General features: G+C 72.7%; 84 protein-coding genes, 1 tRNA gene, 2 rRNA genes and 3 pseudogenes (2 of these 90 only partly in view). 65 read left to right on the forward strand and 25 right to left on the reverse strand.

Annotation, left to right across the window (positions count from 1 at the left end; all coding sequences use genetic code 11):
• The 4 genes and pseudogenes from OG550_RS27660 to OG550_RS27675 all read left to right on the forward strand — a co-directional run.
• Window positions 1-2,465, forward strand: a 23S ribosomal RNA gene (locus tag OG550_RS27660) (it extends 656 nt beyond the left edge of the window).
• A gap of 109 nt (window positions 2,466-2,574) precedes the next feature.
• Window positions 2,575-2,691, forward strand: a 5S ribosomal RNA gene (gene rrf, locus OG550_RS27665).
• Window positions 2,692-3,250: 559 nt separating this feature from the next.
• A pseudogene (locus OG550_RS27670) lies at window positions 3,251-4,198 on the forward strand (hypothetical protein); the annotation flags it as partial.
• A 243-nt stretch (window positions 4,199-4,441) separates the two neighbouring features.
• Window positions 4,442-5,308 carry a tetratricopeptide repeat protein gene (locus OG550_RS27675; RefSeq protein WP_327684195.1) on the forward strand — a complete coding sequence of 289 codons (867 nt, stop codon included), beginning with the start codon at window positions 4,442-4,444 and terminating at the stop codon, window positions 5,306-5,308.
• Window positions 5,309-5,506: 198 nt separating this feature from the next.
• Here the strand turns inward: OG550_RS27675 and OG550_RS27680 are convergent, their stop codons facing one another.
• Entirely contained in the window at window positions 5,507-6,877 is a 1,371-nt protein-coding gene (locus OG550_RS27680) for a DUF1015 domain-containing protein (protein ID WP_327682016.1), read from the reverse strand.
• Window positions 6,878-6,970: 93 nt separating this feature from the next.
• Between OG550_RS27680 and OG550_RS27685 the strand changes: the two genes are divergently transcribed.
• Together OG550_RS27685 and OG550_RS27690 are read left to right on the forward strand one after the other, a co-directional pair.
• Window positions 6,971-7,582, forward strand: coding sequence for a tetratricopeptide repeat protein (locus OG550_RS27685; protein ID WP_327682018.1), 612 nt, complete (start codon window positions 6,971-6,973; stop codon window positions 7,580-7,582).
• Window positions 7,583-7,643: 61 nt separating this feature from the next.
• On the forward strand, window positions 7,644-8,687 hold the full coding sequence (locus tag OG550_RS27690) for an HAD-IIA family hydrolase (RefSeq protein WP_327682020.1): 1,044 nt from the start codon (window positions 7,644-7,646) through the stop codon (window positions 8,685-8,687).
• 142 nt (window positions 8,688-8,829) lie between these two features.
• Here the strand turns inward: OG550_RS27690 and OG550_RS27695 are convergent, their stop codons facing one another.
• Window positions 8,830-9,177 (reverse strand): SCP2 sterol-binding domain-containing protein, encoded by a 348-nt coding sequence (locus tag OG550_RS27695; protein WP_327682021.1) that lies wholly within the window; start codon window positions 9,175-9,177, stop codon window positions 8,830-8,832.
• A 151-nt stretch (window positions 9,178-9,328) separates the two neighbouring features.
• Here OG550_RS27695 and OG550_RS27700 point away from each other — a divergent pair, with 151 nt between their 5' ends.
• The 4 genes from OG550_RS27700 (at window position 9,329) to OG550_RS27715 (ending at window position 12,453) form a co-directional block, all read left to right on the forward strand.
• Entirely contained in the window at window positions 9,329-10,285 is a 957-nt protein-coding gene (locus OG550_RS27700) for a hypothetical protein (RefSeq protein WP_327682022.1), read from the forward strand.
• Window positions 10,278-10,586 (forward strand): hypothetical protein, encoded by a 309-nt coding sequence (locus tag OG550_RS27705; protein WP_327682023.1) that lies wholly within the window; start codon window positions 10,278-10,280, stop codon window positions 10,584-10,586. Before OG550_RS27700 ends, OG550_RS27705 begins: the two co-directional genes overlap by 8 nt.
• A gap of 62 nt (window positions 10,587-10,648) precedes the next feature.
• Window positions 10,649-11,455, forward strand: coding sequence for a TlyA family RNA methyltransferase (locus OG550_RS27710; protein WP_327684197.1), 807 nt, complete (start codon window positions 10,649-10,651; stop codon window positions 11,453-11,455).
• A gap of 92 nt (window positions 11,456-11,547) precedes the next feature.
• Window positions 11,548-12,453, forward strand: a complete 906-nt coding sequence (locus tag OG550_RS27715) for an NAD kinase (protein WP_327682025.1) — start codon at window positions 11,548-11,550, stop codon at window positions 12,451-12,453.
• Between the two features lie 21 nt (window positions 12,454-12,474).
• On the opposite strand, the gene OG550_RS27720 is transcribed toward OG550_RS27715, so the two are convergent.
• Window positions 12,475-14,043 carry a MocR-like transcription factor YczR gene (locus tag OG550_RS27720; RefSeq protein WP_327682027.1) on the reverse strand — a complete coding sequence of 523 codons (1,569 nt, stop codon included), beginning with the start codon at window positions 14,041-14,043 and terminating at the stop codon, window positions 12,475-12,477.
• 135 nt (window positions 14,044-14,178) lie between these two features.
• Between OG550_RS27720 and yczE the strand changes: the two genes are divergently transcribed.
• From yczE to OG550_RS27735, 3 genes are all read left to right on the forward strand, one after another.
• Window positions 14,179-14,964, forward strand: a complete 786-nt coding sequence (gene yczE / locus OG550_RS27725; RefSeq protein WP_327682029.1) for a membrane protein YczE — start codon at window positions 14,179-14,181, stop codon at window positions 14,962-14,964.
• A gap of 129 nt (window positions 14,965-15,093) precedes the next feature.
• Window positions 15,094-16,827: a DNA repair protein RecN gene (recN, locus tag OG550_RS27730; RefSeq protein ID WP_327684199.1), complete on the forward strand. Its 1,734-nt coding sequence runs from the start codon at window positions 15,094-15,096 to the stop codon at window positions 16,825-16,827.
• A gap of 251 nt (window positions 16,828-17,078) precedes the next feature.
• A complete protein-coding gene (locus OG550_RS27735; RefSeq protein ID WP_327682031.1) occupies window positions 17,079-18,260 on the forward strand; it encodes a glycosyltransferase family 4 protein in 1,182 nt (393 codons plus the stop codon).
• A gap of 99 nt (window positions 18,261-18,359) precedes the next feature.
• Here OG550_RS27735 and OG550_RS27740 read toward each other — a convergent pair whose 3' ends face one another.
• Window positions 18,360-20,372, reverse strand: coding sequence for a glycoside hydrolase family 15 protein (locus tag OG550_RS27740; RefSeq protein WP_442906082.1), 2,013 nt, complete (start codon window positions 20,370-20,372; stop codon window positions 18,360-18,362).
• Window positions 20,373-21,147: 775 nt separating this feature from the next.
• On the opposite strand from OG550_RS27740, the gene OG550_RS27750 reads away from it, so the two are divergent.
• The 10 genes from OG550_RS27750 (at window position 21,148) to OG550_RS27795 (ending at window position 35,593) form a co-directional block, all read left to right on the forward strand.
• Window positions 21,148-22,788, forward strand: coding sequence for a CTP synthase (locus tag OG550_RS27750; RefSeq protein ID WP_327682032.1), 1,641 nt, complete (start codon window positions 21,148-21,150; stop codon window positions 22,786-22,788).
• A 128-nt stretch (window positions 22,789-22,916) separates the two neighbouring features.
• Entirely contained in the window at window positions 22,917-23,555 is a 639-nt protein-coding gene (locus tag OG550_RS27755; RefSeq protein ID WP_327682034.1) for an NUDIX hydrolase, read from the forward strand.
• Window positions 23,556-23,808: 253 nt separating this feature from the next.
• Window positions 23,809-26,136 (forward strand): AAA family ATPase, encoded by a 2,328-nt coding sequence (locus tag OG550_RS27760; RefSeq protein WP_327682036.1) that lies wholly within the window; start codon window positions 23,809-23,811, stop codon window positions 26,134-26,136.
• Between the two features lie 261 nt (window positions 26,137-26,397).
• Window positions 26,398-27,513 carry an alanine dehydrogenase gene (ald, locus tag OG550_RS27765; RefSeq protein ID WP_327682038.1) on the forward strand — a complete coding sequence of 372 codons (1,116 nt, stop codon included), beginning with the start codon at window positions 26,398-26,400 and terminating at the stop codon, window positions 27,511-27,513.
• Window positions 27,514-28,251: 738 nt separating this feature from the next.
• Window positions 28,252-29,319, forward strand: a complete 1,068-nt coding sequence (locus OG550_RS27770; RefSeq protein WP_442906183.1) for a ParA family protein — start codon at window positions 28,252-28,254, stop codon at window positions 29,317-29,319.
• The gene (locus OG550_RS27775; protein WP_327682041.1) at window positions 29,316-30,071 is read left to right on the forward strand and encodes a hypothetical protein; all 756 of its coding nucleotides are present in this window, start codon (window positions 29,316-29,318) and stop codon (window positions 30,069-30,071) included. Before OG550_RS27770 ends, OG550_RS27775 begins: the two co-directional genes overlap by 4 nt.
• 629 nt (window positions 30,072-30,700) lie before the next feature.
• A complete protein-coding gene (locus OG550_RS27780) occupies window positions 30,701-31,759 on the forward strand; it encodes a segregation and condensation protein A (protein WP_327682043.1) in 1,059 nt (352 codons plus the stop codon).
• 428 nt (window positions 31,760-32,187) lie between these two features.
• The gene (scpB, locus tag OG550_RS27785) at window positions 32,188-32,781 is read left to right on the forward strand and encodes an SMC-Scp complex subunit ScpB (RefSeq protein WP_442906184.1); all 594 of its coding nucleotides are present in this window, start codon (window positions 32,188-32,190) and stop codon (window positions 32,779-32,781) included.
• Window positions 32,782-32,844: 63 nt separating this feature from the next.
• Entirely contained in the window at window positions 32,845-34,323 is a 1,479-nt protein-coding gene (locus OG550_RS27790) for a pseudouridine synthase (protein WP_327682045.1), read from the forward strand.
• A 286-nt stretch (window positions 34,324-34,609) separates the two neighbouring features.
• Window positions 34,610-35,593, forward strand: coding sequence for a helix-turn-helix domain-containing protein (locus OG550_RS27795; RefSeq protein WP_327682047.1), 984 nt, complete (start codon window positions 34,610-34,612; stop codon window positions 35,591-35,593).
• 162 nt (window positions 35,594-35,755) lie between these two features.
• On the opposite strand, the gene OG550_RS27800 is transcribed toward OG550_RS27795, so the two are convergent.
• The 3 genes from OG550_RS27800 to OG550_RS27810 form a co-directional block, all read right to left on the reverse strand.
• A complete protein-coding gene (locus tag OG550_RS27800) occupies window positions 35,756-36,118 on the reverse strand; it encodes a DUF952 domain-containing protein (protein ID WP_327682049.1) in 363 nt (120 codons plus the stop codon).
• A gap of 112 nt (window positions 36,119-36,230) precedes the next feature.
• Window positions 36,231-37,889: a mucoidy inhibitor MuiA family protein gene (locus tag OG550_RS27805; RefSeq protein ID WP_327682051.1), complete on the reverse strand. Its 1,659-nt coding sequence runs from the start codon at window positions 37,887-37,889 to the stop codon at window positions 36,231-36,233.
• A gap of 5 nt (window positions 37,890-37,894) precedes the next feature.
• Entirely contained in the window at window positions 37,895-40,267 is a 2,373-nt protein-coding gene (locus tag OG550_RS27810) for a DUF4139 domain-containing protein (protein ID WP_327682052.1), read from the reverse strand.
• A gap of 485 nt (window positions 40,268-40,752) precedes the next feature.
• Here OG550_RS27810 and OG550_RS27815 point away from each other — a divergent pair, with 485 nt between their 5' ends.
• From OG550_RS27815 to der, 4 genes are all read left to right on the forward strand, one after another.
• Entirely contained in the window at window positions 40,753-41,838 is a 1,086-nt protein-coding gene (locus OG550_RS27815; RefSeq protein WP_327682053.1) for a prephenate dehydrogenase, read from the forward strand.
• Window positions 41,839-42,112: 274 nt separating this feature from the next.
• Window positions 42,113-44,149 (forward strand): hypothetical protein, encoded by a 2,037-nt coding sequence (locus OG550_RS27820; protein WP_327682055.1) that lies wholly within the window; start codon window positions 42,113-42,115, stop codon window positions 44,147-44,149.
• A gap of 323 nt (window positions 44,150-44,472) precedes the next feature.
• Entirely contained in the window at window positions 44,473-45,186 is a 714-nt protein-coding gene (gene cmk, locus OG550_RS27825; protein WP_327682057.1) for a (d)CMP kinase, read from the forward strand.
• A 240-nt stretch (window positions 45,187-45,426) separates the two neighbouring features.
• Window positions 45,427-46,881, forward strand: coding sequence for a ribosome biogenesis GTPase Der (gene der, locus OG550_RS27830; protein ID WP_327682059.1), 1,455 nt, complete (start codon window positions 45,427-45,429; stop codon window positions 46,879-46,881).
• Window positions 46,882-47,105: 224 nt separating this feature from the next.
• Here the strand turns inward: der and OG550_RS27835 are convergent, their stop codons facing one another.
• Both OG550_RS27835 and OG550_RS27840 read right to left on the reverse strand, forming a co-directional pair.
• On the reverse strand, window positions 47,106-47,924 hold the full coding sequence (locus tag OG550_RS27835; RefSeq protein WP_327684314.1) for a hypothetical protein: 819 nt from the start codon (window positions 47,922-47,924) through the stop codon (window positions 47,106-47,108).
• A 585-nt stretch (window positions 47,925-48,509) separates the two neighbouring features.
• A complete protein-coding gene (locus tag OG550_RS27840; RefSeq protein WP_327682061.1) occupies window positions 48,510-49,370 on the reverse strand; it encodes a hypothetical protein in 861 nt (286 codons plus the stop codon).
• A 763-nt stretch (window positions 49,371-50,133) separates the two neighbouring features.
• Here OG550_RS27840 and OG550_RS27845 point away from each other — a divergent pair.
• From OG550_RS27845 to OG550_RS27885, 9 genes are all read left to right on the forward strand, one after another.
• The gene (locus tag OG550_RS27845; RefSeq protein WP_327682062.1) at window positions 50,134-50,958 is read left to right on the forward strand and encodes a LysM peptidoglycan-binding domain-containing protein; all 825 of its coding nucleotides are present in this window, start codon (window positions 50,134-50,136) and stop codon (window positions 50,956-50,958) included.
• Window positions 50,959-51,394: 436 nt separating this feature from the next.
• Window positions 51,395-51,832 (forward strand): transglycosylase family protein, encoded by a 438-nt coding sequence (locus OG550_RS27850; protein WP_327682063.1) that lies wholly within the window; start codon window positions 51,395-51,397, stop codon window positions 51,830-51,832.
• 55 nt (window positions 51,833-51,887) lie between these two features.
• Window positions 51,888-52,574 (forward strand): alpha-ketoglutarate-dependent dioxygenase AlkB family protein, encoded by a 687-nt coding sequence (locus OG550_RS27855; protein WP_327682064.1) that lies wholly within the window; start codon window positions 51,888-51,890, stop codon window positions 52,572-52,574.
• Window positions 52,575-52,864: 290 nt separating this feature from the next.
• Complete coding sequence (locus tag OG550_RS27860; protein WP_327682066.1) at window positions 52,865-53,725, forward strand: acyl-CoA thioesterase; 861 nt, start codon at window positions 52,865-52,867, stop codon at window positions 53,723-53,725.
• Between the two features lie 224 nt (window positions 53,726-53,949).
• On the forward strand, window positions 53,950-54,741 hold the full coding sequence (locus OG550_RS27865) for a DUF1684 domain-containing protein (protein WP_327682067.1): 792 nt from the start codon (window positions 53,950-53,952) through the stop codon (window positions 54,739-54,741).
• A gap of 222 nt (window positions 54,742-54,963) precedes the next feature.
• Window positions 54,964-55,422, forward strand: coding sequence for a nitroreductase/quinone reductase family protein (locus OG550_RS27870; protein WP_327682069.1), 459 nt, complete (start codon window positions 54,964-54,966; stop codon window positions 55,420-55,422).
• A gap of 276 nt (window positions 55,423-55,698) precedes the next feature.
• On the forward strand, window positions 55,699-56,268 hold the full coding sequence (locus OG550_RS27875; protein WP_327682071.1) for a MarR family winged helix-turn-helix transcriptional regulator: 570 nt from the start codon (window positions 55,699-55,701) through the stop codon (window positions 56,266-56,268).
• Window positions 56,269-56,538: 270 nt separating this feature from the next.
• Complete coding sequence (locus tag OG550_RS27880; protein ID WP_327684203.1) at window positions 56,539-57,735, forward strand: MFS transporter; 1,197 nt, start codon at window positions 56,539-56,541, stop codon at window positions 57,733-57,735.
• A 132-nt stretch (window positions 57,736-57,867) separates the two neighbouring features.
• Window positions 57,868-57,941 (forward strand) — tRNA-Pro (locus tag OG550_RS27885).
• Window positions 57,942-58,205: 264 nt separating this feature from the next.
• Here OG550_RS27885 and OG550_RS27890 read toward each other — a convergent pair.
• The 3 genes from OG550_RS27890 to OG550_RS27900 form a co-directional block, all read right to left on the reverse strand.
• Window positions 58,206-58,709, reverse strand: coding sequence for a tyrosine-type recombinase/integrase (locus OG550_RS27890; RefSeq protein ID WP_327682073.1), 504 nt, complete (start codon window positions 58,707-58,709; stop codon window positions 58,206-58,208).
• Between the two features lie 944 nt (window positions 58,710-59,653).
• Window positions 59,654-62,629, reverse strand: coding sequence for a hypothetical protein (locus OG550_RS27895; RefSeq protein ID WP_327682075.1), 2,976 nt, complete (start codon window positions 62,627-62,629; stop codon window positions 59,654-59,656).
• Window positions 62,630-63,804: 1,175 nt separating this feature from the next.
• Complete coding sequence (locus OG550_RS27900; protein ID WP_327682076.1) at window positions 63,805-66,354, reverse strand: collagenase; 2,550 nt, start codon at window positions 66,352-66,354, stop codon at window positions 63,805-63,807.
• 523 nt (window positions 66,355-66,877) lie between these two features.
• On the opposite strand from OG550_RS27900, the gene OG550_RS27905 reads away from it, so the two are divergent.
• Window positions 66,878-67,429, forward strand: coding sequence for a YciI family protein (locus OG550_RS27905; protein ID WP_327682078.1), 552 nt, complete (start codon window positions 66,878-66,880; stop codon window positions 67,427-67,429).
• Window positions 67,430-67,754: 325 nt separating this feature from the next.
• Window positions 67,755-68,135 (forward strand): annotated as a pseudogene (locus OG550_RS27910) (DEAD/DEAH box helicase); the annotation flags it as partial.
• Between the two features lie 387 nt (window positions 68,136-68,522).
• Here OG550_RS27910 and OG550_RS27915 read toward each other — a convergent pair.
• From OG550_RS27915 to OG550_RS27950, 8 genes are all read right to left on the reverse strand, one after another.
• Window positions 68,523-68,870: a helix-turn-helix domain-containing protein gene (locus OG550_RS27915; protein WP_327682080.1), complete on the reverse strand. Its 348-nt coding sequence runs from the start codon at window positions 68,868-68,870 to the stop codon at window positions 68,523-68,525.
• A 997-nt stretch (window positions 68,871-69,867) separates the two neighbouring features.
• On the reverse strand, window positions 69,868-70,905 hold the full coding sequence (locus OG550_RS27920; protein WP_327682082.1) for an LLM class flavin-dependent oxidoreductase: 1,038 nt from the start codon (window positions 70,903-70,905) through the stop codon (window positions 69,868-69,870).
• A gap of 26 nt (window positions 70,906-70,931) precedes the next feature.
• Window positions 70,932-72,122, reverse strand: a complete 1,191-nt coding sequence (locus OG550_RS27925) for an acyl-CoA dehydrogenase family protein (RefSeq protein ID WP_327682084.1) — start codon at window positions 72,120-72,122, stop codon at window positions 70,932-70,934.
• Window positions 72,115-74,028, reverse strand: coding sequence for an ABC transporter ATP-binding protein (locus tag OG550_RS27930; RefSeq protein WP_327682086.1), 1,914 nt, complete (start codon window positions 74,026-74,028; stop codon window positions 72,115-72,117). Before OG550_RS27930 ends, OG550_RS27925 begins: the two co-directional genes overlap by 8 nt.
• Window positions 74,025-74,882, reverse strand: a complete 858-nt coding sequence (locus OG550_RS27935) for an ABC transporter permease (protein WP_327682088.1) — start codon at window positions 74,880-74,882, stop codon at window positions 74,025-74,027. Before OG550_RS27935 ends, OG550_RS27930 begins: the two co-directional genes overlap by 4 nt.
• The gene (locus OG550_RS27940) at window positions 74,879-75,856 is read right to left on the reverse strand and encodes an ABC transporter permease (protein ID WP_327682090.1); all 978 of its coding nucleotides are present in this window, start codon (window positions 75,854-75,856) and stop codon (window positions 74,879-74,881) included. Before OG550_RS27940 ends, OG550_RS27935 begins: the two co-directional genes overlap by 4 nt.
• 1 nt (window position 75,857) lies before the next feature.
• Window positions 75,858-77,504: an ABC transporter substrate-binding protein gene (locus tag OG550_RS27945; protein ID WP_327682092.1), complete on the reverse strand. Its 1,647-nt coding sequence runs from the start codon at window positions 77,502-77,504 to the stop codon at window positions 75,858-75,860.
• A 349-nt stretch (window positions 77,505-77,853) separates the two neighbouring features.
• A complete protein-coding gene (locus tag OG550_RS27950) occupies window positions 77,854-79,290 on the reverse strand; it encodes a DHA2 family efflux MFS transporter permease subunit (RefSeq protein ID WP_327682094.1) in 1,437 nt (478 codons plus the stop codon).
• A 172-nt stretch (window positions 79,291-79,462) separates the two neighbouring features.
• Here OG550_RS27950 and OG550_RS27955 point away from each other — a divergent pair, with 172 nt between their 5' ends.
• On the forward strand, window positions 79,463-79,897 hold the full coding sequence (locus OG550_RS27955) for a winged helix-turn-helix transcriptional regulator (protein WP_327682096.1): 435 nt from the start codon (window positions 79,463-79,465) through the stop codon (window positions 79,895-79,897).
• Between the two features lie 189 nt (window positions 79,898-80,086).
• On the opposite strand, the gene OG550_RS27960 is transcribed toward OG550_RS27955, so the two are convergent.
• A complete protein-coding gene (locus tag OG550_RS27960) occupies window positions 80,087-81,025 on the reverse strand; it encodes an MFS transporter (RefSeq protein WP_442906083.1) in 939 nt (312 codons plus the stop codon).
• Window positions 81,026-81,358: 333 nt separating this feature from the next.
• Here OG550_RS27960 and OG550_RS27965 point away from each other — a divergent pair, with 333 nt between their 5' ends.
• Complete coding sequence (locus OG550_RS27965) at window positions 81,359-82,645, forward strand: phytase (RefSeq protein ID WP_327682100.1); 1,287 nt, start codon at window positions 81,359-81,361, stop codon at window positions 82,643-82,645.
• Window positions 82,646-82,879: 234 nt separating this feature from the next.
• On the forward strand, window positions 82,880-84,919 hold the full coding sequence (locus OG550_RS27970; RefSeq protein WP_327682102.1) for a transglycosylase domain-containing protein: 2,040 nt from the start codon (window positions 82,880-82,882) through the stop codon (window positions 84,917-84,919).
• Between the two features lie 40 nt (window positions 84,920-84,959).
• Here OG550_RS27970 and OG550_RS27975 read toward each other — a convergent pair whose 3' ends face one another.
• Window positions 84,960-86,225 (reverse strand): hypothetical protein, encoded by a 1,266-nt coding sequence (locus OG550_RS27975; protein WP_327682104.1) that lies wholly within the window; start codon window positions 86,223-86,225, stop codon window positions 84,960-84,962.
• A gap of 394 nt (window positions 86,226-86,619) precedes the next feature.
• On the opposite strand from OG550_RS27975, the gene OG550_RS27980 reads away from it, so the two are divergent.
• Complete coding sequence (locus OG550_RS27980; RefSeq protein ID WP_327682106.1) at window positions 86,620-87,387, forward strand: thioesterase II family protein; 768 nt, start codon at window positions 86,620-86,622, stop codon at window positions 87,385-87,387.
• Between the two features lie 144 nt (window positions 87,388-87,531).
• On the opposite strand, the gene OG550_RS27985 is transcribed toward OG550_RS27980, so the two are convergent.
• The gene (locus OG550_RS27985) at window positions 87,532-88,755 is read right to left on the reverse strand and encodes a cytochrome P450 (RefSeq protein WP_327682108.1); all 1,224 of its coding nucleotides are present in this window, start codon (window positions 88,753-88,755) and stop codon (window positions 87,532-87,534) included.
• 936 nt (window positions 88,756-89,691) lie between these two features.
• Here OG550_RS27985 and OG550_RS27990 point away from each other — a divergent pair.
• From OG550_RS27990 to OG550_RS28055, 14 genes are all read left to right on the forward strand, one after another.
• The gene (locus tag OG550_RS27990; RefSeq protein WP_442906084.1) at window positions 89,692-98,337 is read left to right on the forward strand and encodes a type I polyketide synthase; all 8,646 of its coding nucleotides are present in this window, start codon (window positions 89,692-89,694) and stop codon (window positions 98,335-98,337) included.
• 48 nt (window positions 98,338-98,385) lie between these two features.
• Window positions 98,386-103,422, forward strand: a complete 5,037-nt coding sequence (locus tag OG550_RS27995) for a type I polyketide synthase (RefSeq protein WP_327682112.1) — start codon at window positions 98,386-98,388, stop codon at window positions 103,420-103,422.
• A gap of 116 nt (window positions 103,423-103,538) precedes the next feature.
• Window positions 103,539-111,503 (forward strand): type I polyketide synthase, encoded by a 7,965-nt coding sequence (locus OG550_RS28000; protein ID WP_442906085.1) that lies wholly within the window; start codon window positions 103,539-103,541, stop codon window positions 111,501-111,503.
• Window positions 111,504-111,548: 45 nt separating this feature from the next.
• On the forward strand, window positions 111,549-121,922 hold the full coding sequence (locus tag OG550_RS28005) for a type I polyketide synthase (RefSeq protein WP_327682117.1): 10,374 nt from the start codon (window positions 111,549-111,551) through the stop codon (window positions 121,920-121,922).
• 1 nt (window position 121,923) lies between these two features.
• Window positions 121,924-138,540 carry a type I polyketide synthase gene (locus OG550_RS28010; protein ID WP_442906185.1) on the forward strand — a complete coding sequence of 5,539 codons (16,617 nt, stop codon included), beginning with the start codon at window positions 121,924-121,926 and terminating at the stop codon, window positions 138,538-138,540.
• Window positions 138,541-138,565: 25 nt separating this feature from the next.
• Complete coding sequence (locus tag OG550_RS28015) at window positions 138,566-150,445, forward strand: SDR family NAD(P)-dependent oxidoreductase (protein ID WP_442906086.1); 11,880 nt, start codon at window positions 138,566-138,568, stop codon at window positions 150,443-150,445.
• A 54-nt stretch (window positions 150,446-150,499) separates the two neighbouring features.
• Window positions 150,500-160,894: a type I polyketide synthase gene (locus OG550_RS28020; RefSeq protein WP_442906186.1), complete on the forward strand. Its 10,395-nt coding sequence runs from the start codon at window positions 150,500-150,502 to the stop codon at window positions 160,892-160,894.
• 43 nt (window positions 160,895-160,937) lie between these two features.
• Entirely contained in the window at window positions 160,938-171,227 is a 10,290-nt protein-coding gene (locus OG550_RS28025) for a type I polyketide synthase (RefSeq protein WP_327682125.1), read from the forward strand.
• Between the two features lie 60 nt (window positions 171,228-171,287).
• Window positions 171,288-183,935: an SDR family NAD(P)-dependent oxidoreductase gene (locus tag OG550_RS28030; protein WP_327682127.1), complete on the forward strand. Its 12,648-nt coding sequence runs from the start codon at window positions 171,288-171,290 to the stop codon at window positions 183,933-183,935.
• A 103-nt stretch (window positions 183,936-184,038) separates the two neighbouring features.
• The gene (locus tag OG550_RS28035) at window positions 184,039-185,256 is read left to right on the forward strand and encodes a cytochrome P450 (RefSeq protein ID WP_327682129.1); all 1,218 of its coding nucleotides are present in this window, start codon (window positions 184,039-184,041) and stop codon (window positions 185,254-185,256) included.
• Window positions 185,257-185,428: 172 nt separating this feature from the next.
• Window positions 185,429-186,316, forward strand: a complete 888-nt coding sequence (locus OG550_RS28040) for a 3-hydroxyacyl-CoA dehydrogenase family protein (RefSeq protein ID WP_327682131.1) — start codon at window positions 185,429-185,431, stop codon at window positions 186,314-186,316.
• Window positions 186,313-186,615 carry an acyl carrier protein gene (locus OG550_RS28045; protein ID WP_327682132.1) on the forward strand — a complete coding sequence of 101 codons (303 nt, stop codon included), beginning with the start codon at window positions 186,313-186,315 and terminating at the stop codon, window positions 186,613-186,615. Before OG550_RS28040 ends, OG550_RS28045 begins: the two co-directional genes overlap by 4 nt.
• Window positions 186,616-186,628: 13 nt before the next feature.
• On the forward strand, window positions 186,629-187,723 hold the full coding sequence (locus OG550_RS28050; RefSeq protein ID WP_327684205.1) for an acyl-CoA dehydrogenase family protein: 1,095 nt from the start codon (window positions 186,629-186,631) through the stop codon (window positions 187,721-187,723).
• A 48-nt stretch (window positions 187,724-187,771) separates the two neighbouring features.
• Entirely contained in the window at window positions 187,772-188,854 is a 1,083-nt protein-coding gene (locus OG550_RS28055) for an HAD-IIIC family phosphatase (protein WP_327682134.1), read from the forward strand.
• 120 nt (window positions 188,855-188,974) lie between these two features.
• On the opposite strand, the gene OG550_RS28060 is transcribed toward OG550_RS28055, so the two are convergent.
• Window positions 188,975-189,643 carry an O-methyltransferase gene (locus OG550_RS28060; protein WP_327682136.1) on the reverse strand — a complete coding sequence of 223 codons (669 nt, stop codon included), beginning with the start codon at window positions 189,641-189,643 and terminating at the stop codon, window positions 188,975-188,977.
• Between the two features lie 270 nt (window positions 189,644-189,913).
• Complete coding sequence (locus OG550_RS28065) at window positions 189,914-190,138, reverse strand: DUF5988 family protein (protein WP_327682138.1); 225 nt, start codon at window positions 190,136-190,138, stop codon at window positions 189,914-189,916.
• A 223-nt stretch (window positions 190,139-190,361) separates the two neighbouring features.
• Between OG550_RS28065 and OG550_RS28070 the strand changes: the two genes are divergently transcribed.
• The 9 genes and pseudogenes from OG550_RS28070 to OG550_RS28110 form a co-directional block, all read left to right on the forward strand.
• Window positions 190,362-191,123: a thioesterase II family protein gene (locus tag OG550_RS28070; RefSeq protein WP_327682140.1), complete on the forward strand. Its 762-nt coding sequence runs from the start codon at window positions 190,362-190,364 to the stop codon at window positions 191,121-191,123.
• Window positions 191,124-191,260: 137 nt separating this feature from the next.
• On the forward strand, window positions 191,261-192,517 hold the full coding sequence (locus OG550_RS28075; RefSeq protein ID WP_327682142.1) for a cytochrome P450: 1,257 nt from the start codon (window positions 191,261-191,263) through the stop codon (window positions 192,515-192,517).
• Between the two features lie 81 nt (window positions 192,518-192,598).
• Window positions 192,599-193,960 (forward strand): crotonyl-CoA carboxylase/reductase, encoded by a 1,362-nt coding sequence (ccrA, locus tag OG550_RS28080; protein ID WP_327682144.1) that lies wholly within the window; start codon window positions 192,599-192,601, stop codon window positions 193,958-193,960.
• 7 nt (window positions 193,961-193,967) lie between these two features.
• Entirely contained in the window at window positions 193,968-194,879 is a 912-nt protein-coding gene (locus tag OG550_RS28085; protein WP_327682146.1) for a 3-hydroxybutyryl-CoA dehydrogenase, read from the forward strand.
• 301 nt (window positions 194,880-195,180) lie between these two features.
• A complete protein-coding gene (locus tag OG550_RS28090; RefSeq protein ID WP_327682148.1) occupies window positions 195,181-195,675 on the forward strand; it encodes an NlmOI in 495 nt (164 codons plus the stop codon).
• 142 nt (window positions 195,676-195,817) lie between these two features.
• Window positions 195,818-208,615 carry a type I polyketide synthase gene (locus OG550_RS28095; RefSeq protein WP_327682150.1) on the forward strand — a complete coding sequence of 4,266 codons (12,798 nt, stop codon included), beginning with the start codon at window positions 195,818-195,820 and terminating at the stop codon, window positions 208,613-208,615.
• A 63-nt stretch (window positions 208,616-208,678) separates the two neighbouring features.
• Window positions 208,679-215,185, forward strand: a complete 6,507-nt coding sequence (locus tag OG550_RS28100; protein WP_327682152.1) for a type I polyketide synthase — start codon at window positions 208,679-208,681, stop codon at window positions 215,183-215,185.
• An 84-nt stretch (window positions 215,186-215,269) separates the two neighbouring features.
• A pseudogene (locus OG550_RS28105) lies at window positions 215,270-229,981 on the forward strand (type I polyketide synthase); the annotation flags it as partial.
• A gap of 66 nt (window positions 229,982-230,047) precedes the next feature.
• Window positions 230,048-230,686 carry the 5' end (the start) of an SDR family NAD(P)-dependent oxidoreductase gene (locus tag OG550_RS28110; protein ID WP_442906087.1) on the forward strand. 11,211 nt of this gene lie beyond the right edge of the window, so the window shows 639 of its 11,850 coding nt (coding positions 1-639); it begins with the start codon at window positions 230,048-230,050; its stop codon lies off the right edge, out of view.

Raw genomic sequence — 230,686 nt, forward strand, 5'->3', positions numbered from 1 at the left:
CTGCGTGCCTTTTGAAGAATGAGCCTGCGAGTTTGCGGTGTGTAGCGAGGTTAACCCGTGTGGGGTAGCCGTAGCGAAAGCGAGTCCGAATAGGGCGGTTGAGTTGCATGCCCAAGACCCGAAGCGGAGTGATCTAGCCATGGGCAGGTTGAAGCGGAGGTAAGACTTCGTGGAGGACCGAACCCACCAGGGTTGAAAACCTGGGGGATGACCTGTGGTTAGGGGTGAAAGGCCAATCAAACTCCGTGATAGCTGGTTCTCCCCGAAATGCATTTAGGTGCAGCGTCACGTGTTTCTTGCCGGAGGTAGAGCACTGGATAGGCGATGGGCCTCACCGGGTTACTGACCTTAGCCAAACTCCGAATGCCGGTAAGTGAGAGCGTGGCAGTGAGACTGTGGGGGATAAGCTCCATGGTCGAGAGGGAAACAGCCCAGAACACCGACTAAGGTCCCTAAGCGTGTGCTAAGTGGGAAAGGATGTGGAGTCGCAGAGACAACCAGGAGGTTGGCTTAGAAGCAGCCACCCTTGAAAGAGTGCGTAATAGCTCACTGGTCAAGTGATTCCGCGCCGACAATGTAGCGGGGCTCAAGCACATCACCGAAGTCGTGTCATTGCAGCATATAGGGCCAACGCCTGCTGTGATGGGTAGGGGAGCGTCGTGTGCCGGGTGAAGCGGCGGTGGAAACCAGTCGTGGACGGTACACGAGTGAGAATGCAGGCATGAGTAGCGATACAAGAGTGAGAAACTCTTGCGCCGATTGACCAAGGGTTCCTGGGTCAAGCTGATCTGCCCAGGGTAAGTCGGGACCTAAGGCGAGGCCGACAGGCGTAGTCGATGGACAACGGGTTGATATTCCCGTACCCGCTTTGAAGCGCCAACGCTGAACCAGGTGATGCTAAAGCCGTGAAGCCGGCCCGGAGTCTTCGGACAAAGGGACGTGGTGGAGCCGCTGAACCAAGTCTGTATTAGGTGAGCGATGGGGTGACGCAGGAAGGTAGTCCAGCCCGGGCGGTGGTTGTCCCGGGGTAAGGGTGTAGGCCGAGTGATAGGCAAATCCGTCACTCATTAAGGCTGAGACCTGATGCCGAGCCGATTGTGGTGAAGTGGATGATCCTATGCTGTCGAGAAAAGCCTCTAGCGAGTTTCATGGCGGCCCGTACCCCAAACCGACTCAGGTGGTCAGGTAGAGAATACCGAGGCGTTCGGGTGAACTATGGTTAAGGAACTCGGCAAAATGCCCCCGTAACTTCGGGAGAAGGGGGGCCATTCCTGGTGACGGCACTTGCTGCCAGAGCTGGGGGTGGCCGCAGAGACCAGCGAGAAGCGACTGTTTACTAAAAACACAGGTCCGTGCGAAGCCGTAAGGCGATGTATACGGACTGACGCCTGCCCGGTGCTGGAACGTTAAGGGGACCGGTTAGCTTGGATTCGTCCAGGCGAAGCTGAGAACTTAAGCGCCAGTAAACGGCGGTGGTAACTATAACCATCCTAAGGTAGCGAAATTCCTTGTCGGGTAAGTTCCGACCTGCACGAATGGCGTAACGACTTCTCGACTGTCTCAACCATAGGCCCGGTGAAATTGCATTACGAGTAAAGATGCTCGTTTCGCGCAGCAGGACGGAAAGACCCCGGGACCTTTACTATAGCTTGATATTGGTGTTCGGTTCGGCTTGTGTAGGATAGGTGGGAGACTTTGAAGCAGCAACGCCAGTTGTTGTGGAGTCGTCGTTGAAATACCACTCTGGTCGTGCTGGATGTCTAACCTGGGTCCGTGATCCGGATCAGGGACAGTGTCTGGTGGGTAGTTTAACTGGGGCGGTTGCCTCCTAAAGAGTAACGGAGGCGCCCAAAGGTTCCCTCAGCCTGGTTGGCAATCAGGTGTTGAGTGTAAGTGCACAAGGGAGCTTGACTGTGAGACTGACGGGTCGAGCAGGGACGAAAGTCGGGACTAGTGATCCGGCGGTGGCTTGTGGAAGCGCCGTCGCTCAACGGATAAAAGGTACCCCGGGGATAACAGGCTGATCTTCCCCAAGAGTCCATATCGACGGGATGGTTTGGCACCTCGATGTCGGCTCGTCGCATCCTGGGGCTGGAGTAGGTCCCAAGGGTTGGGCTGTTCGCCCATTAAAGCGGTACGCGAGCTGGGTTTAGAACGTCGTGAGACAGTTCGGTCCCTATCCGCTGTGCGCGTAGGAGTGTTGAGAAGGGCTGTCCCTAGTACGAGAGGACCGGGACGGACGAACCTCTGGTGTGCCAGTTGTCCTGCCAAGGGCATGGCTGGTTGGCTACGTTCGGGAGGGATAACCGCTGAAAGCATCTAAGCGGGAAGCCTGCTTCGAGATGAGCACTCCCACCTCCTTGAGAGGGTAAGGCTCCCAGTAGACGACTGGGTTGATAGGCCGGATATGGAAGCCCTGTAAGGGGTGGAGTTGACCGGTACTAATAGGCCGAGGGCTTGTCCTCAGACGCTCGCGTTCACTGTGTGGTTCCCGGGTAGCGAACAGCTATCGCCGGCGAACACAAGAAACACTTATCAACTAAAAAGTGTGTTTCGCTGAATACCCGATAGGGTTTCGGTGGTCATAGCATGAGGGAAACGCCCGGTTACATTCCGAACCCGGAAGCTAAGCCTCATAGCGCCGATGGTACTGCAGGGGGGACCCTGTGGGAGAGTAGGACGCCGCCGAACAATTATTCAAAGCCGCGGCCCCAGCGATTCGCTGGGGCCGCGGCTTTTTTGTGTTGTAGGTACGTATGTACGGCCGGCAGGTAGGGACTTCCGCCCAGGCGCGGGGTGTCCCGATATGTCGGACAATGGAGTAGGTGCGCGGCCAGGAGGCCGGCGCCGAGCCGCGTGAGGGCAGTGGTGTCGCCCGGTCCGCGGTGTAGCTGAAGCAGCAGAAGGAGTCACCACGATGTCGAACCAGCCCCAGGACCGTCCCGAGCGTCGATCGGACGACGGCCGCGGCTACGAGCCCCGGTCTCGCGGGGGCTGGTCCAACGACCGTGGTCCTCGCCGCGACGACCGTGGTGGCGACGGCCCGCGCCGCGACGACCGCCCCTCCGGCGGTGGCGGTGGCTACCGTGGCCGTGATGACCGTCCGTCCGGCGGTGGCTTCAACCGTGACCGTGACGACCGTGGTGGCGACCGCGGTGGTTTCCGTCGTGACGACCGTCCGTCCGGCGGTGGCGGTGGCTACCGTGGCCGCGATGACCGTCCGTCCGGCGGCGGTGGCGGCGGCGGTTACCGTGGCCGCGATGACCGTCCGTCCGGCGGTGGCGGTGGCTACCGCGGGCGTGATGACCGTCCGTCCGGTGGTGGCTTCAACCGCGACCGTGACGACCGTGGTGGCGACCGCGGTGGTTTCCGTCGTGACGACCGCCCCTCCGGTGGCGGCTTCCGTCGTGACGACCGTCCGTCCGGCGGTGGCGGTGGCTACCGCGGGCGTGATGACCGTCCGTCCGGTGGTGGCTTCAACCGTGACCGTGACGACCGTGGTGGCGACCGCGGTGGTTTCCGTCGTGACGACCGCCCCTCCGGTGGCGGCTTCCGTCGTGACGACCGTCCGTCCGGCGGTGGCGGTGGCTACCGCGGGCGTGATGACCGTCCGTCCGGTGGTGGCTTCAACCGTGACCGTGACGACCGTGGTGGCGACCGCGGTGGTTTCCGTCGTGACGACCGCCCCTCCGGCGGCGGCTTCCGTCGTGACGACCGTCCGTCCGGTGGCGGCTTCAACCGTGACCGTGACGACCGTGGTGGCGACCGCGGCGGCTTCCGTCGCGACGACCGCCCCTCCGGCGGCGGCTTCCGTCGTGACGACCGTCCGTCCGGTGGCGGCTTCAACCGTGACCGTGACGACCGTGGTGGCGACCGCGGCGGCTTCCGTCGCGACGACCGCCCCTCCGGCGGCGGCTTCAACCGTGACGACCGCCCCTCCGGTGGCGGTGGTTTCCGTCGCGATGACCGCCCCTCGGGTGGCGGTTTCCGTCGTGACGACCGTCCGTCCGGCGGTGGCTTCAACCGTGACCGTGACGACCGTCCGTCCGGTGGCGGTTTCCGTCGCGATGACCGCCCCTCCGGTGGCGGCTTCAACCGTGACGACCGCCCCTCCGGTGGCGGCTTCCGTCGCGACGACCGCCCGTCCGGCTTCCGCCGTGACGACCGGGATGACCGTCCGCGTCGCGACGACCGTCCGTCCGGCGGTGGGTTCAGCCGTGACCGCGACGACCGTGGTGGCTTCCGCGGCCGTGACGACCGTGGTGGGGACCGTGGTGGCTTCCGCGGCCGCGATGACCGTGGTGGGGACCGCGGTGGCTTCCGTGGCCGTGACGACCGTGGTGGGGACCGTGGCGGCTTCCGCGGCCGTGACGACCGTTCCTCCGGCGGCTACGGCCGTGACCAGGACGACCGCCGTGGCAACTACGAGCCCGTCAAGCGTCTGCCGATCCCGGAGGACGTCACCGGCTTCGAGCTGGACGCGGACGTCCGCCAGGAGCTCAAGAGCCTGCCGAAGACGCTCGCCGACGATGTCGCCCGCAACCTGGTGATGGTGGCCCGCCTGCTCGACGGCGAGCCGGAGGAGGCCTACCAGTACTCGCGCGTCGCGCTGCGGCTCGCCTCCCGCGTCGCCGCCGTCCGTGAGGCGGCCGGCTTCGCCTCGTACATGACTCAGCGTTACTCGGAGGCGCTGACCGAGTTCCGCGCCGCCCGCCGGATGACCGGCCGTGCCGACCTGTGGCCGGTGATGGCGGACTGCGAGCGCGGTCTGGGCCGCCCGGAGCGTGCGCTGGCGATGGCCGGCGAGCCCGAGGTCAAGCAGCTGGACAAGGCCGGCCAGGTCGAGATGCGCCTGGTCTCGGCCGGTGCCCGCAGCGACATGGAGCAGTTCGACGCCGCCGTCGTCACCCTGCAGAGCCCGGAGCTGGCCTCCAGCGCCGTGCACCCGTGGACCGCGCGACTGCGGTACGCGTACGCCGACGCCCTGATCGCGGCCGGCCGTGCCGACGAGGCCCGTGACTGGTTCGTCAAGGCGACCGAGGCGGACACCGACGGTTCGACCAACGCCGCCGAGCGCCTGGCCGAGATCGACGGCCTGGAGTTCGTCGACGCGCTCGACCCGGAGCTCGCGGACGAGGACGACGTGTCCGACGAGCCGGTGTCGAAGCCCAAGGGCGGCGGCCCGGCTGACGAGCGGGAGATCTTCGAGGACGAGGAGGACGTCGAGGAGTACTACGACGACGACGACCTTGAGATCGACGAGGACTTCGACGGCGTGGCTCCCGAGCGGGCCGGCGACGCCAAGTAGCGGTCGGCGGATGCCGTAGGACCGAGTGAGGCCCTGCCGCACCCCGGGAAATCCCGGAGTGCGGCAGGGCCTCACTGCGTTCGCCCGCCTGTTCGGCCATCGGGCCGTGCCACCGGGCCGGGCCTGGATCACCGGGCCGTTTCACCGGGCCGGGGCGGTCCCGGCCTCTGGGAGCCCGGTGCTCCGCGCCCTCCGTCCTCAGCCCAGTTCGAGGTTGCGCAGGACCAGCCCGGTGGCCGGCTTCGGGCCGAAGGACGTGGACTTGCGCGGCATCGTGACGCCCTGTTCGGCCAGCCGGCGGACCACGCTCTCGCGCACCGGGTGCAGCAGCACGGCGGTGCCGCCGCTGCGGGCGGCCTCGCGTTCCGCGGCGGTCGCCGTGTGCAGGTACCCGATGTCGTCGGGGCCGTCGGGGATCCGCCAGGTGTGGTCGAGCAGGGTGGAGTGCAGGACGGTGGCGTCCAGGTGGCGCCACTCCTCCGGGCGGTCGTGCGGCACGGTGGCGTCGAGGAGGGCCTCGTCGGGTTCGCCGACCAGCCAGAAGACACCGTCCCCGCCGGTGAGCAGGAAGCCGCTGCCGCCGTGCCGCTTCTGCTCGGCGAGCGCCTGCAGGGCGCTGTCGACCGGGCCGGGCACCTCCTTGACCTGCCAGTGGCCGCCGAGCCGCTCCAGCGCGTCGGCGACCGGCAGCCGGTACAGCACCCGGTGGATGGCCCGGACCCGTAGCGGGTAGCGGGCGGTGTCGACGAGCAGCACCAGACCGCGGTCCCAGGGGCTGCGCGGGAGGTGGCGGTGCTCGCGCTGGAGGCGCAGGTACATCTCCCAGCGGTGGTGGCCGTCGGCGATCAGTGCCCGGCAGGTGGCCAGGTCGCGGCTGATCTCGGCGATCTCGGCGGGGTCGGTGACGGCCCACAGCCGGTGGTGGGTGCCGTCGGAGGTGGTGGTGGTGAGCAGGGGGGTGTCCCGGACGGCGCGCTCGACCACGCCGGCCGCCCGTCCGTCGCCGCGGTAGGTCAGCAGCAGCGGTTCGAGGTTGGCCCGGGTGGTGCGCATCAGGCCGACCCGGTCGGCGACCGGCCGGGGCATCACGTCCTCGTGCGGGAGGACCACGCCGGCCTCGCTGCCGCTGACCGCGAGGGCGCCGATCAGGCCGCGTTGCAGCACCTCGGGGGTGCCGTCGCCGGCGGGCACGCGCTGCTCGTAGACGTAGAGCGCGGGCTCCGGGTCGGCGGCCAGGACCCCGTCGCGCTGCCACTCGCGCAGCAGCCGGGCGGCGTGCCGGTAGCGGGTGTCGCGGTCGGGGCGGTGGCCGGTGTCGTCCGGTTCGGGGCGCGGCAGGATCAGCCGGACCACGTTGTGCGGGTCGGCGGTCTCCAGGTCGAGCCGCCGGCCGGGGTCGACGACGTCGTACGGCGGTGAGGTGACGGCGGCCAGTGCGCCGACCCGGTCTGGGTCGTACCGCAGGCCGCGGAAGGGGGACAGGGACAGACCTGCGGTGGCGACGTGCCCGGGATCGCCGGGGCCGCCCTGCGGAGACTCCGCTCCGCTTTCTGCACTGGGTGTGCTCATTCTGGGCATCGTAACCGGGTACGCGTTGTTCAGAGATCGGAACACCCGTGCTGGTCCGGTGGGCGGGTGTCGTGACCGAGGGCGAGGTACGGCGTGGACGAACGCAACGATCGGGTCGACGGGGTCGCCGGCGGCGGGGGTGTACCGGAGGAACTCGGGCGGCCGGGGGAGCCGGTGGGGGACGTCTACGAGTGGTTCCGCCGCGGCGCGAAGCTGCTCGCGCAGGGCAATCCGGCGGCGGCCGAGCAGCTGCTGGCCCGGGCGGCCGCCGCGGAGCCGGACTCCCGCAGCATCCGGGAGACGCTGGCGCGCGCGCAGTTCGACGCGGGGTCCTACGCGGCGGCGCTGGAGAACTTCCGGGCCGTGGCGCTGGCCGACCCGTCGGACGACTACGCTCAGTTCGGGTGGGGCGTGGCGGCGGCTCGGCTCGGGGACTTCGAGACCTCCGCCGAACACCTGGCACTGGCCGTGGCGATGCGGCCGGACACCGACCACTACCGGGCCGCGCTGCGGCAGACCCGGGCGACCCTGGCCGCCAGGGCCGGGTCGTTCGGGCCGCTGCTGCCGGGGGCGCCGGGCTACCTGGAGCCGCCGCGCGGTGCCGGGGGCCCGCCGGACGAGGCCGAGGACCGGGAGTCCGTGCAGGAGCCGGGAACCACGGGGGCCCGGGAGCCGACCGATGAGCGGGACCGGCGTGCCGAGTGAGTCCGCGGTGACGCGCCCGACCGACGAGTACGACCGACGCGATGAGTGAGGTAGAGCAGGCATGACCGAAACGGCCACCACCGTGCGACGGACCGCCCCGGGCGGCAGCGAGCTGCCGCTGACCGAGGCGTACGACACGGCACTGCTGGACCTCGACGGCGTGGTGTACGCCGGACCGAATGCGATCGAGCACGCCGTGGACTCGCTCGCGGTCGCCCGTGACGCGGGGATGCGGCTGGCGTACGTGACCAACAACGCGTCCAGGCCGCCCCGGGTGGTGGCCGCGCACCTGACCGAGCTGGGCGTGCCGGCCGAGCCGGCGGACGTGATCAACTCCGCCCAGGCGGCCGCCCGGGTGCTCGCCGAGAAGCTGCCCGCCGGGGCGAAGGTCCTGGTGGTGGGCGGTCTGGGGCTGGAGGAGGCGCTCGCCGAGCGCGGCCTGCTGGCCGTCCGGACGCTGGCGGAGGAGCCGCTGGCGGTCGTCCAGGGCTTCGACGCCTCGGTGGGCTGGGCGCAGCTGGCGGAGGCCTCCTACGCGGTGCAGTCCGGGCTGCCGTGGGTGGCGTCGAACACCGACGTGACGGTGCCCACCGCGCGCGGGATCGCGCCGGGCAACGGGATGCTGGTCGCGGCGGTGCGCGCGGCGACCGGTGTGGAGCCGGAGGTGGCGGGCAAGCCGCTGCCGCCGATGCACCGGGAGACGGTGCTGCGGACGGGCGCGAAGCGGCCGCTGGTGGTCGGGGACCGGCTGGACACCGACATCGAGGGCGCGTTCAACGGCGGGGTGGACAGCCTGCTGGTCTTCACCGGCGTGACCACGGCCGCGCAGCTGCTGGCGGCGCCGGTCGAGCACCGGCCGACGTACCTGGCGGAGGACCTGCGCGGTCTGCTGACCGCGCACGCGCCGGTGACCGCGGCGGACGGCGGCGGCTTCGGCTGCGGCGGCTGGGTCGCGGTGGCGCAGGACGGCGTGCTGCGGCTGGAGGGCGTCGGCGCGGACCGCTGGGACGGGCTGCGGGCGCTCTGCGCGGCGGCCTGGACGGCCCTGGACGCGGGCGGCGAGCCGGTGGACGGGCGGAAGGCGCTGGCCGAGCTGGGCTTCTGAGCCCGCTGATCCGGTCCCGCTGATATCCGGTCCCGCTGATCCGGGCCGGCCGACCCGGCCGACCCGGTCGGCCCGGATCAGGCGGTCGGCCCCGGACCGGGGCCGACCCGGACGGGGCGCTCGGCCCCGGTCGGGCGGTCGGTCAGAGCAGGGTGCGCAGCCGCAGCAGGTCGCGGAACCCGGCCTCCAGCTTCACCCGGCCGCCCGCCCAGGCGGAGGCGAAGGCGAGCCGGCCGCCGACCAGCGCGACCAGGTCGTCGCTCGACATGGTGAGTCGTATGTCGGCTTTTTCGGCGGGGCTCCCGGGAGCTTCCCTGAGGTCCTCGATGCTCCCGCCGCGCAGCCGCCCGGTGAAGGTCAGGTCGAGGTCGGTGATCCGGCAGCTCAGCGATCGGTCCAGCTCGGCGGCCTTGCGGACGTCGCCGGTGGAGCCTCCGATGTTCCGGCTGAGCTGTTCCAGCGCCTCGCGGCACTCCTCGGCGTTGGCCATGGCGGCGGGTCCACTCCCCTGTACGGGCCTGCTACGGCGGCGGGCGACTGCCGGGCCACGGTACCGCAGACGGGTTTTGGCGGTAGCGTCGTCGGTGGGATGCCCGGATTCGCCCGGGCACCGACGGCGACGACGCGATGGACGCAGGCGAATGGGAGGCACCCGGATGCTGCCGAAGACGGTGCGAGAAGCGGTGGAGGCCGCCGCCGTACTGGTGGAGGAGGTCGGCAAGCGGGTCGTCGGGACGGCGGCCGGTCTGCTGGAGAAGGGCGGGATCGACGTCGCCGACGTCGAGCGCCGGCTCGGGGGCCCGTTCCCGCCGTCCGCGCGGTCGCTGCAGACGCTGGCGGGCGAGGCGGTGACGGCCGGTCGGGCCGGGGTGGACCTGGCGGTCGGCGTGGCGCGCGGCGAGGTGGAGAAGGTCTTCGAGAAGGTCGGCGACCAGGTGACGAAGGTCGGCGTGGTGCTGGCCTACCTGGAGGGCAAGCTGCGCGAGGTCGAGGAGGACGGCGCGCCCCGGCAGTCCGAGCCCGAGCCTGCACCCGCGCCCGCGCCGCGGGCCGGGGGGCTGTTCGAGAACGGCTGGGAGGACGAGGCGCCGTCGGCCGGTCCTGGGGCCGCGGGCGGCCCGGGGACGGCGTCCGGGGCAGCGGTGCCCGAGCGGATAGCGGTCGACGAGCCGGTGGAGGTGGACCCGCCGGTGCCGCCGAACGGGGCGCAGGTCGCGCGGAGGTCCACCGCGCCGAAGGCCGCCGCGCCCGCCCCGGGGAGCGCGGACGAGGCCGCCGGGACTCCCGGCGGGAAGGCCGCCGCGGGGAAGCCTGCGGAGGCGCCGGCGGGGAAGAAGGCGGCGAAGAAGGCGGCCGCCGGGAAGCCCGCCGCGAAGAAGACGGCGGCCGGCGAGGGGAAGCCCGCGGCGAAGAAGGCCGCCGCCAGGAAGACGGCGGTGAAGAAGACGGCGGTGAAGCGGACCGCGACCGCGAAGAAGGCGCAGCCGGGGGAGGCGAAGCAGCCCACCGGGCAGGAGCCGCCGGTCAAGCGGACCGCGACCAGGAAGACGACCGTCCGCCGGACCACGACCACGAAGAAGCCGGAGCCCGATGCCTGAGCCCGACACCGGCCCGGTCCCCGCGCCCGTCCCCGCTCCCGCGCCCGTCCCCGCTCCCGCGCCCGTCGGCGTCCCGCCGGCCGGGGGGACGGTCGCGGACGCCCCGCCCGCCGACTTCGTGCCCGTCGACGAGGCGGCGCCGCTGGGCGTCGAGCCGACCCCCACCGGCCACCCGGCGGTGGACGCCGCCCTGGCCCGGCTGGAGGCGCTGGACGGGGTGCCGGCCGACGCGCACGTCCCGGTGTACGAAGATGTTCACCAGCGGCTCGTCGACACGCTGGCCGCGCTCGACCGGGACTGACCGGGACTGACCGGCATCAACCGGGCACCGAACCACCTGTAGGAGCTGAAACACCAGTGGCAGTGGCACGACGCCGACTCGACGCGGAGCTGGTCCGCCGCAACCTGGCCCGGTCCCGGGAGCACGCCTCCGAGCTGATCGCGGCCGGCCGGGTGACCGTCGGCGGCACCACCGCGACCAAGCCGGCCACCCAGGTGGAGACCTCGGCGGCGGTCGTGGTGGCCAAGGACGAGAACGACCCCGACTACGTCTCGCGCGGCGGGCACAAGCTGGCCGGGGCGTTCGTGGCGTTCGTGCCGCAGGGCCTGGTGGTAGAGGGACGGCGGGCGCTGGACGCGGGCGCGTCCACCGGCGGCTTCACCGACGTGCTGCTGCGCGCCGGGGCGGCGCACGTCCTGGCCGTGGACGTCGGCTACGGGCAGCTGGCCTGGTCGCTGCAGAGCGACGAACGGGTCACCGTGATGGACCGCACCAACGTGCGCGAGCTGACGCCGGAGCTGATCGGCGGCACCCTGGCCGACCTGGTGGTCGGCGACCTCTCGTTCATCTCGCTGGGCCTGGTGCTGCCGGCGCTGGCCGGCTGCGCCGCCGAGGACGCGGACCTGGTGCTGATGGTCAAGCCGCAGTTCGAGATCGGCAAGGAGCGCCTCGGCAGCGGCGGGGTGGTGCGCAGCCCGCAGCTGCGCGCCGAGATGGTGCGCCAGGTGGCCGGGCAGGCGTGGGGGGTGGGGCTGGGCGTGCGGGCGGTCACCGCGAGCCCGCTGCCGGGCCCGTCCGGGAACGTCGAGTACTTCCTCTGGCTGCGGCGGGACGCACCGCGGCTGGACCCGGCGGAGGCGGACCGGGCCGTCGCCGAAGGCCCCCGATAGGCTGCTCTGCGGACGTCCGGTCCGTCATGCTGGGTGGCGCGGCCGTACCGGGCCGAGGACGACCCGGCCGGCGTAGGGAGAGGGCAGCGGGCATGAGTGACGAACGTACGGTGTTCTTGATCGCGCACACGGGCCGCGAGGCGGCGCTGCGCAGTGTCGAGGGCCTGGTGCACGGTCTGCTGAAGGCGGGGATCCGGATCAGGCTGCTGGCAGCCGAGGCGGTGGATCTGGACCTGCCGGACGGCGTGGAGAGGGTGGCCGGGGGGCCGGGTGCGGCGGACGGCTGCGAGCTGATCCTCGTCGCGGGCGGGGACGGCACCCTGCTGCGCGGCGCGGAGCTGGCGCGCGAGCACGGTCTGCCGATGCTCGGCATCAACCTGGGCCGGGTGGGCTTCCTCGCGGAGGCCGAGCGGGACGACCTGGCGGTGGTGGTCGAGCGGGTGGTGGACGCCGACTACGAGGTCGAGGAGCGGATGACCCTCGACGTGATCGTCCGTACCAACGGCGATGTGGTGCACCACGACTGGGCGTTGAACGAGGCGTCGATCGAGAAGGCGTCCCGGGAGCGGATGCTGGAGGTGGTGACCGAGGTGGACGGCCGTCCGGTCTCCAACTTCGGCTGTGACGGGGTGGTCTGCGCGACGCCGACCGGTTCGACCGCGTACGCGTTCTCCGGCGGCGGGCCGGTGGTCTGGCCGGAGGTCGAGGCGCTGTTGATGGTGCCGATCAGCGCGCACGCGCTGTTCGCCCGGCCGTTGGTGGCCTCGCCGGACTCGGTGCTGGCGGTGGAGGTGCAGCCCAAGACCCCGCACGGGGTGCTCTGGTGCGACGGGCGGCGCTCGGTGGAGCTGCCGGCCGGTGCCCGGGTGGAGGTGCGCCGGGGCCAGACGCCGGTGCGGCTGGCCAGGCTGCACCGGGCGCCGTTCACCGACCGGCTGGTGGCCAAGTTCGCCCTCCCGGTGACGGGTTGGCGCGGCCGGGCCGGGACGAACTGCTGATCCAGCGGAGTTGACGGGGCGTCATACCGCCAGCGGGTGGCTGTCGTCGGCGCCGTGCCAGCGGCCGCCGTCGGCGGCCCGGGCGGCGACGGCGGCGAGCCGTTCGACGGCGTCGGGCACGGCGGCGGCCGGCACCGAGAGCGGGATCCGGATGTGGTGCTCGAAGGCGCCGTCGGAGCCGAACCGGTTGCCGGCCGCGATCCGGACCCCGAGGTGCTCTCCGGCCCGGGCCAGCGCCGCGCCGGAGAGCGTGCCGGTGGAGACCCAGAACGACAGGCCGCCGGGCGGGACGGTGAACCGCCACTGCGGCAGGTGCTCGCCCAGTGCGCCGGTGAGCGCCGCGGCGGTGTCCCGCAGCCGGGCCAGCTGGTGGGCGCGGACGGCCGGCAGCTGCCGCTCGTCCAGCAGTTCGGCGGCGATCAGCTGGTCCAGCACGGGGGCGCCGACGTCGCTGTAGACGCGCTCGGTGGCCAGCCGGCGGACCAGCGCGGGTGCGGCCCGCACCCAGCCGATCCGCAGGCCGCCCCAGAGCAGCTTGCCGGCCGAGCCGACCGTGACCACCTGGGCCGAGCGGTCCAGTGCGGCGGTCGGGCGGGGCGGCGGGGCGTCCGCGGGGACGCCCCAGCCCAGTTCGGCGGTGGTCTCGTCGGCCAGGACCACCGTGCCGGCGGCCCGGGCGGCGGCCAGCAGCTCGCGCCGCTGCTCCTCGCGGACCAGCGCGCCGGTCGGGTTGTGGAAGTCCGGGATCACGTACGCGACCCTGGGCGCGGCGCCGGTCAGCACCCGGCGCCACTCGGAGAGGTCCCACTCCGGCTGCGGCGACCCGCCCGCACCCCGTCGGGGGCCGGTGCCTGACCCGCTCCCGGGCACCGGGCGCGGCCCGCCCGGCCAGGCGTAGGGGACGGGCACCAGACGGGCCCCGCCGATCCGCAGCGACTGCAGGGTGTGCGCGTAGCTCGGGGCCTCCACGGCGACCCGGTCGCCCCGGCCGATCAGCGCCCGCTGCACCAGGTGCAGGGCGCCCATCGCGCCGATGGTGATCAGGATCTGGTCGGGGGTGGTCGGCAGTCCGCGCTCGGTGTAGCGGCGGGCCACCGCCTCGCGCAGGACCGGGACGCCGGTGGGGTAGTGGCCGTGCCCGGCGGCGTACGCGGGCAGCTGCTCGACGGCGCGGGCGGCGGCCTCGGAGAGGAAGGGCTGGGGGGCGGGCAGTGCGGCCACGCCGAGGTCCAGGGTGCGGCCCTGCTCGTCCGGCGGGACGGGGTGCAGGGCGTCGCTGGGCGGCGCGGCGCCCTCGGGCAGGGCGGTCCAGCTGCCGGAGCCGCGCCGGCTGCGCAGGTAGCCCTCGGCGCGCAGGGCCTCGTACGCGGTGGCGACGGTGGTGCGGCTGAGCCGGAGGGCGAGGGCGAGCTCGCGTTCGGCGGGCAGCCGGGCGCCGACCGGGAGGCGGCCCTCGGAGACCAGCAACCTGACCTGGCCCGCGAGCGTCCGGTACGCGGGCCGGCGGGCGCCGGGCGGTTCGGGCAGCCGGGCGCCGGCGAGCAGGCGGGCGAGTGCCGCGGGGGTGACGGTGGTCTGCCAGTCGGCCATGGCTCATCAGTCCACTTGCTCGTGATTGGCCCTGGATGGGGCGCTATTGGCCTGGCCATCATGGCAGGGCGGCCGCCGAGTCCGCCACCGCCGGGGCAGTGTCCCGGACGTGCAGCACCACCCGCCGGAGATTCCATGGCCACCACGACCACGCCCCCGACCGCACCCGCCGATCCGACCGCACCGGCCGCCCAGGCCGACCCCACCGGGCGGTCCGCCACCGCGACCTCCGCTCCGGCACGGCCGGGGCTCGCCGTCCGGGTGCTCGGCGACACCCACGCCCTCGGCCGCCGCCTGCCGCAGCTCCTCGTCGGCCTCGTCCTCTACGGCGCCAGCATGGCCCTGATGCTCCGCTCCGGCCTCGGTCTCGACCCGTGGGACGTCTTCCACCAGGGCCTGCAGCGCACCGTCGGGCTCTCGGTGGGCGCCTGGGTCACCATCTGCGGCGCCCTGGTGCTGCTGTTCTGGATCCCGCTGCGCCAGCTCCCCGGGGTCGGCACCGTCGCCAACGTGCTGGTGATCGGCGCCGCCATGGACCTCACCCTGCGCGTCGTCGACGGCCCCGGCCCCGTCGCCGCCCGGGTCGCGCTGATGGTCGCCGCGATCACCCTCAACGGCGTCGCCACCGGCCTCTACATCGGTGCCCGGCTCGGCCCGGGCCCGCGCGACGGCCTGATGACCGGCCTGCACCGGCGCACCGGCCGCTCGCTGCGGCTGCTCCGTACCGGCATCGAGCTGGCCGTCCTGGCCGCGGGCCTCCTGCTCGGCGGCACCGCCGGCGTCGGCACCGTCGCGTACGCGCTGGCCATCGGCCCGCTCGCGCAGTTCTTCCTGCCGTGGTTCACCGTCCCGACCGCCGCCGCGTCCGCCGCGTCCGCCGCGCGCGTCACGTCGGAGAACGCCGCCCGAACCCCCGCGTGAACGCCGCCCGAACCCCCGCGTGAACGACCCGGAACGGATGAACTTCCGGGCACCGAGTTGCCGCGCGTCGTTGTCGCTCGTCGCGCGCCGGGGGCGGAACCTCGTAAGGTCGTCTCCGTGTTGGACGAGATGCGGATACGGGATCTTGGGGTCATCGACGACGCGGTGGTCGAGCTCGCCCCCGGCTTCACCGCCGTGACCGGTGAGACCGGGGCCGGCAAGACCATGGTGGTGACCAGCCTCGGACTGCTGCTCGGCGGCCGCGCCGACCCGGGCCTGGTGCGCAACGGCACCGGACGCGCGGTCGTCGAGGGCCGCCTCGAACTGCCGGAGGGTTCGCCGGCGGCCGCCCGCGCCCTGGAGGCCGGTGCCGAACTCGACGACGGCGCGCTGCTGATCAGCCGGACGGTCTCCGCCGAGGGGCGCTCCCGCGCCTACGTCGGCGGCCGGGCCGTCCCGGTCGGGCTGCTCACCGAGCTCGGCGAGGACCTGATCGCCGTGCACGGCCAGACCGACCAGCAGCGGCTGCTCCGCCCGGCCCGCCAGCGCGGTGCCCTCGACCGGTACGCCGGCGCGGCCGTCGCCGAGCCGCTGGCCCGCTACCGCGAGGTCTACCGGCGGCTGCGCGAGGTCTCCGCGACCCTGGAGGAGCTGACCACCCGGGCCCGCGAGCGCGCCCAGGAGGCCGACCTGCTCCGCTTCGGCCTGGACGAGGTCGCCGCCGCCGAACCGGTCGCCGGTGAGGACGACGAACTGTTCGCCGAGGCCGAGCGGCTCGGCCACGCCGACGCGCTCTCCTCCGCCGCCACCCTCGCCCACGCCGCCCTGGCCGGCGACCCGGCCGACCCGGAGGCGCTGGACGCCGGCACCCTGGTCGCCCAGGCCCGCCGGGCCCTGGACGCCGTCCGCCACCACGACGAGCGGCTCGCCGCCCTGGCCGACCGGCTCAACGAGGTCGGCTACCTGCTCGCCGACGTGGCCGGCGACCTGGCCGGCTACGCCGACGACCTGGACGCCGACCCGGTCCGGCTGGCGGGCGTCGAGGACCGCCGGGCCGTCCTGGCCCAGCTGCTGCGCAAGTACGGCGGCCCGGAGAACTCGCTGGCCGAGGTGCTCGCCTGGGCCGAGACGGGCGCCGCCAGGCTCGCCGAACTCGACGGCGACGACGACCGGATCGACGAGCTCGGCGCCCGGGAGACCGCACTGCGCGCCGAGCTGGCCGACCTCGCGGCCGAGGTCTCGGCCGCCCGGCAGGCCGCCGCCGGCCGCTTCGCCGAGGCCGTCTCCGCCGAACTCGCCGAGCTCGCCATGCCGCACGCCCGGGTCACCTTCGCGATCGCCCAGGTCGACGACCTGTCCGGGATCGAGGTCGACGGCCGGACCGTCGCCTACGGTCCGCACGGCGTGGACGAGGTCGAGGTGCTGCTCGCCCCGCACCCCGGCGCCCAGCCGCGTCCGATCGCCAAGGGGGCCTCCGGCGGTGAGCTCTCCCGGGTGATGCTCGCCGTCGAGGTGGTCTTCGCCGGGGCCGACCCCGTCCCCACCTACCTCTTCGACGAGGTGGACGCGGGCGTCGGCGGCAAGGCGGCGGTCGAGATCGGCCGCCGGCTCGCCAAGCTGGCGGAGAGCGCGCAGGTCGTCGTGGTCACCCACCTGCCGCAGGTGGCGGCTTTCGCCGACCGCCACCTGGTGGTCGAGAAGACCAACGACGGCACGGTGACCCGCAGCGGCGTCAAGGTGCTGAACGACGAGGAGCGGGTGCGCGAGCTCTCCCGGATGCTGGCCGGTCTGGAGGACTCCGAACTCGGCCGCGCGCACGCCGAGGAACTGCTCGCCGCCGCCCGCGCCCCCCGCCCCCGCTAGAGCCCGTCCGCCGGCCGCCGTCCCACCACCCCGGGGACGGTCCGGCGGGGCGGCCGGGCCTCCCCGTGCGGGCCCGTCGGCCCGGTCGGCGGGGCGGCCCGCGCGGGCCCGCCACGACGCGCCCCACCGGGGGCGCCGACTGTCCAAGAGGGCCGCCGACCTGGCATGGTGGCGGCTGGACACTGGCCTTCCAGTCCCGAGCGCCGCAGGCGGGAAACCCTCGCCGCGGTGCGCGTACCTGATCGAGTCGGATGCGAGACGACGTGGACCATTCCGCCGCCCGGGCCACCGCGGCCAGCCCCGAACGGGGGCAGCTGCAGGTGGTTCTCGTCCTGGCCGCCAGCACCGGCGGCATCGGTGCGCACGTGCGCTCCCTGGCACAGGGCCTGGTCGCGCACGGAGTGACCGTCACGGTGTGCGCCCCCGCCGGCACGGACGCGCTGTTCGGCTTCTCCCGAACCGGCGCCAGGTTCCACCTGGTCGACATCACCCCCACCGCGGGGGCCCGCAGCGACGCCACCGCGATCGGCGAACTGCGCCGCGCCTTCACCGGCGCCGACGTGGTGCACGCCCACGGCCTGCGGGCGGCCCTCCTCTCCGACCTCGCACTGCGCACCGCCGGACGCTTCCCGGGCCTGCGCCCGGAGACCCCGCTGGTGGTCACCTCGCACCACGCGATCCTGGCCACCGGCATGGAACGGCGGCTCCAGCGGCTGATGGAACGCCGGGTGGCGCGCGCCGCCGACCTCGTCCTCGGCGCCTCCTCCGACCTGGTGGCCCGGGCCCGTGAGCTGGGCGCCACCGACGCCCGGCTCGGCCCGGTCGCCGCCCCGCCGACGCCGGGGGTCCGGCTGGAGCGGCCCGCGGCCCGGGCGGCGCTGCTCGGCGACGGCCCGGACCGCCCGCTGGTCCTCGCGGTCGGCGGGCTCGTCCCGCAGAAGGCCTTCGGTCTGCTGCTGGACGCCACCCGCGAACTCTCCGCGCTGGACCCGGAGCCGCTGGTGCTGCTCGCCGGTGACGGCCCGGAGGCCGCCGCGCTGCGCGAGCGGACGGCCGCCGAGAAGCTGCCGGTCCAGCTGCTCGGCTACCGCACCGACGTGCCCGACCTGCTGGCCGCCGCCGACCTGCTGGTGGTCTCCAGCCGGTGGGAGGCCCGTTCGCTGGTCGTGCAGGAGGCGATGCGGGCCGGCGTGCCGGTGGTCGCCACCGCCGTCGGCGGCATCCCCGAACTGGTCGGCGACGCCGCCGTGCTCGTCCCGCCCGGCGACCCGGTCGCGATCGGGCGGGCGGTCCGCGGGCTGCTGGCCGACCCGGCGGGCCGCGAGCGGCTGGCGGTGGCCGGCCGGCAGCAGGCGGAGACCTGGCCGGACGAGGCCGCCACCGTGGCGCAGGTGCTCAGCACCTACGACGAGCTGGTCCAGCGCGACCGCTGACCCCGCCCGGCGCGTCCGCCCGGCGCGTCCGTCCGGCGGGGGCGCCCCGGCCGCCGGGCGCGCCCGCTCAGACGGAGGCCCGCCCGGACGGGGGCCCGCTCAGACGGCGGCCTGCTCGGCCGCCCGGTCGGCCGCCGAGCCGTCCGGCTGGGCCGACAGGTAGGCACCGCCGCAGGCGGTCAGCCGCAGCGCGGTGTCGATCAGCGGGACGTGGCTGAACGCCTGCGGGAAGTTGCCGACCTGGCGCTTGAGCCGCGGGTCCCACTCCTCGGCGAGCAGCCCGAGGTCGTTGCGCAGCGAGAGCAGCCTGTCGAACAGCTCGCGTGCCTCCTGCACCCGGCCGATCATGGCGAGGTCGTCGGCCAGCCAGAACGAGCAGGCCAGGAAGGCGCCCTCGTGGCCGGAGAGGCCGTCGACGTTGTTGCCGTGGTCGTCGTGGGTCGGGTAGCGCAGCACGAAGCCGTCCTCGGTGGACAGCTCGCGCTGGATCGCCTCGATCGTCCCGATCACCCGCTTGTCGTCCGGGGGCAGGAAGCCGACCTGCGGGATCAGCAGCAGCGAGGCGTCCAGCTCCTTGCCGCCGTAGTACTGGGTGAAGGTGTTGCGGCCCGGGTCGTAGCCCTTGTCGCAGACGTCCCGGTGGATGGTGTCGCGCAGCTCCCGCCAGCGCTCCAGGTGGCCGTCGGAGGGCGCGTCCTCGGGGTTCTGCTCCAGCAGCTTGATGGTGCGGTCCACCGCCACCCAGGCCATCACCTTGGAGTGGACGAAGTGCCGGCGCGGGCCGCGGACCTCCCAGATGCCCTCGTCCGGCTCGGTCCAGTGGTCCTCCAGGTACTCGATCAGGCGCAGCTGGAGGTGGTGGGCGTGGTCGTTGCGGACCAGCCCGGTCATGTGGGCCAGGTGCAGCGCCTCGACGACCTCGCCGTAGACGTCCAGCTGCAGCTGGCCGGCCGCGCCGTTGCCGACCCGGACGGGCTGGGAGCCCTCGTAGCCGGGCAGCCAGTCGAGGGAGGACTCGGTGAGCTCGCGCTCGCCGGCGATGCCGTACATGATCTGCAGGTTCTCCGGGTCGCCGGCGACCGCGCGCAGCAGCCACTCGCGCCAGGCCTTGGCCTCGTCCCGGTACCCGGTGCGCAGCAGCGAGGAGAGGGTGATCGCGGCGTCCCGCAGCCAGGTGTAGCGGTAGTCCCAGTTCCGCTCGCCGCCGATGTCCTCGGGCAGCGAGGTGGTGGGGGCGGCCACGATGCCGCCGGTCGGGGCGTAGGTGAGCCCCTTGAGGGTGATCAGCGAGCGGACCACGGCCTCCCGGTAGGGGCCCTGGTAGGTGCACTGGCCGGCCCAGTCGTGCCAGAAGTCGGCGGTGGCCTCCAGCAGCTCCTCGGCGGCGGGCGCGGTGGGCGGCTCCAGGTGGGAGGCCTGCCAGGTGAGGGCGAAGGCGATCCGCTCGCCGGCCGCGACCGTGAAGTCGGCGTAGGTGGTGAGGTTGCGGCCGTAGGTGTCGGCCTCGCCGTCCAGCCAGACGGAGTCGGGACCGGCCACGGCGACCGTGCGGTGGCCGCCGTCGGGCTGCTCGACCCGGTGCACCCAGGGGACGACTCTGCCGTAGCTGAACCGCATCCGCACCGCCGAGCGCATCCGGACGGTGCCGGCCACGCCCTCGACGATCCGGATCATCTGGGGGACGGCGTCCTTGCCGGCCAGTGGGCGCGGCGGCATGAAGTCGATCACCCTGACGGTGCCGCCCTGGGCGTCCCACTCCTGCTCCAGGATCAGCGAGTCGCCCCGGTAGCGGCGGCGGTCGGCGGGCACCGCCGGGGCGGCGGCGGTGGGCGGCGGCACGCGCAGGTCACTGCTGTCGGTGAACCTGGGCGGTGCGGGGGCCGGTGCGGGGGCCGGGGCCGGTGCGGCGGCCGGGGAGGGCAGTCCGGTGGCCACCGCCTCCGCGGGGCCGATCCGCCAGAAGCCGTGTTCGTCGGTGCCGAGCAGGCCGGCGAACACCGCCGGCGAGTCGAACCGGGGGAGACAGAGCCAGTCCACGGCTCCGTCCCTGCTGACCAGGGCGGCGGTCTGCATGTCCCCGATGAGTGCGTAGTCCTCGATACGGCCGGCCACGTGGATCTCCAGTTCGCAATGTGGTCACGACGCATCGGCGATCAGAGGGGGAGCAGCGGTTCTGCGGAGCCGGAGGCCACCCCGGGACGTCCGGCCCTCCGCGGGGTGGTGGCGGGCCTTGCTGGAGTGTCCGCGAGGGCTCGGTCGAGCCTCTGGGTGGGGAGGAGCGGGAAATACGGGGAGGTCCGGTCGCGCATCGGGGACCGAGAGGCGTCCTGACCCTCCCACGCCCTCCGCGTGCTCGTGTTGTCGGCGATGCGTCCGTGCAGCTTACGACGGACGAAAGGGGCGAAGCACGCGGGCGCCGCCCGGTGTGGCGCCGCAATTCGGCGGAAATACCGCGCATCGTGGATGAGCCCGCCAGGATGGCCCGGAAGGATCAGCTCCGGATGACTCGAACAGAGGAGCCCCCGATGGCCCGGCCGAGCCGTCCGGAGTGGCCCGCCCGGGCCGGTGGTGCGACGGGTGTGACGGCTGCGCCCGGTGGTGCGCCGGTGGTGCGCCAGGCGTGCGCCCCCGGGGCGACCCCGGCGCCCGCCCGGCGGGCCGGAACGCGTCCGGCCCGGGTCACTGTTACCCTGGTATCCCGTGGACCGGTGGGATCAAACGCCCCGGACCAGCCGAACCGACGACCCCCGGGCGCCGTGCACACCGCACCGCCCCACTGTCGGCAGGCGAGCCGCGAGCCCTCCCACCACGTCACGTCCGACTCGCGACCCACGGGAGCCCCCTCTTGGCACAGCCCCATTCCGGCAAGGCATCGAACGGCCGCGCCGTGACGACCAAGCACCTCTTCGTCACCGGGGGTGTCGCCTCGTCGCTCGGCAAGGGCCTCACCGCCTCCAGCCTCGGTGCCCTGCTCAAGGCCCGTGGCCTGCGCGTCACGATGCAGAAGCTCGACCCGTACCTCAACGTGGACCCGGGCACCATGAACCCGTTCCAGCACGGTGAGGTCTTCGTCACCGACGACGGCGCCGAGACCGACCTCGACATCGGCCACTACGAGCGGTTCCTCGACACGAACCTGCACGGCTCGGCCAACGTCACCACCGGCCAGGTCTACTCCACCGTCATCGCCAAGGAGCGCCGCGGCGAGTACCTGGGCGACACCGTCCAGGTCATCCCGCACATCACCAACGAGATCAAGTCCCGGATCCGCCGCATGGCGACCGAGGACGTCGACGTGGTGATCACCGAGGTCGGCGGCACCGTCGGCGACATCGAGTCGCTGCCGTTCCTGGAGGCCGTCCGCCAGGTCCGCCACGAGGTCGGCCGGGACAACGTCTTCTTCGTCCACGTCTCCCTGCTCCCCTACATCGGCCCCTCGGGCGAGCTGAAGACCAAGCCGACCCAGCACTCGGTCGCGGCCCTGCGCAACATCGGCATCCAGCCCGACGCCATCGTGCTGCGCGCCGACCGCGAGGTCCCGCAGAGCATCAAGCGCAAGATCTCGCTGATGTGCGACGTCGACGAGGAGGCCGTGGTCGCCGCGATCGACGCCAAGTCGATCTACGACATCCCCAAGGTCCTGCACGGCGAGGGCCTCGACGCCTACGTGGTGCGCCGCCTCGACCTGCCGTTCCGCGACGTCGACTGGACCACCTGGGACGACCTGCTGCGCCGCGTCCACGAGCCGCAGCACATCGTCAAGGTCGCCCTGGTCGGCAAGTACATCGACCTGCCCGACGCCTACCTGTCGGTGACCGAGGCCCTGCGCGCCGGCGGCTTCGCCAACAACGCGCGGGTCGAGATCAAGTGGGTCACCTCCGACAACTGCGAGACGCCCGAGGGCGCCCAGGAGCAGCTCGGGGACGTCGACGCGATCTGCATCCCCGGCGGCTTCGGCGACCGCGGTGTGGACGGCAAGGTCGCCGCCATCACCTACGCCCGCGAGAACCGGATCCCGCTGCTCGGCCTCTGCCTGGGCCTGCAGTGCGTGGTCATCGAGGCGGCCCGCAACCTGGCCGGCCTGCCCGAGGCCAACTCCACCGAGTTCGACTCCGCCGCCAAGTACCCGGTCGTCTCCACCATGGCCGAGCAGCTGGCCATCGTGGACGGCAAGGGCGACCTGGGCGGCACCATGCGCCTCGGCCTCTACCCGGCCAAGCTCGCCGAGGGCTCCATCGTCCGTGAGGTCTACGGCGGCGAGCAGTACGTCGAGGAGCGCCACCGCCACCGCTACGAGGTCAACAACGCCTACCGGGCGGACCTGGAGAAGACCGGCCTGCAGTTCTCCGGCCTCTCCCCGAAGGGCGACCTCGTGGAGTACGTCGAGTACCCGCGCGAGGTGCACCCCTACCTGGTGGCCACCCAGGCCCACCCGGAGCTCAAGTCCCGCCCGACCCGCCCGCACCCGCTCTTCGCGGGCCTGGTGAAGGCCGCGATCGAGATCAAGACGGCCCCCGCGGCCGAGTAGGCACCCCGCGGCCGGGCACCCGGTCGTACCCGAGTGCCCGGCCGTGCGCCGGACGGCGGCCCCGCGATTCCCGCGGGGCCGCCGTTCGGCGTTAGATTGTGTCGTACTGACGAAAAGGGGAGACCGTGATGGACGACCGCAGCATCGCCGACGTCGCCGAGGAGTGGGAGATCCGGGGGAGCACCACCCCGTTCCAGGGCCGCGTGACCGGGGTGCGCACCGAGGAGGTCCGGATGCCCGACGGCAGCTGGGCCCGCCGCGACTACCAGACCCACCCCGGCTCGGTCGCCGTCCTCGCCCTGGACGACCGGCAGCGGGTCCTCGTCCTGCGCCAGTACCGCCACCCCGTCCGCCAGCGCCTCTGGGAGCTGCCGGCCGGCCTGCTCGACGTACCCGGCGAGAACCCGCTGCACGCCGCCCAGCGCGAGCTGTACGAGGAGGCGCACTGCAAGGCCGGCACCTGGCGGGTGCTGGTCGACTTCTACACCTCGCCCGGCGGGACCGACGAGGCGCTGCGCCTCTTCCTCGCCACCGACCTCGCCGAGGCCGACGGCGAGCGCTACGAGGCGCACGGCGAGGAGCTGGAGCTGGAGTCCGCCCGCGTCCCGGTCGACGAACTGGTCGGACTGATCCACGCGGGCGAGCTGCACAACCCCACCCTGATCACCGGCACCCTGGCGCTCTCCGCGGCCCTGCACGGCCCGGGCGGGCTGGACGGCCTGCGCCCGGCCGACTCGCCCTGGCCGGCCCGGCCGTTCCGGGGCTGAGGGGCGGTCCGACCGAGGGGGACCGGTGGGCCGACCGGCCGACCGGGGCGACCTTCGAGGGGGCCGGTGGGGCGGCCTCCGGGCCCGGTCGGACCCGGCCCGGTACGACGGGTTGATCCGCGGGGGTGATTTACCGGTTCGTACGACCGGATGTCACCTCGGTCGGGCCCGATCGTCGAACTACGCTTCGCAGACAGGGCGCCCGTCCCGGGCCTCCTCCGCTGAGCGCTGGGTGACGTCGGGAGTGGCACGGGTGGCGAGGAAGACGGCGACGATGGAGGCCGGGCCCGGCGCGCCCGCCGAACGCGTTCCCGGGCTGGACCGGCTGCCCGCCGGGCCCGCCCTGTTCGTCGGGCGGCGCGCCGAGCTGGCCGCGCTGCGGGCCGCGGCCGCCCGCCCGGCCGAGGGCCGCAGCCCCGTCCTGGTGGTGGCCGGCCGTCCGGGCTCCGGGCGGACCGCGCTGGCCGTCCGGTTCGCCGTCACCGTCGCCGCCGACTACCCCGACGGCGTGCTGTTCGCGCGCCTCTCCGCGCCCGACGGCGGCCGGGTGCCGCCCGCCCGGGCCGCCCGCCGTCTGCTGGAGCAGCTCGGTGCGGAGTCCGTCGGCGTTCCGCTGCCCGGGGCCGCCGAGGACGGCCGGGACGAGCCCGGCTGCGTCGCGCTGCGTGCGGCACTGGCCGGCCGGCGCGTCCTGCTGCTGCTCGACGACGTCCGGGACGCCGGCCAGCTCTGGCCGCTGCTCGCCGACGAACCCGGCTGCCTCGTGCTGGCCACCACCGCCGGGCCGCTCACCGGGATCGAGGACATCGACCCCGTGATCCTCGGCGGGCTCGACCGCTCGGCGGCCGGCGAGCTGCTGGGCGACCTGGTCGGCGGGACCAGGATCAGCTGCGACCCGGTCGGCGGGGCCGATCTGGCGGAGGCCTGCGGCTCGCGGCCGGCGGCGCTGCGGCTGATGGCCGGGTGGCTGCGGGGCAACCCGAAGCTGGCCGTGACGGACGCGGCGAAGGAGTTGGTGCGGGCGGTCGCGGAGGCGGACGCGCGGGAGACGGCGCCGGGGGAGGCGCGGGGCGAGAAGCGGGGAGAAGCGCGGGGAGAAGCGCGGGGGGAGACGAAGGCGGGGGCGGCGGGGCAGCCGGGGGGCAAGGGGGCCGCTGGGGTCGGTGGGGTCGGTGGGTCGGTGGGCGGGTCGGCGGGCGGGTCGGGCGCCGGGGTGACCGGTGGGTCGGACCCGAAGGCCGGGGTGAAGCAGCCCAAGGCGTCGAAGGGAGCCGGGCGGGCGGCGGGACCGGGCGGTGGCGGGGCGGAGAAGCAGGTAGGAGCAGGAGCAGGAGGTCGGGGAGGGGCCGGAGCCGGGCCCGCTGCCGCCGCTCCCGCAGCCGGACCAGCCGCCGGACCAGCCACCGGAGCGGAGGCCCCGGCGGACCCCGGGGCGGCGGCGGAGGGGACGGACCCGGCCCGGGATCCGGCGGCCTGGGTGAAGCCCGGGCCGGAGCCCGCCGAACCCGTCCCCGTGCCGGACAACGACCCGCTGATCGGCGCGTTCACCCTGACCTACGCGGCACTGCCCGCCGCCCAGGCCCGGATGCTGCGCGCGCTCACCCTGGCACCCGCCCAGTCCGCGGACCCGCGCACCGCCTCCGCCCTGGTCGGCTGCCCCGCACCGGACGCCGCGGCGACACTGGCCGCGCTCGCCGAGCGGGAGCTGCTGACCGAGGAGGCCCCGGCCGCCGACGGCACCGCCCGCTACCGGGTGCCCGGCCGGCTGTACCCGCGGCTGGTCCGGCTGCGGGAGCGGGAGGACCGTCCGGCCGAGGTCGAGCTCGCCCGCGCCCGGCTGCTGGAGCGGCTGGTCCGCCTCACCGACTCGGCCCGGGCGCTGCTCGACCCGACCGGGGGCACCGGCCCCGACCCGCTGCCCGGCCCGCTGCGGCTGAGGTCCGCCGCCCACGCCCGGCAGTGGCTGCTCGACGAGCGCGACCTGCTGCTCGGCGCCGTCGCCGACGCCATCGGCCAGGGTGACCTGGACGGTTCGGCGGGGCGGCTGGTCACCGCGCTGCTGCGGGCGCTCCCGCTCACCGGCGAGGCCGCCCCCGCCGACCTCCACCAGCTGCACGAGCTGGTGCTGACCGTGGCCGAGCGGCACGGCCGCCCCCGCCGGGCCTCGGCCGCGCTGCTCAACCTGGGCGACCTCCAGGCCGCCGCCGGGCGCTGGGAGCAGGCCGCCGGGCACTACCGGGCCGCCCTGGAGCACGCCCGTACCGCCGACGACGAGGCGCTCTGTGCCCGGGCGCTGGAGGGCGCGGCCGGTTGTCACCGGGCGCTCGGGGACCCGGTGCGCGCCGCCGACTGGTACGGCCGCGCCCTGGGAGTCCGGCAGTCCATGGGGGACCAGGCCGCCGAGGCCAGGCTGCTCGCCAGGATGGCCGAGGCGCACACCGCCCAGCGGCGTTTCGACGAGGCCGACCGGGAGTACCGGGCCTCGCTCTCGGTGCTCCGCCGGCTCGGCGACGAGCAGGGCCGGGAAGCCGTCGGCACCGCCCTCGCGGAGCTGCGGGAACGACTCGTCGACGGGTGGTAGCGGGCGCTTCCGGAGTATTGTCGAAGATGCCTGGTTGGCGTGGCTTTGGCAGGAAGATCACCTGGGAAGCCTACGAACCTGCCAATGTGTCCGGCAGATTTATTCACTTTGGAAGGCTGACACGTCGCCTGGGCTTCATTACACTCGAACCTAGTCGCGCAGAGATCTGTGCCCCGGTGTCGTCCGGAGGCTTCCCCACGTGCGCGTCGCCCGCCGGTCTTCTCCGGTAGGGACCCCCATGGCAAGAGGACGTGTTTAGCCGTGAAGGTCGGCATCCCCCGCGAGGTCAAGAACCACGAGTACCGCGTGGCCATCACGCCCGCCGGCGTGCATGAGCTCGTCCGCAACGGACACGAGGTCTACATCGAGGACAACGCCGGTCTCGGCTCCTCGATCCCGAACGAGGAGTACGTGGCCGCCGGCGCCACCATCCTCCCCACCGCCGACGAGGTGTGGGCCACCGCCGACCTGCTGCTGAAGGTCAAGGAGCCCATCGCGGAGGAGTACCACCGCCTGCGCAAGGGCCAGACGGTCTTCACCTACCTCCACCTCGCGGCCGACCGCGCCGGCACCGACGCGCTGGTCGCCTCCGGCACCACCGCCATCGCGTACGAGACCGTGCAGCTCGCCAACGGCGCCCTGCCGCTGCTCGCCCCGATGTCCGAGGTCGCGGGCCGGCTGGCCCCGCAGGTCGGCTCGTACCACCTGATGCGCCCGGCCGGCGGCCGCGGCACCCTCCCCGGCGGCGTCCCCGGCACCCACCCTGCCAAGGCCGTCGTCATCGGTGGCGGCGTCTCCGGCTGGCACGCGGCCACCATCGCCATCGGCATGGGCTACGAGGTGACCCTGCTCGACCGCGACATCAACAAGCTGCGCGAGGCGGACAAGGTCTTCGGCACGAAGATCAAGGCCATCATGTCCAACTCCTTCGAGCTGGAGAAGGCCGTGCTGGAGGCCGACCTGGTCATCGGCGCCGTGCTGATCCCGGGCGCCAAGGCCCCGAAGCTCGTCACCAACGAGCTGGTCTCCCGTATGAAGCCGGGCTCCGTGCTCGTCGACATCGCCATCGACCAGGGCGGCTGCTTCGAGGACTCGCACGCGACCACCCACGCCGAGCCGACCTTCCAGGTCCACGACTCGGTCTTCTACTGCGTGGCCAACATGCCGGGCGCCGTCCCGAACACCTCCACCTACGCGCTGACCAACGCGACGCTGCCGTACGTCGTCGAGCTGGCCAACCGCGGTTGGAAGGAGGCGCTGCGCCGCGACGCCGCGCTGGCCAAGGGCCTGAACGTGCACGAGGGCCAGATCACCTTCGGCGCCGTCGCCGAGGCCTTCGGCCTGGAGTCCGTCTCCCTGGAGTCCGTGCTCGCCTGAGGCCGAGCATCCGGCCTCTCTGAACGGGCCGCCGCCCGCACGGCGGCCCGTCGGCCCCCGACCCGCTCCCCTCGGGCCGGGGGCTTCGCCGTGCCCGCGTACGGCCGGGGCCGCGAGGCCGGTGCGGGGCGGCTGTGGGGGCGAGTGCGGGGTGGGGCGGGCGTGGGGCGGGCGTGGGGCGGGCGTGGGGCCGGTGCGGGGGTGGCGTGCGGACGGCGTGTCGGCGGGGTGTCGGCCGCGTGCGGGCAGGGCGCCCGTCGGGGCCGTGGCGGGGACGCGGTCCGGCACGGGGCGGGAGGGTGGACGGACGTCCGGCCGGGCGGGCCCGCGAGCCCGTCGGCGGGGCGTCGGCGGCCCCGTGAACGAGGGGTGAACCCGGTGGTGACGGAGGGGGTGGCGCGGGCGGGTCGCTCTGTCGTCAATTTCCATCGGTCGCGTCACCCGACCGCAGAAACGTTAGGGTCAAGGGCTCGCGCATCCCTTGACAGAGGGTCGCCTGATAGTCGACACATCCTGCCCACTACCGTGGATTGTGTTGCTGCGAACGCCTTGAACGGCCTAGAGTCGCAAACCGTCGGCATGCTGCCACGCTGACGAATCGACATAGAGTCCTGGATGCCCAAGGAGGTAAGACGACTTGTGAATGAGTCGACATTTGCTCCCGGGGGTGGTCAGCCAGGACTGGCGGAGCACACCGCCGGCCAGCCGCGTGAGGAGTCCGGGGCCCGGCAGGCCACCGTGGGCTCGGCCGAGGTCGGCTCGGTCGCACTCCGTACCTTCGAAGCACGCCAGAACACAGCACAGGTGACCACGGTGACCGACTACGACGCCGAACTGCCGGCCCACGGCCTGGCCTACGGCGAGTTCGCCTACGGCGCCTACGACGACCCCGACGCCGAGTACGAGCCGGACCCGGAGTACGCGGCCACGCTGGCCCCCGACGCCGCGCGCCAGCGGCGCGAGCGGGTCGGCCCGACCGGGCGTCCGCTGCCGTACTTCCCGATCCCCGCCCCGGTGGCCGAGCACGGCCCCGCGCAGATCATCGCGATGTGCAACCAGAAGGGCGGCGTCGGCAAGACCACGTCGACCATCAACCTGGGCGCGGCGCTCGCCGAGTACGGCCGCCGCGTGCTGCTCGTCGACTTCGACCCGCAGGGCGCCCTCTCGGTCGGCCTCGGCGTCAACCCGATGGAGCTCGACGTCACCGTCTACAACCTGCTCATGGAGCGGGGGCTGACGGCCGATGAGGTGCTGCTGAAGACCGCGGTGCCCGGCATGGACCTGCTGCCGTCCAACATCGACCTCTCCGCGGCCGAGGTGCAGCTCGTCAGCGAGGTGGCCCGGGAGTCCGCGCTGGCGCGCGCCCTGAAGCCGCTGCTGCCCGACTACGACTACGTCATCATCGACTGCCAGCCCTCGCTGGGTCTGCTGACGGTCAATGCGTTGACGGCCGCTCACAGCGTGATCGTCCCGCTGGAGTGCGAGTTCTTCGCGCTGCGCGGTGTCGCGCTGCTCACCGAGACCATCGAGAAGGTCTGCGAGCGGCTCAACCCCGAGCTCCGTCTGGACGGCATCCTCGCCACCATGTACGACTCGCGCACCGTGCACAGCCGTGAGGTGCTGGCGCGCGTCGTCGAGGCGTTCGGCGAGCACGTCTTCCACACCGTCATCGGGCGGACCGTGCGCTTCCCGGAGACCACCGTCGCCGGCGAGCCGATCACGACGTACGCGACCAACTCGGTCGGTGCCGCCGCCTACCGCCAGCTCGCCAGGGAGGTGCTCGACCGGTGCCGCCCCGCCGAGTGAGTCTCCCGGGTGCCGACGAGCTGTTCCGGACCACGGGCGGGATGGCGCTGTCGCCGTCCCTCGCGTCGCGTTCGGCCGCCGAGGCGCCCCGACCGGAGACCGCCCGGGCGGTCAACGGCGCCGGTGACGCGGACGGTGCCGATGGTGCCGAGGGCGTCGGCGCCGCGGAGTACGCCGCGGACGGTGCCGAGGCCGGCACCGCCGCGGGCGCCGGCACGGCCGGAGAGCCGGGCGACCACCGGCGGCAGGCCCGCCGGACGGCCGGTGCGGCGGGGACGGCGGCGGTGCCCGCGCCCGCGCAGCCGGGCGGGCAGGGCGGCGCCGGGCAGGGTGTCGGCGGCAACGCCGGTGCTTCCGGTGGCGTCGGTGGTGTCGGTGGTGTCGGTGCACAGGGTGTCGGTGGGGCGGGTGCCGGAGGCGCCGCCGGGCAGGGCGGCCGGGCCGCCGCGCCGGGGCCGCGCCAGCACGCCGGTGCGGTCGAGGAACAGACGGGCGCCGCCGGGCGGCCCCGTCCGCGAAGCCGTGCCCCGCGGCGCCCCAGCGGGCGCGAGCGGCACGACGAGAAGATCACCGTGTACGTGTCCGCCGAGGAGCTGATGGACCTGGAGCACACCAGGCTGGTGCTGCGGGGCGAGCACGGCCTGGCGGTGGACCGCGGCCGGATCGTCCGGGAGGCCATCGCGGTCGTGCTGGCGGACCTGGAGCAGCGGGGCGAGGCCAGCATCCTGGTGCGGCGGCTGCGCGGGCGCTGAGGCCCGCCGGGGCGTGCCGGGGCCCGGGGGCCTTGGGCGCCTGCGCCTGCCGAGCCGCCGGGGCTGCCGAGGCTGCCGGGGCCCCGATGAGGCCCGCCGACGAGGTCCGCCGATGCCGATGAGGCCCCCGATGCGGGCCGGTCGCCGCTGGGGCCCGCCGATGCTTCGCCGATGTGCGGCCGTTCTCCGTGTGCTTCCGTTGTTTCCGTTGTTCCGTTGCCTCGGTCGTTCCGGTGTTTCCGGTGTTCCGGTTCTTCCGATCGCTCCCGGGTGTTCCCGTCGGTGGGACGGCCGGGTGCGATGTGCCGGGGAGGGGCGGGCTCCGGGTCGGTCGAGGGCCGGGTTCGAGGGCCGGTTCGAGGGCCGGTGACGGCTTTGACGGGTGTCGGAGGTCACTGAAGGTCACCTAGGGGTGCTGAGGCGCCTGCGGGCGGCGCGGCGGCCCCGGGGCGCCGGGCGGCACGCCGCGGGCCGTCTGGAGGGCCTGCCCGGGCTCGTGGGGCGTCCTCCGGGGCCGGCCCGGCCCCCGCGGCGCGGTCGTGGGGCCTGCGGTGCCGGTGGAGGCCCGCACGGCGTGTCGGCGGCCCCGGGACGGACCGGGCGGCGGCACCGGGTGAAGATGGATCGCCATGCCGAGTACGCCCGAACCCCCTGCCGCCGCCGGGACCGCCCGATCGGTCGAGTCGGCCGCCCCGCCGGTCGCACGGCCGGACGCGCAGCCCGGCGCACAGCCGGACGGCGGCGGCGACGGGCCCCGGGGCGGCTTCCGGGTCCGCCTGGACAACTTCGAGGGTCCGTTCGACCTGCTGCTGAGCCTGATCGCCAAGCACAGGATGGACGTCACCGAGGTGGCGCTGGCGACGGTCACCGACGACTTCATGGCACACATCCGGGCCATGGGGCCGGACTGGGACCTGGACGCCGCGACGGAGTTCCTGGTGGTCGCCGCCACCCTGCTCGACCTCAAGGCGGCCCGGCTGCTCCCGGCGGCCGAGGTCGAGGACGAGGAGGACCTCGCCCTGCTGGAGGCCCGCGACCTGCTCTTCGCCCGGTTGCTGCAGTACCGGGCCTACAAGCGGGCGGCGGCGCTGTTCGGCGAGCGCTGGGCCGCGGAGCTGCTCCGCCGGCCCCGGAGCGTCGGCCTGGAACCGCGGTACGCGCAGCTGCTGCCCGAGGTCGTGATCGGCATCGGAACGGAGCGGTTCGCCCGGCTGGCGGCCCGGGCGATGGTCCCGAAGCCGAAGCCGGTGGTCTACGTCGACCACATCCACACGCCGCCGGTCAGCGTGCGCGAGCAGGCCGGGCTGGTCGTCGGGCTGCTGGCCGAACTGGGCGAGGCGACGTTCCAGCGGCTGGTCGCCGATGCGCCGGACGACATGGTCGTCGTCGCGCGGTTCCTGGCGTTGCTGGAGCTGTACCGGGAGCGGGTGCTCGCGTTCGAGCAGCAGGAGGCGCTCGGGGAGCTGGTCGTGCGGTGGGTGGCCGAGGCGGACCGGGGGGTGGTCGAGGTGACGGACGAGTTCGACCGGCCGGCGGGCGACGAGCGGGTGGAAGGGGAGCGGGCGGGAGGGGAGCGGGCCGAGGGGGCGCCCGCGGACGGGGCGCGGGCGGGCGGCGCGCGGGCGGACGAGGGGCCCGGGGGCGGGCGGAGCGGACGGAGAGAGCGGCGAGAGGAGGGCCGGCGATGACGGTTGGGGCCGGCGGTGGACGGCGGGTGCCCCGGCGCCCGCTGGGTGTGCCGGGACAGCCGCGGGCCGAGGAGTGGCTGGAGCCCGCGCCCGGGGTGCTGGCGGAGCCTGCCGCCGGGGCGGCGTCCGGGATCGTGCCCGGAGCGGTCGTCGGGGCGCAGGCCGGGTCGGTGGACGGGGCGCAGGCCGGGTCGCCGGCCTGGTCGGTGGACGGCGGGGGTGACGCGGCGGGCGTGGGTTCGGTGGGCGTTGTGGGCGTTGTGGACGCCGAGCCCGTGGTCGTGCACCAGAAGTCGGCTCCGTCGACTTCCGGTGCGGCCGAGGACCCTGCGGCCGAGGCGTCGCTGCCGTCGCCGCTGTCGTCGTCGCCGTCGGGGCGGCCGGATCCGGACGGACCTGGCTTGCGGGCGGAGCTGGAGGCGATCCTGATGATCGTCGACGAACCCGTCGGCGAGGCCCACCTGGCGTCCGTGCTGGAACGGCCGAGGCCGGAGGTGGCGGCGGCGCTGCGCGAGCTGTCCGCCGAGTACACCGCGCAGGGGCGGGGCTTCGACCTGCGGCTGGTGGCCGGCGGCTGGCGGTTCTACAGCCGGGCCGTGTGCGCACCGGCCGTCGACCGCTTCGTCCTCGACGGCCAGCAGGCCCGGCTGACGCAGGCCGCGCTGGAGACGCTGGCGGTGGTCGCCTACCGGCAGCCGGTGTCCAGATCGAGGGTCTCAGCCGTCCGCGGTGTGAACTGTGACGGCGTGATGCGTACCCTGGTACAGCGAGGACTGGTGGAAGAGGCCGGATCCGAGCCCGAAACAGGTGCGATCCTGTATCGGACGACGAACTACTTCCTGGAACGGATGGGGCTCCGCGGCCTGGACGAGCTGCCGGAGCTTGCTCCCTTCCTGCCCGAGGTCGACGACGTGGAAGCGGAGTCCCTGGAGGGCACGATGATCGCGGAGGCGGTCGCCGCCGCTGCCGTGCAGGCCGCGGACGGCAGTGGCGAGGCCGGTCGGGCTGCGCCTGATCGGTAGGGGGCGGTGAGGTCGGCCGAAACGACCGCACATCCCAGACGGTAACGACGTACGGACACTTTGATGCGTAGCAGTGGCAACGGCAGGAACAGCAGCGGCGGCGGCAGCGGTCGCGGCGGACAGGGCGGGGGCCGGGGCGGCTCCTACGGGGGCGGCTCCGGCCGTAGCGGGTCCGACTCGCGCGGCGGCGGTTCGTACGGCGGCGGTGGCGGTTCGTACGGCGGTGGCTCGGGCTCCTCGCGCGGTGGTTCGTACGGCGGCTCCGGTGGCGGCGCGGGCTCCTCTCGGGGTGGTTCGTACGGCGGCTCCGGCGGTGGCTCGGGTGCCCCGCGCGGCGGCGGTTCGTACGGCGGCGGCGCGGGCTCCTCGCGGGGCGGTTCGTACGGCGGCTCCGGCGGCGGCTCCGGTGCCCCGCGCGGCGGCGGCCCCTCGCGCGGTGGTGCGGGCTCCTCGCGCGGCGGTTCGTACGGCTCCGGCTCCGGCTCGTACGGGCGGGACGACCGCCGTGACGGCCGTCGGGACGACCGCAGGGACGACCGGCGTGACGACCGCCGCTTCCCCGACCGGCCGCTGCGGCCGGAGGAGCGGAAGTACGACCGCCCCGAGTTCGGCGGCGGCCCCAACGCGACCCCGGCCCGCGGCGGCTTCACCGGGCGCCGGCCGAACCCGGCCCCGCGTCCGCGTCGCGAGGGGCAGGGCGCCCCGGGTGACCCGCGCCGCCAGCCGCAGCGCTCGCGCGAGCTGCAGGCCCGGATCGAGGACGCGGTGCTCGCCCGGCACGACAAGCCGGCCGTCAAGCTGCCCAAGACCTTCGGCGAGCCCGAGGGCGAGCGGCTGCAGAAGGTGCTGGCCCGGGCCGGCATCGGCAGCCGGCGCGCCTGCGAGGAGCTGATCGAGCAGGGCCGGGTCGAGGTCAACGGCAAGCGGGTCACCGAGCAGGGCAAGCGGGTCGACGCGGAGAAGGACGAGATCAAGGTGGACGGCCTGACCGTCGCCACCCAGTCGTTCCTGTTCTTCGCGCTGAACAAGCCGGCCGGCGTGGTCTCCACCATGGAGGACCCGGACGGGCGGCAGTGCCTCGGCGACTACGTGACCAACCGGGAGACCCGGCTGTTCCACGTCGGCCGCCTGGACACCGAGACCGAGGGCATCATCCTGCTCACCAACCACGGCGAGCTGGCCCACCGTCTCACCCACCCCCGGTACGGCGTGACCAAGACCTACCTGGCCGCCATCCAGGGGCCGATCCCGCGCGACCTGGGCAAGAAGCTGGCGCAGGGCATCGAGCTGGAGGACGGGTTCGCCCGCGCCGACAGCTTCAAGGTGATCTCCAACGTCGGCAAGAACTACCTGGTCGAGGTGACCCTGCACGAGGGTCGCAAGCACATCGTCCGCCGGATGCTGTCGGAGGCCGGGTTCCCGGTCGAGAAGCTGGTCCGCACCCACTTCGGCCCGATCGCCCTGGGCGACCAGAAGTCCGGCTGGCTGCGTCGCCTGACCAACCCCGAGGTGGGTCAGCTGATGCGTGAGGTCGGTCTGTAGACCGGTCGGTATATTCGACGGACTTCCTGTAGACCGGTCTACATAATCGAGCGGATTCCATGGAGACCGGTCTGCATATTCGAGTGTTTCGTGAGGGCCTCCCCGCCGAGTGGCGGGGAGGCCCTCACGCCGTTCGGCGGGTCCTGCTGTGAAGCGGGCCGCATAGCCGGGTGATCGCCTTGTCAGCGTCATGATCCGTGGCTGAAGATTGCCACCTGTCCACGACCCGCCGGGTGGCGGGACTGCGCCACCGGCGCGGGGTGAGAGGCGAACGGGGAGCGACGCCGTGTCCGATGCACCACTCAGCGCTCTGGGGCTGGCCGCGCCCGACGGACGGGTCTACGCGGCGCTGGTGGCCAATCCGCAGTCGACGGCGGAGGACCTCGCCGCCGTCTGCGACCTGAGCCTCCAGCAGAGCGTCCGCGCGCTCGACCGGCTGGCGCAGCAGGGCATGGCCACCCGGGCCCCGGTGGACCGGCACCGCTTCCTGCCGGTCGCCCCCGACGTCGCGATCGGCACCCTGATCGGCCACCGCGAATCCGAACTGCGCCACGCCCGGGCCGAGATGCACCGGCTGATGGACGCCTTCCGGGAGGCCTCCAGGTACACCGACCCGGCCCACTCGGTCGAGGTGCTGACCGGCGGCGAGGCCATCGCGCAGCGGCTGGAGCACATCACCGAGACCAGCCAGTACCAGGTCCGGGGGTTCGACTGCCCGCCGTACATCCAGGACCCGGTGGCCAACATCCCTCTGCAGCGGCAGCGGATGAAGGAGGGCCTGCGGTTCCGGACCATCTACGACCGGGAGGCCGTGGCCTGGCCCGGACGGTTGGAGAAGAACATCCTGGTCGGGGTCGCGGACGGCGAGGAGGCACGGGTCAGGCCGGTGCTGCCGATGAAGATGATCATGTCGGACGACCGGATGGCGATCATCCCGATCAGCGTGGGCGACAGCGTCCTCGACGCCGCCTACGTCATCCACCCCTCGGCGCTGCTCCAGGCGCTGGACACGCTCTTCGAGGCGGAGTGGGAGCGGGCCGTCCAGTTGCAGGCGGCGATCGGCGCCACCGAGGAGACACCGGAGCCGGAGGCCGACCACCGCAAGCTGCTCGGGCTGCTGGCGGCCGGCCTCACCGACGAGTCCATCGCCCGGTCGCTCGGCTGGAGCGCCCGGACCACCCAGCGCCGCCTGCAGAGCCTGATGCGCGAGCTGGGCGCCACCACCCGCTTCCAGGCCGGCATGGCGGCCCGGGAGCGGGGGTGGCTCTGACCTGGCCGGACCCGCTCTGACCCGCCCGGACCCGCTCTGACCGGTCCGGGCCCGCTCTGACCGATCCGGGTCGGGCGGGGAGCCGCCGGGGAGCCGGCCGACGGCTCGGGGAAGCGGCTCAGGGCGGCTCGGGGAGGCGGCTCGTGGAGGCGGCGCCCGGCGTCAGCTCCAGGGGGTGAGGCCCGACCAGCGGCCGTCCGGACCGCGTTCGACCTTCTCCAGGCCGACCACCGCGGTCCGGTTCAGCCGGCCGTAGATGTGCGGGAACAGCACACCGGGGGTGGCTCCCTCCGGCGGTGTGCCGTTCGGGGCCTCCCACTTGACCATCGGTTCCACCAACGACTCCTCGATCAGCAGCACCATCAGCGGTTCGCGGGCGTCGGCGTAGAAGGTGTTGGCCACGGCGAGCACCGTCTGCTCGTCCGCCGAGCAGTGGATGAACCCGTCGGTGAGCAGCGAGGCGGTGGCGTACGGCCGGCCCGGGTCGGCCAGCCAGTCGTCCAGGGGAGCGAGGTGCAGGATCATGTTCCTGTTGTACCTGAGCGGACGTCACGACGGCGGTTCGCGCGGGGCGGCCGGGTCGTGCGCGGACGGGTGGTGGAAGCCGGGGGCGGGGCGGGGACGGCGGGCGGCGGTGTCACAGGCCGGCCACCTTCGCGGAGGCGGAGATCTCGTACACCAGCGTGACGGTCCGGCGCGCGCCCGGGCCGAGCGGGACGTCCCAGCGGACGATGCCCTCGGAGTCGAAGGCGTCGGGCGCCGGCGAGCACTCCTCCTTGCGCAGCCGCACCTCCACCGCCGACACCTCGGAGACCGGCACCCGTTCGCGCACCGCGACCAGCTGCTCGTCCCGCTCCTCGGGCCCGGAGAACCGGGAGAGGTACAGCCGGACCGTGCGGGTGGTGACCGAGCGCTGGGCGAGGCCGGAGGTGGACTGGCGCTCCTCCGTCTCGCGGACCACCCGGTAGCCGTCCGTGCTGCCGAACGACAGCTCGGCGTCGGCCCCCGCCGCGGTGAACGGCAGCTCGCCGCGCCCGGTGAAGCCGCTGCCGCGGACCAGCTCGACCGGCCCCGCGAGCAGCACGTGCCCGGCCGCGTTGCGGAACCGGACCACCTGGGTGACCAGCGGTGACAGCTCCGGCGCGCACGCGTACTCACTGCGCGCCGGCCCGGTGAAGGTGCCCAGCGGGACCCGGTGCGCGCGGCCGTCGGACGGCACGGTGGCCGGCGCCGGAGCGGACAGTACGCGCACCTCGCCGCCGTCGTCGACGCCCGGAACCGCCTCGGACGGGCCGAGCACGGAGACCTCCTCCTCGCGCAGTTCGACCTCGACGGTGCGCCGCTCCTCGGTGGTGCGCTCGCGCAGCGCCAGCAGGTCCTCGCCGAGCGCGGGCGGTTCGGTGGCCAGCGCCGAGCGGGCGGTCGAGAAGGTGAGCCGGGCACCGGTCCAGTCCTCGCCGGTGCGCTGCCAGACCACCGCCTCCGACTCCAGCCGGAGCTCGCCGTCGGCCAGGGTGGCCCGGTAGGAGGGCCGCCAGAGTGCGCACGGCACCAGGTGGCTCACGGTCAGCCGGGCGGGCCCGGCGCTCACGGCCTCCACGGTGAGGTCGAGGTGGGCGACCAGCTCGGCCGGCTCCTCCTCGGACCGGTCGAGGGCGATGAGCGCCTGGGAGCGCTGCTCCTCCTGTTCGCGCAGCCGGGACCGGGCGGCCCGGAGCTCCTCGCCGTACCGCTCGCGTTCGGTGTCCACCCGGGTCAGTTCGCGGGCCCAGCGGGTGCGCTCGACCTCGCCGGCGCCGGCGCCCTCGCCGACCTCGCGCCGCAGGTCGGCGGAGAGCTGGGACAGCAGGGCCAGCCGCGCCCCCAGCCGTTCGAGCAGCCGCTGGTCCTCGCGGGTCCGCTCGTCCAGCCGGTGCAGGCGGTGGCGCAGCGCGGAGTCGCCCGGGCCGGGCGGCAGCGGTGCGCGCGGGGTCCAGGCGCGCACGATGCGGGCGTCCAGGACGCGGACGCCCGGCGTGTCCGACTCGGCGCGCAGGGTGCGGTCGACGGCGAGGGCCGTGAGCGGGCCGAGGCGCAGTCGCCGGACGCCGGGGCCGAGGTCGAGCGTGACGGTGCGTTCGACCTGGCTGCGGTCCTCCAGGCAGGTGACGGCGGTGACGGGGAGCGGGTGGACGGTGTCGGCACCGGTACCGGCACTGGCACCGGTGTCGGTGCCGGTGGGGACGGTGGGGGTGCCGGGGGGAGTGAGGCCGCCGGGGTGGGGGGCGGGGGTGCTCGGGAGGGGGGTGTCGGTCATCGCGTTCAGTTCCTCCGGTTTCCGCCGACGATGGCCTTTCCGGCCGGGATTCTGATCTGGTAGCCGCCGTCGAGCTCGGCCCGGCCGCCCGGGGGGAGCTCGACCCGCCACAGCCGGCTGCTGGGCGGGCACTCCGGCGAGGGGACGGCCGGTGCGCGCCAGTCGGCGCGCTCCTCGATCCGGATCTCGGCGTCTGAGCTGACCGGCACCCGTTCGCGGACCTCGACGGTGACCGCGCGGCCCAGCCGGTTGGCCAGTTCGACGTGGACCCGGTGGTCGAGCACGGTGCTGTTGTTCAGCATGCCCGCGGTGGACTCGCGAAGCTCGGTGCGGCGCGTCACCTCGACGGACTCGGCCACACCGATACCGAGTCGGCGCACACCGCCGGGCGCGAGCGTGGGCAGGGCCGCGGTGAGCAGGAACTCGTCGTCGACGGTCACCTCGACCGGCCCGGCGAGCACCGCCCGATCGGTCGGGTTGGAGACGACCAGCGTGGCGTAGACCTTCTCCTCGACGGAGGGGACGGTCACGTACTCGGGCCGGACGGACACCGGGATCTCGTCGATCGTGACGGTGTGCCAGGTTGCGTCGGAGGGGATGTCGGCGGGCGCGGCGGCGTCGAAGCGGTGGTCGAAGGATCCGGCCGAGACGCGCGGCGGCACGGCGTGCAGGGGCAGCGGCAGCCGGTCGATGCCCGCGGCGCGGCCGACGAAGGCAGGCCGGCCGCCGGGGCGCTCGGCGGACCGCTGCAGGGTGCCGCGCTCCCCGGACGAGGAGTCCGGTCCGAGCAGGACGAGCATCGGGTAGTCCAGCAGCCGGGAGTCGGGGACCGGCGGCCCGGCGGGCCTGCCGGGGCCGTCGAAGCCGCCCTCGGCGCCCGCGCCGACGGCCGAGTCGAGCCGCACCTGGACGTCGTCGCCGACCTCCAGGCCCTCCGGCGCGGCGGCCCGTCTGCGGGCCGCCCGGCCCGGCCGGGGGGCGGGGGCGGCACCGGGCGGCGGTCCGCCGTAGCCGGCGAAGCCGCGGGAGGACGCGGCGAGGCGCGGTTCGCCCTGGTCCGCGAGGAGGCCGCCGGCCTGGTACCCGCCGGGAGCGGCGGGCATGGGCGGCGGCAGGGGCGGGGCGATGCTCGGGCTGACCGGGGCGGCGAGGCTCGGCGGCGGTGCGGCGGCCTTGCCGGCGATCAGGGCGCCCGGCCGGTCCGGCACGGGGCGCGGGCCGGCCGCGTCGTAGCCGGTGAACAGGTCGGACAGCCCGGCCGGGGGCTCGCGCCAGCCGGAGGGCGGCGGGGCGGGCTGGCTGCGGCCGATCCGCAGCGAGCGCAGTTTGGGCAGGTCGGTGCGCCGGTCCAGGTCGGCGGTGGAGAGGGCGAGGCGGACGCCGGTCCAGTCCTCGCCCGTCAGCTGGGCGACGGAGGCGCGCAGGACGAGCCGGCCGGTGTCGGCGCCCTGCGCGTACGACAGCCGGTAGGAGGGCACCCAGCGGGCGGTCCGGACGGTGTACTCCAGCTCGATGTCCAGCGTCGGGGTGGGGGTCGCGACGGGGCCGGGGCCGTCGCCGTCGCCGTCGCTGTTCGGGGTGTCGGAGGCCGGGGAGTGGGCGGCCGGGGTGTCGGAGGCCGGGGTGCCGGACGTGTCCGTGGGCGGAGCGGCGAGGGTGAGCAGGACGGTCGCGGAGGTCTCGACATGGCGGGACGGACCGGCGGTGGAGGCGCGGTCCAGCCGGTCGGCGAGCAACTGGGACTCGTGCTGGGCGAGTTCGAGGTCGCGGGTGAGCTCCTCGGCGCGCCGGTGGAGCCCGGTGAGGCGTTCGTCGACGAACTCGGCCAGCTCCAGCCAGGCCTCGGCGGGCGTCCGGCGGAGCGGCTCGCCGGGGTGCTGATTCGGCGGTACGGCACGCAGCGCGACGGTCTCGGCGATGGCGGCGAGGACCAGTCGGTGGCGCTCCACGAGGGACTGCTCGTGCTCCCGGGCCGCGTCCAACTTCTGCCGCAGCTCGGGGAGTTCGGTGGCCTCGCGAAGCTCGGCGACTGCTTCGAGACGCGCCTCGGTGACGGCGGTGCCGGCCGGTCCGGCGAGCACCCGGGCCCGCAGCGAGCGGCCTTCCAGGGCCATCGGCAGCCCGGTCAGCCGGAGCCGCCCACCCGGCGGCACGGCCACCCGGGCCCGGCGGCGGCAGACCGCGCCGACGGCGTGGACGACGACCGAATCCAGCACGGAGGGGACACCGGGGACGGAGGGGATGCCGGGGACTGCGGGGGAGGCCTCGGGCGGCACGGAGGTGTCGGCCGGGCCGGTGGTGGGGGCGGGGGGTTCCGGGCGTTCGCCGGGGCCCCCGTCGTTCGGTCGATGCTGGTCGCTGCTGTGCTGATCGTTCACCCGGCCAACCCTTCGTCTCGTCCCGCTCGTACCGCGCGTACCGCTCATGCTGCTCTTACGGTTCGTGCCGCTCGTGCCGCCCGTACGGCTCGTGCCGTTCGTGTTGTCGGCGCCGATCGCGCCGAGCCGTCCCCGGGCGGCCCATCCTGCCGTGCGTCGGCGCCGCCGTCCCCGGATTTCGCCGCGTGCGGTGTGCGGGCGCCGTCGCGTGCGATCCATGGCGCGGGCCCGGGGACGGGCGCTTCCGCGTGAGTCGTGAGTGGGGACGGACGGGAGGGCCGCACGGTTGCGGTGCGGTGTCCACAGGGGCGGTGGGGATACGAGAGGATGGTGTGGACGTGTCCGACCGGTTCGGTTCCGGGCCGGCTGCACGGCCCGTACGGCCCGTGCGGCCGAACGGGCCGTGCAGCCGTACGGCCCCGTGCAGGTCCGCCGGTTCCGTTGTCCCGCTCGCCAGTTCGTTCCGTGAGGAGAGCCACCCCGCCATGCGTACAGTCGCCGTCGTCGGTACCGGACTCATCGGCACCTCCGCCGCTCTCGCCCTCACCGGGCGGGGTCTGACCGTCCATCTGGAGGACGCCGACCCGGACGCCGCCCGCACCGCCGAATCGCTGGGCGCGGGCATCACCGAACCGGCCGACGGCCCGGTCGACCTGGCGATCATCGCCGTCCCGCCCGCGCTGGTCGGCAAGGTGCTCGCCGACTGCCAGAGCCGGGGCCTGGCCCGCTGCTACACCGACGTCGCGAGCGTCAAGGCCGGGCCGCGCGCCGACATCACCGCGCTCGGCTGCGACACCGTCCACTACATCGGCAGCCACCCGATGGCCGGGCGCGAACGGTCCGGGCCGCTGGCCGCCCGCGCCGACCTGTTCGAGGGCCGGCCGTGGGTCCTCACCCCCACCCCGGACACCGACACCGAGACGCTCAACGCCGTCCTCGAACTGGTCGCGCTCTGCGGGGCCATGCCGATCGTCATGGAAGCCGCGGCGCACGACCGCGCGGTCGCGCTGGTCTCGCACGCCCCCCAGCTGTTCTCCTCGCTGGTCGCCGCCCGGCTGGAGCACGCCGACGAGACGGCCATAAGGCTCTCCGGCCAGGGCGTCCGGGACGTCACCCGGATCGCCGCCTCCAACCCCGGGATGTGGGTGGACATCCTCTCCGCCAACGCCGGCGCGGTCGCCGACGTGCTGGAGGAGCTGGCCACCGACCTCGGTGAGGCGGTCGGCGCGCTGCGCGCCCTCCAGGCCGTCGAGGAGCCCCGGCGGCGGGACGGCGCCGCCGGGATCGAGGCGGTCATGCGGCGCGGCAACACCGGCCAGGCCCGGATCCCCGGCAAGCACGGTGCGCCGCCCACCCGGTACGAGACGGTCGCCGTCGTCCTGGGCGACCAGCCGGGGGAGCTGGGCCGGCTCTTCGGCGAGGTCGGCGCGGCGGGCGTCAACATCGAGGACGTGGACATCGAGCACTCGACCGGCCAGCAGGTGGGCTTCGTCCAGCTGTCGGTGGCGCCGGGGGCGGTGCGGCCGCTGACGGCGGCGCTGCGGGCCAGCGGCTGGAGCGTGCGGGACTGAGGCGGGTGCGGGTGCGGGGCTGAGGCAGGGGCCCGGGGCGGGCGCCGGTGGTGGGCCGTCCCGCCGCCGACACCGCCGGACGGTGCCGGGGCGCCGCTCCGGGTGGAGTGCACGGCTGCCCGGCGCGCGCTGCCCGAACCTTCCCGGCCGGGTCGGGGCGGCGGACGGGCGGCGGTTCCGGCGGACGGGCGAGCGGGTGGGCGGCCAGACGGGGGAGCGGGCGGTGGAGGCGTCGGCGGGGCACGGGCCGTACGGACGAACGGAGGGTGGTGCGATGGGAACGGCGGGTGCGGTGGTCGTGGCCGGCGGGCCGACGTCCGCCTGGGCGCTGCGCCGGGCGGCCGCGCGGCTGCGCACCGACCTGCGGGCGTCCGGACGCGGTGGCGAGGCTCTGCCGGGCGCCGTACCGCTGTTGGTCGGCATGCTGCGGTCGTCCCGAGGGCGGACCCGCCGGGCGGCGCTGGGGATGCTCGCGGAACTCGCGGAGCATCCGGCCGCCTACTGGCAGCCGATCGATGAGCTGGGCGGACCGGCCGTCCTGGCGCCCGTGGTGCCCGAAGCCGTCCGGCTCGCCGGGGACGCGGACCGGCAGGTGCGGTCGTCGGTGCTGCCGGTGCTGAAGTGGCTCGGAGCCGGCGATGCGGCGGTGCTCGCCGCGTTGCGCACCCGGGCCGAGCGCGAACCGGACCCGGAGGTGCTGGCGGGGCAGCTGACGGTGCTGGTGGCGCTGATACCCGTGGCCGGGGTGGTGCCCGGCGGGGAGGCGTCCGGTGGGGAGGCGTCCGGCGGGGCCGGTGCCGACGGGGAGGACGAGGAGAACGGGAAGGACGGGAAGGACGGCTGGTACGCGTGGTTCGCGCGGTGGCTCGGCCACCCGCGACCCATGGTGCGACTTGCGGCGCTGGCCGGCCGGCTCAAGCTCCGGCCCGGGACGGACGCCGCGGGCCTGGGCGCCCTTGCGTCGGCGGCGCTCGCCGATACGGAGGACCTCGGCTGGCCGGCGGTCGGCCTGTTCCACGGCATGAACGCCGAAGCACTGGCCGGACGGCCGGACGAGAGCCGGGTCCTGGCGGACGCGCTGCTGCGGACGGGGGCGAGCGGACGCCAGTCGGCGGGGCAGCGGGCCGCCTGGGCCCTGGACCAGGCGGCCCGGGCGGTCGCCGACCGCCGGACCGACACCACCGACCTGTACGCGCTGGCCGCACGGCACCTCGACCACCCCGGCTGGCAGGTCCGCGAGCGCGCCGCGCGGCTGCTCACCGATGCCGGTTCGGACGCGGCCCCGTACGCGGACCTGCTCGCGCACCGGCTGCTCGTGCTCCTCCCGACGTACCAGGGGAGAGCGGAGGCCGTCGCCCTGGACCACCTCGGCGACCCGCGGGTGCTGACCTACCTGCGCCACCGCATCAGCGGCTCCGACTACGACGCGGTGCTCGGCCGCCTCGCCGGCTCCCACCCCGGCGAGGCCGCCACCCTGCTGCCCCGGATCAGCGCCGCGCTCAAGCAGGAGGGCGGCGCACGGGCGGGCGCCCTGGAGGCACTGGCCGCCTGGGGACCGCCCGCGGCACCCGTCGTGCCGGTACTCGTCGGGCTCCTGCGGAGCGGGGAGGCCCGCCGGGCCGCCGCAGCGCTCGGCGCGATCGGCCCCGCGGCGGAACGGGCCGCGCCGCGGCTGCGCGAGCTGGTCCACGCCGCCGGATCGCCCGGCGGCGGCGCGCAGACCCTCCACGGCCCGCGCACCCGGCCCTGGCACGGCACCCAGACGGCCGCCTGGGCCCTTTGGCGGGTCACCGGCGACCACCGGACGGCGCTGGAGGTGCTCGGTGCCGCCGTCGAGGCGGGCCCCGGCCACCCGCACCTGCCGTACCTGGCCGACCTCGGCCCGTCGGCGGTCCGGCACGCCGACGCCGTCCGGGCCCTGCTGGACTCCCCCGGGGAGTGGACCCGGGTCGAGGCCGCGCACGCCTGGTGGCGGCTGACCGGCGAGCCCGGCCCGGCCGTCGACGTGCTGGTCGGCGAGCTGACCGGCGAGCGGGCGGCGGCGCGGCGGGCGAGGGCGGAACGGGCGGCGGCGCGGGTGGCAGGGGAGACGGGGATGGCGCCGGTGGCGTGGGAGCAGGGCGACGAGCTGTCGGCGGTGCTGCGCCACCTCACCGCGATCGGCCGCCCGGCCGGTGCCGCGGTGCCCGTGCTGGAGGCGTACCTGGGGGGTCACCGGCGGATGCTGGGCGGCGTCGAGCTGACACCCCGGCGGGACGAGCGGCTGACGGCGGCAGCGAAGGCGGCGCTGGTGGCCGTCAGGGGCGGCTGAGGCTCCCGGCGGGGGCGGGTTCTGCGTGGGGCGGGGCGGGGCGAGGGCGGGTCGCGGGGAGGGGCGGGACGGGGACGGAGTGGCCGTGGGCCGGTGGGGACGGCGGGCCGTCCGGGGGTGGGCGGCGTGAGGCCGGGACGGCGGGGCGGCCGGTCGGGCGCCGTCCGGGGGCGGTGCGCGGGCGGGTCCGGCCCGTCCGGATACGGGGCCCGGTACCGACTGGGGCGGGGTCGGGCGGCGGTCCATTAACCTTGGTGGAGACACTCCCCCGGCTTCCCCTGGTTCGGGTCGCCATGCTCAGACATCAGAGAGAGGTTCGTGCCGTGGATACTGCCGACCGAGCGCACGCCCCGGTCGTCGTCGCCATCGACGGACCCTCCGGCTCCGGCAAGTCGACCGTCTCCCGGGCGGTCGCCGCCCGACTGGGGCTGAGCTTCCTGGACACCGGTGCGATGTACCGGGCGATGACCTGGTGGATGCTGGCCAACGACGTCGACGTCGACGACCCCGAAGCGGTGGCCGTCGCCTGCGGCAAGCCGGTGATCGTCTCCGGTACGGACGCGGACGGCCCGACCATCACGGTCGACGGTCAGGACGTCGCCGGCCCGATCCGGGGCCCCGAGGTGACCGCGCACGTCAGCGCCGTCGCCGCCGTCCCGGCGGTGCGGACCCGGCTGGTCGAGCTGCAGCGCGGCTGCGCCGAGGTCGCCGAGCGCGGCATCGTCGCGGAGGGCCGGGACATGGGGAGCGTGGTCTTCCCCGACGCGACCGTCAAGGTCTTCCTGACCGCGTCGGAGACGGCCCGCTCCGAGCGCCGGGCGGCCGAGCTCCGCGCCAAGGGCGTGGACGAGGCGACCCTCACCGCGATGGCCGCCGACCTGGCCCGCCGGGACGCGGCCGACTCGTCGCGGGCGACCGCCCCGCTGACCCAGGCCGCGGACGCGGTGCTGGTGGACACCAGCGAGCTCACCCTGGAGCAGGTGATCGACACGATCGCCGTCCTGGTGGAGGAGCGGGCCGGGTTCTCGGCAGTCTGACCGGACTGCCGGACTGCCGGACTGCGGGACCGGGGGCGGATCGCAGCCCGTCGGACGGCCGGAGCGGCCGTTCGACCCACCTGGTGGTCACCGGGTGACCACTCAAGACGGGTGCCGACGTGGCACCCGGACGCACGGGTGCCGACGTGGCACCCGGAACCGATCGCGCTGCCCCGGTGGGGCAGGTACGCACGGCACGCCCCTGGGAAGGGTCGGGCCGGGAAACGGACGACACGAATCATGACCGCAGAGCACTCCACCGCCGGGCACGGCGAGCTGGACGCCACCGACTACGCCGAGTTCATGGCACTGGCCGCCGAGGAGGGGTTCGAGGCCGAGGACTTCGACGGCCTCGGCGACGGCAGCCACGTCCCGCTGCCGGTGCTGGCCATCGTCGGCCGGCCGAACGTCGGCAAGTCGACCCTGGTCAACCGCATCATCGGCCGCCGCGAGGCCGTCGTCGAGGACAAGCCCGGCGTCACCCGCGACCGCGTCAGCTACGAGGCCAGCTGGAACGGCCGCCGCTTCAAGGTCGTCGACACCGGCGGCTGGGAGATCGACGTCCTCGGCATCGACGCCCTGGTGGCGGCCCAGGCCGAGCTGGGCATCGAGACCGCCGACGCGGTGCTGTTCGTCGTGGACGCCACCGTCGGCGCCACCGACACCGACGAAGCCCTGATCAAGCTCATCCGCCGGGCGGGCAAGCCGACCGTCCTGTGCGCCAACAAGGTCGACGGCCAGTCCACCGAGGCCGAGGCCTCCTACCTCTGGTCGCTCGGCCTCGGCGAGCCGTACCCCGTCTCCGCCCTGCACGGCCGCGGCTCCGGCGACCTGCTCGACGCCGTGATGGCCGCGCTGCCCGAGGCCCCGCCGCAGACCTTCGGCGACGCCGCCCCCGGCGGCCCGCGCCGGGTGGCGCTGATCGGCCGGCCCAACGTCGGCAAGTCCAGCCTGCTCAACAAGGTCGCCGGCGAGGAGCGGGTGGTCGTCAACGAGCTGGCCGGCACCACCCGTGACCCGGTCGACGAGATGATCGAACTCGGCGGCAAGACCTGGAAGTTCATCGACACCGCGGGTATCCGCCGCCGGGTCCACCTGACCGCCGGCGCCGACTTCTACGCCTCGCTGCGCACCTCCGCCGCCCTGGAGAAGGCCGAGGTCGCGGTCGTCCTGGTCGACGCCAGCGAGACCCTCACCGAGCAGGACACCCGGATCATCTCGATGGCCGTCGAGGCCGGGCGCGCCGTCGTCGTCGCCTACAACAAGTGGGACCAGCTCGACGAGGAGCGCCGGTACTACCTGGAGCGCGAGATCGAGCGCGACCTCGTCCAGGTGCAGTGGGCGCCCCGGGTCAACGTCTCGGCGAAGACCGGCCGGCACATGGAGCGGCTCGTTCCGGCGATCGAGACCGCGCTGGAGGGCTGGGAGACCCGCATCACGACCGCCCGGCTGAACGCCTTCCTCGGCGAGCTGGTCGCGGCGCACCCGCACCCGATCCGCGGCGGCAAGCAGCCGCGCATCCTGTTCGGCACCCAGGCGGGCATCCGCCCGCCGCGCTTCGTGCTGTTCGCCTCGGGCTTCCTGGAGGCCGGGTACCGCCGGTTCGTCGAGCGCCGGCTGCGCGAGGAGTTCGGCTTCGCCGGCACGCCGATCTCGATCTCGGTGCGTGTGCGGGAGAAGCGCAAGCGTAAGTAGTCGGCGGGCTGCCGCCGTCGGGCGGGCCCCTGGTCGACGGGGGCCCGCCGGGCTGTCGGTTCGGCGGCCCGGTTGTTCGGCGGTTCGACGGCTTGATGGTTCGACGGCTTGATGGTCGGCGGCCCGGTGGCCGTCGGCAGGCAGGTGCGCGGAGGCCCCGTCACCCGGTTCCCAGGACCGGATGACGGGGCCTCCGCGCGTGCGGGGCGGGGTGAGGGCGGTGGTCAGTGCTGGTCGCCGCTGCGGCCCGGGGGGAGGGAGAGCATGCTGCGGTGGCGGCCGCCGGCGGCCGGGCCCGGCGCGTGGCCGAAGCCCGCGCCCATGGCCGGCGCGGGGGCCGGGAGCGGCATCGGGTGCGGGACGGGGCCGAGGTAGCCGGCCGCGACCCAGCCCTGTCCGGTGCCGAACTGGGCGGCTGCCGCGGCTGCCGCGGCTGCCGTCGCGGTGGCGGGCTGGGTGGCTACGGGCACCGGTACGGCGGCGCCGTGGCTGAAGCCCTGGCCGGGGTTGTGGCCCGGGTGGTGGCCGCTTCCGTCGCCGGTGGGGGCGGCGGTGAGGCCGGCACCCGGATGGTTGGTGTGGCTGCCGGGACCGCCGTGGGTGTGGTGGCCGACCTGCCCCGTCTGTCCGGTGTGCCCCGTGTGTCCGGTGTGGGTGTGGTGACCGGTGGGGTCGTGCGGGGCGGACTGGCCGTGCTGTCCGGCGCCCCCCGACCCGCCCTGCTGGCTCGGCATGAACTGCGGGATGCCGATGGCCTGACCCGCGTACGTGTGGAAGGCCTGCTGCTGCGGCGGGTAGGGACGCGGCTCCGCGAGGACCGGATAGCCGTCACGGACGGCGAAGCCCGCGAACTTCAGGTTCTCCTCGCCGGAGCGGTCGCCCGGCAGCGCGCGGAAGAGGCGCCGGTACTCGGAGTACAGCTCGTCGTAGATCGGCGTCGTCGAGTGCGGGTGCTCTGCGTCGTACGACGGGCGCATGCCCGGGATCGCGCGGGAGGCGGTGGCGGACCGCCGGTGGGCTGCGGGGACGTCGTAGCTGTACACGCAGGGCCCAACGAGCGAGGACGGCGGGGGATGCGGGGTCCGGCGGTGCGGCCGGAAGGTGTCCTATGCCGATCGGGAGGGCGCGAGCAGGCCCGGCGGGCGCGGGGCGCGGGGCCGGGCGCGGAGGCGGGCGCGGGGTGGTCCGGCGCCCTGTCGGAGCTCTGTCCGCGCTGGGCTGGACGGGTGCCGGACGGGTGTGGGGCGCGGGGTCGGCGTCAGGTGCGTGCCGCTGCGGGGTGGCGCGCAGGTAAGGCGTACGCGCCCGGCGGGCGTGGTGTGCTGCGCGCGGGTGCGGTGCGCGGCGGCGGGCCACGCCGCCGGGCGGTGGTGCCGTACGGGTCCTGGGTCCTGCATGGCGCCTGCGCGCCGTGCCCTGCCGGGGGGCGTGGGCGTGCACGTGGGCGTGGGAGTGGGCGCGGACGTGTCGCCGGGAGCCCGGGGGCGGTGAGGGGGTGGGCGGCGTGGGGGCGGGCGGGGACGGGGACCGGGGCTGGGCGGTTGGCCCGGGTGCTGCTCCCGCCCCCGTCCGTCCCTGCCCCTTCCTGCCCCTTCCTGTCCGGGCCTTGATCTCCCGTTCGTTCCGGATCAGGTCCCGGCGAGGGGCAGGGAGGCGGCGACCACCTGGCCGAGGGAGACCGCGCGCTCCAGAGCCTGGCGCAGCAGGTCCTCGCGCGGCTGGCGTCCGACGGTCCCGGCGGGGACGGCGTACATGGTGACCTCGCCCAGCTGGTTGGCGGCGAACCGCCAGGCGTCGGTCACCTGGAGCGGCTGGTGGGCCTGCCACCAGCCGGTGCTCCCGCCGGTGGCGGAGGGTTGGAGGACGGCGTGCAGCTTGCCCATCGCGACCAGCACCGACCAGCCGGGCAGCTGGTCCGGCGTCTTGTCGAGGTCGGTGACCGGCTGGAATCCGGCGTCCTGGAGGAGGTCCAGGAACTCGTCCTCGCCGGTGACGTTGCCCGGCCGGCCGACCGGGCCGGTCGGCTCGACGACCAGCGAGGCGTGGCCGGCGTCGCCGTGCAGGACCAGTCCGCAGGTGATGCCGAGGATGGCGGCCTGGCCGGGGGCGGTCGGCTGTCCGGATGCCGCGGGCCGACCGGACTCGGGGGAGGGGGAGGGGGCCGGGACCGGCTGCTGGGGCCGGGAGGCGGTGCCGGGGGGCACGTCGCCCTGGGCCTGGCTGATGCTGCGGACGGCGCCGACCAGCTGCTCCTCGGAGACCGGGACCACCTGGGAGGGGATGCAGCGGGCGTGGGCGAAGGCGAGCACTGCGGTCTCCTCGCCGACGAACAGCACGGTGCTGGTGGGCTCCTGGAGCGTGTCGCCGGGCGTGCGGCAGGAGGTGCACTCGTAGCTGTCGGGCGCGTGGGCGCCGCCGAGCAGGCGGTCGGCCTCGTCGTCGCCGATCTCGGACCGGACCTCGTCGCTGACGTCGAGCATGCGCGGCACTTGTTCTCCTTGGTGAGGTGTCGGGGCCTGGGGCGGTGGTGGGGGTGAAGCGGGCGTTGGGGGCGAGGTGGAGCGGGTGTCGGGGCGGGGCGTCGGGGCGTCGGGGCGGTGCCGGCGGTGTCGTCGTCGGGGGTGCCGTCGAGGGTCTGGTCGGCGGCCTGGCGGGGCCGAACCGAGGGGGTCGGGTGGTCGGGTCTGTTCGAGCCCGGGCAGGGGTCGGCCCCGGCCGCCCTTACCAACGGGCCCCTGTGGCAGGGGTCACGGGTGGGGGGTGCGGGTGACGGGAATTGCCCGTGATTCGATCGCGGAGCGTGTCGTCATGCTCGCAATCTGTCGATCTCGGTGGCGCGCCTGCCGGAATGAAACCGTGAGGTGGGTCACGGGCCGTCGATGTTTGATCTAGGAAATGACGGTTAAAACGGACAATTTGGACAGGATTACTTGGTCGTTACCGGCGGTAATGCCCGGCTGAGCTGGGGAGACCCCCGAGCGTTTGGTCCCCCGGCGGCCGACTCGTAGCTTCATTGGCGGTGCAACGAGCACCACCCGGGTTCACCCCCGACGCACAGCCCGCCGGTTCAACCGGTGCGGGCCGTGCCCGCCGATGCGACCGCTCGAACAGGTCGCCGGTGCGTGGGCGGTGGCCGGGGCGGCGCGGTACGTCCGACACGTACCCGGCCGCCCGACGGACGCGGCGAGCGAATCCCAACCCCTTCGAGGGCTTGGTTCCGCATGCCCGCCCGGGGCTGTCGAGAGGAACCTCATGACCTTCCGTAACGAGACCGCCGCTGCCACCACCTCCACCGTCACCAAGCGCAACCGCGTTCGGATGGCTGTCGTGGCGGGCGCCGCTGTCGCGGCCCTGCCGGTGGCCGGCCTCGTCACGGCCAACTCGGCCTCCGCCGCCTCGGTCTCCACCTGGGACGCTGTCGCCCAGTGCGAGAGCGGCGGCAACTGGGCCATCAACACCGGCAACGGTTTCTACGGCGGTCTGCAGTTCACCTCCAGCACCTGGGCCGCCTTCGGTGGCACCGCCTACGCCTCGCAGGCCAACCTGGCCACCAAGGCGCAGCAGATCGCCGTCGCCGAGAAGGTCCTCGCCTCGCAGGGCCCGGGCGCCTGGCCCGTCTGCTCCGTCAAGGCCGGTCTGACCAAGGGCGGCGCCCCGGCTGCCGTCGACACCTCCGCGGGTGCGACCACCGCCCCCGCCGCGAAGCCGGCCGCCCCGGCCGCCACCGCGACCCCGAAGCCGGCTGCGCCGAAGGCCACCGAGGCCCCGAAGACCGCCGCTCCGAAGGCCGCTGTCGCCCCGAAGGCCGCCGAGGCGCCCAAGGCTGCCGAGGCCCCCAAGGCCGCCGCCGCGCCGAAGGCCGACAAGGCCGACAACGCTGCGAAGTCCGGCAAGTCCTGGACCTCGAACGACGCCAAGCAGGTCAACGGCGGCAACTACACCGTCCAGGCCGGCGACACCCTGAGCAGCATCGCCGCGGCCAAGGGCATCGACTGGCACGCGCTGTACGACAACAACGCCAAGGTCATCGGCGGCAACCCGAACCTGATCTTCCCGGGCCAGACCCTGACCGTCTGATCTGCCTGGTCCGTCCGGTGCGTCCGATCTGACGATCCGCTGGTCGGGTGACCGGTGATCCGTCGATCCGCCGGATCCCTGATCCGCCCCCGCACCGCGGGCCCCTCGCCGGGGCCCGCGGTGCGGGACCACAGGCCGCTTCCCCGCCCGCTGCGCGGGGGAGCGGCCGTCGGCGTTCCGCGGTGGCGCCGGTACTGGCGGTGGTGACGGTGGCGGCGACGGTGTGCTGCCGGTGGCGGAGTCAGCCCGTGGGGCGGGCACCCGGACGGCGGTACCGATCCGCCGCGCACCCCGGTCGTCGGCCTAGGGTCGGCTGTTGTGGCGTCAGATCCGTCGTGCCCTTGGCGGCCGTGACAGCCGTGGCGTCCGCGGTGTTCGCGGTGTTGGCGGGACACGTGGCCATCGAGGTGTTCGAGGCGTTCGCGGGGGTGATCGGGTGGCCGACAGGGAACGCGGACCGGCCGGGGCCGCCCCGCAGCCCGTCCGGCGAACCGCCGTCCGCGGTGCCGTCCTGGCCTCCACCGTCCTCTTCTCCGCCGCCGCCGCCGTCTGTCTGGCGGGCGCAGCGCCCGGGATGCCGACGGGCCGCGCCCGGGCCGCGGTCACGGTGGCGGACATGATCTGGGACGACCTCGCCGCCTGCGAGAGCGGGGGCGACTGGCAGGCCGACACCGGCAACGGGTACTTCGGCGGACTGCAGATCCGGCCGCCGACCTGGGAGGAGGCCGGCGGTCTGAGGTTCGCCGACCGGCCGGACCGCGCGACCCGGCGCCAGCAGACCACCGTCGGCGAGGAGATCCTGCGCCGGCAGGGCTGGGAGGCCTGGCCGGGCTGCGCGCGGGAGATCGGGATGATCGTCGACCCGGTGGAGTGAGCGGTCGCGGCGGCGTGCGGTGCCCGCTGTCGGAGGGGTGGGCGAGGATGGGGGAGTGACCCAGGGCGAGTTGTTCGGCGGCCTCTTCGACCCCTCCGCCGGGCGCGGGCGGTCCGAGCCGGCGCCCGGTGCCGTGCTGCTCCCCGGCTGGCTCGACGCGGAGGCGCAGCTGGGGCTGGTCGCCGACTGCCGCGACTGGTCCCGTCCGCCGGCCGGTCTGCACACCGTCCGGATGCCCAGCGGAGGGGTGATGTCCGTCCGGATGGTCGGCCTCGGCCTGCACTGGTACCCGTACGGCTACTCGCGGACCGCCGAGGACGGCACGCCCGTCAAGCCGTTCCCGTCCGACCTCGGCCGGCTGGCGCGCCGGGCGGTCGCCGACGCGTACGGCGACGCCGTCCCGGACATCCCCGGTGCGGCCGGGTACGAGCCGGACATCGCGATCGTCAACCACTACCCGCACGGTGCGCGGATGGGCCTGCACCAGGACCGCGACGAGCGGACGGACGCGCCGGTCGTCTCGCTCTCGCTGGGCGACACCTGCGTCTTCCGGCTCGGCAACACCGAGACCCGGACCAAGCCGTGGACCGACCTGGAGCTGCACAGCGGCGACCTGCTGGTCTTCGGCGGACCGGCCCGGTTCGCGTACCACGGCGTGGTGCGGACGCTGCCGGGGACGGCGGACCCGGCGCTGGGCCTGACCGGGCGGCTGAACATCACCGTGCGGCAGTCGGGGCTGTAGCCGGTCGGGGTCCGGCGGGTCGGTCGGGCGGGTCGGTCGGGCGGGCGGGCGGCGGCTTGGGTCCTGCTCCTGGTCGGTGAACGGCTCCGGTCCTGGTCGGGGGTCCGACGGCCGTCAGCCGACCGATACTGTTCGACCTCGTTCGAGTGAATCGACGAGGCCGGCCCTGGTGTGGGGAATGTCCCGGCTCGCTGAAGAATTCGATTGAGCTGGAGAATTCGAGAGAACGGGTTCCGACAGCCGGGCGGAAGACCTCCGGCCGGGTCGGCGGCCCGGAGAGGACGTGTCCCATGGGTACCCCCGTCGACGAACTCGTCGCGCTGCTGGATCTTGAGCAGATCGAGCTGAACATCTTCCGCGGGCGCAGCCCCGAGGAGGCGCTCCAGCGGACGTTCGGCGGCCAGGTCGCCGGGCAGGCGCTGGTCGCGGCGGGGCGCACCGTGGACGGCGACCGGCCGGTCCACTCGCTGCACGCGTACTTCCTGCGCCCCGGGGTGCCCGGGGTGCCGATCGTCTACCAGGTCGACCGGCTCCGGGACGGCCGCTCGTTCACCACCCGACGGGTGCTCGCCATCCAGGGCGGCCGGTCGATCTTCGCGCTGACCGCGGACTTCCACACCCCGGAGCCGGAGAGCATCGAGCACCAGTACCCGATGCCCGCCGTCCCGGCCCCCGAGGACCTGCCCAGCGCGCTCGACGAGGTCGGCTCCCGGCTGGGCGAACTGCCCCCGTTCATCAGCCGCCGCCAGCCCTTCGACATCCGGTACGTCGACCGGCTCCGCTGGACGACCGAGGAGCTGGCCGGCGTCGAGGCCCGCAGCGGCGTCTGGCTGCGCACCAACGGCGCCCTGCCCGACGATCCGCTGATCCACGTCTGCGCGCTCACCTACGCCAGCGACATGACGCTGCTGGACGCGGTCCGCGCCCCCGTCGAGCCGCTGTGGGGCACCCGGCACTTCGACATGGCCTCGCTCGACCACGCGATGTGGTTCCACCGGCCGTTCCGGACCGACGACTGGCTGCTCTACCAGCAGGAGTCCCCGATAGCCCACGGTGCCCGCGGACTCGCGCGCGGGCAGATCTACGACCGCAGCGGTCAGCTGGTGGTGTCGGTGGTCCAGGAGGGCCTGTTCCGGCGCATCAAGGACTGACTCGTCCCGGGACCGCCCCGTTCGGGACCGGCCCGGCAGGTGCCGGTGTGGCGGGGGACCGATACGGCCGGGACGGATGTGACGGGCGTGCGACGGGCACGCTACGGGCGTGCCAAGCCCTCCGGCAGCGGGAATGATCCACCCGGGTGCCGGATGTTGAGGGGGGTAACGGAGAACGGACGGCCCGCCCGGCGGGCCCTGGACCGGAGTGGGAGGGCGCGCCGATGACGGCGACAGCCGCGGAGGACTGGAAGCACTGGAGCGATCGGCGGGCTGCGTCCGTGAGCGCACCGCACGGGCAGCTGGCGCTCACCGGAACGCACTGGCTTGAACGGGAGCCCGCGGGGATCCCCGGCCTGCCGGGACTCTGGTGGACGGACGCCGAGGGCATCCGGGTCCGGGCGGCGGCGGCCGACGGCATCACCGTCGCGGGCGCCGCGACCCCCGTCGACGGGGAGGCACTGCTCCGCCCGGACACCGATCCGGCGGCGGACACCGCCACCCTGGGTGACCTGCTCCTGGTGCCGATCGAGCGCGAGGGCGAGCTGGCGCTGCGGGTCTTCGACCCCGCCGCACCGCGGCGGACGGCCTTCGCCGGCATCTCCGCGTACTCCTACGCGCCGGAGTGGGCCGTCCCGGCGGTCTTCACCGCGTTCGAGGAGGACGCCGCGCAGGCGGTGCTGGTCCCGAACGCCGACGGCAAGGAGCGCCCGCTGGCCGTGACGGGCCGGATCGAGTTCACCGTCGCGGGCGAGCACCGCACGCTGACGGTGAGCCGGTCGGGCAACGGGCTGAGCGGCGTCATCGCCGACGCGACCAGTGGCCGGGACACCTACCGGTTCCGGTTCATCACCCTCCCCGAGCCCGACGCGGACGGTCACACGGTGCTGGACCTGAACCGCGCCTACCTGCCGCCGTGCGCCTTCGCGGACCACTTCATCTGCCCCTTCCCGCCGCCCGGCAACCGCCTGGACTTCGCGGTCGAGGCCGGGGAGAAGCAGGTCCTCACCCGGTAGTCGCAGCCGGCCGCGCCTTCCCGCGCTCCCCGCCCCCGTTCCCGTCCGGCCTCCACGTCGGTCGGGGGCGGGGGCGGTCGGGTTTCGGGAGCGGTCGGGTCGGGGGCGGCCAGGCGGGTCGGGGGCGTGGGACCGTGGGGGAACTCGTTGACAGCCCCGGGGGTGCGTGCCACTCTCATCATTAGATAGCAACCTATCGATTTCTGAGGAGGCAGCACCACCATGTCCACGTCCACTGCCGCCCGCTCCCGGGTCTCCGCGTTCCAGAGGCTCGGCAACCGGACCATGCGGCTCTTCCACGGGCTCGGCATGCCCGTCGGCCCGATGCACCTGCTGAAGGTCAGGGGCCGGAAGTCCGGCCGCGAGTACACCAACCCGGTCGCCCCGGTACGGATCGACGGCGTGATGTACCTGCTCCAGGCCTTCCCGGGCTCCGACTGGACGAAGAACGTCCGGGCGGCGGGCGAGGCGGTCCTGGTCCGCGGGCGCCGGGCACGGCGCGTCCGACTGGTCGAGGTCCCGCCGGAGGAGCGCGGCCCGGTCGTCCGGGAGTTCCCCGGCCAGGTGCCCATGGGGGCGGGCATCTTCGTCAAGAACGGCGTGGTGCCCGACAAGCGGCCGGAGAGCTTCGAACGGGCCGCGCAGGGGATCCCGGTGTTCCGGGTCGTGCCACTCGACTGACCCCGGCCCCGTGGGGTTCCGCGCTTCCGCGCCCGCCGGGTCCGCCGGGTCCGCCGGGTCTCGCTTGGTCCCGTGCCCTGCGGTGGCCCCGGCCCGGCCCCCCGGTCCAGTCCCCCGGTCCAGTCCCCCGAGTCCGGCCTCCCGCGGACCGGCCTCCCGCAGGCCGTCTCGCCCGGCCCCGCTTCCCGCAGGCGGCACCCCCAGGCCGGGGACCTGCGGCGTCGGGCGTCGGCGCTAGGCTGCGCGGGGTGATGTCGCGATCGGCGGGAGGCCCGAATGCCCAGGCGGGAGAGCGTGGACGAGGACCCGGCCGTCGAGGGGCCGCCCGTCGAGGGGCCGTCCACGGAGGTCGCGGCCATGGAGGTCGCGGCTACCGGGCTGCCGGCTGAGCCGGCGTCCGCGGCGGTGGATCCCGGTCCGACGTGGCTGCGCACCAGCGTTGCGCCGAAGCTGCACCTGACCGCGAAGTCCTGCCGCGCGTTCTTCGAGGGGCGCCTCGCCGAGGAGGGCGCGACCTTCGCCGCCTGGACGGTACTGGCGGCCCTGAAGCTGGAAGGCCCGATGATCCAGCGCGCCCTCGCGCGCTACCTGGGCATCGAGGGGCCGACCCTGTCCCGGCAGCTGGAACAGATGGAACGCCGGGGGCTCGTGGTGCGCCGCCGCACCGACACCGACCGCCGCGCCGCCACCGTCGAACTGGCACCCGACGGGGAGGCGATGTACGCGCGGATCTCGGCCGTCGCGGTGCGCAGCCAGCAGGAGATGCTGCAGGGCCTCAGTGACGGCGACGTCGCCCAGCTCGCCGTCCTGCTGGACCGGATCCTCGGCAACGTCGGAGCAGGCTGACCCCGGTCGTCGGTGCCCGAAGTGCGGGGCGGAACATGGGTTCCCGTGTCGACCAATCATCCTGCCAATCAGCCCCCCGCCGACGCCGCCCCGCCCTCCTCCCCGCCGGCCTCCTCCCCGCCGGCCTCGGCCCCGGCCCCTTCGGCGCCCGCCACCCCTGTGCCCGCCGCCACCCGGCCGGTCGTCACCCCGCTCGCCGTCGCCCCGCCCGCCGTCACCCCGCCCTGGTACCGGCGAGCCGCGCGCGGAGCCTTCGCGGACCTCAGCCCGCTGCGCGACAACGCCGACTACCGGCGGGTCTGGTTCGGCCAGGTCGTCTCCTCGATCGGCCAGCAGATGACGGCCGTCGCCGTCTCCGTCGAGGTCTACGATCTGACCGGCTCCAGCTTCGCGACCGGCCTGGTCGGCCTCTTCTCCCTCTTCCCCCTCATCGCCTTCGGCCTCTACGGCGGTGCGATCGCCGACAGCGTCGACCGCCGCCGCCTCGGCCTGATCGGCTCGGCCGGCCTGGCCGTCGTCTCCGCGGTCCTCGCCGCCCAGGCGCTGGCGGGCCTCGGCCTCGTAGCCGTCCTCTACGCCGCCGTCGCCGTCCAGGCGGGCTTCTTCGCGCTGGGCTCACCCGCCCGCTCGGCGATGATCCCGCGCCTGGTCCCCGCCGCCCAGCTCCCCGCGGCCAACGCCCTGAACACCGTCAGCATGAACCTCGGCCTCACCGTCGGCCCCATGCTCGGCGGCGTCCTCATCGGCGCCTACGGAGTCCAGTCCGCCTACCTCGTCGACACCGTCGCCTTCGCCGCCACCATCTACGCCATGTGGCGCCTGCCCGCCATGCGCCCGCTCGGCGAGGGCAAGGGCCGGGCCTCCGTCCTCGACGGCCTCCGCTTCCTGCGTGAGCAGCCCAACCTGCGCACCAGCTTCCTCGCCGACCTCGCCGCGATGATCTTCGGCATGCCGCGCGCCCTCTTCCCCGCCATCGCGGTGACCTTCTACGGCGGCGACGCCCGCACCGTCGGCCTCCTCGTCGCCGCCCCCGCCGTGGGCGCCCTCGTCGGAGCCGTCTTCTCCGGCTGGGTCGGCCGCGTCCGCCGCCAGGGCGCCGCCGTCCTCGCCGCCGTCGTCGCCTGGGGCCTCGCCATCGCGGCCTTCGGCCTCGTCCGCAACCTCTGGCTCGGCCTCCTCCTGCTTGCCGTCGCCGGCTGCGCCGACACCGTCAGCATGATCTTCCGCAACACGATGATGCAGGTCGCCGCCCCCGACGAGATGCGCGGCCGACTCCAGGGCGTCTTCATCGTGATCGTCGCCGGCGGCCCCCGCCTCGGCGACTTCGAGTCCGGCGCGGTCGCCTCCCTCACCAGCCCCGCCGTCTCCGTCGTCACCGGCGGCCTCGCCTGCGTCGCCGCCATCGCCCTCCTCGCCGCCCGCCGCCCCGCCTTCCTCCGCTACGACGCCCGCCACCCCACCCCCTGACCCCACCACCCATACCTGGCAGCGAGCACCCCCCGACGTGCTGTATTGTTTTCCACGTCGCCGGGACACCGGCCGACAAGGTCGAGAAACCCGAAGCAGAGCCCCCCAGGCTCCGCCAGGGCCACGAGACCACGGGACGTGGCGCAGCTTGGTAGCGCACTTGACTGGGGGTCAAGGGGTCGCAGGTTCAAATCCTGTCGTCCCGACTGTGAAGTCGGTTGTGAGAGCCGGTACTTGGGAAACCGAGTGCCGGCTCTTCTTGTTGTGGCGTCAGCCGGTGGTCGCACAGTGGTCGCCGGGCCAGATCGGCCAGGGCGTGGTCGGTTCGTCTGTTCGGGGCTGTTGGTGGGCGGGCAGTTGCCGGTGGGGGCGTGGGTTCTGGTGCCAGGGGCGCCGGCCGAGTGCGGCGCGGTCGGCGTTGTCGAGGATCCAGGCGACGGGGTCGACGGCCGCGCGGGCGGCGAGGAACGTCAGGTCGGTGTAGATGTTCGCGCTGGTGGACAGGGTGCGGTGCGCAGGGTCTTGGAGCTGACGGGCAGGGGGACGCCCGCGGCGGTGGCGAAGCTGGCGGTGAGGTGGCGCAGGTCGTGCAGGGCGATGCAGGGGACGCCTGCTTCGTCGCAGAGCAGGTGGAAGCGGTCGAGGACGTTCTTGGAGTGCAGGTGGCGTCCGTGGCGGTGGAAGACGTAGCCGCCGGCGGGGGTGATGCTGCCGAAGGCGCGGGTGCCGACGCGGTCGGACAGGGCGACCCAGGCCTTGCTGCTCCTGTCGATCACGGAGGGGGTGGCGCGGACGAAGAAGGCACGCTCGGGCAGGTGGACGTCGTCCCAGTGCAGGGCGAGGGCCTCGCCCTTGCGGATGCCGGTGCCGATCATGAGTTCGGCGAGGTCGGCGTAGAGGGGGTCGGTGACGTGGGTGAAGCGCAGGACGCTCTCGGCTTCTGCGTCAGTAGGTGACGGTGATGCAGCCGCCACCGCCGGCGGCGTGGCCCAAGTCGGCGATTCCGTCGGCACCCTTGGCGCCGTTGCCGCCCTGGCCGATGGCAGGCTGACTACCGGTACAGGAGGACTGCTCCGGGCCGCCAGCTTCACTACCTGCGTCTCTATAACCTCCCGGGCTAGGGAAGGGCAATATCGGAGGTGTGACCGCCCTCTCCGCCGCTGGTGTAACTGCCGCCGAATGCGGAAGCCAGGCCGACCGAATTCCTGGCCACTCCGGAACCTCCGCCGGCCGTACCGGTGCCGCCATGATGGCCCTCGCGCCCAAAGTCGTCGGGAGCGCCGCCGGCACCCCCAGCGCCACCCAAGCCGACAGCGAGGGTGAGTGTCTCGCCCGGGGTGACGGTCAGCGTGCACGAAACACGGGCGCCACCTGACCCCGCACCTCCGCCGCCCCTCCCGCAGTGGCGAAGCCGGTAAGGCCGCCGCCGGCTCCTCCGCCCCCCGCCACCCGAACCGGCGCCGAGGAGGACGGTGGTGATGCCGGTGACACCGGGGGACCGGTGAACGTCCCGCCGGCGGTGAACGTCTGCGTGGTGGCCGCCGAGGCGGGGGTGGCCTGGACGGCGGGCACGACGAGGCCCCGGTCAGGCCTAGGACGCCCAAGGCGACCCGCATCCCCCGGGAGCCGGAGTCCGGCCGCCGCACGGCCGACTCGCTGCTGTGGCCACTCATGCACGTACCGTGCGCGAAGCATGTCCGGACCGCCACACCAACAAGCCGTCCGAGCGTTCGGACACGGCAGGCGGCAGGCCCGCACCAACCCCGGCAACCCGCACGCGGGCAGACTCAACCAGCCGGACGCACGCCCCACCCTCGGCCAGCAACGGAGTGAAAACCTCAGTACCGGGTGCGGAGTCGCCGCTGGTGATTGAACGGGGCGGGCCCGGGTTGTGGTCCGGGCCCGCGTGGTGTGGTGGTCAGGCTTTCGTTGCGGCCTTGACGGCTTGGTTGATCTCGCCGCCGGTGACGGTCGGGTTGGCGGCGGCCCCGGCCGGTGTGGCCTTCTTGGTGGCCTGGATGACGAGTTCGGCCATCTTCTCCAGGTGCTGGGTGGCGGTCTTCATGGCGTCCTGGGCGCGTTCGCCGGCGGCCTTGTCGCCGGCGGCGGCGGCTTCGATGCCCTTGGTGAGGACCTGGCCCATGGTGTTGAGGCCGCTCATGTCGCGGAACAGGTTCGCGGTGGTGATGGCCTGCGCGGCCTGGAGACCGGTCGGGTCGGGCATGGCCACCAGCGGCGTGAAGGACGCCGCGGTGGTACCCAGGCCGGCCACCGAGAGGTCGAGGTTCTGCGCGCGGGTGCCGGTGGCGACCGGTGCGATGTCGGGGGCGGTGATCTGGATGGGCGAGTCCTTCCAGTTCCAGAACCGTGTGAGGTCGATCTTCTCGGCCGAGTTGGCCCGGCCGAGGACGGCCTCGGCGAACACGCCGTCGGTGGCGATGGCGATGGTGTTGGTCACCGACGCGCCGAGCGAGGTGTCGCTCTGGTGGCGGGCCTTGGCCCACGCCTCGCGTTCCTGTTCGGTGGGGAAGTTCCACCGGAAGCCGAGGTAGTTGCCGGTGGCGGCGACGGGCTTGGGGTCCAGCAGCATGCCGAGCGGGACCGCGGCGGCGGTCGAGCCGGCCGGGGTGTAGGAGTAGTTGGCGAGGATGCGGCTGAGGGTCAGCTCGTCGGCGTTGGCCCACACGGCCTGGCTGTAGTGGCGGCGGTTGTCGTTGAGGTGGTCCAGCACCGCTTGCGGCACGCTCCCGCCGCGCACGTGGAAGCCGAGCGAGGAGAGGTAGGTGCGGGTGCCGGACTTCACCGTCGCACCGAACAGCCCGCACAGGGCCGCTCCGCCGGCGTCCTCGCTCAGGTCGGGTGCCGCGGTGGTGGTCTCGGCGACGCCGAAGTTGGCCACGCCCGAGGTCATCGTCAGACGCAGTCCGGCGAGGCTGCCGCGGGCGGCGGTGCCGGCCCAGGCGTCGTAGGTGAGCAGCTTGTCGGTGGGGCCGAAGGTGTAGGAGGCGCGCTTGAGGACGCCGGAGCCGCCGCTGTCGCCGAAGCGGAGGGTCTGGCCGGGGAAGACCACCTGGATGCTGCGGATGCCGGCCTCGTCGTACCAGACGTCGATCTTGGAGGCGTAGGAGGAGTCGGCCTTCGGCGGGGCGTCGAAGGCCAGCGGCGCTTCCCGTTGCGCCATCAGGATCCGCAGGAGGGAGCCGTCGGTGCGCAGGACCCAGTGGTCCCCGCTGGTGGACGAGACGATCTCGGCTATGCCGGTGATCGTCGCGAAGGGGGGCTTGGGGGTGGTCCAGGCGATCGCGCCCGGTTCCACCACGAGGGCCTTGCCCTCGGCGGTGATGCCCCACAGCGTGCCGTCCGGACCTGCGGACAGGCGCTGCACGTTCGGCACCGGGGTCCGCTCCAGCCAGCCGCCGCCGCTGCGCTCGAAGGTCCGCCCCTGCCGGCAGTACCAGACCCTGTCCCGGCCGACGGCGGTGATGTCGTCCGCCAGGACGTTCGTGTCATGCGACACGCCGTTCGGGTCGCGCTGGTGGATCGCGTTGCCCATGCCGATGAGGTGGAGCGCGCCGTCCGGACCGCAGGACAGAGAGCGCCCCGCCCAGCCCTGTACGTCGCGGCGCCAGGTGGTGCCGTCGAACTGGACGAGCAGGTTGTCGGTCCTGAGCGCCCAGAGGGTGTCCTTGCCCGGGGCGATGCGGATCAGGCCGCCGTCCAGTCCGGTGGTGGGCAGCGGGTTCCACTGCCGGGCCACCGGGTCGAAGCGCACCGGGCTGCCGTCGGACTTGCGCACCCCGTACACGCCCATGGCGGAGGCGGCGATGTCCGCCAGGTCCACCCCGTCGAAGACCGCCACCTGCGGTGCCTCCGGCGCCGTGCACGCGTCCAGCTTGCGCTCGGCGGTGTTGAACGGGTTCGCCTCCCGGATCTTCTTCGCCCACTCGGCGGGCGCCACCGAAGCCAGTACCTCCTTGTACCGCTGCAGGGTGGTGTTGGTGAAGGTGAGTTCCTGCAGCGGGATGAACAGGCAGCGTTCGAGCTTGGTCGGCTTGGTCGTCACGCTGTAGACCTGCACGACCTCGTAGTACTGCACTGACATCGCGTGCATGTGGTTGTAGTTGGTGACGACGCGGGTGAGGACCTTCTCCTTCTCCGACTGCGTCGTCTCCCGTACCACCGTCATGTTCCGGCTGCGGGCGGCGGTGGCCAACTGCTGGGTTCGCGCGCCGATGCGCTGCGCGGCCTCGGCGGCGACCGACTTCACGCCGGTGGAGCGCGTCACCGCGGTCGTGAACCCCGAGTTGGACGAGTTGCTCCAGGACGCGCCGCCGCTGATGATGCCGAGCGAGGCACCGAAGGTGCCGCCCGAGCTCGCGGAGTTGCTCGCCTGGGACGCCTGGGATGTGCCGTACTGCTCCTCGCGGGCGATCGCGTTGGCGACCTCGCTGATCGAGCGGTTCTGGTCGGTGATACTGGACAGCGAGTCGTTCTCGGCGGTGCTCTCGGTGCCGGTGGCCTTGGTGCCGCGCTGCCAGTCGACGACCGCGACCCTGGTGCTCTCGCCGGGCGCGAGCGCCAGGCTGTGCAGCAGCCGGCCGAGCGTGACGCCCTCGGCCTTCCAGCTCTGCTCCGTGGTGACGATCATGCCCTCGGCCGGGCGGTCGTAGAACGGCAGGTTCTCCTCGCCGAGGTCGATGGCGCCGGTCAGCTTGCGCGCCGGCTTCGCCCCGGGGATGTCGGTGAGCACCACAGACCGGTAGCGGACGATCTCCGTGGGGTGGTTGCCGGTCGTCGGGAGCAGGTCCTTGGGCGTGTCGCCGTCCAGCCCGGCGGGGGCCGCCGGAGGCGTCGCCGGGGTGGTGGCAGGTGTTCCGGTGCTCGGGGTGGTCATCACAGTCCGATCTGCGGAAAAGGTGAAGGAGAAGCCGCCGGGCATCGGAGCGCCCCATGGGCGAACGACGCTTTCCGGATCGCTCGAAAACTATCCAGGACGATCACAACTTCGTTGCATTTCAGAGAACTTGGCCAGATCCGGTGCTTGCTGAAACGGCCCTCTTGCGGCGCCCGCCCCAGCAAGCCGGCCAGTCGGACCGGAGGGCACGGCGACGCCCCCGTGAACCGATTCGATTCGATCGTGGCAGGTCAGGAATTCGCTTTCCCGCTCAAGGTAAGACATGCAGTAGACCATCAAATGAGTGGTTAATGGCATCGGTTGAACTGGAGCGATGGCTTCCGGTCACTTCCCTCCGAAAGACGGAACCCATGTCCTCGACCGACCGACCGACCGGACCGGACCGGACCGGACCGGTGAGGGGTCCCGTCCGCGGCCGCCGCTATGCGGCGAGCGGCAGGTCGTCGTCGCTACGGGGGACGGCTCGGAGCCGGTCCGGCTGGGCTTGGCCGAGTGCTCGGGCGAGGGCGTTGACGGCCTGTCGGCGGAGTCTTTGAAGAGGTGGCCGTAGAGGTTGATGGTGGTCGCGAGGGTGGTGTGGCGCAAGGTCTTGGAGACGATGGCGACGGGGATGCCTTCGGCGGTCACGAGGTCCCGCCCGAGCAGGGCCGCGGCATCGGCTGCGGACGCGGGAGCGGGACCAGTAATGAGCGCGGCCAGTAGCACGCGCCGACAGCGACCCTCATCAGGGTGATCCGACGGGGCGGTCGGCACACGGGCGGAGAGGGGGCTTCTACCTGGTCGTCCCGGCCGTACCAAATCGCGGTTCTCCCGGACCCTTCGTCCGGGCAGCCGCACGGACTCCTGGAGGGCTCTCCCGCCTGATCTGTACGCCGACCGGCCCACACCGTAGGTCACTGCCGCACGTGCCCTGCCTCCCCCCGGCGAACCGCCGGCAGACCTGCAGGATCGGCAGGGAGCGGCATTCCGATCGCGCGCCGTTTCCCTTTCAGGGAGCCTGCCGACCTCCCGATCGACGTGTGGGGTCATTCCCGGTGCGGGGCGGTCGTGTTCGGTGCCGGACTGGGCGGGGCGTTCGCGCGCCGGCGGGTTGCCGGTGCGCGAACGCCCCTGTCCGGTGTTGCGGTGGGTGGTTCGTGTCGGTGTGCCGGGGGTCAGTACTGGGTGGTGACGGTGACGCCGTTGAACGCGGTCCTGCCGTAGAGGGTGATGTAGCGGTAGCCGGCGGTGGTGTTGGTGACGGTGATGCTCTGAGTGCCGGTGCTGTTGGTGGAGGAGGCGGTGTAGGCGGTGGTGGAGGCCCAGGTGTCGGCGCTGTAGTACAGGTAGGCCGTGCCGGTGCCGCCGGTGGTGGTGACGTTGAGGGTCACGGTGCCGGCGGGCATGTAGATGTACAGCTTGTCCTGCTCGTCCGCGGCGGCGGAGCGGCCGGTCCGGAAGCAGTTGCGGTCCATGGCCCGCGGGTCGGTCCCGGTGCAGGCGGTGGGCGCGGCGGGGGCGGTGACCGTGACGGGCCTGCTGGTGGTGGCGGTCTTCCCGTTGCTGTCGGTGACGGTCAGGGTGACGGTGTAGGTGCCGGGCCTGGTGTAGGTCTTCCACGGGACGGGGTCCGTGGAAGTGCTGCCGTCGCCGAAGTTCCAGGCGCGGGAGGTGATGGTGCCCTTGCCGCCGGTCACCGTGGAGCGGTCGGTCAGCTGCGCGGTCAGGCCGGTGGCGGTGCTGTCGAAGGCGGCGGTCGGCGTGCCTGCGCTCAGGCAGGTGTCGGTGGCGCAGAGGTCGAGCCAGGTGTTGAAGCCGGCGTCGTAGCGGGTGCCGATGGCGTTGTAGTAGGCGTAACCCTGGGCGTAGTTGCCGGTGCGGAAGTAGTAGAGCATGCCCTGGACGACGCTCGGGTACTTCTCGATCATGTGGCGGACGGCCAGGTAGCCCCAGTGGTAGGTGCGGACGACGTCGCTGTTGAGGTAGGTGCTCTGGAGCAGGGTGCTGAGCGGGTAGGTGTGCTTGGGGGCCTGGGTCACCGCGTTGGTGTCGGTGAGGCCGCGGTAGGTGTAGGAGACGTACTCGGCGACGCCCTCGATCCACCACAGGTCGGGGACGCTGGTCTGCTGGGTGAAGCCGCCCTTGAGGTTGTAGCGGGCGTCCAGGACGTGGGCGTACTCGTGGTTGAGGTTCCAGATCCGGGCGGTGAAGCCGTTGTCGGTGGGGTGCCGGTACATGATGGTGACGGGCTGGTTGGCGGGGTCGGACGGGTCGCCGGTGAGGGTGATGCCGCCGTTGTTGGTGTTGGCGCCGTAGATCGCGCCTGCGTAGGTCTGGTAGTCCGCCTTGCCGGCGAAGACGGCGATCTGCACGGACGACTCGTACTGTCCGGGTATCGGGCCGTTGTCGCGGACGAGGTTGTGGAAGAAGGCGTCCTCGCCCTTGAGGTCGGCGCAGACCGCGGCGAGCTCGGCCGGGGTGAGGTCCTGGGCCAGGATGGTGCGGGTGGCGTCACAGGTGTGACGGACCGGCAGCGCGGCGGCGATCAGCCGCTTGTCCAGGTCGCAGATGCCGTAGGTGGAGCACTGGCCGGGGTCGAGGTAGTCGGCCATGTCGGCGGTGGTGACCCACAGGGGGGCGGTGGGGCCGGTGATCGAGGATCCGTCGAGGAGGGCCTTGACCAGCGGCCGTACCTTGGCCTGGAAGGCCGGGTACTTGACGAAGCGGGTGAGAACGCGGGCGGCGTTGGCGTCCAGGACCGCGTTGTCGGTGCCCAGCAGGTCGCGGTGCTTGCGGGCGAAGCCGTCGAGCGTGTCGATGAGGCTCGGATCCGCGGTGACGGCGGCGAGGAAGTCCGGGTTCCTGTCGTGGCCCCGGTCCAGCGGCGTGAAGACGCTGTTGACGAGGGTGACCATGTTCCTGGAGCTGTCGTACGAGCGGTCGTAGGCGTTCAGCACCTGCTGGTAGGTGCCGAGGTAGCGGGCCTGCAGCCCGGCGCTGTCGGTGAGGATGACGACGTCGTTCGCGACCTCGCCGTTCGCGTCGGTGACGTCGGTGAAATGCGGGCCGGCGACGAACGCGTCGATGCCGCGCACGACCGAGTCGGTGAGCGACTTGTCGAAGCCCGGGATGCGCTGGGGGTCGTTGGACTGCACGTAGTAGCCCGCGCGCAGGAACAGTACGAGCTGCCACACGCTCGTCGAGTTGTCCCCGGGGTAGGACGTGGCGGCGTCGCGGAAGGCGTCGGCGACCGTCGCCATCCGGCTCTGGCGGAACACGGCCGAGGCCTCCGAGCCGGAGGTGTAGAACAGCGAGCCGATGCACTTGGGCGCCGACGCCTTGACGAAGGAGACGAGCGCGGCTCCGGAGCGGCTGCTGAAGTCGGCCGGGGTGCACGACTGGGCGACCGGCGGGGCCGCGGACAGCGACCGCGACGAGGCCGTGGCCGAGGCGGTTCCGGAGGAAGCGGACCCGGGTGGGACGGGCAGGCCGAGCGGCGGGAGCTGCTCGGGCGTCAGCCGGCGGCTCTGCGGTGCGCCGTGCTCCGAGGGGTCCGCAGCGGCGGTGCCGGTGGGCGGCAGGAGGCTGCCCGGGGCCTGCTGGGTGAGGGTGGCGGTCCCGGCGGTGGGGGTGGCGGCCAGGGGGGGGCCGGCCGCCAGGCCGAGGAGGGTGGTGCCTGCCGCGATCGCGGCGAGCAGTCTGGGCATGCGTGAGGGCAGGCGCAACGTCGTTCCTTAGTGGGGGGAAGGCAGACGGGCGCGCGGCAGGCGGGGGATGGGGGAGGCGACTGGGGCGCGTCGAACGCATGCTCTCACGGTGCCTGACATGCCATCAATAGGGCGTGACATGTCACACCTCAGACTGCCGGGCCGGGCATTGAGCCGACCGTCGACGCGCCGCCCTCGCACCGCCCCGGTTCACTCGGCGTTCACCACCGCCCTCGCCCGGCTCTGCCTCGGTGGGGGCCCGCTCCACCCCGGCTTCGTCGTCCTCGGCGCCCCCGGTCACCAGGGCGCGCACACCGTGGACACCGGTAGGGTGCCGGCGACGCGGATGGCGGGGCTCGCCGCTGAGGGACGGGCTCGAAGGCGCCGCCGCTGCGCGACCTGGAGGATAGCCGGAGGACGGCGAAGCAGCTGGTCACGGCGGCACCTGGAGAGCGTTTCGGTCGACGACGCCCTGGACCGGAGCCTTTCGCGCGGTGAAATCCGCTCGACCCGGGCACCTCCTCGAAGAGACCCTGTGGGCATGGAGTTCCTCTGCTACCACCGCGACCGGCCCGGCTCCCTGGCACTTCGCGACGAACTGCTGGAAGAGCACTGGTCCTACATGGACCAGTACGCGAAGGAGATGATCGCCCGGGGCCCGACCCTCGCCGATGACGGCGGCACACCCACCGGCAGCGTGCACATCCTCGACCTGCCCGACCCTGCCGCCGCCCGCGCGTTCGCCTTCGTCGAACCGGGCTACCAGGCCGGCGTCTACCGGGACGTGCTGCTGCGACGGTGGAGCAACACGCTGGGGCGCACCATGTGGGACTTCCCCGGAGGCCGGACCGGCGGCAACCGATACCTCGTGCTCGGCCTCGGCACAGGACAGCCCGCCGACCTCGCCGTGCCGACCGACCGGGACGAGCTGATCGCCTACGGACCGCTTCTCTCCGACGACGGCAGCACCTGGCTCGGCACGGCCGCGTTGCTCCGCGCGCCGGACCCGGATACGGCAGCAGCCGTCCTGACCCGCGACCGATACGCCGGCATCGAGGTGCACAACTGGCAGTTCGGCGGGCGGCCGTCATAACCCGAGGGCGTCCGGACCGAGGTCGCACCGGAGCCCTTCGGACGGCTCCGTCCTCGCGTTCCGTCCGAACCCACGGGGCTCCCGGGGGTTGAGGGGCATCGGAACGGCTGGACATCGATCGTGCTGCGTGGTGCTCATGGTGCTCGCGCTGGTGATCGGCAGCGGCTGGGCGGCCGCCACGGGGGCCGCGATCGGCAACCGTGAACCGCACCACCGGATGGAGGTGTCTGCCGTCCCGACGGGAGACCGGACAGCACCGCCCGCGGCCCCGCCGCTGCGCTCACCCGAGGACCAGCGGCAGCCCTCGTGCCGAGGGCCCCGAGCTCACGTCGACGGGTTCGACCTGGTCGTCAACCTGGACCCGCCGGGCGACCACAAGGACTACCTGCACCGCGGCGGGCGCACGGCCCGGGCCGGCGAGTCCGGCACCGTCGTCACGCTGGCGCTGCCCAACCAGCGCCGCGAGATGGCCCGGATGATGACCACCGCCGCCATCACCCCCGTCACCACCCGGGTCAGCGCCGGCGACGAGGAGCTGGCCCGCATCACCGGCGCCCGCGTGCCCACCGGCATCCCCACCGTGATCGCGGCCCCCGTCGTCGAGCGCCCGCGTCGCAGCCCGTCCACGAGCCGCAGCCGCCCCGCCCCTGTCGTCGGCGGAGCCACCGGCACGGCTGCCGTGGGCCGTGCCGGCCAGGGTTCCGCCGGCCTCCGCCGGGCACCCCGACGCGTCGCCCTCGCCGCCTGGCAAGCAGACGTGGGCAGCAGCGCAGCGGTGTCCTGGTCGGGGTCGCCGACTGCTTTCAGCACGGCGTCGCCCGTTCCCGGCCGGAGTCCGACGGTGAGAGCGGGCCGGATCCCGGTGGCAGGCGAGATGGTGCGCGCCGGCGGGTTCCTCCAGGAGCAGGACGAGATCATGGTGCGCTCCCTTCGCGCTGCGGCCGACTCCGCCGACACGCGTACCGCGAGCGAAATGCTCGCGCAGCGGACGGCGGTCACCGCCACTTCGCACCAGGCCCCGCAGTTGTCCGGGGCGGCCTGCGGTGAGTACGTGCGCTCACCGCAGGCCGGTCTCGTCGGCCTGGTGGGTGGGTCAGGTGTCGGTGGCGGGTTCCTGTCCGGCGTCGCGGCGGAGCTGTTCGTTGATGCGCAGGGCTTCTTCGAGTTGGTCTTCGAGGATGACGATGCGGCAGGCGGCGTCGATGGGGGTGCCCTGGTCGACGAGGTCGCGGGCGCGCATCGCGATCCGTAGCTGGTAGCGGGAGAAGCGGCGGTGTCCGCCGTCCGAGCGCAGGGGCGTGATGAGGCCCTGGTCGCCGAGGGCGCGTAGGAAGCCGGGGGTGGTGCCGGTCATCTCGGCGGCGCGGCCCATGGTGTAGGCGGGGTAGTCGTCGTCGTCGAGGGAGTCGGGGGTGTGCGGTCGAATGGTTGCCGTGGTCACTGCACCTCTTCTTGTTGTTGTGTCCGGGGACGCGCTGAGGGGCCCCGGGGCCATAGCGGCTCCCGGGGCCCCGAAGGGTTTTACACCATCTACCGGCTCTGGGGCCGGGTTCCTTATGTCCGCACAGCCCCGGGGGAGGGGGTGTGCGGGGATCGCGTATGCGTGACCGGAAACCACCGTCCTTGCCTTGGGGTCTACGGGGTCCGCCCGGGCTGATTCCTCACGGGCCGGGCGATCCTGATGGCGCGCTGTCCCTCCATTCATCCTCTGTGCTGGCCGGTTACTGCGAACTGCGGGTACGTCCGACTGCCTGGTGATGCGACCTGCTCGGTACTGCTCATACGGGTACTGCGGTACTGCGAACTGCTTGGTCGTGCCAACTACCCGGTACTGCTGTGGCGGCCCCTGGCGGTCCCGCCGACTCCGGCAGCCAGCCCCGTCGCCCGTCCTGCTCAACCTGCTCGGCTTGGAACCCCACTGCCGGACTCCCGGCACGCGCGCCCGCAGTCTGGGCGCCTTCACCGGGATACCGCGTACTGCGACTGCTGGTACCACTCGACGGCGGCCCCTGATACCTGCGGGCCACCCGGCCCGGCCACCGGTCCTGTCGCCTTACTGCGCCATCCCTGGCTTCAGGACCCTGCAGCCGTGCCGACCTGCGCACTTCCGTACTGCTGCCCGCCAGTTCGTGTCTGCCGGGTACCGCTGGACTGCTGTCTACGGGAGAAACACTAACCACGGTGCGCGGCAATGTCTACTCTGGCGGGCATAGATTTTCCGGTGTCGGTCGGAGAGGTAGTCTGCGCCCCGCATGCGGTGGGTGTCGTGCTCGCCCGGCTGCCCGGCCGCGTCTTGGTCGGACGCGATCTGCGGGCGGCCGACGGGGCTGACGGCCTTCCGGTACGACCGCGCCGTCGCGCTCGCGGAGGCGGACGGCGCCCCGGTGCTGTGGAGACGGTGGAGCGCCGTGCCTGGGAGGTTCTGGTCCGTTCGGCCGTTACGGGCTGACCCCGGCGGGGGCGGGCAGTGCCGGGGTGAGTTCCCGTACGCGTTCCAGTGAGCGGATCTTCTCGTCGACGTCGGTGATGTTGTTGGTCACCATCAGCTCGTCCGCGCCGGTGCGTTCCAGCAGGTCCGCCAGTGCCCGGCGGACGTCGTCGGCGTCACCGACCACCTGGGTGCTGAGCAGCGCGTCGGCGGCGGCGCGTTCGGCCTCCGTCCACGGGTACGCCGCCGCCTCCTCGACGGTGGGCAGCGGCGTGATCGGCGAGGCGCCGTTGAGCCCCAGCACCGGGAACAGCGCCGGCGCCGCCAACCGGCGCGCCTGCTCCGAGGTTTGCGCGCACACCGTGTAGGCGGTGACGATCGTGTGCGGCCGCTCGGCCCGGGCCGAGGGCCGGAAGCTCTCCCGGTACGCCCGCAGGGCCTCCTCGGCGCCGCGGGAGTGGAAGAAGTGGTGGGCGAACGCGTACGGCAGCCCGCGCCGGCCCGCGTCCACGGCGCTGCGCACACTGGCGCCCAGCAGCCACGGCCGGGGCGGCCGCGGCGGCTCCGGCAGGGCTTCCAGCCGCTGGTAGACGTGCCCGTCCGGGAAGCCGCCGTCGACGAAGGCGAGGAGTTCCTCCAGCGCCGCCGGGAAGTCCTCGTCGGGTGCCCGGCGCAGCGCGTGGGAGAGCACCGGGTCCGCGCCCGAGCGGCCGATGCCCAGGTCCACCCGGTCGGGGAACAGCGCGGCCAGCGTCCGGAAGGACTCCGCGACGGCGTACGGCGGGTGGTTGGGCAGGATCACCCCGCCCGCGCCGATCCGGATCCGGCCGGTCCGCTCGCCGAGCGCGGCCAGCAGGACGGCCGGGACGGAGCCGGCGATCCCGCGCGAGTTGTGGTGCTCGGCCACCCAGAACCGGGCGTAGCCCAGCTCGTCGGCGGCCGCCGCCAGCCGACGGGTGCCGGCCAGGGTGTCGGCGGGGCGTCCGGCGGAGTCGACGGACGATATGTCGAGGACGGACAGCGGGACGGTCCGGGAACTGCCGGTCATGCGGGGGGTGCTCCTTACTCGGGGGCTCACGCGTACCAGGTGGGGCGGGGGACTTCGCCGTGCAGGAGGTGGCGCCCCACCACCCGGGCGGGCCCCGGGTCGTCCCCGTGCACCCGCCGCGCCCTGACGTCCCGCCGGTAGCGGTCCAGCCCGGCCGCGGCCTCGGCGCCGCCGCGGCCGGCCGCCCCGAGCGCGCCTGCGGTGACCGCGTCGGCGGCCGCCTCGGCCTGCGCGGCCAGCGCCGCGACGCGGACGGCGTGCCGGCCGCGGTCCTCCTCGGTCACCGTGCCGCGCCGGGCGTGGAGGGCGTCCGCCTCGGCGCCGACGGCGTCGGCGAACGCCTCCACCGCCCACAGGGCGCAGGCCGGGGCGCCGTGGTGCCGGGCCGCGTCCGCGGCGGCGGCCTCGGTCGGCGGTGCCTTCGACCACTGTTCGCGGGTATGCCGGGCGGTGGCGTCCAGCGCGCCCCGGGCCGCGCCGATCAGCGCGTTGGCCCGGGCGAGCTGGAAGGCCAGGGTGAGGAAGGTGTTGTAGGCCCGGGGCACGAAGGTCTTGTCGACGTGGCCGAGCGCCCCGGTCCACGGGATGTTCGCGCCGTCGGCGACCACGGTCCCGGCGGCCGGCGACCGGATCCCGGACTCCTCGGCGCCGGGCTCGAAGGACAGCCCGGTGTGGTCGCTCATCGCGAGCGCGCTGATCGGGGTGTCGCCGTCCTCCAGGTGGCCCTCCAGGATGGTGATGTCCGACACCGGATGGCCCAGGGCATGTTCCAGCCGCCCGTGGAACAGCATCTCGTGGCCCGCGTCCTGGATCACCAGGGGCGCCGAGCGGGGTTTCGAGGACCCGCTGAAGAACCACCGGGCCCGGGCCGACACCTCGCCGATGTGCTGGATCTTCTCGTCCGTGCCGATGAACTCGGCGATCGACACCCACACGTAGTGGTGGGCCAGCAGCTCGCCGACCGAGGCGTCGGCCGCCGCGACGGTGCGCACCACCCGGAGCGCGGTGGACCGGTTCTGGCCGGCCCCGCCGTACTCGACCGGCCCCAGCAGGGTCACCAGGCCGGTCTCCTTCAGCAGTCGGACCTCCCGCACCGGCGGGGTGCCTTCGTGGTCGCGCCGGGCGGCGCCGGGTGCCAGCCGTGCCGCGACCTCCTCGGCCCGCCGCAGCCAGACCTCGGCGGCCTCGGGGGCGGCGTCCGTCGTCGTGTCAGTCATGTCTCCCACTTCGTGACGTGCTCGCCGTCCTGCCCGGCGGCGTGTTCGGTGTTTCGGTGTCCTGCTCCGGGTCTTCGCGGCGGCCGGTGACGTTCGCGCCGTGCGCCCTGTCCGTACTGCCCGAGCCGTCCGCCCCGTCCGCCCCACCCACCCCGCCCGGGTCGTCCGTACGGCCCGCACCGTCCGCGCCGGGCAGCCGCAGGACGGCGTCCAGCAGGGCCCGGGTGTACGGGTGGGCGGGGGCCTCGAAGATCCGCTCGGTTTCGCCCTCCTCGACGACCGATCCGCCGCGCATGATCAGCACCCGGTCGGCGACCTGCCGCACCACGGCCAGGTCGTGGGTGATGAACAGCAGGGCGATGCCCCGCTCGCGCCGCAGCCGGTCCAGCAGCTCCAGCACCTGCGCCTGAACCGAGACGTCCAGCGCCGAAACCGGCTCGTCGCAGACCAGCACCTGCGGACGGCCCGCCAACGCCCGGGCGATGGCCACCCGCTGGCGCTGGCCGCCGGACAGCTGGTGCGGCCGGCGGGAGAGCAGTTCGGCCGGCAGGCCGACCTGGTCGAGGAGTTCCGCGCACCGCCGGGCCCGCTCGGCGCGCCGCAGTCCGGGAAGCGCCTCGCCGATGATCCGCGCCACGGTGAACCGGGGGTCCGCCGAGGCGTACGGGTCCTGCTGGACGAACTGGATCGCCGAGCGCTCGGCCCGGCGCCGCCGCTCCGGCAGCGCCGACCAGGGCCGCCCGTGCAGCAGCACCTCCCCGGCGTCGGTACGGGACAGACCCATCGCGACTCGCGCCAGCGTGGTCTTGCCCGAGCCGGACTCGCCGACCACGCCCAGCGCCTCGCCCGCCCGCAGGGTGAACCCGACCCCGTCGAGGGCCCTCGGCCCGCCCGGGGCGAAGGACTTGACCAGCCCGCGCCCGCTCAGCACCGGGGCCGCTTCCTCGGCGTCCGGCGCCGCGGTGCCCGGCGCCTCGGTGTCTGGTGCCTCGGTGTCCGGTGCCTCGGTGTCCGCCTCCTCGGTGTCCGGTGCCTCGGGCGGGGCCTGGACGGGACGGGCCGGCGGGCGGCCCGAGGGCACCGCGTCCAGCAGCATCCGGGTGTACGGGTGGTCCGGGGCGGACAGCACCCGGCCGGTCGGCCCGCTCTCCACCACCTCGCCCCGCCGCATCACCAGCACGCGGTCCGCCAACTGCGCCACCACCGCGAGGTCGTGACTGACCAGCAGGAGTCCCCGGCCCTCGTCCTTGAGCCGGCTGAGCAGCGCCAGGATCTGCGCCTGGACGATCGCGTCCAGCGCCGTGGTCGGCTCGTCGGCGATCAGCAGCGGGGCGTCGGCGGCCAGCGCCGAGGCGATCAGCGCGCGCTGGCGCAGCCCGCCGGAGAGCTGGTGCGGGTACTGGGTGCGCCGGGCCTCCGGCTCCGGCACGCCCACCGCCGTGAGCAGTTCCACCACCCGGGCATCGCCGTCCGGGCCGGCGGTGCCGCCGAAGCGGGCCGCCTCGGCGATCTCGGCGCCGACGGTGCGCAGCGGGTCCAGTGCGGTCAGCGCGTCCTGGAAGACCATGGCGACCCGCCGGCCGCGCACCGCGCGCCACTGCCGTTCGCCGAAGCCGGCGGTGTCCGCCCCGGCCACCTCCAGGGTCCGGGCGGAGACCCGGGCCCTGGCGCCCGCCAGCCCGATGAGGGAACGGGAGGTGACGGACTTGCCCGAGCCGGACTCGCCGACCAGCGCCACGCACTCCCCGGTGCCGACGGCCAGCGACACCCCGTTCACGGCGGGCCGCGGCGCGCCGGGGAACGACACCCGCAGCCCCTCCACCCGCACGAGCGGGCCCGGCACCGGCGCACCGGTGTCCCCGGCCGTCGTCGCGGCCGCGGCAGCTTCCGTTGTCGTCGTCGTCATCGCACCGCCCTCAACTGCAGCGAACGGCCGATCAGCGTGGTGCAGACCACCACGGCCGAGACGGCCAGGCCGGGCGCGATCGAGATCCACCAGGCCGTCTGGAGGAAGTCCTTGCCGTCGGCGACCATCGAGCCCCAGTCCGCCTCCGGCGGGACCGGGCCCAGGCCGAGCACGCTGAGCCCGGAGCCCGAGATGATGGCCGAGCCCAGCCCTATGGAGGCCAGCACCACCAGCGGGCCGCCGACGTTCGGCAGCACGTGCCGCAGCACCGACCGCCAGGCCGGCACCCCCAGCACCCGTGCCGCTTCCACGTACTCCGAGCGCAGCACCAGCCGTGCCTGGCCGCGCACCAGTCGGGCGTAGTTGGGCACTCCGGCGATGCCGATGGCGATCGCCACGTTGACCGTGCCGCCGCCCAGCAGCGCCACCACCAGCAGCGCGAGCAGCAGTTCGGGGAAGCCCAGCAGCACGTCCACCACCCGCATCAGGGCGAAGTCGACGTGCCGTCCGCCGCAGCCGGCGACCAGGCCGAGCAGCGCGCCGCCGCCCACCCCGATCAGCGTCGCGCCGACCGCGATCAGGAGCGACAGCCGGGTGCCGTGCACGAGCCGCGACCAGACGTCCCGGCCGAGCTGGTCGGTGCCCAGCCAGTGCTCGGCACCGGGCGGGCGCAGCGCCGCCGCGACGTCCGTCGCCTCGGGGGCGTGGGTGGCGAACACCTCGGGGAAGACCAGCACGAGCGCCACCGCGGCCAGCAGGACCGGGGGCGCCAGGCGGGCCGGCGAGCGCAGCAGCGCGCCCCGGCGTGCGGCGGCCGCGGCCGGCCGGTCGAGGAGGGCGGTCGCGGTGCTCATGCCGTGCCCCCCTCGCGCAGCCGGGGGTCGATCAGCGGGTGGAGCACGTCCACCAGGGTGTTGATGACCACGAACGCCGCGCTGGAGACGACCACCAGGGCGCTGACCACCGGCAGGTCGCGCGAGCCGACCGCGTTGGCCAGCACCCGGCCCAGGCCCGGCCGGGTGAAGATGTTCTCCACCAGCACCGCGCCGCCGAACAGGCTGCCCAGCACGAAGCCGGCCAGCGTGGTCAGCGGCAGCAGCGCGTGCCGCAGGGTGTGCCGCAGCAGCACCGCCGTCGCGCCCAGGCCGCGCGAGCGCGCGGTCAGCACGAACGGGCGGCCGTCGGCGCTCTCCAGCTCCTGGCGCATCACCTGGGCGAGCACGCCGGCCAGCGGCAGCGCCAGTGCCAGCGTCGGCAGCACCAGCGCCGCCGGTCCGTCCGCCCCGATCGAGGGCAGTGCGTGCAGCCGGTAGGAGAACACCGTCAGCAGGATGACGCCCAGCCAGAACGACGGCATCGACACCATCAGCAGCTCGGCCAGACCGGTGGCACCGCGCACCGCCCGGCCCCGGCCGACGGTCAGGGTGGCCGCCAGTACCGCCAGCACCAGCGCGGTGACCAGCGCGGACACCGCCAGCTCGACGGTCGGGCCGAGCTGGCTGCCGAGCAGCCGCTCTATCGGCTCGTTGAGCTGGTACGACCAGCCGAGGCCGCCGCCCGCCAACCGGGCGAGCTGGCGGCCGTACTGGAGGAGCAGCGGGTCGTCCAGGCCGTTCTCGGCGATCACCTGGTCGCGCAGGGCCGGGGTCGCGGCGGCGCCCGGCCCGATCAGTCCGTCCACGATGTCGCCGGGGGCGAGGTGGAGGGCGAAGAACGTCACCGTGAGCGTCCCCCACACCACCACCAGCCCCGCCGCGAGCCGCCGGGCGACGAACCTGGCCCAGGGCGGCACGTGCCGTCGCGGCACAGGCCGGGCGCGGTCGGACACCTCAGGCCACCCCGATGCCGTAGAAGTCGGTGTTGGCGTCGACGTCCAGGACCAGCCCGTTCACCTTGCCGTGCCGGGCGACGTCCATGGTGGCGATGTAGGCCGGGAAGGAGTACGCCTGCTCGACGATCTTCCGCTGGACCCTGCGGTACAGCTCGACGCGCTGCGCGGCGTCCACGGTCGCATCGGCCTGGTCCAGCCAGCCGTCGATCTCGGCGTCCTTGACCCGGCTGCCGTTCGCCCCGCCGCCCCCGAACTGGGACTTGGAGTGGTAGAGGCTGCCCAGCAGGCTCGGGTCGGAGCCCTGCCAGGCGAAGGCGAACACGTCGTAGTCGCCCTTGCCGGTGCGCCCGATGGAGCCTGCGGAGTCCAGCGGCACCAGCTTCAGCTCGATGCCGACCTGCTTCAGCGCGTCCTGCACGCCCACGTCGAAGGTGCGGTTCTGGGCCGAGACGAAGGTCTGCACGTACGGCTGCTCGGCGGTGAGGCGCTTGCCGTCCCTGGTGCGGTAGCCGTCGGAGTCCCGCCCGGTCCAGCCGGCCTCGTCCAGCAGCCTCTCCGCCTTCTCCTTGCTGTACTCCCAGGCCGGCTTGGCGAACGACGGCTCGGCGCCGGGGGTGGAGGGCGCCAGCGGCCCCCAGGCCTGCTCGTACTCGCCCTGGAAGACGCCCTTGACGATCCCGGCGAAGTCGATGGCGTGCCGGACGGCCTGCCGGGCGCGCGGGTCGTCGAACGGCGCGCGGGCGGTGTTGAGGTAGTAGGTGTAGGGGACGCCGGGGACCGCCTTGCGGACCACCTGGACGCCGTTCTGGCCGCGCAGGCCGGCCAGCCGGTTGGCGGGGATCAGCTCGGCGGCGTCGACCTGGCCGGACGTCAGGGCGCCGACCCGGGAGGCGTCCTCCTTCAGCAGCAGCACGACGATGCTCTCCAGCTTCGCCTTCCCCCGGTGGACGGCGGTCGGCGGGGCCCAGTCGTAGTCGGGCCGGCGCTTGAACACCGCCTGCTGGCCCGGCGTCACCGACTCGAAGGTGAACGGGCCGGTGCCGACGACGAACGCGCCGCCGGAGGAGAGGTCGCCTCCGTGGTCGCGCAGTGCGACGGGGGAGTGGAAGCCGAGGAAGGTGCTCCCCGCCGAGCTGAGGAAGGAGGAGTGAGGGGCGGTCAGGTGGACGGCCACCGTGCGCGGGTCGACCACCTCGGTCTCCTTGTAGGGGCCGAGCAGGCCGGCCGCCCGCTTGGACGCCGTCTTCGCCGCCGCGACGTGGTCGAAGTTCGCCTTCACGGCCGCTGCGTCGAACGGGGTGCCGTCACTGAAGGTCACGCCGGTGCGCAGGGCGAAGGTGTAGGTGAGGCCGTCGGGCGAGACCGTCCACGAATCGGCCAGCCACGGCTTGACGGTCCCGTCCGGAGCGATCGCGACCAGCGACTCCAGCACCGGGCGCAGCAGCCGTCCGGTGACGGCGGTGGACGCGGCGTGCGGGTCCCAGCTGTCGGGTTCGACGGCGGCGCCGTAGCGCAGGGTGCCGCCGTCGCCCTTCGCGGAGGGCGGCGCGGAGGAGTCGGAGCAGGCCGTGAGGACGGCGGGTCCGATGACGGCGGCGGCGGTCAGGGTGACCGGGAGGCGGAGGAAACGGCGTCTGGTGTACATGGGTTCTTTCTCGATCCTGTGCGAGGCGGGGAACGGAGGGCGGCGCAAGGCCCGCCCGCCCCGCGGGGGGAGGCGCTGACGTCCCCGGCCACGGACGGTGCGACGGGCCTGCCGGCTCCGCCCGGATCCGTCGCCCTGACGGTCCCTCTGACCGCCCCCTGTGCGGGCCCTCTTCCGGGGCGCGCGGGTTCGGCGGCGGGACGCTCGTGGGTGTGCTCGGCCGGCGGGCTCTGACGTGGTGCGGAGTGCGGTGCGGACCCGGCGGCGGTGGTGCGGCCTCGGCGGCGGTGCGCGCCGCCAGGGAGGTGCGGCTGTTCCGGAGTCCTCCGGAACAGCCGCACGGGGACCGTCAGATGTGCGGCACGGGGGAGTCCGCAGATTTGAGGTCCGGTCCGGGGGTGCTCTCGGCACCGACCGCGGGGCTGCGCAGGACGAAGGCGGCCACCAGGACGCCGACCGCCACGAACACGGCGCTGAGCCCGTAGGAGAGGTGGAAGCCGCCGGTGAGCGCCACCACCGTGCTGTCGCCCTCGCCGAGCAGCGTCGCGGTGCGGGAGGCCGCCACCGTGGCGAGTACGGCGGTGCCGATCGAGGCGCCGACCTGCTGGGTGGTGTTCACCAGGCCGGAGGCGATGCCCGCGTCGTCGGGCGAGGTGACCGACATGGCCTGGCCGATCAGCGCCGGCATGGCCGCGCCGAAGCCGAGGCCGAGCAGCACGAACGGCGGCACGATGTCGGCGAGGAAGCTCCCGTCGCTCGGCACCCGGGCCAGCAGCGCGAGCGCCGCGGCCACCAGCAGCAGGCCGACGACCAGCACCCGGCGGGGCCCGAACCTCTGGTTCAGCCTGACCGCGAAGCCCAGCGAGACGATCGCGATGGTGACCGGCGCGGGCAGGAAGGCGAGCCCGGTCTTCAGCGCGTCGTAGCCCAGGACGTTCCGGAAGTACAGCGCGGTGCAGAACTGGTAGCCGAACAGGCCGGCGACCATCAGGACCATGATGCCGTTGGCGCCGGAGACCGCCCGGGAGCGGAAGATGCGCAGCGGCAGCAGAGGCTTGGCCGCGTACGCCTGGCGGACCACGAAACCGGCCAGCAGCACCAGCGAGCCGGCCAGCAGGCCCAGCGTGCGGCCGTCGCCCCAGGTGTACTCCTCGGCCTTGATGATCGTGTAGACCAGCAGCATCAGGCCGCCGGTGACGAGCACCGAGCCGACCAGGTCGGCGCCCTCGCGCAGCCCCGGTCCCCTCCCGCCGGGCACCGCGCTCTGCGTCAGCACGAGCGCCACCAGGCCGATCGGCACGTTGACGTAGAACACCCACGGCCAGCTGAGGCTCTGCGTCAGCACGCCGCCCAGGATCAGGCCCAGCGACGCGCCGGCCGCGGAGACGAACGCGTACGCCGCCAGTGCCTTGGCGCGCTCGCCGGCGTCGGGGAACAGGGTGATGATCATGCCCAGGACGACGGCCGAGGCGAGCGCCCCGCCGACCCCCTGGACGAACCGGAACACCACCAGCGCCGTCGAGGAGGAGGACAGGCCGCAGGCCAGCGAGGCCACCGTGAACAGGCCCAGGCCCGCGCTGAAGACGCGCCGGCCGCCCAGCAGGTCGCCCAGCCGGCCGGAGAGCAGCAGCAGCCCGGCGAACGCGATGAGGTAGGCGTTGACCACCCAGGCCAGGCCGGACTGGGTGAAGCCGAGGTCGGCCTGGATGGTCGGGAGGGCGACGGTCACGATCGAACCGTCGAGGATGATCACCAGGTTGCCGGTGCAGAGGATCCCCAGTGCCAACCAGCGTGACCTGGAAGGCCGGAGGGACGGCGGGGCGTGCGTGGTCATCGGAGGAGTCCTTCGGGGAGTGGCCGGGGAGGGGTGCCCGGTGGCGCCCGCGCTCCCTGAGGGCACTTCTTGTTACAGCGACCATCCTGTGTGACCATCAAGTCCACCGTAAGGAGGCACTTTCATGTTCCTGGGGAACAACGATGTGATCGAGGACATCGAGGAGGCCGGCGGTGCCGACGGCCCGACCCCCGTCCGCGAGGTGTGCACCGTCCTGGAGGCGCTCAACCGGATCAGCGGCAAGTGGGCGATCGGGATCCTGCTCAACCTCAGCCACGGTCCGGTCCGCTTCACCGAACTCGAACGGTCCGTACCTGGAATCAGCCGCCGCATGCTCACCCTGACGCTGCGGAACCTCGAACGCGACGGACTGATCGAGCGCACCGTCTACGCGACCGTGCCGCCCAAGGTGGAGTACCGCGGCACCGAGATGGCCGACGAGCTCTACGCCTCCCTCAAGGACCTCACCGCCTGGGCGGAGCGCCACCGCGACGCCATCGCCCGCTCGCGCGACTCCTACGACCGGGAGCGGGCGGCGCCGGGCGCCGGGGACCTCTGAGCCCCGGCCCTCCAGACGCCCCGCTCGCGAACGCCGCGGGGCCGCCATCGTTCCGGCGTCCCGTTCCGCTTGCTGAAGGGTTCGACACGTCTCGATCGCAGGCGGTGGCCGTGGCGGGGCGGTCGGCCCGGGGCCGCCTCTTGCCGGCCGCTCTGCCGGGCGGTGCGTCCGGCGGGGCGGGCAGGAGGGTCAGTCGAGCGGTGAGCCGGGGTCGCCGGAGGCCGCCGACGGGGGGCGGGTTGCCCGGGTCAGCCACCAGGTGGCGGCCAGGCAGACCACGGCCAGGATGAACAGCACGGCCGGCACCATGCGTACCTCGGACAGCTCGATGATCTTTCCGAGCGCCGGGCCGGCCGCCACCCCGCCGACCATCGATGCGGCGATCACCAGTGCTCCGGCCCGCTGCGCCGCGGGCACGGTGCGCCGCAGCCAGGGCAGCCCGGTGGGGAAGATCGGTGCGATGAACAGGCCCACGCCCGCGTACGCGTACGGGGCGAGGCCGGGCAGCACGGCGGCCAGGAGGCAGAGAGCCATGCCGGTGCAGCTGGCGGCGATGATGGCCGGCTCCGACCAGCGCAGCGTCAGCGGCGCCACCAGGAAGCGGCCCAGCGTCAGCATCAGCCAGTAGACGGAGGTCGCCGAGGCGGCGAGCGTGGTGCTGTGGCCCACGGCCGCCAGATGGGTCGGCTCCCAGCCGCCGACTCCGGCCTCCACCCCGACGTGCAGCACGTAGAGCACCACGAAGGCGGTGAGCAGGGCGGCGGTTCGGCGGGCCGGTAGGTTGGCGGGGTGCCCGGCCGCGCCCGCGGGCCGGCCCCCGGAGGTCCGGCCGCGTACGCCGCCGAGCGGGATCAGCAGCAGCGCCGCCATCACGGCGAAGGCCGTGAAGACGGCCGGGTAGCGGTCGGCTCCGAGCAGGCCGATCAGCGCCGGGCCGGCGATCGCGCCGATGCCGAAGTGCGCGTTGAGGATGTTGAGCATGGCGGGGCCGCGCTGCCCGAAGCCGGTGGCGAAGAGCTGGTTGAGGCCGTAGTCGATGCCGCCGAAGCCGAAGCCGGTGACCAGGGCGCCGAGGAGTGCGAGCGGCCAGCTGGGGGAGAACGCGAAGGCGACGCTCCCGAGTGCCATCAGGGCGTAGGAGACACCGAGCAGGGCGCGGTTGCCGATCCGGCCGAAGGCCCGAACGAACGCATCCGCACAGTATTCCGTCGACGATTTCGATCTCTGAGGGCAGGGTGGACGGGAATCGGCCACCCTTCGGCGGGCTCGTCCGGGTCAATGCCGCGAGCCGCGAGCCGCGGCACGAGAACGCCGCGCCCCGGGACGGCGCCCGCCCGGGCACATCGGCGCCCCGTACTCTTCGCGGCGAGTTCAGATATCAGATACCATCTGGTCGCAGGCATGGCAGATGCGTCCGCGAGTGTCTTCCCATCAGGGCAAACCCCTCATGAAGGAAGAAATATGACGATACGTCTGGTTGCTCGCGCTTCCACGCTCGTGCTCTGCACGGCCCTCGCGGCCTCCGTCGCACTCCCGGCCCAGGCCTCCTCGATCGGCGAAATCCGGCCCAAGGCCGAGACCGCGCCGCTGTACGACGACGAGGCCGGCGGCGACGCCAACGCGGACGACCCGGCGATCTGGCGCAACGGCGCCGACCCGGGCCGCAGCCTGGTCGTCGCCACCGCGAAGCAGGGCGGCCTGCGGGTCTACGACCTGGACGCCCGTCAGGTGCAGTCGATCCCCGCCCCCGCCGGTCCGGGAGCCGACGACGCCCCCGGCCGCTTCAACAACGTCGACCTGGTGCAGGGCCTGCGCCTGGCCGGCGGCCGCGCCGACGTCGCGGTGGTCAGCGACCGCGGCAACGACCGGTTGCGGATCTACCGCATCGACCGGGACAAGCCCGGCGGCCCCCTCACCGACATCACCGACCCCGCCGCACGCCCGGTGTTCTCCGCCGACCAGGCCGAGATCAACGACCAGAAGACCGCCTACGGCCTGGCCACCTGGACCGACCGGAAGACCGGCCGCTCCTACGCGGTGGTCAGCCAGCGCAACCGCACCCGCATCGCCCTGCTGGAGCTGATCGCCACCCCGAACGGCACGGTGGACTACCGCCAGGTGCGCACGATCGACCTGCCGTCCTCCTTCCGCCTGCCGAACGGCACCTCCTGGACGCCCTGTGCCGAGCCGGGCGAACTGCCCCAGGTCGAGGGCATGGTCGTCGACCCCGCGGACGGCACCCTGTACGCAGGGCAGGAGGACGTCGGCATCTGGCGCATCGACGCGGGCCTCACCGGCACGCCGAAGCTGATCGACAAGGTGCGCGAGTACGGCGTGCCCGGCACGTACGACGAGGAGACCGAGGAGTGCACCCCGGGCTCCGACCCGGGCTACGGCGGCAAGCGCCTGACGGCCGACGTCGAGGGGCTCACCCTGGTCACCGAGTCGGACGGCGACGGCTACCTCCTCGCCTCCAGCCAGGGCGACAACACCTTCGTCGCCTACGACCGCGAGCGTGACGACGACAACGAGTTCGAGGGCGCCTTCCGCATCACGGCCGCCTCCGCCACCCTCGACGGCTCCGAGGTCTGCGACGGCGCCGCCGCCCTCAACGCGCCGCTCGGCTCCAAGTACCCGAAGGGCCTGCTGGTCGTCCAGGACGGCCAGGAGACCCCCGCCGACGGCGACCGTGAGGCGACCGGCTTCAAGTTCGTCGACCTGGGCAAGGTCCTCGACGCCATCGACTGACGGCCGAGGCCGGCGCACGGTGCCTCGCCGTGCGCCGGTTGCCTCGTCGAGTTCGCCGGGGCCCGGCTCCACCGCCCGACTGAGCGTCAAATTCCTTGCGCTCCAAGCATGGTGGCCGCCGATGACGCACTGATGTGACCATGATCACACCGAATGACGCTGTCGTGGTCCGACCCTCACCGCATCTATCCGTTCGAGGGGTTCTGTACCCACGAACGAAGCGGAGAACGGACTGTGCGTGCACAGCGAGGTGGCGGAGTCGAGGAAGGGAAGCCCGGACGCCGACGGTGGCAGCCGCCGCTGCGGCGACCCCTGCGGCGGCGGCCCCTGCGGTGGATCGACTACCCGCGCAGGGGGCGGCGCGGAGTCCGGCGCTGGCTCCCCTCGTGGCGGCAGCTGCTCCTGGCGGCGTCGCTGGGCGTCCTAGGCCCGACCGGGTGGCTGGTCTGGTTCTACACCGTCACGCAGGTGCCCGAGGACCTCAACGCCTTCGCCACCCAGCAGAACAACGTCTACTACTGGGCGGACGGCACCGAGATGGCCCGCATCGGCGAGACCAACCGACAGGAGGTGCCGCTCGACGGCGTCCCCGAACCGGTGCGGTGGGCCGTGCTCGTCGCCGAGAACGAGACCTTCTACTCGGACCCCGGGATCTCGGCCAAGGGCATCGGTCGCGCGCTCTGGAAGCTGGCCTCCGGGGGCGAGACCCAGGGCGGCTCCACCATCACCCAGCAGTACGTCAAGAACATCTACCTGAACCAGCGTCAGGACTTCTCCCGCAAGCTCAGCGAGGCCGTCATCGCCGTCAAGCTCGACGACCGGATGAGCAAGGACGACATCCTCGCGGGCTACCTCAACAGCAGCTGGTTCGGCCGCGGCAGCTACGGCATCCAGCGCGCCGCCGGGGCCTATTTCGGCAAGGACGTCTCCCGGCTCGACGTCAGCGAGGGCGCCTTCCTCGCCGCCGTGCTCAAGGGGGCCGCGCGGTACGACCCGGCACTGGGCACGGCCAACCACGACCGGGCCGTGGAACGGTGGTCCTGGATCCTGGACCGGATGGTCGACGCCGGAAAGCTCTCCCGTGCAGACCGCGCCCGGTACACCGTGTTCCCCGAACCCAAGCCGCAGTCGAAGTCCGCCGGCCTCGGCGGCCAGGTCGGTTACCTGGTCGACATAGCCAAGTCCTACCTGGAGAGCCACACCGACATCACCCCCGCCGAGTTCGACCTCGGCGGCCACCAGATCTACACCACCTTCGAGAAGCCCAGGGTCACCGCCCTCGCCGCCGCCGTCCAGGAGGCCACGAAGGGCATCGACCCCGGCGCCCGGGACACCGACAAGCTCCTCAAGGTCGGCGCCGCCTCCGTCGCCCCCGACGGGCGGATCGTCGCCCTCTACGGCGGCCCCGACTACCTCAAACAGGGCTTCAACAACGCCAACACCTCCACGGTGCCCATCGGTTCGGCCTTCACCCCGCTGGTCTACGCCGCCGGACTCGACCAGGGCGTGCAACGCGCGCGGGGCGCCACCCGTACCCCGGTCACCCCCGGCACCACCTACAACGGGGACAACGGGGTGAACGTGATGACCCCGGAAGGCCCGTACTGGGGGCGCGACGGCAAGATCGCCAAGACCGCCAACGACGGCAAGCGCGACTGGGGCCAGGTCACCCTGCGCGGGGCCGTCGAGCAGTCCGTCAACGGGCCGATCATGCAACTCGGCCTGGACGTCGGCCTCGAACGGGTGCAGAAGACCGCCGCCGCCCTCGGCCTCCTCCCCAGCGCCATGGGCGAACTCAGCCCCGGCTTCGCCGTCGGCAACTCCACCCCCAGCGCCATCCGCACCGCCGACGCCTACACCGCCTTCGCCGCCGGCGGCAGCCGCACCGACCCGTACTCCGTCCTCCGCGTCACCCGCAACAGCGAGGCGCTCACACTGCGGCTGCCCGCCGCCGTCCAGGCACTGTCACCGGCCGTCGCCGCCGAGGTCGACGCGGCCCTCAAGGGCGCGGTCCGCGGCGGCAGCGCCGGCTGGGCGGCTGAAGCGGGGTCCGATCTGGCGGCGAAACCCGGCACCACCACGGACCGCACGGCGGGGTGGGCGGTCGGCTACGGCGGACAGGTCGCCACGGCGGTCACGGTCTTCCGGGCCGACCTCCGGGACATGAAGCTGCTGTCCCTCGAAGGACTGGGCGGGGCCAGCCCGGACACCCTGGACTCGACGCTGCCCGCCCGGATCTGGAGCACGTACGTGAAGGCGGCGGACGGGCGGTAGGAGGACCGGGCGGCTGCGGTCCGCAGCCGCCCGGCGGTCGTCATCTCACCAGCTGCGACCAGTCCGCCGGCTGTGCCGGGTCCAGCCGGCGCAACTGGTCCAGCACCTTCGGGTCCTGGACGTCCAGCCAGTCGGCGACCTGGCGGAACGAGGCGCAGCGGACCTCCTCGCGCTTGCAGACGCTCTTGATCACGTCCTCGACCGCCTGCATGTAGATGCCGCCGTTCCAGTCCTCGAAGTGGTTGCCGATGAACAGCGGGGCCCGGCTGCCGTTGTAGACCCGCTCGAAGCCGGCCAGGTAGCTGTCCCGGGTCGCCTTCTCCCAGGCGTCGAACTTCTTCGGGTCGCCGTTCGTGGTGTCGCCGGACTGGCCGGCCAGGTAGTTGAAGTCCATCGAGAGGCTCTGGGAGGAGGTACCGGGGTTCGGCAGCAACTGCAGCGGGAAGTTCCAGACGCCTTCCTTCTTCACCGGCCACACCTGGAACTCGCCGGGCGAACTGGCGTCGTAGCGGAAGCCCTTGGCCTTCTCGACGGGCAGCAGGTTCTTCTGGCCCTCCAGGCAGGGGGCGCGGCCGCCCACCAGCTCCTTGGTGTAGTCGAAGGGGAGCGGCGGGAGGTCCTTGTACCCGGTGTTGGTACGCCAGTTGGCGACGAAGGAGATCGCCTGGTCGAGCTCGGACGCCCACTCCTCGCCGGACCATTCACCGCCCCCGCCGGGCTGCGGGCCGCAGAAGTGCCCGTTGAAGTGGGTGCCGATCTCGTTGCCGTCCAGCCAGGCCAGGCGGAGCTGTTCCAGGGTGTCCTTGATGTGGGCGTTGGTGGCGAAGTCGATCGATGCCACGCCGGCGTCGTGCTTCGGGGGGCGGTAGAGCGTGCGTTTGGACTTGGGGAGGAGGTAGAGGCCGGAGAGGAAGAACGTCATCTGGGCGTTGTTCTCCACGCCCAGCTTCCGGAAGCGGGAGAAGAGGCGGTCGTCGCCCTCCAGGGCGCCGTCCCAGGAGAAGACCACGAACTGCGGCGGCTTCTCCCCGGGCTTCAGCCGCTCGGGCTTGGGCTGCTTGGGCTGCGGGCCGGTGTCGGAGGTGGAGCCGTCGCCGAGCAGTTTGACCTGGCCGTCCCAGGTCGGCGTGGGCGTGGGGGGAGGGGCCGGTGCCGGGGTCTCGGCGGGGGCCGCGGGCGCGGGGCTCGGGGGCGTGGTGCCGGTGGCGGTGGGTCTGCTCCGGGGGGTGGAACATCCCGGGCCGAGGACAAGCGCCGACGCCACCCCCACCGCCAGCACCCACGTCACACCACGAGCAGTCCGCACCGTACCTCCGTGAAATCGTCCGTCAGTTCAGTCACTGCACTGATAAGACGTGATGGAGGGTCACGAAGGTTACACGGATGTCGGATTGAGGACTCAAGGGAGGGAATCGCCGGTCGGGGGGAGCGAGGCGCCGGCGCGGCGGACGGGAGGATCGTGCACCTGGCCCGCCTCTCCCGAGCGGGCGGCGGGCGGCGGGCGGCGGGCGTATCGGCGGCGATCGGCTGCCCCGACCGGACGGCAAGATCCACTGGCAGTCTCTATGCTGGCTGCCACCAGGGGGGACGGGCCGGCGACACGGGGTGGCGCCCGTGTGGTCACGGCTGGTCGACGGACCTGGCGCAGCACGTACGGCCGCAATCGCGGAGTGCCATCGAGAACGGGGATCCGAACCACCATGACTGCTCTTGACGCGAAGGCCGGCCTGTGGTGCCGGCGCTACCACCCGGCCCCGCAGGCCGCCAACCGTCTGATCTGCTTCCCGCACGCAGGAGGCTCGGCCAGCTTCTACTTCCCGGTGTCGGCCCAACTGAGCCCCGGCACCGACGTCGTCGCCGTCCAGTACCCCGGTCGTCAGGACCGCCGCTCGGAGCCGTGCATCGACGACATCCGGCAGCTGGCCGACGAGCTCTACCCGGTGCTGCGCCCGCTGGCCGACCGGCCGCTGACCTTCTTCGGCCACAGCATGGGGGCGGTCATCGCCTTCGAGGTGGCCCGCCGCTTCGAGCGCGACGGCGAGGGCCCGGTGCACCTGTTCGCCTCGGGCCGCCGCGCCCCTTCCCGCTACCGGGAGGACGAGGACGTGCACACGCGCGACGACGACGGCATCCTGGCCGAGATCCGGTCGCTGAACGGCACCGACGCCCAGGTGTTCGCCGACGACGAGATCATGCGCATGGTGCTGCCGGCGCTGCGCAGCGACTACAAGGCGGTGGAGACCTACCGCAGTGAGCCCGGCGCCGTGCTCCGCTGCCCGATCACCGTCCTGACCGGCGACGCCGACCCCAAGACCTCGATGGACGAGGCGCGGGACTGGCAGGCGCACACGTCCGGGGCGTTCGATCTCAAGGTCTTCCAAGGCGGTCACTTCTACCTGGGCAGTCGGCCCGGCGAGGTCCTGAAGGTGCTCTCCGTGCACCTGGACGCGCTCGCGGCCAAGGCCTGACCGGTACGGCGAAGGGCCGTGGGGGACGGTGCATCCGCCACCGTCCGCCACGGCCCTGCTCACGGGACCTGTTCATCAAGCCCTGTTCATCCGGCCCCGGTCCCGGTCCCGGGGCACCCGGTCACCGGCCTCCGGGTCGGCGGCTCACCAGGTCACGGGCAGCGCGGTGGCGCGCCACTGCCCCATGCCGCCGAGCGGCAGCTCCTCACGCGGAACCGCCAGCCGCAGCTCCGGCAGACGGGCGAGGAGGGTGGTGAAGGCGATCTCCAGCAGTGCCGTGGCGTAGTTCTGCGCGACGCAGGTGTGCGGGCCGTGGCCGAAGGCGATGTGCGGGTTGTCGCCGCGCCGCACGTCGAGCGCCTCCGGGTCGGAGAACGCCTTCGGGTCGCGGTTCACCGCCTTGATCCCGATGACCACGCCCTCACCCGCCCGGATGAGCCGCCCGCCGATCTCGATGTCCTCGGTGGCCACGCGCGGCACCGAGTCGCCGACGGACACGTACCGCAGGAGCTCCGCCACCGCACCGGGCGTCAGCTCCGGGTCGGCCCGGAGCGCGGCCAGCTGCTCCGGGTTGTCCAGCAGTGCCAGGGCGCCCAGGGAGATCATGGACAGGATGGGTTCGTTGCTCAGGACCACGATGAGCATCGCCGTGTTCAGGAGGTTCTGCGGCGTCAGTTCCGCCGTTCCGTCCTCGCTCCTGGACACCAGGCTGCTCAACAGGTCCTGGCCCGGTTCGGCGGCCTTGTTCTCCAGGAGAGCGGTGAGGTAGGGCGCGAGTTCGAGGATCGCCGGGACCATCTCCGCCATGGGAGCGGCGAGCAACTGGACGCGCTTTTCGAAGAGCTCGCGCTCCGCCTCGGGGATACCCAGAATCTGCGACAGGAGCATGGGGGAGAACGGTGCCGCGTAGGCGGATACGAGGTCGGCCGACGGCCCGGCGGCCACCATCCTGTCGATCAGCCCGTCGGCGACCCGCTGCATGAGGGGGCGCAGGGTCTTTACCTGACGGACCGTGAAGCTCGGTATGACGAGGCGCCTTTGGGCGGCGTGCTCGTCGCCGTCCAGTTGATTGAAGGTCAGCTCCGCCGGTGGCACGGGGGCGCTCTCGGTGACCGGCGGCATGCCGGGCGCGTACTTCGCGCTCTGCGGGAAGGCCGGGTCGCTGCGGTCTGCGGAGATGCGGGGATCCGCGAGGAGGGCGCGCGCCTCCTCGTACCCCGTCACGATCCATCCCTCGCTGCCGTCCGGGAATGCGACCCGGTTGACGGGGCCCTCCTCGCGCAGCGTGTTGTAGGCCGCCGGCACGTCATAAGGGCAGGTTTCGCCCGGGAACGGATAGGCGAGAAGCTCGTCCGCGATTTTACTCATGTAAACTCCTCGATGATTTACGCCAGTTCGGCAGGGGCGTGGAAGTCGAAAGCGCGACGCTGCCCGTCGGGAGCCTCGGGCGCGGGCGTTTCCCGGAAAGCGCCGACGGAATTCGCGTGGACGGGAAGAGCCACCGGTGGAGTTCCCCGGGAAGGACCGTCGAGCCGGTCCGCGGTTCGCGGAGCGCGCCGGAGCCCGCGGGCCAGCGCGTCGCCGGTGCCCCCCCGGTGCCACTGGATCCCGCCAGAGAGTACCTCAACTCGACTGGAATGACAGTGGACCGCCGGCCGCTCTTTCGCGGCGCCCGGGCCGGGTCGGCGAGGCCTGATTGAGCGTGTACCGACAGGTCCGGGGTTGGGCTGGTCAGGTGCCGGCCGGTGGCCGAAGATGAGGGTTGCCTGGCGTCTGGAGCTGGAGGTACGGTTCGATCAAGTGCCAGGGCACTCAAACGGGGGTAGTGCATGAACGGGCTTGGTTCCCGCATTTCTGATGGTGTCTCAGAACCGTACCGCGGCGTTCCCGGTCGGGGATGTCGCTCATCCTGTAGTGGGCCGTCGCGCGCTTAGCGCCGGACGTCCGATTCGCGTGCCAATGGCCGAAGTTCGCCCAGATCATCCGTGAACGGGACGGCTTCGTAGGTCCAAGACCTTTGTATACGATCGGGGCGAATTCTCCTCCTCTCTCCCCGGGGTCGATCGACCATGCCCGCACACGTGATGTGACGTGCACGTCCGGTCGTATCGGGCGCGTGCCGGGGGGTCGGGACGCGGGTCCGTCGGTGCGGTGCCCGCCCCGAGTGTGTCGGCGGTGGGTGCAGTTCTCCGCGCGGCCTTCACGTGCGGGCGATGCGATGTAAGCGGCAGCAGTGTGCAGCAGGGCGGGGGCTCATCCGAGCGACCGTCACATTTCCTTGTCCGTCTGCGGAGTGTGGCTGAATTGAGCGAGTCCCGTGTTGCCGGTGAGGCGACGTCGGCACAGCAGGACAACTGGATCGCCGTCATCGGGATGTCGTGTCGGCTGCCCGGCGCGGACGGCCCGGACGCGCTGTGGCGGCTGTTGAGTGACGGCGCCGGCAGCGTCGGACGGCTGCCGGCGGACCGCCTCGCCGCACTGCAGGGCCACGACGGTGAACAGCCCACCCCCGGAGCCGAGTTCGGCGCGTTCCTGGAGAGCCCGGGCGAGTTCGACGCCGCCTTCTTCGACATCTCGCCCCGCGAGGCCGCGGCCATGGACCCGCAGCAGCGCCTGATGCTGGAGCTGGCCTGGGAAGCGCTGGAGCACGCCGGGATCGTCCCGGAACGGCTGCGTTCGGAGCAGGTCGGCGTCTTCGCCGGGGCGATCCGGGACGACTACGCCGCCCTGTCGTACCGGCGCGGCGGTGAGGTGGTCGGCCATCACAGCATGACCGGCCTGCACCGCGGCATCATCGCCAACCGCATCTCCTATGTCCTGGGCCTCCAGGGCCCTAGCCTGGTGGTGGACACCGGCCAGTCCTCGTCGCTCGTCGCGGTCCAACTGGCCTGCGAGAGCCTGCGCAAGGGGGAGTCCGGCCTGGCGCTGGCGGGCGGTGTGCACCTGAACCTGGCACCCGAGAGCGCCCTGGTCGCCGCCCGGTTCGGCGGTCTCTCCCCCGACGGCCGCTGCTTCACCTTCGACGCCCGGGCCAACGGCTTCGTGCGCGGGGAGGGCGCCGCCCTGGTGGTGCTCAAGTCCTACCGGCGGGCGCTGGAGGACGGCGACCACGTGCTGGCGGTGATCCGTGGCGGCGCCGTCAACAACGACGGCGGCGGCGAGGGCCTGACCGTGCCCAACCCGGCCGCGCAGCGGACGGCGCTGGCCGAGGCGTGCCGGCAAGCCGGCACCGACCCGGCCGAGGTCGGGTACGTGGAACTGCACGGCACCGGAACCAAGGTGGGCGACCCCGTCGAGGCTGCGGCGCTCGGCGCCGTCTACGGGCAGGCGGCCGGCCGGACGGCGCCGCTGGCCGTCGGCTCGGTGAAGACCAATGTCGGCCACCTGGAGGGTGCGGCCGGGATCGTGGGCCTGCTGAAGGCCGTGCTGGCCGTCCGGTACCGGAAGCTGCCGCCCAGCCTCAACTACGCCACCCCGAACCCCGCGATCCCGTTGGCCGAGCTGCGGTTGAGCGTGCAGGAACGCCTGGACGACTGGCCCGACCCGGGCCGCCCGCTGGTCGCCGGGGTCAGCTCCTTCGGCGTGGGCGGGACCAACTGCCACCTCCTGGTGTCCGAGGCGCCCGCCGCGACCGGGCCGACGCCCCGGCCCGCGCCCGCCGAGGCCCGGCCGGGCGGCCCGCTGCCCTTCCTCCTCAGCGGCCGTACGGAGCCGGCCCTGCGCGCCCAGGCCGACCGGCTGATCCGACGACTCGAAGACCGGAATGACGAGTTGGCCGACGTCGGCTACTCCCTGGCGGCCACCCGAACCGCCTTCCGGCACCGCGCCGTGGTGCTGGCGGCCGACCCGGTGGAGCTGCGCGCCGGGCTCGGTGCACTGGCTGCGGGTGAGATCCGCGCGGGCCTGGCCACCGGACAGGCCGACGCCCGGGGCGGGACGGTGTTCGTCTTCCCCGGCCAGGGCTCGCAATGGGCCGGCATGGCCACCGAACTCCTGGCGTCCTCCGAGGTGTTCACCGAGCGGATGCGCGAGTGCGAGGACGCCCTGCGCCCCCACGTCGACTGGTCACTGCTCGACGTGCTCGGCGGTGCGCCCGGGGCGCCCTCCCTGGAGCGGGTCGACGTGGTGCAGCCCGTCCTCTTCGCGGTCATGGTCTCGCTCGCCGACCTCTGGCAGTCCCTGGGCGTCCGGCCCGCCGCGGTGGTCGGGCACAGCCAGGGCGAGATCGCGGCCGCCTGCGTCGCCGGCGCCTTGTCGCTGGCCGACGCGGCTCGGGTGGTGGCGCTGCGTAGCCGGGCCCTGACCGAGATCGCCGGACTGGGCGGAATGGCCTCCGCCGCCCTCGGCGTGGCCGAACTGCAGCCGGTGCTGGCCGAGTTCGGCGACCTCCTGGCAGTGGCGGCGGTCAACGGTCCGCGCTCGACCGTGGTCTCCGGCGACTCGGAGTCGATCGACCGGTTCGTCGCCCTGCTGTCCGGGCAGGGCGTCCGGGCCCGCCGGATCCCGGTGGACTACGCGTCGCACTCGGCCCACGTGGAGGCCATCCGCGAGCGGCTGTCGACCGACCTCGCCCCGATCGAGGCGCGGGCCGCCCGGATCCCTATGCTGTCCACCGTCACCGGCCGCGCGCTGGAGCCGGGCGAGGCGGACGCGGAGTACTGGTACACCAACCTGCGTCACACGGTGCAGTTCGAGCGGGCCACTCGGGCACTGCTGGAGCAGGGGCACCGCGCCTTCGTCGAGATCAGCCCGCACCCGGTGCTGGCCATGGGCGTTCAGGAGACCGTCGAGGAGTCCGGTCAGCCGGTCGTCGTCGTCCCCTCGACCCGACGGGACGACGGCTCGCTGGGCCGGGTGCTCGCCTCGCTCGCCGAACTGGCCGTCCGGGGCGCGGACCTGGACTGGCGCGCGGTCTTCGGCGGGGCCCGTCCGGTGGACCTGCCCGGCTACGCCTTCCAGCGCCGCACGTACTGGCTGGACGATGCGCCGGAACACGCGGTGGCGCCGGCCGTCGGCGGCACGGACGGGGTCGCGGCGGGCACCGGGCACACCGGCGCCGCGGAGGCCCCGGTACTCGACGAACAGCGCCTGCTCCGACTGGTACGCGCCCACGCCGCCGTCATCCTCGGCCACGACGGGCCCGACGCTGTGGACAGCCGGCTGACCTTCAAGGAGCTCGGCTTCGACTCCTTCATGTCGGTCGAACTGCGCAACCGCCTCGGCACGGCCGTCGGACGGACCCTGCCCGCCACGCTGCTCTTCGACCACCCGACACCCGCAGTCCTGGCCGGCCACCTGCACGCCCGGGAACACGGCTCGTCCGCCGCCCCGACCGGGCCGACGGACCGCGCGGCGGCCGACGAGCCGATCGCGATCGTCGGCATGAGCTGCCGCCTTCCCGGTGGCGTCGACACGCCTGAGGACCTGTGGGAGCTGCTGGCCGCAGGCCGGGACACCGTCTCGGGCTGGCCGCTGGACCGCGGTTGGGACATCGAGGGCCTGTATGACCCCGACCCCGCGCGCACCGCCCGTTCCTACACCCGCGAGGGCGCTTTCCTGCACGACGCGGGCGACTTCGACGCGGCCTTCTTCGGGATCTCGCCGCGTGAGGCGCTGGCGATGGACCCGCAGCAGCGGCTGCTGCTGGAGACGTCCTGGGAGGCGCTGGAGACGGCCGGGATCGACCCGGACTCGCTACGCGGTAGCCGGACCGGCGTGTTCGTCGGCGCCACGGCGATGGACTACGGACCCCGCATGCACGAGGAGTCCACCCTCCAGGGCTACGTCCTCACCGGTAGCTCCGCCAGTGTCGCCTCGGGTCGCATCTCCTACTCGTTCGGCCTGGAGGGGCCGGCGGTGACGGTGGACACGGCGTGTTCGTCGTCGCTGGTGGCGCTGCACCTGGCGGTGCGGGCCCTGCGGCAGGGCGAGTGCACCATGGCGCTGGCGGGTGGTGTGACGGTGATGGCCGGCCCCGGCATGTTCGTGGAGTTCAGTCGGCAGCGTGGCCTGGCCGTCGACGGTCGGTGCAAGTCGTTCGCCGCTGCGGCGGACGGCACCGGCTGGGGCGAGGGTGTGGGTGTGCTGCTGGTGGAGCGGTTGTCGGATGCGCGTCGCAACGGGCATCCGGTGCTGGCGGTGGTGCGGGGCAGTGCGGTGAATCAGGACGGTGCGTCGAACGGTCTGACGGCGCCGAACGGTCCGTCGCAGCAACGGGTGATCCGTGAGGCGCTGGCCGATGCGCGGATCGCGGCCGCCGAGGTCGACGTGGTGGAGGCGCACGGGACGGGCACCACGCTGGGCGACCCGATCGAGGCGCAGGCGCTGCTGGCCACGTACGGCCAGGAGCGGCTGCCGGAACAGCCGTTGTGGTTGGGCTCGTTGAAGTCGAACATCGGTCACACCCAGTACGCCGCCGGAGTGGCGGGTGTGATCAAGATGGTGATGGCGATGCGGCACGGTGTGCTGCCGCGGACGCTGCACGTGGACGAGCCGACGCCGCACGTGGACTGGTCGGCGGGTGCGGTGGAGTTGCTGACGGAATCGGTGGAGTGGCCGGAGACGGGGAGTCCGCGTCGGGCGGGTGTGTCGTCGTTCGGTGTGAGTGGGACGAATGCGCACGTGATCCTGGAGCAGGCTCCGGCCGGGGAGCCGGTGGTGGCGGACCCGGCCGACGAGCCGACCGGGGTTGATGGTGCCGGCGGGGGCGGGTTGGGTGTGTTCTCGTCGTTGCCGGTGGTGCCGTTCGTGGTGTCGGGGCGGTCCGAGGGTGCGTTGTCGGGGCAGGCGGAGCGGTTGGCGGCGTTCGTCGGTGAGCGTGATGACCTGCGTGATGTCGATGTGGCTTCGTCGTTGGTGAGTGGTCGTGCGGTGTTGGAGCACCGTGGTGTGGTGGTCGCGGGTGACCGGGCGGGTGTGGTCAGCGGTCTGGAGGCGCTGGCGGCCGGTGAGGGTGCGGCTGGTGTGGTGCGTGGTGTGACGGGTTCTGGTTCTGGCTCGGGTGTGGTGTTCGTGTTCCCGGGTCAGGGGTCGCAGTGGGTGGGGATGGCGGCGGGGTTGTTGGAGTGTTCGCCGGTGTTCGCGGGGCGGATGGCGGAGTGTGCGGCGGCGTTGGAGCCGTTTGTGGAGTGGGATTTGTTGTGTGTGTTGGGTGATGAGGGGTTGTTGTCGCGGGTGGATGTGGTGCAGCCGGTGTTGTGGGCGGTGATGGTGTCGTTGGCGGCGGTGTGGGAGTCGGTGGGTGTGGTGCCGTCGGCGGTGGTGGGGCATTCGCAGGGGGAGATCGCGGCTGCGGTGGTGGCGGGTGGGTTGTCGTTGGTGGATGGTGCGCGGGTGGTGGCGTTGCGGTCGCGGGCGATCGGTGGGCGGTTGGCGGGTCGTGGGGGGATGGTGTCGGTGGGGTTGCCGGTGTCGGTGGTGGTGGGGGAGTTGGGGTCGTGGTCGGGTCGGGTGGAGGTGGCGGCGGTGAACGGGCCGTCGTCGGTGGTGGTGGCGGGGGATGCGGGGGCGTTGGATGAGTTGGTGGGGGTGTGGGAGTCGCGGGGTGTGAGGGTGCGGCGGGTTCCGGTGGATTATGCGTCGCATACGGGGCATGTGGAGGTGTTGCGGGAGGAGTTGGCGGAGGTGTTGGGGTCGGTGGTGCCGTTGGTGCCTCGGGTTCCGTTCCTGTCGTCGGTGCATGGTGGTTGGGTGGATGTGGCGGCGGGTGATCTGGGGGCGGATTACTGGTTCCGGAATCTGCGGTGCACGGTGGAGTTCGAGAAGGCTGTGGGGGCTTTGTTGGGGGAGGGTTTCGGTGCGTTCGTGGAGGTGAGTGCGCATCCGGTGTTGACGGTGGGGGTGGAGGAGACGGCGGAGGCGTTGGGGTTCTCGTCGTCGGTGGTGGTGGGGTCGTTGCGTCGGGATGAGGGTGGTCCGGAGCGGTTGCTGGCCTCGTTCGCGCAGGCGTGGGCGGGGGGTGTGGCGGTCGACTGGTCGCGGGTGTTCGACGGGCAGGGCGCGCGGCGGGTGGACCTGCCGACGTACGCGTTCCAGCGTGAGCGCTACTGGTGGAACGGCCCGGCCGCGGGCCCGGTGAGCGGGGCCGCCGCAGGCCTCGGCCTGGAAGTGGCCGAACATCCGCTGCTGGGTGCCGAGGTGACCATCGCCGCCACCGACGAGCACCTGTTCACCGGCCGGCTGTCGCTCCACACCCACCCCTGGCTGGCGGACCACGCGGTGCTGGGAACCGTCCTGCTGCCCGGGACGGCCTTCGTCGAACTGGCCGCCCGGGCCGGTGAGCGCGTCGGCTGCGAGCTGGTGGAGGAGCTGACCCTCTCGGCACCGCTGCTCCTTCCCGAGCAGGGCGGCACAGCCCTGCAGGTGGTGGTGGGCGCCCCGGACGAGAGCGGACGCCGCCCGCTGAGCCTGTACGCCAGGCCGGACGGCGGCTCCGCCTCACACCCGTGGACCTGCCACGCCACCGGGACGCTCGCCCAGGGCGCCCCCGTGCGGCCCACCGGGGAGCCGGTCGGCGGACAGTGGCCGCCGACCGACGCCGTCGCGGTCGAACTGGCCGACTTCTACGACCGGGTGGCGCTGGACGGGTACGAGTACGGCCCGGCCTTCCAGGGAGTGGCCGCCGCCTGGCGCCACGGCGGCGACGTGCTGGCCGAGGTGCGGCTGTCGCCCGAGCAGGTCGACGAGGCCGGCGCGTTCGGCCTTCACCCGGCGCTGCTGGACGCGGCACTGCAGACTGCGCAGCTCGGAGCGTTCTTCCCCGACTCGGACCCGGTCCGCGGTTCCGACGGCGGCACCGCGCGGGGACGGTTGCCGTTCTCCTGGTCCGGCGTCTCGCTGCACGCCCGGGGCGCCGCCGCGCTACGGGTGCGCATCGCCGCGGCCGGGCCCGAGGCGATCTCCGTGGAGGCCACCGACGAAGCGGGCCGGCCCGTGCTGACGGCGGACTCCCTGGTGATGCGGCGGGTCGATGCGGCGCAGCTCGGCACCGGCCGGGGCGCCGACCGCGACGCCATGTTCGGCGTCGAGTGGATCGCGTCCGACGCGCCCGGGACCGCGCCCGGGACCGTCGGCGTGTGGACGGTGCTGGGCGCGGACGACACCAAGCTGGGCGCCGGCCTGCAAGCGGCCGGCGCGCTGGTCACCTCGCACCCGGACCTGGCGGCGCTGCTCGCGGACCTCGCGGCCGGCGCGCCCGCGCCCGACGTCGTGGCCCTGCCGGTGGCCGCCGACTCCGCGGACGGCGGCCTGGCGGACACCGTCCACGCGACAGCCCGTCGAGTCCTGGACGTGCTGCGCGGCTGGCTGGCCGAACCGGCGCTGGCGACCACGCCACTCGTGCTGGTCACCCGGGGCGCGGTCGCCACCGAGAGCGGTGACGACGTCGCCGACCTGGCCGCGGCGACCGCGTGGGGCCTGGTCCGCTCGGCGCAGAGCGAGAACCCCGGCCGCTTCGTGCTGGCCGATCTCGACGACCGGGAGGTCTCCGCCCTCGCGCTGCCCGCGGTCCTGCCGTCCGGCGAACCCCAGCTGGCGATCCGCGAAGGTGCCGTCCTCGTCCCGGTCCTCACCCGGACCCCGGCCCCCGCGGACGCCGTCGCCCAGCCGGCCGATCCCGAGGGAACCGTCCTGATCACCGGCGGCACCGGCGCTCTGGGCCGCCTGCTCGCCCGGCACCTGGTGGCCGCCCACGGCGTCCGCCACCTCGTGCTGGCCAGCCGCCGCGGCCCGCGCGCCGAGCACGCGGCGGCCCTGGTGGCCGAGCTCACCGAGCTGGGTGCCCGGGTCACCGTGGCCGCCTGCGACGTGGAGGACCGCGCCCAGCTGGCGTCGTTGCTCGACACCATCGCTGCCGAGCACCCGCTGACCGGCGTCGTGCACGCCGCAGGAGTGCTGGACGACGGGATCATCGAGTCCCTGGACCCGAACCGGCTGTCCCGTGTCCTGCGTCCCAAGGCGGACGCGGCGGCACACCTGCACGAGCTGACGGCCACGCTGGACCTGCGGTTCTTCGTCCTCTTCTCGTCCATCGCGGCGACGTTCGGCAATCCGGGGCAGGCGAACTACGCGGCCGCCAACGCGTTCCTCGACGCCCTGGCCCGGCACCGGCGGGCCCACGGGCTGCCCGCGACCTCGCTGGCCTGGGGACTGTGGGAGGAGGCCAGCGGCATGACCGGGGCCATGGCCGACGGCGACGTGGACCGCCTCGCCCGCCGGGGAGTCACACCGCTCCCCACACAGCAGGCACTGGCACTGTTCGACCTCGCCCGGGCCGTCGACCAGCCGCTGCACCTGCTCGTCCGGCTGGACGGCGCGGCCCTCGCCCGGGCCGAGGGCGGTTCGGACGGCGGACCGGGTCTCTTCCGGCGACTCGTGCGGCGCCCCGCGCGGCAGGCCCGCACCGGCGTGGCCGCGCGGCCCCGGAGCCTGGCGGAGCAGCTGCGGCCGCTGGCCGACGAGGACCGCAGGCGCCTGCTGCTCGATGTGGTCCAGGGCCAGCTGGCCGGCGTGCTGGGGCACCGGACGCCGGGCGCGGCCCGGGCCGAGCAGACGTTCAAGGAGCTCGGCTTCGACTCGCTCACCGCCGTGGAGTTCCGCAACAGGCTCGGCGCGGCCACCGACCTGCGCCTGTCGGCGACCCTCGTCTTCGACTTCCCGACACCCGCCCTGCTCAGCGAGCACCTGTACGCACGGCTGGTCCAGCAGGCGGCGACGGCGGACGGCTCGCCCTTGGACGAGCTCGACCGCCTGGAGGGCGCTCTCGCGGCGATCGGCGCCGACGACGGTCTGCGCACCAAGGTCACCGCCCGCCTGGAGACCCTGCTGACGAAGCTGGCCGGTGGGCGGGAGGGCGCGGCCCCGGAACCCGCCGCGGTCGGCGAGAAGCTCCAGGCCGCCTCCGCCGACGAGATCTTCGCATTCATCAACAACGAGCTGGGGCGGTCCTCATGACGGCTCGGCGCCGCCCACGTTCGATCGGTTTCCAGGGATTGGTGTTCCATGGCGAGTGAAGAGCAGCTCCTCGACCACCTGCGGTGGGTCACCGCCGAACTGCACCAGAGCCGCCAGAACCTGCGGGAGCTCCAGGAGGAGAAGCACGAACCGATCGCGGTCGTGGCGATGAGCTGCCGCTACCCCGGTGGGGTGCGGTCCCCCGAGGACCTGTGGCGCCTGGTCGCCGACGGCACCGACGCCATCACCGAGTTCCCGGCCGGCCGTGGCTGGGACCTGGCCGGCCTCTACGACCCCGATCCCCGCGCGGCCGGCAAGTCCTACGCCCGCGAGGGCGGATTCCTGCACGACGCCGACCGGTTCGACGCCGACCTCTTCGGCATCGCACCGCGCGAAGCGCTCGCCATGGACCCGCACCAGCGGCTGCTGCTGGAAACCTGCTGGGAGGTGTTCGAGCGGGCGGGCATCGTGCCGTCCTCGGTACGCGGCAGCCGCACCGGAGTCTTCGTCGGAGCGATGCAGCACGACTACGGGACGGACCTGCGCGACCTGCCCGACGGCGTCGAGGGCCATCTGTCGACCGGTGCCGCCGGAGGGGTCACCTCCGGCCGCATCTCGTACACCTTCGGCCTCGAAGGCCCGGCGATGACCGTGGACACCGCCTGTTCCTCGTCGCTGGTCGCCCTGCACGTCGCCGGCCAGTCGCTGCGGCAGGGCGAGTGCGACCTGGCCCTGGCCGGCGGGGTGACCGTCATGTCCACCCCCCTGCTCTTCACGGACTTCAGCCGCCAGGGCGTCCTGTCCCCCGACGGCCGCTGCCGGTCCTTCGCGGCCGCCGCCGACGGCACCGGCTTCTCCGAGGGGGTCGGCGTGCTGCTGCTGGAGCGGCTCTCCGACGCCCGGCGCCACGGACACCCGGTGCTGGCCGTCCTGCGCGGCAGCGCCGTCAACCAGGACGGTGCCAGCAACGGCCTGACCGCGCCCAACGGGCCGTCCCAGGAACGGGTCATCCGCCAGGCACTGGACGCCGCCCGTCTGGAGGACCACCAGGTCGACGCCGTGGAGGCGCACGGGACGGGCACCAAACTGGGCGATCCGATCGAGGCACAGGCCCTGATGGCCACCTACGGCGGCAACCGTCCCGCGGACCGGCCGCTGTGGCTGGGCTCGGTGAAGTCGAACATCGGTCACACCCAGGCGGCCGCCGGTGTGGCCGGTGTGATCAAGATGGTGATGGCGATGCGGCACGGCGTGCTGCCGCGCACCCTGCACGTGGACGAGGCGACCCCGCACGTGGAGTGGTCGACGGGTGCGGTGGCGCTGCTGACCGAACCGGTGAGCTGGCCGCGGCGCGACGAGCCGCGCCGCGCCGGCGTCTCCTCCTTCGGCATCGGAGGCACCAACGCCCACCTGATCCTGGAGGAGGCACCGCCGGCACCGGACACCGGGGACGACGCGGACACCGGGTCCGGCGGCGTCCTGCCCTGGATCGTCTCCGGCAAGTCCCCGGCGGCCCTGCGCGCCCAGGCCGGCAGCCTGGCCGCCTTCCTGGAGGCCAACCCCGACGCCGACCCGCGCGACACGGCCCGCTCCCTGGCCACCACCCGGGCACTGCTCGGACACCGCGCCGTCGTCGTGGCCGGCGACACCGTTCGGGCCGGAGGGGAACTGCGCGCCCTCGCCGCCGGGCTGCCCACCCCTCAGTCCGTGACCGGCGAGGTCAGGACCACCGGGCGGACCGTGTTCGTGTTCCCGGGCCAGGGCTCGCAGTGGGCCGGAATGGCAGCGGGACTGCTGGCGGAGTCCGAGGTGTTCGCCGCCGAGGTGGCGGCCTGCGACGCGGCCGTGGCGGAGCTCACGGGCTGGTCGGTGCTGGAGGTGCTGCGCCAGGCTCCGGGGGCTCCGGACCCGGACCGCATCGAGGTCCTCCAGCCCGTCCTGTTCTCCGTGATGGTCGGACTGGCAGCCCTGTGGCGTGCCCAGGGCGTCGAGCCGGCCGCCGTGGTCGGCAGCTCGCAGGGCGAGGTCGCGGCGGCGTACGTGGCCGGGGCGTTGTCCCTCGACGACGCGGTGCGGATCATGGTCGTGCGCTCGCAGATGTTCGCGGACGAGCTGGTGGGCCGTGGCGCGGTGGCGTCGGTGCAGGCCCCGGCGTCCTGGCTGGAGGAACGGCTGGGGGCGTTCGAGGGTCGGCTGTCGCTGGCGGGGCGCAGCGGCCCGCGTGCGGTGACGGCGGCCGGTGACGTCGCGGCGCTGGAGGAACTGGTGGCGCTGTGCGCGCGGGAGGGAGTCCGGGCGCGGGTCGTGGCCTCGTCGGTGGCCTCGCACTGCGCGCAGGTCGATCCCCTGCGCGGGCGGCTGCTGGAGGCGTTCGCCGGCGTCCACCCGCAGGCGGGCACGGTGCCGTTCTACTCGACGGCCCGCGGCGGCGTGGTGGCGGGTACCGAGCTGGGAACGGAGTACTGGTTCGACAACGCCCGTTCTCCGGTGGAGTTCGAGGGCGCCGTCCACGCACTCCTGGCGGACGGCTTCGACACCTTCGTGGAGTGCAGCCCCCACCCGGTGACGACGATGAGCATCGAGTCGACCGTCGAAGCGCTCGGCCACCCCACCGCGGCGGCGGTCGGCACGCTGCGCCGGGACGAGGGAGGACTGGAACGGTTCCTGTTGTCGCTCGGCGAGGCCTTCGGTCGTGGACTGGCGGTGGACTGGCCGGCGGTGTTCGGCGGACGGGGCGCCCGCCGCGTCGACCTGCCCACCTACGCCTTCCAGCACCAGCGCTACTGGCTGAACACCGCCGCCCCGCAGTCGAGCGCCACCGCCGGCGGGGAGCCGCTGGACGGCGACTTCTGGGAGATCGTGGCCCGCGAGGACCTGCCGGCCCTGGCCGGCGCCCTGCGACTGGACCCGGCCGGGGAGGAACAGCGTGCCTCGCTCGCCGTGCTGCTCCCGTCGCTGTCCAGCTGGCACCGCAGCCGCCGGGAGCAGGCCCAGGCCGATGCGGCGCGCTACCGGATCACCTGGCGGCCGCTCGACGAGCCGGGCGCCGCGCAGCCGGTGACGCTGTCCGGCACCTGGCTGGTGGCGGTGCCCGCGGGCGCGAACGGCACCGCGGAGGCCGAACGGCCGGCCGGCCGGCTCGCCGCCTGCCTCCGGGCACTGCGCGACCACGGAGCGCACGTCGTCACCGCCGAGGTGAACCCCGGCGTCGACGACCGGCACGTCCTTGCCGCGCGCCTGCGCGACCTGCTCGCCGCCGAACCGGCGTCCGGCGAGCCGTCCGGCGTGGTCTCCCTGCTCACCCTGGACGAGACCGCCGACCCGGACGGCCGGTCCGCACATGCCGTGGTCAGCGGGACCACCACCCTGATCCAGGCCCTCGGGGACGCCCGGGTCCGTTCCCCGCTGTGGTGCGTGACCAGCGGCGCCGTCGGCGCCGGGGAACCCCGCCGCACGCCCGACCCCGTCCAGGGCCTGGTGTGGGGACTCGGCCGGGCCGCCGCGCTGGAACACCCCGACCGCTGGGGCGGCCTCGTCGACCTGCCCGAGAGCCCGGACGGGCAGGTGCTGAGGCGGCTGTGCGCGGTGCTCGCCGGACTCGGCCACGAGGACCAGATCGCGATACGGCGTTCCGGGATCCTGGCCCGGCGCCTCGACCACGCGCCTCTCGACGACACCGAGCCCGCCACGCCCCTGCGGCCGCACGGCACGGTACTGATCAGCGGCGCCGACAACGCCCTCGGTACCCACGCCGCCCGCTGGCTGGCCCGGGCCGGCGCCGAACACCTCCTGCTGCTGCCCACCGCACCCACCCGGCCGACCGAGCCCGGCGAGCCCGGCGAGCCCGACCTCCGGACCGCGACGGAGCTGCAGGCGGAGCTCGGCGCACTCGGCAGCAGGGTCACCGTGCTCGGCAGCGCCGCGACCGACGGGCCCGCCCTCCGGGAGGCGCTGGCACGGCTGCCCGCCGAGCAGCCGCTGACCGCGGTCGTGCACACGGTGGCCGCCTGGGACGACGAGCCGCTCGACGCCCTCGACCCGACCCGTCTGGCGGCTGCCGTCCACGCGCAGACCTCCGCCGTGACCAACCTGAGCGAGCTGGCACAGGAGCAGGGACTCTCGGCGTTCGTCCTGCTCGGCTCGCTCCCCGGAGTCATCGGCGGTGCACGCCAGGCCGGCCGACTGGCCGCGAGCGCCTTCGCCGACACGCTGGTCGAGCAGCGTCGGGCGCGGCAGCTCGCCGCGACGTCGCTGGCCTACGGCCCGCTCGCCGCCGACGCCGGGGACGGAGGGGCCGCCGCGCCGGACTGTGCAGCGGACGAGCGCCTGCTGGCTCTCGGCGTCAACGCGCTGGCCGTGCCGACGGCCGGCACCGCTTTCCAGCAGGCGCTGGCAGGCGGCCGGGAGAGCACCGTCGTCGCCGACGTCACCTGGCCGCGACTGCTCACCGCCCTGGCCGCGGTACGGCCCAGCCCCCTGCTCGGCGACCTGCCCGAAGCCCGGGAGCTCCGCGCCCGCACCGAGGCGGCCGGAAACCGGACGGAGAGCGACGCGGCCTTCCTGGCCCAGCGGCTGGAGACGCTGGGCGACGGGGAGGCGGAGGAGTTCCTCGTCCAGCTGGTGGCGACCCAGGTCGCCCAGGCACTCGGACACGCCTCCGCCGAGTCCGTCGACTCGGGCCGTGCCTTCCGGGACCTGGGCTTCGACTCGCTGAGCGCCGTGGACCTGCGCAACCGCCTCAACGCGGCGACGGGCCTGCGGCTGCCGGTCACGGTGGTGTTCGACCACCCCACCCCGGCCGCGCTCGCCCGCCAGCTGTGGCGGCGGATCGGTGAGGGCCGGGCCCCCCGCCGCAGCCTTCCGGTGACCGGGCAACTGGACCAGCTGGAACGTTCGCTGGCCGAACTGGCCACGCCCGAGGACACCCAGCGCGTGGAGATCACCGCAAGGCTGCGCGCCCTGCTCTCGACCTGGACCGCACGGCACGAGCCGGAGCAGGACGCCTTCGACTCGGGCCTCGACCTGGAGAACGTCACCGCGGAGGAGCTCTTCGACGTGCTGGACCAGGAACTCGACGTGAGGTGAGCCCGGACGGATCCACGGCCGAGTGACCGGCCGGCCGTGGCAGCCCCCACCCCCTCACCTCCCCTTCTCCGGCACACCCCACGCGATCTTCCACACGGCCTTCTAAGGAGCTGACGTTGGTGGCGAACGAGGAAAAGCTCCTCGACTACCTCAAGCGAGCGACCGCCGATCTGCGGGAGTCCCGCCGGCGTGTCCGGGAGCTGGAGGAGAAGGACCAGGAGCCGATCGCGATCGTCGGCATGAGCTGCCGGTTCCCCGGCGGCGTGGGCTCCCCGGAAGAGCTCTGGCAACTCGTGGCGGACGGCCGGGACGCCATCGGCGGATTCCCCACGGACCGCGGCTGGGCCGAGGACCTCTACGACCCGGACCCGGAGCGGGCGGGGAAGTCCTACACCCGTGAGGGCGGCTTCCTCCACGACGCCGCCGAGTTCGACGCGGGCTTCTTCGAGATCTCGCCCCGGGAAGCGACCACGATGGACCCGCAGCAGCGGCTGCTGCTGGAGGCGTCCTGGGAGGCGTTCGAGCGGGCTGGCATCGACCCGTCCTCGCTGCGCGGCAGCCGGACCGGTGTCTTCGCCGGCGTGGCCTACCACGACTACGGCCCGCCACTGCACGACGCGCCCCCGGAGATCGAGGGCCATCTGCTGACGGGCAACGCGGGCAGCGTCGCGTCGGGTCGTATCTCGTACACGCTGGGTCTGGAGGGGCCGGCGGTGACGGTGGACACCGCGTGTTCGTCGTCGCTGGTGGCGCTCCACCTGGCCGCGCAGGCGCTCCGGCAGGACGAGTGCACCCTGGCGTTGGCCGGTGGTGTGGCGGTGATGGCCACGCCCGGTGGCTTCATCGAGTTCAGCCGGCAGCGGGGGTTGGCCGCGGACGGTCGGTGCAAGTCCTTCGCGGCCGCCGCGGACGGCACCACGTGGTCCGAGGGTGTGGGCGTGCTGCTGGTGGAGCGGTTGTCGGACGCGCGTCGTCACGGGCATCCGGTGCTGGCGGTGGTGCGGGGTTCGGCGGTGAATCAGGACGGTGCGTCGAACGGTCTGACGGCGCCGAACGGTCCGTCGCAGCAGCGGGTGATCCGGCAGGCGTTGGAGAGTGCGCGTCTGACGGCGGCTCAGGTGGATGTGGTGGAGGCGCACGGGACGGGCACGAAGCTGGGTGACCCGATCGAGGCGCAGGCGCTGCTCGAAACCTACGGACAGGGCCGCGGTGTCGAACGCCCGCTGTGGCTGGGTTCGTTGAAGTCGAACATCGGGCATACGCAGGCGGCTGCGGGTGTCGCGGGTGTGATCAAGATGGTGATGGCGATGCGGCACGGTGTGCTGCCGCGCACCCTGCACGTGGACGAGCCGACGCCGCACGTGGACTGGTCGGCGGGCGCCGTGGAGCTGCTCACCGACGCGCGGGAGTGGGTGCCGGGTGACGAGCTTCGGCGGGCGGCGGTCTCGTCGTTCGGTGTGAGCGGGACGAACGCGCACGTGATCCTGGAGCAGGCTCCGGTGGAGGAGCCTGTCGCGGAGGTCGTCGAGCCGTCGTCGTTGCCGGTGGTGCCGTGGGTCTTCTCGGCGAAGACCGAGGGTGCTCTGCGGGCGCAGGCTGGGAGGTTGGCGGCTTTTGCCGGTGGTCGTCCGGACGTGTCGTTGGTGGATGCCGGGTTCTCGTTGGTTTCGTCGCGTGCGGTGTTGGAGCACCGTGGTGTGGTGGTGGCGCGTGATCGGGCGGAGGCGTTGGCGGGTCTGGAGGCGCTGGCGGCGGGTGGTGGTGTCGCGGGTGTCGCGGGTGGTGGTCGGGTGGCGGTGTTGTTCTCGGGTCAGGGTGCGCAGCGTGCGGGGATGGGTCGTGGGTTGTATGGGGTGTATCCGGTGTTCGCGGCTGCGTTGGACGAGGTGTGTGGTGAGCTGGATGTGTGTCTGGCGGGTGAGTTGGCGGCTGCGGGTGTGTCGGGTGGTGTGCGTGAGGTGATGTTCGCGGATGCCGGTGGTCTGTTGGATCGGACGGTGTTCACGCAGGCCGGTCTGTTCGCGTTCGAGGTGGCGTTGTTCCGGCTGTTGGAGAGTTGGGGTGTGGCCGCGGGGTTTGTGGCGGGTCATTCGGTGGGTGAGGTGGTTGCGGCGTTCGTGGCGGGGGTGTTCTCGTTGCGGGACGCGTGTGTGGTGGTGGCGGCGCGTGGTCGGTTGATGGAGGCGTTGCCGGCGGGTGGGGCGATGGTGTCGGTGCGTGCGGAGCTCGCGCGGGTGGAGGAGGTGCTGGCTTCCGTCGGGGGTCGGGTTGCGGTTGCGGCGGTGAACGGTCCGCGGTCGGTGGTGGTCTCGGGTGAGGCCGACGCTGTGGCGGAGGTGTCTGCGGTGCTGGTGGCGGAGGGTTGCAAGACGCGTGAGTTGAATGTGAGCCATGCGTTCCATTCGCCGTTGATGGATCCGATGTTGGAGGAGTTCGGTCGGGTTCTGGAGGGTGTGGAGTTCGGGGTGCCGCGGATTCCCGTGGTCTCGAATCTGACGGGTGAGTTGGCGTCGGATGTGTTGTGTGAGCCTGGGTACTGGGTGCGGCATGTGCGGGAGGCGGTGCTGTTCCACGAGGGTGTGCGGGCTCTGTATGGGGCGGGGGCGCGGGCGTTCGTGGAGGTGGGTCCGGACGGTGTGCTGACGGCGATGGCGGCCGACACTCTGGAGGACAGTGACGGTGTCGTGTGCGTGGCTGTTCAGCGTCGTGATCGTCCGGAGCCGTTGGCGCTGGTGCAGGGCGTCGCGGAGGCGTTCGTGAACGGCGTGGCCGTCGACTGGTCGCGGCTGTTCGACGGCCAGGGCGCCCGGCGGGTGGACCTGCCGACGTACGCCTTCCAGCGCGAGCGCTACTGGCTGTCGACGGGAACCGCCAGCGGACACGACATGCTGTGGACGGCTACCCGGACACAGGGCCGTACCTCCACGGGCACGGCCTCGGATTCCCTGGCCCGCACCCTGGCCGGCCGTGGTGACGACGAGCGGCTTTCGGTGCTGCTCGACCTCGTCCAGGTCCAGACGAGCGAGGTCCTGGGGCACGTGTCGACCGACGCGGTCCAGACCGATCGAGCCTTCAAGGAACTGGGCTTCGACTCGCTGACCGCAGTCGAGCTCCGCAACCGTCTCAAGTCGGCGACCTCGCTGGACCTGCCGACCAGCCTGGTCTTCGACTACCCGACGCCGGCTGCGCTCGCCGAGCACCTGCACGGCCTGGTGACCGGCTCGGAGAGCGGTTTGCAGGTGACCGATCCGACCGGTGGTGTCACCGATGAGCCGATCGCGATCATCGGCATGAGCTGCCGGTTCCCCGGGGGTGTGGGCTCTCCGGAGGACCTGTGGCGGGTGGTGGCCGAGGGCCGGGACGGGATCTCGACGTTCCCGCTCGACCGCGGGTGGGCCGAGGACCTGTACGACCCCGAACCGGGAGTGGAGGGCAAGTCCTACACCCGCGAAGGTGGGTTCCTGCACGATGCCCCGGAGTTCGACGCGGGGTTCTTCGGGATCTCGCCGCGTGAAGCCGTGGCGATGGATCCGCAGCAGCGGCTGCTGCTGGAGACCTCGTGGGAGGCTCTGGAGACGGCCGGGATCAACCCGTCGACGCTGCGGGGAAGTCGGACCGGTGTATTCGCCGGTGTCGCCTCCCTCGACTACGGTCCCCGTCTGCACGAGGCACCGGAGGAGGTCGCCGGGTACCTGGGGCTGGGAAACGCGGGCAGTGTGCTGTCCGGTCGTGTCTCGTACACGCTGGGGTTGGAGGGGCCGGCGGTGACGGTGGACACGGCGTGTTCGTCGTCGCTGGTGGCGCTGCACCTGGCCGCGCAGGCGCTGCGGCAGGGCGAGTGCACCCTGGCGTTGGCCGGTGGCGTGACCGTGATGTCCAGCCCGGCGGCATTCCTGGAGTTCAGTCGTCAGCGTGGTCTGGCGGCGGACGGTCGGTGCAAGTCGTTCGCCGCTGCGGCGGACGGCACCGGTTGGGCCGAGGGTGTGGGTGTGCTGTTGGTGGAGCGGTTGTCGGATGCGCGGCGTCACGGGCATCCGGTGCTGGCGGTGGTGCGGGGTACGGCGGTGAATCAGGACGGTGCGTCGAACGGTCTGACGGCGCCGAACGGTCCGTCGCAGCAGCGGGTGATCCGGCAGGCTTTGGCCAACGCGCGTCTGACGGCTGCCCAGGTGGACGTGGTGGAGGCGCACGGGACGGGCACGAAGCTGGGTGACCCGATCGAGGCGCAGGCGCTTTTGGCGACCTACGGTCGGGAGCACACGGCCGAACGGCCTTTGTGGCTGGGTTCGTTGAAGTCGAACATCGGCCACACCCAGGCTGCTGCGGGTGTCGCGGGTGTGATCAAGATGGTGATGGCGATGCGGCACGGTGTGCTGCCGCGCACCCTGCACGTGGACGAGCCGACTCCGCACGTGGACTGGTCGGCGGGCGCCGTGGAGCTGCTCACCGACGCGCGGGAGTGGGTGCCGGGTGACGGGCCGCGTCGTGCTGCGGTGTCGTCGTTCGGTGTGAGCGGGACGAACGCGCACACGATTCTGGAGCAGGCACCGGTGGAGGAGCCTGTCGAGGAGGTCGTCGAGCCGTCGTTGCCGGTGGTGCCGTGGGTGGTGTCGGCGAAGTCTGCTGGGGCGTTGGCTGCGCAGGCTGGGCGGTTGGTGTCGTTTGTCGGTGAGCGTGATGGCCTGCGTGATGTCGATGTGGCTTCGTCGTTGGTTTCGTCGCGTGCGGTGTTGGAGCACCGTGGTGTGGTGGTGGCGCGTGATCGGGCGGAGGCGTTGGCTGGTCTGGAGGCGCTGGCGGCCGGTGGTGGTGTCGCGGGTGTCGCGGGTGGTGGTCGGGTGGCGGTGTTGTTCTCGGGTCAGGGTGCGCAGCGTGCGGGGATGGGCCGCGGGTTGTACGGGGTGTATCCGGTGTTCGCGGCGGCGTTGGACGAGGTGTGTGGTGAGCTGGACGTTTGTCTGGCGGGTGAGTTGGCGGCTGCGGGTGTGTCGGGTGTGCGTGAGGTGATGTTCGCGGATGCCGGTGGTCTGTTGGATCGGACGGTGTTCACGCAGGCCGGTCTGTTCGCGTTCGAGGTGGCGTTGTTCCGGCTGTTGGAGAGCTGGGGTGTGGCCGCGGGGTTCGTGGCGGGTCATTCGGTGGGTGAGGTGGTCGCGGCGTTCGTGGCGGGGGTGTTCTCGTTGCGGGACGCGTGTGTGGTGGTGGCGGCGCGTGGTCGGTTGATGCAGGCGTTGCCGGCGGGTGGGGCGATGGTGTCGGTGCGTGCGGAGCTCGCGCGGGTGGAGGCGGTGCTGGCTTCCGTCGGGGGTCGGGTTGCGGTTGCGGCGGTGAACGGTCCGCGGTCGGTGGTGGTCTCGGGTGAGGCCGACGCTGTGGCGGAGGTGTCTGCCGCGCTGGTTGCGGAGGGTTGCAAGACGCGTGAGTTGAACGTCAGCCATGCGTTCCATTCGCCGTTGATGGATCCGATGTTGGAGGAGTTCGGTCGGGTTCTGGAGGGTGTGGAGTTCGGGGTGCCGCGGATTCCCGTGGTCTCGAATCTGACGGGTGAGTTGGCGTCGGATGTGTTGTGTGAGCCTGGGTACTGGGTGCGGCATGTGCGGGAGGCGGTGCTGTTCCACGAGGGTGTGCGGGCTCTGTATGGGGCGGGCGCGCGGGCGTTCGTGGAGGTGGGTCCGGACGGTGTGCTGACGGCGATGGCCGCGGACACTCTGGAGGACAGTGACGGCGTCGTCTGTGTGGCTGTTCAGCGTCGTGATCGTCCGGAGCCGTTGGCGCTGGTGCAGGGCGTCGCGGAGGCGTTCGTGAACGGCGTGGCCGTGGACTGGTCGCGGCTGTTCGACGGCCAGGGTGCGCGGCGGGTGGATCTGCCGACGTATGCGTTCCAGCGTCGGCGGTACTGGCTGGAGGAGTCGGTGCCGAGTGTGTCGGCGGGGACCGGTGGCGCGGTGGATGCGGTGTTCTGGGATGCGGTCGAGCGTGGGGACGTGGCGTCGTTGGCGGCGGACCTGCGGGTTGACGGTGAGGTGCTGGGTGAGGTGATGCCGGCGCTTTCGCAGTGGCTGACGTCGCATCGGCGGCAGCAGTCGGTGGAGTCGTTGCGTTACCGGGTTTCGTGGCAGGCGCTGAATGAGGTGGAGGGTGCCGACCGGGACGTCGCGGGTGTGTGGGTGCTGGTGGTGCCGGTGTCGGGTGCGGGGGAGGCGGCGGATGGTGTCGAGGCTGCGTTGACGGTGGGTGGTGCTCGGGTGGTTCGGGTGGTTGTGGGGGATGTTCTGGATCGGGTGGGGGTTGCGGGGGCGTTGGGTGGGGTTGTGTCGTCGGTGGGTGGTGGGGTGCGGGGTGTGGTGTCGTTGTTGGCTTTGGCGGAGGGGGAGTCGGGGTGTGTGCCGGTGGGGTTGGGGGGTTCGTTGGTGTTGGTGCAGGGGTTGGGGGATGCGGGGGTGGAGGCGCCGTTGTGGTGTGTGACGCGGGGTGCTGTGGGGGTGGGTTCGGTGGATGTGGTGTCGAGTCCGGTGCAGGCGATGGTGTGGGGTCTGGGTCGGGTGGTGGGTTTGGAGCATCCGGGGCGGTGGGGTGGTGTGGTGGATCTGCCGGGGGTGTTGGAGGGGCGGGTGTGGGAGCGGTTGTGTGGGGTGTTGGCGGGGTCTTCGGGTGAGGATCAGGTGGCGGTGCGGGCGTCGGGGGTGTTCGGGCGTCGTCTGGTGCGGGCGGGTTCGGCCGGTTCGGCGGGTTCGGGTGGTGGGTCGTCGTGGCGGGCGTCGGGTTCGGTGTTGGTGACGGGTGGTACGGGTGCGCTGGGTTCGCATGTGGCGCGGTGGTTGGCGCGTGCGGGGGCGGAGCATCTGGTGCTGACGAGCCGTCGGGGTGGGGCTGCGCCGGGTGTGGCGGAGTTGGTGGCGGAGTTGTCGGGTGCGGGGGTGGAGGTGACGGTCGTGGCGTGTGATGTGGCTGATCGTGAGGCGTTGGCGGGGGTGCTGGCCGGGATCCCGGAGCAGTACCCGCTGACCGCCGTCATCCACACCGCCGGGGTCGGTGACCCGACGTCGCTGGAGGCGGCCGATCTCGACGGCGTCGCGGACGTCCTGGCTGCGAAGGCCCGCGGAGCCGCCAACCTGGACGCCCTCCTCGGTGACACCCCGCTGGACGCCTTCGTGCTGTTCTCCTCGATCGCGGCCACCTGGGGCAGCGGCCACCAGGGCGCCTACTCGGCGGCCAACGCCTTCCTGGACGGGCTGGCCGAGCAGCGCAGGGCCCGCGGGCTGGCGGCCACGGCCGTCGCCTGGGGCCCCTGGGCCGGGGACGGCATGGGCGGCGGCGAACCCGGCGAGCAGATGAGCCGTCGCGGCGTGCCCGGCCTGGACCCGGAGCTCGCGATCGGCGCCCTGCAGTACGCGCTGGACCACGGCGACCGGACGGTGACCGTCGCGGACGTGGCCTGGGACCGCTTCACCGCGGCCTTCACCTCCGTCCGGCCCAGCCCGCTGCTGGGCGGTCTCCCCGAGGTGCGGCAGCTGCTCGCGGAAGCCGAGGGGCGGACCGGGGCGGACCGGTCGGCGGACGGCGGACCGGTGCTGGCCCAGCGGTTGAGCGGCCTGCCCCCGGCGGAGCGCGACCGGGTGCTGGCGGAACTGGTCGGGGCCGAGATGGCGAAGGTGCTGGGCCACACCTCGGCGGAGTCGGTGGACGCGACCAAGACGTTCCAGGAGCTCGGCTTCGACTCGCTCGCCGCGGTCGACCTGCGCAACGGCCTGAACGCCGCGACCGGCTGTCGGCTGCCGGCCACGATGGTCTTCGACTACCCGACGGCGGAGGACGTGGTCGCCTACCTGCGGGAGGAGCTCGGCGGCGACGGGACCGACCCGTCCGACGCGGAGTTCTCGGAGATCGACCAGCTGGAGGCGCGCCTCGCGGCCGCGGCGTCGGACGAGACCACGCGGGCCAGGATCACGGGTCGCCTGGAGGTTCTCCTAGCGAAGTGGAAGGGCGGTGCGCCGGCCGGTGCCTCCGTCGCCGATCAGCTCGAATCGGCATCGGACGACGAGATCTTCGACCTCCTCGGAAGCGAGTTCGGCATCTCCTGATCGTCCCGAACCAGTCCGCCGAACCATCTTTCTTGGGAACATCGAATGGCCAGTGAAGACAAGCTCCGTTACTTCCTCAAGCGCGTCACCGCGGACCTGCACGACGTCCGCGAACGCCTGCGGACCGTCGAGGACAAGGATCACGAGCCCATCGCGATCGTCGCGATGAGCTGCCGCTACCCGGGCGGCGTGCAGTCGCCCGAGGACCTCTGGCAGCTCGTCACCGAGGGCGCCGACGCGATCTCCGAGTTCCCGACCGACCGCGGCTGGGACGTGGAGCGGCTCTACGACGCCGACCCCCAGCGCCACGGCACGACGTACGTGCGGGAGGGCGGGTTCCTCCATGACGCGGCCATGTTCGACGCGGGGTTCTTCGGGATCAGTCCCCGCGAGGCCCAGGCGATGGATCCCCAGCAGCGGGTGCTGCTGGAGGCGTCCTGGGAGGTCCTGGAGCGGGCGGGGATCGACGCCTCGTCCCTGAAGGGGAGTCGGACGGGCGTCTTCGTCGGCGGTATGGCCCAGGACTACGGCCCGCGCCTCCAGGAGGCGACGGAAGAGGTCGAAGGGTACATCCTGACCGGCACGGCCGGCAGCGTCATGTCCGGGCGCATCTCCTACCTGCTCGGTCTGGAGGGACCGGCGCTGACGGTCGACACCGCCTGCTCCTCGTCGCTGGTGGCGCTGCACCTGGCGGCCCAGGCGCTGCGGCAGGGCGAGTGCACCCTGGCCCTGGCCGGCGGTGTCACCGTCCTGGCGACGCCGGAGGGCTTCATCGAGTTCAGCCGGCAGCGCGGTCTCGCCCCGAACGGCAGGTGCAAGCCGTTCGCGGCCGCGGCCGACGGTACCGCCTGGGGCGAGGGCGTCGGCATGCTGCTGCTGGAGCGGTTGTCCGATGCGCGGCGCAACGGCCATCCGGTGCTGGCGGTGGTGCGGGGCAGTGCGGTGAACCAGGACGGTGCGTCGAACGGTCTGACGGCGCCGAACGGGCCATCGCAGCGGCGCGTGATCCGCCAGGCACTGGAGAGCGCGCGCCTGACGGCGGCTCAGGTCGACGTGGTGGAGGCGCACGGGACGGGCACGAAGCTGGGTGACCCGATCGAGGCGCAGGCGCTGCTGGCGACCTACGGCCGGGAGCACACGGCCGAACGCCCTTTGTGGCTGGGTTCGTTGAAGTCCAACATCGGCCACACCCAGGCGGCCGCCGGTGTGGGCGGCGTCATCAAGATGGTGATGGCGATGCGGCACGGCGTGCTGCCGCGCACCCTCCACGTGGACGCTCCCACTCCGCACGTGGACTGGTCGGCCGGCGCCGTCTCGCTGCTCACCGAGGCGGTGAGTTGGCCCGACACCGGCGAGCCCCGACGGGCCGCCGTCTCCTCGTTCGGTGTGAGCGGCACCAACGCGCACACCATCCTGGAGCAGGCTCCGGCCGTCGAGACGGCCGAGGGCGGTGCGGACGTCGCCGCGCCGGCAGGCCCGGAGGCCGCACCGGAGGCCGTCGAGCCCGTCGTCCTGGGCCGCCTCCCGTTGACGCCCTGGGTGCTCTCGGGCAGGAGCGCGCAGGCCCTGCAGGCCCAGGCACGGAACCTGCGCGATCATCTGGACGCCCACCCCGAGCCGGACCACGCCGACGTCGGTCACGCCCTCGCCACTACGCGCGCCGCCCTCGAACACCGCGCCGTCCTGCTGGCGGAGGACCGCGAGGGACACCTGGAGCGCCTCGACGCACTGGCCCGCGGCGAGGTCGCGCCGGGCGTGCTGCGCTCGGCGGCCGCCTCCCGGGTCGCGACGGTGTTCGTCTTCCCGGGGCAGGGCTCCCAGTGGGCCGGTATGGCACTGGACCTGCTCGAATCCTCCACGGTGTTCCGGGACCGCCTGCACGCGTGCGCGACCGCCGTCGAACAGTTCGTGGACTGGTCGCTGGTCGACGTCCTGCACGGCCGACCCGGCGCCCCGACCCTGGACCGCGTGGACGTCGTCCAGCCGGCGCTCTTCGCGGTCATGGTCTCCCTGGCCGAGGTCTGGAGCGCGTCGGGCGTCCGGCCGGCCGCGGTGATGGGTCACAGCCAGGGCGAGATCGCGGCGGCCTGCGTCGCGGGCGCGCTGACGCTGGAGGACGCGGCCCGCGTCGTGACGCTGCGAAGCAAGGCACTGGCCGCCGAACTGTCCGGCAAGGGCGGCATGGTGTCGGTCCCGCTGTCGGCCGACGAGCTGGCGCCGATGCTGGCTCCCTGGGGCGCGGCGATCTCCGTGGCGGCGGTCAACGGGCCGTCCTCCGTGGTGGTCTCCGGTGAACCGGCCGCTCTGGACGGTCTGTTGGCCGCCTGTGAGGAGCGGGCGGTCCGGGCCCGCCGGATCCCGGTCGACTACGCCTCGCACTCCCACCAGGTGGAGGCGATCCGTGAGCACCTGCTGGACGTGCTGGCGCCGGTCGCACCGCGCTCCGCGGACATCCCGTTCTACTCGACGGTGACCGGCGGCCTGCTGGACACGGCCGGGCTGGACGCCGACTACTGGTACCGCAACCTGCGGCAGACCGTCCGGTTCGAGGAGACCACGAGCCTGCTGCTGGCCCAGGGGAACCAGGCCTTCGTGGAGGTCAGCGCCCACCCCGTACTGACCATGGGCCTGCAGGAGAGCGTCGACGCCGCCCAGCCGGAGGCCGGGGCCCGACCGGACACCGGGGCGCCCGTTGTGGTCGGGACCCTGCGCCGCGACACCAACGGTCTGCACTGCCTCCTGACCTCACTGTCCGCACTGCACGTCGCCGGGGTGGCGGTGGACTGGCGGGCCGTGTTCTCAGGCCACCGGGCCCAGCGGGTGGAACTGCCCACCTACGCCTTCCAGCGCGAGTTCCACTGGCTTGAGCCCGGGGCTTCGGCCACCACCGGTCCGGCCACGGCCGCGACCCCCCAGGAGAGTGCCTTCTGGGATGCGGTCGAGCGTGGGGACGTGGCGTCGTTGGCGGCGGACCTGCGGGTTGACGGTGAGGTGCTGGGTGAGGTGATACCGGCGTTGACGTCGTGGCGTCGGCGCAGCGCGGACCAGGCTGTGGTGGACGGTTGGCGGTACCGGGTGGAGTGGCGTCCGCTGGGTGAGCCGGCGGGTGGGGCGCTGTCGGGTGTGTGGGTGCTGGTGGTGCCGGTGTCGGGTGCGGGGGAGGCGGCGGATGGTGTCGAGGCTGCGTTGACGGTGGGTGGTGCTCGGGTGGTTCGGGTGGTTGTGGGGGATGTTCTGGATCGGGTGGGGGTTGCGGGGGCGTTGGGTGGGGTTGTGTCGTCGGTGGGTGGTGGGGTGCGGGGTGTGGTGTCGTTGTTGGCTTTGGCGGAGGGGGAGTCGGGGTGTGTGCCGGTGGGGTTGGGGGGTTCGTTGGTGTTGGTGCAGGGGTTGGGGGATGCGGGGGTGGAGGCGCCGTTGTGGTGTGTGACGCGGGGTGCTGTGGGGGTGGGTTCGGTGGATGTGGTGTCGAGTCCGGTGCAGGCGATGGTGTGGGGTCTGGGTCGGGTGGTGGGTTTGGAGCATCCGGGGCGGTGGGGTGGTGTGGTGGATCTGCCGGGGGTGTTGGAGGGGCGGGTGTGGGAGCGGTTGTGCGGGGTGTTGGCGGGGTCTTCGGGTGAGGATCAGGTGGCGGTGCGGGCGTCGGGGGTGTTCGGGCGTCGTCTGGTGCGGGCGGGTTCGGCCGGTTCGGCGGGTTCGGGTGGTGGGTCGTCGTGGCGGGCGTCGGGTTCGGTGTTGGTGACGGGTGGTACGGGTGCGCTGGGTTCGCATGTGGCGCGGTGGTTGGCGCGTGCGGGGGCGGAGCATCTGGTGCTGACGAGCCGTCGGGGTGGGGCTGCGCCGGGTGTGGCGGAGTTGGTGGCGGAGTTGTCGGGTGCGGGGGTGGAGGTGACGGTCGTGGCGTGTGATGTGGCTGATCGTGAGGCGTTGGCGGGGGTGCTGGCCGGGATCCCGGAGCAGTACCCGCTGACCGCCGTCATCCACACCGCGGCGCAGCTCGACGACGCGCTGCTCGACGACCTGACACTGGACCAGGTGGACCGCGCGCTTCGGGTGAAGAAGGCCGCCGCGCTGAACCTGCACGAGTTGACCCGGGACATGGACCTCTCGGCATTCGTCCTGTTCTCCTCGTTCGCGGGGACGTTCGGCGGCGCCGGACAGGGCAACTACGCACCCGGGAACGCGTTCCTGGATGCCCTCGCGCACCACCGCCGGGCCGCCGGACTGCCCGCCACGTCGGTGGCATGGGGCCACTGGGCGGGCGGCGGCCTCGCCGAGGGAGCGGTCGAGCAGCGCCTTCGCCACCGGGGCGTGCCGGCGATGGACCCGGAGCTGGCCACCGCGGCGCTGCAGCAGGTGCTGGACGCCGACGAGACCTTCCTGGTGGTCGCCGATGTCGACTGGCGGCGCGCCCTGAGCACCGGCGAGAAGCCCACCGCGCTGATCGGGGAGCTCGCTGAGGTCCGCGAGTGGTCCGCCGCTGCGGCTGTCGCCCCGGCAGGCGCGGACGACTCCCGTGCGGTGTTGGTGCAGCGGTTGGTGGGGTTGTCCGAGGCGGAGCGTCGGGCTGTGGTGTTGGGTGTGGTGCGGTCCGAGGTGGCGTCTGTGTTGGGTCACTCCTCGGCGGAGGGGGTTGATGCGGTGCGGGCGTTCAAGGAGCTCGGTTTTGATTCGTTGACCGCCGTTGAGCTGCGGAATCGGTTGAATGCAGTCTTCGGACTGCGGTTGCCCGCCACGTTGGTCTTCGATTACGTTAGTCCGGCGATCTTGGTCGGTCATCTCCTGTCGGAGTTGCTCGGTGGGTCGCCGACTGCGGTTTCGGCTGCTTCGGGGGGACGGGGTTTGACCGCTACGGGGGCAGCGGTCGGCGAGGAGCCGATCGCTATTGTCGGCATGGGGTGTCGGTTTCCGGGGGGTGTGGGCTCTCCGGAGGAGTTGTGGGGTCTGCTGGCGGCCGGTCGGGATGCGGTTTCGCCGTGGCCGGTGGATCGCGGGTGGGATGTCGAGGGGTTGTACGACCCTGATCCTGAGCGGGTGGGGCGGTCGTATGTGCGTGAGGGTTCGTTCCTTGCGGATGTGGCCGGGTTCGATGCGGGGTTCTTCGGGATCTCTCCGCGAGAGGCGTTGGCGATGGATCCGCAGCAGCGGTTGCTGTTGGAGACGTCGTGGGAGGCGTTGGAGGCTGCGGGGATCGATCCGACGTCGTTGCGGGGTAGTCGGACGGGTGTGTTCGCGGGTACCAACGGTCAGGACTACGCGACGCTGTTGATGGGTGATGCGGGTAGTCGTGAGGGTCTTGAGGGTTTCCTGGGGACGGGGAACGCGGCGAGTGTCTTCTCGGGTCGTATCTCGTACACGCTGGGTCTGGAGGGGCCGGCGGTGACGGTGGACACGGCGTGTTCGTCGTCGCTGGTGGCGCTGCATCTGGCCGCGCAGGCGCTGCGGCAGGGTGAGTGTGATCTGGCGTTGGCCGGTGGTGTGACGGTGATGTCGACTCCTATCGGGTTCGTGGAGTTCAGTCGTCAGCGTGGTCTGGCGGTCGATGGTCGGGTGAAGGCCTTCGCGGCCGGCGCGGACGGCACCGCGTGGGGTGAGGGCGTGGGGATGTTGCTGGTGGAGCGGTTGTCGGATGCGCGTCGTCACGGGCATCCGGTGCTGGCTCTGGTGCGCGGTAGCGCGGTGAATCAGGACGGTGCGTCGAACGGTCTGACGGCGCCGAACGGTCCGTCGCAGCAGCGGGTGATCCGGCAGGCGTTGGAGAGTGCGCGTCTGACGGCGGCTCAGGTGGATGTGGTGGAGGCGCACGGGACGGGCACGAGGTTGGGTGACCCGATCGAGGCGCAGGCGCTGCTGGCGACGTATGGCCAGGATCGTCCTGTCGAGCGGCCGTTGTGGTTGGGTTCGTTGAAGTCGAACATCGGGCATACGCAGGCTGCTGCTGGTGTGGCGGGTGTGATCAAGATGGTGATGGCGATGCGGCATGGTGTGCTGCCGCGGACGCTGCATGTGGATGAGCGGTCGTCGCAGGTGGACTGGTCGGCGGGTGCGGTGGAACTGCTGACGGAGGAGCGGGCGTGGCCGGAGACGGGTCAGCCGCGTCGTGCTGCGGTGTCGTCGTTCGGTATCAGTGGGACGAACGCGCACACGATCCTGGAGCAGGCCCCGGTGGAGACCCTGGTCGCGGAGTCGGCCGAGGGCGAGGACGCGGATCGGGAATCCGTCGAGCCGTCGTTGCCGGTGGTGCCGTGGGTGGTGTCGGCGAAGTCTGCTGGGGCGTTGGCTGCGCAGGCTGGGCGGTTGGTGTCGTTCGTCGGCGAGCGTGATGGCCTGCGTGATGTCGATGTGGCTTCGTCGTTGGTGAGTGGTCGTGCGGTGTTGGAGCACCGTGGTGTGGTGGTGGCGTGTGATCGGGCGGAGGCGTTGGCTGGTCTGGAGGCGCTGGCGGCGGGTGGTGGTGTCGCGGGTGTCGCGGGTGCTGGTCGGGTGGCGGTGTTGTTCTCGGGTCAGGGTGCGCAGCGTGCGGGGATGGGTCGTGGGTTGTACGGGGTGTATCCGGTGTTCGCGGCTGCGTTGGACGAGGTGTGTGGTGAGCTGGACGTGTGTCTGGCGGGTGAGTTGGCGGCTGCGGGTGTGTCGGGTGGTGTGCGTGAGGTGATGTTCGCGGAGGGTGGTGTGGACGGTTCCGGTCTGTTGGATCGGACGGTGTTCACGCAGGCGGGGTTGTTCGCGTTCGAGGTGGCGTTGTTCCGTTTGTTGGAGAGTTGGGGTGTGGTTGCGGGGTTCGTGGCGGGTCATTCGGTGGGTGAGGTGGTCGCGGCGTTCGTGGCGGGGGTGTTCTCGTTGCGGGACGCGTGCGTGGTGGTGGCGGCGCGTGGTCGGTTGATGCAGGCGTTGCCGGCGGGTGGGGCGATGGTGTCGGTGCGTGCGGAGCTCGCGCGGGTGGAGGAGGTGCTCGCCGGTTTCGGGGGGCGGGTTGGTGTTGCGGCGGTGAACGGTCCGCGGTCGGTGGTGGTCTCGGGTGAGGCCGACGCTGTGGCGGAGGTGTCTGCGGTGCTGGTGGCGGAGGGTTGTAAGACGCGTGAGTTGAATGTGAGCCATGCGTTCCATTCGCCGTTGATGGATCCGATGTTGGAGGAGTTCGGTCGGGTTCTGGAGGGTGTGGAGTTCGGGACGCCGCGGATTCCCGTGGTCTCGAACGTGACGGGTGAGTTGGCGTCGGATGTGTTGTGTGAGCCTGGGTACTGGGTGCGGCATGTGCGGGAGGCGGTGCTGTTCCACGAGGGTGTGCGGTCGCTGCATGCGGCGGGGGCGCGGGCGTTCGTGGAGGTGGGTCCGGACGGTGTGCTGACGGCGATGGCGGCCGACACCCTGGACGGCGAGGACGTCGCCTGTGTGGCTGTTCAGCGTCGTGATCGTCCGGAGCCGTTGGCGCTGGTGCAGGGCGTCGCGGAGGCGTTCGTCAACGGCGTGGCCGTCGACTGGACACGGCTGTTCGACGGCCAGGGCGCCCGCCGCGTGGACCTGCCGACCTATGCGTTCCAGCACGAGCGGTACTGGATCGACGCCACGACGGGTGTCGGGGACGTGGTGTCGGCGGGGCTCGGTTCGGCGGACCATCCGCTGCTGGGTGCGGCGGTGGCGCTCGCGGCCGGTGACGGTTTCCTGTTCACGGGTCGGTTGTCGCTGCGGACGCATCCGTGGTTGGCGGATCACGCGGTGGCGGGGACGGTGTTGGTGCCGGGGACGGGGATGCTGGAGCTGGCTCTTCGTGCCGGTGCCGAGGTCGGTTGCGAGCACGTGGAGGAGTTGACGCTGGAGGCGCCGTTGGTGGTGCCCGAGCGCGGTGGTGTCCAGATCCAGCTGGCCGTGGGCGAGTTGGACGAGTCGGGTCGTCGTTCGCTGACCCTGCACTCGCGGATCCAGGGCGACGCCGAGGAGTCGCCGCAGGGCGAGTGGGTCCGGCACGCCACCGGTGTCTTGACCGGTGGCGCCCTCGCGGGTGACACCGCGTCGGCCGTCGACTGGTCGGAGTGGCCGCCGCAGGGCGCCGAGGTCGCGGACGTGTCGGACCTCTATGAGCGGTTCGCCGAGCGTGGGTTCGCCTATGGTCCGGTGTTCGCGGGCCTGCGGGCGGCGTGGCGCCGGGGCGAGGAGGTCTTCGCCGAGGTCGCCCTGCCCGCCGACGAGCAGGCCCAGGCGCCCCGCTTCGGCATCCACCCCGCCCTGCTCGACGCGGCCCTCCACGGTGTGGGGGCAGGAGACCTGACCGGAAACGACGACCGGGGCCGGCTGCCGTTCTCCTGGCAGGGCGTGTCCCTGCATGCGGTCGGTGCATCCGCATTGCGTGTCCGGCTGTCCTCTCAGGGCACCGATGTGATGTCGATCCACGTCGCGGACACCACGGGTGCTTCGGTTGCGACCGTGGAGTCCTTGGTGTTGCGGCCGGTGACGGACGCTCAGATTCATGCCGCGCCGGGTGCCGTCGCCGGCCGGGATTCGCTGTTCCGGGTCGATTGGACGCCGCTACTCGATGGTTCCGAGCGCCCGGCAGAGAGCGACCGTTGGGCCTGGCTGGGTGAGGTTGAGGCAGGGCCGGCGGTCGAGGAGGGCGGTCGGTTCGTGGATCTGGCTGCTCTTGGTGCGGCGGTCGATGCGGGGTTGGAGGTTCCGGGGACGGTTGTGCTCGGGGTGTCCGGTGGGTCCGGGGATCCGGTGGTGGGTGTCCGGGGGGTTGCGGCGGGTGTTCTGGGGGTGTTGCAGGGTTGGACGGCGGATGAGCGGTGGGCGGGTTCGCGTCTGGTGGTGGTGACGCGGGGTGCGGTGGCCGTGGAGTCCGGCGCCGGTGTCGCGGATCTGGCAGCGGCGTCGGTGTGGGGTCTGGTGCGTTCGGCGCAGTCGGAGCATCCGGGTCGGTTCGTGCTGGTGGACGTCGACGGTGATGTGTCCGGTGTCCTGCCGGGGGTGTTGGCCTGTGACGAGCCGCAGGTGGCGGTGCGCGGTGGTGTGGCGTTCGTGCCGCGGCTGGTTCGGGCTGCGGGTGCGGGGTCGGTGGAGGGTGGTGCGAAGGCGGCGTTCGGCGCTGCGGGCACGGTGCTGGTGACGGGTGCGACCGGCACGCTGGGTGCTTTGGTGGCGCGGCATCTGGTGGTGGGGCACGGGGTGCGGCATCTGGTGCTGGCGAGTCGGCGTGGTGCGGATGCCCCGGGGGCGGCGGAGTTGGTCGCGGAGCTGACCGGGGCCGGTGCGAGTGTGACGGTGGAGGCCTGTGACGTGGCCGACCGGGAGGCGCTGGCCGCGCTCCTGGCGCGGATCCCGGCGCAGGCACCGCTGACGGGGGTGGTGCACACGGCGGGTGTGCTGGACGACGGGGTGGTCGAGTCGCTCACCCCGGAGCGTTTGGACACGGTTCTGCGTCCGAAGTTGGATGCGGCCTGGCACCTGCACGAGCTCACCGAGCACCTGGACCTGTCGGCGTTCGTGTTGTTCTCGTCGGTGGCGGCGACGTTCGGTGCGCCGGGGCAGGGCAACTACGCCACCGCGAACGCGTTCCTGGACGGGTTGGCGCAGCACCGTCGGGCGAAGGGGCTGCCCGCGGTGTCCCTGGCGTGGGGTCTGTGGGCGGAGGCCTCCGGGATGACCGGGGCCCTGGGCGACGGCAGTGTGCAGCGGATGGCCCGTAGTGGGCTTCGTGGTCTGTCGTCGCGGGAGGGGTTGGAGCTGTTCGACGCCGCTTGCTCGGGGGGTGAGGCGGTGTCGGTGCCGGCGCGGTTGGATCTGGCGGTGTTCCGGTCGCAGGCGGCGGCGTCGGGCGGGGTGCCGGCGCTGTTGCGGGGTCTGGTTCGGGTTCCTGTCCGCAGGGCGTCGTCGGTGGTCGGTGGCCAGGACGCGGTCGTGGTGTTGAAGGGCCGGTTGGCGGGTCTGTCGGAGGTGGAGCAGCGGCGTGTGCTGCTGGATCTGGTCTGCGGTGAGGCGGCCGCGGTGCTGGGGCATGCGACGGCGGACGCGGTGGGTGCCGAACTGGGGTTCCTCGACGCGGGGTTCGACTCGCTGACCGCGGTGGAGTTGCGCAACCGGGTGAACGCGGCGACGGGGCTCCGGTTGCCGGCCACGTTGATCTTCGACTACCCCACTCCCGCAGCGCTCACCCAGCACCTCCAGAGCGAGATCGTGGACGACGGCCCCGCACCGCGGGAAACCGCGCTGGTCGCGGAACTCGACCGGGTGGAAGCGCTGCTCACGGCAGCCTCCGCTCCCGACGAGGCGACGCAGGCGTTGGTCGCCTCCCGGCTCAAGAACCTTCTTTCCCAGTGGAGCGGGAATTCGTCGAACGCCGCTGAAAGCGACGACGTTGCGGACAAGCTTCGTTCGGCATCGGCAGACGATCTCTTCGACTTCATCGACAGCGCATTCGGCGAGTCGTGAAATTCCAGTTTCAAGACTTCCCCGACGACTCCAGGAGACTACGGCAGTGGTGAACGAAGAGAAGCTCGTTGAGTACCTGCGACGAGTGACGGCCGATCTGCACGAGACTCGTCAGCGTCTGAACGAGGTCGAGTCGGCGGACTCCGAGCCGATCGCGATCGTGGGAATGAGCTGCCGGTATCCGGGCGATGTGAATTCACCGGAGGACCTGTGGCGTCTGGTCTCCGACGGGCGTGACGGCATCACGGAATTCCCGACGGACCGCGGCTGGGCCGAGGACCTCTACGACCCGGACCCGGAGCGGGCGGGGAAGTCCTACACCCGTGAGGGCGGGTTCCTCCATGACGTCGCGGAGTTCGATTCGGGGTTCTTCGGGATCTCGCCGCGTGAGGCGCTGGCGATGGACCCGCAGCAGCGGTTGCTGCTGGAGACGTCGTGGGAGGCGTTCGAGCGGGCTGGTATCGACCCGTCCTCGCTGCGCGGCAGTCGGACCGGTGTTTTCGCCGGTGTGATGTACCACGACTACGGCTCCCGTGTGAATCCGATCCCGGAGGGGTTGGAAGGCTTCATGGGAACGGGTAGTTCGGGCAGCGTCGCGTCGGGTCGTATCTCGTACACGCTGGGTCTGGAGGGGCCGGCGGTGACGGTGGACACGGCGTGTTCGTCGTCGCTGGTGGCGCTCCACCTGGCGGTGCAGGCGCTGCGGCAGGGTGAGTGCTCGCTGGCGCTGGTGGGCGGCGTGGCGGTGATGTTCACGCCTGGCGCCTACGTGGAGTTCAGTCGCCAGCGTGGTCTGGCGGCGGACGGTCGGTGCAAGTCGTTCGCGGCCGCCGCGGACGGCACCACGTGGTCCGAAGGCGCCGGCATGTTGCTGGTGGAGCGGTTGTCGGATGCGCGGCGCAACGGGCATCCGGTGCTGGCGGTGGTGCGCGGTAGCGCGGTGAACCAGGACGGTGCGAGCAGTGGTCTGACGGCGCCGAACGGTCCGTCGCAGCAGCGGGTGATCCGGGCCGCTCTGGCCAATGCCCGTCTGACGGTCGACCAGGTCGATGTGGTGGAGGCGCACGGGACGGGTACCAGGCTGGGCGATCCGATCGAGGCGCAGGCGCTGCTGGCGACTTATGGCCAGGACCGTCCGACCGAGCGGCCGTTGTGGCTGGGTTCGTTGAAGTCGAACATCGGGCATACGCAGGCGGCTGCGGGTGTCGCGGGTGTGATCAAAATGGTGATGGCGATGCGGCACGGTGTGCTGCCGCGCACCCTGCACGTGGACGAGCCGACGCCGCAGGTGGACTGGTCGGCGGGTGCGGTGGAGCTGCTCACCGAGGAGCGGGCGTGGCCGGAGACGGGTCAGCCGCGTCGTGCCGCGGTGTCGTCGTTCGGTATCAGCGGGACGAACGCGCACACGATCCTGGAGCAGGCTCCGGCGGAGGAGGCGGCTGAGGAGGTCGTTGGTGGTACTGGCCTGCCGCTGGTGCCGTGGGTCCTCTCGGGGAAGACCGAGGGTGCTCTGCGGGCACAGGCTGAGCGGCTGGTGTCGTTCGTCGGCGAGCGTGATGACCTGCGTGATGTCGATGTGGCTTCGTCGTTGGTGAGTGGTCGTGCGGTGTTGGAGCACCGTGGTGTGGTGGTGGCGCGTGATCGGGCGGAGGCGTTGGCTGGTCTGGAGGCGCTGGCGGCGGGTGGCGGTCTCGCGGGTGTTGCGGGTGGTGGTCGGGTGGCGGTGTTGTTCTCGGGTCAGGGTGCGCAGCGTGCGGGGATGGGTCGTGGGTTGTATGGGGTGTATCCGGTGTTCGCGGCTGCGTTGGACGAGGTGTGTGGTGAGCTGGATGTGTGTCTGGCGGGTGAGTTGGCGGCTGCGGGTGTGTCGGGTGGTGTGCGTGAGGTGATGTTCGCGGATGCCGGTGGTCTGTTGGATCGGACGGTGTTCACGCAGGCCGGTCTGTTCGCGTTCGAGGTGGCGTTGTTCCGGCTGTTGGAGAGTTGGGGTGTGGCCGCGGGGTTTGTGGCGGGTCATTCGGTGGGTGAGGTGGTTGCGGCGTTCGTGGCGGGGGTGTTCTCGTTGCGGGATGCGTGTGTGGTGGTGGCGGCGCGTGGTCGGTTGATGCAGGCGTTGCCGGCGGGTGGGGCGATGGTGTCGGTGCGTGCGGAGCTCGCGCGGGTGGAGGAGGTGCTCGCCGGTTTCGGGGGGCGGGTTGCGGTTGCGGCGGTGAACGGTCCGCGGTCGGTGGTGGTCTCGGGTGAGGCCGACGCGGTGGCGCAGGCGGTGGCGCGGTTCGCCGAGGAAGGCTGCAAGACGCGTGAGTTGAACGTCAGCCATGCGTTCCATTCGCCGTTGATGGATCCGATGTTGGAGGAGTTCGGTCGGGTTCTGGAGGGTGTGGAGTTCGGGGTTCCGCGGATTCCCGTGGTCTCGAACGTGACGGGTGAGTTGGCGTCGGATGTGTTGTGTGAGCCCGCGTACTGGGTGCGGCATGTGCGGGAGGCGGTGCTGTTCCACGAGGGTGTGCGGTCGCTGCATGCGGCGGGCGCGCGGGCGTTCGTGGAGGTGGGTCCGGACGGTGTGCTGACGGCGATGGCGGCCGACACCCTGGACGGCGAGGACGTCGCCTGTGTGGCTGTTCAGCGTCGTGACCGTCCGGAGCCGTTGGCGCTGGTGCAGGGCGTCGCGGAGGCGTTCGTGAACGGCGTGGCCGTGGACTGGTCGCGGCTGTTCGACGGCCAGGGCGCCCGCCGGGTGGATCTGCCGACGTATGCGTTCCAGCGCCAGCGCTACTGGCTCGATGCCACGACGGGTGTCGGGGACGTGGTGTCGGCGGGGCTCGGCTCGGCGGACCATCCGCTGCTGGGCGCGGCCGTCGGCCTTGCCGGTGGGGATGGGTTGCTGTTCACGGGGCGGTTGTCGCTGCGTACGCATCCGTGGTTGGCGGATCACGCGGTGGCGGGGACGGTGTTGGTGCCGGGGACCGGCATGCTGGAGCTGGCGCTGCGTGCGGGTGAGCGTGCGGGCTGTGAGCGTGTGGAGGAGTTGACGCTGGAGGCACCGTTGGTGGTGCCCGAGCGTGGTGGCGTCCAGATCCAGCTGGCCGTCGGCGAGTTGGACGAGACGGGTCGTCGTTCGCTGACCCTGCACTCGCGGATCCATGACGAGGCTGACGGGGACCTGGAGGCCGAGTGGGTCCGCCATGCCACCGGCACGCTCGGTAGGGAGGCGGTGAGCTCGGCGGCGGGTGCGGACTGGTCGGTGTGGCCGCCGCAGGGCGCCGAGGCCGTGGACGTGTCGGACCTCTACGAGCGTTTCGCCGAGCGCGGGTTCGCCTACGGTCCGGTGTTCGCGGGGCTGCGGGCGGCGTGGCGCCGGGGCGAGGAGGTCTTCGCCGAGGTCGCCCTGCCCGCCGACGAGCAGGCCCAGGCGGCCCGTTTCGGTATCCACCCCGCCCTGCTCGATGCCGCGCTGCACGCGGTGGGGCTCGGTGACTTCCTCGGTGAGGACGACCGGGGTCGGCTGCCGTTCGCGTGGTCGGGTGTATCGCTGTACGCGGTCGGTGCCACGGAGTTGCGCGTGCGGCTGGCACCGGCCGGTACCGATGCGGTTTCGGTCGAGGTGGCCGACACCACGGGCGCACCGGTGGCGGCGGTGGAGTCTTTGCTGATGCGCCCGGTGACGCCCGGACAGCTCACTGCCGCGCAGGTGGCGGGTCGGGAGACGCTGTTCCGTGTCGACTGGACTCCGCTTGCCGTTCCTGTCGACACGGTTGAGCCGGCCGGCCACCGATGGGCGGGGTTGGGCGAGGCACCCCGTGGTCTGGCCGATCTGGTCGGTGACCGGTTCGCGGATCTGGCGGCGCTGGGTGCGGCGGTGGACGGCGGGGCCGGAGTCCCGCAGGTGGTCGTACTTCCGGTGGTGGATGCCGCGGAGGGGCCGATCCCCGGCGGGGTCCGTGGGACTGCGGCGCGGGTGCTGGAGGCGGTGCAGGCCTGGGTCTCCGACGAGCGCTGGTCGGCCTCGCGTCTGGTCCTGCTGACCGGCGGCGCGGTCGCGCCCGAGCCGGGCGCCGCGGTGACCGACCTGGCTGCGGCCTCCGCGTGGGGACTGGTCCGGTCCGCGCAGGCGGAGCACCCGGGACGGTTCGTCCTGCTCGACGTCGATGCCGAGACCGGTGCGCAGACCGAGGCAGACGGCGCTGAGCTCTCGGGGGTCCTGGCGTGGGCGTTGGAGGCGGGTGAGCCGCAGCTGGCGGTGCGGGGTGGCGTGGCGTTCGTGCCGCGTCTGGCGCGGGCCGTCGGTCCGGGTGCGGGGCTGGTTGCGCCGTCCGGGGTGGCCTGGCGTGCGGCGAAGGGGGCCGGCGAGACGCTGGAGGAGCTCTCCCTGGAGCCGTGTGACGCGGCCGAGGTGGTGTTGGCGCCGAACGAGGTGCGGATCTCGGTGCGTGCCGCGGGTGTCAACTTCCGTGACGTGCTGAACGCGTTGGGCATGTACCCGGGCAATGCGGGCCTGCTCGGTTTCGAGGCGGCGGGCGTCGTGCTGGAGGTCGGCTCGGAGGTCACTCATGTGGCGGTGGGCGACCGGGTGTTCGGCCTGGTGTCCGGGGGTTTCGGTCCGGTGGCGGTGTCGGACCACCGGCTGATGGCGCGGGTTCCGGAGGGGTGGTCGTTCGCGGAGGCGGCGTCGGTGCCGTTGGTGTTCCTGACGGCGTATTACGCGTTGGTGGATCTGGGTGGTGTGCGGGCGGGTGAGTCGGTGCTGGTGCACGCGGCCGCGGGTGGTGTGGGTATGGCGGCGGTGCAGTTGGCGCGTCATCTGGGTGCGCGGGTGCTGGGGACGGCGAGTGCGGGCAAGTGGGATGTGCTGCGCGGGCTGGGTCTGGAGGAGGGGGAGATCGCCTCCTCGCGGACGTTGGAGTTCCGTGAGGCGTTCACGGCGGCGACCGGGGGTCGTGGCGTGGACGTGGTGTTGAACGCGCTGGCGTACGAGTTCGTCGATGCGTCGTTGGACCTGTTGCCGCGTGGTGGGCGGTTCCTGGAGATGGGCAAGACCGATGTCCGGGACGCGGCGGGTGTGGCGGCGGGGCGGGCGGGTGTGGAGTACCGGGCGTTCGATCTGATCGAGGCGGGTCCGGACCGGATCGCGGAGATGCTCGCGGAGTTGCTGTCGCTGTTCGGTGCGGGGGTGCTGCGGCCGTTGCCGGTGAGGACGTGGGACGTGCACCGGATCCAGGACGCGTTCCGGTACGTGAGTCAGGCGCGTCATGTCGGCAAGGTCGTGCTGACGGTGCCGCGTGGTGTCGATCCCGCGGGCACGGTGCTGGTGACGGGTGCGTCGGGCACGTTGGGTGCTCTGGTGGCGCGGCATCTGGTGGTGGGGCACGGGGTGCGGCGTCTGGTGCTGGCGAGTCGGCGTGGTGCGGATGCCCCGGGTGCGGCGGAGTTGGTCGCGGAGCTGACCGGGGCCGGTGCGAGTGTGACGGTGGAGGCCTGTGACGTCGCCGACCGGGACGCGCTCGCGGCGGTGCTGGCGCGGATCCCGGCGCAGGCACCGCTGACGGGGGTCGTGCACACCGCGGGTGTGCTGGACGACGGCGTGATCGAGTCGCTCACCCCGGAGCGCTTCGACACGGTCCTGCGTCCGAAGCTGGATGCGGCCTGGCACCTGCACGAGCTCACCGAACACCTCGACCTGTCGATGTTCGTGTTGTTCTCGTCGGTGGCGGCGACGTTCGGTGCGCCGGGGCAGGGCAACTACGCCACCGCGAACGCGTTCCTGGACGGGCTGGCGCAGCACCGTCGGGCGAAGGGCCTGCCCGGGGTGTCCCTGGCGTGGGGTCTGTGGGCGGAGGCCTCCGGGATGACCGGGGCCCTGGGCGACGGCAACCTCCAGCGCATCAACCGCAACGGCGTGGAGGGGCTCTCGACCGCGGAGGCGCTCGAACTCCTCGACACCGCACAGACGATGGGCGAGCCGGTCCTGCTGCCGGCCCGCCTGGACCTGGCCGGACTGCGCGCCCAGGCCGGTAGGGCGAACGTGCCCGCACTGCTGCGCAACCTGGTGCGGGTGCCGGTACGGGCCGCGGCCGCGGCCGGGCCCGATGCGGCCGCCACGCTGACCCGCCGGCTGGCGGCGATGACCGCCGCCGAGCGCGACGCCGTGCTGCTGGACCTGGTACGGACCGAGGTCGCGGCGGTCCTCGGACACGCCTCCTCGGCGGAGATCGAGGGCAACCGCGCGTTCAACGACCTCGGCTTCGACTCGCTGACCGCCGTCGAACTGCGCAACCGCCTGAACGCGGCGACGGGCCTGCGACTGCCCGCGACGGTGATCTTCGACTACCCCACTCCGATGGCGCTGGCGGACTTCCTGCGCCTGGAGACGACGGGTGCCGTGGCCGGAGCCGTGGCCGCGGGGGCCGGTACGTCCGTATCGGCGCCGGCGGGCGACGACGATCCGATCGTGATCGTCGGCATGAGCTGCCGACTCCCCGGGGGAGTGGGCTCTCCGGAGGACCTGTGGCAACTGGTGGCCGAAGGCCGGGACGGGATTTCGACGTTCCCGCTGGACCGCGGGTGGGCCGACGGTCTCTATGACCCCGACCCGGAAGCGGTCGGCAAGTCCTATACCCGCGAGGGCGGGTTCCTGCACGACGCGGCCGAGTTCGATCCGTCGCTGTTCGGGATCTCGCCGCGTGAGGCGTTGGCGATGGACCCGCAGCAGCGGCTGCTGCTGGAGGCGTCGTGGGAGTCGTTCGAGCGGGCTGGTATCGACCCGTCCTCGCTGCGCGGCAGCCGGACCGGTGTCTTCGCCGGCGCGCCTTCCTCGGGATACGGAACCGGTCGACAGAACGTGCCGGAGGGCCTGGAGGGCCATCTGCTGACGGGCAACGCGGGCAGCGTTGCGTCGGGCCGTATCTCGTACACGCTGGGGTTGGAGGGTCCGGCGGTGACGGTGGACACGGCGTGTTCGTCGTCGCTGGTGGCGCTGCACTTGGCGGTGCAGGCGTTGCGGCAGGGTGAGTGTGATCTGGCGTTGGCCGGTGGTGTGACGGTGCTGTCCACGCCGGGGCTGTTCGTGGAGTTCAGTCGTCAGCGTGGTCTGGCGGCGGACGGTCGGTGCAAGTCCTTCGCGGCCGCCGCGGACGGCACCGGCTGGGGTGAAGGCGTCGGCATGCTGCTGGTGGAGCGGCTGTCGGATGCGCGGCGCAACGGGCATCCGGTGCTGGCGGTGGTGCGGGGCAGTGCGGTGAACCAGGACGGTGCGTCGAACGGTCTGACGGCGCCGAACGGCCCGTCCCAGCAGCGGGTGATCCGCCAGGCGCTGGCCAACGCCCGTCTGACGGCCGAGCAGATCGACGCCGTGGAGGCGCACGGGACGGGCACTACGCTGGGCGACCCGATCGAGGCGCAGGCCCTGATCGCCACCTACGGTCAGGAGCGCGCGGAGGACCGGCCGCTCTGGCTCGGATCGCTGAAGTCGAACATCGGTCACACGCAGGCGGCGGCGGGTGTCGCGGGTGTGATCAAGATGGTGATGGCGATGCGGCACGGTGTGTTGCCGCGGACGCTCCACGTAGATGAGCCGTCGTCGCAGGTGGACTGGTCGGCGGGTGCGGTGGAACTGCTGACGGAGGAGCGGGCGTGGCCGGAGACGGGTCAGCCGCGTCGTGCTGCGGTGTCGTCGTTCGGTATCAGTGGGACGAACGCGCACACGATCCTGGAGCAGGCCCCGGCGGAGGCCCTGGTCGCGGAGTCGGCCGAGGGCGAGGACCCGGCCCGGGAATCCGTCGAGCCGTCGTCGTTGCCGGTGGTGCCGTGGGTGCTGTCGGGGAAGACCGAGGGTGCTCTGCGGGCGCAGGCTGGGAGGTTGGCGGCTTTTGCCGGTGGTCGTCCGGACGTGTCGTTGGTGGATGCCGGGTTCTCGTTGGTTTCGTCGCGTGCGGTGTTGGAGCACCGTGGTGTGGTGGTGGCGCGTGATCGGGCGGAGGCGTTGGCTGGTCTGGAGGCGCTGGCGGCGGGTGGTGGTGTCGCGGGTGTCGCGGCTGCTGGTGGGGTGGCGGTGTTGTTCTCGGGCCAGGGAGCGCAGCGTGCGGGGATGGGCCGCGGGTTGTATGGGGTGTATCCGGTGTTCGCGGCTGCGTTGGACGAGGTGTGTGGTGAGCTGGACGTGTGTCTGGCGGGTGAGTTGGCGGCTGCGGGTGTGTCGGGTGGTGTGCGTGAGGTGATGTTCGCGGATGCCGGTGGTCTGTTGGATCGGACGGTGTTCACGCAGGCCGGTCTGTTCGCGTTCGAGGTGGCGTTGTTCCGTTTGTTGGAGAGTTGGGGTGTGGCCGCGGGGTTTGTGGCGGGTCATTCGGTGGGTGAGGTGGTCGCGGCGTTCGTGGCGGGGGTGTTCTCGCTGCGGGACGCGTGTGTGGTGGTGGCGGCGCGTGGTCGGTTGATGCAGGCGTTGCCGGCGGGTGGGGCGATGGTGTCGGTGCGTGCGGAGCTCGCGCGGGTGGAGGAGGTGCTCGCCGGTTTCGGGGGGCGGGTTGGTGTTGCGGCGGTGAACGGTCCGCGGTCGGTGGTGGTCTCGGGTGAGGCCGACGCTGTGGCGGAGGTGTCTGCCGCGCTGGTTGCGGAGGGTTGCAAGACGCGTGAGTTGAACGTCAGCCATGCGTTCCATTCGCCGTTGATGGATCCGATGTTGGAGGAGTTCGGTCGGGTTCTGGAGGGTGTGGAGTTCGGGGTGCCGCGGATTCCCGTGGTCTCGAATCTGACGGGTGAGTTGGCGTCGGATGTGTTGTGTGAGCCTGGGTACTGGGTGCGGCATGTGCGGGAGGCGGTGCTGTTCCACGAGGGTGTGCGGGCTCTGTATGGGGCGGGGGCGCGGGCGTTCGTGGAGGTGGGTCCGGACGGTGTGCTGACGGCGATGGCCGCGGACACCCTGGAGGACAGTGACGGCGTCGTCTGTGTGGCTGTTCAGCGTCGTGATCGTCCGGAGCCGTTGGCGCTGGTGCAGGGCGTCGCGGAGGCGTTCGTCAACGGCGTCGCCGTGGATTGGTCGCGGCTGTTCGACGGCCAGGGTGCGCGGCGGGTGGATCTGCCGACGTATGCGTTCCAGCGTCGGCGGTACTGGCTGGAGGAGTCGGTGCCGAGTGTGTCGGCGGGGACCGGTGGCGCGGTGGATGCGGTGTTCTGGGATGCGGTCGAGCGTGGGGACGTGGCGTCGTTGGCGGCGGACCTGCGGGTTGACGGTGAGGTGCTGGGTGAGGTGATGCCGGCGCTTTCGCAGTGGCTGACGTCGCATCGGCGGCAGCAGTCGGTGGAGTCGTTGCGTTACCGGGTCTCGTGGCAGGCGCTGAATGAGGTGGAGGGTGCCGACCGGGACGTCGCGGGTGTGTGGGTGCTGGTGGTGCCGGCGTCGGGTACCGGGGCGGATGCGGGTGCGCTGGTGGCGGGGTGTGTCGAGGCGTTGGAGGCTCGTGGCGCGCAGGTGCTGACGCTGGAGCTGGATGCCTCGATGTCCCGGGTGGGGGTTGCGGGGGCGTTGGGTGGGGTTGTGTCGTCGGTGGGTGGTGGGGTGCGGGGTGTGGTGTCGTTGTTGGCTTTGGCGGAGGGGGAGTCGGGGTGTGTGCCGGTGGGGTTGGGGGGTTCGTTGGTGTTGGTGCAGGGGTTGGGGGATGCGGGGGTGGAGGCGCCGTTGTGGTGTGTGACGCGGGGTGCTGTGGGGGTGGGTTCGGTGGATGTGGTGTCGAGTCCGGTGCAGGCGATGGTGTGGGGTCTGGGTCGGGTGGTGGGTTTGGAGCATCCGGGGCGGTGGGGTGGTGTGGTGGATCTGCCGGGGATGTTGGAGGGGCGGGTGTGGGAGCGGTTGTGCGGGGTGTTGGCGGGGTCTTCGGGTGAGGATCAGGTGGCGGTGCGGGCGTCGGGGGTGTTCGGGCGTCGTCTGGTGCGGGCGGGTTCGGCCGGTTCGGCGGGTTCGGGTGGTGGGTCGTCGTGGCGGGCGTCGGGTTCGGTGTTGGTGACGGGTGGTACGGGTGCGCTGGGTTCGCATGTGGCGCGGTGGTTGGCGCGTGCGGGGGCGGAGCACCTGGTGCTGACGAGCCGTCGGGGCGGGGCTGCGCCGGGTGTGGCGGAGTTGGTGGCGGAGTTGTCGGGTGCGGGGGTGGAGGTGACGGTCGCGGCGTGTGATGTGGCTGATCGTGAGGCGTTGGCGGGGGTGCTGGCCGGGATCCCGGAGCAGTACCCGCTGACCGCCGTCATCCACACCGCCGGGGTCCTGGACGACGGCGTGGTGGACGCGCTGGACTCGGCGCGCCTGGCAGGCGTCCTGCGGGCCAAGGCCGAATCGGCGCTTCACCTACACGAATTGACCGAAGGGCTGGACCTGTCGGCGTTCGTGCTGTTCTCGTCGGTGGCCGGTTCGATCGGTGGCGCCGGCCAGGCCAACTACGCCGCGGCCAATGCCTTCCTGGACGCTCTCGCGCACCACCGCCGGGCTGCCGGCCTCCCCGCAACCTCGGTGGCCTGGGGGCCGTGGGCGGACGGCGGCATGGCTGCCGACGATGTGCTGATCGACCAGCTGCGGCGACGTGGGATCCGCGGACTCGAACCCGAGTTGGCCATCGCCGCACTTCAGCGCGCGCTGGATGAGGACGAGACGTTCCTCGCCGTCGCCGACCTGGAATGGGAGCGGTTCGCGCCCTTCTTCACCGGCTCCCGGCCCAGCCCCCTCCTGCGTGGCTTGCTTGAGGAGGAGGGGATCCGTACAGCAGCGGCTGACACTGTCGCGGACGACTCCCGTGCGGTGTTGGTGCAGCGGTTGGTGGGGTTGTCCGAGGCGGAGCGTCGGGCTGTGGTGTTGGGTGTGGTGCGGTCCGAGGTGGCGTCTGTGTTGGGTCACTCCTCGGCGGAGGGGGTTGATGCGGTGCGGGCGTTCAAGGAGCTCGGTTTTGATTCGTTGACCGCCGTTGAGCTGCGGAATCGGTTGAATGCAGTCTTCGGACTGCGGTTGCCCGCCACGTTGGTCTTCGATTACGTTAGTCCGGCGATCTTGGTCGGTCATCTCCTGTCGGAGTTGCTCGGTGGGTCGCCGACTGCGGTTTCGGCTGCTTCGGGGGGACGGGGTTTGACCGCTACGGGGGCAGCGGTCGGCGAGGAGCCGATCGCTATTGTCGGCATGGGGTGTCGGTTTCCGGGGGGTGTGGGCTCTCCGGAGGAGTTGTGGGGTCTGCTGGCGGCCGGTCGGGATGCGGTTTCGCCGTGGCCGGTGGATCGCGGGTGGGATGTCGAGGGGTTGTACGACCCTGATCCTGAGCGGGTGGGGCGGTCGTATGTGCGTGAGGGTTCGTTCCTTGCGGATGTGGCCGGGTTCGATGCGGGGTTCTTCGGGATCTCTCCGCGAGAGGCGTTGGCGATGGATCCGCAGCAGCGGTTGCTGTTGGAGACGTCGTGGGAGGCGTTGGAGGCTGCGGGGATCGATCCGACGTCGTTGCGGGGTAGTCGGACGGGTGTGTTCGCGGGTACCAACGGTCAGGACTACGCGACGCTGTTGATGGGTGATGCGGGTAGTCGTGAGGGTCTTGAGGGTTTCCTGGGGACGGGGAACGCGGCGAGTGTCTTCTCGGGTCGTATCTCGTACACGCTGGGTCTGGAGGGGCCGGCGGTGACGGTGGACACGGCGTGTTCGTCGTCGCTGGTGGCGCTGCATCTGGCCGCGCAGGCGCTGCGGCAGGGTGAGTGTGATCTGGCGTTGGCCGGTGGTGTGACGGTGATGTCGACTCCTATCGGGTTCGTGGAGTTCAGTCGTCAGCGTGGTCTGGCGGTCGATGGTCGGGTGAAGGCCTTCGCGGCCGGCGCGGACGGCACCGCGTGGGGTGAGGGCGTGGGGATGTTGCTGGTGGAGCGGTTGTCGGATGCGCGTCGTCACGGGCATCCGGTGCTGGCTCTGGTGCGCGGTAGCGCGGTGAATCAGGACGGTGCGTCGAACGGTCTGACGGCGCCGAACGGTCCGTCGCAGCAGCGGGTGATCCGGCAGGCGTTGGAGAGTGCGCGTCTGACGGCGGCTCAGGTGGATGTGGTGGAGGCGCACGGGACGGGCACGAGGTTGGGTGACCCGATCGAGGCGCAGGCGCTGCTGGCGACGTATGGCCAGGACCGTCCTGTCGAGCGGCCGTTGTGGTTGGGTTCGTTGAAGTCGAACATCGGGCATACGCAGGCTGCTGCTGGTGTGGCGGGTGTGATCAAGATGGTGATGGCGATGCGGCATGGTGTGCTGCCGCGGACGCTGCATGTGGATGAGCGGTCGTCGCAGGTGGACTGGTCGGCGGGTGCGGTGGAACTGCTGACGGAGGAGCGGGCGTGGCCGGAGACGGGTCAGCCGCGTCGTGCTGCGGTGTCGTCGTTCGGTATCAGTGGGACGAACGCGCACACGATCCTGGAGCAGGCCCCGGTGGAGGAGTCTGTAGAGGAGGTCGTCGAGCCGTCGTCGTTGCCGGTGGTGCCGTGGGTCTTCTCGGGGAAGACCGAGGGTGCTCTGCGGGCGCAGGCTGGGAGGTTGGCGGCTTTTGCCGGTGGTCGTCCGGACGTGTCGTTGGTGGATGCCGGGTTCTCGTTGGTTTCGTCGCGTGCGGTGTTGGAGCACCGTGGTGTGGTGGTGGCGCGTGATCGGGCGGAGGCGTTGGCTGGTCTGGAGGCGTTGGCGGCGGGTGGTGGTGTCGCGGGTGTCGCGGGTGGTGGTCGGGTGGCGGTGTTGTTCTCGGGTCAGGGTGCGCAGCGTGCGGGGATGGGTCGTGGGTTGTACGGGGTGTATCCGGTGTTCGCGGCTGCGTTGGACGAGGTGTGTGGTGAGCTGGACGTGTGTCTGGCGGGTGAGTTGGCGGCTGCGGGTGTGTCGGGTGGTGTGCGTGAGGTGATGTTCGCGGATGCCGGTGGTCTGTTGGATCGGACGGTGTTCACGCAGGCGGGGTTGTTCGCGTTCGAGGTGGCGTTGTTCCGTTTGTTGGAGAGTTGGGGTGTGGCCGCGGGGTTTGTGGCGGGTCATTCGGTGGGTGAGGTGGTCGCGGCGTTCGTGGCGGGGGTGTTCTCGCTGCGGGACGCGTGCGTGGTGGTGGCGGCGCGTGGTCGGTTGATGCAGGCGTTGCCGGCGGGTGGGGCGATGGCGTCGGTGCGTGCGGAGCTCGCGCGGGTGGAGGAGGTGCTGGCTTCCGTCGGGGGTCGGGTTGCGGTTGCGGCGGTGAACGGTCCGCGGTCGGTGGTGGTCTCGGGTGAGGCCGACGCGGTGGCGCAGGTGGCGGCCGCGCTGGTGGCGGAGGGTTGCAAGACGCGTGAGTTGAATGTGAGCCATGCGTTCCATTCGCCGTTGATGGATCCGATGTTGGAGGAGTTCGGTCGGGTTCTGGAGGGTGTGGAGTTCGGGGTTCCGCGGATTCCCGTGGTCTCGAATCTGACGGGTGAGTTGGCGTCGGATGTGTTGTGTGAGCCTGGGTACTGGGTGCGGCATGTGCGGGAGGCGGTGCTGTTCCACGAGGGTGTGCGGTCGCTGTATGGGGCGGGGGCGCGGGCGTTCGTGGAGGTGGGTCCGGACGGTGTGCTGACGGCGATGGCCGCGGACACCCTGGAGGACAGTGACGGCGTCGTCTGTGTGGCTGTTCAGCGTCGTGATCGTCCGGAGCCGTTGGCGCTGGTGCAGGGCGTCGCGGAGGCGTTCGTGAACGGCGTGGCCGTGGATTGGTCGCGGCTGTTCGACGGCCAGGGCGCGCGCCGGGTGGACCTGCCGACGTATGCGTTCCAGCACGAGCGGTACTGGATCGACGCCACGACGGGTGTCGGGGACGTGGTGTCGGCGGGGCTCGGTTCGGCGGACCATCCGCTGCTGGGCGCGGCGGTGGCGCTCGCGGCCGGTGACGGCTTCCTGTTCACGGGCCGGTTGTCGCTGCGGACGCATCCGTGGTTGGCGGATCACGCGGTGGCGGGGACGGTGTTGGTGCCGGGGACGGGGATGCTGGAGCTGGCCTTGCGTGCCGGTGCCGAGGTCGGTTGTGAGCATGTGGAGGAGTTGACGCTGGAGGCGCCGTTGGTGGTGCCCGAGCGTGGTGGTGTCCAGATCCAGCTGGTCGTGGGCGAGTTGGACGGGACGGGTCGTCGTTCGCTGACCCTGCACTCGCGGATCCAGGGCGACGCCGAGGAGTCGGCGCAGAGTGAGTGGGTCCGCCACGCCACCGGCACACTGGCGGCTCAGGAAGCTGGCGGCGCGCGGGAGGATCTGGCGGTGTGGCCGCCGCAGGGCGCCGAGGTCGCGGACGTGTCGGACCTCTATGAGCGGTTCGCCGAGCGTGGGTTCGCCTATGGTCCGGTGTTCGCGGGTCTGCGGGCGGCGTGGCGTCGGGGCGAGGAGGTCTTCGCGGAGGTCGCGCTGCCCGTCGAGGAGCAGGCCCAGGCGGCCCGTTTCGGCATCCACCCCGCCCTGCTCGATGCGGCGCTGCACGCGGTGGCTTTGGGCGGTGTGACGGAGGACGATCGAGGTCGTCTGCCGTTCTCCTGGTCGGGTGTGTCGTTGCACGCGGTCGGTGCGAGGGAGTTGCGGGTTCGCCTCACGCCGGTGGGTGAGGGGGCGGTTTCGCTGTTCGTGGCGGACGCCGCCGGTGTGGTGGTCGCGGCGGTGGAGTCCTTGGTGCTGCGGCCGGTGACGGCGGAGCAGGTGCGGGCTGCGCGTGGTGCGGTCCTGGGGCAGGACTCGCTGCTCCGGGTGGACTGGACCGCGCTTTCGGTGCCTGCCGACGTGGCCGGGGTAGCGGGTACGGCCTGGCTGGGTGAGCGGCCTGCCGCTCTGGTGGGGCTTGCTGGTGACGGGTTCGTGGATCTGGCTGCTCTTGGTGCGGCGGTCGATGCGGGGCTGAAGGTTCCGGGGACGGTTGTGCTCGGGGTGTCCGGTGGGTCCGCGGATCCGGTGGTGGGTGTCCGGGAGGTTGCGGCGGGTGTTCTGGGGGTGTTGCAGGGTTGGACGGCGGATGAGCGGTGGGCGGGTTCGCGTCTGGTGGTGGTGACGCGGGGTGCGGTGGCCGTGGAGTCCGGCGCCGGTGTCACCGATCTGGCAGCGGCGTCGGTGTGGGGTCTGGTGCGTTCGGCGCAGTCGGAGCATCCGGGTCGGATCGTGCTGGTGGACGTCGACGGTGAGGTGTCCGGTGTCCTGCCGGGGCTGCTGGCCTGTGACGAGCCGCAGGTGGCGGTGCGCGGTGGTGCGGCGTTCGTGCCGCAGCTGGCGCGGGTGGAGCGGAGCGCTCCGGCCGGCGGGGGCGAGCCTGCCGGCGGTCTGGGGTTCGCGGCGGGTGGCACGGTGCTGGTGACGGGTGCGACCGGGACTCTGGGTGCTCTGGTGGCGCGGCACCTGGTGGCCGGGCACGGCGTGCGGCGTCTGGTGCTGGCCAGCCGCAGCGGTGCGGATGCCCCGGGTGCGGCGGAGCTGGTCGCGGAGCTGACCGGGGCCGGTGCGAGCGTGACGGTGGAGGCCTGTGACGTCGCCGACCGGGACGCGCTGGCCGCGCTCCTGGCGCGGATCCCGGCGCAGGCACCGTTGACGGGGATCGTGCACACGGCGGGTGTGCTGGACGACGGGGTGATCGAGTCGCTCACCCCGGAGCGCCTGGACACCGTCCTGCGTCCGAAGCTGGATGCGGCCTGGCACCTGCACGAGCTCACCGAACACCTCGACCTGTCGGCGTTCGTGTTGTTCTCGTCGGTGGCGGCGACGTTCGGCGCGCCGGGGCAGGGCAACTACGCCACCGCGAACGCGTTCCTGGACGGGCTGGCGCAGCACCGTCGGGCGAAGGGTCTGCCCGCGGTGTCCCTGGCGTGGGGTCTGTGGGCGGAGGCCTCCGGGATGACCGGGGCCCTGGGCGACGGCAGTGTGCAGCGGATGGCCCGTAGTGGGCTTCGTGGTCTGTCGTCGCGGGAGGGGCTGGAGCTGTTCGACGCCGCTTGCTCGGGGGGTGAGGCGGTGTCGGTGCCGGCGCGGTTGGACCTGGCGGTGTTCCGGTCGCAGGCGGCGGCGTCGGGCGGGGTGCCGGCGCTGTTGCGGGGTCTGGTTCGGGTTCCTGTCCGCAGGGCGTCGTCGGTGGTCGGTGGCCAGGACGCGGTCGTGGTGTTGAAGGGCAGGTTGGCGGGTCTGTCGGAGGCGGAGCAGCGGCGTGTGCTGCTGGATCTGGTCTGCGGTGAGGCGGCCGCGGTGCTGGGGCATGCGACGGCGGACGCGGTGGGTGCCGAACTGGGGTTCCTCGATGCGGGGTTCGACTCGCTGACCGCGGTGGAGTTGCGCAACCGGGTGAACGCGGCGACGGGGCTCCGGTTGCCGGCCACGTTGATCTTCGACTACCCCACTCCCGCAGCGCTCACCCAGCACCTTCAGAGTGAACTCTGTTCCGGTGAGGGCGAGACGCTGTATGTTGATCAAAGTGAGGCTGAGATCAGGAATGCGTTGGCGAGCATTCCGCTGATCCGGTTCCAGGAAGCAGGTCTGCTGGACGCACTGCTGGAACTTGCCACTCCTCATTCCGGCGCGTCTGACTCCGAGCCGAAGAGCCAGGCCGAGTCCATCGACGCAATGGACATCGAGAGCCTCGTCAAAATGGCGCTTGACGGCGGCGATTCCTGATGCGACCCCACGAGCGGAGCTCATGATGACTACATCCCCGGAAAAGATCGTTGAAGCTCTTCGGGCGTCACTGAAGGAAACCGATCGCCTTAAGCAGCAGAACCGGCAACTCATCGAGATGGCGCGGGAACCCATTGCCATCGTGGGGATGGCGTGCCGCTATCCAGGGGGCGTGAGCTCGCCGGATGAGCTGTGGGGACTGGTGGCCGAGGGTCGCGACGGAGTGTCGGAGTTTCCGGTCGACCGTGGCTGGGCCGAGGATCTCTACGACCCGGATCCGGACCGCTCCGGAAGGTCCTATTCGCAGCACGGCGGCTTCCTGCACGATGCCGCCGAGTTCGATGCCGGGCTTTTCGGGATATCGCCGCGCGAGGCCCTGGCCATCGATCCGCAGCAGCGGTTGCTGCTGGAGGCGTCGTGGGAGGCGATCGAGCGGGCGGGAATCGACCCGGCGTCACTTCGTGGCAGTCGTACCGGTGTTTTCGCCGGCGTGATGTACAACGACTATGCGGCGCGGATGGGGAAGGCCCCCGAAGGCTTCGAAGGTCTTCTCGGGAATGGGAGCGCCGGTAGCATCGCCTCCGGCCGGGTCGCCTACACCTTCGGCCTGGAGGGGCCGGCGGTGACGATTGACACCGCGTGCTCGTCGTCGCTGGTGGCGCTTCACCTGGCGGCCCAGGCGCTGCGGCAGGGCGAGTGCTCGCTGGCGCTGGTCGGTGGCGTGACGGTGATGTCCAGCCCCGGGGCGTTCATCGAGTTCAGCCGGCAGCGGGGCCTCGCGGTCGACGGTCGGTGCAAGTCCTTCGCGGCCGGCGCGGACGGTACCGGCTGGGGTGAGGGTGTCGGCATGTTGCTGGTGGAGCGGTTGTCGGATGCGCGGCGCAACGGGCATCCGGTGCTGGCGGTGGTGCGGGGTTCGGCGGTGAACCAGGACGGCGCGAGCAGTGGTCTGACGGCGCCGAACGGTCCGTCGCAGCAGCGGGTGATCCGGGCCGCGCTGGCCAATGCGCAGCTGACGGCGGACCGGATCGATGCGGTGGAGGCGCACGGGACCGGCACGAAGCTGGGTGACCCCATCGAGGCGCAGGCGCTGCTGGCGACCTACGGTCGGGAGCACACGGCCGAACGGCCCTTGTGGCTGGGTTCGTTGAAGTCGAACATCGGTCACACGCAGGCGGCTGCGGGTGTCGCGGGTGTGATCAAGATGGTGATGGCGATGCGGCACGGTGTGCTGCCGCGCACGCTCCACGTGGACGAGCCGTCGTCGCAGGTGGACTGGTCGGTGGGCGCCGTGGAACTGCTCACCGAGGAGCGGGCGTGGCCGGAGACGGGTCAGCCGCGTCGGGCGGGTGTGTCCTCGTTCGGTGTGAGTGGGACGAATGTGCACGTGATCGTGGAGCAGGCTCCGGTGGAGGAGTCTGTTGCGGAGGTCGTCGAGCCGTCGTTGCCGGTGGTGCCGTGGGTTTTCTCGGGGAAGACCGAGGGTGCTCTGCGGGCGCAGGCTGGGCGGTTGGTGGCGTTCGTCGGTGAGCGTGATGGCCTGCGTGATGTCGATGTGGCTTCGTCGTTGGTGAGTGGTCGTGCGGTGTTGGAGCACCGTGGTGTGGTGGTGGCGCGTGATCGGGCGGAGGCGTTGGCTGGTCTGGAGGCGCTGGCGGCGGGTGGTGGTGTCGCGGGTGTTGCGGGTGGTGGTCGGGTGGCGGTGTTGTTCTCGGGTCAGGGTGCGCAGCGTGCGGGGATGGGTCGTGGGTTGTATGGGGTGTATCCGGTGTTCGCGGCTGCGTTGGACGAGGTGTGTGGTGAGCTGGACGTGTGTCTGGCGGGTGAGTTGGCGGCTGCGGGTGTGTCGGGTGGTGTGCGTGAGGTGATGTTCGCGGAGGGTGGTGTGGACGGTTCCGGTCTGTTGGATCGGACGGTGTTCACGCAGGCCGGTCTGTTCGCGTTCGAGGTGGCGTTGTTCCGTTTGTTGGAGAGTTGGGGTGTGGTTGCGGGGTTTGTGGCGGGTCATTCGGTGGGTGAGGTGGTTGCGGCGTTCGTGGCGGGGGTGTTCTCGTTGCGGGATGCGTGTGTGGTGGTGGCGGCGCGTGGTCGGTTGATGCAGGCGTTGCCGGCGGGTGGGGCGATGGTGTCGGTGCGTGCGGAGCTTGCGCGGGTGGAGGAGGTGCTCGCCGGTTTCGGGGGGCGGGTTGCGGTTGCGGCGGTGAACGGTCCGCGGTCGGTGGTGGTCTCGGGTGAGGCCGACGCGGTGGCCCAGGCGGTGGCGCGGTTCGCCGAGGAAGGTTGCAAGACGCGTGAGTTGAATGTGAGCCATGCGTTCCATTCGCCGTTGATGGATCCGATGTTGGAGGAGTTCGGTCGGGTTCTGGAGGGTGTGGAGTTCGGGGTGCCGCGGATTCCCGTGGTCTCGAACGTGACGGGTGAGTTGGCGTCGGATGTGTTGTGTGAGCCTGGGTACTGGGTGCGGCATGTGCGGGAGGCGGTGCTGTTCCACGAGGGTGTGCGGTCGCTGTATGGGGCGGGGGCGCGGGCGTTCGTGGAGGTGGGTCCGGATGGTGTGCTGACGGCGATGGCCGCGGACACTCTGGAGGACAGTGACGGCGTCGTGTGTGTGGCTGTTCAGCGTCGTGATCGTCCGGAGCCGTTGGCGCTGGTGCAGGGCGTCGCGGAGGCGTTCGTGAACGGCGTGGCCGTGGATTGGTCGCGGCTGTTCGACGGCCAGGGCGCGCGGCGGGTGGATCTGCCGACGTATGCGTTCCAGCGCCGGCGCTACTGGCTGGACGCGCCTGCGGGCACGGTGGGCGATGTGGTCTCCGCCGGTCTCGGTTCGGCGGACCATCCGTTGCTGGGTGCGGCGGTGGCGCTTGCGGCCGGTGACGGTTTCCTGTTCACGGGGCGGTTGTCGCTGCGGACGCATCCGTGGTTGGCGGATCACGCGGTGGCGGGGACGGTGTTGGTGCCGGGGACCGGCATGCTGGAGCTGGCGCTGCGTGCGGGTGAGCGTGCGGGCTGTGAGCGTGTGGAGGAGTTGACGCTGGAGGCGCCGTTGGTGGTGCCCGAGCGTGGTGGTGTCCAGGTCCAGCTTTCGGTGGGCGAGTTGGACGGGTCGGGCCGTCGTTCGCTCACCCTGCACTCGCGGGTCGATGACGGGGCCGAGGGTGTGGAGGGGGAGTGGGTCCGGCATGCGGTGGGTGTGCTGACGGCTGGGCCGGGCGCGGTCGCCGCTGACGATCTCGCGGTGTGGCCGCCGCAGGGTGCTGAGGCCGTGGACGTGTCGGACCTCTACGAGCGGTTTGCCGAGGGCGGGTTCGCCTATGGTCCGGTGTTCGCGGGTCTGCGGGCGGCGTGGCGTCGGGGCGAGGAGGTCTTCGCCGAGGTCGCCCTGCCCGTCGAGGAGCAGGCCCAGGCGGCCCGTTTCGGCATCCACCCCGCCCTGCTCGATGCGGCGCTGCACGCGGTGGCTTTGGGCGGTGTGACGGAGGACGATCGAGGTCGTCTGCCGTTCTCCTGGTCGGGTGTGTCGTTGTACGCGGTCGGTGCGAGGGAGTTGCGGGTTCGCCTCATGCCGGTGGGTGAGGGGGCGGTTTCGCTGTTCGTGGCGGATGCCGCCGGTGTGGTGGTCGCGGCGGTGGAGTCTTTGGTGCTGCGGGCGGTGACGGCGGAGCAGGTGCGGGCTGCGCGTGGTGCGGTCCTGGGGCAGGACTCGCTGCTCCGGGTGGACTGGAGTGAGCTGCGTGTGCCCGGTGGGGGCACGGCGGCGGGTTTTGCGTGGCTGGGTGAGGTTGAGGCGGGGCCGGCGGTCGAGGAGGGTGGTCGGTTCGTGGATCTGGCTGCTCTTGGTGCGGCGGTGGATGCGGGGTTGGAGGTGCCGGGGACGGTTGTGGTCGGGGTGTCCGGTGGGTCCGGGGATCCGGTGGTCGGTGTTCGTGGGGTTGCGGCGGGTGTTCTGGGGGTGCTGCAGGGTTGGACGGCGGATGAGCGGTGGGCGGGTTCGCGTCTGGTGGTGGTGACCCGCGGTGCGGTGGCCGTGGAGTCCGGCGCCGACGTCACCGATCTGGCAGCGGTGTCGGTGTGGGGTCTGGTGCGTTCGGCGCAGTCGGAGCATCCGGGCCGGATCGTGCTGGTGGACGTCGACGGTGATGTGTCCGGTGTCCTGCCGGGGGTGTTGGCCTGTGACGAGCCGCAGGTGGCGGTGCGCGGTGGTGTGGCGTTCGTGCCGCGGCTGGTTCGGGCTGCGGGTGCGGGTGCGGGGTCGGTGGAGGGTGGTGCGAAGGCGGCGTTCGGCGCTGCGGGCACGGTGCTGGTGACGGGTGCGTCGGGCACGCTGGGTGCTCTGGTGGCGCGGCATCTGGTGGTGGGGCACGGGGTGCGGCACCTGGTGCTGGCGAGTCGGCGTGGTGCGGATGCCCCGGGTGCGGCGGAGCTGGTCGCGGAGTTGACCGGGGCCGGTGCGAGTGTGACGGTGGAGGCCTGTGACGTGGCCGACCGGGACGCGCTCGCGGCGGTGCTGGCGCGGATCCCGGCGCAGGCGCCGTTGACGGGGGTGGTGCACACGGCGGGTGTGTTGGACGACGGGGTGATCGAGTCGCTCACCCCGGAGCGTTTGGACACGGTTCTGCGTCCGAAGTTGGATGCGGCCTGGCACCTGCACGAGCTCACCGAGCACCTGGACCTGTCGGCGTTCGTGTTGTTCTCGTCGGTGGCGGCGACGTTCGGCGCGCCGGGGCAGGGCAACTATGCGGCGGCGAACGCGTTCCTGGACGGGTTGGCGCAGCACCGTCGGGCGAAGGGGCTGCCTGCGGTGTCCCTGGCGTGGGGTCTGTGGGCGGAGGCCTCCGGGATGACCGGGGCCCTGGGCGACGGCAGTGTGCAGCGCATCAACCGCAACGGCGTCGCAGGGCTCTCGGCCGTCGAGGCGCTGGAACTCCTCGACACCGCACAGACGATGGGCGAGCCGGTCCTGCTGCCGGCCCGCCTTGACCTGGCGGCGTTCCGGTCCCAGGCTGCGGCGACCGGCATGGTGCCTGCGCTGTTCAGGCTCCTGGTCCGCACTCCTGCCCGGACGGCCGGCGGCGGTGACCCTGCCGCTGCCGGGAACGCGCTGGCGCAACGGCTGGCGGCGATATCGGAGGCCGAGCGGGCCGGCGTGCTTCTGGACCTCGTGTCGACGCACGTCGCGAGTGTGCTGGGCTACGGCTCCGTGGCGGAGGTGGAGGCTCACCGAGCTTTCAAGGACCTCGGCTTCGACTCGCTGACCGCAGTCGAACTGCGCAACCGGTTGAACGCCGCGACCGGGCTCCGGTTGCCCGCCACCCTGGTCTTCGACTACCCCACCCCGGATGCCCTGGTGGGCCACCTCCGGGCCGTGCTGGTGACCGTCGGTGAGTCCGAGGCCGTAGCCGGTGTGGTCGCTGTTTCCGATGACGAACCGATCGCCATCGTCGGCATGAGCTGCCGCTACCCGGGTGATGTCGAGTCGCCCGAGGACCTGTGGCGACTGGTTGCCGGGGGCAGGGACGCGATATCCGCGTTCCCCACTGGTCGTGGGTGGGACGAGGGTCTCTACGATCCGGATCCCGAGCGGCTGGGCAAGTCCTACACCCGCGAGGGCGGGTTCCTGCACGACGCGGCCGAGTTCGATCCGTCGCTGTTCGGGATCTCACCGCGTGAGGCGCTGGCGATGGACCCGCAGCAGCGGTTGCTGCTGGAGACGTCGTGGGAGGCGTTCGAGCGGGCGGGTATCGATCCGTCCTCTGTGCGCGGCAGCCGGACCGGCGTCTTCGCCGGCGTGATGTACAGCGACTACGCCTCGCGCATGAGCAAGGCTCCTGAAGGGTTTGAGGGCTTCCTGGGCAACGGCAGTGCCGGAAGCATTGCGTCGGGCCGTATCTCCTACACCTTCGGTCTGGAGGGGCCGGCGGTGACGGTGGACACGGCGTGTTCGTCGTCGCTGGTGGCGCTGCACCTGGCCGCCCAGGCGCTGCGGCAGGGTGAGTGTGATCTGGCGTTGGCCGGTGGTGTGACGGTGCTGTCCACACCGGGGCTGTTCGTGGAGTTCAGTCGGCAGCGCGGCTTGGCCGTCGACGGTCGGTGCAAGTCCTTCGCGGCCGCCGCGGACGGCACCGGCTGGGGTGAAGGCGTCGGCATGCTGCTGGTGGAGCGGCTGTCGGATGCGCGGCGCAACGGGCACCCGGTGCTGGCGGTGGTGCGCGGCAGCGCGGTGAATCAGGACGGCGCGTCGAACGGCCTCACCGCGCCGAACGGCCCGTCGCAGCAGCGGGTGATCCGCCAGGCGCTGGCCAACGCCCGCCTGACGGCCGAGCAGATCGACGCCGTGGAGGCGCACGGGACGGGCACCACATTGGGTGACCCGATCGAGGCGCAGGCACTGATCGCCACCTACGGTCAGGAGCGCGCGGAGGACCGGCCGCTCTGGCTCGGATCGCTGAAGTCGAACATCGGTCACACGCAGGCGGCTGCGGGTGTCGCGGGTGTGATCAAGATGGTGATGGCGATGCGGCACGGTGTGCTGCCGCGCACCCTGCATGTGGATGAGCCGACGCCGCAGGTGGACTGGTCGGCGGGTGCGGTGGAACTGCTGACGGAGGAGCGGGCGTGGCCGGAGACGGGTCAGCCGCGTCGTGCTGCGGTGTCGTCGTTCGGTATCAGTGGGACGAACGCGCACACGATTCTGGAGCAGGCTCCGGCGGAGGAGCCTGTCGCGGAGGTCGTCGAGCCGTCGTCGTTGCCGGTGGTCCCGTGGGTCTTCTCGGGGAAGACCGAGGGTGCTCTGCGGGCGCAGGCTGGGCGGTTGGTGTCGTTCGTCGGGGGTTCGGCTGATCTGCGTGATGTCGATGTGGCTTCGTCGTTGGTTTCGTCGCGTGCGGTGTTGGAGCACCGTGGTGTGGTGGTGGCGCGTGATCGGGCGGAGGCGTTGAGTGGTCTGGAGGCGCTGGCGGCCGGTGGCGGTCTCGCGGGTGTCGCGGCTGCTGGTCGGGTGGCGGTGTTGTTCTCGGGCCAGGGAGCGCAGCGTGCGGGGATGGGCCGCGGGTTGTACGGGGTGTATCCGGTGTTCGCGGCGGCGTTGGACGAGGTGTGCGGTGAGCTGGACGTGTGTCTGGCGGATGAGTTGGCGGCCGCGGGTGTGTCCGGTGGTGTGCGTGAGGTGATGTTCGCGGATGCCGGTGGTCTGTTGGATCGGACGGTGTTCACGCAGGCCGGTCTGTTCGCGTTCGAGGTGGCGTTGTTCCGGCTGTTGGAGAGCTGGGGTGTGGCCGCGGGGTTCGTGGCGGGTCATTCGGTGGGTGAGGTGGTTGCGGCGTTCGTGGCGGGGGTGTTCTCGTTGCGGGACGCGTGTGTGGTGGTGGCGGCGCGTGGTCGGTTGATGCAGGCGTTGCCGGCGGGTGGGGCGATGGTGTCGGTGCGTGCGGAGCTCGCGCGGGTGGAGGAGGTGCTCGCCGGGTTCGGGGGGCGGGTTGGTGTTGCGGCGGTGAACGGTCCGCGGTCGGTGGTGGTCTCGGGTGAGGCCGACGCGGTGGCGGAGGTGTCTGCCGCGCTGGTGGCGGAGGGTTGCAAGACGCGTGAGTTGAACGTCAGCCATGCGTTCCATTCGCCGTTGATGGATCCGATGTTGGAGGAGTTCGGTCGGGTTCTGGAGGGTGTGGAGTTCGGGGCGCCGCGGATTCCCGTGGTCTCGAACGTGACGGGTGAGTTGGCGTCGGACGTGTTGTGTGAGCCTGGGTACTGGGTGCGGCATGTGCGGGAGGCGGTGCTGTTCCACGAGGGTGTGCGGGCTCTGTATGGGGCGGGGGCGCGGGCGTTCGTGGAGGTGGGTCCGGACGGTGTGCTGACGGCGATGGCCGCGGACACTCTGGAGGACAGTGACGGCGTCGTGTGCGTGGCTGTTCAGCGTCGTGATCGTCCGGAGCCGTTGGCGCTGGTGCAGGGCGTCGCGGAGGCGTTCGTGAACGGCGTGGCGGTCGATTGGTCGCGGCTGTTCGACGGCCAGGGCGCGCGGCGGGTGGACCTGCCGACGTATGCGTTCCAGCGCGAGCGCTACTGGCTGGACGCGCCTGCGGGCACGGTGGGCGATGTGGCCTCCGCCGGTCTCGGTTCGGCGGACCATCCGTTGCTGGGTGCTGCGGTGGCGCTCGCGGCCGGTGACGGTTTCCTGTTCACGGGGCGGTTGTCGCTGCGGACGCATCCGTGGTTGGCGGATCACGCGGTGGCGGGCACGGCGCTGGTGCCGGGGACCGGCATGCTGGAGCTGGCTCTTCGCGCCGGCGCCGAGGTCGGCTGTGAGTATGTGGAGGAGTTGACGCTGGAGGCGCCGTTGGTGCTGCCCGAGCGCCGGGGTGTCCAGATCCAGCTGGCCGTGGGCGAGTTGGACGAGACGGGTCGTCGTTCGCTGACCCTGCACTCGCGGATCCAGGGTGACGCCGAGGAGTCGCCGCAGGGCGAGTGGGTCCGCCACGCCACCGGCACGTTGGCGGCCCGGGAAGCCGGCGGCGCGCGGGACGGTCTGGCGGTGTGGCCGCCGCGGGATGCCGTCGCTGTGGATGTGTCCGAGGTCTATGAGCGTTTCGCTGAAGGCGGGTTCGCCTATGGTCCGGTGTTCGCGGGTCTGCGGGCGGCGTGGCGTCGGGGCGAGGAGGTCTTCGCCGAGGTCGCGCTGCCCGTCGAGGAGCAGGCCCAGGCGGCGCGTTTCGGTATCCACCCCGCCCTGCTCGATGCCGCGCTGCACGCGGTGGGGCTCGGTGACTTCCTCGGTGAGGACGACCGGGGTCGGCTGCCGTTCGCGTGGTCGGGTGTGTCGCTGTACGCGGTGGGTGCCACGGAGTTGCGCGTGCGGCTGGCACCGGCCGGTACCGATGCGGTTTCGGTCGAGGTGGCCGACACCACGGGCGCACCGGTGGCGTCCGTCGACTCGCTGGTGCTGAGGCCCGTGGCAGGCGAACTGATCCACGCGGCCCGGGCCGGCGGCGGGCATGAGTCGCTGTTCCGTCTCGACTGGACCGCGATTTCGCTTCCCGACCGGGCGGTTGACGCGGGGGACGCGGCCGTCGAGCGGTTGACGTGGCTCGGTGAGCTGTCCGATGCGGTGACGGTCCAAGCCGCCGGGTCCGGCGTGTTGCTGGAGCGGTTCGCGGATCTGGCGGCGTTGGGTGCGGCGGTGGACGGCGGGGCCGATGTCCCGCGGACCGTGGTGTTCCCGGTGGCCGGTGGTTCCGCGGGGCCGCTCGCGGATGTGCGTGGGACTGCGGCGCGGGTGCTGGAGGCGGTGCAGGCCTGGGTCTCCGACGAGCGCTGGTCGGCCTCGCGTCTGGTCCTGCTGACCGGCGGCGCGGTCGCGCCCGAGCCGGGCGCCGCGGTGACCGACCTGGCTGCCGCTGCGGTGTGGGGGTTGGTGCGCTCCGCCCAGTCCGAGACCCCGGACCGGTTCGTCCTCGTCGACGTGGAGGGCGGCGGCGTGGACGGCGATGACGTGTTCGACGTGCTGCCGTGGGCGTTGGAGGCGGGTGAGCCGCAGCTGGCGGTGCGGGGTGGCGTGGCGTTCGTGCCGCGTCTGGCGCGGGCCGTCGGTCCGGGTGCGGGGCTGGTTGCGCCGTCCGGGGTGGCCTGGCGTGCGGCGGTGGGGGCGAAGGCGACGCTGGAGGACATGTCGCTGGAGCCGTGTGACGCGGCCGAGGTGGTGTTGGCGCCGAACGAGGTGCGGATCTCGGTGCGTGCCGCGGGTGTCAACTTCCGTGACGTGCTGAACGCGTTGGGCATGTACCCGGGCAACGCGGGCTTCGGGCATGAGGGTGCGGGCGTCGTGCTGGAGGTCGGCTCGGAGGTCACTCATGTGGCGGTGGGCGACCGGGTGTTCGGCCTGGTGCCCGGGGGCTTCGGTCCGGTGGCGGTGACGGATCACCGTTTCGTGGCGCGGGTTCCGGAGGGGTGGTCGTTCGCGGAGGCGGCGTCGGTGCCGTTGGTGTTCCTGACGGCGTATTACGCGTTGGTGGATCTGGGTGGTGTGCGGGCGGGTGAGTCGGTGCTGGTGCACGCGGCCGCGGGTGGTGTGGGTATGGCGGCGGTGCAGTTGGCGCGTCATCTGGGTGCTCGGGTGCTGGGGACGGCGAGTGCGGGCAAGTGGGATGTGCTGCGCGGGCTGGGTCTGGAGGAGGGGGAGATCGCCTCCTCGCGGACGTTGGAGTTCCGTGAGGCGTTCACGGCGGCGACCGGGGGTCGTGGTGTGGACGTGGTGCTGAACGCGCTGGCGTACGAGTTCGTGGATGCGTCGTTGGACCTGTTGCCGCGTGGTGGGCGGTTCCTGGAGATGGGTAAGACCGATGTCCGGGACGCGGCGGGTGTGGCGGCGGGGCGGGCGGGTGTGGAGTACCGGGCGTTCGATCTGATCGAGGCGGGTCCGGACCGGATCGCGGAGATGCTCGCGGAGTTGCTGTCGCTGTTCGGTGCGGGGGTGCTGCGGCCGTTGCCGGTGAGGACGTGGGACGTGCACCGGATCCAGGACGCGTTCCGGTACGTCAGTCAGGCGCGTCATGTCGGCAAGGTCGTGCTGACGGTGCCGCGCGGTGTCGATCCCGAGGGCACGGTGCTGGTGACGGGTGCGACCGGCACGCTGGGTGCGCTGGTGGCGCGGCATCTGGTGGTCGGGCACGGGGTGCGGCGTCTGGTGCTGGCGAGTCGGCGTGGTGCGGACGCCCCGGGGGCGGCGGAGCTGGTCGCGGAGCTGACCGGGGCCGGTGCGAGTGTGACGGTGGAGGCCTGTGACGTCGCCGACCGGGACGCGCTCGCGGCGCTCCTGGCGCGGATCCCGGCGCAGGCGCCGCTGACGGGGATCGTGCACACCGCGGGTGTGCTGGACGACGGGGTGATCGAGTCGCTCACCCCGGAGCGTTTGGACACGGTCCTGCGTCCGAAGCTGGATGCGGCCTGGCACCTGCACGAACTCACCGAACACCTCGACCTCTCCGCCTTCGTCCTCTTCTCCTCCGCTTCCGGAACCTTCGGCGCGCCGGGGCAGGGCAACTACGCCACCGCCAACGCGTTCCTGGACGGGCTGGCGCAGCACCGTCGGGCGAAGGGCCTGCCCGCGGTGTCCCTGGCGTGGGGTCTGTGGGCGGAGGCCTCCGGGATGACCGGGGCCCTGGGCGACGGCAACCTCCAGCGCATCAACCGCAACGGCGTGGAGGGGCTCTCGACCGCCGAGGCGCTCGAACTCCTCGACACCGCACAGACGATGGGCGAGCCGGTCCTGCTGCCGGCCCGCCTGGACCTGGCCGGACTGCGCGCCCAGGCCGGTAGGGCGAACGTGCCCGCACTGCTGCGCAACCTGGTGCGGGTGCCGGTACGGGCCGCGGCCGCGGCCGGGCCCGATGCGGCCGCCACGCTGACCCGCCGGCTGGCGGCGATGACCGCCGCCGAGCGCGACGCCGTGCTGCTGGACCTGGTGCGGACCGAGGTCGCGGCGGTCCTCGGACACGCCTCCTCGGCGGAGATCGAGGGCAACCGCGCGTTCAACGACCTCGGCTTCGACTCGCTGACCGCCGTCGAACTGCGCAACCGCCTGAACGCGGCGACGGGCCTGCGACTGCCCGCGACGGTGATCTTCGACTATCCGACCTCCGCGGCTCTCGCCCGGTACCTCTGCACGGAACTTGAGGCCGCGGCCGGGATCCGGTCCGACGCGGACCCGGGCGACGCACGGATCCAGCAGGCGTTCGCCGCCATCCCGCTCGCCCGGTTGCGGGAGGCCGGCGTCATGGACGTGCTGCTGCGGCTCGCCGGCCTCGCCGACGATCCGGTCGCCGTCGACGAGAGCGGCGGTGTCGACCTGATCGACGCGATGGACGCGGAGAGCCTGCTCCGCATGGCCTTCGACAACAGCGACAACTCCCCGTCCTGATACGGGCCTTCGACAACACCTCCACTTCGCCACGATTGGAACTTGGTCACCTCGATGGATGCCTCGCAGGAAAAGTTCGTCGAAGCGCTCCGCCTGTCCCTGAAGGAGACCGAGCGCCTGCGACAGGAGAACCGCCGGCTCACCGAGGTGTCGCGGGAGCCCATCGCGATCGTCGGCATGAGCTGCCGCTTTCCCGGCGGCGCGCAGGACCCCGAGGGCCTGTGGGACCTGCTGGTGTCCGGTCGTGACGCGTTCTCCGACTTCCCGGCCGCCCGCGGCTGGGACATGGACGCGCTGTACGACCCGGACCCTGCCGTCTCGGGCAAGTCCTACGTCGCGCAGGGTGCCTTCCTGGAGACGGCGGAGGAGTTCGACGCGGGGTTCTTCGGGATCTCGCCGCGCGAGGCGCTGGCGATGGACCCGCAGCAGCGGCTGCTGCTGGAGGCGTCCTGGGAGGTGTTCGAGCGGGCAGGGATCGATCCCGAGACGCTGCGCGGAAGCAGCACCGGGGTGTTCGTCGGCTCCAGCGGCCAGGACTACATGACCCTGCTGGCCGCGGCCGGCGACCGGAGCGACCAGCTGGAGGGGCTGATCGGGACCGGCAACGCCCCCAGTGTCGCGTCCGGCCGGCTGGCCTACACGTTCGGCCTGGAGGGGCCGGCGGTCACGGTGGACACGGCGTGCTCGTCGTCGCTGGTGTCCCTGCACCTGGCGGTGCAGGCGCTGCGGCAGGGCGAGTGCGGCCTGGCTCTGGCCGGCGGGGTCACGGTGATGTCGACCGCGGGGCCGTTCATCGAGTTCAGCCGGCAGGGCAACCTGGCCCGCAACGGTCGCTGCAAGCCCTTCGCGGCCGCCGCGGACGGCACCGCGTGGGGCGAGGGCGTGGGGATGCTGCTGGTGGAGCGGCTGTCGGATGCGCGGCGCAACGGGCATCCGGTGCTGGCGGTGGTGCGGGGCAGTGCGGTGAACCAGGACGGTGCGTCGAACGGTCTGACGGCGCCGAACGGCCCGTCGCAGCAGCGGGTGATCCGGGCCGCGCTGGCCAACGCCCGTCTGACGGCGGACCAGGTGGACGCCGTCGAGGCGCACGGGACCGGCACCACGCTGGGCGACCCGATCGAGGCGCAGGCACTGCTCACCACGTACGGCCAGGACCGTCCGGCCGAGCGGCCGCTGTGGCTGGGGTCGGTGAAGTCGAACATCGGTCACACGCAGGCCGCTGCCGGTGTCGCGGGTGTGATCAAGATGGTGATGGCGATGCGGCACGGTGTGCTGCCGCGCACCCTCCACGTGGACGCTCCCACCCCGCACGTCGACTGGTCGGCCGGCGCCGTGGAACTGCTCACCGAGGCCGTGCCATGGCCCGAGACCGGCGCGGCCCGGCGCTCGGCGGTCTCCTCGTTCAGCATGAGCGGCACCAACGCCCACGTGGTGCTGGAGGCCGCCCCGGCGGGCGGGACCGCCGCCCGGCCCACCGGCGCCGACGGTGCGGACGCGGAGCGGCCGGTGAGCGCGCTGGCACTGGGAGAGCTGGCGCCCTGGGTGCTGTCGGCCCGGTCTGCCGAGGCGCTCCGGGGGCAGGCGGCCCGCCTCCGGGAACACCTGCGGACCAGGCCCGAGGTGCCCGCGCCGGACGTGGCCGCCTCGCTGCTCCTGACCCGCAGGACCATGGAACACCGCGCGGTGGTGGTCACCCCTGACCGTGAGGAGCTGCTGGCCGGCCTGGCCGCGCTCGCGGCGGGCGAGGAGCGCACCGGACTGGTCCGGGGCACGGCCCGCACGGGCCGCGGTCCGGTCTTCGTGTTCCCCGGCCAGGGGTCCCAGTGGGTCGGGATGGGCGCGCGGCTCTGGGAGGCCTCCCCGGCGTTCCGCCGCCGTGCGAGCGAGTGCGCGGAGGTCATGGACCCCTACCTGGACTGGTCACTGCTCGCCGTTCTGCGGGGCGAGCCGGGCACCCCGTCGCTCGACCGGGTGGACGTGGCACAGCCCGCCCTGTGGGCGATGATGGTCTCGCTGGCGGAGGCCTGGCGCTCGCTGGGCGTGGAACCCGCCGCGGTGGTGGGACACTCCCAGGGCGAGGTGGCCGCGGCCTGCGTCGCGGGCGCGCTGACCCTGGCGGACGCGGCCCGGATCATCGCCGTGCGTAGCCAGGCCCTGGCCGCGGGGGTGGCGGGCGGCGGCATGGTGTCGGTGCTGGCCCCGGCGGAGCAGGTCCGCGAGTGGCTGGTGCCGTGGGCCGACCGGATATCCGTGGCTGCGGTCAACTCCGGTGCGGCGACGACGGTTTCGGGCGATCTGGCGGCCCTGGAGGAGTTCGGTGCCGAGCTCTCCAGGCGGGGGACGATGCGTTGGCCGATCCCCGGGGTGGGCTTCGCCTCGCACTCGCCGATGGTCGAGACGTTGCGGGAGAAGCTGCTGACCGAGCTGGACCCGGTCCGACCGCAGGCCTCGGAGATTCCCTTCTACTCCACGCTGACCGGTGGCCGGTTCGACACCGAGCGGCTCGACAGCGCCTACTGGTACCGGAACCTGCGCGAGCCGGTGGAGTTCGAGCTGGCCGTACGCGCGCTGCTCGGCGACGGCTACACGGCGTTCGTCGAGGCGAGCCCCCACCCGCTGCTCACCGCGAACGTCCAGGACATCGCCGGACAGAACGCGACGGCGGAGGTCACCGTCACCGAATCGCTGCGCCGGGACGAGGACGCCCTGGTCCGCTTCGCCACCTCCCTGGCGACCGCGCACGTCCACGGCCTGCCGGTCACCTGGTCGGCGGTGTTCGCCGGCCAGGGTGTCCACGAGGGCGCCGAGCGGGTCGACCTGCCCACCTACGCCTTCCAACGGCAGTGGTTCTGGCCCGAGTTCACCGCCGCGACGGGCACCGGCGACGCCCTGCCGGCCCCGACCGACGAGCTGGACGCCCGTTTCTGGGCGGCGGTGGAGCGGGAGGACGTGGCGTCGTTGGCGGGGACGTTGCGGGTGGAGGGTGAGGGTGAGCAGGCGTCGTTGGAGTCGGTGTTGCCGGTGTTGTCGCGTTGGCACCGGCGGCGCCGGGACGAGGCGGCGGTGGACGGTTGGCGTTACCGGGTGACGTGGAAGCCGGTGGCGGCCGGTGCCGCGGTGCTGTCCGGCAGGTGGCTGGTGGTGGTGCCGGCGGGGTGGGGTGAGGAGCCGTGGGTGGCGTCCTGCCTGGAGGGGCTGCGCGGGCACGGCGTGGAGACCGTGCTGCTGGAGACCGGTCTCGCCGAGGCGGATCGCGCCGTCCTGGCCGCGGGGCTGCGCGAGCTGCCCGCCGGCGGGCAGCTCGCCGGCGTGCTGTCCCTGGCGGCGCTCGCGGGCGAGGAGCTGCCGCACGCACCGGGCATGTCGGTCGGTCTCGCGGTGACCCTGGCGCTGGTCCAGGCGCTGGGGGACGCCGGGGTCGAGGCGCCGTTGTGGTGCGTGACGCGTCAGGGGCTGGCGGCGCGGCGTGCGGAGCCCGTCGACCCGGTGCAGGCGCAGGTCTGGGGTCTGGGCCGGGTGGCCGCGCTGGAGTACCCGCGGCGGTGGGGCGGTCTGGTCGACCTGCCGGGGTCGTTGGACGCGCGGGCGCTGGACAGGTTCTGCGCCGTGCTGGCCGGCACCTCGGGCGAGGACCAGGTCGCGATCCGTTCCTCGGGCGTGTTCGGCCGCCGCCTGACCAGGGCCGTCCCCGTGTCGGACGCGACGGCCCCGGCCCCGTGGCGGCCCCGCGGTACCGTGCTGCTCACCGGCGGTACCGGTGCGATCGGCCCTGACGTGGCACGCTGGCTGGCGGGCAACGGCGCCGAGCACCTGGTGCTGCCGGGCCGCCGCGGCGCGGAGGCCGCGGCCGCCGTCGAACTGCGCGACGAGCTCGCCGCGTCCGGTGTCCGGGTGACCCTGGCGGCCTGCGACGTGACCGACCGCGAGGCGCTGGCGGAGCTGGTCCGGCGGGTCGCAGCCGAGGGCTCGCCGGTCCGTGCCGTGGTGCACGCGGCCGCACTGATCGGCCTCGCCCCGCTGGCCGACACCAGCCTGAGCGACTTCGCCGCCGTGATCGGCGCCAAGGTCGCGGGAGCGGCCAACCTGGACGCGATCTTCGCCGAGGAGGACCTGGACGCCTTCGTCCTGTTCTCCTCCGTCGCGGGTGTGTGGGGCAGCGGCGACCACGGCGCCTACTCCGCCGCCAACGCCCATCTGGACGCCCTGGCCGAACAGCGGCGGGCTCGCGGGCTGACCGCCACCTCGGTGGCATGGGGCATGTGGGACGCCGTGCACGTGCTGGAGAACGGCGAGGTCTTCGACACCAACGCCAACCTGATCCGGCGCGGGCTGCCGACGTTCCGCTCGGACCAGGCACTGGCGGGCCTGCAGCACGTCCTCGACCACGACGAGACCTGCCTGATGGTCGCCGACATCGACTGGGAACGGTTCATCGCGACCTTCACCTCGGTCCGCCCGAGCCGTCTGCTGGCGGACCTGCCCGAGGTCCGCAGGCTCCAGGACGCGCGCCCCGCCGATCCCGCGCACGCCGGCTCCGAGGCGCTGTCGGCCCTGCGCACCCGCCTGTCGGTCCTGCCCGAGCCGGAGCAGGTCCAGCAGCTGACGGAGCTGGTGCGGACGCGCGCCGCCGAGGTTCTCGGCCACGCCTCAGTGGTGGCCATCGAGCCCAACCGGGCCTTCCGCGAGCTCGGCTTCGACTCGCTGACCTCCGTCGAGCTGCGCAACCGCCTCGGCACGGCGAGCGGCCTCCAGCTGCCGACCACGCTGGTCTTCGACTTCCCCAACGCGCACGTGCTGGCCGGCTACCTGCGGGGCCGGATCATCGACGACCCGTCGGGCGGCGTCTCCCCGACCGACGCGCAGCTCGTCCGGCAGGCCGCGGACGACGACCCGGTCGCCATCGTGGGCCTGGGCTGCCGCTACCCCGGGGGCGTCGTCTCGGCGGACGACCTGTGGGACGTGGTGCTCCGGGAGCGCGACGTCGTCTCCGGCTTCCCCACCAACCGGGGCTGGGACGCCGAGGGCGTCTACGACCCGGACCCGGAGAAGGAGGGGAAGACCTACGTCCGCGAGGGCGGCTTCCTTCACGACGCAGGGGACTTCGACGCCCAGTTCTTCGGGATCTCGCCGCGTGAGGCCGTGGCGATGGACCCGCAGCAGCGGCTGCTGCTGGAGACGTCCTGGGAGGCGCTGGAGACGGCCGGGATCGACCCGGCCTCGCTGCGCGGCAGCCGGACCGGTGTCTTCGTCGGCGGCAACGACCAGGGGTACACGCGCCAGGGCAATGCCGGCGAGGGCCTGGAGGGGCACCTGATCACCGGTGGCTCGATGAGTGTGGCCTCGGGCCGGGTCTCCTACGTCCTCGGGCTGGAAGGGCCGTCCATGACCGTGGACACGGCCTGTTCCTCCTCGCTGGTCGCGCTGCACCTGGCCGTCCAGGCGGTGCGGCGCGGCGAGTGCTCGCTGGCCCTGGCCGGCGGCGTCACCGTGATGGCCACCCCCGCCGGCATCACCGGCTTCTCCCGCCAGCGCGCGGTGGCCCCGGACGGGCGCTCCAAGGCGTTCGCGGCCGCCGCTGACGGCATGTCCTGCGCCGAGGGTGTGGGCGTGCTGCTGGTGGAGCGGTTGTCGGATGCGCGGCGCAACGGGCATCCGGTGCTGGCTGTGGTGCGGGGCAGTGCGGTGAATCAGGACGGTGCGTCGAACGGTCTGACGGCGCCGAACGGTCCGTCGCAGCAGCGGGTGATCCGTGAGGCGCTGGCCGATGCGCGGATCGCGGCCGCCGAGGTCGACGTGGTGGAGGCGCACGGGACCGGCACGAAGCTGGGTGACCCGATCGAGGCGCAGGCGGTGATCGCCACCTACGGTCAGGAGCGCGCGGAGGACCGGCCGCTGTGGTTGGGGTCGGTGAAGTCGAACATCGGTCACACGCAGGCGGCGGCGGGTGTCGCGGGTGTGATCAAGATGGTGATGGCGATGCGGCACGGTGTGCTGCCGCGGACGCTGCACGTGGACGAGCCGACGCCGCACGTGGACTGGTCGGCGGGTGCGGTGGAGTTGCTGACGGAATCGGTGGAGTGGCCGGAGACGGGGAGTCCGCGTCGGGCGGGTGTGTCGTCGTTCGGTGTGAGTGGGACGAATGCGCACGTGATCCTGGAGCAGGCTCCGGCCGGGGAGCCGGTGGTGGCGGACCCGGCCGACGAGCCGACCGGGGTTGATGGTGCCGGCGGGGGCGGGTTGGGTGTGTTCTCGTCGTTGCCGGTGGTGCCGTTCGTGGTGTCGGGGCGGTCCGAGGGTGCGTTGTCGGGGCAGGCGGAGCGGTTGGCGGCGTTCGTCGGTGAGCGTGATGACCTGCGTGATGTCGATGTGGCTTCGTCGTTGGTGAGTGGTCGTGCGGTGTTGGAGCACCGTGGTGTGGTGGTCGCGGGTGACCGGGCGGGTGTGGTCAGCGGTCTGGAGGCGCTGGCGGCCGGTGAGGGTGCGGCTGGTGTGGTGCGTGGTGTGGCGGGTTCTGGTTCGGGTGTGGTGTTCGTGTTCCCGGGTCAGGGGTCGCAGTGGGTGGGGATGGCGGTGGGGTTGTTGGAGTGTTCGCCGGTGTTCGCGGGGCGGATGGCGGAGTGTGCGGCGGCGTTGGAGCCGTTTGTGGAGTGGGATTTGTTGGGTGTGTTGGGTGATGAGGGGTTGTTGTCGCGGGTGGATGTGGTGCAGCCGGTGTTGTGGGCGGTGATGGTGTCGTTGGCGGCGGTGTGGGAGTCGGTGGGTGTGGTGCCGTCGGCGGTGGTGGGGCATTCGCAGGGGGAGATCGCGGCTGCGGTGGTGGCGGGTGGGTTGTCGTTGGTGGATGGTGCGCGGGTGGTGGCGTTGCGGTCGCGGGCGATCGGTGGGCGGTTGGCGGGTCGTGGGGGGATGGTGTCGGTGGGGTTGCCGGTGTCGGTGGTGGTGGGGGAGTTGGGGTCGTGGTCGGGTCGGGTGGAGGTGGCGGCGGTGAACGGGCCGTCGTCGGTGGTGGTGGCGGGGGATGCGGGGGCGTTGGATGAGTTGGTGGGGGTGTGGGAGTCGCGGGGTGTGAGGGTGCGGCGGGTTCCGGTGGATTATGCGTCGCATACGGGGCATGTGGAGGTGTTGCGGGAGGAGTTGGCGGGGGTGTTGGGGTCGGTGGTGCCGTTGGTGCCGCGGGTTCCGTTCCTGTCGTCGGTGCATGGTGGTTGGGTGGATGTGGCGGCGGGTGATCTGGGGGCGGATTACTGGTTCCGGAACCTGCGGTGCACGGTGGAGTTCGAGAAGGCGGTGGAGTCCCTGCTGCGGCAGGGCCAGCGGGTGTTCGTCGAGGTGAGTGCGCATCCGGTGTTGACGGTGGGGGTGGAGGAGACGGCGGAGGCCCTTGAGGCCGCCGGTGCTGGTGTCGATGCCGCCCGGGTGCTGGTGGTGGGGTCGTTGCGGCGGGATGAGGGTGGTCCGGAGCGGTTGCTGACCTCGTTCGCGCAGGCGTGGGCGGGGGGTGTGTCCGTCGACTGGTCGCGGGTGTTCGACGGCCAGGACGCGCGCCGCGTGGACCTGCCGACGTACGCGTTCCAGCATGAGCGGTACTGGCTGGACGCGCCCGCGGGCGCGGTGGGTGATGTGGTCTCCGCCGGTCTCGGTTCGGCGGACCATCCGTTGCTGGGTGCTGCGGTGGCGCTCGCGGCCGGTGACGGTTTCCTGTTCACGGGTCGGTTGTCGCTGCGGACGCATCCGTGGTTGGCGGATCATGCGGTGGCGGGGACGGTGTTGGTGCCGGGGACGGGGATGCTGGAGCTGGCTCTTCGCGCGGGTGAGCGGGCCGGTTGCGAGCACGTGGAGGAGTTGACGCTGGAGGCGCCGTTGGTGGTGCCCGAGCGTGGTGGTGTCCAGATCCAGCTGGCGGTAGGCGAGTTGGACGATGCGGGACGTCGCTCCTTCACCCTGCACTCGCGGGTCCACGACGACGGCACGGACGAGGAGCTGGCCGGTGCCTGGGTGCGCCACGCGACCGGCACCTTGACCGCTCGGCCCGCCTCCCACGCGACGCCCGCCGGCGCCGCGCGCGACCTGGTCGTCTGGCCGCCGCGGGATGCCGAAGCCCTTGACGTGACGGGCTTGTACGAGCGCTTCGGCGACCGCGAGTTCCGCTACGGGCCGACCTTCCAGGGTGTCCGGGCGGCGTGGCGTCGGGGCGAGGAGGTCTTCGCCGAGGTCGCCCTGCCCGTCGACGAGCATGCTCAGGCGGCCCGCTTCGGCGTCCACCCCGCCCTGTTCGACTCGACGCTGCACTCCGTGGCGCTGGGCGCGATGGAGAAGGAGGGCCAGGGCCGTCTGCCGTTCGCATGGTCGGGCGTGTCGTTGCACGCGGTAGGCGCCACCGCCCTGCGGGTCAGGATGGCCCCGACGGGTACCGATGCGATGTCCCTGCACGCGGCGGACGCCGCCGGCAACCCGGTGATCTCGGTCGAGTCGCTGGTCTCACGCCCCATCACGCTCGACCAGGTGCGGGCTGCGCGTGGTGCGGTCCTGGGGCAGGACTCGCTGTTCCGGGTGGACTGGAGCGAGTTGCGTGTACCCGGTGGGGGCACGGCGGCGGGTTTTGCGTGGCTGGGTGAGGTTGAGGCGGGGCCGGCGGTCGCGGAGGGCGGTCGGTTCGTGGATCTGGCTGCTCTTGGTGCGGCGGTCGATGCGGGGTTGGAGGTTCCGGGGACGGTTGTGCTCGGGGTGTCCGGTGGGGCCGGTGGGTCCGGGGATCCGGTGGTGGGTGTCCGGGAGGTTGCGGCGGGTGTTCTGGGGGTGTTGCAGGGTTGGACGGCGGATGAGCGGTGGGCGGGTTCGCGTCTGGTGGTGGTGACGCGGGGTGCGGTGGCGGTGGAGTCCGGCGCCGATGTCGCGGATCTGGCAGCGGCGTCGGTGTGGGGTCTGGTGCGTTCGGCGCAGTCGGAGCATCCGGGTCGGTTCGTGCTGGTGGACGTCGACGGTGATGTGTCCGGTGTCCTGCCGGGGGTGTTGGCCTGTGACGAGCCGCAGGTGGCGGTGCGCGGTGGTGCGGCGTTCGTGCCGCGGCTGGCGCGGGTGGAGCGGAGCGCTCCGGCCGGCGGGGACGAGCCTGCCGGTGGCCTGGGGTTCGCGGCGGGTGGCACGGTGCTGGTGACGGGTGCGACCGGCACGCTGGGTGCTCTGGTGGCGCGGCACCTGGTGGTCGGGCACGGCGTGCGGCGTCTGGTGCTGGCCAGCCGCAGCGGTGCGGATGCCCCGGGTGCGGCGGAGCTGGTCGCGGAGCTGACCGGCGCCGGTGCGAGCGTGACGGTGGAGGCCTGTGACGTGGCCGACCGGGACGCGCTCGCGGCGCTCCTGGCGCGGATCCCGGCGCAGGCGCCGCTGACGGGGATCGTGCACACCGCGGGCGTGTTGGACGACGGCGTGATCGAGTCGCTCACCCCCGAGCGCCTGGACACCGTCCTGCGTCCGAAGCTGGATGCGGCCTGGCACCTGCACGAACTCACCGAACACCTCGACCTCTCCGCCTTCGTCCTCTTCTCCGCGGTGGCCGGAACCTTCGGCGCGCCGGGCCAGGGCAACTACGCCGCCGCCAACGCGTTCCTGGACGCGCTCGCGCAGCACCGCCGGGCCAAGGGCCTTCCGGCCGTCTCGCTCGCCTGGGGATTCTGGGAGGAACTCAGCAGTCTGACCGGCAAGTTGAAGGACAACCAGATCCGCCGCATCACCGGCGGCGGTCTGGTCGCGATGCGGTCGCAGGAGGGGCTGGAGCTCTTCGACGCGGCCTGCGCGACCGGGGACGCTCTGCTGGTCCCGGCCCGGCTCGACCTGGCCGGGGTGCGCTCCGGCGCCTCCGAGATCCCTGCGATCCTCCGCGGCCTGGTCCGGGCACCTGCCCGCCGGGCCTCGGACGCGAGCCCGAACGCGGTGGCGGCGCTCCGCCGGCGCCTGGCCGGTGCCTCCGAGGCGGAGCGCGGTCGGGCCCTGCTCGATCTGGTCCGCACGACCGTGGCCGCCGTGCTCCGGCTCGATGGCCCTTCGGCGCTGAACGTCCGCCGGAGCTTCCTGGACATGGGCGTCGACTCGCTGACCGCCGTCGAGATCCGAAACCGGCTCAACGCGGCCACCGGACTACGCCTTCCGGCCACCTCGGTCTTCGACTACCCGACTTCGACGGCGCTCGCCGACCACCTGGCCGCGACGATCGGGGCCGTCGACGGCGAGGCCGAAACTCCCGGACTGGCAGAGCTCGACGCGGTGGAAGCCGCCTTGGCCGCACTCGAACCCGGCGGCAGTGCCGCCACCGAAGTCACCACCCGACTGAAGAAGCTCCTCGCGAAGTGGGGCAATTCCCCGGAGTCGGCCGGTGAGGCGCTCGGAGGGACCGATATCGATTCGGCAACCGATGACGAACTCTTCGGCGTACTCGACGGATTCCGGAATTCCTGAACCAGCGGTGGAACACCCCTTTCGCTTGAAGGAGTTGGCATAGATGGCAAACGAAGAGAAGCTCCGTGAGTACCTGAAGTTCGCGACCGCCGATCTGCAGCAGGCGCGTCGACGCGTCCACGAACTTGAGGAGAAGGAGCACGAGCCGATCGCCATCGTCTCGATGAGCTGCCGCCTCCCGGGTGGTGTACGCGGTCCCGAGGACCTGTGGCAGCTGGTGGCCGGCGGCGTCGACGCCATCTCCGAGTTCCCGACCGGCCGCGGCTGGGGTGAGGACCTGTACGACCCGGACCCGGAGCGGTCCGGCAAGTCCTACGTGCGTGAGGGCGGATTCGTCTACGACGCGGAGGAGTTCGACGCCGGCCTGTTCGACATCAGCCCGCGTGAGGCGCTGGCGATGGACCCGCAGCAGCGGCTGCTGCTGGAGGCGTCCTGGGAGGCGTTCGAGCGGGCCGGGATCGACCCGTCCTCGATGCGCGGCAGCCGGACCGGTGTCTTCGCCGGTGTGATGTACCACGACTACGCCTCGCGGCTGAACGCCGTGCCCGACGGCGTGGAGGGCTACCTCGGCACCGGTAGCTCCGCCAGTGTCGCCTCGGGTCGCATCTCCTACTCGTTCGGCCTGGAGGGGCCGGCGGTGACGGTGGACACGGCGTGTTCGTCGTCGCTGGTGGCGCTGCACCTGGCGGTGCGGGCCCTGCGGCAGGGCGAGTGCACCATGGCGCTGGCCGGCGGGGTGACGGTGATGAACAGCCCCGGTCTGTTCGTGGAGTTCTCCCGCCAGCGCGGCCTGGCTCCTGACGCCCGCTGCAAGTCGTTCGCGGCTGCGGCGGACGGCACGGGCTTCTCCGAGGGTGTGGGGATGCTGCTGGTGGAGCGGCTGTCGGACGCCCGGCGCAACGGGCACCCGGTGCTGGCGGTGGTGCGGGGCAGCGCGGTGAACCAGGACGGTGCGAGCAGTGGTCTGACGGCGCCGAACGGTCCGTCGCAGCAGCGGGTGATCCGCCAGGCGCTGGCCGATGCGCGGATCGCGGCCGCCGAGGTCGACGTGGTGGAGGCGCACGGGACCGGCACGAGGCTGGGCGACCCGATCGAGGCGCAGGCGCTGCTGGCCACGTACGGCCAGGAGCGTACGGCCGGGCGGCCGTTGTGGCTGGGGTCGGTGAAGTCGAACATCGGTCACACGCAGGCGGCGGCGGGTGTCGCGGGTGTGATCAAGATGGTGATGGCGATGCGGCACGGTGTGCTGCCGCGCACCCTGCACGTGGACGAGCCGTCGCCGCAGGTGGACTGGGCGGCGGGCGCCGTGGAGCTGCTCACGGAGCCGGTCGAGTGGGTGTCGGGTGACGAGCTTCGCCGGGCGGGTGTGTCGTCGTTCGGTGTGAGCGGGACGAACGCGCACGTGATCCTGGAGCAGGCTCCGGCCGAGGAGCCTGTGGTGGCGGAGCCGACCGGGTCGGTGGTGCCGGTGCTGCCGTGGGTGGTGTCGGGTCGGTCCGAGGGCGCGGTGCGGGCGCAGGCCGAGCGGCTGGCGGCGTTCGTCGAGACTTCGACCGGACTGCGGGACGTCGATGCGGCGTTCTCCCTGGTGACCGGGCGTGCGGCGTTGGAGCACCGCGGGGTGGTGGTGGCTCGCGACCGTGCGGAGGTCGTGGCGGGACTGCGCGGGCTGGCCGCGGGTTCCCCCGTGCCCGGGACGGTCCTGGGCGAGGCCGGTGAGGGTCTGGCCGGCGACCGAACGGTGTTCGTGTTCCCGGGTCAGGGGTCGCAGTGGGTGGGGATGGCGGCGGGGTTGTTGGAGTCCTCGCCGGTGTTCGCGGGGCGGATGGCGGAGTGTGCGGCGGCGTTGGAGCCGTTTGTGGAGTGGGATTTGTTGGGTGTGTTGGGTGATGAGGGGTTGTTGTCGCGGGTGGATGTGGTGCAGCCGGTGTTGTGGGCGGTGATGGTGTCGTTGGCGGCGGTGTGGGAGTCGGTGGGTGTGGTGCCGTCGGCGGTGGTGGGGCATTCGCAGGGGGAGATCGCGGCTGCGGTGGTGGCGGGTGGGTTGTCGTTGGTGGATGGTGCGCGGGTGGTGGCGTTGCGGTCGCGGGCGATCGGTGGGCGGTTGGCGGGTCGTGGGGGGATGGTGTCGGTGGGGTTGCCGGTGTCGGTGGTGGTGGGGGAGTTGGGGTCGTGGTCGGGTCGGGTGGAGGTGGCGGCGGTGAACGGGCCGTCGTCGGTGGTGGTGGCGGGGGATGCGGGGGCGTTGGATGAGTTGGTGGGGGTGTGGGAGTCGCGGGGTGTGAGGGTGCGGCGGGTTCCGGTGGATTATGCGTCGCATACGGGGCATGTGGAGGTGTTGCGGGAGGAGTTGGCGGAGGTGTTGGGGTCGGTGGTGCCGTTGGTGCCGCGGGTGCCGTTCCTGTCGTCGGTGCATGGTGGTTGGGTGGATGTGGCGGCGGGTGATCTGGGGGCGGATTACTGGTTCCGGAACCTGCGGTGCACGGTGGAGTTCGAGCGGGCTGTGGGGGCTTTGTTGGGGGAGGGTTTCGGTGCGTTCGTGGAGGTGAGTGCGCATCCGGTGTTGACGGTGGGGGTGGAGGAGACGGCGGAGGCGTTGGGGTTCTCGTCGTCGGTGGTGGTGGGGTCGTTGCGTCGGGATGAGGGTGGTCCGGAGCGGTTGCTGGCCTCGTTCGCGCAGGCGTGGGCGGGGGGTGTGGCGGTCGACTGGTCGCGGGTGTTCGACGGCCAGGACGCGCGCCGCGTGGACCTGCCGACGTACGCGTTCCAGCGTGAGCGCTACTGGCTGGAGGAACCCGCCTCCGCGCCAGGCGGAGCCGCCGCCACCGACGAGCTGGATGCCCGTTTCTGGGCGGCGGTGGAGCGGGAGGACGTGGCGTCGTTGGCGGGGACGTTGCGGGTGGAGGGTGAGGGTGAGCAGGCGTCGTTGGAGTCGGTGTTGCCGGTGTTGTCGCGTTGGCATCGGCGGCGCCGGGACGAGGCGGCGGTGGACGGTTGGCGTTACCGGGTGACGTGGAAGCCGGTGGCGGCCGGTGCCGCGGTGCTGTCCGGCAGGTGGCTGGTGGTGGTGCCGGCGGGGCAGGGTGAGGAGCCGTGGGTGGCGTCCTGCCTGAAGGGGCTGCGCGGGCACGGCGTGGAGACCGTGCTGCTGGAGGTCGCCGCGGGGGACGCCGACCGTGGCGGGCTCGCCGCGCGGCTGCGCGCCGTCGGCGACGAGCCGGCACTGACCGGCGTGCTGTCGCTGGCAGGCCTGGCGGACGGTCCGATGCCGCGGTCGGCCGGTGTCAGCACCGGTCTCGCGGTGACCCTGGCGCTGGTCCAGGCGCTGGGGGACGCCGGGGTCGAGGCGCCGTTGTGGTGCGTGACGCGTCAGGGGCTGGCGGCGCGGCGTGCGGAGCCCGTCGACCCGGTGCAGGCGCAGGTCTGGGGTCTGGGCCGGGTGGCCGCGCTGGAGTACCCGCGGCGGTGGGGCGGTCTGGTCGACCTGCCCGGGTCGTTGGACGCGCGGGCGCTGGACGGGTTCTGCGCCGTGCTGGCCGGCACCTCGGGCGAGGACCAGGTCGCGATCCGTTCCTCCGGTGTGTTCGGCCGCCGCCTGGTCCGTGCGACGCCCGCCGGTGACGCCGATGCCGTGCGGCAGTGGCAGCCGCAGGGCACGGTACTGCTCACCGGCGGAACCGGTGGCATCGGCTCCCGGGTCGCCGAGTGGCTGGCGCGCAACGGCGCCGAACACCTGGTGCTGACCAGCCGCCGTGGCCAGGAGGCCCCGGGCGCCGCCGAGCTGGCCGATCGGCTGACGGCGCTGGGGACGCGCGTGACGGTGGCCGCCTGTGACGCGGCCGACCGGGACGCGCTCGCCGCGCTGGTCCGGCGCGTCGAGGCCGACGGCCCGCCGATCCGCTCCGTGTTCCACGCGGCGGGCGTCGGCGACCCCATCGTGCTCGACGAGCTGAGCCTGACCGCACTGGCCGAGGTCGTCTCGGCCAAGGTCTCCGGCGCCGCGCACCTCGACGAGCTGTTCGCGGACCGGGAACTGGACGCGTTCGTGCTCTTCTCCTCGGGGGCCGGCGTCTGGGGCGGCGGCAGCCAGGGCGCCTACGCCGCGGCCAACGCCCACCTGGACGCGTTGGCGGAGCAGCGCCGCAGCCGCGGCCTGACCGCCACCTCCCTCGCCTGGGGATCCTGGGCCGATGGGGGGATGGCCGGGGGCGAGGCCGGTGAGAGGCTTCGCCGCCGAGGTCTGCACGAGATGCCGTCGGCGCTCGCGATCGAGGCGATGCGGCAGGCCCTGGACCACGACGAGACGCTGCTGACCGTCGCGGACATGGACTGGGAGCGCTTCGCCCCGACCTTCACCGCCCTGCGCCCCAGCCGGCTCCTCGACGAGATCCCCGAGGTCCGGGAGGCGCTGGACGGCACCGGCCCGGCGGACGACGGCCCGTCGAGTGGCGAGTCGGAGCTCGTCCGGCGTCTGCTGGGCATGGGCGAGGCCGATCAGCAGCGGGTGCTGCTGGACCTGGTGAGGTCGCAGGCCGCGGCCGTGCTGGGCCACCGGAGTACGGAGGCGGTGGAGCCGGGCCGGGCTTTCAAGGAGCTCGGATTCGACTCGCTGACCGCCGTGGAGCTGCGCAACCGCCTGAACAAGGAGACCGGCGTCCGACTGCCCGCGACCCTGGTCTTCGACCACCCGCGGCCCAAGGTGCTCGCCGAGTTCCTGCGTGCCCAGCTGCTGGGCCTGCGGCAGGACGCGGCCGCCGTCACCCCCGCCGGTGCCGGCACGGACGACGAGGACCCCATCGCGATCGTCGCGATGAGCTGCCGCTACCCCGGGGACGTGCGGAAGCCCGAGGACCTGTGGCAGCTGGTCGCCGACGGCCGCGACGCGCTCGGTCCGTTCCCGACCGACCGTGGCTGGGGCGACGACCTGTACGACCCGGACCCGGAGAGGGAGGGCAAGTCCTACGCGCGGGACGGTGGCTTCCTGCACGACGTCGCCGGGTTCGACGCGGGGTTCTTCGGGATCTCGCCTCGTGAGGCGCTGGCGATGGACCCGCAGCAGCGCCTGCTGCTGGAGTCCTCCTGGGAGCTCCTGGAGCGGGCCGGCATCGACCCGGAGACGCTGCGCGGCAGCTCCACCGGTGTCTTCGTCGGTACCGTCAACAACGACTACGGCTCCCTCCTCGCACTCGCTCCCGAAGGGCTGGAGGGTCACCTCAGCACCGGCAACTCGGCGAGCGTGCTGTCCGGTCGGGTCTCCTACACCCTCGGTCTGGAGGGGCCGGCGGTGACGGTCGACACCGGGTGCTCCACCTCGCTGGTGGCCCTGCACCTGGCTGCGCAGGCGGTGCGTCAGCGTGACTGCTCGCTGGCCCTGGTCGGTGGTGTGACCGTGATGTCCACGCCGATGGGCTTCGTGGAGTTCAGTCGGCAGCGCGGCCTGGCCGTCGACGGTCGGTGCAAGTCCTTCGCCGCTGCGGCGGACGGCACCGGCTGGGGTGAAGGCGTCGGCATGCTGCTGGTGGAGCGGCTGTCGGACGCCCGGCGCAACGGGCACCCGGTGCTGGCTCTGGTGCGGGGCAGCGCGGTGAACCAGGACGGTGCGTCGAACGGTCTGACGGCGCCGAACGGCCCGTCCCAGCAGCGGGTGATCCGCCAGGCACTGGCCAACGCCCGTCTGACGGCCGAGCAGATCGACGCCGTGGAGGCGCACGGGACGGGCACCACGCTGGGCGACCCGATCGAGGCGCAGGCCCTGATCGCCACCTACGGTCAGGAGCGCGCGGAGGACCGGCCGCTCTGGCTCGGCTCGCTGAAGTCGAACATCGGTCACACCCAGGGCGCCGCGGGTGTGGGTGGCGTCATCAAGATGGTGATGGCGATGCGGCACGGTGTGCTGCCGCGGACGCTGCACGTGGACGAGCCGACGCCGCAGGTGGACTGGTCGGCGGGCGCCGTGGAGCTGCTCACCGAGGAGCGGACGTGGCCGGAGACGGGGAGTCCGCGTCGGGCGGGTGTGTCGTCGTTCGGTGTGAGTGGGACGAATGCGCACGTGATCCTGGAGCAGGCTCCGGTCGGGGAGCCGGTGGTGGCGGACCCGTCCGACGAGCCGGTTGGGGAGCCGGTGGGGGGCGGGTTGGGTGTGTTCTCGTCGTTGCCGGTGGTGCCGTTCGTGGTGTCGGGTCGGTCCGAGGGTGCGTTGTCGGGTCAGGCGGAGCGGTTGGCGGCGTTCGTCGGGGGTCGTCCGGAGGTGTCGTTGCTGGATGCCGGGTTCTCGTTGGCGTCGTCGCGTGCGGTGTTGGAGCACCGTGGTGTGGTGGTGGCGGGTGACCGGGCGGGGGTGTTGAGCGGTCTGGAGGCGTTGGCGGCGGGTGAGGGTGCGGCTGGTGTGGTGCGTGGTGTGACGGGTTCTGGTTCTGGTTCGGGTGTGGTGTTCGTGTTCCCGGGTCAGGGGTCGCAGTGGGTGGGGATGGCGGTGGGGTTGTTGGAGTGTTCGCCGGTGTTCGCGGGGCGGATGGCGGAGTGTGCGGCGGCGTTGGAGCCGTTTGTGGAGTGGGATTTGTTGGGTGTGTTGGGTGATGAGGGGTTGTTGTCGCGGGTGGATGTGGTGCAGCCGGTGTTGTGGGCGGTGATGGTGTCGTTGGCGGCGGTGTGGGAGTCGGTGGGTGTGGTGCCGTCGGCGGTGGTGGGGCATTCGCAGGGGGAGATCGCGGCTGCGGTGGTGGCGGGTGGGTTGTCGTTGGTGGATGGTGCGCGGGTGGTGGCGTTGCGGTCGCGGGCGATCGGTGGGCGGTTGGCGGGTCGTGGGGGGATGGTGTCGGTGGGGTTGCCGGTGTCGGTGGTGGTGGGGGAGTTGGGGTCGTGGTCGGGTCGGGTGGAGGTGGCGGCGGTGAACGGGCCGTCGTCGGTGGTGGTGGCGGGGGATGCGGGGGCGTTGGATGAGTTGGTGGGGGTGTGGGAGTCGCGGGGTGTGAGGGTGCGGCGGGTTCCGGTGGATTATGCGTCGCATACGGGGCATGTGGAGGTGTTGCGGGAGGAGTTGGCGGAGGTGTTGGGGTCGGTGGTGCCGTTGGTGCCGCGGGTGCCGTTCCTGTCGTCGGTGCATGGTGGTTGGGTGGATGTGGCGGCGGGTGATCTGGGGGCGGATTACTGGTTCCGGAACCTGCGGTGCACGGTGGAGTTCGAGCGGGCTGTGGGGGCTTTGTTGGGGGAGGGTTTCGGTGCGTTCGTGGAGGTGAGTGCGCATCCGGTGTTGACGGTGGGGGTGGAGGAGACGGCGGAGGCGTTGGGGTTCTCGTCGTCGGTGGTGGTGGGGTCGTTGCGTCGGGATGAGGGTGGTCCGGAGCGGTTGCTGGCCTCGTTCGCGCAGGCGTGGGCGGGGGGTGTGGCGGTCGACTGGTCGCGGGTGTTCGACGGCCAGGACGCGCGCCGCGTGGACCTGCCGACGTACGCGTTCCAGCACCAGCGCTACTGGCTGGACGTGCCCGCGGGCAGGGTGGGTGACGTGGTCTCCGCCGGTCTCGGTTCGGCGGACCATCCGCTGCTGGGCGCGGCGGTGGCGCTCGCGGCCGGTGACGGCTTCCTGTTCACGGGCCGGTTGTCGCTGCGCACGCATCCGTGGTTGGCGGATCACGCGGTGGCGGGGACGGTGTTGGTGCCGGGGACGGGGATGCTGGAGCTGGCCCTTCGCGCCGGCGAGCAGACCGGTTGCGAGCACGTGGAGGAGTTGACGCTGGAGGCGCCGTTGGTGGTGCCCGAGCGCGGTGGTGTCCAGATCCAGCTGGCAGTCGGCGAGTCGGACGATGCGGGACGTCGCTCCTTCACCCTGCACTCGCGGGTCCACGACGACGGCACGGACGAGGAGCTGGCCGGTGCCTGGGTGCGCCACGCGACCGGCTCCTTGACCGCTCGGCCCGCCTCCCACGCGACGACCGCCGGCGAATGGACCGTCTGGCCGCCGCGGGACGCCGTCGCTGTGGAGATCACCGATGTCTACCAGCGGCTGGCCGAGGGCGGGTTCGCCTACGGTCCGGTGTTCCAGGGCCTGCGGGCGGCGTGGCGTCGGGGCGAGGAGGTCTTCGCCGAGGTCGCCCTGCCCGCCGACGAGCAGGCCCAGGCGGCCCGCTTCGGCATCCACCCCGCCCTGCTCGACTCGGCGCTGCACGGCGCCGCCGTCGCCGTGCCCGAGGACGGGGCAGAGGAGAGCGGTGCGGTCCGGGGACAGCTTCCGTTCTCCTGGACCGGTGTGTCCTTGCACGCCGTAGGTGCCTCGCAGCTGCGGGTCCGGTTGACGCCGGCGGGCCAGGGCGCGGTCTCGGTGCGGGTGGCGGACACCAGCGGCACCCCGGTCGCCTCGGTCGACTCCCTGGTGTTCCGGCAGATCTCCGCGGAGCAGCTGGAGGCGGCGCGCACGGCGGGCCGGAACCCGCTCTACCGGCTCGACTGGAGCACGCTGCCCGTTCCCCCCGCCGCTGCGGGGGCGGACGGCTTCGCCTGGCTGGGAGCGGCACCCGCCGCGCTGGCGGGCCTGACCGGTGAACGGTACGCGGACCTGGCCGGCCTCGCCGCGGCGATCGACGCCGGGGCCGAGGTTCCCGGGACCGTCCTGCTTCCCGTGGCCGCGGAGGCCGGGGACCCGGTCAGCGGTGTCCGGGAGGGCACGGCCCGGGTGCTGGCCCTGGTGCAGGCCTGGGTCGCCGACGAGCGGTGGACCGGCTCCCGGCTGGTGCTGGTGACCCGTGGAGCGGTGGCGGTCGAGCCCGGGACGGACGTCCCGGACCTCGTCGCGGCATCGGTGTGGGGCCTGGTGCGCGCCGCGCAGTCCGAGTACCCGGACCGCATCGTCCTGGTGGACGTCGACGGCGACGACGCGTCGGGTGCCCTTGCAGGGGCGTTGACCGGTGGCGAACCCCAGTTGGCGGTGCGAGCGGGCGTGCTGTCCGTACCGCGACTCGCCCGTGCGTCCGGTCCCGCCGCCGGGGACGCCAACGGCTCCTTCGGCCCGGACGGAACGGTGCTGGTGACCGGTGCGACCGGGACCCTGGGCGCTCTGGTCGCCCGGCACCTGGTGACCCGGCACGGGGTGCGGCACCTGCTGCTGGCCAGCCGCAGCGGGGCGGACGCCCCGGGTGCGGCGGAGCTGGTCGCGGAGCTGACCGGGGCCGGGGCGAGCGTGACGGTCGCGGCATGTGACGTCGCGGACCGCGAGGCCCTCGCCGCACTCCTCGCCGGGATCCCGGCGGACGCCCCGCTCAGCGGAGTGGTCCACACCGCGGCGGTGCTGGACGACGGCGTGATCGAGTCGCTCACCCCCGAGCGCTTCGACGCGGTGCTGCGGCCCAAGGTGGACGCCTCCTGGCACCTGCACGAGCTCACCGAGCACCTGGACCTGTCCGCCTTCGTCCTCTTCTCCTCCGCCGCCGGAGCCTTCGGGTCTCCCGGCCAGGGCAACTACGCCGCCGCGAACGCCTTCGTGGACGCCCTGGCCGAGCACCGGCGGGCGAACGGCCTGCCCGCGGTCTCGCTCGCCTGGGGTTTCTGGAAGGAACTGAGCGGGCTGACCGGTCAGTTGAACGAGACCGATATCCGCCGTGCGACCCGCGGCGGCCTGCGCGGCCTGTCCACGCAGGAGGGCCTCGACCTGTTCGACGCCGCCTGCGCGACCGACGTGCCGTCGCTGGTGCCCGTCCGGCTCGACCTGGCGGCCTTCCGCTCCCAGGCGGTTGCCGCCGGCGAGGTGCCGCCGCTCCTCCGGGGCCTGGTCCGCATCCCCGCCCGCCGGGTGGCCGCGGCCGATCCCGTCGCCGCGGCGGAGGCACTGGCCCAGCGGCTGGCCGCGACGCCGGAGGCCGAACGCCTGCGCGTCGTGCTGGAGCTGGTCCGCTCCCAGGTGGCCGCCGTGCTCGGCTACGGCTCGGCCGAGATGGTCGAGGAGGGCCGCGCCTTCAAGGAGCTCGGCTTCGACTCGCTGCTCGCCGTCGAACTGCGCAACCGCCTGAACGCGGCGACGGCGCTGCGTCTGCCGCCGACCCTGGTGTTCGACTACCCGACGCCGGTCGTGCTGGCCCGGTTCCTCCTGACCGAGGTGCGGCAGGAAGGCGGGGCACGCGGCGACGTGCCGATCTCCTCCGAGCTGGACAAGCTCGACGCCGAGATATCGGCGATGACTCTCGACGACAACGCACGAACCAGCATCAAGGCCCGCCTGGAGGTCCTCCTGGCGAAGCTGAGCGACTCACGGGGTGGGACCGATGGCGAAGACATGGCAGACCGACTCGAATCGGCGACGGACGACGAGCTCTTCAGCCTGATCGACAGTGATTTCGATCTTTCCTGAGGCGAGCTCCTCAAAGTTGACGGACCGACAAGACCGCACTCCGGTAGAGGGTTGGCTGTAATGACGAACGAAGACAAGCTCCGCGACTACCTCAAGCGAGTGATGTCCGACCTGCACCAGGCACGGCAGCGTCTGCGTGAGGTGCAGTCGAATCTCCAGGACGTCGAGTCCCAGTCGCGCGAGCCGATCGCGATCGTGGGGATGGCCTGCCGGTACCCCGGTGGGGTGCGGTCCGTGGAGGACCTGTGGGAGCTGGTCTCGGCGGGCCGCGACGCGGTGTCGGAACTGCCCGAGGACCGCGGCTGGGACGAGGACCTGTACGACCCGGACCCGGAGCGCCACGGCAAGTCCTACGCCAACGAGGGCGGCTTCGTGTACGACGTCGCCGGGTTCGACCCGGCGTTCTTCGGGATCTCGCCGCGTGAGGCGCTGGCGATGGACCCGCAGCAGCGCCTGCTGCTGGAGGCCTCCTGGGAGGCGGTCGAGCGGGCCGGGATCGACCCGACCACCCTGCACGGCAGCCGGACCGGCGTGTTCGCCGGGATGATGTACCAGGGCTACGCGACGAACCTGTCCTCCGTCCCGGAGGACCTGGAAGGCTACCTCGGCAACGGCGGTGCGAGCAGCACCGCTTCCGGCCGGATCTCCTACACCCTCGGTCTGGAGGGGCCGGCGGTGACGGTGGACACGGCGTGTTCGTCGTCGCTGGTGGCGCTGCACCTGGCCGCGCAGGCGCTGCGGCAGGGCGAGTGCTCGCTCGCCCTGGTCGGTGGTGTGACCGTGATGAACACCCCCGCCCTGTTCGTGGAGTTCAGCCGGCAGCGCGGCATGGCCCCGGACGGTCGGTGCAAGTCGTTCGCCGCTGCGGCGGACGGCACCGGCTGGGGCGAGGGTGTGGGTGTGCTGCTGGTGGAGCGGCTGTCGGACGCGCGTCGCAACGGGCATCCGGTGCTGGCGGTGGTGCGGGGCAGCGCGGTGAACCAGGACGGCGCGTCGAACGGCCTCACCGCGCCGAACGGCCCGTCCCAGCAGCGGGTGATCCGCCAGGCGCTGGCCAACGCCCGTCTGACGGCCGAGCAGATCGACGCCGTGGAGGCGCACGGGACGGGTACCACGCTGGGTGACCCGATCGAGGCGCAGGCCCTGATCGCCACCTACGGTCAGGAGCGCGCGGAGGACCGGCCGCTCTGGCTGGGTTCGCTGAAGTCGAACATCGGTCACACCCAGGCGGCGGCGGGTGTCGCGGGTGTGATCAAGATGGTGATGGCGATGCGGCACGGTGTGCTGCCGCGGACGCTGCACGTGGACGAGCCGACGCCGCAGGTGGACTGGTCGGCGGGCGCCGTGGAGCTGCTCACCGAGGAGCGGACGTGGCCGGAGACGGGTCAGCCGCGCAGGGCGGGTGTGTCCTCGTTCGGGGCCAGTGGGACGAATGCGCACGTGATCCTGGAGCAGGCTCCGGTGGAGGAGGCCGTGGCGGAGCCGGCCGGGGAGCCGGTGGTGGCGGACCCGGCCGACGAGCCGACCGGGGTTGATGGTGCCGGCGGGGGCGGGTTGGGTGTGTTCTCGTCGTTGCCGGTGGTGCCGTTCGTGGTGTCGGGTCGGTCCGAGGGTGCGTTGTCGGGTCAGGCGGAGCGGTTGGCGGCGTTCGTCGGGGGTTCGGCTGATCTGCGTGATGTCGATGTGGCTTCGTCGTTGGTGAGTGGTCGTGCGGTGTTGGAGCACCGTGGTGTGGTGGTGGCGGGTGATCGGGCGGGGGTGTTGAGCGGTCTGGAGGCGTTGGCGGCCGGTGAGGGCGTCCGTGGTGTGGCGGGTTCTGGTTCGGGTGTGGTGTTCGTGTTCCCGGGTCAGGGGTCGCAGTGGGTGGGGATGGCGGTGGGGTTGTTGGAGTGTTCGCCGGTGTTCGCGGGGCGGATGGCGGAGTGTGCGGTGGCGTTGGAGCCGTTTGTGGAGTGGGATTTGTTGGGTGTGTTGGGTGATGAGGGGTTGTTGTCGCGGGTGGATGTGGTGCAGCCGGTGTTGTGGGCGGTGATGGTGTCGTTGGCGGCGGTGTGGGAGTCGGTGGGTGTGGTGCCGTCGGCGGTGGTGGGGCATTCGCAGGGGGAGATCGCGGCTGCGGTGGTGGCGGGTGGGTTGTCGTTGGTGGATGGTGCGCGGGTGGTGGCGTTGCGGTCGCGGGCGATCGGTGGGCGGTTGGCGGGTCGTGGGGGGATGGTGTCGGTGGGGTTGCCGGTGTCGGTGGTGGTGGGGGAGTTGGGGTCGTGGTCGGGTCGGGTGGAGGTGGCGGCGGTGAACGGGCCGTCGTCGGTGGTGGTGGCGGGGGATGCGGGGGCGTTGGATGAGTTGGTGGGGGTGTGGGAGTCGCGGGGTGTGAGGGTGCGGCGGGTTCCGGTGGATTATGCGTCGCATACGGGGCATGTGGAGGTGTTGCGGGAGGAGTTGGCGGGGGTGTTGGGGGCGGTGGTGCCGTTGGTGCCGCGGGTTCCGTTCCTGTCGTCGGTGCATGGTGGTTGGGTGGATGTGGCGGCGGGTGATCTGGGGGCGGATTACTGGTTCCGGAATCTGCGGTGCACGGTGGAGTTCGAGAAGGCGGTGGAGTCCCTGCTGCGGCAGGGCCAGCGGGTGTTCGTCGAGGTGAGTGCGCATCCGGTGTTGACGGTGGGGGTGGAGGAGACGGCGGAGGCCCTTGAGGCCGCCGGTGCTGGTGTCGATGCCGCCCGGGTGCTGGTGGTGGGGTCGTTGCGGCGGGATGAGGGTGGTCCGGAGCGGTTGCTGACCTCGTTCGCGCAGGCGTGGGCGGGGGGTGTGTCCGTCGACTGGTCGCGGGTGTTCGACGGCCAGGACGCGCGCCGCGTGGACCTGCCGACGTACGCGTTCCAGCATGAGCGGTACTGGCTGGACGCGCCCGCGGGCGCGGTGGGTGATGTGGTCTCCGCCGGTCTCGGTTCGGCGGACCACCCGCTGCTGGGTGCTGCGGTGGCGCTCGCGGCCGGTGACGGTTTCCTGTTCACGGGCCGGTTGTCGCTGCGCACGCATCCGTGGTTGGCGGATCATGCGGTGGCGGGGACGGTGTTGGTGCCGGGGACGGGGATGCTGGAGCTGGCTCTTCGCGCGGGTGAGCGGGCCGGTTGCGAGCATGTGGAGGAGTTGACGCTGGAGGCGCCGTTGGTGGTGCCCGAGCGTGGTGGTGTCCAGATCCAGCTGGCAGTCGGCGAGTTGGACGATGCAGGACGTCGCTCCTTCACCCTGCACTCGCGGGTCGATGACGAGGCCGAGGGTGTGGAGGGGGAGTGGGTCCGGCATGCGGTGGGTGTGCTGACGGCTGGGCCGGGCGCGGTCGCCGCTGACGATCTGGCGGTGTGGCCGCCGCGGGATGCCGTCGCTGTGGATGTGTCCGAGGTCTATGAGCGGTTCGCCGAGGACGGCTTCGAGTACGGTCCGGTGTTCGCGGGTCTGAGGGCGGCGTGGCGTCGGGGCGAGGAGGTCTTCGCGGAGGTCGCACTCCCCGTCGAGGAGCAGGCCCAGGCAGCCCGTTTCGGTATTCACCCCGCCCTGCTCGATGCGGCGCTGCACGCGGTGGCGCTGGGTGATGAGGCGGAGGGTGGCCGGGTTCGGTTGCCGTTCTCCTGGTCGGGTGTTTCGTTGCACGCGGTCGGTGCGAGGGAGTTGCGGGTTCGCCTCACGCCGGTGGGTGAGGGGGCGGTTTCGCTGTTCGTGGCGGACGCCGCCGGTGTGGTGGTCGCGGCGGTGGAGTCCTTGGTGCTGCGGCCGGTGACGGCGGAGCAGGTGCGGGCTGCGCGTGGTGCGGTCCTGGGGCAGGACTCGCTGTTCCGGGTGGACTGGACCGCGCTTTCGGTGCCTGCCGACGTGGCCGGGGTGGCGGGTGCGGCCTGGCTGGGTGAGCGGCCTGCCGCTCTGGTGGGGCTTGCTGGTGACGGGTTCGTGGATCTGGCTGCTCTTGGTGCGGCGGTCGATGCGGGGCTGAAGGTTCCGGGGACGGTTGTGCTCGGGGTGTCCGGTGGGGCCGGGGATCCGGTGGTGGGTGTCCGGGAGGTTGCGGCGGGTGTTCTGGGGGTGCTGCAGGGTTGGACGGCGGATGAGCGGTGGGCGGGTTCGCGTCTGGTGGTGGTGACGCGGGGTGCGGTGGCCGTGGAGTCCGGCGCCGACGTCACCGATCTGGCAGCGGCGTCGGTGTGGGGTCTGGTGCGTTCGGCGCAGTCGGAGCATCCGGGTCGGATCGTGCTGGTGGACGTCGACGGTGATGTGTCCGGTGTCCTGCCGGGGCTGCTGGCCTGTGACGAGCCGCAGGTGGCGGTGCGTGGTGGTGTGGCGTTCGTGCCGCGGCTGGTTCGGGCTGCGGGTGCGGGTGCGGGTGCGGGGTCGGTGGAGGGTGGTGCGAAGGCGGCGTTCGGCGCTGCGGGCACGGTGCTGGTGACGGGTGCGACCGGCACGCTGGGTGCTCTGGTGGCGCGGCACCTGGTGGCCGGGCACGGGGTGCGGCGTCTGGTGCTGGCCAGCCGCAGCGGTGCGGATGCCCCGGGTGCGGCGGAGCTGGTCGCGGAGCTGACCGGGGCCGGTGCGAGCGTGACGGTGGAGGCCTGTGACGTGGCCGACCGGGACGCGCTGGCCGCGCTCCTGGCGCGGATCCCGGCGCAGGCACCGTTGACGGGGATCGTGCACGCGGCGGGTGTCCTGGACGACGGCGTGATCGAGTCGCTCACCCCCGAGCGCTTCGACACGGTCCTGCGTCCGAAGCTGGATGCGGCCTGGCACCTGCACGAACTCACCGAACACCTCGACCTCTCCGCCTTCGTCCTCTTCTCCTCCGCCGCCGGAACCTTCGGCGCGGCCGGCCAGGGCAACTACGCCACCGCCAACGCGTTCCTCGACGCGCTCGCCCAGCACCGCCGGGCGAAGGGCCTGTCCGCGGTCTCCCTCGCCTGGGGCTTCTGGGCCGAGCTGAGCGGCCTGACCGGACAGCTCAACGAGACCGACCTGCGCCGCATGAACCGCGGCGGCCTGCGCGGTCTGACCGCTCAGGAGGGGCTGGACCTGTTCGACGCCGCCTGTGCGACGGACGCGCCGACCTTCGTGCCTGCGCGACTGGATGTGACGGCCTTCCGGTCCCGGACGGCAGCGGCCGGAGAAGTGCCGGCCCTGTTGCGAGCCCTCGTCCGAACCGCTTCGCGCCGGACGGCGTCCGCCGGGATCGCCGCAGCGGGCGGTGAGCTCGCCCGGCGGTTGGCTCCGATGCCGGAGGCCGAGCGTGTGCGCGTTCTGCTGGAGCTGGTGCGCACCCAGGTGGCCGCGGTGCTCGGACACACCTCTACGGCCACCGTCGAGGACGGTCGGGCCTTCCGGGACCTCGGCTTCGACTCGCTGACCGCCGTCGAACTGCGCAACCGCCTGAACACGGCGACAGGCCTGCGACTGCCGGCCAGCCTGGTCTTCGACTACCCCACTCCTGCTGTGCTGGCCGACCACCTCTGGGCACAGCTCAGCGGCTACCGGAGCGATGACGCCTCGTCGGCCCCCGTGCCGGTGGTCGACGACGAGCCGATCGCGATCGTCGGCATGAGCTGCCGCTTCGCGGGCGGTGTGGAGTCGCCCGAGGACCTGTGGCGCTTGGTCACCGAGGGCCGTGACAGCGTCAGCGGCTTCCCCACGGGGCGTGGCTGGGACCTCGACGGGCTCTACGACCCGGACCCGAGCGTGCCGGGCAAGTCCTACACCCGCGAGGGATCGTTCCTGCACGACGCGGAGACCTTCGACCCCGCCCTCTTCGGGATCTCGCCGCGTGAGGCGCTGGCGATGGACCCGCAGCAGCGGCTGCTGCTGGAGGCGTCCTGGGAGTCGTTCGAGCGGGCGGGCATCGACCCGCTGTCGCTGAGGGGCAGCCGGACCGGTGTCTTCGCCGGTGTGATGTACCAGGGCTACGGCACGGGCGTGCCGGTGCTGCCGGAGGGCGTCGAGGGCTACCTCGGCACAGGCAGTTCGGGCAGTGTCGCCTCGGGCCGCATCTCGTACACGCTGGGTCTGGAGGGGCCGGCGGTGACGGTGGACACGGCGTGTTCGTCGTCGCTGGTGGCGCTGCACCTGGCCGCGCAGGCGCTGCGGCAGGGCGAGTGCGACCTGGCCCTGGCCAGCGGTGTCACCGTGATGGCGAACCCGGCACTCTTCGTCGAGTTCAGCCGTCAGCGTGGTCTGGCGGCGGACGGCCGGGTGAAGGCCTTCGCGGCCGAAGCCGACGGCACCGCGTGGGGTGAGGGCGTGGGGATGCTGCTGGTGGAGCGGCTGTCGGACGCCCGGCGCAACGGGCATCCGGTGCTGGCGGTGGTGCGCGGTAGCGCGGTGAACCAGGACGGTGCGTCGAACGGTCTGACGGCGCCGAACGGTCCGTCCCAGCAGCGGGTGATCCGCCAGGCGCTGGCCAATGCCCGTCTGACGGTCGACCAGGTCGACGCCGTGGAGGCGCACGGGACCGGTACCCGGCTGGGTGACCCGATCGAGGCACAGGCGATCATCGCCACCTACGGCCAGGACCGTCCGGTCGAGCGGCCGCTGTGGCTGGGTTCGGTGAAGTCGAACATCGGTCACACGCAGGCGGCGGCGGGTGTCGCGGGTGTGATCAAGATGGTGCTGGCGATGCGGCACGGAGTGCTGCCGGCGACGCTGAACGTCGACGAGCCGACGCCGCAGGTGGACTGGTCGGCCGGCGCGGTGGAACTGCTGACCGAGGCACGGCCCTGGCCGGAGACCGGGCGGCCCCGCCGTGCAGCCGTCTCCGCCTTCGGTATCGGTGGGACGAACGCGCACACGATTCTGGAGCAGGCTCCGGCGGAGGAGCCTGTCGCGGAGGTCGTCGAGCCGTCGTCGTTGCCGGTGGTGCCGTGGGTCTTCTCGGGGAAGACCGAGGGCGCTCTGCGGGCACAGGCTGAGCGGCTGGTGTCGTTCGTCGGCGAGCGTGATGGCCTGCGTGATGTCGATGTGGCTTCGTCGTTGGTGAGTGGTCGTGCGGTGTTGGAGCACCGTGGTGTGGTGGTGGCGCGTGATCGGGCGGAGGCGTTGAGTGGTCTGGAGGCGCTGGCGGCCGGTGGCGGTCTCGCGGGTGTCGCGGCTGCTGGTCGGGTGGCGGTGTTGTTCTCGGGCCAGGGAGCGCAGCGTGCGGGGATGGGCCGCGGGTTGTACGGGGTGTACCCGGTGTTCGCGGCTGCGTTGGACGAGGTGTGCGGTGAGCTGGACGTGTGTCTGGCGGATGAGTTGGCGGCTGCGGGTGTGTCGGGTGGTGTGCGTGAGGTGATGTTCGCGGAGGGTGGTGTGGACGGTTCCGGTTTGTTGGATCGGACGGTGTTCACGCAGGCGGGGTTGTTCGCGTTCGAGGTGGCGTTGTTCCGTTTGTTGGAGAGTTGGGGTGTGGTTGCGGGGTTTGTGGCGGGTCATTCGGTGGGTGAGGTTGTTGCGGCGTTCGTGGCGGGGGTGTTCTCGTTGCGGGATGCGTGTGTGGTGGTTGCGGCGCGTGGTCGGTTGATGCAGGCGTTGCCGGCGGGTGGGGCGATGGTGTCGGTGCGTGCGGAGCTTGCGCGGGTGGAGGAGGTGCTCGCCGGGTTCGGGGGGCGGGTTGGTGTTGCGGCGGTGAACGGTCCGCGGTCGGTGGTGGTCTCGGGTGAGGCCGACGCGGTGGCGGAGGTGTCTGCGGTGCTGGCGACGGAGGGTTGCAAGACGCGTGAGTTGAATGTGAGCCATGCGTTCCATTCGCCGTTGATGGATCCGATGTTGGAGGAGTTCGGTCGGGTTCTGGAGGGTGTGGAGTACGGGACGCCGCGGATTCCCGTGGTCTCGAACGTGACGGGTGAGTTGGCGTCGGACGTGCTGTGTGAGCCCGCGTACTGGGTGCGGCATGTGCGGGAGGCGGTGCTGTTCCACGAGGGTGTGCGGTCGCTGCATGCGGCGGGGGCGCGGGCGTTCGTGGAGGTGGGTCCGGACGGTGTGCTGACGGCGATGGCGGCCGACACCCTGGACGGCGAGGACGTCGCCTGTGTGGCTGTTCAGCGTCGTGACCGTCCGGAGCCGTTGGCGCTGCTGCAGGGCGTCGCGGAGGCGTTCGTGAACGGCGTGGCCGTGGACTGGTCGCGGCTGTTCGACGGCCAGGGCGCGCGCCGGGTGGACCTGCCGACGTATGCGTTCCAGCGCCGGCGCTACTGGCTGGACGCGCCCGCGGGCACGGTGGGCGATGTGGCCTCCGCCGGTCTCGGTTCGGCGGACCACCCGTTGCTGGGTGCTGCGGTGGCGCTCGCGGCCGGTGACGGCTTCCTGTTCACGGGGCGGTTGTCGCTGCGGACGCATCCGTGGTTGGCGGATCACGCGGTGGCGGGCACGGTGTTGGTGCCGGGGACCGGCATGCTGGAGCTGGCCCTTCGCGCCGGCGAGCAGACCGGTTGCGAGCACGTGGAGGAGCTGACGCTGGAGGCGCCGTTGGTGCTGCCCGAGCGTGGTGGTGTCCAGATCCAGCTGGCCGTGGGCGAGTTGGACGAGACGGGTCGTCGTTCGCTGACCCTGCACTCGCGGATCCAGGGCGACGCCGAGGAGTCGCCGCAGGGCGAGTGGGTCCGGCACGCCACCGGTGTCTTGACCGGTGGCGCCCTCGCGGGTGACACCGCGTCGGCCGTCGACTGGTCGGTGTGGCCGCCGCAGGGCGCCGAGGCCGTGGACGTGTCGGACCTCTACGGGCGGTTCGCCGAGCGCGGGTTCGCCTATGGTCCGGTGTTCGCGGGTCTGAGGGCGGCGTGGCGCCGGGGCGAGGAGGTCTTCGCCGAGGTCGCCCTGCCGGTCGAGGAGCAGGCCCAGGCGGCCCGCTTCGACATCCACCCCGCCCTGCTCGACGCCGCAATTCAAGGTGTGGGTCTCGGGACCTTCACCAGCGGCGAGGCCAAGGGCTGGCTGCCGTTCGCGTGGTCGGGTGTGTCGCTGCACGCGGTGGGTGCCACGGAGCTGCGCGTGCGGCTGGCACCGGCCGGTACCGATGCGGTTTCGGTCGAGGTGGCCGACGCCACCGGAACCCCGGTGGCGGTGGCGGAGTCGCTGCTGCTGCGCCCGGTGACGCCGGGACAGATCAACGCCGCGCGCGGCGCCGGGCAGGAGTCGATGTTCCGCATCGACTGGACCGGGCTGACCGCCCCCACGACGGAGGCCGAGCCGACCGGGGACCGCTGGGCCTGGCTGGGCGAGCTGCCCACCGGAACGGCGGGTGTGGCGTTCGACTGGTTCGCGGATCTGGCGGCGTTGGGTGCGGCGGTGGACGGCGGGGCCGATGTCCCGCGGACCGTGGTGTTCCCGGTGGCCGGTGGTTCCGCGGGGCCGCTCGCGGATGTGCGTGGGACTGCGGCGCGGGTGCTGGAGGCGGTGCAGGCCTGGGTCTCCGACGAGCGCTGGTCGGCCTCGCGTCTGGTCCTGCTGACCAGTGGCGCGGTCGCGCCCGCGGTCGGATCGGAGGTGGAGGACATGGCCGGCACGGCGATCTGGGGGCTGGTGCGCTCCGCCCAGTCCGAGCACCCGGACCGGTTCGTCCTCGTCGACGTGGACGGCGATGACGCGTTCGACGTGCTGGCGTGGGCGTTGGAGGCGGGTGAGCCGCAGCTGGCGGTGCGGGATGGTGTGGCGTTCGTGCCGCGTCTGGCGCGGGCCGTCGGTCCGGGTGCGGGGCTGGTTGCGCCGTCCGGGGTGGCCTGGCGTGCGGCGAAGGGGGCCGGTGAGACGCTGGAGGATCTCTCCCTGGAGCCGTGTGACGCGGCCGAGGTGGCGTTGGCGCCGAACGAGGTGCGGATCTCGGTGCGTGCCGCGGGTGTCAACTTCCGTGACGTGCTGAACGCGTTGGGTATGTACCCGGGCAACGCGGGCCTGCTCGGCAACGAGGGCGCGGGAATCGTGCTGGAGGTCGGCTCGGAGGTCACCGGTGTGGCCCCGGGTGACCGGGTCATGGGTGTCATGGGTGGAGCGTTCGGTCCGGTGGCGGTGACGGATCACCGTTTCGTGGCGCGGGTTCCGGAGGGGTGGTCGTTCGCGGAGGCGGCGTCGGTGCCGTTGGTGTTCCTGACGGCGTACTACGCGTTGGTGGATCTGGGTGGTGTGCGGGCGGGTGAGTCGGTGCTGGTGCACGCGGCCGCGGGTGGTGTGGGTATGGCGGCGGTGCAGTTGGCACGTCATCTGGGTGCGCGGGTGCTGGGGACGGCGAGTGCGGGCAAGTGGGATGTGCTGCGCGGGCTGGGTCTGGAGGAGGAGGAGATCGCCTCCTCGCGGACGTTGGAGTTCCGTGAGGCGTTCACGGCGGCGACCGGGGGTCGTGGCGTGGACGTGGTGCTGAACGCGCTGGCGTACGAGTTCGTCGATGCGTCGTTGGACCTGTTGCCGCGTGGTGGGCGGTTCCTGGAGATGGGCAAGACCGATGTCCGGGATGCGGCGGGTGTGGCGGCGGGGCGGGCGGGTGTGGAGTACCGGGCGTTCGATCTGATCGAGGCGGGTCCGGACCGGATCGCGGAGATGCTCGCGGAGTTGCTGTCGCTGTTCGGTGCGGGGGTGCTGCGGCCGTTGCCGGTGAGGACGTGGGACGTGCACCGGATCCAGGACGCGTTCCGGTACGTCAGTCAGGCGCGTCATGTCGGCAAGGTCGTGCTGACGGTGCCGCGCGGTGTCGATCCCGAGGGCACGGTGCTGGTGACGGGTGCGTCGGGCACGCTGGGTGCTCTGGTGGCGCGGCATCTGGTGGTGGGGCACGGGGTGCGGCGTCTGGTGCTGGCGAGTCGGCGTGGTGCGGATGCCCCGGGTGCGGCGGAGTTGGTCGCGGAGCTGACCGGGGCCGGTGCGAGTGTGACGGTGGAGGCCTGTGACGTGGCCGACCGGGAGGCGCTGGCCGCGCTCCTGGCGCGGATCCCGGCGCAGGCACCGCTGACGGGGGTCGTGCACACGGCGGGTGTGCTGGACGACGGGGTGATCGAGTCGCTCACCCCGGAGCGCTTCGACACGGTCCTGCGTCCGAAGCTGGATGCGGCCTGGCACCTGCACGAACTCACCGAACACCTCGACCTGTCGACGTTCGTGTTGTTCTCCTCCGCCGCCGGAACCTTCGGCGCGGCCGGCCAGGGCAACTACGCCACGGCCAACGCGTTCCTGGACGGGCTGGCGCAGCACCGTCGGGCGAAGGGCCTGCCCGCGGTGTCCCTGGCGTGGGGTCTGTGGGCGGAGGCCTCCGGGATGACCGGGGCCCTGGGCGACGGCAACCTCCAGCGGGTCAACCGCTCCGGCGTGGAGGGGCTCTCGACCGCGGAGGCGCTCGAACTCCTCGACACCGCACAGACGATGAACGACGCCGTGCTCTACCCGGTGCGGCTCAACCTGCCCGCCACGGCGAAGGTGGAGAGCAGTGCCGTCCCGGCCCTGCTGCGCGGACTGGTGCGGATCACGGGACGCAGGCTCGCGCAGGCCGGCGGTGCCCCCGCCGACGGCGCGTCACTGCGCCGGCGGATGCACGGGTTGACCGAGATCCAGCAGGACGGTGTGCTCCTCGAACTCGTTCGGGAGCACGCCGCCACGGTCCTCGGTCACGCCTCCGCCGAGACGCTTCCGGAAGGGGCGGGCTTCCCCGAGCTCGGACTCGACTCGTTGACGGCGGTCGAGCTGCGCAACCGCCTGAACGCGGCGACCGGCCTGCGACTGCCGGCGACGGTGATCTTCGACTACCCGGCGCCCGCCGCCCTGGCCGCGAACCTGCGGGAGGAACTGGCCGAGGCCGCTGCGAGCGGGGCCGCCGGTCCGGAGCGCGACGGGCACGGGGGTGCGGCGCAGTCCCCGGGGACAGGCTCCTCCGACGGCCACACCATCGAATCCCTCTACCGGCAGGCGTGCGCCGACGGGAAGTACCAGGAGGGCGTGGAGTTCCTGATGAGCGCGTCGAGGTTGCGCCCCGCCTTCGAGCGGTCGGCGGACATGGAGAAGGCGCCCAACCCCGTTCGGCTCGCACGCGGTCCGAAGGAGCCCAGGCTCATCTGCTTCACGGCCCCCGTCGCGGTGTCCGGAGCCCAGCAGTACGCGCGCTTCGCGTCGAACTTCCGGGACGTCCAGGACGTGTACGTCGTGCCGACTCCCGGCTTCGGCCGGGGAGAACGGGTACCCGCTTTCGCGGAAGCGACGATCAGGGTGCAGGCGGAAATTGTGAAGGAATGCGCCGGAGGGGAACCTTTCGTCCTTCTCGGGCATTCCAGTGGGGGATGGTTGGCGCACGCCGCGGCCACCTACCTGGAGAGTGCCGGCATTCGGTCGGAGGGTGTCGTGCTACTGGACACCTATGCACCCGGAAGCAAGATCGTCGATAGGTACCATTCGACGTTCATGAACGGTATGCTGCAACGGGAGCAGGCGGTCGGGCGGATCGACGAAGTCCGTTTGACTGCGATGGGGGCGTATTTTCGGGTCTTCTCCGAGTGGACACCGCGTGAAACCGCGATCCCCACCCTGTTCCTCAGGGCCTCGGAGTCCCTGGCCGCGGCAAGTGAAGACGCAGTGCGCGATGAACCCGCAACTCCGGCGGCCGACTGGCGACCCATCTGGGAGCTCGATCACGTGGCCGTCGACGTTGCGGGAAATCACTGGTCGATGATGGAGGAGCACGCCTCCTCTGCCGCGGAGGCTGTTCGCGACTGGCTTTCCGGACTGGCCTGACCAGTCCTCTCCGAAATGCATGCGGGGGGAATCCGTGTGATTCCCCCCGCGGGGGTTGCCGCAATGGGCGGCAAAGCTTTGGGAAAACCATGGGAAGGTTGCTATGGCAGAGCAGGAACTGAATCGGGACGAGATCTCCCCGATGCCGCCGTCCGTGCAGAACGGCTCGGCCGAGCTGCTGGCCTGGTTGAAGCGGATGCGGCAGGACCAGCCGGTCTACCGCGACCCGGTCGGGATCTACCACGTCTTCCGTTACAAGGACGTCCAGCAGGTCACGCTGGACCCGCAGACGTTCTCCTCCGACTCGGCCACCGTCATTCCGGGCGTCCCCGCCGAGCTGACCAGCGGCATGCTCTCGGTGACCGACCCGCCGGCGCACGCCAAGCTGCGCAAGATCGCCGGTCAGGCGTTCTCGCCCAAGCGGATCAAGGACCTGGAGCCGCGGGTCGTCGAGATCACCGAGCAGCTCCTGGCGGACCTGCCGGCCGCCGAGTTCGACTTCGTCGACCTCTTCAGCCACCCGCAGCCGGCCCTGGTCATCGCCGAGCTGCTCGGCATCCCGCGCGAGGACGTCCCCAAGTTCCGTGCGTGGGACGAGAAGCTGCTCGCCACCCAGGTTCCGGACCGCAACAACGAGGCCGAGATGGCCGCCGCGGCGGAGGTCGCCATGGGCGGCGGCGCCTTCGGTGAGCTCAAGGCCTACATGCTGGAGCTGTGCGGGAAGCGCCGGGCCCAGGCCGAGGACGACTTCATCAGCGCGCTGGTCCACGCCGAGGTCGACGGCGAGCGGCTGGGCGACAACGAGGCGGCCAACCTCTGCATCCAGCTCCTGCTCGCGGGGCACGTCAGCACGACCGCGGTCCTCGGCCACCTGCTCCTGGCCCTCGACGGCAACCCGGAGGTCGCGGCCGAGCTGCGGGCCGACCGCGAGCTGATCCCGGCGGCGATCGAGGAGCTGCTGCGGCACCAGCCGCCCGCCCCCAAGTTCGCCCGTTTCACCACGGTCGACACCGAGGTCGCCGGAGTCGCCATTCCGGCGAAGAGCGTCGTCATGGTGTGGGTGCTGTCGGCCAACCACGACGAGCAGGTGTTCACCGAGCCGGACAGCTTCGACATCCACCGGACCCCCAACAAGCACGTGGCGTTCGGTCACGGAATCCACTTCTGCTTCGGCTCCGCGCTGGCCCGTATCGAGATCCGGACCGCCCTGGAAATGCTGTTCGACAAGTTCGATGACATCCGGGTCGCCCCGGAAGCGCAGATCGAGTACTACGAGTCCGAGATGTTCGCCGTGAAGCGGATTCCGCTCCTCGCGAGCTGATCCGGTCGCCTCGGTCGAAATCGGCGGGCGCCGGAACGGTGCCCGTCCGAAACGGCACACCCGTGGAGTGGCGAGCGTTCGAACGGCGCCCGCCTGAAACGGCGCGCCACGCCCGCCGGGCCCCTTTCCCGGGCCCGGCGGGCGGCCGGAACGTCAAGTCGAGGAGTGGATCATGACCACCGTGGAGAATTCGGCGCACGACGGCGGGGCGGCACACCGGCTCGCTGTCCTGGGTGCCGGTGTGATGGGTGTGGGAATCACGACGCTGGCCCTCGCCCGCGGGATTCCCGTCATTCTCGTGGACGTGGACGGGGCGAAACTCGACGAGGCCCGGGCGAGGATCTCCCAGGAGCTTCGGATGGCCCGGCTGATGGGTGTCCTGCCGCCGGACGGAGCGGTCGGGGAGCTCGTCACCGCGACGGCCCTCGACGCGGTCGCCGGAGCGACGGCCGTGATCGAGGCGGTCACCGAGGCCAGGGACCTCAAGGCGGAGGTCCTGGCCGGCGTCTCGGCGGTGGTGCGGCCGGGGACCCCGCTGGTCTCCAACACGTCGTCGATCCCGATCGACGAGTTGGCGGGCTTCGTGCCGCGCCCGGCGGAGCTGATCGGCACGCACTTCATGAACCCGCCCTACCTGATCCGCACCGTGGAGGTCATCCGCGGTGCGCGCACCGGGGAGGCCACGATGGCCGGGGTCCGGTCGCTGCTGGACGCGCTCGGCCGCAAGGGCGTCGTGGTGCGCGACGCGCCGGGCTTCGTGACCAGCCGTCTGCTGCACCCGATGATCAACGACGCGGCCAAGGTCGTGCAGGCGGGCACCGCGACGGCCGAGGCCGTCGACGCCCTGATGCAGGACTGCCTGGGCCACGCCACCGGGCCGCTGCGCACCGCGGACCTGATCGGGCTGGACAACCTCGTGGACTCCCTGTGGGTGCTCCACGAGCGCACCGGGGACGAGGGTGCCCGCCCCTGTGACCTGTTGCTGGAAATGGTTCGAGCGGGCGACCACGGTCGCAAGTCGGGCCGTGGCTTCTACGAGTACGAGGAGGTACGGCCGTGACCGTATCGAACGACCGGTCGACCGACACCGCAGCCGGGGGCGCCGGCTCCATCGAGGCGGACCTGCTGAGCTACCTGGAGGCCAGGACCAAGAAGTCCTGGGAGCCGGAGCTCGACCTCTTCGCCGCCGGCGGACTGTCCTCGCTCTTCGCGATGGAGCTCGTCGTCCACCTGGAGAAGACCTTCGGCATCTCGATCGGCGGTGCGGACCTGCGGCTGGACAACTTCCGCACGGTCAGGCAGATGGGCGAACTGGTACGCCGGCTCCAGGCGTCCGCCTCCGGAGCCGGCGGTGAGTGAGTCGCTCGCCGACATGTCCGCCACGCTCACCGGACTGGTGGGCGACCGGGCGGACGACTGGGACAGGACCGGACTGCTGCCGGTGGACCTGCTCCGCAAGCTCGGTGCCATGGGCTACCTCTGTGCGGAGGTGCCGACCCAGTACGGCGGCCTGGGTCTGAGCAGCGGAACGAGTGGTGAGTTCACGGCTCATGCCGGGAGCCTGTGCAGCTCGCTGCGCAGCGTGATGACCTCGCAGGGCATGGCGGCCTGGACGATCCAGCGCTTCGGCACCGCGCGGCAGAAGGCCGACCACCTCGGCAGGCTGACGACGGGGCAGCTGGCCGCGGTCGCCTTCAGCGAGCCGGACGCCGGCAGCGACCTGTCGGCGATGACCACCACGATCCGGCTGGAGGGCGACGAGGTCGTCCTGGACGGGCAGAAGGTCTGGATCACCGCCGCGCACTACGCCGACCACATCGTGGTCTTCGGGCGTCACGAGGACGGCGCCGCCGCCGTCGTGGTGCCCGTCACCACCCCCGGCGTCACGGTGGAGCGGATCGCGGACCCGCTCGGCTGCCGTGCCGCGGGCCATGCACGGGTGAGCCTGGTGGACGTCAGGCTGCCCGCGGAGAGCGTGCTCGGTGGGGCGGGTGTCGGCCTTCCGCTGCCGCTGCTGGTGACCGCGGCGCTGGCCTACGGCCGGATGTCGGTGGCCTGGGGGTGTGTCGGCATCCTGCGGGCCTGTCTGGCCGCCACCGCCGGCCACGCCAGGACCAGGGAGCAGTTCGGCCGGCCCCTGGGGCGGCACCAGCTCGTGGCGGGCCGGCTGGCGGAACTGCTGGCCTCCGAGCAGGTCGCCACCCGGATGTGCGAGCACGCCAGCCGCTGCTGGGACGACGGCCTGCCGGACATGGTCATCGCCACGGTCCTGGCCAAGCACGTCAGCGCCGGACACGCGGCCCGCGGGGCCGCCTCGGCGGTCCAGATCATGGCCTCGGCGGGCGCGCAGGACGGGAACGTGGTGGCCAGGGCGTACCGGGACGCCAAGTTGATGGAGATCATCGAGGGCAGCAACGAGATGTGCCAGCTGATGCTGGCCGACCACGTCCTGACCGCCGCGCCGTGAGACTTCGACGGCGACGGCGACACCGATACGGGGGAGGAGACGGTTCCAGTGGGTGACAAGAGCGCCGACGGCACGCCGGTGACGGTGAAGTGCCTCGTGTGGGACCTGGACAACACGCTGTGGCGGGGCACGCTGCTGGAGGACGGCGAGGTCTCCCTGCCGGACTCGGTGCGCGAGGTGATCGTCGAACTGGACGCCCGGGGCGTCCTCCAGTCGGTGGCCAGCAAGAACGACCACGAGCCGGCCTGGAGCAGGCTGGAGGAGCTGGGCCTCGCCGAGTACTTCGTCCTGCCGCAGATCGGCTGGGGCCGGAAGTCGGACTCGGTGGCACGGATCGCCGAGCAGCTCAACTTCGCCCAGCGCACCATCGCGTTCGTCGACGACCAGCCGGCGGAGCGTGCGGAGGTCGTCTTCCACCTCCCCGAGGTGCGGTGCTACGCCGCCGAGCAGGTGGACGAGCTGCTGAAACTCCCGGAGTTCGACCCCGGGACCCGGACGGTCGACTCGGCCCGGCGCCGGGAGATGTACCAGGCGGGCTTCCGGCGGGAGGCCGAGCGCAGTGAGTTCAACGGCCCGGACGAGGAGTTCCTGCGCTCGCTGGAACTCGTGCTGGGCATCACCCGGGCCACCCCGGACGACCTGGCCCGGGTCGAGGAACTCACCCTGCGGACCAGCCAGATGAACGCCACCGGCGTCCACTACTCGGATCGGGCGCTGCACGGTCTGCTGGCCGATCCGAAGCACGAGGTGCTGGTGACCACGCTCACCGACCGCTTCGGCCCGCACGGCGCCGTGGGGGTGCTCCTGCTGGAGAAGCACGCCTCCGTGTGGCACCTGAAGCTGCTCGCGACCTCCTGCCGGGTCGTCTCCTTCGGGGCCGGCGCGACCATCCTCAACTGGCTCGCGGACCAGGCCGCGCAGGCGGGTGCCCACCTCGCGGCCGACTTCCGGCGTACGGACCGCAACAGGATGATGGAGATCGCCTACCGCTTCGCCGGGTTCGACGACCGGCCGTGCGCCTGCCGCGCGGAGCTCGCGGCCCCCGGGGCGGAGATCCAGCTGCTGCACCTGGAGCCGGCCAGGCAGCCGGCGTCCCCGACGATCAGGGTGGACGCACCGGACCTGGTGTAGACCCGCCGGGCGGCCGGGTGCCGGATGTGAGAGGGGGACCGCTGGGAGCCGCGCACCGCGGCTCCCAGCGGTCCCCTCCGCCGTCGGGCGTACCCGGGGGGGCGGGGGTGCCGCTCCGGCTCAGACGCCCTTCTTGTGGGCGAGCGTGATGCCGTCCGCCATCACCAGCATGCTGATCTCCACCCGGTCGTCCGCGTGCAGCAGGGTGTTCAGCTCGCGCACCCCCTGAGTGTCCGCGTCCTGCGCGTCGGGGTCGGTGACCCGGCCGAAGAAGAGCGTGTTGTCCACGATGATCAGGCCGCCGGGCCGGAGCAGCGCGAGCGACGCCTCGTAATACGCCGGGTAATTCACCTTGTCGGCGTCTATGAAGACCAGGTCGAAACTCTCCGCTCCCTTTTCCGCGAGCAGTTTCCCCAGGGTTTCGACGGCTGTGCCGACACGCACCTCGATGCGGTCCGAAACGCCTGCCCGCTTCCAGTAGTCGGCTCCGATGGCGGGCCACTTCTCACTGATGTCGAGCGTGACGAGGCGGCCGTCGGCCGGCAGGGCGCGTGCCATGCAGAGCGTGCTGTAACCGGTGAAGGTGCCGATCTCCAGCACCGACTTCGCCTTCACCAACCCGACCAGCAGGCCCAGGAGTTGGCCTTCCTCGGCCATGACCTGCATGGCCTCGCCGGCCGGGAGCGCCGCGGTCTCCCGGCGAAGTTCCGCAAGGATGTCGTCGTCGCGGACCGAAATGTTCCGCACATAGCTGAGCAGATCTGACGTGGCATTGATTTGAGTGGCCATGGAAGCAAAGTCTAGATCCGTCGGACGCTCCGGTGCCATCGTTCGGCCCGGCTGATCGACGAATCCGGAGACCGGTCGCCGCACCGTTTCGGCGAACCCGCCCCTGAAGGGTGTCGGAACTCCGACCGGGCCGTCGGCCCGGGTGCTCCGCGTGCAGTCGGGCGGTGCCCGTACGCGGGGGAGGTCCCGGCCGCCGGGCCGCCACGAGGGGCCGGCCGGGGGACCGTCCCCCCGCCGCCCGCGGCTCCCGGCCGGGCGGGCCGCGGAGCGCTACTCGGCGACGTAGGTGCGTCCGGTCCAGACGTAGACCCGGTGGGCGCGGCCCTCGCGCACCTCGTTCTCGGCGGTGGGCTCGTAGTGGTCGTAGTAGTTCCCCTGAAATACCTTCAATTTCTCCGTCGACTCCTCGACATACCGGTATTCCGGCTGGGCGGATATGTCCTGGGGGCCGCCGCGCAGCAGTGCATTGGGCCTCTCGGTGGATGTCAAAGCCAATCCTCCTCGATTCAGAGAACACTCGCATGACCGGGCATGTCAGGTGCCGAGCATAACCGTCGCCCGCAGGGCGGTGAACCCCTATGGCAGCCCCCTAGGAGGGCCGTCGGGTGAGGGGTTGCGAGTCTCGGGATCCGGTGGAAATCCTGACGGGTGACCTTGTGCGCGGCCTATCGGGCCGCCGAGTGGACAGGGTTCGCAGCAGAGGGGAATCGACGCGAGTATGACCGAGGCAGCTGAACACGATCTTTGGCTCAGGCGATATCACCCGGCCGGGCGGAGCAAGGTGCGATTGGTCTGCTTCCCGCACGCAGGCGGATCGGCGAGTTTCTACTTCCCCGTCTCGGCCGCGCTCTCGCCGGGGATCGACGTGCTGGCCGTGCAGTACCCCGGCCGGCAGGACCGGCGGCTGGAGCCCTGCACCGACGACATCCCCGCGATGGCCGACCGGATCTTCCGGGCCACGGACATCTGGGCCGACGGGCCGCTCGCCCTCTTCGGGCACAGCATGGGCGCGATCCTCGCCTTCGAGGTCGCCCGGAGGATCGAGCGCGAGCTCGGAGTGGCGCCCGTCCGCCTGTTCGCCTCGGGGCGGCGGGCCCCGTCGTGCACCCGGGACGAGACGGTGCACCTCAGGGACGACGACGGCATCGTGCGGGAGCTGCAGCTCCTGAGCGGGACCGACGCCCGGGTCCTCGGGGACGAGGAACTGCTGCGCATGGTCCTCCCGGCGCTCCGCAACGACTACCGGGCGATCGAGACCTACCGCGGCGACGACGGCGCCGCCGTCTCCTGCCCCGTGACGGTCCTGACCGGCGACGCCGACCCCAGGACCTCGATGGACGAGGCCCTGGCCTGGCGCGGTCACACGACGGGGGAGTTCGACCTGGAGGTGTTCCCCGGCGGGCACTTCTTCCTCGCGGCACGGCAGGAGGCCGTCCTGAAGGCGATCGGGGAGCGGCTCGTTCCGGCGACGGTCTCCTGACCCCCCACCCGGGCCGGGGCCTTTCGGCCTGTTTCGCCCAGGGGGACGGGTGTCCATCTGAGGGGTGTTCATAGGGGTGGGCGCGTGGATAGCCTGCCGACGCCATGGGCCCATGCAGTGAAAGGTGAATCGGGTAAATGACCGACTTGGAAACCAACTCTGAAATGGACTTCCCGATCATTCGGACGTGTCCGTTCCAGCCGCCGGCCGAGTACGCGGAGATCCGCGCAAAGCGGGCCCCGGTCCGCGCGAGGATCTACAACGGCAATCTGATCTGGGTGATCACGGATTACGAGGATGCGCGTGCTGTTCTACTGGATCATAAGAACTTCAGCTCGGACATCACGAACCCGGCCTACCCGCTCTACACCGCGATCATGGAAGGTACGCGGAACTTTCCGACGCTTCCGACCATGGATCCGCCGCAGCACACCGCCTTCCGCAAGACGCTGATCAGCGAGTTCTCGGTGCGCCGCGCCAACGAGCTGCGCCCCGGGATCCAGAAGCACGCCGACGAGCTGATCGACGCCATGCTGGCCGGCGAGCGCCCGGTGGACCTGGGCGCGGCCTTCGCGACCCCGTTGATCGAGCGGGTGACCTGCGAGCTGCTCGGCATGTCGAGTGCCGACATGCAGGCCGCGGTGGCCCAGAGCGTCGGCGCGCTGATGCAGCAGCAGATGGCGGCCGTGCAGGAGAGCGGCGTCGCACCGGACCCGATCGCGCAGGCCCAGGCGGCAGTGGGCTTTCAGTTCGTCGCGATGCACCAGTACTTCGCCCGGGTGGTCGCCGAGAAGTCGGAACAGCCGGGCGACGACATGCTCAGCCGGCTGATCACCAGGTTCGTCGAGCCCGGCGAGCTGACCCGGGACCAGCTCGCCAACCTGGCGTTCGTGGTCTTCGTCGCCGGAGTGGCCCCCACGACGTCGATGGTCAACATCGGCACGGCGACGCTGCTGGACGACCCCGAGCAGCTCGCCGTCGTGAAGAGCGGCCCGGGGGCGGTCCCCGGTGCCGTGGAGGAGCTCCTGCGCTACCTCAGCGTCCTCGACCTCCTGCCCCGGGTGGCGGCGGCCGACGTCGAGATCGGCGGCACGCTGATCCGCAAGGGGGAAGGCGTCATCGTCCCCAACGCGGCGGCCAACCGCGACGAGCGGGTCTTCGCCGACCCGGACAAGCTGGACGTCACCCGCCCGACCGCCCGGCAGCACATCGCCTTCGGTCACGGCATCCACCAGTGCATCGGCATGAACGTCGCCCGGGTGCAGCTGGAGATCGCCTTCGAGACCCTGTTCCGCAGGATCCCCGACCTGCGGCTCGCCGTCCCGATCGAGGAAGTCCGGCCGGCCATGCCGTCGCCGCTGCCGGAGCTGAACCAGCTACTGGTGACCTGGTAGTCCCGGGCTCCACGGAGAGGTGCCGTCGTGCCGGGCGGGTCGAACCGGAGGCCGCCCGGCACGCGGACGGAAAGGGTACTGATGAGTTCCATGGTTGAAGCGGTCCTCGCGGGGGCTTCGCCCGCCGAGCTGGAGCGTGCCGAGCTGCCGCGGGAGTACACCGCGGCCTACCTCCGCGTCGAGGACGTGGACATGTTCCGGGGCGTCGCCGACAAGGACGTGCGGAAGTCGCTGCGCGTCGGCCCCGTCGCGATGCCCGAACTGGCCCCCGACGAGGTCGTCGTCGCGGTGATGGCCAGCGCGCTGAACTACAACACCGTGTGGTCGGCGATGTTCTCGCCGCTGCCGACCTTCCAGTTCCTCAAGCAGTACGCGCGGCAGGGCGGGTGGGCGGCCCGGCACGACCTGCCCTACCAGGTGGTCGGCTCGGACGGCTCCGGTGTGATCGTACGGGTCGGCTCCGGGGTCAGGCGCTGGAGCGTGGGTGACCACGTGGTGCTGAATCCGGTCCACGTGGACGACCAGGAGCCCGCCGTCCACGCCGACGGGATGATCGGGACGGAGATGCGGGCCTGGGGCTTCGAGACCAACTTCGGCGGCCTCGCCCAGTTCACGGTGGTGCGGGCCAGCCAGCTGCTCGCCAAGCCCGCCCATCTCACCTGGGAGGAGGCCGCGTCCAACCTCCTGTGCGCCGGCACCGCCTACCGCATGCTGATCAGCGACCGGGGCGCCCGGATCAAGCAGGGCGACGTCGTGCTGATCTGGGGGGCGGCCGGCGGGCTCGGCGGCTACGCGATCCAGTTCGTGAAGAACGCCGGCGGGATCGCGGTGGGCGTCGTCGGATCGGAGGGCAAGGCGGACGCCGCCCGCGCGCTGGGCTGCGACGTGGTGGTCAACCGCGAGGAGATCGGTCTCACCAACGGCGTCGACCCCGGTCCCGAGGAGGTGATCGCCATCGGCAAGCGACTCGGCGGGATCATCCGCAGGGAGGTCGGCGAGGACCCGCACGTCGTGTTCGAGCACGTGGGGCAGGCGACCTTCGGCATCTCCGTCTTCGTGGTCCGCCGTGGCGGCTCCGTGGTGACCTGCGGCTCCAGCACGGGCTACCAGCACCAGTTCGACAACCGCTACCTCTGGATGAAGCTGAAGCGGGTGATCGGCAGTCACGCCGCCAACTACCAGGAGATGTGGGAGACCAACCGGCTGATCGGGATGGGAAGGATCATGCCGATGCTGTCCACCGTCTACCCGCTCAGCGAGGTGGCCGAGGCGACCCGCCTCGTCCAGACCAACCGGCACCTGGGCAAGGTGGGCGTGCTCTGCCTGGCTCCCGAGGCCGGACTCGGCGTGACCGACCCCGGGCTGAGGCAGCGGATCGGGGCCGACCGCGTCTCCCCGCTTCGTCCGTTCGCGGCCGGCGGCCCCGGCGCACTCGCGGGTTGAGTGACGGATGAACGCTCAAGGTGCCACGCGGACCGGTCCGGGGCCCGATGAGTGGGCCGCCGACGAGATCACCAGGGTCGGCGTCGTCGGCTGCGGCACGATGGGTGCCGGATTCGCGGAGACCTGTGCCCTGGCCGGCCTCGACGTCCTGGTGGCCGTGCCCGGCGAGGACTCCGCGGCCCGCGGCAGGGCCAGGCTGGTGCGTTCCCTCGACCACGGCGTCCGCAAGGGAAGGGTCGCCGAATCCGAGCGGGAGGAGGTCCTCTCGCGGGTCGCGTTCACCATCGACCTGGCAGGACTGGGCGACCGCCAGCTGGTCCTGGAGGCCGTGCCCGAACGGGAGGAGGCCAAGCGGGAGGTCTTCGGCGTGCTCGGCAAGGTCGTCGGGGACCCGTCGGCGATCCTCGCCTCGACCACGTCGTCGATCCCGATCGTGAACCTCGCCCGGGGGACCGACCGCGCCTCACAGGTGGTCGGGGTGCACTTCTTCAATCCCGTCACGGTACTTCCGCTGGTCGAACTGACCGGCTCCCTGCTGACGGCGGGATCGGTCCTCGACCGGGCCGAGGTGTTCGTCTCCGGCGTGCTCGGCAAGCGCGTCATCCGGTCCGCGGACCGGGCCGGGTTCGTGGTCAACGCCCTCCTCGTCCCGTACCTCCTCGCGGCGGTCCGGATGGTCGAGTCCGGGTTCGCCGACGCCGAGGACATCGACGCCGGGATGACCCTGGGGTGCGCCCATCCGATGGGGCCGCTGGCCCTCGCCGATCACGTCGGCCTGGACACGCTGGCCGCCGTCGGCCAGGCGATGTACGAGGAGTTCCACGAGCCCCTCTACGCGCCCCCGCCGCTGCTCTCCCGCATGGTCGCGGGCGGACTGCTGGGCCGGAAGACCGGCCAGGGCTTCTACCGCCACGGGTGACGGCGCCGAGCCGTCCGCCCTCGGGGACCTGCGCGTGGCGCACGACGGACCACGGGACCTTCGAGGGCGTCCGCCCGCGTGAGCGGCGGACGCGGCCCGGGCCGGCCCCCGGCACCGCGCAGCCCCTACCCCGGGGCCCCTGACCCGGGTACGGGTCCCGGCTTGCCCCTAACGTCGCCGGCGTTCCTTGCCGGTGCCGCGAACCCGTGGCTACGTTCGTCGAAAGTCCAGGCTGATCAGGCCTGTTGAGAGATTCGCCCGGCACACCGCCACCCCCCTCACCTACCACTGGAGCCGATCGATGAGCACGCAGGAGACCGAGCCGACCGCAGCCCAGGAGTTCGCCGTGCCGGTCTCGGACCGGATGAGCGACCTGGACTTCCTGCTCGGCGAGTTCCGTGTCGAGTACACCAACCTCGTCGCCGACCCGCCGGCCACCGGTACGGCGGCCTGGACGACGCGGTCGGTCTACAACGGCCACGTCTACGAACTGCTGCAGAGCGTTCCCGAGCACGGCATCGAGGGCCGTTGGATCTTCGGCTGGAGCGCCTCGACCTCGTCCTTCTACGGCCTGTACCACGACAACTGGGGCAACCACTCCACCCCTTCCGCCAAGGGGTGGGACGAGGACGGACGCATCCGCTTCGTCGGTGACTGCTTCGGCTTCGGTCAGCAGTTCGTCACCAAGGAGGAGTTCGAGGTCGTCGACGAGGACCACTTCGTCAAGCGGAGCTTCGCCCAGCAGGGCGACGTCTGGGTGCCGTCGGACGTGATCCACGCCTACCGGGTCAAGTGACCGCCGCACTCTCCGGAACGCATCACCGAGCCAGAACGGGCACGGCCACGGCCGGCCCTCCGACGGGCCGCTCCTGACCGGTCGGACTCCACCCCGCCGCGGGCGGGTCGCCGCCGCACCCTGGATGAGCAAAGGAAAGCACATGACGATTGGGTCCGAAGTCCGCGCGGCAGCAGTCCAGCCCGCGGCCGCCGAGCCGATCGCCGTGGTCGGCATGGCCTGCCGGCTTCCGGGGGCGGCGGACGTCCGTGAGTTCGCCGCACTGCTCACCGGCGGCGTCGACGCCGTCACCGACGTGCCGGAGGAGCGCCGCTCGGGACTCCCCGCCGGCGGTCCCTCCGCGGGCACCCCCGCCCGCGGGGGGTTCCTCGACGGAGTGGACCGCTTCGACGCGGCCTTCTTCGGAATCTCGCCGCGTGAGGCCGCGGCGATGGACCCGCAGCAGCGCCTGGTGCTCGAACTGGCCTGGGAGTCCTTCGAGGACGCGGGGATGCCCCCGGGCCGCTTCCGCGCGCGCCGGGTCGGCGTCTTCGTCGGGGCCATCGCCGACGACTACGCCGCCCTGGTCCACGCCAGGGGAGAGGGAGCCTTCACCCCTCACACCGCCACCGGGCTCCAGCGCGGCATCATCGCCAACCGGGTCTCCTACGCGCTCGGCCTGCGGGGCCCGAGCCTCACCGTGGACTCCGGCCAGTCGTCGTCGCTGGTCGCCGTGCACCTCGCGGCCGAGAGCCTGCGCCGCGGAGAGTGTGAAGTGGCGCTCGCCGGCGGTGTGCACCTCAATCTCGCTCCCGAGGGCAACCTCGCCATCTCGAAGCTCGGCGCCCTCTCCCCCGACGGCCGTTGCTTCACGTTCGATGCCCGGGCCAACGGCTTCGTTCGGGGAGAGGGCGGCGCCGTCATCGTGCTGAAGCCGCTGTCCGCGGCCCTGGCCGACGGCGACACCGTGTACTGCCTCCTGGCCGGGAGCGCGGTCAACAACGACGGTGGCGGCGCCAACCTGACGGCCCCCGAGCAGCGGGCCCAGGAGGAGGTCCTGCGGCTCGCCTACGAACGGGCCGGCATAGCACCGTCCGACGTCGCCTACGTCGAACTGCACGGCACCGGCACGCCCTTGGGCGATCCGATCGAGGCCGCGGCGCTGGGTGCCGTGCTCGGCCGGGCCCGCCGGACCGGGTCACCGCTGCCGGTCGGCTCGGTCAAGACCAACATCGGGCACCTGGAGGGTGCCGCCGGCATCGCGGGCCTGGTGAAGACGGCCCTGTGCCTGCGTAGCGGCGTGCTGGTGCCGAGCCTCAACTTCGAGACCCCGAACCCGGCCGCCTCGCTGGAGGAGGCGAACCTGCGGGTGCAGGTGGGGCTCGAACCGATGGGCGGGTCCGGCACGCGGAGTGCCGCGGGCGTCAGCTCGTTCGGGATGGGCGGCACCAACTGCCATGTGGTCCTGTCCAGGTGGGTGCCGGACCGGGAGACGGAGGGCCTTCGGGGCGATGGCGGCGCCGGCGGTGCCTCGCCGGTCCTCGATGCGTCTCCGACGCCCTGGTTGCTGTCCGCCCGGAGCGAGGCTGCCCTGCGCGGGCAGGCCGCGCGACTGGCCGAATCGATCGACGCGGGCACGCTGAACCGTGGGGCCGTCGCCGGGTCGGCCGATGTGGCGTGGTCGCTCGCCGTGTCGCGGGCGGCGTTCGAGCATCGGGCGGTGGTGTTGGGGGGTGGTGTGGAGGAGTTGGTGGAGGGTGTGCGGGTGGTGGCGGCGGGTGGTGGTGGTGCGGGTGTGGTGCGGGGTGTGGTGGGTGGGGGTTCGCGGGTGGTGTTGGTGTTTCCGGGGCAGGGGTCGCAGTGGGTGGGGATGGGGCGGGAGTTGTGGGGTTCGTCGGTGGTGTTCGGGGAGTCGATGGCGGCGTGTGAGCGCGCTCTGGCGCCGTTCGTGGACTGGTCGTTGCGGGATGTGGTCGAGGCGGGTGAGGGGGATCCGCGGTGGGGGCGGGTGGATGTGGTGCAGCCGGTGTTGTGGGCGGTGATGGTGTCGTTGGCGGCGTTGTGGCGGTCGTCGGGTGTGGTGCCGGCGGCGGTGGTGGGGCATTCGCAGGGTGAGGTGGCGGCTGCGGTGGTGGCGGGCGGGTTGTCGTTGGAGGACGGTGCGCGGGTGGTGGCGGTGCGTTCGCGTCTGGTGGCGGCACGGCTGTCGGGGCTGGGCGGGATGGTGTCGGTGTCCGCACCGCTCGCGGTGGTCGAGGGCCTGCTCGCGGCGTTCGGCGGCGAGGTGTCGGTCGCGGCGGTCAACGGCCCGTCCTCGGTGGTCGTCTCCGGCGGGACCGCAGGGCTGGAGGCACTCCTCGCCGACTGCGAGGCGAACGGCGTACGGGCGCGGCGGATCGCGGTGGACTACGCCTCGCACTCCGCACAGGTCGAGGCGCTGGAGGCCGAGCTGCTGGAGGCCTTGGCACCGGTACGCCCGGTGTCGTCGTCGGTGGCGTTCTACTCGACGGTCACCGGGGAGGGCATCGACACGGCGGTGATGGACGCCGGCTACTGGTACCGCAACCTGCGTCAGACCGTCCGCTTCGAGTCGGTGGTGCGGGGGTTGGTGGAGCAGGGGTACGGCGTCTTCGCGGAGATGAGTCCTCATCCGGTGCTGACCGTCGCCGTCCAGGAGTGCGCCGACGAGACCGGGCGGGACGTCGCGGCCCTCTGCTCGCTACGGCGCGGCGAGGGCGGCCCGGCGCGCTTCCTGACGTCCCTGGCCGAGGCCCACGTTCGCGGAGTCGAGATCGATTGGGCGCTGGTGCTCGGCGGCCGGAACGCGCGCCGGATCGACCTCCCCACCTACGCGTTCCAGCGTCGCAGCCACTGGCTGGCACCCGCGACCCGGTCGGCGGGGACCGGGCCCGTGGCCGGGCCGGCGACGGCCGACGACCCCGCGGAAGCCGCCGAGCCGGAAGCGGCCGCCGACGCGTTCGCGCTGCTGCGCCGAAGCCTGCTCGACCAGCCGACCGCCGAACAACGGCGGACGTGTCTCGACCTGGTCTGCGCCGAGGCCGCGTCGGTGCTCGGGTACCGGCGAGCGGCCGACATCGCGCCCGCACTGACCTTCCGTGATCTGGGCTTCGACTCGACCACCGCGGTGGAACTGCGCAACAGGGTCGGCGCGGTGCTCGGCCGCAAGCTCCCCAGCACCCTCCTCTTCGACCACCCCAGCCCGACCGCGGTCGCCGACCATCTGCGGGACCTGCTGCTGGGTGCGGAGGAGCACCGGCCGGTGCCGATCGCGGCGGCGGCCGACGGAGACCCGATCGTGATCGTCGCGATGGGCTGCCGCCTGCCCGGCGGTGTCACCACGCCCGAGCAGTTGTGGCAGCTGCTGGTGGAGGAGGGCGACGCGATCTCCGGATTCCCCGGCGACCGCGGATGGGACCTGGAGGATCTCGCCCGCCCTGTCGGCGAGGACGGCACGTCGATCCCGCAGTCCGGTGGATTCCTCTACGACGCGGCGGAGTTCGACGCGTCGTTCTTCGGGATCTCGCCGCGTGAGGCGGCCGCGATGGATCCGCAGCAGCGGTTGCTGCTGGAGTCGTCGTGGGAGGCGATCGAGCGGGCCGGCGTCGACCCGACCTCGCTGAGGGGCGAGCAGGTCGGCGTGTTCGTCGGCGCCATGGCACAGGAGTACGGCCCGCAGCTCTACCAGCGCTCCGATGAGGCACAGGGGTATCTGCTGACGGGCAAGTCGTCCAGTGTCGCGTCGGGGCGGTTGTCGTACGCGCTGGGGTTGGAGGGTCCGGCGGTGACGGTGGACACGGCGTGTTCGTCGTCGCTGGTGGCGCTGCACCTGGCGGCCCAGTCGTTGCGGGCGGGTGAGTGCTCGTTGGCGTTGGCGGCGGGTGTGACGGTGATGTCGTCGCCGGGGATCTTCGTGGAGTTCAGTCGGCAGAACGGGTTGGCGCCGGACGGTCGGTGCAAGGCGTTCGCCGCGGGGGCGGATGGTACGGGGTGGGCCGAGGGTGTCGGTGTGGTGGTGTTGGAGCGGTTGTCGGATGCGCGACGCAAGGGGCATCCGGTGTTGGCGGTGGTGCGGGGCAGTGCGGTGAATCAGGACGGTGCGTCGAACGGTCTGACGGCGCCGAACGGTCCGTCGCAGCAGCGGGTGATCCGGCAGGCGTTGGCGAGTGCGGGGTTGTCGTCGTCCGAGGTGGACGTGGTGGAGGCGCACGGGACGGGGACGACGCTGGGTGACCCGATCGAGGCGCAGGCGCTGCTGGCCGCCTACGGCCAGGGCCGCTCCGCTGGACGGCCTTTGTGGTTGGGGTCGTTGAAGTCGAACGTGGGTCACACGCAGGCGGCGGCCGGCGTGGCCGGTGTGATCAAGATGGTGTTGGCGATGCGGCAGGGGGTCCTGCCGAGGACGTTGCACGTGGACGAGCCCTCGCCGTTCGTGGACTGGTCGGCGGGCGCGGTGGAGCTGCTGACGGAGGCCCGGGAGTGGCCGGAGACGGGTGCCCCGCGCCGGGCCGGCGTCTCGTCGTTCGGTATCAGCGGGACCAACGCGCACATGATCCTGGAGCAGGCTCCGGTGGATGAGCCTCTGCCGGTTGAGGAGTCGGATGACGGCGGGGCGTTGCGGGTTGTTGCCCCGTTCGCGTCGGTCAGTCCGCCGTGGGTGATCTCGGGTGAGACCGAGGCGGCGTTGCGGGCGCAGGCGGGGCGGTTGGTGGAGGCGTTGGCGGGGTCGGATGTCCGGCCGGTGGATGTGGCGTTCTCGCTGGTGTCCTCGCGTGCGGCGCTGGGGTATCGGGCGGTGGTGTTGGGGGGTGGTGTGGAGGAGTTGGTGGAGGGTGTGCGGGTGGTGGCGGCCGGTGGTGGTGGTGCGGGTGTGGTGCGGGGTGTGGTGGAGGGGGGTTCGCGGGTGGTGTTGGTGTTTCCGGGTCAGGGGTCGCAGTGGGTGGGGATGGGGCGGGAGTTGTGGGGTTCGTCGGTGGTGTTCGGCGAGTCGATGGCGGCGTGTGAGGGTGCTCTGGCGCCTTTTGTGGACTGGTCGTTGCGGGATGTGGTCGAGGCGGGTGAGGGGGATCCGCGGTGGGGGCGGGTGGATGTGGTGCAGCCGGTGTTGTGGGCGGTGATGGTGTCGTTGGCGGCGTTGTGGCGGTCTTTGGGTGTGGTGCCGGCGGCGGTGGTGGGGCATTCGCAGGGTGAGGTGGCGGCTGCGGTGGTGGCGGGCGGGTTGTCGTTGGAGGACGGTGCGCGGGTGGTGGCGGTGCGTTCGCGTCTGGTGGCGGCACGGCTGTCGGGGCTGGGCGGGATGGTGTCGGTGTCGGCGCCGCTCGCGGTGGTCGAGGGGTTGTTGGCGGGGGCCGGCGGTGAGGTGTCGGTCGCGGCGGTCAACGGCCCGTCCTCGGTGGTCGTCTCCGGCGGGACGGCAGGGCTGGAGGCACTCCTCGCCGACTGCGAAACAAACGGTGTGCGGGCACGGCGGATCGCGGTGGACTACGCCTCGCACTCGGCGCAGGTCGAGGCGCTGGAGGCCGAGCTGTTGGAGGCGTTGGCGCCGGTGCGGCCGGTGTCGTCGTCGGTGGCGTTCTACTCGACGGTGACCGGGGAGGGCATCGACACGGCGGTGATGGACGCCGGTTACTGGTATCGCAACCTGCGCGAGACGGTTCGGTTCGAGTCGGTGGTGCGGGGGTTGGTGGAGCAGGGGTACGGCGTCTTCGCGGAGATGAGTCCTCATCCGGTGCTGACCGTCGCCGTCCAGGAGACGGCTGAGCGGTCGGACGGCGAGGTGGCGACGCTGGGTTCGTTGCGGCGGGGTGAGGGCGGAGTCGAGCGGTTCCTGACCTCCCTCGCGGAGGCCTATGTCCGCGGCGTCACCGTCGACTGGTCGCGGCTCTTCGTGGGTCTCGATGTGAGTCGGGTGGATCTGCCGACGTATGCGTTCCAGCGGGAGCGGTTCTGGTTGGAGACGTCGGGGCTCGGTGGTGTCGGCGCTGACGTCGGTGGTGGGGAGGGTGATGGTGGGTTCTGGGATGTGGTGGGGCGGGGTGATGTGGGTGAGTTGGCGGGGTTGTTGGGTGTGGGTGGTGGTGGGGTTGATCTGGGGTCGTTGGGTGCGGTGATGCCGGTGTTGTCGTCGTGGCGGGAGCGTTCGCGGGAGTCGGCGGTGGTGGATGGTTGGCGGTATCGGGTGGTGTGGCGTCCGGTGTCGGCGGGTGCGGGTGCGGTTGGTGGGTCGGGTGGGTCGGTGGTGGGTTCGGGTGTGTGGTTGGTGGTGGTGGGTTCGGGTGTGGTGGATGGGGGTTGGGGTGCTGCGGTGGTGGAGGGTTTGGCGGGGTGTGGTGTCGGGGTGAGGTCGGTGGTGGTGGAGGCGGGTGCGGGGCGGGATGTGGTGGCGGGGTTGGTGCGGGGTGTGGTGGCCGAGGTGGGTGAGGTGGCGGGTGTGGTGTCGTTGTTGGGGTTGGATGAGCGGTCGGTGGTGGGGCTTTCGGGTGTGTCGGTGGGGTTGGCGTCGTCGTTGGTGTTGGTGCAGGCGTTGGTGGATGTGGGTGTGGGTGGGCGGTTGTGGTGTGTGACGCGGGATGCGGTGGTGGCTGGTGGTGGGGATCGGGGTGTGGGTGCGGTGCAGGGGTTGGTGTGGGGGTTCGGTCGGGTGGTGGGGTTGGAGCATCCGGGGTTGTGGGGTGGGTTGGTGGATGTGTCGGGGGAGGCGGATGCGCGGTCGGTGGGGTTGTTGGTGGGTGTGTTGGGTGGTGGTGAGGATCAGGTGGTGGTGCGTTCGGGTGGGGTGTCGGTGCGTCGGGTGGTGCGGGCGGCGGGGTCGGTCGGTGCCGGTGGTGCTGGTGCCGGTGCTGGTGCTGGTGCTGGTTGGGGTGTGCGGGGGACGGTGTTGGTGACGGGTGGTACGGGTGCGTTGGGTGGTCATGTGGCGCGGTGGGTCGCGGCGCGGGGTGCGGAGCATGTGGTGGTGACGAGTCGGCGTGGGCGTTCGGCGCCGGGGGCGGTGGAGTTGGAGGCGGAGCTGGCGGCGTCGGGTGTCCGGGTGACGGTCGCGGCGTGTGATGTCGCCGATCGGGAGGCGTTGCGGTCGTTGCTGGACTCGCTGCCCGAGGAGTACCCGCTCACCACCGTCATCCACGCGGCCGGAGTGCTCGGGGACGGCCTGGTGGACGCGATGGACCCGTCCGCCCTGGAGGAGGCGCTGCGCCCGAAGGTGGCCGCGGCCCTCAACCTCCATGAGCTCACGAAGGATTGTGAGCTCGACGCGTTCGTCCTGTTCTCCTCGATCATGGGTGTCTGGGGGAACCGCGGTCAGGCGGCCTATGCCGCGGCCAACACCTTCCTGGACGCACTCGCCGAGCAACGGCGGGCGCAGGGCCTTCCGGCCACGGCTGTCGCTTGGGGCGCATGGGACGGCGGTCTGGTCGGGCCGGAGGAGAAGGAGCGGCTCCGTCGCCAGGGAATCGCGGTCATGGCGCCCGAGCGGGGGCTGAGCGCGCTGGAGGAGGCGCTGCGGGACGGCCGGCCCAGTGTGACCGTGGCCGACGTGGACTGGGAGCGGTTCATCTCGTTCTTCACGGCGACCCGTGAGTCCTCGCTCTTCGACGACCTGCCGGAGGTCGGCAGGATCAAGGACGGGTCCGCCCGTTCGGAGCGTGACGGGGTACCCGCGCTGCCGCTGGCCCAGCGGATCATCGGCCTGCCGGAGCCGGAGCAGGAGCGCCAGCTGCTGGAGATCGTCCGGCGCAGTGCGGCGGACGTGCTCGCCCACGCGACCCCGAGCGCCATCGGGCCCGACAGGTCGTTCAAGGCGATGGGCTTCGATTCGATGACCGCGGTCGATCTGCGCAACCGGCTCAACGCCGCGACCGGCCTGCGGCTCGCCACGACACTGGCCTTCGACCACCCGACCCCGGCCGCGGTGAGCCGGCTGGTGCGCAGGGAACTGCTCGGTCTGCCGATCGCCACGGTGGAGGCGTCGGCGGGGTCCCCCGCGGCGGACGACGGTGACCCGATCGTGATCGTCGCGATGGGCTGCCGCCTGCCCGGCGGTGTCACCACGCCGGAGGAACTCTGGCAGCTGCTCGTCGACGAGCGCGACGTGATCGGCGGCCTGCCGGCCAACCGCGGCTGGGACGTCGACGGACTCTACGACCCGGAACCCGGCCGACCCGGCAAGTCCTACACGCGGGAAGGCGGATTCCTCTACGAGGCCGACGAGTTCGACGCGTCGTTCTTCGGGATCTCGCCGCGTGAGGCGGCCGCGATGGATCCGCAGCAGCGGTTGCTGCTGGAGTCGTCGTGGGAGGCGATCGAGCGGGCCGGCGTCGACCCGACCTCGCTGCACGGCAGTCCGACCGGTGTGTTCGTCGGTATCGCCTACCAGGACTACGCATCCCGGCTCCACGAGGCCCCCGAGGGCTACGAGGGGTATCTGCTGACGGGCAAGTCGTCCAGTGTCGCGTCGGGGCGGTTGTCGTACGCGCTGGGGTTGGAGGGTCCGGCGGTGACGGTGGACACCGCGTGTTCGTCGTCGCTGGTGGCGCTGCACCTGGCGGCCCAGGCGCTGCGCAACGGTGAGTGTTCGTTGGCGTTGGCGGCGGGTGTGACGGTGATGTCGTCGCCGGGGATCTTCGTGGAGTTCAGTCGGCAGAACGGGTTGGCGCCGGACGGTCGGTGCAAGGCGTTCGCCGCGGGGGCGGATGGTACGGGGTGGGCCGAGGGTGTCGGTGTGGTGGTGTTGGAGCGGTTGTCGGATGCGCGGCGCAAGGGGCATCCGGTGTTGGCGGTGGTGCGGGGTTCGGCGGTGAATCAGGACGGTGCGTCGAACGGTCTGACGGCGCCGAACGGTCCGTCGCAGCAGCGGGTGATCCGGCAGGCGTTGGCGAGTGCGGGGTTGTCGTCCGCCGAGGTGGACGTGGTGGAGGCGCACGGGACGGGGACGACGCTGGGTGACCCGATCGAGGCGCAGGCGCTGCTGGCCGCCTACGGCCAGGACCGGCAGGACGGCCGTCCGCTCTGGCTGGGGTCCCTGAAGTCGAACATCGGCCACACCCAGGCGGCGGCCGGTGTGGCCGGTGTGATCAAGATGGTGTTGGCGATGCGGCGGGGGGTCCTGCCGAGGACGTTGCACGTGGACGAGCCCTCGCCGTTCGTGGACTGGTCGGCGGGCGCGGTGGAGCTGCTGACGGAGGCCCGGGAGTGGCCGGCGGGTGAAGAGCCCCGTCGCGCGGGCGTGTCGGCTTTCGGGGTCAGCGGGACCAATGTCCACGTGATCCTTGAGGAGGCGTCGGGCGAGTCGGCGGCGGTGGTGGCGGACGAGTCCGCACCGGTGGCGCTGGGTGGCGGGTTGGTGCCCTGGGTGGTGTCGGGGCGGAGCGAGGCGGCCTTGCGGGAGCAGGCCGCGCGACTGGCCGAGTCGGTCGGCGTCGGCGCGTCGGAGGGCGCGGCCGAGCTCGGGCCGGTGGACGTGGCGTTCTCGCTGGCGTCCTCGCGGGCGGCGTTCGAGCATCGGGCGGTGGTGTTGGGGGGTGGTGTGGAGGAGTTGGTGGAGGGTGTGCGGGCGGTGGCGGCGGGTGGTGGTGGTGCGGGTGTGGTGCGGGGTGTGGTGGAGGGGGGTTCGCGGGTGGTGTTGGTGTTTCCGGGGCAGGGGTCGCAGTGGGTGGGGATGGGGCGGGAGTTGTGGGGTTCGTCGGTGGTGTTCGGTGAGTCGATGGCGGCGTGTGAGCGTGCTCTGGCGCCGTTCGTGGACTGGTCGTTGCGGGATGTGGTGGAGGCGGGTGAGGGGGATCCCCGCTGGGGGCGGGTGGACGTGGTGCAGCCGGTGTTGTGGGCGGTGATGGTGTCGTTGGCGGCGTTGTGGCGGTCGTCGGGCGTGGAGCCGGCGGCGGTGGTGGGGCATTCGCAGGGTGAGGTGGCGGCTGCGGTGGTGGCGGGTGGGTTGTCGTTGGAGGACGGTGCGCGGGTGGTGGCGGTGCGTTCGCGTCTGGTGGCGGCACGGCTGTCGGGGCTGGGCGGGATGGTGTCGGTGTCCGCACCGCTCACGGTGGTCGAGGGCTTGCTCGCGGCGTTCGGCGGCGAGGTGTCGGTCGCGGCGGTCAACGGCCCGTCCTCGGTGGTCGTCTCCGGCGGGACGGCAGCGCTGGAGGCACTCCTCGCGGACTGCGAAACAAACGGCGTACGGGCACGGCGGATCGCGGTGGACTACGCCTCGCACTCCGCACAGGTCGAGGCGCTGGAGGCCGAGCTGCTGGAGGCGCTGGCACCGGTACGCCCGGTGTCGTCGTCGGTGGCGTTCTACTCGACGGTCACCGGGGAGGGCATCGACACGGCGGTGATGGACGCCGGCTACTGGTACCGCAACCTGCGCCAGACCGTCCGCTTCGAGGCGGTGGTACGGGGGTTGCTGGAATCCGGGCACGGTGTGTTCATCGAGGCCAGTCCGCACCCCGTGCTGACCGTCGGCGTCCAGGAGAGCATCGACGCCGCCGGGACCGATGCGGCGGATCAGGCGGTCGTGGTCGGCACCCTGCGCCGGGACGACGGCGGGACCGCGCGGCTGCTCGACTCGCTGGCCCGGGCGTTCGTGGCCGGGGTCGAGGTGGACTGGGTGTCGGTGCTGGGCGGGCGTGGCGGTCGGCGGGTGGATCTGCCGACGTATGCGTTCCAGCGGGAGCGGTTCTGGTTGGAGACGTCGGGGCTCGGTGGTGTCGGTGCTGACGTCGTTGGTGGGGAGGGTGATGGTGGGTTCTGGGATGTGGTGGGGCGGGGTGATGTGGGTGAGTTGGCGGGGTTGTTGGGTGTGGGTGGTGGTGGGGTTGATCTGGGGTCGTTGGGTGCGGTGATGCCGGTGTTGTCGTCGTGGCGGGAGCGTTCGCGGGAGTCGGCGGTGGTGGATGGTTGGCGGTATCGGGTGGTGTGGCGTCCGGTGTCGGCGGGTGCGGGTGCGGGTGCGGGTGCGGGTGCGGGTGCGGTTGGTGGGTCGGGTGGGTCGGTGGTGGGTTCGGGTGTGTGGTTGGTGGTGGTGGGTTCGGGTGTGGTGGATGGGGGTTGGGGTGCTGCGGTGGTGGAGGGTTTGGCGGGGTGTGGTGTCGGGGTGAGGTCGGTGGTGGTGGAGGCGGGTGCGGGGCGGGATGTGGTGGCGGGGTTGGTGCGGGGTGTGGTGGCCGAGGTGGGTGAGGTGGCGGGTGTGGTGTCGTTGTTGGGGTTGGATGAGCGGTCGGTGGTGGGGCTTTCGGGTGTGTCGGTGGGGTTGGCGTCGTCGTTGGTGTTGGTGCAGGCGTTGGTGGATGTGGGTGTGGGTGGGCGGTTGTGGTGTGTGACGCGGGATGCGGTGGTGGCTGGTGGTGGGGATCGGGGTGTGGGTGCGGTGCAGGGGTTGGTGTGGGGGTTCGGTCGGGTGGTGGGGTTGGAGCATCCGGGGTTGTGGGGTGGGTTGGTGGATGTGTCGGGGGAGGCGGATGCGCGGTCGGTGGGGTTGTTGGTGGGTGTGTTGGGTGGTGGTGAGGATCAGGTGGTGGTGCGTTCGGGTGGGGTGTCGGTGCGTCGGGTGGTGCGGGCGGTTGGGTCGGTCGGCGCCGGTGGTGCTGGTGCTGGTGCTGGTGCTGGTTGGGGTGTGCGGGGGACGGTGTTGGTGACGGGTGGTACGGGTGCGTTGGGTGGTCATGTGGCGCGGTGGGTCGCGGCGCGGGGTGCGGAGCATGTGGTGGTGACGAGTCGGCGTGGGCGTTCGGCGCCGGGGGCGGTGGAGTTGGAGGCGGAGCTGGCGGCGTCGGGTGTCCGGGGGACGGTCGCGGCGTGTGATGTCGCCGATCGGGAGGCGTTGCGGTCGTTGCTGGACTCGCTGCCCGAGGAGTACCCGCTCACCACCGTCATCCACCTGGCCGGTGTCACCAGGCTGGCGCCGGTCACCGGGACCGATGCGGCGCACTACGCCGAGACCTTCGGTGCCAAGGTGGCGGGAGCCGCCAACATCGATGCCCTGGTCGACGACTACGGGGTCGAGAACGTGGTGTTCTTCTCGTCCATCGCCGGTGTCTGGGGCAGCGGCGACCATGCGGCGTACGCGGCGGGCAACGCCTACCTGGACGTGCTCGCGGAACAGCGCCGGCAGCGCGGGGTACCGGCCACGACGGTGGCCTGGGGGGTTTGGGGCGGTGCGGCGCCGGACGACACGGCCAGTGTGCCGGAGGGCGTGGACGTCGACCGCCTGCGCCGCCAGGGTCTGCCGCTGATCGCCCCGGACCGGGCGTTCGAGGCGCTGCAGCAGGCCCTGGTGGACGGCGAGACGTTCATCGCCGTCGCGGACGTCGACTGGGAGCGTTTCGTTCCGGTCTTCACCTCGGCGCGGCCGACCCCGCTCTTCGACGAGATCCCGGAGGCCGGTCTGCACAGGGCCGTCGAGTCCTCCGGCGGCGAGGCGGCCGGCGCCCGGGCGCCGCTCGCCGAGCGGCTGACCGGGATGTCCGCGGCCGAGCAGGACCGGGTTCTCCTGGAACTGGTCAGGTCCGAGGTGGCCGCGGTGCTGGGGCACACCGGCATCGACGGTGTCCAGCCGGGCCGGAGCTTCAAGGAGCTCGGATTCGATTCGCTGACGGCGGTCGAACTGCGCAACCGGCTCACCACCTCGGCCGGGGTCCGGCTGCCGGCGACGCTGGTGTTCGACCACCCGTCACCGAAGGCCGTGGTCGCCGTCCTGGGCGCCGAGCTGTTCCCGGGCGGCGCCGCGTCGACCGCGGATTCGCTGCTGGAGGAGCTGGGCCGGTTCGAGGAGGGACTCGCCGCACTCGCGGCGGACAGCGTGACACGTGACCGGATCCTCGGGCGGCTCAGGTCGATCCTCAGGCAGGCGGGCGGTGCTCAGCCGTCGCAGGGGGAGCCGGACCCGGCGGAACTCCGGTCGGCCTCCGACGAGGAGATGTTCAGCTTTATCGGCAGGGAGTTCGGAATCTCCTGATTCCGCCGTGATCCGTCCATCCGGTCAGCGTATTCAGCTGCCTTCGTAGGGGAATTCTGTCTGATGACGAACGAGGAAAGACTCCGTCATTTTCTCAAGCAGGTCACGGCCGAGCTGCACGACAGCCGCCGGCGTCTGAAGGAGATCGAGGACGCGGGCTCGGAGCCGATCGCGATCGTCTCGATGAGCTGTCGTTTTCCGGGCGGTGTGGATTCCCCCGAGAAGCTGTGGGACCTGCTCGTGTCGGAGGGCGAGACGATCGGCGGCCTGCCGAGCGGCCGGGGGTGGGACCTGCGGGAGCTCCTGGGCGAGGACGGCTCCGGTGTCTCGGCCACCGCCGAGGGCGGCTTCCTCGGTGACGCGGATCTCTTCGACGCGGGGTTCTTCGGCATATCGCCCCGGGAGGCGCTGGCGATGGACCCGCAGCAGCGGCTCCTGCTGGAGACCTCCTGGGAGCTGCTGGAGCGGGCGGCGATCAACCCGCACGCACTGCGGGGGAGCCGGACCGGGGTCTTCGTCGGCCTGACCAACCAGGACTACGGATTCCGCCCGTTCCAGGGGCCGGAGAGCACCGCGGGGTACCTGCTGACCGGCAGTACGACGAGTGTCGCGTCGGGGCGGATCTCCTACGTGCTGGGCCTGGAGGGTCCGGCGCTGACCGTCGACACCGCCTGCTCCTCGTCCCTGGTGACGCTGCACCTGGCGGCCCGCGCGCTGCGCGAGGGCGAGTGCGACCTCGCGCTCGCGGGCGGAGTGTGCGTCATGTCGTCGCCCAACATGATCGTGGAGTTCAGCAGGCAGGGCGGTGTGGCGGCGGACGGCCGGTGCAAGGCGTTCTCCGCCGGCGCCGACGGCATGGGGCCCGGCGAGGGTGTCGGCCTCGTCCTGGTGGAGCGGCTCTCCGACGCGCTGCGCAACGGCCACGAGGTGCTGGCGGTGCTGCAGGGGAGCGCGGTCAACCAGGACGGCGCGTCGAACGGTCTGACGGCGCCGAACGGCCCCTCCCAGCAGCGGGTGATCCGCGACGCCCTGGCGGACGCCGGGCTCACCGCCGGGCAGGTCGACGCGGTCGAGGCGCACGGGACCGGCACGAAGCTGGGCGATCCGATCGAGGCGCAGGCGCTTCTCGCCACCTACGGCCGGGACCGTTCCGCCGGACGGCCCCTGTGGCTCGGGTCGTTGAAGTCGAACATCGGTCACACGCAGGCGGCGGCGGGGGTGGCCGGTGTGATCAAGATGGTGTTGGCGCTGCGGGCCGGAGTGCTGCCGCGGACGCTGCACGTGGACGAGCCGTCGCCGTTCGTGGACTGGTCGACGGGTGCGGTGGAGCTGCTGACGGAGGCCCGGGAGTGGCCCGAGGGCGACGAGCCCCGCCGTGCCGGAGTGTCCTCCTTCGGGGTCAGCGGGACCAACGCCCATGTGATCCTGGCGGAGGCGCCGCCCCGTCGGCGGTCGGAGCCGACCGGGGGCGGACCCTCCGGCACCGCGCCGTTCCCGGTGCCCGTGGTGCTCTCGGGCCGCGCCGACGAGGGTGTCCGCGCACTGGCCGGGCGCTGGGCCGACTGGCTGGCGACGGCTCCCGAGGTGCGTCCGCAGGATCTCGCCGCGGTGTCCACGTGTTCCCGGGCGCTGCTGGACCGCACGGCGGTGGTGGTCGCCGCCGACGCGGCCGAACTCGCCGCCGGGCTGGCCGCGGTGGCCGGCGGAGCGGTCGAGCCGGACAGCGCGGTGGAGGGGCCGCTCGCCGTCCTGTTCACCGGCCAGGGCGCTCAGCGGGTCGGTATGGGCGACGGGCTGTACCGCGCGTTCCCCGTCTTCGCGGAGGCGTTCGACGCGGTCTGCCGTGAACTGGACCGCCATCTGCCGGTGCCGCTGCGCGAGGTCGTGTTCGCCGAGCCCGGATCGGACCGGGCGGCCCTGCTCGACGGTACCGACTACACCCAGGCAGGGCTGTTCGCGGTGGAGGTCGCGCTCTACCGGCTGGTCGAGGCGTGGGGGGTGCGGCCGGAGTTCCTGCTCGGCCACTCCGTCGGCGAGCTCGTCGCGGCGCACGTGGCGGGTGTCTGGTCGCTGCCGGACGCCGCCCGGGTGGTCGCCGCCCGGGGCCGTCTCATGCAGGCGCTCCCGCCCGGCGGGGCGATGGGCGCGGTGGCCGCGGGTGAGGAGGAGGTGCTCCAGGCCCTCGCCGGCCTCCCCGGCCGGATCGGCGTCGCGGCCGTCAACGGCCCGTCCTCCGCGGTGGTGTCGGGCGATGCCGAGGCGGTGGCGACCGTGCTCGCCGGGTTCGCCGACCGGGGGGTGCGCACCCGGAGGCTGACGGTCGGCCATGCGTTCCACTCGGAGCTCATGGAGCCGATGCTCGCCGACTTCGCGCGGGTGCTGGGCGAGGTCGAGTACTCCGCACCGGTCCTTCCCGTGGTGTCCGACCTCACGGGGGAGTTCGTCACCGAGGAGCTGCGCGAGCCCGACTACTGGGTGCGCCAGGTCCGCGGGTGCGTGCGTTTCGCCCGGGGCGTCGACACACTCCTGGACGCCGGCACCCGGACCTTCCTGGAGATCGGGCCGGACGGGGTGCTCTCGGCGATGGCCGAGGAGTGCGCCACCGCGGCCGGCACGGCGGTGGCCTGCGTCCCGGCACTGCGCCGCGGTCGGGACGAGGCGCACGGTGCGGTGACCGCCCTCGGCCGGCTCTTCGCCCGCGGCACGGCGGTCGACTGGGACGCCTTCCTCTCCGGTACCGGCGCCCGGCCGGTGCCGGCGCCCACCTCGCCGTTCCAGCGGCAGCGCTACTGGGTGGACGCCCCCGCCGTCGGGGGCGGCGGCGCCGACGGCGCGGGGCACCCGCTGCTCGACCACTGGGTCGGGTCCGCCTCCGGGGACGAGGCGTTCGCCACCGGGCTGCTCTCGCTCGGTTCCCACCCGTGGCTCGCCGACCACACCGTGCTGGAGAGCGTCCTGGTCCCCGGAACGGCGTTCGTCGAGCTCGCCTGGTGGGCGGGCGAGCGGCTCGGCTGCGAGGGCGTGCACGAGCTGAACCTGTACGCGCCGCTGGTGCTCCCCGCGCAGGGGCACGTCCGGGTCCAGCTGGAGGTCGGCCGCCCCGATGAGGACGGGCGGCGGCCGATCGCGGTGTACTCGCGTCCCGACGGCTCCGGTCCGGCGCCGTGGACGAGGCACGCGGAGGGGGTCCTCGAACCCTCGGCCGATCGCCCCGGCACCCTGCCCGAGTTCTCGGCCTGGCCGCCGGCCGGCGCCGAGCCGGTCGCCCTCGACGGCTTCTACACCGGCCTGCTGGCGGACGGCCTCCAGTACGGACCCGCCTTCCAGGGCCTGCGGGCGGCCTGGCGGCGCGGTGCGGAGGTCTTCGCCGAGGTCGAGCTGCCGCCCGGGGCCGCCGCCGACGCGGCCCGGTTCGGCCTGCACCCGGCGCTCCTGGACGCCGCCCTGCACGCGCTCGGCCCGCTCGCCCGGGAGGACGACGAGCCGGGCTCGGCCCGGCTGCCGTTCTCGTGGAGCGGGCTGCGCCTGTACGCGGCCGGGGCCGCCTCGCTGCGGGTCCGGCTCACCCGCCGCCCCAACGGCGACGTCGTGCTGGTCGCCGCGGACGCGGACGGCGCGCCGGTGGCCGCGGTGGACGCGCTCGCCCTCCGGCCGCTGGCGCCGCAAGCGCTGCGGTCCCGGGCCGGCGCGGAGACGGACCTGCTGTTCCGCACCGACTGGGTCGCGCACGAGGGCCCCGGCGATACGCCGTCCGTCCGGCTCGCCGTGGTCGGCACGGAACCGGACACCCGGCTGTCCGGGGAGCCGCCGCACCACGCCGACCTCGCGGAACTGCGCCTGGCGCTGGACGCCGGCACGGCGGCCCCCGAGGTGCTGCTGGCCTGCTGCCCGCCCAGCCGGGACGAGGATCCCGCCGCGGCCGCCCACCGGGCCGCCGGCTGGGCCCTGGACCTGCTCCAGGACTGGCTCGCGGACGAACGCCTCGCCGCCGGGAGGCTGGTGGTGGCGACGCGCGGTGCGGTGGCGCTCCCACCCGGTACGGGGCCGGTCGACCTGGCGCACGCCGCCGTCAGCGGCCTCGTCCGATCGGCGCAGACGGAGCACCCGGACCGGATCGTGCTGCTCGACCTCGACCCGGCCGCAGGTGCCCCGGACCTCCGGCAGGTCGTCCGGGCCGCTGTGTCCGGTGAGCCCGAGACGGTGCTGAGGGACGGGCGTCCGCACGTCCGCCGACTGGTCAGGGCGGACGGCGACACCGGCCTCACCCCGCCGCCCGGCGCCGCCTGGCGCCTGGACACCACTGGTCAGGGCACCCTCGACAACCTCGCGCTGCTGCCGTGCGACGAAGCCGGGGAGCCCCTCGGCGAGGGCCGGATGCGCGTCGCGGTGCGCGCGGCCGGGATGAACTTCAGGGACACCCTGATCGCCCTCGGCATGTACCCCGGGGCCGCCCGGCTCGGCGTCGAGGGCGCCGGCGTGGTCACCGAGGTCGGACCGGGTGTCACCGGATTCCGTCCCGGGGACCGGGTGATGGGCCTGCTCGACGGCTCCTTCGGCCCGTCCGCGGTGGCCGACCACCGGACGGTGATCGGCCTCCCCGCCGGCTGGACCTTCGCCGAGGGCGCGACCGCGACCGTGGCGTACCTGACCGCCTGGTACGGGCTGGTCGACCTCGCGGGGCTGCGGGGGAACGAGTCGGTCCTGGTGCACGCCGCGGCGGGCGGCGTCGGCACGGCCGCGGTGCGGCTCGCCCGGCACCTGGGTGCCGAGGTGTTCGGCACCGCCAGCGAGCCGAAGTGGGACGCGCTGCGTGCCGCCGGCCTGGACGACCGGCACATCTCCTCCTCGCGGAGCCTGGAGTTCCGTGAGCGGATCCTCGCCGCCACCGGCGGCCGGGGCGTCGACGTCGTGCTGAACTGCCTCGCCGGTCCCTTCCTGGACGCGTCGCTGGACCTGCTGCCCCGGGGCGGCAGGTTCCTGGAGATCGGCAAACTCGACCTCCGGGAACCGGACGGCGTCGCCGCCGACCACCCGGGCGTGCGGTACCGGGCGTTCGACCTGGCCGACCCCGGGCCCGAGCGGCTGGGCGAGATCCTCGGCGAGCTGTCCGCGCTGTTCGAGCGGGGAGTCCTGGCCCCGGTCCCGGTGACCTCCTGGGACATCCGCCGGGCCCCCGCGGCGTTCCGGGCACTGAGCCAGGCGACGCTGACCGGCCGGGCCGCCCTCACCGTGGGCGTCGCGTTCGGCCCGGACGACGCCGTCCTGATCACCGGCGGTACCGGCACCCTGGGCCGGCTGGTGGCGCGCCACCTGGTGACCCGGCACGGCCTGGGGCACGTGGTGCTCGCCGGCCGGAGCGGAGCCGAGACGCCGGAGACCGCCGCGCTCCGCGCCGAACTCGGACGACACGGCGCCGTGCTCCGGGTGGCCGCGTGCGATGCCGCCGACCGGCGGTCCCTCGCCGCGCTGCTCGACTCCGTCCAGGCCGGCCACCGCCTGGCCGGTGTCGTGCACGCCGCCGGCGTCACCGACGACGCGGTGATCACCTCGCTGAGTCGCGAGCGGCTCTCCGGGGTGCTGAGCCCGAAGGTCGACGGTGCCTGGAACCTGCACCGGCTGACCGAGCACCTGGACCTCGACCTGTTCGTGCTGTTCTCCTCGGCGGCAGCCGTGCTCGGCGGCGCCGGACAGGGCGGCTACTCGGCGGCCAACGCCTTCCTGGACGCCGTCGCGGAGCACCGGCGCTCCCGCGGCCTGGCCGCGGTGTCGCTGGCATGGGGGCTGTGGGAGCAGGCCAGTGGAATGACCGGTCGCCTGGCGGAGCGGGATTTGCGCCGGGTCGGACGGGTCGGTGTCGCGCCGCTGAGCACCGAGGCCGCCCTCGCCCTGTTCGACGGCGGACTCGTCGCCGACCGCGCCGTGCTGGTGCCCGCCAGGCTGGACCTCGCAGGCCTGCGCTCCCGGTACGCCGACGGATCCGTTCCGGCGGTGCTCCGACAGCTCGTCAAGGTCCGCCGCGCGGCCGCCTCCGCGGTGTCCGTGCCCGCGGGCGGCGGTCTCGGCCCCGGGCTGGCGGGGCTGTCCCCGGAGGATCGCCGCCGCACCGTGCTGGACCTCGTGCTCGCGCGTACCGCCGCCGTGCTCGGACACGCGGCCGCGGCCGCCGTCGAGCCGGAACAGGCCTTCAAGGAGATCGGATTCGACTCACTGACCGTGGTGGAGCTCCGGAACCACCTGCAGACGGCCACCGGGCTCACGCTGCCCGCCACTCTCGTCTTCGACCACCCGACACCGGCCGCCCTGACCGAGAACCTCCTCGCGCTCCTCGTCCCCGCCGAGGCGACGGCGGCCCAGCGGGTGCTGCGCGGACTGGAGCGCCTGGAGACGGACATCGAGGCCGTCGGCGCCGACGACGAGGAGCTCGGGGAAGTGGCGCGCCGCCTCAAGCGGCTGATGAGGGTCCTCGACCCGACCGGTGCCCCGGACAGCGCGGCCGGCTCGTCGCTCGACGACGCCACGGCCGACGAGGTCCTCGCGTTCATCGACAGCGAATTCAGCGATCTCGGGTGAGCGGCCGTACCGCCGGCCACGCCTGACCCGTCATGAAACCGCCTCACGGCAAAGGAGTTGATCGCAGTGGTAAGTGACGGGAAGCTCGTCGACTACCTCAAGAAGGTCACCGCCGATCTGCAGCGGACCCGGCAGCGGTTGCACGAGTTGGAGTCGGCCGAGCCGGATCCCATCGCGATCGTCTCCATCGGCTGCCGCTACCCGGGCGGCATCCGGTCCCCGGAGGATCTCTGGGAGTTCGCCCGCGCCGGGCGCGACGCGGTGGCCGCCTTCCCCGCGGACCGCGGCTGGGACGTTTCGGGCCTCGGGGCCGAGGTCCGGCGGGAGGGCGGATTCCTCTACGACGCAGGGGAGTTCGATGCCGGATTCTTCGGCATCTCGCCGCGCGAGGCGCTGGCGATGGACCCGCAGCAGCGGCTGCTCCTGGAGACCTCGTGGGAGGCCTTCGAACGGGCCGGGATCGACCCCACCACGCTCCGCGGCGGTGACGGCGCGGTCTTCGTCGGCATGGCCGATCAGCGGTACGGCCCCCACGACGAGCAGGCCCGCCGGGAGGTGCTGGGACACCTCCTCACCGGCACCACCAGCAGCGTCGCCTCGGGGCGCCTCTCCTACACCCTGGGTCTGGAGGGACCGGCCCTCACGGTCGACACCGCCTGCTCGTCCTCGCTGGTGGCCCTGCACCTCGCGGTCGCCGCCCTGCGGTCCGGCGAGTGCTCCTTCGCGCTGGCCGGCGGCGCCGCGGTGATGGCCGGTCCGCAGCTGTACGCCGAGTTCGCCCAGCAGGGCGGGCTCGCCGGGGACGCCAGGTGCAAGGCCTTCGCGGCGGCGGCCGACGGCACCGGATGGGGCGAGGGCGTCGGCGTCCTCCTGCTGGAGCGGCTCTCCGACGCCCAGCGGCTCGGGCACCCCGTGCTGGCCGTGGTCAGAGGTACCGCGGTCAACCAGGACGGTGCGTCGAACGGCCTCACGGCGCCGAACGGCCCGTCCCAGCAGCGGGTGATCCGCCAGGCCCTGGACGACGCCGGGCTGAGCCCCGGCCAGGTCGACGCGGTCGAGGCGCACGGCACCGGCACCCGGCTCGGGGACCCGGTCGAGGCGCAGGCGCTGCTCGCCGCCTACGGGCAGGACCGCCCGGACGGCCGACCGCTCTGGCTCGGCTCGGTCAAGTCCAACCTCGGCCACACCCAGGCGGCCTCCGGTCTGGCCGGAGTGATCAAGATGGTCATGGCGATGCGGCACGGCCTGCTGCCCGCCACGCTGCACGTGGACGAGCCGACCCCGGAGGTCGACTGGTCCGCCGGTGACGTCCGGCTGCTGACCGAGCAGCGGGACTGGCCGCGGACCGGCCGGGCCCGGCGGTCCGCCGTCTCCTCCTTCGGCATCAGCGGCACCAACGCGCACGTGATCCTGGAACAGGCCCCCGAGACCGCGCCGACCGAGCCCGACGACGGGACCACCGCACCGGCCGGCGCCCCGGTGGTGTGGCTGCTCTCCGCCCGGGGGGAGGACGCGCTGCGGGCGCAGGCCGACCGGCTGGGCCGCGCGGTCGAGGCCGCACCCGAGGTGGCGCCGACCGACTGGGCGTCCGCGCTGGCGACGACCCGGGCCGCGCTGACCCACCGCGCCGCCGTCGTCGGGGCCGACCGCGCGCAGCTGCTCGACGGGCTCGACGCCCTCGCCCGGGGCGCGGTCCACCCCCGGGTCGTGCACGGCAGGACCCGGCCGGCCGGCCGGCTCGCGTTCCTCTTCACCGGGCAGGGCGCGCAGCGCCCCGGCATGGGCCGCGGCCTGTACGAGGCGTACCCGCGGTTCGCCGAGGCGTTCGACGAGGTGTGCGCCAGGCTCGACCCGCTGCTGGAGCACCCGCTCAAGGACGTCGTCCTGGCCGGGGCGGAGGCGGACGGCGAGCCGCTGGTGAACCGCACCGTGTACGCCCAGGCGGCGCTGTTCGCCGTGGAGGTGGCGTTGTTCCGCCTCCTGGAGCACTGGAACCTCACCCCCGACCACCTCCTCGGCCACTCGATCGGCGAGCTGAGCGCCGCCCACGTCGCCGACGTGCTCTCGCTGGACGACGCCTGCACGCTGGTCGCCGCCCGCGGCCGCCTCATGCAGGCGCTGCCTCCGGGCGGGGCGATGCTCGCCGTCGAGCTGCCCGAATCGGACCTGCCGGACCTCCTGGCGGAAGCCGGGGACATCGGGCCGACGGCGGTCGCGGCCGTCAACGGCCCCAAGGCGCTGGTGCTCTCCGGAGCCGGGGCGACGATCGAGGAGCTCGCCCGGGTCTGCGCCCTGCGGGGGCACCGCCACCGCCGGCTGACGGTCAGCCACGCCTTCCACTCGCACCTCATGGACCCGATGCTGGCCGACTTCCGGGCCGTGGCGCAGACCCTGGAGTTCCGCGCCCCGCGGATCCCGATCGTCTCCGACCTGACCGGTGAGCCGGTCACCGCGGAGCGACTGTGCTCGCCCGAGTACTGGGTGCGGCACGTCCGCGAGGCCGTCCGGTTCCACGACGGGATGCGCACGCTTCACTCCCTGGGGGTGACGGCCTGCCTCGAACTGGGCCCCGGCGGGGTGCTCACCGCCATGGCCCGCGACTGCCTCGCCGGCCTCGCCGACCCCGGCGACGAGGTGGCGCTGGTCCCCGCGCTGGAACGCGATCGCGAGGAGCCGCACGTCCTGCTCGCCGGCCTCGCCGAACTGCACCTCCGCGGCCGGTCGGTGGACTGGGCGGCGGTCCTCGGGACGGACCCGGCCCGGCGGCCGCCCGCACTGCCGACCTACGCCTTCCGGAAGCAGCGGTACTGGCTGCCGGCCAGCCCCTCCGCGACCGCCGCGCCGACGCTCGACGACACGGCCGCGCACGAAGGCGACCGCTTGCTGCACCGGCTCGGCTGGGAGCCGGTCAGCCGGCCCGGGGACGGCGGCCCGGGCGGCACCTGGCTCGTGGCCGTCCCGGCCGCCGCCCAGGACGACCCGGTGGCCGTCGCGGTCCTGGAGGCCCTGGAACGGCACGCGGACGGGGTGGTGACCCTGCCCACCGGTCCGGCGGACACCGACCGGGCCGCCCTCGCCGCCCGGCTCGGGGCCGCGCTCGACGGCGGCCCGGCCCCGGCGGGCGTGCTCTCCCTGCTGGCCCTCGACCGGACGCCGGACCGGCAGGCGCCGCTGGTGCCGGCCGCCCTGGCCGCCACCACCACCCTGCTCCAGGCGCTCGGCGACGCGGAGGTGCGCGCCCCGCTCTGGTGCGTCACCCGGGGTGCGGTCGCCGTCAGCGGCGACGACGCCCCGGCCGATCGGGGCCAGGCGTTCTTCCCGGGCCTCGGCCGGGCCGCCGCCGGCGAGTTCCCCGGCCGTTGGGGCGGTCTGATCGATCTGGCCGCCGGCCCGCAGGACCACGCGGCCCGGTTGGTCGCGCTGCTCGCGGACCCGCGGGGCGAGGACGAACTCGCCGTGCGGGCGAACGGCGTGTTCGCCCGCAGGCTGACCCGGGCGGTCCGGCGGCCCGCGCACGGCCCGTCCTGGCGGTCCGGCGGCGCCACCCTGGTCACGGGCGACACCGGAGCCGTGACCGGCGACCTGGTCGGCTGGCTCACCGCCGGCGCGCAGCGGCACCTGGTGCTCCTCCACGGGCCCGGGCAGCCGGCTCCCGACCTCGCGGCCCTCCGGACGGGTCTGGCCGACGGCAGCACCTGCACCACCGCCGTCTGGGACGGGCACGACCCCGAGGCCCTCCGCGCGGCGCTCCCGGCCGACCACCCGCTCACGGCCGTCGTCCACATCGAGAACCCCGCCCCGTCCGTGCCCGGCGCGGGATCCGTGCTGCGCGCCACCGACCCCGGGCGGCTGTCCCGGGAGCTGCACGACCGGGCCGCGGGCGCGGCGCTGACGGCCGACCTGCTCGCGGCCACCGACCTCGACGCCTTCGTCATGCTGTCGTCGGTCAGCGGAGCGTGGGGCGGCGAGGACGCCGTGCACGTCCTCGCGCACGGACTGCTGGAGTCCCTGGCCCAGCGGCTGCGCGCCGACGGGGTGCCCGCCCTCTGCGTGGCCTGGGGCCCCTGGGGTGCGGACGCGGGTCCGGACGCGCCGGTCCCGGGCGCGGACCTCGGGCTGGCCCCGATGCCTCCCCGCCTGGCCCTTGAGGCCCTGGGCCGGGCGCTCGGCGCCGACGAGGCGGTCGCGGTCGTCGCGGACATCGACTGGGGAGCCTTCCACCCCCGGTTCACCGCGGTCCGCCCCCGCCCGCTCGTCGCCGACCTGCCCGAGGTGCGGGCCCTGTCCGGCGCCACCGGCCGGGAGGTGCGGGCGGTCGCCCCGGACCACCCGCTGGCCGCCGTCGACCCGGCGGAACTGCCGCACCGCCTGCTGGAACTCGTCCGCTCGCACGCCGCAGCCGTCCTGGGACACGCGTCGGCCGATGCGGTCCCCCCGGGCCAGCCGTTCCAGGAACTCGGCTTCGACTCGCTGACGGCGGTCCGGTTCCGCGACCGGCTCGCGGCGGAGAGCGGCCTGCCGGTCCCCGCGACGGTGGTCTTCGACTACCCGACCCCGGACGCGGTCGCCGCGTACCTGCGCGAGGAACTGCTCGGCGTCGCCGTCGACGCCGGTCCGCCGTCCACCGGCGCGGCCGTGACCGACGAGCCCGTCGCCATCGTCGGCATGGCCTGCCGCTACCCCGGCGCCGTGGCCGGACCGGAGGACCTCTGGCGCCTGGTGGTGTCGGGAGGCGACGGGATCGGCGGGTTCCCCCTCGACCGGGGGTGGGACGTCGCAGCGCTGCGCCGCGGCGACGCCTCGGGCGGCGCGGCCATGCCGACCGAGGGCGGCTTCCTCCCCGACGCGGCCGATTTCGACGCGGGCTTCTTCGGGGTGGCACCCCGGGAGGCACTGGCGATGGACCCGCAGCAGCGGCTGCTGCTGGAGGTGTCCTGGGAGGCGCTGGAGCAGGCCGGCATCGACGGATCCGCGTTGCGCGGCAGCACCACCGGCGTCTTCTCCGGCGTGGCCGGCTCGGACTACGCCCAGGTGCTCTCCGGGGTGCCCGATGCCGAGGGCTACCTGATGACGGGCACCGCCACCAGCGTGGTCTCCGGCCGGATCGCCTACGCCCTCGGCCTTGAGGGCCCGGCGGTCACCGTGGACACCGCCTGCTCCTCCTCGCTCGTCGCCCTGCACCTGGCCGTGCAGTCGCTGCGGAACGGGGAGTGCGGACTCGCGCTGGCCGGCGGTGTGACCGTGATGAGCACTCCGGTGGGCTTCGTGGAGTTCGCCCGGCAGAACGGCCTCGCGGCGGACGGGCGCTGCAAGTCCTTCGCGGCGTCGGCCGACGGCACCGGCTGGGCCGAGGGCGTCGGCGTCCTGGTCGTCGAGCGCCTGTCCGACGCCCTGCGCAACGGTCACCGGGTGCTCGCCACCGTGCGCGGCAGCGCGATCAACCAGGACGGCGCGTCGAACGGCCTCACCGCGCCGAACGGCCCGTCCCAGCAGCGGGTGATCCGCCGGGCGCTGGCCGTCGCGGGCCTCGCCCCCCGGGACGTGGACCTCGTCGAGGCCCATGGGACCGGCACCCGCCTGGGCGACCCCATCGAGGCCCAGGCGCTCCTCGCCGCGTACGGCCGCGACCGGGCGCACGACAGGCCGCTCTACCTCGGCTCCCTCAAGTCGAACATCGGCCACACGATGGCGGCGGCCGGCGTCGGCGGCGTGATCAAGACCGTGATGGCGCTTCGGAACGGCGTGCTCCCCGCGACGCTGCACGTCGACGAGCCCACCCCGCAGGTCGACTGGTCCTCCGGCGCGGTGGAACTGCTCACCGAGAGCAGGGCGTGGCCGGAGACCGGCCGGCTGAGGCGGGCCGGCGTCTCGTCCTTCGGGATGAGCGGCACCAACGCGCACGTGATCCTGGAACAGGCCCCCGAGCAGCCGGAGCCGACCTCCGTCCCGGACGGCGAGCCGGCGGCGGTCCGGCCGTGGGTGATCTCCGCCCGGACCCCCGACGCGCTCCGCGCACAGGCGGCGCGCCTGGAGGCCGAGCTCGCGGCCCGGCCGGACCTGCCGGTCGCCGACGTCGGCCGCGCCCTGCTGTCGTCGCGCGCGCTGTTCGAGCACCGCGCCGTCGTCCTGGGCCGGGAGCGCGGGCAGTTCGCGGCGGGGCTGCGGGCCGTCGCCGACGCGGTGCCGGCGCCGGGCGTGGTGACCGGCGAGGCGTCGCCCGTCGGGCGGGGCCCGGTCTGGGTGTTCCCCGGCCAGGGGGGCCAGTGGGTCGGGATGGCGGTCGAACTCCTGGACTCCTCCGAGGTGTTCGCGGACCGCTGGGCGGACTGCGAGCGGGCGCTCAAGGGCTGCCTGGACTGGTCGATCACCGACGTGGTGCGCGGCGCGGCCGGCGCACCCGGGTACGAGCGGGTCGACGTCGTCCAGCCCGTGCTGTTCGCGGTCATGGTTTCGCTGGCGGAGGTCTGGCGGTCCTTCGGGGTGGTGCCCGCCGCGGTGATCGGCCACTCCCAGGGCGAGATCGCGGCCGCGTGCGTGGCGGGCGCGCTCTCCCTGGAGGACGCCGCCCGAGTGGTGGCGCTGCGTGCCCGTGCGCTGGGCGCACTCGCCGGACGAGGCGGCATGGTCTCCCTCGCCGCACCGCGGGCCGAGGTCGAGTCGTGGCTGGGACGCTGGGGCGGCAGGGTGTCGGTGGCGGCCGTCAACGGCCCGTCCGCCGTGGTGGTGTCCGGTGAGCCGGAGGCGCTCGACGAGGTGGTGGCGGAGGCACGGTCGAGGGAGGTCCGGGCCAAGCGGATCGAGGTGGACTACGCCTCGCACTCGGCGCAGGTCGAGGAGCTCCGGGAGGAGCTGCTGGAGGCGCTGGCCCCGATCCGCCCCCGCCGGGCCGAGACCGCCTTCTTCTCCACCGTGACCGCGGGGCGGCTGGACACCGAAGGGCTGGACGCCGAGTACTGGTACCGGAACCTGCGGGAGCCGGTGCTCCTCGAACCGGTCGTCAGGGAACTGGCCGACCGGGGCCACCTGGTGTTCGTCGAGGTCGGTCCGCACCCGGTGCTGGGCGCCCCGATCCTGGAGACCGTCGAGCGGGCCGGTGCCGAACCGGTCGTCGTGGGCACCCTCCGACGTGACGCGGGAGGCGTCGACCGGATGCTCACCTCGGTGGCCGAGCTGGCCGTGAACGGCGTCCCCGTCGACTGGACGGCCGCCTACCGCGACCGCCCGCCGGTCCGGGTGGATCTGCCGACCTACGCCTTCCAGCGCGAACGGTACTGGCCGCGGCCGGTACCGCCGCAGGCGGCCGGCGATCCGGCGGACGAGCGGTTCTGGCAGGCCGTCGACGCGCAGGACCTCGACGCCCTCGCGGACACCCTCGGGATGGCCGACCGCACGCCGCTGGCGGACGTCGTCCCCGCCCTCTCGGCCTGGCGGTCCGGGCGGCGCGAGCAGTCGGTGCTGGACTCCTGGCGGTACCGGGTGCGCTGGTCCCGGCTCGGCGAGTCCGGCGGGCCGGCCGGGCCCGCCGGCCACTGGCTGATCGTCGTGCCCGCCGGGCTCGCCGACCACCCGGCGGTCGTCGGGGCGGTGGGCGCCGTCGAGGACCACGCCGACGGCACCGTCGTGCTCCGGATCGACGAGGACCGCGTCACCGCCGAGGCCGGCGGCGAGCGCGCGGCGCTCTCCGCCGCCGTCCGGACCGCTCTGGCGGACCGGCCGGCGCCGGCCGGGGTCCTCTCCTTCCTCGGGATGGACCAGGCGAGGCATCCGCTGGAGCAGGTCGTCCCGCGCGGGCTCGCCCTGTCGACGGCACTGATCCAGGCCCTTCCGGACGCCGGGGTCGGCGCCCCCGTCTGGTGCGCCACCCGCGGCGCCGTCGGCACGGCGGACGACGCCGGACCGGCCGACCCCGAGCAGGCCGCGCTCTGGGCCCTCGGGCGGGTGGCGGCGCTGGAGGACCCCCAGCGCTGGGGCGGCATGATCGACCTGCCGGAGATCGTCGACGCGCGGGCCGCCGAGCGGCTGGCGCGGCTCCTGGCGGGCGGCGGCGAGGACCAGGTGGCGGTGCGACCCTCCGGCGTGTACGGCCGCCGGCTGGTGCGCGCCTCCGCGTCCGACTGCGCCGGGCAGCCGGGTTGGCAGCCGCGGGGAACGGTCCTGGTGACCGGTGGTACCGGCGCCCTCGGCGTCCGCGTCGCGCGCTGGCTGGCCGCCGAGGGGGTGGACCACCTCGTCCTGCTCAGCCGCCGCGGCGCCGCCGCCCCCGGGGCCCCGGAACTGCGGGCCGAGCTCGAAGCCCTCGGTACACGGGTGTCCGTGGAGTCCTGCGACACGGCCGACCGCACCGCGCTGGCCGCGCTCGTCGACCGGGTGCAGGCCGACGGGGGACCGATCACGGCCGTGGTGCACGCCGCCGGGGCCGGTGTCCTCGGCCCGCTGGCCGAGGCGGGCCTGGACGACCTGGTCACCGTGCTGGGCGCGAAGGTCGAGGGCATCGCCAACGTGGAGGCCGTCCTCGACCCGGCGCAGCTGGAGGCGGTCGTCTACTTCTCCTCGATCACCGCCGTCTGGGGCGCCGGCGACCACGCGGTCTACGCCGCGGCCAACGCGGTGCTCGACGCCCGTGCGGAGCGGCGCCGGGCCGAGGGCGTGCCGACGCTGTCCGTGGCCTGGGGGCCGTGGGCCGGCGGCGGCATGGTCGACGAGGCGATCTACGACACGCTCCGCCGCCGGGGCCTGCCGGTGATCGATCCGGACCTGGCCGTCACCGGACTCCGGCGGATGCTCGCCGAAGGGGAGACCTCGGTCATCCTCGCCGACGTGGACTGGGAGCAGTTCGTCGCGGTGTTCACCTCGGGCCGCCCCTCCCGGCTCCTCGACGAGCTGCCGGAGGCACAGCCCGAGACCGAGCAGCCCGCGCAGGCCGGCGGCTCCGGGGCGCCCGGCTCCGCCCTGGCCCGCAGGCTGGAGGAGCTGGACGAGGACCAGCGTGCGCGGGCCCTGCGCGACCTGGTGGCCGAACACGTCGCCGCCGTGCTGGGCCACCGCAGTGCCGACGCGGTCGATGCGCGGCGGGCGTTCAAGGACCTCGGGTTCGACTCGTTGACGGCGGTCGAGCTGCGCAACCGGCTGAGCACGGCCAGTGGGCTGCGGCTGCCCAGCACCATGGTGTTCGACCATCCGACCCTGGCGGCCCTGGCCGAGTTCATCGGCCGGAAGGTCGGCGGCCGGCACGAGGCCGTGCCCGCCCTCCCGGCGGTGCCGGCCGTCGCGGCCCGCCGCGACGATCCGATCGCCATCGTCGCCATGGGCTGCCGTTTCCCGGGCGGCATCGCCACGCCCGAGCAGCTGTGGCAGGCGCTCCTGGACGAGGCGGACCTGATCACCCCGTTCCCCACGGACCGCGGCTGGCCGCTGGACCGGCTCTTCGACCCGGACCCCGACGCGCCCGAGTCCAGCTACGTCGAGCAGGGTGGCTTCCTCCACGACGCGGGGCGGTTCGACGCCGGCTTCTTCGGCATCTCGCCACGCGAGGCCCTCTCGATGGACCCGCAGCAGCGGCTGCTGCTGGAGACCTCCTGGGAGGCGCTGGAGCGCGCCGGCATCGCCCCCGGCTCCCTGCGCGGCAGCCGTACCGGCGTCTACGTCGGCATGGCGGACCAGGCCTACGGCACCCGGCTGCGGGACACCGCCGAGCTGGAGGGCTACCTGGTCACCAGCGCCTCCGCCAGCGTGGTGTCCGGCCGCATCTCGTACGTGCTGGGCCTTGAGGGCCCGGCCGTCACGCTCGACACGGCCTGCTCCTCCTCGCTGGTCGCGCTGCACCTCGCGGCGCAGTCGCTGCGGACGGGCGAGTGCGACCTGGCACTCGCGGGCGGCGTCATGGTGATGCCCGACCCGACGTCCTTCGTCGCCTTCAGCCGGCAGCGCGGTCTGGCCGCGGACGGCCGCTGCAAGTCCTTCGCGGGTGCGGCCGACGGGTTCTCGCTCGCCGAGGGCGCGGGCGTCCTCCTCGTGGAGCGGTTGTCGGACGCCCGGCGCCTGGGCCACCCGGTGCTCGCGGTCCTCCGCGGATCGGCGATCAACCAGGACGGGGCGTCCAACGGGCTGACCGCCCCCAACGGCCCCTCCCAGCAGCGCGTGATCGCCGCGGCCCTCGCGGACGCCGGACTGTCGCCCGCCGAGGTCGACGCGGTGGAGGCGCACGGCACGGGAACCATGCTGGGCGATCCGATCGAGGCCCAGGCGATCCTGGAGGCGTACGGTCAGGGCCGACCGGAGGACCGGCCGCTCTGGCTCGGGTCGCTCAAGTCCAACATCGGCCACACCCAGGCGGCGGCCGGCGTGGCCGGCGTGATGAAGATGGTGCTGTCCCTGCGCCACGGCATCCTGCCGCGCACCCTGCACGTCGACGAGCCGACCCCGCACGTGGACTGGTCGGCGGGCGCGGTGGAACTCCTGACCGAGGCCAGGAGCTGGCCGGAGCAGGACCGCCCGCGCCGGGCCGGCGTCTCCTCCTTCGGGATCAGCGGCACCAATGCGCACGTGATCGTCGAGCAGGCCCCGGTCGACGGGCCGCGGGCCGTGGTGGACGCACCGGAGGCCGGCGACGGTGGGCCGGCGATCGGGGAGGACGCCCCCGTCCCGCTGGTCGTCTCCGGCAGCGGCGGGGCGGGACTGCGCGCCCAGGCCGCACGGCTGCGCTCGTTCCTGGACGCCGAGCCCGGCGCCGGGATCCGCGACCTGGCCTGGTCCATGGCCACGACCCGCACCGTGTTCGACGACGCGGCCGTCCTGGCCGCCGACGACCGGGCCGCCCTGGCGCGGGCCCTCGACGCGCTGGCGGAGGGCCGGGACGGTGCCGCGGTCACGCTGGAGCGGCCGTCCGAGGGCCGGGTGGCCTTCCTGTTCACCGGCCAGGGTTCGCAACGGGCCGGTATGGGCCGCCGCCTGTACGAGGCGTACCCCGCCTACGCGGAGGCCTTCGACGCGGCCTGCACGGAACTCGACCACTACCTGGACCGGCCGCTCAAGGAGCTCGTGTTCAGCGCGCCCGGCTCGCCCGAAGCGGACGAACTGAACCAGACGGTCTTCACCCAGGCCGCCCTGTTCGCCGTGGAGGTGGCGCTCTTCCGGCTGCTGCAGACCTGGGGCGTCACACCCGACTACCTGCTCGGCCACTCGATCGGTGAACTGGTCGCGGCGCACGTCGCGGGCGTCTGGTCGCTGGCGGACGCCGCCCGGGTGGTGGCGGCACGCGGCTGGCTGATGCAGGCGCTCCCGTCCGGCGGGGCCATGGCGGCCGTCGCGGCCGGGGAGGCCGAGGTCCGCGAGGCCCTGGCGCCGTTCGCGGACCGGGTGTCCGTCGCGGCCGTCAACGGGCCCTCGTCCGTGGTGGTGTCCGGCCCGGAGGACGAGGTCGACCGGGTGGCCGCCGTCTTCGCCGGACGGGGAGCGCGGACCAGGAGGCTGGCGGTCAGCCACGCCTTCCACTCGGCGCTGATGGAACCGATGCTGTCCGACTTCGAGTGGGTGGTGGCGAGGGCGGAGTTCCACGACCCGGTGCTGCCGCTGGTGTCCAACGTGACCGGCGGGCTCGCCGGCGTGGACGAACTCCGCGACCCGGCCTACTGGAGCCGGCAGGTGCGCGAGGCCGTGCTGTTCGCGCACGGGATCACGACCCTCGCCGAGCGCGGCGTGACCACCTTCCTGGAGATCGGCCCCGACGCGGTGCTGACCACGATGGCCGGCGAGTGCCTCGCGGACCGGGCCGGCGACCCGGCCGGAGCGCCCGTGTGCGTCCCGGCGCTGCGCCGCGACCGGGACGAGGCCCGCACCCTGGCGACGGCCGTCGGCCGGATGCACGTGCGGGCGGGGCGGGTGAGCTGGCCGGGCCTGTTCGCGGGGAGCGGCGCGGCCCGGATCGACCTGCCCACGTACGCCTTCCAGCACCGGCACTACTGGCTCGCCCTGCCCGCGGCCGGGCAGGGCGACCTGTCCGCGGCCGGGCTGCGGGAGGCGGCGCACCCGCTGCTCGGGGCCGGCGTCGACCTCCCGGAGCCGGGGGGCGTGCTGTACAGCGCCAGGCTGTCCCGCGCGGCCGGTGCCGCGGACCGCGCCGAGTACCCCGGCAGTGCGCTGGTGGAGCTCGCGCTGTGGGCGGGGGGCCAGCTCGGGTACGACCGCATCGGGGAGGCCACGGCCGTCGAGCCGCTGCCGCTGCCCGAGGAGGGCGGGGTCCAGCTCCGGCTCCACCTGGTGGCCGGGGACCAGGACGGGCAGCGGGCGTTCACCCTGCACTCACGGCCCGAGGGCGAGGCCGACGGCCCCTGGCGGCGTCATCTCGCCGGTGTCCTGACCGGGGCTCCCGCTCCGGCCGCCGTCGAGCCCGGTCCCTGGCCGCCGGCCGGGGCGGAGCCCGTCGGGCCGGAGGAGCTCCACGAGGCGTGGGCCCGCGCCACGGACGCCGAGGACGTGCTCCCGGACGTGGTCCAGAGCGTGTGGTGGCACGGCGACGAGGTCCTCGCCGACCTCGTGCTCGCCGAGCAGGAGGCGTCCGACGCCGACCTGCACAGCCTCCACCCGGCGCTGCTGGCCGGGGTCGGCGGGCTGGCCGTGCTCGCGGACGCCCGGCGGGGCCGGGGCGGGCGCCGTCCGTCCGGCTGGAGCGGTGTGTCGCTGTACGCCGCCGGTGCGACGGCCCTGCGGGTCAGGCTCCGCGCCCACGGCCCCGACGCGTTCTCGGCCGAGCTCACCGACCCGCAGGACGGCGCGGTCGCGGTGGTGGAGGCGCTCTCGCTGACCGAGGCGCCGGTCCGGGCGGCCGGCGGGGCGGCGCGGGCCGGCGGCCACCCGGACTCGCTGTACCGGCTCGCCTGGACCGCCGCCCCGGCCGTCGCCCCGGCGACTCCGGCCGGCGACTGGGCGGTGCTCGGCGGGGAGGACACCTGTGCCCACGTCATCGGCAAGGCACTGGCGGCCGCCTCGGACGCCCGGGTGGACGTCCACCCCGGCCCGGACGCCCTGGGCCGGGCGCTCGACGGGGGCGCCGCCGCGCCGGACACGCTGGTCGTGCCGGTCGGCACGGCCCCCGGCCCGCTGGTGGAGGCGGCCCGGCTGACCGTCCACCGGACCCTGGCGATCGTTCAGCGGCTCCTGGCCGACGACCGGCTGGCCGGCAGCAGGCTGGTCCTGGTCACGAGCGGCGCCGTCGACACCGGGCGGTCCCCGGCCGATCCCGCCGCGTCGGCGGCCTGGGGCCTGCTGCTCTCGGCGCAGGCCGAGCGACCGGACCGGTTCCTGCTGCTCGACCTCGACGATCCGGACAGCGTCGGCGACGGCCTGCTCGCCGCGATCGGCGCGGCGCAGGCCCTGGACGAGCCGCAACTGGCCGTCGCCTCGGGAGCGCTGCTGCTTCCGCGTCTGGCCAGGGTCGCCGCGCCCGCGGCCACCCGGGAGGCCCCGGCCCTCTCCGAGGACGGCACGGTCCTGGTCACCGGCGCCACCGGCGCGATCGGCGCCCTGCTGGCCCGTCACCTGGTGTCGGAGCACGGCGTCCGCCACCTCCTGCTGGTCAGCCGGCGAGGGGAGCGGGCGGACGGTGCGGCGGAACTCCGCGCCGACCTCACCCGCTCGGGCGGTTCCGTGACCTTCGCCGCCTGCGACGTCGCGGACCGGGACGCGCTGGCGGCGGTGCTGGCCGGCATCCCCGGCGAGCGTCCGCTGACCGCCGTGGTGCATGTGGCCGGCACCGTCGACGACGGTGTGGTGACGGCGCTGACCCCGGAGCGCGTGGACGGGGTGCTGCGGGCCAAGGTCGACGCCGCGGTCAACCTCCACGAGCTGACGAAGGGCCTGGGGCTGGCCAGGTTCGTCCTCTTCTCCTCCGGGACGGGGACCTTCGGTGGCGTCGGCCAGGCCAACTACGCGGCCGCCAACGCGTTCCTCGACGGCCTGGCGCGGCTGAGGCAGGCCGAGGGCCTGCCGGGCACGTCGCTGGCGTGGGGCCTGTGGGACACCAGCGGAGGAATGGCCGGGAACCTGTCCGACCGCGACCTGCGGCGGATGCTGCAGGCCGGTGTCGTCCCGCTGACCGGGGACAAGGGCCTGGAGCTGTTCGACGCCGCGTGGGACAGGGACGAGGCGGTCCTCGTCCCCATGCGGCTCGACCCGGCCGTCCTGCGGGGGAAGGCCGCCGGCGGGACGCTCATGGCGGCACTGCGCGGGCTGTTCCGGACACCGATGCGGCGCGCCGCCGGACCCGCGGGAGCGGGGACCGGCGCCGGCTTCGCGGGCCGGCTCGCCGCACTTCCCGCGGACGAGCGACTGCGGACGCTGGTCGAGCTGGTGCGCACCCAGGTCGCGGCCGTCCTCGACTACCCGTCCCCCGACGGGCTCGACGTGCACCGCTCGTTCCGGGAGATCGGCTTCGACTCACTGACGGCGGTCGAGCTCCGGAACGGCCTCGTCGCGATCACCGGCGTCCAGCTGTCGGCCGCCCTGGTGTTCGACTACCCGACTCCGACCGCGCTGGCGGAGTACCTGGAGGCCACGATCCTCCAGGGCACGGCGGGTGTGCGGCTGCCCGTGCTCGCCCAACTCGACCGACTGGAGGCCGATCTGGCCGCCCTCCAGCCGGACGACGACGTACGCGAGCAGGCGGCCGCACGGCTGCGCACCCTGCTGGCCGCTTGGGACGGGGCGGGCGAGAGCCCGTCCGCCGACGTCATCGACAAGCTCGACGCGGCCACCGACGAGGAGCTGTTCCTCCTCATCAACACAGAGTTCGGCAAGGAATGACGCCCCCGCGTCGCCCGCCTCGGGCCGCAGCAGGCAGCCCCAGACCCGCAGTCCCAACGACCGGGAGTGACTCCGATGGCCAATGAGAACCAGCTCCGCGACTACCTCAAGTGGGTGACCGCGGATCTCCACCGTGCACGTCAGAAGCTGGCCGACCTGGAGTCACGGAGCAGCGAGCCCATCGCCATCGTCGGCATGGCCTGCCGCTACCCCGGCGACGTCCGGTCCCCCGAGGACCTGTGGGGGCTCGTCGACGAGGGCCGGGACGCGATCGGCCGGTTCCCCGACAACCGCGGTTGGGACCTGGAGCACCTCTACGACCCGGACCCCGAGCGGGTCGGGACCTGCTACGCGCGAGAAGGCGGATTCCTGCACGACGTCGCGGAGTTCGACGCCGGGTTCTTCGGGATCTCGCCGCGCGAGGCGACCGCGATGGATCCGCAGCAGCGGCTGCTGCTGGAGATCTCGTGGGAGGCCCTGGAGCGGGCCGGGATCGACGTGTCCTCCCTGAGCGGCAGCCGGACCGGTGTGTTCGCGGGCATGAACCAGCAGGACTACGGCACGATCCTGGCCGCCTCGGCCGAGGGGATCGACAACTACGCCTCCACGGGCACGTCCAACAGCGTCCTCTCCGGGCGGGTCTCCTACGTGCTGGGCCTTGAGGGTCCGGCTGTGACGATCGACACCGCCTGCTCGTCCTCCCTC

The sequence above is a fragment of the Kitasatospora sp. NBC_00458 genome, from assembly GCF_036013975.1.
Taxonomy (GTDB): domain Bacteria; phylum Actinomycetota; class Actinomycetes; order Streptomycetales; family Streptomycetaceae; genus Kitasatospora.

Coding starts and splice junctions, on each gene's coding strand:
- OG550_RS27680 (WP_327682016.1), bottom strand. CDS start 6,877: ATGAGCACACCCAGTGCAGAAAGCGGAGCGGAGTCTCCGCAGGGCGGC.
- OG550_RS27690 (WP_327682020.1), top strand. CDS start 7,644: ATGACCGAAACGGCCACCACCGTGCGACGGACCGCCCCGGGCGGCAGC.
- OG550_RS27695 (WP_327682021.1), bottom strand. CDS start 9,177: ATGGCCAACGCCGAGGAGTGCCGCGAGGCGCTGGAACAGCTCAGCCGG.
- OG550_RS27700 (WP_327682022.1), top strand. CDS start 9,329: ATGGGAGGCACCCGGATGCTGCCGAAGACGGTGCGAGAAGCGGTGGAG.
- OG550_RS27705 (WP_327682023.1), top strand. CDS start 10,278: ATGCCTGAGCCCGACACCGGCCCGGTCCCCGCGCCCGTCCCCGCTCCC.
- OG550_RS27715 (WP_327682025.1), top strand. CDS start 11,548: ATGAGTGACGAACGTACGGTGTTCTTGATCGCGCACACGGGCCGCGAG.
- OG550_RS27720 (WP_327682027.1), bottom strand. CDS start 14,043: ATGGCCGACTGGCAGACCACCGTCACCCCCGCGGCACTCGCCCGCCTG.
- yczE (WP_327682029.1), top strand. CDS start 14,179: ATGGCCACCACGACCACGCCCCCGACCGCACCCGCCGATCCGACCGCA.
- recN (WP_327684199.1), top strand. CDS start 15,094: ATGCGGATACGGGATCTTGGGGTCATCGACGACGCGGTGGTCGAGCTC.
- OG550_RS27735 (WP_327682031.1), top strand. CDS start 17,079: ATGCGAGACGACGTGGACCATTCCGCCGCCCGGGCCACCGCGGCCAGC.
- OG550_RS27755 (WP_327682034.1), top strand. CDS start 22,917: ATGGACGACCGCAGCATCGCCGACGTCGCCGAGGAGTGGGAGATCCGG.
- OG550_RS27780 (WP_327682043.1), top strand. CDS start 30,701: ATGCCGAGTACGCCCGAACCCCCTGCCGCCGCCGGGACCGCCCGATCG.
- scpB (WP_442906184.1), top strand. CDS start 32,188: ATGATCGTCGACGAACCCGTCGGCGAGGCCCACCTGGCGTCCGTGCTG.
- OG550_RS27790 (WP_327682045.1), top strand. CDS start 32,845: ATGCGTAGCAGTGGCAACGGCAGGAACAGCAGCGGCGGCGGCAGCGGT.
- OG550_RS27800 (WP_327682049.1), bottom strand. CDS start 36,118: ATGATCCTGCACCTCGCTCCCCTGGACGACTGGCTGGCCGACCCGGGC.
- OG550_RS27805 (WP_327682051.1), bottom strand. CDS start 37,889: ATGACCGACACCCCCCTCCCGAGCACCCCCGCCCCCCACCCCGGCGGC.
- OG550_RS27815 (WP_327682053.1), top strand. CDS start 40,753: ATGCGTACAGTCGCCGTCGTCGGTACCGGACTCATCGGCACCTCCGCC.
- OG550_RS27820 (WP_327682055.1), top strand. CDS start 42,113: ATGGGAACGGCGGGTGCGGTGGTCGTGGCCGGCGGGCCGACGTCCGCC.
- der (WP_327682059.1), top strand. CDS start 45,427: ATGACCGCAGAGCACTCCACCGCCGGGCACGGCGAGCTGGACGCCACC.
- OG550_RS27845 (WP_327682062.1), top strand. CDS start 50,134: ATGACCTTCCGTAACGAGACCGCCGCTGCCACCACCTCCACCGTCACC.
- OG550_RS27860 (WP_327682066.1), top strand. CDS start 52,865: ATGGGTACCCCCGTCGACGAACTCGTCGCGCTGCTGGATCTTGAGCAG.
- OG550_RS27865 (WP_327682067.1), top strand. CDS start 53,950: ATGACGGCGACAGCCGCGGAGGACTGGAAGCACTGGAGCGATCGGCGG.
- OG550_RS27870 (WP_327682069.1), top strand. CDS start 54,964: ATGTCCACGTCCACTGCCGCCCGCTCCCGGGTCTCCGCGTTCCAGAGG.
- OG550_RS27875 (WP_327682071.1), top strand. CDS start 55,699: ATGCCCAGGCGGGAGAGCGTGGACGAGGACCCGGCCGTCGAGGGGCCG.
- OG550_RS27895 (WP_327682075.1), bottom strand. CDS start 62,629: ATGACCACCCCGAGCACCGGAACACCTGCCACCACCCCGGCGACGCCT.
- OG550_RS27905 (WP_327682078.1), top strand. CDS start 66,878: ATGGAGTTCCTCTGCTACCACCGCGACCGGCCCGGCTCCCTGGCACTT.
- OG550_RS27920 (WP_327682082.1), bottom strand. CDS start 70,905: ATGACCGGCAGTTCCCGGACCGTCCCGCTGTCCGTCCTCGACATATCG.
- OG550_RS27925 (WP_327682084.1), bottom strand. CDS start 72,122: ATGACTGACACGACGACGGACGCCGCCCCCGAGGCCGCCGAGGTCTGG.
- OG550_RS27930 (WP_327682086.1), bottom strand. CDS start 74,028: ATGACGACGACGACAACGGAAGCTGCCGCGGCCGCGACGACGGCCGGG.
- OG550_RS27935 (WP_327682088.1), bottom strand. CDS start 74,882: ATGAGCACCGCGACCGCCCTCCTCGACCGGCCGGCCGCGGCCGCCGCA.
- OG550_RS27945 (WP_327682092.1), bottom strand. CDS start 77,504: ATGTACACCAGACGCCGTTTCCTCCGCCTCCCGGTCACCCTGACCGCC.
- OG550_RS27955 (WP_327682096.1), top strand. CDS start 79,463: ATGTTCCTGGGGAACAACGATGTGATCGAGGACATCGAGGAGGCCGGC.
- OG550_RS27960 (WP_442906083.1), bottom strand. CDS start 81,025: ATGGCACTCGGGAGCGTCGCCTTCGCGTTCTCCCCCAGCTGGCCGCTC.
- OG550_RS27965 (WP_327682100.1), top strand. CDS start 81,359: ATGACGATACGTCTGGTTGCTCGCGCTTCCACGCTCGTGCTCTGCACG.
- OG550_RS27980 (WP_327682106.1), top strand. CDS start 86,620: ATGACTGCTCTTGACGCGAAGGCCGGCCTGTGGTGCCGGCGCTACCAC.
- OG550_RS27985 (WP_327682108.1), bottom strand. CDS start 88,755: ATGAGTAAAATCGCGGACGAGCTTCTCGCCTATCCGTTCCCGGGCGAA.
- OG550_RS27995 (WP_327682112.1), top strand. CDS start 98,386: ATGGCGAGTGAAGAGCAGCTCCTCGACCACCTGCGGTGGGTCACCGCC.
- OG550_RS28005 (WP_327682117.1), top strand. CDS start 111,549: ATGGCCAGTGAAGACAAGCTCCGTTACTTCCTCAAGCGCGTCACCGCG.
- OG550_RS28015 (WP_442906086.1), top strand. CDS start 138,566: ATGACTACATCCCCGGAAAAGATCGTTGAAGCTCTTCGGGCGTCACTG.
- OG550_RS28020 (WP_442906186.1), top strand. CDS start 150,500: ATGGATGCCTCGCAGGAAAAGTTCGTCGAAGCGCTCCGCCTGTCCCTG.
- OG550_RS28025 (WP_327682125.1), top strand. CDS start 160,938: ATGGCAAACGAAGAGAAGCTCCGTGAGTACCTGAAGTTCGCGACCGCC.
- OG550_RS28030 (WP_327682127.1), top strand. CDS start 171,288: ATGACGAACGAAGACAAGCTCCGCGACTACCTCAAGCGAGTGATGTCC.
- OG550_RS28035 (WP_327682129.1), top strand. CDS start 184,039: ATGGCAGAGCAGGAACTGAATCGGGACGAGATCTCCCCGATGCCGCCG.
- OG550_RS28040 (WP_327682131.1), top strand. CDS start 185,429: ATGACCACCGTGGAGAATTCGGCGCACGACGGCGGGGCGGCACACCGG.
- OG550_RS28050 (WP_327684205.1), top strand. CDS start 186,629: ATGTCCGCCACGCTCACCGGACTGGTGGGCGACCGGGCGGACGACTGG.
- OG550_RS28060 (WP_327682136.1), bottom strand. CDS start 189,643: ATGGCCACTCAAATCAATGCCACGTCAGATCTGCTCAGCTATGTGCGG.
- OG550_RS28070 (WP_327682140.1), top strand. CDS start 190,362: ATGACCGAGGCAGCTGAACACGATCTTTGGCTCAGGCGATATCACCCG.
- OG550_RS28075 (WP_327682142.1), top strand. CDS start 191,261: ATGACCGACTTGGAAACCAACTCTGAAATGGACTTCCCGATCATTCGG.
- ccrA (WP_327682144.1), top strand. CDS start 192,599: ATGAGTTCCATGGTTGAAGCGGTCCTCGCGGGGGCTTCGCCCGCCGAG.
- OG550_RS28085 (WP_327682146.1), top strand. CDS start 193,968: ATGAACGCTCAAGGTGCCACGCGGACCGGTCCGGGGCCCGATGAGTGG.
- OG550_RS28090 (WP_327682148.1), top strand. CDS start 195,181: ATGAGCACGCAGGAGACCGAGCCGACCGCAGCCCAGGAGTTCGCCGTG.
- OG550_RS28095 (WP_327682150.1), top strand. CDS start 195,818: ATGACGATTGGGTCCGAAGTCCGCGCGGCAGCAGTCCAGCCCGCGGCC.
- OG550_RS28100 (WP_327682152.1), top strand. CDS start 208,679: ATGACGAACGAGGAAAGACTCCGTCATTTTCTCAAGCAGGTCACGGCC.